Below are 169,399 nucleotides of genomic sequence, written 5' to 3' on the forward strand. Positions count from 1 at the left end.
TCTTCTCAAATCACAAAACCTCTCGGCACAGGCCGAAACAATAGGCCGCACTCAAAGCGGCCTTTTGCAGTTCTAAACCAATAACACGGGGTGGAGCAGCCCCCGCCGACCCGCAGAAGGCAAAAGCCTTCGAGGACCGGCAAAACAAAAACAACCGGGCCCTTGCGCTGCGGTCGCTCATAATTAACGCGGGGTGGAGCAGCCCGGTAGCTCGTCAGGCTCATAACCTGAAGGCCGCAGGTTCAAATCCTGCCCCCGCAACCAAGAAATTCTAGAAAATTTCAATGTATCAAGCCCTCCCGAAAGGAGGGCTTTCTTGCGTTTTGCGCCTGGCCGCCGCTATCACGAAAACCGTGGGCGGTTTGACGTAACAGTGCCCAGACGTTCTATATAGTTTTGAGTTCGCTCCGGCGGTTTTTGGTTGCTGTCTTTGGGGTGTTAGCCGTGGGTTGCGGCGCCAAGCCGTCCGGCGACTTGAACTCGCATCACGTAGCTGATTGACGCCTCAGCGAACTCGGAGGACGTCAGCGACCAAGTCTAATGTTGTTGATTATCGTCGTAATCGCTGCGCCAGCTTGAGAGCGTTGCTCAAGCGGGGGGGGCAGTGATGAGACAAGCGTTTCATTCGGGAGTACATCTCGCAATCACCCATTTGAGCTTTCGTTGAAGGCGTTCAGGGACGGCTCAGCAGCTGCAATAGCTAGTTTCGACCGCAGTGGGATTGTAATCTCTTTGGCAAAGTGGTTTCTGAGCGCGACGCTGCTTGTTGGGGAAGTTTCGTGATTAAGAAAACGCTGAATAAAGCGATTGTGCATGGTCTCTACTATGTGAGTTGCCTCCTACCGCCGGATCCGGTGAGTAACCGGGCTCGAGCATACTTCTACAAGCTGAGCGGCGGACGGAGGTTCGGGAAGAATGTCGCTATCTTGCCCTTCGTTTATATTAACAGTGGTAAGCTGACGCTCGGCGACAACGTCTATCTTAACCAACGTTGCTACATCGATCTCTCGGCAGAGGTCACAATTGGCGCTAACGTCAAGGTTGGGCCAGGTGTCAGCTTTGTCACTGCCAACCATGAGATAGGCGACAGCAGCACTCGATGTGGCAACGTCAAGCCCGCTCCGATTGTCGTCGGGGATGGTGCCTGGATCGGTGCCAATGCTGTCTTACTTGGCGGCTGCAAGATTGGCCGAGGAGCAATCGTTGCTGCCGGGGCAGTAGTCACCAAAGACGTTGCGCCGGACACAATGGTCGGCGGCGTGCCTGCTAGGCTCATTAGGGATCTGCAGCGAGAAAAGGATGCGACCGATACCTCTTCCCATCTAGCCCAATGAGATCATAACTCTACATGTGATGAAGCCCGAGTAACTGGGATCTGTGCAGCAGCGCGGATAGACACGCCCATTAAGCTGCGAGAATTGCCTCGCTAACTACGGATTTTCTACATGGGTGTCTGGATAGCAATTTATTGCTGAGTAAGTCCCTGATTGCAGTTCCTAGACTCACAACCCTATTGGCGCGTGTTCTGAATGCGCCGGCGCGGGTTCCGTCAACAATCGACTTATGCTGGCAACAGTAATCGACAAATATTAGAGACTTGTGGGTTTCAACTCCAATAGTTCTTGCGCGAATCATCGATCGGTTCAACAACTTGTGAACTAGGGGTAAAAGTTTTGGCTGGGGACTATGAACCGAAAGCTCGCTTATGAATTGCGAAGATATATTCCTGTCTCTATCGCTAACCGCCTTGCGCGCTATCGAAGGATGTTCCAGGTTCTCCGCGAGTTTAACGGCCGCCACAAGCGCGAGTGTCCTATTTGTGGATACAAGGGGTTCTTCTACGCGGTAGGAGTGCCACTCCGTTTCGACGCTGCGTGCTCGCAATGCAGTTCGGTTGAGCGCCACAGGCAGCATCATCTGTTGACCAAAAAGCACCCTGATTGGATTGATGGCGCGGAAATCCTGCATTTTGGTGCGGAGCGCTGCTTTGTACCTGAATACAAGTCGCGAGCATCTCGCTATGTCATGGCGGATGCGGTCCCGACTCGTGAGGAAACACAGGTCGATATCCAAAAAATCCAGTACCCCGATAACACGTTTGATACCGTGATCTGCCATCAGATCCTAGAGCACGTTGTAGACGACTCTGCTGCGATGCGAGAGCTTCATCGCGTGGTGCGGCCCTCTGGACGGGTGCTCTTAACCACGCCAGTCGTCGCCAAGTGGAAGAGTTCACTGGTTGATATTGGCACAAGTGATGCAAAAACGAGAGATTTACTGTTCGGACAATCTGACCACCTCAGATACTATGGCGCTGATTTCAAGGATAGCCTCCAGCGGGTCGGCTTCGAGATCGATGAATATATCGCCCAAGAACCTGATGTTTCCAAATATAGTTTGGTGCGCGGAGAAACGATCTACGTAGCGACGAAGTCTGATCCGTCGCTACGTCTGCACTGAAGATTCTTTTTAGCGATTGAGGTTGATATCGCGATAATTGCTGCGAATAACCCTGATATTCCCGGAATCTCGAGCGAGAAATCGACGGAAGCATGTATGGCGACGAGAGCTAGCGAACTGATGCCCATCGCAACATAGGAACGTTGCCGCGGGGCTGCTTTAAGCGATGATATGAGAAGGAATGAGATCCAACCAATTGTCGCAACAATTAATACCGGTCCCATGACGCCAAGTTCAATCCAGGACTGTAAGTAGGTATTATGGGCTTTTTCCCATATTCCTTGCAATCCGCATCCAGGATCGCGGTAAGGCGCAAAGACATCTCTGAATGTTCCAGCTCCGCTTCCCAGTATCATGTTTGCGTCGAGCGCGCGGAACATACCCGGCAATGCGCACATGCGGGGCTCGCTCGATCCAATAGCCGTCGCCCGAAATACGACACGCTCGCCAATCAAAACGGTAGCTCCCACCGAAAGAACAGCAATAACTACGATCGAGCCGGCAATATGGCGCGCCAATTTTACTCCGGCATATCTCTGCTTTAATCTCAGCCACACGAGCAGAGACGCCAGCAGGAGCGCAGCGAAAATAGTCGACGCGATGGCGCCTCGCGATTTTGTCAGAAATAAAGCTACAGTTAGTGCGCAAAACAAGATCATGTAAAAATAGATCTTCGTCATTGAGCGGTCTGTAGATTTTGGCATGAACAGCACACCAGCGAAAATATCGCGGCTGCGAAAGTCACGGCACACAGACCAAAGCTGCCGCACAACAAGTATGATCGTAAGCCCGACAAGAGTACCAGCACTATTTCGATTGATCAATGTTGCTGTGAAACTGTCGATATAAGCCTGTTTTTCGACTGTCAGAACGTACCCTGGGCTCAGAAGGAACTGAACAAACGACACCATGACAAGAGCGCTGCAACCCAACGTCAGCATGACGTTGAATTCTCGTGCATCAGTCTCTGTTTGTAAAACGACGACACCCGTCAAATAGATCAAGACCGGATACGCTAAGAATTGTACGGCGAAAATTGAATCGCTTGGTTGGACGGAGATCGTCCCAGAGCTTCCAGGTATGCCAAAATTTAGTAGTCCCGCTTGGATGAGAATCCATGCGATTGCAATACAGAGATAGCTTGATGCTACGATGACGGGGCTAGTACTCCGGCTCGGGATTCCTCGCAGACAAACGGCAAGAATGAGCAATATTGATATCGCGCAACATGCGGTTGAAAGGGCGAAAGGACGCGCGGAGCCGAAAGCGACTATCCCTAACAGGATGATGGCGGTGTAAGCCGCCGACAGCAGAGAGGCCAATTTAAAGTGGCGACTTAACCACTTCGGTGGCCGAGGCATGTTGGCCATCGAGAAGCTCGCGATAGAGATGATGCACCGTTGCGTGAAGTTTGTGTTTACTAAAGTTCTTATTGATATGGTCGCGACCGGCGGTCATCATCGAACTAATCCTGGCCTCGTCAGAGATAATCGTTCGTATCGCGCTTTTGAAACCCTCTGCGTCTGTCGCTATGAAGCCAGTGACGCCATCAAGCACCATTTCCGTTGTGCCGCCCGTTGGTGTCGCGATCACTGGAAGCCCCATCGACATAGGCTCCAAAATCGTTCTGGCCAGTGGTTCCGCTGCCTGGGCAGGCGCGCAAATGACGTCCAAATTCTGATAGACAGCCTCTGGATCAGTGAAAAATCCCTCGAATGTGACATTCCGTGTCAAATCCAACGCCGTTACCTGCGACCTGATTTCCGCCTCGTACTCAGGAGACTCAGCAGCGAACTTTCCACGGACAAACAGATGCGTCTCTAATCCCTCAGAATTTGATTGCTTCACCCAGTTAAGAAGTGTGTGGAGCCCCTTATGAGGATGAATGCGGCCGATGAAACCAACCCTCACCGGCGTACCGGGAGATAACGCAATTTGCGGACGCGGGTCGATGCCGTTAAATATAACTCTTCCGTTGCTGGGAAGCTTCTCGTCTGGATAGCAAGCCCGAGAAACAAAAACGGCCCTCGACGCAAGTTTGGTGAGAAGTCGCCATACGGCCTTTTCTTGCGCCGTATAGGCGATGTCCCGAAAGTGCATGACAAGTTTTGGCGACTTGCCAAATTTCGTCAGCAGGGCGATCGAGTGAGCCTTGAGACCATTCGTGTGAACGATATCAATGTTGTGACGCAAGGCGGTGGACCGCAGATCTCTCGAAGCACGCCAAGCGTCGGAGAGCGCCTTAAGGCCGTGCCATACCTTAAATGGCCGACGTACGTGATGAACAGAGCCAAAGTCGATGACCTCAACCGGAATATTCATCGCCCGCGCCCGCGCGGCCAACTCCCCCTCTTCAGGGACAGCCAAAACGGGGTCGATATTCGGGTTTGCTAGAAGATCGAAAAGAGACCGTTCGGCGCCCCCTTTAAAATCTGGAACTGGCGAAAGATAGAGCGCTTTGATCTTCTGCATCTGGCAAGCCTAAATTCGGGAAATAATCCGCAACGAGGGTTGTAATGCCGCTTCTAAAACGTTGAGCGGAAAAATTCTCTGCATTCTTGACGCAATTCTCGACCGTAATTTCCGATCGATGATTTTCGAACTGCTTTACCGCGGCAATGATTGCATCGACTGTCTGTTCGTGAAAGTGGACTCCAGTGGGAGAAGCCTTATCCAAGCCTCTCACAGTCTCGAAAGTGCCGCCTTTCGAGAAAGCTATGACTGGCGTGCCGCAAGCTTGAGCTTCTACGGGGACAATTCCGAAGTCTTCCTCGGCCGCGAAAACAAACGCTCTCGCCTGAGCTATCTTCGATCGCAGCACGTCGCTGGTTTGGTATCCCATCAGCGTGACATTGCCGCTCGCGGCCTTACGAGCCTTCTCATAATCCGGACCCTCGCCAATGACGACAAGGTGCTTATCTGGCATCTGGGCGAAAGCTTCGATGATCAAAGGAATCTTCTTGTAAGGCACCATTCGCGATGCCGTAATATAATAATCCTGCTTTTCATAATGGGGTTTGAAAAAACGAAGATCTACCGGAGGGTTCACGACCTTTGCTTCAAGGCCATAGGTCTTCTTAATTCGTCGAGCCACGAAAGCCGAATTGGCAATCATTAGGTCGGGTCCGTGGGCAGTTCTTATGTCCCACATCCGTAAATAATGAAGTAGTAGGCGAGCAATCCCCGATTTGATGCCTCGCTCCATCCGAGCTTCCTTGAGGTAAACTGCTTGCTGGTCCCAAGCATACCGCATCGGCGAGTGGACATAAGAGATGTGGATCTGCTGCGGCCCAGTTATTATCCCTTTGGCAACTGAACTCGAAGATGAGATGACGAGGTCAAAAGCAGAAAAATCGAACTGCTCAATAGCAAGGGGCATAATTCCGATGTACTGCCGGTGTTTGGTCCGCACCATGGGCATCTTCTGAAGGAAGCTCGTATGTATCTTCTTTCCCTCCAAGAAGCCCCTGTCCGCCTTCGGCAGAAAATCGATGAGGGTGAACAGCTCTGCCTGAGGGAAAATCTCGAATAGCTCCGCCAATACCTTTTCTGCCCCACCCATGACGTAGAGCCAGTCATGTACGATCGCGACTTTCAAGTTAGTATCCTTCCGGCAGGCGAATTGTTCGGGGCAAAGAGAAATCTGCGTCATTTCGATATTGTTAATCCCGAGGGTGCAGCGCAAAAAACAAATAAAGCGGTGCGGGCTAACATGCAAGGCTGTTTCGCCGGACTCACTGGATTATGCAATTTTAAGTTAAATCAATTAAACCGCCGTGCAAAATTAGATCGCAGAATCCCTTGAATCTTTAAGAAAAGTCATGATGGCAGGGAATATTGCTAACATTCTCAAAAATATTCAATTTTACCTTTTTTTTGAGAGCGGAAACTCCATGCTGGGCGATTTGAGCGTTAATTATAAAGTAAGTCTTCTGCGATTACTAGTTGACCATAGGTTAATGAAAAGTTAAATAGTTTCAGAACAGTTAATTTAGACATGTTCGCTAATTAAAAATAGAGAGCTAGTTAACTTAAAAGAGAGGATTGCGACATGGTTTCGACCATAGCTGATATTGACGTCACGAAGATCGCGGCGGACGGCCAGGGGAACATCAATGGCTCCAGCAAAGATGATCTCCTGTTCATGAGTGGTGCTGGAATTGCGCAGGCCGGCGACGGTAACGACATCGTTTTCGGCGGCACTGGCAATGACACCCTGCGTGGGGACGCCGGGGACGACCTTCTCTACGGCGGCGCTGGCAATGACACGCTTAATGGTGGCGTAGGCGACGATATCCTTCTCGGCGGAGAAGGAAACGATGTACTGTTTGGCGGAGTCGGAAACGACATCCTTTCAGGTGGCAACGGTGCCGACAAGTTCTTCTTTGAAGCAAATGCCGGTAATGATCGCATCACCGATTTGAATTTTGGTGAAGGCGATGTCATCACATTTGCCGTCGGCACCTTGACCGAGATGGGAAACAAGCAGCTGACGATTTCTTCGCAGTCTGACCTGATGGCATTCCTCGGCCGCACCGATGTTTCGTCTGAGGTGAAGGGAAGCGATCTCGTCATCAAGTACGGCCCGAATGGTGACACCCTGACGTTGCAAGGCTTCGGCGACCAGTCGGCTGCCGGTGCTCATATCAACGGCAATTCCGCGGATAACACAATCTTCGGCGGCCAGAACGGCAACCTGATCAATGCCGGTAACGGCGACGATACGGTTTTTGCAGGCGCCGGTGGAACGAAGATTAGCGGCGGAGCAGATCATGATCTCATCGTGGGCGGTGCAGGGAATGACATTCTCGGCGGCCAGGGTGGCGACGACATGATCTTCGGCGGTGCCGGCAACGATGAAATCTCCGGGGGAACCGGTAACGATATCCTGACCGGCGGCAGCGGCAACGACACGTTCAACTTCAAGTTCGGCGACGGTAAAGACACAATCGCCGACTTCTCCGCTGGCGACAAGATCAATCTTTACGACGGGTATGTGGCTGGACAGGCAGTGGCTACGGTCAGCTCTGTCGATGATCTGCATGCTCTCGTCAATTCCGGCTCTGCGACGTATGATACCAATGGCGACTCGGTAACGTTCCACTTTGCCGGTGGCGATATCAAGTTCATCGGTATCGATTGGACGACGCCCGTATAATTGAGAAACGGAGAATGGCCGGCTCAAGCCGGCCATTCTCAATCAATTGGTTTGCTTGTTTGACTCTCAAATTGACAATAATAGATCTTCATGCAACAGCTCAAATACCCGGAGAGTTGAATGAAGCTTGTCTATCGTTGGCCTACGTTTTTTGAGCGATTAATTTATTACTTTCTTCTGCCAGATCTGATGGCAAAGATTGTGTATGAGATTATTCTGAAAGTCCCTGCAATTACTGTAAATCAGCCGAAGCAATTCGTGTTTTACGGACTTGTAGCGCTAGAGTACTTGATAATAGTCTTTCGCTACAAAACGTTCAGGCCTGCCTTGGCGCAGGTTAGTCCTATATGCATCATGCTAATAGTTATGATGTTTCACGGCATAGTTATTGGGCTATGGTGGGGAAACTCTATCTCTCGCATGGTGATCGATACGGTAAACGTCTTTGTAGTCTTTGCCAATGTTGTCATTCTCTCAGACCCACGCAAGATTGCGGATACTGCATTTGACCGCATCTTCTTCGTGAACCGCGTATATGCGGTCGTAATGGTCGCTCTTTCTGCCGTTGCTCTGGTTGTAAATCCCTCTTCCGTCATCTCCCTGGGAGGCTCGACTGCAACTGCGATCTCCGTGTCACTGATATTCACCGAGATCTACTTGATGCGCTCGCTGTCTGGCAGAGCGATATTGCGAGGGACGGTTGGATTGCTGATGCTCGCTGCGACTGTTCAGGGCTGGAATAGAACAACACTTGTATTTGTGGCCGCCGCAGTGCTCATCCTTTTCGCGAGGAAGGTTGGGCAGATGCCTTTCAAAATCGCCTATTTGTCGATGGCATCAGTTATGGTGGCCGCCGTCGCTTTGGCCGCCCTCCCGGAGGATAGTGCCCTCTCTCGTCGACTTGCGGGCCTTGAGGACGTCGATCTGTCAGCCCGTACTGGCTCGATCGGCGAACGTGAAGCAGAGTCCGACGCAGTAGGAGACAAAATTGCCGCGCTTGGACCAACAGGCAGGATTTTCGGCGCAGGTCATGGCGCGTCGTACGATGTGAAATATACGTGGGAATGGAAACTGGACTATTCTAATGCACATTATGGTTGGGTTCTATTTTATCTTCGATACGGGACCTTAGGCTACGTGTATTTAGGGCTTTGGATTTTTACCTTAATGATTTCAATCTTGAGAACATGGCGGTCAGAAAATCCAGCATCAATTTTTGTGTGCTTGCTGTCTATATGGAACGTCGGCTACCTCGGGACCTACGGCTATTTCTCCTTCTTTATCGCGGGCGTGCCTTTCGTTAGGCCCGCCTCTAGAGCCCAGAGGCGGGCGACCTTCAGTGTGACGGAGGGATCGCGTCGAGATCCTGTGCCGATCGCCTAGCAGAGAATGAAGATGGCCGCACGACGCAAAACCGCGATACTCCTTCCACTGGCACTTCTGCTGGCGAATTTCCTCAATATGGTGGGTATCGTTGTTCTTCCCAAGATCATCGACCCCAGCCAGTTTGCTCTCTTCAGCCTCGCCTCATCTTCAGGCCTTTTCCTCATCGCTGTCCTCTACGAATGGAATCGCATTACGATAATGCGATACAGCGTTGCCGTTGATCCCGAGGAGATGAGCCGTCGTAGGTCAGTATTGAAGCGCGCCAATATCGTTACCAGCATAGTTCTGCTCGTGATCAGCATTGTTGCCTACAGTTTCAGCAGTAACTGGTATGCGCTTGTATTTAGTATGGCGTGCCTCTTCGCGGTATCTCAAGCTATGTTTGAAGCTCGCCAGGCGTTCTTTCGAGCAGACTTTCTGGACCGGAATTATGCTGTAAGCCTTGTCGCCAGAGCGCTTCTGGGCTTCTCTCTTTTATGCGCGATAGGGTACTTATCCAACGACGCTTTTTTCGTCATGTGCGGATGGGCGGCGTCCTACGTGGTGGTCCTGTTTTTTACCCGATCGCTTGCAGGGAAATCAGTCCCGCGGCCTATGGATTGGAAAACTCTCAGGTTCTTACTTGGTTTCGGGGTCGGGGTTGCAATGGCTGCGATCGCCAACACGCTGCTATCTCCGCTTGTGCGTCTTCTTGCTGCAGAGTTCATCACACTTTCGGACAGCGGAAAACTCATGCTCGCGATGGATATTTCACAGAAAATAGTCGGGGTAATCGGCGTCAGTATCAACATTCTAACTCTGCAAGCCACTTTCCGTGCGCGCGAGTTTGGGGAGCATGAGGTTGTCAGGCAGCGCATCGGCATGCAACTTTCAGTGGTGGTAGCTACAATCTTGCCGGCCGTAGTTGGGTTCATTGCGGTACAAGACGGGTTTACTTTCATCTTCATTCCCGATGCCTACCGCGATGTTTTTCTTCCAAACATCGCGTGGTGCATGGTTGCGGCTGGGTTGCTCGGATTTCGAGCTTTCGCACTCGACAGTATATTTATCGTTCTTGGTAGACCGTATACTGGACTGGTAGGGCCGCTCGTTACGGCCGCGGTTACGATTGCGTCCGTTTTTGCGCTTACTTCATTAGAAGATCCGTCAGCACTTCTATTTTCGAAAGCTCTCTGTTTCGGGGTCTTAGCAGGATCGATCTCGTCAATCATCGTTGCTCGGCGCTTGTTCCATTTCTCTTTGGATTTGCCAAACCTCGTTCGAATCACGGTCGCGGCAATCACCATGTATGCTTCGATCCAGCTAGTTCGTTTTGATAACGCAATAGTCGACTTCGCGGCATCGGTTGCCGTAGGTGCCTTTGTCTACGGCGCCATACTTCTTGCCTCAAATGCCTTCGGTTCGCATAAACTTCTACGTCTAGCCCTAGCCCGGGTGAAAAGAGGAAACGTTACATGAGAAAGTTGTTCGCAGTCGCGTTTGCTCTGGGGCTTGGATATTCCAGCTGTGCTCAGAGTTCAGACGGCGGGAAAGCGGGTTCGGAGTTTTTCGGTGTCGTGAGCCATTTCTTACACACCAGGCAAATCTACACAGATAAAGATGACAGCTGGTCGCTAACTCGGACCGCCCCACTTCAAGCTAGGCTGGGAAATCCTTGGGTTACCGAACAAATCTATGCATTGACGGCAAAGAGCCGAGCTCTCGTCGACGACGGCACAGCGAACAATGCCGATAAGTACAGAATATCCGAACGACGGAAACTGATAGACAAGTGGTTGTCAAACTACGATGAGGCCGGAACCAAGGTTCTGTTGACAGTGATGGCTGCTGCCCCTCGGGCGAAGAATTCCGATAAAATCAATGACGACTTCGGCAATTGGATTGCAGAACTTGTGTCGAGGCATAAGTCGATCAAAGTCGTACAACTTCATAACGAGCCAAATTTACGTTCGTTTTGGCCTGACAGTGCCGCTGACTATGTCGAGCTCTACCGTGGAATTGCCGGAAAGATAAAACAGCAGAACCCGCAGGTCGCTATAACGGTCGGCGCGATATCGAGCCTTTCTTGGGAGCCGGGTCGAAAATGGCTTCGGGATGCTATAAGCGCTGGCTTGCTGGAATTTGCCGACGGAGTTTCCGTTCATCCCTACAATCTCAAGGAAGCTCCAGAAATCGATCCGCACCTTAAGAGGGGCTCTCAAAAGGGCAGTCTCCGCGAAGGAATGCTGGCATTTTGGAAGGAGATGAAGGCCGCTTCTCCTGCAGGGAAAAATTTGAAAATTTACCTCACGGAGCTTGGATATTCCAGCGCCCCTAATGGTATAGCAGGAATTGGAAGCGAGGATCTACAGGCTAAATACTTGGCCCGATTGATGATGCTTCATCTAGACTTCAAAATACGTGACGGAATACCAACCGAAGCGGTCTTTTGGTACGATCTGAAAAACGACGGCCCGGATGCGAGCAATCAGGAGCACAATTTCGGACTTGTCTCGGCCGATTTGAAGCGTGAGAAGCCCGCCTTCGACGTCTATCGTCGAATTATAGAGGCATTGCCAGATGTCTCTGAGCTCAAACCGAGCACCGTGACACTCACGCCTGACGCCTCAGATGTACAGGTTCACCCGTGGGTCGATGCCAAAGGTAGGACCATAGTTGCCATCTGGCGCACAGGGCCATCGAAAGAGCCGGTTAATTTCGCACTCACCTCTACCGCAGGAGTTCAGTCCAATACTGGAGATAGTTTGGATGTCGTCTCGGGTGTGAAATCCAAACTAGAATTGAAGTCTGTTGCCGGTGGTCAGGCATTTACGCTTGAAGATCTTTCTGATGTAAAACTTGTCACTTTCAGCAATGGTTCGTGAACCGACTTTCTTTCGGTTCGTTGGCTCATTGATGTTTCGTGTCCTGAAGAAGGGAGCGGAAACGCCCTAAGTGACGAGCTAATTCTGCAACGTATTCGCTTGGGAAAGCCACGGCCTTTGGAGGAACCGGTGCCGAGTGGAGCGCAGCAACGGAGACGCTTGGATACCCTCATAGTCGATCTCCACTGGCGAATCAGCGCAGCCGTGCTTTCGGGTTTCGGGACTGCATGTAGATACCCGGTGGCGAAAACATCCCTGCACGAGGCTTAGATTTGAAGAGCGAGACGCGTCCTTAATGCGTCTAGAAGAACGCGCGGCGCTCTAAGTTCGGTCGCTCGATGAAGAAACGGACCCGATGACACTGGCCCGGTTCGAGCGGTGTCGAGGCGTAACGTCGGACTTTTCAAGATGACGCAAGCCGCGAAGCGTATGGTGCCGGTTACCGGTCTCTACCGCCATTTGTTCGCTAAGCTTCGTATAATTTATGTAATACATACAACTGCCGAAGGCATCTCATCGAAACGAAAGAATCATTGTGTCCCCATAGACACATCCCTCTGATTATTGCCGAGGCTTATAATTAACTCCTTTTACAATAATCTGATCTATGTAATTCATGATCAATAACAATCCCACTGTTCGAGAATGAATTTGGCTAAATTTCTATTGCTAGCACTATTTGCATCAACGGCCGCATTGTCCGGATGCACGGCGTTACCTCGATCTGGGCCCGACGATGCTGCTGTTGAAAAGCAGGCGTCTGTACGTGTGACGACTGAAGGTCGAAAAGTGGGAATCGACTACATTCTCGTTGATATCAACAAGACAATTTTGCCAAGTTTCCAGCAGCCGGCCGCGACGTCGATTCGTGATAGTTTCGGTGGCGGGCGCGGCGGTCCGCCTGATGTGCCTCTCGGTATTGGTGATACCGTCCAGGTCTCCATTTTCGAAGCTCAGGCAGGTGGATTGTTCATTCCGACCGAAGCGGGTAGCCGTCCCGGAAACTACATCACCTTGCCTTCTCAATCGATCGACAGAAGTGGAACACTTACGGTTCCATATGCCGGACGAATCGTCGCGGCAGGACGACCGAAAGAGCAAGTCGAGCGGGAAATTGAAGAGAAGCTCTCAAACCGCGCGATCGAGCCGCAGGTCGTTATAACGACAGTCAACGGCCGATCGAGTGAGGTTGCAGTCCTGGGTGATGTCGCCAAGGCCGGTAAGTTTGAGGTGACATCGGCTGGGGAACGCGTTCTTGACCTGATTTCGGAAGCTGGGGGCATCAGTGCGCCGAGTATCGAAACCTATGTGACCCTCCAGCGCCGCGGGAAATCGGGGACAATTTCTTACGACAAGCTGCAAACGACGCCAGCTGAGAATATATATGCGTCTCCAGGCGACACTATCCTCGTGAATCGTGAGCGGCGGACCTACACCGTATATGGTGCTGCGGGCCTGAATGGCCGTTTCGATTTCGAAGAAACGAAACTTACTTTGGGTGAGGCGCTTGGGAAGGCTGGCGGACTGTTGGACGCACGTGCCGATCCAGGTCAGGTCTTTCTCTATCGGAAGGTTTCTCGTAAGACGATGCAAGGGCTTAGCATAGACACCAGCCGCTTCGTTGGAGAAGATATACCTGTGATCTTCCGCGCAAACATGCGTGACCCGGGATCGTTCTTCGCCGTCCAACAATTCGCGATGCAGGACAAGGATATTATCTACATCTCCAATGCGGACTCTGTTGAAGTCGTCAAGTTCCTGAACGTCCTCAATTCGGTTACATCCAACACCTCGGGTGCTGTGACCGACGCAGTTGACGGACGTGACGCTGCCAAGAGAATCTTCCGCAATTAACCGTTTATCTCTAAATCCTAAAGCAAAGCCTGCTGGGCTTGCTTGTGCGGCATTCTGGACGTATTGTATTTCCAGAAAAACCACGATGGTGATAGATAGTATGAGTAGATTAACGGTAGGTTCGGTTTTATTGGCTTTGGCAATTATTGCGCCGGGTCAAGTATTCGCGCAATCTCATGCGGCTGGCTGTTTTATCGCTCCAGCTAAGGCAGGTGACGACGTGATCGGCTCTTTTTTGGGTGCGCCAGCGGAGATGGTCACCGTCTATCCTAGCGGCGGTTTCGAAATGGTAAGTCGCGTGCGCGCTCTCGCGGGCTCTAGTGCCGACGTGCTCGACCCGATGATTGGTCTTGTGCCGCAGTTCAATGCGACACAAAAGGCGGCATTGGGTACAGGGTTGGCGCGGGTTGCGCGCGCCTGTGCGGCTTCGACACCTGAATACGCTCAGACAATTCAAGAAAAGGTTGCTGCTGCAAATTCGCCTGAAGTCACGACGGCATTCCTTTCTGCTTTGAATGAAGTGCAGACAGCGGCACTTGGTGCCGGTGCTGGCGGGGGTGCTGGGGGCGCAGCAGCCGGTGTTGGAGGCGGCGCTGCAGGCGACAGTTCAGGCGGTCTCGGAGGAGACAGCTCAACTGCGCAGACGGCTGGGGATTTCACGACCGGTTCGCGGTCCCGCAGGCTCGTGACCAACATCACAAACATTACAAACGAAGTTAACGGCACTAGCCCCTTCTAAGCAGCGGGCTGCCATCTGTTGCCACTTGGAGTATCCTGTGCAGTCACCCAATAGTAAATCGGGCTCGCAATTTGTATGGGAGGACAACGGGCCGCTTGTCAGTTCAATTGACCTTGATCGCGCATTCGCGATCATTCGGCGGCAATGGAGAGTGGTCGCGGGTATCACGCTGATTTCCATGCTGTTGGGCTGTGCATATGTTATCACCGCGGTTCCTCGTTATACTGCTACAGCCAGTGTGCTCATCGGCGGTTCGCCGGAAGGTCTCGTGACGAGGCTTTCGATGGACCAGGCCGCGGCAGATGATGATGCGACTATCTTGAGCCAAATCGAGATTTTGAAATCTGACACGATCGGCTTGGCCGTCGTCAATAAGTTATCGCTCTCGACAAATGGTGAATTCATGGCCTCTTCGGGAGGCGCGGTCGACACGCTGAAGCGTGCGTTCAACGTGCTCCTGGACTTGCCCTCTCTGTTTGTGAGTTCCGACCTGGCGCAGACTGACGAAGAAGAAGCCAGTCGCGATGCATTAAACGTCCTGCAGAGCAATATGACCATTGCGCGCGTGGGAAAGTCTTACGTCTTGGATGTCAGCTTCACCTCACCGAACCGGGAGATGTCCGCGACGGTTGCGAATGCGATTGCCGACATCTACATCAACGACAAGCTCGAGGCCAAGTATGAGGCGACGCGTCGCGCCAGTGAATGGTTGCAAACGCGCATCGACGAACTCAAGCAAAAGGCTCTGGAAAGCGATCTGGCGGTTCAGAAATACCGTGCTGAAAACAACCTTTTGGCGACAGGGAACGGCCTGCTCGCTGATCAGCAGCTTGCACAATTGAATAGTGCTATGATTGTTGCGCAAGCGGATACTTCGAAAGCCCAAGCGAAATATAATCATATCCAGGAAATACTGAAGTCTGGTCAGTCCGATGCTATCGTACCCGAGGTGCTTGAAAGCTCGGTGTCCAACGAACTCCGCCAAAAGTATCTTGCAGCGTCTAAGCTTGAAGCTGATATCTCTTCGCGGCTCGGTCCGAACCATATTCGTGCGGTTCGCCTTCGCGAAGAGATGGCAGAGTACCGCCGCCTGATGTTCGAAGAGCTAAACCGTATTTCGGAAAGCTATAAAAACGAGCTCGATGTGGCTCGTTCTCGTGAGAAGTCACTTGCCGATAGCGTCACTAGTGCCAAGACTGAAAGTGCATCGGCGGGGCAGAGCAGCGTACAGCTGCGTGAATTGGAACGTTCAGCGGAAACATATAGAAATCTCTATCAGACATTCCTACAGCGATACCAAGAAGCGATCCAGCAACAGTCCTTCCCCATAACAGAAGCGCGTATCATAACCCGCCCGGTTAAGCCGCAACGCCCCAGCTATCCGCGAAAGTTGATGGTCATTGCACTTTTTGGCATCTTTGGTGCTGCGCTTGGGTCTGGATTTGCTGGCATCCGTGAAATGCGCGACCGTTTTTTCCGGACGGGAGAGCAAATTCGGGACGAAGTTAATCTGGAGTATTTGGGCTCCCTTCCGCGGCTCGAAGACAAGCCTCTCGGCTTGACTGTTATCGATAATACAAAGAAACGAAATCTGCAGAAGACTGGGACACTTGCCAGTTACGCCATCGATCACCCTCTCTCGGTGTTTGCCGAGACACTTCGCAGTGCCAAAATGTCGATTGACATGCGAAAGGCGGGTGAGGGTGGCCGTGTCGTCGGAATCGCATCGACCCTTCCAGGAGAAGGGAAGTCCACCGTCGCGCTCAATCTCGCTGAATTGGCGGCGTCTCAAGGTTCCCGGGTGCTGCTGATCGACTGCGATTTCCGGAATCCAGGAGCAACGAAAGCCGCTGGATCGCACGCTGAGGTTGGGCTTTTGGAAGTATTGATTTCCGGTGCACGGCTTCAGGATGTGATCCTTCAAAGCGAAAAAACTGGTCTGTCGTTTGTGCCTGCTGTTGTTCGGCACCGAGTACCGAACTCATCCGAACTTTTGTCTTCGCGAATGATGCGTAACGTCCTGGATCTCGCTCGTTCTAAGTTTGACTATGTCATTCTTGACTTGCCACCCTTGGCGCCCGTTGTTGATGCACGTGGTATTGAACCGCTCATCGATGACTTTGTGTTTGTCATCGAATGGGGCAGGATTTCTCGGCGGATTGTTTCGACGACTTTGGGCAGAGACGAAGAGATCCGTTCAAAATGCGTTGGCGCCATATTGAACAAGGTTGATACAAAGAAAATGAAACTCTACGAGACGCATGGCTCGGAGGCGTATTATATGTCGCGATATACGTCCTACTATTCTGAGGCGAGCTGACGTTAGAGTGAAGCTGCTGTCCGGTGCACTTGTTTTAATTGCAGCAACGTTGGTTTTTGCTGTCGCGGCGAATGAACTTGCCAGGACGCTCCGATATGTCGACCTTGTGTATGTGAACGAGAAGTTCGAGGGCAGGGGCGAACGTGCTAACTCCATCATTCACGAATACGCATCCGTAGCCGAGAAAGTGTCGATGCGTGGCGAGTGCCGCTCTGATATCTTAGATGCTGCGGTCGGTGTCGTTCTTGCGGATCTTGATCGGCTAAACCCTGATACAGACTACGAACGATGGGTGGAGTCGGCAGCTCGCGCGCAAAACGTGGTCGAACATGCTGTACGCTGTGCACCGTTCGTCTCCGATTATTCACTCAGGCTTGCTATGATCAAGAGAGCTGCGGGTGAGGAGGCTAGCCAGCAAGCTACTTTGATGTCCAGGGCTGTAGAACTTGATCCCGCGAGCATGCGTGGTTTGCGCAGTCGATTTGCGCAATGGCGAAAGCTGGATGCGGCCAGTCTCAAGGCAGCGGAGCCCGCTCTCACGAGAGACCTCACTACCCTGTTAGGTTACGCATCGCCCGCGACAGTTCGCGAGCTGCTGAAGCAGCCAAGCCCCACGCTATCTAGTTATATCTTTAGCGTTACCATGCATCTTCCAGAAGAACGTCGTCAGAGACTGGAGCGGTGGAAAGTGTTACCGAAAACTTAAACGCATGCGCTCAGTTTGCTTGACTTTTTTGCGATGCAACGTAACCTATGCTGCATAGCAAACAGGAGGCTGTCTCATGAAAGTACTTCTGAAGTCGAAGTTGATTGAAGGCGTGGACTATGATGAGAGCGCGAACCGCCTAAAGATCTTTCTCACAAACGGTCAACGCCGCGAATATTGTGATGTGCCGCGTGACGTCTATGAAGGTTTCGTAGACGCAGAGTCACCCGGTAGTTACTATGTTAGACAGGTGAGGGGCAATTTCTCCCACAACGTTCAACACCAGTGAGATGAATTAGAGCATCGATCGACTAACCTTAATCGCATGGATTCCATTTTTGGACGATCACTGATTCCCTTCAAATGGGGGATCGTCACGGGGTCGGTTTCATTCGTTTGATATTTGCGCACGTGTTGTGGCGGTAAGTAACTGCCGCCAGTCGTGTCGGTCTGCGGCACGGCAGTTCCGCGTCAGCGAGAGCGCTGCAATCAAACTTGTTCGGCGTCATGCGGTGAGCGGCACGATCAAGCCGTTGGGGTAGGGGTGCCCGCCGGGCAGCGAAGAGCTTTCTCCCTATCTATCTTTGCTGATCGCCAAGGTCGAGCGCAAGCCCGACATCACTATGCCGGAACTGACTGACAAGCTTGATGAAGCGCGTGGCGTGCGGGTTTCGCCTCGTCGCTGTCGCAAGGCCTGCTGGCTCAAGTGTTCACATAAAAGCGCCCTGATGGCATCGGAACGCGCACGCACGACGGTGCAGCTGGGGGTCGTTGTGTCTCGACTGCCAAACGTCCGCCTGGGATGAGACTGGAGCCGCATTGTGGTGTTTTCAGTGACGAAACATCGTGAACGCCAAGATAGTGCAGTTGCGCTGTCGCTGCCACGTTGGCGTTTAGAGGTGCCGTTCGGTATTGGGGAATACCTCAAGACCGCCACAGCGAACTCAAAGCTGGATGAACCTTGGGGGCAAAGTCACACAGACCTTCATTGCCGCACTGCGTTGTCATGGCCTGACTGCGCCATGATTATCCATCACCCCATGAACCGCGTCTTGTTCGACACCTACATCCAGACCCAACTTGTACTAGCGTTTGAGCGCGGCGACGTGGTCATCCTCGACACTCTCGCGGTTTACAAGAGTACTAAGGCGGCACAGGCGCTGACAGAAAAAGGCGTATGCTTTCTGTTCCTGCCGCCCTGCAGCCCAGATCTCAATCCCATTGAGATGGCTTTCTCCAAGATCACGGCCCACCTGCGCGCCGCAGTCGCAAGGACCTTCGAGACCGTTTCTAATGCTCTCGGATCAATCTGCATCTCTTCGACGGAGCCGAGTGTTGGAGCTATCTCAAAGCCGCGGGCTATGCATCCGATTAAACGCGCGGTGCTTTAGACATTTCAATCGGCTCACTCGGCTCCAGTGACAACGCTCTTGCGGTAGCGTGCTCAAGTATATCCTTTTCATTGGAAGGTCCCACCGGTGCACGCGCGCGCACTGAGCCTAGAATAACGTACTCAGGGGGAGGTACGCCTTGGCGTGCAACGAGTTTTGTGTTGGGCTCGATCTCTACGCAGTCACTCTTCCCGGAAGGCGTGTTTCATTTGATCGGTAAGTGGTTTAGCGAAGTAGGACAGCGCCTGCCGATCGGCGGTTTTGATAAATACTTCCGCAGGCATGCCGGGATAAAGGCTCTTGCCGTTCAGGTTCTCAAGACTCTCGATGTTCGGAACAACGCGGACTGCGTAGTAAGATTGCCCACTCTTCTGGTCTATGATGATGTCCGGGGAAACCGAAGTGACGTTACCGGTGACTTCTGGAGTGGTTTTTTGGTCGAACGCAGTGAAGCGGATATCTACCTGTTGGCCGAGCGTGATTTGGTCAATACTGCGGGCAGCAATGCGGGCCTCAACTGTGAGTGCTCGCTGGTCAGGTGCCAAAAGCATAAGAGGTTCGCCAGGATTTATAACGCCACCAACAGTGTGAACGGCGAGCTGGTATATTTTACCATCTAACGGCGCTCTGATATCTAGACGTCTCAGCTGATCTTTACCCGCCACCTGTCGCTCTTCGAACTCAGCAATTTTCCCTTCTGTATCGGCAAGGTCTTTGGCAATCTCGGATCGTCTATCCTCGTCCAACTGGAGAATTTGAAGGTCGATTTCACTGATTTTGCCTTGGGCTTGAGCGCGTGAGGCGAGGCGTTCTCCGCGGTTGCCGCTTAGTTCAACCTTCTGCCGACGCAGACTGTTCACCTTCTGCAACGTAACGAGTTTTTGCCTGTACAATTCTTCCGACGCGTCTAGTTCCTGGCCAACAAGTTTTGCGCCATCATCGATCGACTGGAGTTGTATCGTATCTCCCTCGATCTCGGCAGAGAGCTGGTTCTTTCGTTCCTCCAACTGTCGACGCATGCCAGCGAGCGAAGCAACGCGGCTCGTAAAAAGCCGTACCTCTCCTTCTACCAAGTTTAGATCTGCATCGGGCTCAAGACCGTTCAAGTCAACATCGTTTACGGTAAACTCGGTGGCGCCACTGCGTTCTGCGATAAGTCTACTGCGCCGCGCGTACAATTGAGCCAAACTACTATTGATGATGCCCAGGCTCGCTCTGATGGAGGTCGCGTCAAGCCTTAAGAGGAGATCGCCTGCTTGAACATGATCGCCTTCCTTAACGACCAATTCAGACACGATCCCACCGGTCAAATGCTGGATTTTTTTGACATTCTCATCAATTATGACCATACCGTCTCCGACCACGGCGCCGGAAAGCGATGCCGTCGCAGCCCACCCGCCAATGCCGAAGACCAATACTGCGCCGAGAAGCCCCACTATCAAGACATGACGCTTTATTGAGGTAAGGGAGTTCGTGTTGTCATTCATGAGTTAAGCCTCTGACCCATCAACGACCTTCAATGTAGGTGCGCGCTCCAGAGTTACTGGCCGTTCCTGCTTCTGAAGTATCGAATTGATCACGTCTTCTTTTCTTCCGAAAAGCTGCATCTGCCCGTCTTTTACCATCATCACGTGGTCGACGCCGGCAAGTGCGCTCGGACGATGGGCGATGACGATCGCTATCCCGCCGCGGGCACGTACGCTAAGAATTGCAGCAGTCACCGCTGCCTCACCATCTGCGTCCAGGTTCGAGTTCGGTTCGTCGAGAACAACTAAGAACGGATCACCGTAAAGCGCGCGAGCCAGACCCAAGCGTTGACGTTGCCCTGCCGACAGCATGTTTCCGCCGGTGCCTATTTCCGTCTCGTAACCTCGGGGGAGTTTTAAGATCAACTCATGTACGCCAGCAGCGGTTGCCGCGGCGATGATGGCAGAAGGGTCCGCATCCCGACGGAACCGAGATATATTCTCCGACACCGTCCCTGAGAAAAGCTCAATGTCCTGAGGCAAATATCCGATATGAGACCCAAGCTCGACGTCGCTCCATTGATTGAGCGCAGCGCCGTCAAGACGAATATTCCCACGATAGATTGGCCAAACGCCGGTCAGAGCTCTAGCAAGAGATGATTTTCCCGAAGCGCTCGGCCCTACTATCCCCACAGCACTGCCAGCGTTAAGTCTGAAGTCAACCCCTGCAATCAGCGCTTGGGATTGCCCAGGTGCGCCGCTCACAAGGTTGTCTACGGACAGTGATCGGCGAGGAGAGGGTAGCAGCATGGGGAAAGGCGCGGCGGGGAATGCCTTTAACAACTCTTTCATACGCCGCCAGGCCTGCAGGGTGGCGGCATAGGCTCGAGCGTTGGCAATTGCCTGCTCGACGGGAGCCAGCGCGCGCGAGGTGAGGATCGATGACGCGATAATTATACCGCCCGATGCTTGGTTCTCAATCACAAGAACGGCGCCTGCTGCGAGTACAGCAGATTGAAGCACCATTCTGAAAATCTTTGAAACGGTCGCGTAGGAATTCGCTACATCTGAATTTCTGCGGTAAGCCGCCCGGTAGGCATCATTTTGCGAAACCCATCGATTGGCGAGCGTATCGGCCATTCCCAAAGCCGTGACGATCTCCGCATTTCTTTGCGCCGCCTGGATATCGGAGGTTCGCCTGTTGCTGAGATCGTGTATTTTTTGTGCGGATTTCTGCGTGCTTTTGTTCGCTACCAGCGTCAATACTGCCAGGATGATGCCGCCGACAATTGTCATCGCACCGATAAGCGGGTGAAAGAGAAAGCAGATCGCAACGTAGAACGGGATCCAGGGCAAGTCGAAGATGATCGTCGGGCCCGAACCGCTTAAAAATGTTCTAAGCTGATCAAAGTCCCGCAGAAGCTGCAGTCCGTCGCCGCCGGACCGTAGTTTAAGTGCGCTTCGAACAGTCGTGCTGAATATGGCCCTAGCCATCATCTCGTCGAAAACGCCGCTGATGCGAACCAGAATTCGATTACGAGCAATCTCGAACGCCGCGTGGAAGGCGTACAGCATCAGGGCAAGCACACCAAGCGCCACGAGTGAGGCAATACTCCTGCTTGGGATAACTCGATCGTAGACCTGCAACATGAAAAATGACGCAGTGAGGTATAGGATGTTGACCAGAGCGCTGGCAACTCCCACTGCAACGACTCCAGGTCGACATTTTTTTATTATCTCAGCTATAGGATCGGTATAGTCCGATGTATTGCTTCGAGAATTAAGTGTTTTCACGCCAACCTCGCGACGGCACGATAGCTATGCTACTGACAATGTACCAAAAAGCTAAAAGGGTAATAGGTATGCTTATTACTGTTCATAACTGAAAGTTATAATATTATCCACAAAACAAAATGTTGTGACTGAAATAAATATGGTTTTGGTAAATCGGCATCGGTCCAACGTTCATCCGTGGATAAAACCGCTTTGCAATTGTCTGTCTTAAGTTTTTCGACGGTACTATTGTTCGCCGGCAGCAGTAGCCAGGGCGGTGGCGGGAACATCGGAATCCGGGATGCGCTGGGTTTAGGTTTATACTTCTGTCAACCTCGTCAAAATCTCTGTCTAGCAATCCTTCGTATTGCAACTGGCGTAACGAAAAAGTCTTTAGCCTGCGCTTCGCCGCAGTGCTCTCTCCGCCGTCACGTCGGGATCATATGCGAACGGTTGCAACTTTAATTTCGACGTCGGATACAAACTGACATCTACCGAGTTTCTGAGCATCGCAAAAGCGTCGCATGTACTCGGCTAGCGCAGTTATCATCGAAAAGTCCCGCCACGCTATTGATTACATGAGGTGGGGTAGTTGCACTGCAGTCAGTGAAGGCGGCCTCTTCTTTTTAAAGGCGTATACTACCGACACACCGCGTTCCCGTAAGAGTCGACGACACAGCTGCGATGCGTAGCCCCCGAATTTCCTGACTTAGCCCCGTTTGGATCGCGAGGAAGGGGACGAACCAGTCTTGGAGAGATTTGTCCAGGCTGAGGCGGAACATCGAAATTTTGGTTGCCGTAAGTGCCGGTAACGCCTCCATCGAGGCTCTTTTGTTCCTCATAGTTTGGGTATTGCTGCTGTTGCGCGGCTGCGCTTCCAAATAAGAGGCAAGACCAGACAATCCCTGGAACGAGTATACTGACAACTTTTACCGACTGCATGCTTGATCCTGTCCGGGTTGCTAGGCCACGTGTGATGAGCTTTTTGCCAATCGAGCATTTCCAGTTTCTCAAACACCCAGCGTAGCGCCATCTATCCAACTAGAAAATTCACTATGTTGTGGTTTTAAAAGGGTAGAGCCTCCCAAATGCAGCCTCTATCGAAATAAATACACGAATTTGCTCTCGCGAATAGGTTTTGTGGACGGTCGCCGCGGAGGTGTGGGTCAGATGAGTTCTCACTCTTTCCTATTGTATCACAAGTGCTTCTGAAAAGTTGCGAGGCAAATTCCGGTTCAAAAAAGTTTCTTGCGTTGTTGGTCATTTGCTTGAGAACCCCGGAATGTCTTTACGCGCCGCCATAAACAGCCTGGTGACGCCTTCCGCGTGACGACAGAGAAGAGCAATCGTCAGGCGATGTTTCGAAGATAGGCATGCCTGCTTATCAAGCAGGGATAAACTATCGATACAACGCGCGAACATAAGGACCGGAGCATTTCCGACACTGCCGAATGGCGCCTGAGTGTCGGCAAGTGCGTATCAATCCGTCAGGAACATTGTGAATGAATGATGATCAGCGAGCCGTTCTGAGAGTGTAACCACGATGGCGAAGAACATAATTCCCAAAAAAACGCATCTCCATAAAATTTGAACATTTCTCACCACCAAATCTGCAGAAGGCGTGCGGTACTTATTGCGACATAACAGCGAGGTGTTCCATGTCTCTGCCAGTGATGTCGAAGAAAATCCGGTCAAATTTTTGCGTGCTCGTTAGCGCCGTGATTGCGTTCTCATCAGCGCCGGAAGTTGCAAGGGCATTCGGGCCCTCCGGCGTACCTAAAGAGTTTGGCTCTGATGTTGTCCGAATGCTCGAACAGGAGGGGACACTGGCGCCCTTCGCGAGTGTCGTGTTCTGCATGAAGGCGCCAGAACAATGCCGAAAGGTTGGCGGTCAGAGCATAATGGATCTGGATGCGGAGCGAGGAGCGCAGCTGTCGAGGGTAAATTCGACTGTCAACAGATCCATCCGGCCTGTTAACGACCGATCTGGTACGGACGACTGGGAAGTAGATGTCAAAAGCGGCGATTGCGAGGATTTTGCGCTGACAAAGCGCAAACAGCTTATCGAGCTTGGCTGGTCGTCCTCGAGTTTGCGTATTGCTGTGGCGCTAACCTCCAGCGGTGAAGGGCATGCGGTCCTTATCGCAAAGACATCCGCCGGTGACCTCGTGCTCGATAACCGCACGAGTGCGATCATGGACTGGCGTAAAACCGACCTGAGGTTCCTGAAAGTGCAGTCGCGGGACAATCCCAAGCAATGGCAGAATGTTGGTCAAAAAGCTAAGCTGGTCGCCTCCGCGCCCAAGAAAGTTCGCACTGCGACAGCGACGCTCAGGAGAGCGGATCCAGTGCTTCGCCAAGCATCTGATATCGGCAATTATTGATTTTTGCCATTCTCAGGTAGCTGGTCATAGCAGCCTACACTGGTGCATGCCAATCGGCGCTCTGCAACCAATGCGGCTTGCCCAGCAGAAACGGGCAGTTAAAAAACTGGCGGATGACAGACGGTAACTATTTCGGTGCGAGGAACATATCGATACTCAACGATGAGGTCGCCGCATTCAAGGGCCTTACGACGTTCGACGTAAGTGGCTCTCACGGGACGCTCGTATCGGACATATTCTCGTTTTCGCTGCGGCTCGTAATTTTGGATCATGTCGGCTGCTACCGCAGGAAGCGGAAGCAAGACAGAAAGGCTCAAAATGCAGATGGTGCGCAATCGCATAATTTTCCCCGTGAGCTAGAATAACGAAATGATTTTAAATGAGCTTGATTTGCGTATCGCTGGACGAGTCAATTTCTGAGCGTGCGGTTTGTTCCACGTCGCTCGCTTCAACGATCCAATTTTTACGGCTTGAGTGAGCGTTTTTCGCCTTCTCGCTCAGGCGGCGTAGGTCAAAAGCCGCTTCAGCCGGGCCGGCGAGCCAAGATTGCCTGGGACCAAGCTGATTGCGAGATCCTGCCATCCGCGCCTGCGAAATCGATTTTCAAACCTAGCTTCGCACAGAGTTGCAACTTGAATCCTGCGGCGGTCGAAACGCGTGGTGGCCTGACCCCATTTGCGTCGCGGCACGCTGAAGCCTCTCGATTTGTATCGCGCTCGTCAGAGAAGAGGAGACGTTCTCGGTCTTAGCGAGAATTCCACTCTCCATGAGTTGCTCAATTCGACGCTTGTGTTGTCGAGAACTTCGTCCCGACAATCCTAAGAACGGTAAGCTTACCGGTTGCGACTGCCGCAGTGTCTATGCCAAGTCGGGCATTCCCGATATTCACAGTGATGCCAGGAGTGTGCCCGTGGATCACGAAGATCGGTAACTGTGGTCCATCCTCCAGGAAAGGTTCGCGTATCCACATAAGGTCGTTATCTGTCTGCGACGCGAGGGCCACACCAGGTCTGACGCCGGCATGCACGAAGAGAAGATTATCGATCTGCAATGATACAGGCAGAGCTTCTAGTCTTGAAATGTAGGCGGTTGGTATAGTCTCTCGGACGACGTGATGTAGCCCTTTTAATCCAACCCTTTTTAGCACATTTTCAACATCTATCCCGAAAGAGGTTAGTGTCGCGCTGCCAGCAAATTCCAGCCAAGCATCAATTGGCAAGTCGCCACGCACCATTTTGACGAGTTGGTCGTCATGGTTGCCGCACAGGGCAACGTCCTCAATTTCTTCTGATATCGGTTGGGTGAGCAGTTCCAAAACGTCTCGACTTGCCGGCCCCCGGTCTACATAGTCTCCAAGCAACACGACAAGCTTTCGTCCCGGATAGCCCTGCGCATCGCGCGCGATTAAACGGCGTGCTGCCCTGAATGCCGATGCGCAACCATGTATGTCGCTTATTGCGTATAGAGCACTGAAATCCGATCCACGCATCGTCAACCTGGACCTCGGGGCAGCGGGCGCCGTACCAGAGCGGAAACGCTTCATCAGGTGGCGGTGAAACACTCCAAAATTACATTTAGGAAACACGTGTAATGATCCGTATCGATGCCGAAGCTATCTCGAAGCAATGATGTTCGAGGGAATCGATCCTGTTTTGAGGCGGCCCTGTCGGATTGATTGGAGCATCGTGTTCGGCGATTCCATCACCTGCACACCTATTGCGTGCAGGCATACCTTCAGTATCGCCGCTTCTTTATCACCTGTGGCGATGAAATCAAGGCGCAGAACACGAGGTGAGCGCTTTCAGCCAGCACACGATCGGATAGGTGCGACAAGGGAAACCTTGAACGCCTGCGCGATTGGTTCACCGTCACGCGCGCTCGATTATGAAGGCCCCTGGGCGCAGGCGCTTTTAGGGAGTCACCATAGCAATGCTATTGCGCCGACAGCGACGGCCCACATCGCCAGCGAAATGCTAAGTAGGATTAGGTAGTTACGGAATCGCCGTGTCATAAGCGAGACAATGCCTCGACTTTAATCTCAGTAGAAGCGCGGGTCATCATCATGTCTAACGCTCGGTTAACGGCTATCGAGGACCTGTAGCTTTTCAAGACATGTCGGCCTCGGGTCACTCTGATTCAATTGAACCGGTTTCCCGGCATTCCTGCTTGTCGAGGATCATTCGGTGATTGTTTCTACAACTCCTCGTATCAACTACGAAAGAGTGGTCTGCGTCTATTGGCTGATGTTGCGGGTTTGAATTCGGCCCCTTTGTGGGGAGTGACGTCAAGGACCACCTTCCCCACGGATCGCGGTCGAGCTGGCGTGAATTCGATATCGGCAGTATAGGCAAAAGGAAGAATGACTTATCCTACTCGACGCTCTGACAGCGCGCCCCGCACCTCAAGCGGCTGTGAACTTAGGATGGCGATCGCTGGTCTCGTCGGAAAAGAACCAGATGATCTATTTGGCTCCTTAGGCCGACTTGTGGAGACGAGACACGGGCTGAAGAGAAAAGATCTGCAATCCTGCTTGGCCTCCAAGCCTAGACTTGAATCTTCGACGTCCCCAAGGTTTCTGTCGAACAAACCGCAAATATTCCGGGGCTCAATCAGGAAGCTCTTCCAGAGCGCCGCAAATGTAGCTTCATCTTGTCCTGGCACCATAAAGTCTTCGTAGTGATCTAAAACTGCATAGCATGTCTTCGTATTTTGCAAGCTAAAACAGGTTAACCAATCTTTAATTTTGGTACTGACAGTGTTACAGAGTTAGAATATAAAGCCGATGAAAGTAACTTCAGCGATTATTTTAGCGGTGCGTCATATGTGCGCAATGTGGGGCGACAAAAATGTCAGACTTCCAATCAGGTGAGTGTGTTCTCGGGACTCTGGATTCCAGTCCGGTTGAAGTATTTCAGCCGTTTTCCGTCCAGATGTCCCAAAAGAATATTTCGCATTTAGCTGCAAAACGATTTCTCGATATAGTGTTAGCTACGCTCGCCCTTATTGTGCTGGCGCCGCTTTTATTGACAGTTTTTTGCTTGATCAGATGTGAAAGTCCTGGCGGGGCACTCTTCACGCAGACCCGTTGGGGGATGAACGGGAAGAAAATCAAGGTCTATAAATTCCGTTCTATGTACACAGACAAAGGCGATCCCAGTGGGGTTGCGCAGACCGTTGTAGGCGATCCGCGGATCACAAAGGTGGGGCGCTATCTGCGTCGTTTTAACGTCGATGAACTGCCGCAGCTCATCAATGTCATTCGTGGTGATATGTCGGTTGTCGGGCCACGCTGCCACGCCGTTGGTATGTTTGCAGCCGGCGTACCGTATGAAACCCTTGTTCCTGAGTATCATCAGCGCCATGCGATGCGTCCAGGTCTCACAGGGCTTGCCCAAATGCGTGGTCTGCGAGGGCCTACAGATCGTCCTTCGAAAGCCCGCGCCCGGATTAATGCCGATCTTCATTACATCGAAAATTTTTCTTTTTGGCTCGATTGCCGAATTATCGTCGGAACCATCTATTCGGAGATGCAGGGCGGTAACGGCTTCTAGCGTAACCATCTTCATCAGCCAAAACTAGATTTGGCTGATGAAGGTAGCTTAGGTCGATCGTGAAGTGTACGAGAACGCATCTATTTTTGCCGCTGTCCTTCCGACCACGAGTACTCCCAGAACGAAGTGATCAAGTGAGGCGTTTGCGAAAGAGGCAAACTCAAGAGCTCACGTATTTGACTAACTCGCTTGATGTTGATCTGGCACAAATGTGCCTTTTGTTCGGGATCGGCTCAGAAGTCTGGGACGAGCGCATAAATGCCTTGATCGGCTGAAACCTGAGTTCGTTAATCGGCCGCACTGAGCAGAGGCTTCGGTGAGCGGAGACTTTGGATCCTGCGGATCAATGCCGCCCTGTCGGTAGGCCTAGAGGTTCAGGCTCAGGTGCATGCCAAAATGTTGTGGTCGAACTTGTTGGCACCGCCAGAACGTTCTCCTAACGCGTGAAGAGATTTGCGGGCGAGCGTAAATTTTAAAGGAAATTTTTACTTTATTTCAAAGTATTATCTGCCTTTAAATAGTTATGGTAAATAGTTCTTCGCGCTGTGTAATAATCTGTTAACAAGAAAATAGGAAGAATAGCGTCGTCCGTTAGTTTAGAGTCGGTAATGACGTTCAATTCAGACAAAATTTACTCCTGAGTGACAGCCTGATGGCTCTCAAGGAGTCTCAGCCGTGTCACTCAAACTTCGAAATATTATTCTCGCTGTCGCGACGTCCCTCGTCATGTGGGTGATGTTGATACAAGGTTCACTGGTAACGTTTCGGTTCTTTCACCCGCAAACGGACATGATGACGACCGCAAGCGTTGGACGGTGAACCACATCTCGAGATCGTGTGTCCAGTAGTCTGGTAGCAACGAGTTGCGCGGGCACCATGATAAAGCGCGTGCCAGTTGGCAACCGGTTCACCATGCTCTGAGGCTGTGCTGCGCCCCAAAGAGCTTGCGGCAGGATGCGGTTGAGAAACCGATCTCAAGCTGGTCTGCAGTGGTATGCTCAGCCGAAGCAATGCCTCGACGGTTTTGCGAAGACCACGCATAGCGAATTGGACGCGTTACTGCGTGCCGTCACCACGACCCATCACGCAACCTCCAGACTCTTAACAAAATCAGCACTCTCATGAGCATGAATGCGGGTGAACCGGATCAGTTCATCGAAGTGGCGCTGCATTTTGCGGATGGATTCGGCGTTGTTGAGAACGAGATACATGCCGCCCACGAAGATCGCTGCGCGCTGCGAGCCGAAGATCGTATAGGGTACGGAAAAGCGCTCTTTCTCGTTGAACAGGAATAGTCGGAACGACGGGTAGAGCTCGTTGATAAGTTCGGACATGTATTGCAGCTGTGTTGCTCTGATCTCCTTCTTCAACCCACTCCACATGCCGCGTCCCTGGGCAAAAGCTTCCAACGTCTCGCAGGGCATGCAGACTTCCATATCCGTGCCCGGCTGGCGGTTGTAGTCGAGGCGAAAAGCGGACTCGCTGGCTTGGGCTTTCACGCTTTGATGCGCGCTTTCGGCTTCGAAGGCGATGATTTGTGGGGTGCGCAGCAGGTCCGGGATTCGGGCTGGCACGTAGCGGATCTTCGAACCTGTGGCCTCGGCATGCCATTTCATCAGCAGCGTGTCGGTATAGTCCTCACCGCCTTCCTCGATCTCGAAGCTCGGGCGCAGTTCCCCCGTCAGGCCTGGATCGTGCGAGATGCCGAGCAACCAATCGAGCGATACGGCGTGGCGTTCGGCGATGTTGAGAAGAGTTTCCACGCGCGGTAGACGCGCCGAATCACCCGACAAAAGCTGTGATAGCGCCGAGCGGTCGATGCCGATCCCGGCCGCAAAAGCCGAATGGCTGTCACCGGACCGCGTGACCAGTTCCAGCAAGCGGAGGCGAAAGAGCTCCGCCAAGGCACGCTTATCCATAATTAACCTCAATGTTTACTATTATCAACATTGTAGGGTTTCTGTTATCAAAATCAACAATCGGTCACCAAACTCTCATTGTGCACCTTGCGGCTGGGTGAAATTCTGTCCCGGGGCTAAGCATCAGGGGATATGATGAGCGACACGTCATTCGATAGGCAACACCAAGGACTCCATCAACGTCGAACAAAGGCGCCTAGAATAGAGTGGCCGACAGTCGCGCTACTTCTTGCATGCTACGGCCTGTGGGGGATGGCTGGCTACAGTCTTTATCCGGCCTATCCCATCGTCGCGCTCGTGCTGATGGGCGTTGCGGTCGCGCTTCACTCGTCGCTTCAACATGAGGTTTTGCACGGGCATCCGACGAGGAGCGCCAAGGTCAACGAGGCGCTGGTCTTCGCTCCGCTCGGGGTATTTTACCCCTACCGTAGTTACAAGCGGACGCATCTTCAGCACCATGCGGATGAGCGTCTCACCGATCCCTTCGATGATCCCGAGAGTTACTACCGCGCCATGAGCGACTGGGAGACGATGCCGGCCTTGCTGAAGCGCCTGCTTGCCTGGAACAACACGCTGATTGGACGTGTGCTGATCGGTCCGCCGCTGATGGTGGTCGGGTTCACCGCTTCCGAATGGCGTAAGATTTTCAAGGGAGACCGCAAGGTCGCCATGGCGTGGACCCTCCACCTTGCCGGGCTCATTCCGACCTTGCTGGTGGTCTCGAACCTGTTCGGCATTCCCGTCTGGCTCTACGTCGGCGTCTCCGCCTATCTGGGCGTTTCCATTATCGCCATCCGCTCCTATTGCGAGCATCAGTGGGCGGAGCAGCCGGACGGGCGCACGATCATCGTCGAAAACTCGCTTCTCGCACCGCTCTTTCTCTATAACAATCTGCACTTCGTGCACCACAAGCTGCCTACCGTCGCATGGTACAGGTTGCCATCGCTCTATCGCGCTGGACGCGCAGAATGGCAAAGGATGAACGAGGGATATGTCTTCGCCAACTATTTCGAGGTTTTCCGCGCATTCGCTTTCAAGGCGAAGGAGCCGGTGGTGCACCCCGCCTGGCGACGGGTTGAACCGGTCGTGGCGAACGATATCGTGGTAACGGATCACGGCGATGTCGCGAACTATCAAGCAGCGGGTGGTACCGCAATTCCGGATCTTCCGGCATGAAGTGGATTGCCGCTCTGCCGATGTATGACTGGCCGGAAGTGCGATCCGATGTGGATCGCAGCTGGGAGATAATGCGCGCCCGCTTCATCGCAAATGGCATCGATGCGCCTGAGCAACTCGTTCGACGCAACGCGGACATGCCACCGGTTTCGGGCGGCATCCGTGGCGAGGATGGGTCGATCATCGCGCCGGACCCGGCAACGCTCGATCCGGATGCGCTCGATCTCGATGTCCTGTGGCGCCATCCGGCTCTTCTCATCTCCGCTACCTGTTGGGGGCCGATGGAACTTGGCTTGCAGGATCATGTCCAGGTCATTGGGCAAAGCCCGTATGAAGATGTCGCGGGGGGCTCGGGAATATTCTATTCGAGCGCCATTGTTGGTCGGAGAGGGGAGGGCGCCAGCGTGATGGCGCCTGAGACAGGCCAACCGATCTTGCCGATCTCGTTACTTCGAGAAAGAAAACTTGCCTTTAACGAGCACCGCTCGATGTCCGGTCATCTGGCCTTGAAGCGCGATCTGGGAGCCATGGGCGAAAGCTTCAAGCTGTTTTCTGAATTGGTGGAAACCGGAGCACATCGGGCGTCGGTGACGGCTGTCGCCCGGGGAGAAGCCGACTTCGCGGCAATCGACTGCCGATCCTGGATGCTGGCTGAGCGCCATGAGCCGGCGGCGAGGGATCTGCATGTCGTCGGCTGGACAGGTCGGCGCAAGGGCCTGCCCTTTATCCGCGCCAGAAACATCCATCTCGACTTCTTGATGTAGATGCGGCGCGCACCTCAGACGCTTTGATGGGGAGGCAGTGTCTTCGACAGGAGCGCCCTGGTCTTCTCCATGTCGGATGAGATCGGCCGATCGTCCGAATAATGGCTGACGTGCGAGCGGAGCAGGCTGTAGAGCGCGTCCGTCCCCGGTGCTCTGCGCGCCACGGTTTCCAGAAAATCATGGGCCTGCGTGGCCGCCAGCCACTCGATCGCGAGAATGTATTCGGCATTGTCGATCACGGCGAGAAGCTTGTTGGCCGCAGCGGTCGGATGAGCGAGGAAATCCTCCTGCAGCGCCGAGGTGAGGCCGCCATCGGTGGAGGCGGGCGCTGCAAGCCTGCGGTTTTCGTTTGCAAGCGCTGCTGCCGTGTATTGGGCGATCATGAAGCCGGAATGGCTGCCTGGGTCGGAGGCGAGGAAGGGTGGGAGGCCGCTCACCAGCGGGTTGACCAGGCGGTCGATCCGCCGCTCGCTCATGGCCGCAATTTGCGCAATGGCGATGGCTAGAGCGTCAGCGGCCTGACCGAGTGCTGGCGCAACCGCATGGGCTTCAGACCAGACAAGCGGCTCCTCCGGCGTGCCGGCGACAGCGGGGTTGTCGGTGACCGATGCGAGTTCACGGTCAACGATGGCGGCGCATGTCTCGAACAGATCGAGCGCCGCGCCGTGGGCATGGGGGATAGAGCGCAGGCTGAGTGCATCCTGTGTGCGTCGGCCTTTAGCGGCTTCGATCAGTCCGCTGCCGGCAAGACGTGCCCGCAGCGCCTCGCCCACCTTGGCAATACCATCGGAGACGCGCAACGACAGCACGGCCTCGCTGAAGGCTGGCATCTGGCAGCCGGCCGCCTCTAGCGTCATGGCGGCAATGGAATCGGCCCAGTCGAGCAATTGCGCGGCCCGGTCCAGCGCGATGCTGGAAAGACCCGTGGCGCAAGCGGTGCCGTTGACGAGGCTCAATCCCTCCTTCGCGCCGAGAACCAGTGGCTGAAGTCCGAGTTCCGCTAAGGCCTCACACCCGCTCAAGGGACGTCCGGCGATATGGGCGGAGCCTTCTCCAATGAGCACCAGCGCCGTATGCGCATTATGCGTCAGGTATCCCGCCGATCCGCGGGATGGGACATCCGGAATGCAGTCGCGTTCAAGAAAGGTGGTGAGATGGCTGACGATCTCGCGGCTCACGCCGGAATATCCGTGAGCGAAGTTGGCGATCTGCGCGGCGATGATGGCGCGCACTTCACGAGAGGGAAGAAGCGGACCGACGCCGCAGGCATGGCTCAAAATGATGCTGCGCGAAAGCTTGCCCTGCGCTGTGCGATCAACAACGGTATCCGAAAGAGCGCCGACGCCGGTATTGATGCCGTAGGCACGGATGCCCCGCTCGACGATGCTCTCGACGATCCGCGCCGCGTTTTCGATCCGCTGAATTGCGGCGTCGGAGAGCGCAAGTGTTTCTCCCTGGCCGACCTTTGCCACGTCCTGCCAAGTCAGCCTGTCATCGAGCAACACAGTCATTCGGTTTTCCTGATAATGTTCAATGCAAAGAGAGTGTTCGTCTGGAGCGCGGTTGCAGCTTTCCCAGACGCTGGATCAAGTGCTGTAGAGGCGATAGCGGCTGCCGGGATAAAGCAAGCGGACGGAAGAGATGACGCCGGCGTCAGACCATGTGCGGCGGCGCACCAGAAGGCAGGGCTCCGTCTTGGAAATGGCAAGCAGCTTGCACTCCCACGGCTGCGCCGTCACCGCCTCAATATGCTGCTCGGCCCTCACGATCGGCGCAATGGCAGTCAGATAGCCGTTCGGCGTCGCCTTGCCGAAATCCTGATCGATATAGTGCGGAACGATGGCGTGGTTGACGAAACGATCCTCGATCTGCATCGGCACGGAATCTTCCGCATGCACCATGATCGAATGTGACACCGGGCTGCCGATCTCGATCGAAAGTGCCTCTGCCAGTTCGGCATCACAGCTTTCCATCCGCAGTACGATGACATTGGCCGTATGGACACCGCCATTGCGGGTAATTTCGTCGGCAATATTGGGAACGCTCTGAAACTGCGACGTCCGCTTCTTGCTGGCAACGAAAGACCCCTTGCCCTGTACCCGAACGACAAAGCCTTCATCGGCCAGTTCGCGCAGTGCGCGGTTGGCAGTCATGCGGCTGACGCCAAGCAGCTCGACCAGTTCGTTTTCGGACGGCACGCGATGGCCGACGGCCCACTCGCCGGTTTCGACGCGGCTTCGAACATAATCCTTGAGCGTGACGTAAAGCGGCTTATCGGCGGCCTGCTCGTGCTGCGCTTTTTCGATCTGTTTCTCTACCGTTTGCATGGGGCTCCAAAAGGCGAACGACGAAGGTTCGGCACCGGACGCGTCCGGGGCGCGTGTGCGGGTATGGTGCGTGCCATACCCGCAAACAGCCGTCAGTTCAACTTGTGCGTCGTCAGCCACTCTTCGGCAACCACGTCGAAGCTGTCATGGTTGGCAAGGCGACCGTTCATGACGATCAGGTCCTTGGTTGTCAGAGCGGACGAAACCGCATCCAGTGTCTTGGTGACCGTGTCGTTGACCTTGGCCTTGGCCATGATCGGCACGATGTTCTGGGCTGGGAACAGGTTCTTGATATCTTCCAGAATGATCAGGTCGTTGGCAGCAATCGCCGGGTCCGTCGAGAAGAGGTTTGCGGCCTGAACCTGGTCGTTCAGCAGTGCCGACAGGGTCAGAGGCCCACCGACGTCGAGAGACTTGAACGACTTGAATTCAAGACCGTAGAGTTCCTTCAGGCCAATGATGCCTTCCTTTCGGGTCTTCCATTCCGGCGGACCGCCAAGCACCAGTTCGGACGCGACGGGCTTGAGATCAGCAATGGTCTTCAGCTTGTATTTCTCGGCAGTGGCACGGGTGACCGCCACACCATCGGAATCCTGAGCCGCGGATGGCGTCAGCATGACAACGCCCTCTGGCAGCGCCTTTGTCAGTGCTGCAGCGACGTCCGCCGGCGAATGGGCGGTGGCGTTTTTGTCGAGGTAGCTCAAGGTCGCGCCGGCATATTCCGGCAGGAGGTCGATCGAGCCGTCGAGAAGTGCCGGCATATAGACTTCGCGGCTGCCGATGCTGAGCTTGGTTTCCGTCTTGATGCCCTTGGCGGCCAGGGCCTTGGCATAGATGGTGGCCAGAAGCTGGCTTTCAGGGAAGTCTGCCGAGCCGACGATGATGGTGGACGTATCCGAACGCTGAGCCGGAGCATTCCCGAGAGGATCGGTCTGCGCAAGCGTCGTGGTGGCGGAAAGCGCGATCAGCGCGAATGCGCCGGCGGCCTTTAAGATATTGAATGCCATGCAAGCTACTCCTTTTGTGTCAACGTCGTCAGAATGAAAATGCAGTTTTGGTTGATGCCCACCCTATGCCCGGCGGGTTAGTCCTGGTGAGACCGTGAGCCTCGATATGATGCCGATCACCAAGTCGACCATAAGGGCGAGCGCACCGACCAGAACGGCGCCCGCCGCCATCTGGTAGTAGTCGTTCTGCGCACGGCCATCGATGATGAGGCGCCCAAGACCGCCGAGCGATACGTAAGCCGCAATGGTTGCCGTTGAGATGATCTGCAATGTCGCGCTCCGAAGCCCGGAGAAGATCAGGGGCAGGGCGCAAGGAAGTTCGACATCAAAGAGAATATCGAGCGGCCGCTTGCCCATGCCGCGCGCCGCATCCACCGCTGCGGGATCCACCGCCGCAACGCCGGCATAGGTCGCGCTCATGATGGGCGGCACGGCCAGAAGCACGAGAACAATGATGCTGGGCACGATGAACGCCATGTCGGAGGCAAAGACCGGACCGAAGAGAATGACCAGCAACACGATCAAACCCAGGCTCGGCAGTGCACGCAGGGCATTGGCAAGGCCTGCGATGACGACCACGCCGCGGCCGGTGTGGCCGACATAAAGACCGATCGGCAGGCCGATCAGGCAGGAGAAGAAGAGGGCAACGCCGCTATAGATCAGGTGCTGGATGACGAGCGCGAAGACGCCATCGGTGCCTGTCCAGTGTGCCGGATCGGAAAACCATGCGATCATCGTTCTGCACCTCCGGGCTGCCATGGTGTCAGGCGTTTTGTGGCAAAGAGCACGATCCCGTCGAGCAGCGCTGCCAACAGCACGCACAGAACGATACCGGCGATGATCGGCGTCAGGAAGCGCAGTTGAAGCCCTTGTGTAAACAGAAGACCGAGCTGCGGCGTTCCGACGAGTGCTGCGACGGAAACGATACTGACATTGGATACCACCGCGACGCGCAGGCCCGCGGCAATCACCGGTACGGCAAGCGGAAGCTCAACGAAGAGAAGCCGCGGCAATGTGCGGTATCCCATGGCATTGGCAGCCTGAATGACATCGGGCTGTACGGAATCGAGGCCGTCGGTGACAGTGCGGATAAGAAGCGCCAGCGCATAGATCGTCAGCGCGACAACCACGTTGAGCGGATCGAGAATGCGCGTGCCGAGAGCGAGCGGTAGCAAAACGAAGAGGGCAAGCGACGGGATCGTGTAAAGCAAACCAGCCGCACCAAGCATCGTGGAGCGGAAGAAGCCGGCCCGGTGCGCAAGCCAGCCAAGCGGCAGCGCGAGGAGGAGACCAATGACGACGGGGATGACCGAAAGCCAGAGGTGCCAGAGGAAGAGTTCGGCGATACGGCCGGACTCGCGGTACAGCCAATCGAACCTCATGCTTGCGCCCTCGCGCGACCGGTGCGTGCCGCCTCTATCGCGGTGACAACATGAGACAAAGTGACGGTGCCTGCCAATGTGCCTGACGGACCGACGATCACGCCTCGGCCAGAGGGTGAACTGAGGGCGGCGTCAAGAACGTTGCGCAGGCTGCTGCCTTCCACCGCAAGCGTGCCGCTGAGATTGAGATCGCCCTCTCTCAACGGAGCCTTGATGCTTTCCACATCGGCCCAACCCAACGGGCGGTTCTCGGCGTCGGCGACGAGCACCCATCTATCGGTCGCAATCTGGCGAAGGGATTCCGGCGTGGCGCCGAGCGTGGCTGTCGGTTCGTGGCCAAGTTGCACGCCATCATCGTTAAAGTCGGCAAAACCCAGGATGCGATAACCCCTGTCGCGCCCGATGAAATCGGCGACGAAGTCGTCCGCGGGTCGTGCCAGCAATTCCTGGGGAGTGGCGATCTGCGCCAGCGTTCCGCCAGTGCGCAGAACCGCGACCTGATCGCCAAGCTTCAGAGCCTCGTCTATGTCATGCGTGACCATGATGATGGTCTTGCCGATTTCACGCTGGAGGCGGAGGAACTCGTCCTGCAATTGCGCACGGACCACCGGATCGACGGCGCTGAAAGGCTCGTCCATCAGCATGAATTTCGGATCTGACGCGAGTGCGCGCGCAACGCCGACGCGCTGCTGCTGGCCGCCGGAAAGCTGCCATGGATAGCGATTGGCGAAAGCGGAAGAAAGGCCGACGCGCTCCAGAAGATCATGGGCAGTCCGAAGCGCCTGCTCCTTGGGCGTTCTGTTCAGCCGCGCGGTCGTTGCGATGTTCTGCACGACGGTGCGGTGGGGAAAGAGGCCGGCATTTTGAATGACGTAACCGATCTTGCGGCGCAGCAGCGCCACATCCATGGCGTCGGTCGGTTCGCCATCGAGAAGAATTTTGCCCGAGGAGGGCGTGATCAGCCGGTTGACCATGCGAAGCGACGTCGTCTTGCCGCAACCCGATGGTCCAACGAAGATGGTGAGCTTGCCGCTGGGAGCCGTCAGCGACAGATTGTCGACAGCCGTGGTGGGCCCTCGATAGTGCTTGCTGACATGATCGAATGTTATCATAGGCGCGTTCCCTTTTCTGGTCCCGGATGTCGCCAGCGATCCGGTCTCCTTGGTTGTCTATACAAGCACGAAGTTATGCGGTGCGCAAGCGGGGGTGCTTAAGGAAAATGCGTCTTTTTTTGTGCTTAAATCTTATGCTGAGGCTATAGCGCTTCCGCGACCCTGACGACCGCAGATGGAAGGCGGGAATAAAGCAAAACAGCTGGTATGACGGTTCCCATCGTGAATGATATCAGGGTCGCCATTGCTGCGGACTTTTGCCGTCAAGTTCTCTGTCCAGGTAAAAGGCGGCGCTGATCAGGGCCAGATGTGTAAAGGCCTGCGGGAAGTTTCCGAGCAACTCACCACGGTGGTCGAACTCTTCGGCGTAAAGGCCCAGATGATTGGCGTAATTCAACAGTGCTTCGAAGGTCGCACGCGCTTTCTTCAAGTCACCGGCCCTTGCCAGGCATTCGGCATACCAGAACGAGCAGGCAGAGAACGACCCCTCCTGACCGCTCAAGCCGTCTTCGCTCTTATAGCGATGAACCAGGCCGTCATCGGCGAGCGTGTCACCGATCGCGTCCAGAGTTGCCAACCAGCGCGGGTCGGTGGCGCTGACGAACCTCACAAGCGGCATCAGCAGCAGTGAGGCGTCGAGGGTGTCTCCACCCTTGGTCTGGACGAAGTGTCCTTTCTCCTCGTTCCAGAAGTTTGCCCAGATGTCTTCGTAGATATTGTTTCTAACGTCGATCCATCGGCTGAAGGGTGCCGCAAGCGATCGCTTGCTCGCCAGGCGAATGGCGCGGTCGACTGCGACCCAGCACATGAGGCGCGAATGCAGGAAATGCTGCGGGCCGCGCCGCATTTCCCAAATGCCGGCATCAGGCTCTTCGCAGTGTTCGCAGACATAGTTGATGATGTCGCGCACACCGTTCCAGCCATCATGGGAAATGGCATGGCCGTATTTGTTGCTGAGATAGACGGCATCCATCAACTCGCCATAGATATCGAGTTGCACCTGTTTTGCCGCGCCGTTTCCGATCCGCACGGGACGCGCTCCGCCATATCCACTTAAGTGATCGAGAGATACCTCATCGGCGACTGTGCTTCCGTCGACGGCATACATGATGTCGAGCTTTCCATCTGCACCGCATCGCATCGCGCGTTTGCCGATCCAGGATGTGAAGTCTTGCGCTTCCTGCTGGTAGCCAAGCCGCATCAGCGCATAGACCGTGAAGGATGCGTCGCGGATCCAGGTTGCGCGGTAGTCCCAATTTCGGACCCCGCCAGGTGCCTCTGGCAGGCCGAAGGTTCCCGCTGCAATGATCGATCCGTGGCGGCGTGACGTCATCAGTTTCAGCGTGAGGGCAGAGCGGGTCACGATTTCGCGCCACCGACCACGATAGGACGATTGTGCGGCCCAGTCCTGCCAATATTGGATCGTCGCGTCCTCGAACCCTGCGACGTCTGCCAAGTCCATTGGCTCTTCATCGGCCCCGGTCAGAACGAAATCGGCCGTTTCTCCGGCAGTCAGGTTCGCCTTGCAGATAACGTCGCCATCGAGGGCTTGGAGCGTGAGACTGGAAGTGAGCCTGATCCCGTCGCAGTGCTTCGGCTGCCAAATGGCCGTGTGACCGTCAACCTCGGCTGTTTCTTTCTGCCTTGCATAGTCGAAACGGGGCGCACAGCGTAGCGTGAGGGCCACCGTCCCGCGTGTCACTCTCAGTCGCCGCACCAATTTCGTTGAGGTAGAGGCACTGTCTTCCCTGACGGCCATGAAGTCCGTGAGCTCGGCGCTGGCGTTCTCGCCCATCCAGCGAGTGACCAGCACATTGGTGTCTGGCCGATAATGCTGCACGATCCGAACGTCGGGAATATCCGGCAGGATTTCAAACAGACCACCGCGTTCCGGATCGAGCAGGCCGGCAAAGATGGTTGGGCTATCGAAATTTGGCCAACACATGAAATCGATCGCACCGTCTTTGGCAATCAGCGCCAGTGTCGCCAGATCGCCGACGATACCATGATCTGAGATTGGCCGCGGGATGTTGCTGCCCGCCTTCTCATCCTTTGAGAGATTATGGCTTTCGCCGTCAGAGTGGGTGCGGATGTCCATTCGATAATCCATCATGTGTGGTCGCATGCCGGCCGAAAGAAGCGTCTCATTTCAACGTGTCGAAAAGGTCGAGCAGTGCTTCTTCTTCCATGACATTGTCTTCACAACGTCATCTTTCGCCTTGTGTTCCAAGCCCGCCAATCTCTTGGCGAAAGGACTGTATCCCGTGACAAGAGTGGAAGGTGCCGAGACCTCGTCGCCCAAGCGCACCGTGCATCAACAGCGACGACCATGACATGTGATGCAATCCTGCTGATGCCGGGGCCTTTTCGAAGACAACTCCGTATCGGCGTGGCCGATACTCGTTCGATACTTAAGATGTTTTTTATCCATTTCCTCTAGCGTCTGCCGGTGGTCAGCCGGCGAAGCCGCTGTGGGGAAGAGGGTACGGGCATGGCATTATCCCAAAAGGTGAAGTCCATCGGTTTCAGAACGACGGGTGGGATGGCGTTGCTGCTCATATCGGTCGTGCTTGTGGCGGTCGTTGGCATCCGGGGCATGGGGAGCCTCACCGGTGCCGTAACCCAGACGGTGGATACGTCGAAGGTGCTGATCGGCGCCAACAAGGCCGAAGGCGCGATCATCCAATATCTCGTCAGCAAGGATCCCAAATGGATCGACGAGGCTGTCGGCGCTCTCGATACGGCCCAATCCAAGCTCAACGCGCTTGCTCTTTCCACAAGCGAGAAATCCGAACTCTCCAGCGGGATCGCCAAGACGTCCGACGCGGTAAAAGCCCTTGCGGCCTCGCAGGATACTGTTCAGAAGGCGGGTACTGCCTTGCGCGATGCGGCCGGCAGCATGGTGACGCTTGCCGAACAGACCGAGAAGACCTCTCAGGATATCGCCAGCCAGGCAGAGACCAACTCCAACAACGCGCTGGTGACGCTCAACAGCATCCGCATTCTCATTCAGAACGCCAGCACCTTCAATGAAGGCATCAACGCGATCGAGCTTGCGCTGGTTCGTGCCGCAGGCCAAGGCGCTCAGGTCTCTGCCGCGCAGCTTGCCGAACCGATGGCGCGTGCCGAGGCAGGCCTTGCCGAAGTCGTGAAGCTCGGCGGCACGCCGGACATCCAGCCGATCGTTAGCAATCTGGCCGCGACATTTGCGGATATCCAAGGAGCGATTGCCAAGGACAATGGCGCGGCACTGGTTTCAACGCAGGATTTCGCCCTCTTCTCCAAGATTTCCACCATTACCCAGGCGCTTGACGAAGCGCTGCGCAAATCCGCCGAGACCGAACTTGCCTCCAAAAGCGAGAAGGACAAGGCGCGCTCCAAGGCGCGCATCATTTCCGGTACGGCACGCAATTTCAGCAATGTGTTGAAGGACACGCTTGCCCAGGTCGAACGATACCGCGTCCAGCCGTCGACAGAGTCCGCCGAGGTGATTGCGGCTGGTCTGAAGAAGGCGCAAGCGCTGGGCACCATGCTGTCGAAAACCAGCGGCACCGACATGACCGCCAATCTCGCTCAGCTCGGTCAATCCTTCGACGCGATGAAAACCAATCTGGCGACATCCGACCAGCAGGCGTCGCTCGTCGTTTCCACATTGCAAAGCGTTACCGACGGCATCGTGAAGATCGCCGGCGAAATCGCCTCGACTTCGGAACGTCAGGGCAGCCAGGGCACATCCTGGATGTGGGGTGCCGGCCTGTTCAGCCTTGTTCTGGCGATGGCGATCGCGCTCTTCATGGTTCGCTCCGTGGCTCGCCCGATGATGCAGGTGGCGCAAGCCATGGCGCGGCTTGCACGGGGAGAGGCCGACACCCAGCTCAAGCTTGCCAAGACCGATAATGAGATCGGTGAGATGATTGGCGCGCTGCAGGTGTTTCAGCAAAATGACCGCGCCCGTATCCATGCCGAGGCTGAGGCCGATCGGGAAAGACAGCAGGCCGAACATATGCGCCTCGAGCGCGAGGCCGAACGCATGACGGAAGCGCAGGCGATGGAACATGCCTTCCGCCAGATTTCGACGGGTCTTGATGCGCTTTCCAAGGGCGACCTGACGGCGCGCATCGGCGCAGTCGATCCACGCTACGATCGGATCAGAGACCACTTCAACAGCGCGGTTTCCACGCTTGAGGAGGCCATCGATGCTGTGATCCAGAGCGTCGGCACCATTCAGTCGGGACTGTTTGAAATCTCAAGCGCCTCCAACGATCTCGCCCGCCGCACGGAGCAGCAGGCCGCTTCTCTTGAAGAAACGGTTGCTGCACTTGGTGAAGTGGCAAGCGGCATCAACGGCACTGCCGATGGCGCAAGCCACGCGCAGAAGACGGTGTCCCTTGCCAAGACCAATGCGGAGAGTGGCGGTGTCGTGGTGGAGCGCGCCATCGGTGCCATGAGCGAAATTCAGGAATCCTCCACGAAGATCGGCAACATCATCGGCGTGATCGACGAAATCGCATTCCAGACCAACCTCCTGGCGCTGAATGCCGGGGTGGAGGCGGCCCGCGCCGGAGAGGCTGGCAAGGGTTTTGCTGTCGTCGCTCAGGAAGTGCGCGAACTGGCGCAACGATCGGCCGGTGCCGCACGCGAGATCAAGGCTCTGATCTCCACATCGTCAGCCCAGGTCACGACAGGCGTTCAATTGGTCGATGAAACGGGGATGTCGCTGAAAGATATCTGCGAGCAGGTGGGCGGTATCAGCGCCATCATCGACAGGATTGCGACTGCAGCGCGCGAACAGGCGGTGAGCCTGCGCGAAGTCTCCGCTGCTGGCGACGCAATGGACAAGGTGACCCAGCAGAACGCGGCGATGGTTGAGGAGACGACTGCGGCAGCGCAAACCCTGGTGCACGAGACCGAAAGACTGGCGCAGATGGTGGGGCAGTTTGCCACCACGCGTTCGGTCAGGGGCGGGATGCACGCTGCGGCAGCTTAAGGCTGCCGCAGGTGATCTGTTGTTCGGCACTCGGATGACCTATCGCTTCGCAAAGCTGATCAGGCCGTTTTCACGCCTCGACGGGTTCGCGCACCTCATCCAGTAGGAAATGCACGATAACGTATCGTGTCGTATATTTGTGGCCGCTGTCGGCTACGCCTTCTTCGCTACCGCCATCAGACGGGTGCCACTGCCGGTAATGCGGATTGTTGGCAATGAGCGTGATCGCCTTTCCCGAAAACTTGCCGTCCAGCCTGTAGCGCGCTTCCGCCAAGGGCCAGATCTTCTCGAAGTCGTCCTGGGTGATGCGGGCTTTCAAGGCCTTTCTCGTGGTCGGCTCCTTGCCGCCGCCGACGCCCTCTGCCGGTGGAATGGAGAGGTTCACCTCTTCGGCATGGTCGAGTAGAGCGGAAAATTCCTCTGGCCACATGCGTCTCATTATTGCTCCTCCCAAAGACAATGATCTTACAACACCGCGATGATAGCGCCTTTATGCCGACAGGCAATGAGGATTTTTGCCTGCGTGATGGCAGCGAAAGCGTCAATTCAAAAGCTCAGTCGATGCCGGTGGCGGCAGCGTGATGAAGCTGCTAAACGCTGGCGAAACAGACGCTAAAGCGCTGTGCGTCCTACTGGACGCACAAAAGACGCTTTACCTTTTTGAATCGATGCATCGTGCTTTCCGAAAACCGAGTCCGATTTTCGGGCCGATGCTCTAGGAGAACCTGATCATGATTGAGCCGACCGCTTCCTTCAAGGATAACCTGCAATTGCTGCCTTCGATCGAGGGACTGGCGCAGATCAATCTGATCGACGCGCATGGCAAGATCGTCGCCACGATCGAAAACCAGCCCGGCAAGCAAGGCTCGCTCGCCGTCTATCAATATCTTGAGCAATGCTTCGGTCTGCTGAACAGGCAAGCAGCGACCCATGGGCTCGATATTTTCGCCGAGCACACGGCCGACGCAAAGAACCGTCCCGGCGCTCATCCCAACATCGACCGCTTGCTGGAGATCGTGGCCGGTGCGGCTCCATTGAAGATCGAACTCGTGGCGCGCTGATTGTTGCGCATGGCCCAGCAACAAGAACGTCGGCCAGTCAACCGCTCTTGACCGGAACGGAGCACGCCTGCGCTTATGAAGCCCTAAAGCGCCGTGCGTCCTATTGGACGCACAAAGGGCGCTTTACCTTTTTGAATCTACACATCGTGCTTTTCCGAAAATCGAACTCGATTTTCGGGCCGATGCTGTAGGCGCATTTTGCCTCACCAGACCCACGGTCACCGATGGAGTGACTGCATCCAGCCGCATCTCTCGCCTTCGTCTATGTCAGGCGAACTCCTAAGGCTGAGCGCGCACGTCGCGCAGCATTTATCAGCAGAACGCCCTATCAATCACCCGACCAACAGACGATAGCGAGCCAGCGTCCCCACGAGAAATGACGTTGCGCCCGTCATCCCAGCGTCGCCTGTCGTTCGCATCGGCTCGCCCCGTTTCATCTATTTACTGGTGGAGAGTTGATTGATAAATGAATGATGCTGGCCATCATTGGAGGACATCTGTTCGCCCGTTGATGTTGCCCGGCATGCCGAAGGCCTTCCATCGTTCTGAAAAGATCGGTGCCATCTGCTCGATCCTCAGAAGCAGAGCAATCCCGCGGCCTGCGGTGAGTTCATCATGCTAGGGAGGTTCGATGTCATGATTAACCCAAAGAGTGCGCCCGCCGGCGCCACGAAAGTTCGATATTTTATTCTGTTCATGTGTTTTGTCGGGATTTCGATCAACTACCTCGATCGCGCCAATATGAGCGTCGCGCTTCCCTTCATCGACTCCGAGCTTGGCCTGAATCTCACCAACACCGAGAAAGGCTTGATTCTCGGCGCGTTTTTCTGGGCCTATGACGGCATGATGCTGCTTGCCGGCTGGATCACCGACAAGCTTGGCGCGCGCAAGACCTTTTCGCTTGCCGCCGTCTGGTGGTCAGTCTTTACGGCTTTGACGCCGCTCGCCTACAGCTTCTGGACCTTCTTCGCCGTTCGTTTCGCGCTCGGTGCCGGTGAAGCTCCCGCCTATCCGTCTGCCACCAAGGCCGCCTCCCGATGGTTCCCGAAGAGCGAGCGCGCCTTTGCAACGGCTGTCATCGACTCGGGCTCTCGCGTCGGCACCGTCTTGGCGCTGCCCATCGTCACGGCCATCATCGCTGTGGCGACCTGGCACTATTCCTTCATCATCCTCGGCGCCGTCGGCATCATCTGGGCCTTCTTCTGGTACGTGACCTACCGCGATCCGACCGAGCATGAGCGGGCAAACGACCTGGAGCGTCGCTACATCATCGAGAACGGTGGGCGAACCGTCGAAAACGACGACCCCGAGGCCGCCAAGATCAAATGGGTCGATCTCTTCAGATACCGCACCATCTGGGGCATGATGATCGGCTTTTTCTGCCTCAACTTCGTGATCTACTTCTTCCTCACCTGGTTCCCAAGCTACCTGAAGACCGCCCGCGGCCTCAACCTTGCGGAACTCGGCCTATATGGAATGCTGCCGGGTCTCTCTGCTGTCGTCACCGCATGGATTGCCGGCGCGCTGGCCGATAGAGCAATCCGCAATGGTGCCAATGTCACGACGGTGCGCAAGATCATCATGGTCGGCGGCATGCTGGGTGGCGCTGCCATCCTGCCGGCATCGTTGACGCAGTCGCTCTATATGGCGCTGTTCTTCTTGGCGATCTCCTACAGCAGCCTCGCCATTGCCGCGACGGGCATCTGGTCGCTACCCGCCGACGTCGCGCCAAGCTCCCGCCACGTCGCCTCGATCGGCGGCATCCAGAACTTCGCCTCCAACATCGCCGGCATCATCAGCCCGCTGCTCTTTGGCTTTCTGCTGGACATGTTCGGCGGAAGCTACACGCCATCCTTCATGATGGCGGCCGGCATGGCGCTGGTCGGCGCCTTCTCCTACGCCTTCATCGTCGGTCGCGCAGAGCCGCTTCCCGTCCTGCCGCCGCGGTCTTGATGGGTTTTGGCTGAACAGCACAAAAAATCTCATGACGGCCCGCCTGGGCCGTCATGATCGCCTGCACAGAGAAGCTGAGGACGCAACGCGGCCAACTCTCACCTGGCATAAATCTCGCGCACGCCATTATGCCGTTAGGTACTCTCCGACACTGACGATCAGGCCCCCAAACGAGCGGCACATCGATGGACGGCCGAGCCGATAGGAATTATGCCACGCGCCGCCAGGCGAAGCGCTTGCCATCCACTGTCGATACCAGCCCCATACGGAACAAGGCGTTCAGTACGGCTTGAACCGCGCCCAAGCACTTGCGCCCCTGCTTGAAGCTGCTGGCAATCGCTGCCGCATCGATTGGCCCTTCCGCTTCCATAAGCTGGTGTAGAACAGCGGGGGTCTGGTCGCGTTCGTCGGCGGGGAAACTCGGCTTTGGCCCCGCTTTCGCCACCGCCGCCTCGCCAAAATCCGCCTCGATCTGCTCTGCCTTCTCCCTGTCGGAGCCGAAGCGGGGGATTTGGTAATCCGGCCGCAGCCAGCGCACCAGCCCGCGCTTTTCTTCCTTGGCCCGCTCCCTGTTCAGGGCCACCAGCCGCGCCAGCACTTCTTCTTCCGCCAGATCCACCGGCCAGCCATAGGCATCCGCCACTGCCGAATCCAGGCGCTCATGCAACTCCTTGATGATCAGCACCAGCCCATCATCGAAAATCCGCCGTTCCTTTTCGTTCAATTCATCGGGCTTCGCGCCGGCCTTTAGCCGCTCCAGCACGTTGTAGAGCCCGGTCAGCGTCAGGTGCGGGTGCTCGTCCAGAACCCGCTTGCGATGCGCATCGAGTTCTTCGGCTATCGCGCCTATTGTGGTTTTTTGGGTTTGGGTGGCATCGGGGAAGGGGAAAGGGTCGAAGCAACGCGATTTGACGTAGACTGAGTCGTTTCCAACACCGAGCCAACCGCCTGTCCGCATTGCCCAAGGAATATGAAGTCTTGAAGAAAGGACGCCGAGAGTAAAGGCATCATTCAAGGCGATAGCAACCAGTTTGTTGTCCGGCAAGATAGAGGTATTGAGAAACTGAAACACACGATGCTTGGCGGTTTCAACAGTTGCGATGTAGCGTGGAAGGCCGAAAAGTGCCTTGCGAAGATCCGGTACGTTCTCTCCAAACAGCCACCAGTTCTGTTTTCTGTACTCGCGATTATTCCAGTCACGTCCGACAAACTCTTTTTCGCCGGTCCTGTTGACAATGACCTTTTCTTTCACCTCAATTTTCACGTGCTGATAGACTTCAGGAAACCGCATTCTGACGTCATCTGCGGTTAGACCAAAAAGGTCGATCACCATAACGTCGCGCGGACGATCCATTAAGTCTCGCCCATTGCAATACGCTCGAATGTGCCGATCAAGACCCGAAGTGCGCCCTAGGCCTAGGTTCCATGCTTCTTGGGGCGAGATGATGAACCCTGCGCCGTGCAACACCACGCCTCTTGATGAAATTCCTTTGTTGCTCATCAATTCCAAAGTCGATGCCAAATCCACCCCAACCGTCAAATCCGAATTGATCTTCCCCTGCCTCTCCGCAAACAAGATCACCGGGCTGTCCGTTTCGACTGCCTCCTCGGAGACAACCTCCAGCAAGCGCCCTTCGTGCTTGCCCGCCTGCGCCACCGTCATGGCGATGCGCACGGCGGCGCTATCGCGGGTGACCTTCGTCCACGGGTGGTCGGGGATTGCCATAGTGAGCGAGAGCGGCTTCTTGGCGTTGAGATGCGCTTCCATCACCCGGCGCTGGAACACCTGGCTGATGGAATTGGTGGTGACGAAACCGAAGCGTTTCAGCGGGCTCTTGGGTTTCAGTAGGATTTCTGCAGTTCGATCCCACCAATACATAACGAAATCGGCGCTTTCGTTCATATGGCGGTGCGCCTTCCACAACGCCTCGGCATAGGCGCTGCCCATACGCGCGCGAATGTCCTTCCCACCGACAAAGGGCGGGTTGCCGACGATGTAATCCGCCTTCGGCCAGTCCGGGCGGCGTGGATTAGGATAAACTTCCTTGCCCTCCACCACTTTGGGCATGGGATAACCATCCCATTTTAGCACTGCATCCATGTTCTGGATATTCTTGAAGGCTTTCAGAATAGGCTCGGATGGTGCCACGCCGCGATTGCGGAAGTGCCATTGCAGATGGCCGATCCAAAGCACCAACTCGGCAATGGCGGCGGCGCGTGGGTTGACTTCGATGCCGAGGAACTGATGCGGATCGACCGTGTGGGTTTCCAGCGCCAGCCCTTCCTGGCCGCCAAGGTTGACGAGGGCTTCCAGCACCTCGCCTTCCAGACGTTTCATCAGTTCCAGCGACACATAAAGGAAGTTGCCGGTGCCGCAGGCAGGGTCCAGCACGCGGGTCTCGCACAACCTGTCGTGAAAGGCCTGCACGGTTTTGATTGCCGCATCCGCCTTGCCCTCGGCCTTCTGCCGGTCGGCGGTGGAGCGGGCGTTATCCCACTCCGCGCGCAAGGGGTCTATGACGGTGGCAATGACCAGCCGCTCCACATAGGCGCGCGGCGTGTAGTGCGCTCCGAGCTTACGCCGATCCGTCGGGTCCAACGCCTGTTCCAGAAACGTGCCGAAAATGGCAGGTTCCACATCCTTCCAGTCGTGATTGGCCGCCGCCACAAGCTCGCCAATCTCTTCCCTGGCGAGCTTCAGTGCCTTGCGGTTCTTGAAGAACTCGCCGTTGAATTTCTTCACCTTTTCGCGGATAGTTGCGGTGAAGCCGCCCTCATCCATCGCCTTCCACAAATCTTCCATCATGCCGGGAAAAATCTCCGGCTTCTGCGCGCAGTCCTTCAACAGATCCTTGAAACAATCCTTGGGCAGAAGCTGCACGTCCTCGGCAAACATGGTGAAGAGCATGCGCATGAGGAACATGGCCACCTCTTCGGCTGCATAGCCTGATTTCTCAAGTGCCTGACTGACCTTGGCAATGCGGGTGGCGATATCGCGTGTCACCTTGGCCGCATGCAGCGAAGGATCGAGCGAAACCGGGTTGGTCCAGATCGCTCTCAGACGCGCCCGCACCATCTCGTCACGAAAATCCTCAAGATAGATGCGGAAGGAACGGCGATCCGGGAACTGGTCATAAGCCTTTCCGTCGCGGCGAAAATTGGCGTAGATCTCAATGCAGTGGCCGACATCGCAGACAAGCACGAAGGGCGGCGGCTCGTGCGTAGAGGGTAGAAGCCGAACATAGTTTTCGGCCTGCGCACGGGCGTTCATCATCAACACGTCCCAGGCACGGTTGGCGCTGGCGCGGCGTCCGCGCGGCGCACTTTCCATACCGGGCAGCATCGGGGCGTCTGCGAGCTTTTTATCGCCAGTCAGACGGCTTTGCTTGGCTTCCAGAACAAAGCAATTGCGCTTGTAAAGATCGATCCGCTTGGAGTTGACCGCGCCGTCTCGGGTCGTTTCCTTCACCACACGCTCGAAGACATAGTCGTTGTCCTCATGCGAGGCCGATGCCGGATCGGGCTGCGGAAGGCCCAGCAGATTGCACAACTCTGTCAGAAACAGCGCGTAGTTTGCCCGCTCCTGTCCGCCTTCCTGCCCTTGCCAACGCGCAATGAACGCCTCAACCGCTGCCTGCAATGTCCGCTCCCTTGTCTCGCTGGAACTGTCTTAAAGGAGGCTTCTTAAGACGCAAGGGCAAGAGCCAATTCGGCGCAGATGATCTTTGTGTTGGCGGTAAAATCATCGAAGACATTGACGTGTCCACCCTGTGATACCCGTCGATCTACCGTTGTCAGATACTTTGAGCGGCACATGCTGACCCTGTAAAGATCAACCTCGTCAGATTTCCCGTTTGGTATCGAAGGTCGCTGCCAAACTCAAAACTACTTGTGACTGGAGATGGCGATTTTCGAGATCGTCCAATCGCGCTTGGCACGTTTTCGGATAGATCAGGCCTGGAGATGAGTTTTTTCAAAAAGATGTTTGCTTGTCGTACGGTCGATCCGGTGTCTATCTCCGAAAAGGATTACCGTGCATTCACCACCGATTTTGATCGGGTCGTCAGGAGCGAAGACCTTGGTCATGTGCTGGACCCACTGTCCCGAGAGGATGCCGCGATTCTCCACATGGCACGGCAGACCTTCGATCTGTCTCTGACATCGCTGTCTTACTTCTGGTCGCGGCACGCTTGATAACGGGAAACCGTTTTCTGTTTCGATTGTTTCGGTCGGCACGAAAAAATCGGTATTGTGAATGGTGCAATGAACCATTTAAGGGAGACGCTGAAGGAACGTATTGGTCCGGCTGCGAGAGATGCGATGGTAGGGCAGGTTTTATAAGTGATGGCTAACGAAACAATTGAAAAATTCTTTTGTAATGAGTGTAAGCGACATAACCGCCATTTTATCCGTGCAGAGCATAAAAACGAAGAGCATGACTATAGGAGTGGCACCGATCTGACTTCGCGATACTTAATTGCAGAATGCTGCGGTTGCGAACATGTCGCTCTAATACGGAAAACTCATTTCTCTGAGAACGTGGACCAGTTCCAAGATCCGTCAACTGGCGCCGTTTATCTTGAAAAGCTGTGGGATGAGGAAATTTACCCGCCAGTAACTTATAGGGCGTCCCCGACTTGGTTCGACGACTTGCCAGACGACACACTAAGAGCAATCTCTGCTGAAATTTACAAATCTCTTCAAAGCGGTTCGTATTATCTGGCCACGTTTGGTTCACGAACTCTGATTGACCGCCTGATTGTACTTACCGTGGGGGACAAAGGGAACTTCCCAAGAGGCCTTCAGGCGCTTCAAGACGAAGGTAAGCTTTCGTTACACGAGCGGGAAATCCTGAGCCCGATTGTTGACGCCGGTAATGCTGCCGCTCATCGAGGCTGGGCACCTACCAAAGAGCAAATTGCCGTTATACTCGACACGGTTGAAGGCTTGATCCACAGGCTTCTCGTCCTGCCAAAACTTGCAGAAGAGTTGGAGGAGGCTGTGCCAAGCCGGAACGCCGGAGTGAAAGTTGTTGCAGGAAAACCTGTAGTCACAGTGAACGACAAGATCGACGCAGCGCCAAAACACTTGCGTGCCATCTATGACGAGCTTTCCAGAATGCTTCGTGGCCTAGGCGATGATGTAACTGTGCATCCACAGAAGCATTACATGGCCTTCCGTCGAAACAGGAATTTTGCATCCGTCCAAATATACAACCAGAAGCGCGTGGTGCGGGTCTATCTGAATCTTGATCCTGATACAGTTGAACTATACCCAACGATGATGCGCGATGTGCGACAAATTGGGCATTTTGGTACAGGTGATCTCGAAATTACGATAAAGTCGATGGAAGACCTTAAAAAGGTGTCCCCGATGATTATTGCAAGCTTCGACGCGTCGTAAGAGAAAGTGCTGTGAACGCCTCCAACAAGCGGCTGTACGCCTTAGACTCACCCATGCGATGAAGACGATCCAGTTTTGTGAGTTTTTTTGTAGGCTTTGCTCACCGCAAACATGCTAAAGCGTTCAAAAAACACAGAAAATCATAAAATATGGCGGAGAGGGTGGGATTCGAACCCACGATACCCTTGCAGGTATGCCGCATTTCGAGTGCGGTGCATTCGACCACTCTGCCACCTCTCCGGCGCGCTGTGGTAAGCGGGCCGTTCATAGCCACAGCTATGGCGCCATGCAAGCGTAAAATTCTGTTTTGTCTTGAAAACCACGCGAATTGCGATCCTGGGAATAGGCAGGGTTTCGATATCACGCCGGCTAAGGAGTCTTGGAGTTCGGTAAGCCTCTGTATTCCAAAGTTTCGACCTCCAGCAACAGCACGTCCGCGCGTGGCAATGTGTCCGCTAGGCGGTTGAGTAAGCACCTTCAGTGGCGCTCAAACGCGGTGTCGGAAATCCATGCAGCTTGCGACCCTTTGCCTATCAGCGGGCTCTCTGGCACGTTCATTTGTATTCAGCTATTGTGCTTCTGATTTGAATGAGGTTACGGCATGGAGTGGTCGCTGCCGGCAGTGGCAACGCTGACTTTCGTCGGGACCAACTGGGATTTTGGTATTCGGATTTTATAGTTGCGGTTGGCGTGTTCGGGAACGATGCTGCCTTGATACGCTTGCTCCAAGGGGATGTCTTTGCACTATGTCAGCGGCGGTGAATGCGGACGGATCTTTCGGGAGTTTGATTGGGACAGCAATCCCCTAGGGCCAAAGGATGCATGGCCCGTCGAGCTGAAAGTTCTTGTCAACGTCATGCTTGGCTCGCTTCAGCCGATGCTGATGGTTTGGGGGCCGCAGCAGATCACCCTTTATAATGACGGCTATTCGCTCATGTGCGGCAACCGTCATCCTGACGCCTTTGGCAAGCCTTTTCAGGATCTCTGGTTTGACATCTGGGATAAGGTCGAGCCGATCATCAGCGCCGCCTATGCTGGCCAGGGCACCTCGATGGACGACATCGAGTTTACCATGCACCGCAAGGGTTATCCGGAAGAAACGCATTTTGCCTTTTCCTATACGCCGGTTCGCGATCATTCGGGGACGGTGCTCGGCATGTTTTGCGCGTGCTCGGAAATCACCGGTGAGGTGCTGATGCGCCGTGAGCAGAAGCTGCAGCAGGAGCGCCTGCGGCAGGTCTTCGAACTCTCCCCTGGCGGCATCGCCACATTGATCGGTCCCGACCACATCTTTGAGTTTGCAAATGAGGAATGCTATTCCATCATCGGTGCCGGGCGTGAGATCATAGGCAAGCCCATCGCCGAGGCGCTTTCCGAAGTGGCGCAGCAGGGGCATATCGAGAAGATCGATGAGGTCTACCGGACAGGTAAACCCTTTGTTGCAAAAGGCCAGTCGATCGAGCTGAACCGCGGGCCGGGCGGTGAAAAGCAGGACCGGTCGATCGATCTGGTCTATCAGCCGATGCGCGATGCCGTGGGCGAGATCTTCGGAATCCTGGTTCAGGCGCAGGATGTGACCGAGCGCCTGGCGGAAGAGCGGCACAAGGAACTGGTGGCGCATGAACTCGGGCATCGCCTGAAGAACCAGTTGGCCATGGTTCAGGCCATCGCATCGCAAACATTGCGATCCGCACCGGATATGAATGTGGCGCGGCAGACGCTCGCCGAGCGCATCAATATCTTGAGCCGCGCCCACGATACGGTGATCCAGGGAGGGCTAGGTTCCTCCACGGTCCGCAATCTCGTCGGGCAGATGCTGGCGGTGCATGATGACCCGAGCGAGCCCCGCTTCGTTGTGGACGGGCCGGAAATCCATGTTGGCTCTCGCCCGGCGCTGTCGCTTTCCCTTATTCTCCATGAGCTTGCCACCAATGCCGTGAAGTATGGGGCGCTCTCGACGCAAACTGGCAAGATTGAGATTTCCTGGCAAGTTGTTGGCGAGAACCGAGAGACCTTCGAATTTACGTGGCAGGAAAAGAGCGGTCCGCCTGTCTGCCCACCGGACCGCGAGGGCGCTGGCTCACGATTGATCAAGGCCGGGGTGTCCGGGGTCTCGAACAGCAAGGTCACGGTTCGTTATGAGCCGAGCGGTCTGCAGTGCAACGTCGTGGCTGATCTGCGCGCATTCCAGCAGGATCACTGAGCGCCGCCAGAGGCAGGCAAGCCTCTGCGGCAGCGCTCTAAAACCCGTCGCGATCTTTCAGATTCACTCCTTCGCTCTAGGTCCTTGTTTTGCCGCATGTCGTTATCGCAAAACCGCTGCACACTTTTGCGCGACATGCTTCAGAACTTCAGCCGATAGCGGATATGGCCGTCGCTCTTGACGTAGCTGTCATAGAGCGCTTGGGCGCGATGATTGCCTTCATCCGTATGCCAGTAGAGGCGCGACCATCCATTTTCGTGACAGATGCGGATGAGATCCTCGATAAGGGCGCGGCCGATGCCTTTGCCGCGGATGGTGCCATCGACGAAGAGATCTTCAAGATAACAGTCCGGCGTCTTGGCCCAGGTGGATTCATGAAAATGGTGGATGGCGAAGCCCGCGACCGCGCCGTCCAGAACGGCAAGTCGCACTGAAAGCCGCGATTCCGGGTCCAGCAATCGTTCCCAGGTATGGTCGGTCACGTCGTCTGGTAGATCGACCTTGTAGAAGGCGAGGTACGCCTTCCACAGACGGAGCCAATCCTCCCGGTCACTGCTGGTGGCATCGCGGATGGTCAGTGTCATTGTCTCTGTCAGGCTCCTGCTTCGTCCAATAGCCGGATCATCTCGTTGCTCAAGCGAAGATTGACCGCGCGTTTGAAGCTCTCCAACTGCGAAAGGCTGGTGGCGCTGGCGATCGGGGCCGTTACAGATGGTTTTGCCAACAGCCAGGCCAGCGCAATATCGGCGTGCCGTGCACCGGTCTCAGCAGCGATTGCATCCATGGCGCCAAGGATGGCGAGCCCACGCGGATCGAGATAATTGGCGACGCGATAGGAGCGCGCAACACCCTCGGTATCGGCCTTGGTTCGGTATTTGCCGGTCAGGAAACCGGCAGCGAGGCTGTAGTAATTGATGACGCCTATTTCTTCGCGGGCGCAAAGGTCCGCGAGCGGGCCTTCAAACTTGTCGCGGGTATAGAGATTGTATTCCGGCTGAAGAACGTCGAAACGTCCAAGCCCCGTCGCTTCCGCGACATCGAGTGAAGCCTGAAGCTGCTGCGCATTATAGTTCGAGCAGCCGATGGCTCTGACCTTGCCAGCTTCTTTCAGCCGGGCAAAAGCGCCGAGTGTTTCTTCAAGAGGCACGGCATCATCCGGCTTATGGGCGAGATAGAGATCGATATAATCGGTCTGCAGACGACGCAGCGAATCGTCGACCGCCTTGGCAATCCAGTCAGCGCTCAGCCCCGTCTTGCGCTCATTATTGTCAAAGCCGACCTTGGTGATGATGACGGCGTCGTCACGCTTCACGGAGCCGCTCTTCAGCCACTTGCCGATAATCGCTTCAGATTCTCCACCCTGATGGCCTGGTACCCAGGCCGAATAGACATCGGCTGTGTCGATGGCATTGAAGCCGGCGTCAAAGAAGGCGTCCAACAGTTGAAAGGAGGTCTTCTCGTCTGCGGTCCAGCCAAAGACGTTGCCACCGAAGACGATAGGCGCGACGGAAAGGCCGGTGCGGCCAAGCGTTCGGTTCTGCATGGAGTTTCTCCTCAATTGTCTCTCGAAAGGTTTAGCGGTGCTGCCAGGCGATGACTATTGAATTTCCGTGATCCAATCATCTCGCCAAAAAGGTAAACGCTGGTCACGAGGAGAGGTTTCGAAATGCAGTCGGTGGCTTTTCATGATGCTGCTGCCAGATGCGGCGCAGATGACGCGCGGAGGCGAAGCCCGAGCGTTCTGCCACGGCCTCCATATCGAGCCTCGATTGGGAGATGATGTCGCGCGCCAGGGTCACCCTAATCAGATTGACATAGTCCACGACGCTTAACCCCGTCTGCTCTCGAAACAGCCGGGATAGATGTCGCTGGCTGAGATTGGCAATGTCTGCGAGGTGCGCCAGCGTCCAGTCCTCTGCCGGATTTGCAACGATGGCATCCTGAGCCCGATGAATGGAGGGGTGAATGTGGTTTCGGCCCGAAAGCCAGGGTGAAATTTGTGGATCGTGGGTCGTGCGGCGCAGATAGACCACCATGATCTGCGCGATGCGGGCGGCAACCTCTGGACTGACGAGGGTCGAGACGAGATGCAGAATGAGGTCTACGCCCGTGGAAATGCCAGCGCTTGAGAACCGTTTGCCATCCTCGACGAACAGCCTGTTTTCCTGAACCAGGGCAAGCGGCGCAATTCGCTTGAGATCGGCGATGCAATGGGCGTGCGTGGTGCACGAGTGGCCATCGAACAGCCCGGCGTCTGCGGCGATCAGTGCGCCGGAGCAGATGCTGACGATTGTCGTGTCCGGCCTCACCGTTCGCCGCAGCCAGTCGGAAAGGGCGCGCCGTTCCTTGGACGCCTCCGGCTGCTGCGGGGCCATAGATGAGCTTCCGGAGATGAGGATCATCGCATGGGCGGGCAGCACATCTGGCAGAGGCTCCAGCCCGCAAAGGCCAAGTCCTATCGTCGTCGTCTGGTTTGGCTGCGCTGCGATGTAGTGGCAAACGAAGCGGATTTTCTTCTGTTGCTCATTGGCATAGCGCAGCACTTCCAGAGGCCCGGCAACATCCAGCAGCAGTGTTTGCGGGGGCAGCACTACAAAAACAGGAATGACGTGCGGCGTGTCGCCAGGCCCTTGGCTCATCAGTCAGCCTTCCTCATATCATTGATTGCATCTTCGACGGTTGCAATGCGCGCAAATCGTCCCGAAAGAACAAGTTCGGTGCGCTTGGCAATGTCGGCGGGCGAGAAGACCTCGCCGGAGGCATGCGTCATTGGGAAGGTCAGCGTGGCTTCCGTCACGTAATCGACCTTATAGCCGAGATCGGCGGCATGGCGCGTTGTGGTCTCGCAGCATTGCTCGGTACGGATGCCGGAGACGATCAGACGGTTGATCCCCCGCTGCGTCAGCCAGACGTCAAGCCCGGTGCCGACGAAGGCCGAATGACGGTTCTTCTGGAAAGTCACGCTTGGGTTGATGCTGATTCCTTCGAATGCGCAAATAAAATCGCTTTCGGCCGAAAAAGCCCGGTCTCCATCGACATGGAAAATCTGCGCAACGGGAATGCCTGCCGCTTCTGCCCCATCGATCAACGCCTGTTGGGCTGCGATGAATTTCGTCAGACCACTTTCTTCGAAGTAGGGTGTGTGTCGGAAGGATTCCTGGACGTCGATAACGAGAAGCGCAGTATTGTGGGACATTTTTGTAACTCCAGTGTTCATATGGATACTGTTTTACGCCCGCGATAGAAAGGCGAAATGCGTTCATCGGACGAAAAGAGGACATATCGGGCCATCTCGCCCGTGGTCGCCAAATCTCGTCGGAAGGAAGAAGCGAACGTTAGACTGTCGATGCGCTACACGTCGTCTTTCGACGTCGCTTCACCGTCCGGGACTTGAGCGAGGCGCGCGCCAGTAGCCGATGAGGGATAGAAGCAGAGCCGCAACGGACGCGGCAATTAAGGCCAATGGCCATTGGAGCATGGGATTGCGCAACAAGAGCAGCGTGAAGATGCCGTAGCTGACGAGCAACACGATCAGAGTGATGGTGGTTACGATGAAGCGGCTAGGGCTCGCCATGATGCTTGGGCGCCGCAGATAGAGAACGGCAAAAGCTGCGACTGAGAGAGAGCTGAGTGTTTTTCCAAGCAGAACAGGAACGCCAACCTGTGACAGGAGCATCCACGAGACAAAAGCATCAAGTGCCATGCACGTGATCTGAACAGAAATAAAACGAGCAAATGTCACGCCAAACCTCGATCATGAGCAGGCGTGATCATAAGTGCTCAATTGGGCGTTGTCAGCAGCTGCTTACCGAAGCGCGAACGCTCCGACGAAGGCCATGGCGACACCGATGTTCAGCCCTACCAACGTCGCCAAAAGCGTCAGAATCGAAACGCCGCTTGCCGCCATAAACGCGGCAGCTGCAAAGACTGCCACCACAAGAATGCCGACGCTCGCGACGGCAAAGGTCGAACGTGTTGCCGCAGCACTCAAGCCAAGTGCTATTCCCAGAACAAATTCCATGATGCCGCTCCTCCCAAAGCAATCAAGACAAGGCATCTTCTCCTCAAAAGCTGCGATGTCTCCTCGATGGCATGCACTTCAAGATATCGAAGGTAACACAGTATAACGATTCTGCCAGTTTTTATTCAAACTGTCACAAAGTCCTTACGGTTCCCGAATCGTGGCGCATCGGTTACCATTGGGTATGAGCGATATTTTCAGTCAGCCAGCGCTGAGCAACCTCACCGAATTTTCCGTCTCCGAGCTGTCCGGTTCCATCAAGCGGACGGTGGAGACCGCGTTCGATCAGGTGCGGGTGCGCGGCGAGATTTCCGGCTACCGCGGACAGCACACATCCGGTCACGCCTATTTTTCGCTGAAGGACGATCGCGCACGCATCGATGCCGTTATCTGGAAGGGAAGCTTTTCCAAGCTGAAGTTCCGCCCGGAAGAGGGCATGGAAGTGATTGCAACGGGAAAGATCACGACCTTCCCGGGATCATCGAAGTATCAGATCGTCATCGAAAGCCTGGAACCCGCGGGCGCTGGCGCATTGATGGCCTTGCTGGAAGAGCGTCGCCGTAGGCTGGCTGCGGAAGGGCTGTTCGATCAGGCGCGCAAGCGCCGGCTGCCCTACATGCCGCAGGTCATTGGTGTGGTGACCTCGCCGACAGGTGCCGTCATCCGCGATATCCTGCACCGTATTTCAGATCGTTTTCCGGTTCACGTTCTGGTCTGGCCAGTGAAGGTTCAGGGCGAGGGTTCCGGTGAAGAGGTGGCGAACGCCATACGGGGCTTCAACGCTTTGCCTCACGGCGGCGATATTCCCCGGCCCGATGTGCTGATTGTTGCGCGTGGCGGTGGCAGCCTCGAGGACCTGTGGAGCTTCAACGACGAGATCGTCGTGCGGGCGGCGGCGGAAAGCGCAATTCCGCTGATTTCGGCTGTCGGTCACGAAACCGATACGACCTTGATCGATTACGCCGCGGATGTTCGTGCGCCAACGCCGACAGGGGCGGCGGAAATGGCCGTGCCGGTTCGGGCCGATCTCGAGGCCCAGCTTGCCGGTCTGGCGGCACGTCTCTCCGGTTCGACGCGCCGGCATATGGATAATCGCGCCCAGGGACTTCGTGCCCTTGTGCGCGCGCTTCCCTCGCTCGACCAGTTGCTGGCGCTTCCCCGTCGTCGGTTCGATGAGGTATCCGTCGGGCTTGGCCGAGGGCTTGAGCTCAACACCATGAACAAGCGCCGCAGCTTCGAGCGCACCGCGTCCGGATTGCGGCCGGATGTTCTCGGCCACGGCCTGCGCCAGCATCGCCAGCGTGTGAATGAACGCATGCAGCGGGCAGAAGCATTGATCGAGAGACGCCTGCTGCAGGCCAAGGCGCGGGTGTCTTCATCGGATTCATCCTTGCGCGCATTGCCGATGCGTCTGTCTGGCCAGCTGGATCGGCAGAAAGAACGACTATTGGCTTGCGTGCGGCGCGCCGACACGGCTGTTCTTCATCGCATGGCGCAGAATAGATCCGGTCTCGCTGCACATGAGCGCATCTTGCAATCGCTTTCCTACAAAAACGTCTTGAAGCGCGGCTATGCGGTCATTCGCGATGAGGAGAACCGGCCACTTACCCGCGCCGCGGCCGTTGCTCCCGGTGAGGTCATTTCGGTGGAGTTTGCCGATGGCGAAGTTTCGGCGGTGGCTGGTGCTGATGCGCCGGCTTTAGCGGATACGTCCTCGGCTCAGGTGCGCAAGAAATCCGTGAAGCCGGTTGCAAGCGATCCGGGAAATCAGGGCAGTCTTTTTTAAAGCGCTCTTCAGTCTCGGAGAACTCGCATGAAGCCCCACCTGACAGTGACCGATCATCCTGCCCCTGAAGACATTGCGGCCATCGGTGCCAATCTTAGCGCATTCAACGATGCTGATGTCGGCTCCGCTGACAGGGTGCCGCTCGCGGTGATCATTCGTGGCGATGACGGCGTGCTACTTGCCGGCATCAATGGATACACGGCCTGGGGCTGGCTCTACGTACAGTGGCTCTGGGTTCACGAAAGTCTCCGCGGCCAGCAGATGGCAGGCCGCATGTTGGCGGCGGCGGAAGAGGAAGCGCGGATGCGTGGTTGTCACTCCGCCTGGATCGACACCTTCAACCCGGCGGCGGAAAAGGCTTATCGCCGCCAGGGTTACGAGGTGTTCGGGGAGCTGCCGGATTTTCCGATCGGCCGCACCCGGAAGTTTCTGAAGAAGCGACTCTAGACGGTCCTCCCCGAAAAATTTCAGGCTGCCAGTCGACCTCCGGTCATCGGTTCGGGTGCGCCGGTCGTGGTGGGGAAGCTGATTGGCATATTGCGCAGCACGCGCACAGCCAGAAAAGCAAAGCATTCTGCCTCTACGGCATCGCCCCGCCAGCCCAGTGTTTCAGCAGGCTGCGCGTCCACTCGCGCCAGCTTTGCCAGCATTCTCATCAACGTCGGATTATGGCGACCGCCGCCACTAACGAACAGTCTCTCCGGGCGCTGTGGAAGAAGGTCCAGTGCCTTGCCGACGGCGGAGGCGGTGAAGGCCGTCAGGGTGGCTGCGCCGTCTTCCAGCGAAAGGCCGTCCGCCATGCTGGCACCGAAATCGAAGCGGTCCAGCGATTTCGGGAAGCGGGCGGTGAGATAGGGATGCTGCAGCAACTTCGCCAGGCGCTCTTCGTTGACCTGACCCGATGCGGCGATCAGGCCGTCACGGTCCATGTCGCCCAGTCCATGCTGCTTGATCCAGTCGTTGATCGGGGCATTGGCCGGGCCGGTATCGAAGGCAACGACATGGCCCTTGCCATCGCTCCAGGTGACGTTGCCGACGCCGCCGAGATTGAGGATGGCAGCACTTCCGTCTTGCGCAACGCCTTTCAGCAGAGCCGAGTGGTAGGCGGCAGCAAGCGGGGCACCCTGTCCACCAGCGCGAACATCGGCGCTGCGAAAATCATAGGCGACCTTGGTGCCCAGCAGCTTCGCCATCAATTCGCCATCGCCCAGTTGCCGAGTGGCGCCAAGGCGACCCGGTTGCGGCGCGCGGTGCAGAACCGTCTGCCCGTGGAAGCCGACCACGCCAATATCGGAGAGCGAAAGCCCGGCATCCTTCACAAGGTCTGCCACGGCAGCGGACTGAGCGCGGGTCAGCGCGTCTTCGGCTCGGCCAAAAATCTCCGGCTCCGGTCCTTCGAAATTCCATTTGCGGGCCTCAGCCAGCGTCTCCTCCAGAAGATCGCGAACCGCCTGATCATACGGTGCGAGCGTGTAGGCACCGAAGCGCTCGACGCGTTCTCCATCGGTGTGAAGAAGCGCAACGTCGATGTTGCCATCCAACACGGTTCCCGTCATCAAACCTACGGCCCAGATCGGTTCCATTTCGTCTCTCCTCAATGCGTGTTGATCATATCGCCGATGGCAGCGCGCAGTGCGAAAATGCCGCTATCGACGTGGCGGCTCGGATGCACGCGGTTGGTCAGTAAGGTCCAGGCGCGACCCTTGTCGAAATCGATCCAGAGACCCGTGCCGGTAAAGCCGGTATGGCCGATAACGCTATCATTACAAAGCGGGCCACCCGACCAACCCTCATAGGGGCGTTCCCAGCCGTGGGTGCGTTTGTCGGAAAGCGGTTGGCGCATCAGCCTGACCACGGGGTCGCCGTTCTCGTTCCCAATCAACAGCGATTGGGCATAGTCGAGGACGGCATCGACAGTGCCGAACAGTCCCGCATGGCCAGAGCCTTGGAGCGCGTAACAATTCTCGTCATGCACCTCGCCGCAGATTATCCGGTTACGCCAGGTGCAGAACTCGGTGGCCGCGGTTTTTTCAGGCGTGCTCTCAAAGTCAAAGCCCGCACCGGCATCCATCTCGCGGATACGCTTGGCTTCCAACCTCTCAAGAGCAATGCCAAGCAGGATGTAATTGATATCCGAATAGGCAGGCTCGCCATGTCGCCATTCGCGCTGAAGGACAAAGGCGCGCAGACGGTCGGGGTCATCGCCATAGGTGTAGATCGGCTCTACCGCCGGAAACGGGGTCTGGTGGCCGAGGCACTGGCGGAAAGTCACTTTCCGTTCCCAGCAATCGGGGGCGTATTGCCGGAAATCGGGAATGAGTGTCGTAATGGAACTATCGAGATCGACCGCGCCTGAAACTGCCAATTCGAGAATCTTGCGCGTGGTGAAGATGACCTTGGTCAGCGAAGCGAGATCGAACCATGTGTCGAGCATCATCGGGCGCTCGCCACCCACCTTTTGCGCGTGGCCGACCGCTCTTGTCAGTCGCTTGCCATCACGGTCGATCATGCCGAAGACGCCGCCTGGAATGCGACCGTGCTCCACGGCGTTTTTCAGAAGACCAAACCCACTGTCGAAAGGCGTAAGGAGAGGCGACTGTGCTTCGGCCATGGATATTTCCCCCTCAGTTGGCTGCCGCCATTTCAAGCTTCACGCGGTGGTCTGCGCCAAAATGTTCCCAGCGTGAGGGCTGCGGCTCGAAGCCCTCGGGACGCAGCAATGTCGGCAAGGCCTCAGTGTTCAGCTCATATCTCTCGCGCCGCCGTTCCATGGTCGGCACTGCTGCAATCAGCTTCTTGGTATAGCTGTGCTGGGGATTCGACAAGACGGCGCGGGCCTCGCCGATTTCGACGATTTGGCCTGCATAGAGCACGGCCACGCGGTGGGCGATGCGTTCGACCACAGCCATGTCGTGAGAGACGAAGAGATAGGCAAGATCGCGCTCTTTTTGCAGGTCGATCAGAAGATCGAGAACGCGAGCCTGGACGGACACATCGAGCGCCGACACTGCCTCGTCCAGCACGAGAATGGAGGGATCGAGCATCAGCGCGCGGGCGATGCAAAGGCGCTGGCGCTGGCCACCGGAAAACTCGTGTGGGTAGCGGGTGAGGCTATCGGATGGAAGGCCAACGCGATCGAGAAGCGCTGTCATGCGCGACGTGATTTGTCCGTCGATCCGGATGCCCGCTGCAATGACGGGCTCGGCCAAAAGGCTTTGCACATCGAGACGCGGATTGAGCGAAGCATAGGGGTTCTGGAACACCATCTGCATCTGCATCTGCATCGGCTTCTGCGCCTTTGTCGACTCGGACGATTGCGTGGTGAAAGAGCCTCGTGTGGTCTTGACCAGACCGAGAAGAGCTCGGGCAGTGGTCGATTTGCCCGATCCGCTTTCTCCGACAACCGCCAGAGTCTCGCCCCGGCATATCTCGAAATCCACAGCTTCCACCGCATGGATTGCGCCGGCGGGTCTGCGTAAGAGCCCCGTCGTCGTGGGGAAGCGTACGGTCAACTCCTTGACCGCAAGTATGGCGGGCTCGTACGCGTGTTTCAGTCGCGGCGCGTCGTCGCGGACATGCCGACCGTTGGCAAAATGCGGCACGGCGTTCAGCAGGTGTTGTGTGTAGCTGTGCTGCGGACGATCGAGAATATCGTCGGCTTTTCCCTGTTCGACTACCTTTCCAGACTGCATGACGAGCACGCGGTCGGCGATACCGGCAACCAGCCCGAGATCATGGGTGATAAAGATAAGGCCGGTGCCGGTCTCGCGTTGAAGCTCGGCGAGAAGCGCCATGATCTGCGCCTGGACAGAGACATCCAGTGCGGTGGTCGGCTCATCGGCAATGAGAAGGCGAGGGGAGGCTGCGAGCGCCATCGCGATCATCACCCGCTGCAGCATTCCGCCCGAAAGCTGGTGCGGATAGTAACCAAGGCGTCTCGCTGCGTCGGGAATGCGCATCCGGTCGAGAGCGCGGAGTGTCTCGGCACGCGCCTCTGTCCCGCCCTTGCCTTGCAGGCGGAAGACTTCCTCGATCTGCTTGCCGATGGTGAGAACCGGATTGAGCGAGGTCATCGGCTCCTGAAAGATCATGCCGATCTCCGACCCTCGGATGCGCTCCATACGCCCAGTGTCCAGAGTGGCGAGATCCAGCGTCTTTCCATCTGCGAGCGACAGATCGATCCGACCACTGGTGATCGTACCGCCGCTGTAGTCGATGAGGCGATTGATCGACAGCGCGGTGACGGATTTTCCCGATCCGCTTTCGCCGACGATCGCAAGCGTTTCGCCCGCATCGAGCGTGAAGGTCACGCCGTCCACGATCGGCTTGATGGCTTTGCCGCGACCAAAGCCGACGCTTAGATTTTGAACCGAAAGAAGCTCAGTCATGATGCCACCCGTCGCATGCGCGGATCGAGCAGATCGCGCAACGCATCGCCCAGAAGGTTGAAGCCGAGAATGCCGAGCATGACGGCGAGACCCGGGAAGATCAGCAGCCACGGCGCCATTTCCATCAGGTTGATGCTGTCCGCCAGCATCAGGCCGAGCGAGGAGTTCGGTGGCTGTGTGCCAAGGCCAAGGAAGCTCAAGCCCGATTCGGTGAGAAGCGACCATGCCAACGCCAGTGTCACTTGCACGGTCAGTGGCGCTACCAGATTGAGCATCAGGTGCCGGGTGAGGATGTAGGAGGTAGAACTGCCGAAGGTGCGGGCCGCATCGACGAAATCACGCGCCTTGATCGACAGTGCCGGTCCGCGCACCACGCGTGTGAAGATTGGCGTGTAGACGAAGGCGATGGCGAGAATGCTGGTGAAGGTGCCGGGGCCGACGACGGTGATGAACAGCAGGGCAAGCAGGATGGCCGGGAAGGCGAGCAGAATATCCATAAGCCGCATGACCACACCATCCCACAGGCGGCCGACCCATGCGGCGGTGAGCCCCAGAACCGTGCCGATCACGGCGGCGATGCCGACGGAGGAAAAGGCGACGAGGAAGGATTGACCGATGCCGATCATCAAGCGGCTGAGCACATCGCGCCCGAACATGTCGGTGCCCATCCAGTGAGCGGCGCTTGGGCCTTGCAGGCGGTCGATGCGGAACTGCTGCAGCGGGTCATAGGGCGTCAGTCCGAGCCAGGCGGCAAGCGCCAGCAATAGGTAGGTAAGGACGATCGCCGCGCCGACGCAACCGCTCGGGTGACGCAACAGCCTGGAAAGCAGAGAGGTCATGACCGGCTCCCCAAGCGAATGCGCGGATCGAGCGCGACATAGGCGAGATCGACGATGAGGTTGACGATCATGAAGTTCAACGCGACGAACAACACCGCACCCTGCACTAGCGCGTAGTCGCGTTGCAGGATGGCTTCCAGCGTCATGCGCCCAAGGCCGGGAAGTGCAAAGATTTGCTCGACCAGCACCGCGCCGCCAAGCAGATAGCCGAACTCGACACCGCAGAGCGTGATGACGGGAATGAGGGCGTTGGGCAGGGCATGCCGCCAGATGACGTTTCGGCGCGCGACACCTTTGCTGCGCGCGGTACGCACATAGTCATCGCTCAAGACATCGAGCATCGCCGAACGGGAAATGCGCGTGACGGAGGCGGTAAAGGAAAGTCCAAGCGTCAGCGCCGGGAAAAACAGCTGCGACAGGTTGCCGATCGGATCCTGCGTCAAGGGCACGTAATCGCCCATGGCTGGCAGAATGCCGAAGCCCGCCGAGAGGATGTAGATGATGCCGAGGCCAAAGACGAAGCTTGGCGTGGATTGCCCGATCATGGCGAAAATCCGGACGCTGAGATCCGAGCCGCGGCCAGCGCGCGTTGCCGCAAAGACGCCGAGCGGCAGGCCGAGAACAAGAGCGATCACCACCGAAAAGCAGGCGAGTTCCAGCGTCAGAGGGAAACGCTGGAGAATCACCTCGAGAACCGGCTTGCCATAGGTGACCGAGAGACCGAGATTTCCTGTGATGACGCCGGAAAGCCAGCGGCCATACTGGACGAGCCAACCCTGATCGATACCGAAATAGGCCGATAGCGCCTGCTTCTGCTCCGGCGTCAGCAACCCGGCCTCGGTGCCGAGCATGGCGGTGATGGAGTCACCGGGAACGAGGCGGATGGCGACGAACACCAGAACGGAGACACCCAGCATCACCAGCGGGAATGTCACAAGACGTCGTAGCAGATAGGTCATGTCGTCATCCGCCTCATGCACGCATTACTTAACGGTGACCTTGGAAAGGCCGAAGAGAGAGCCATCCGGGGTTGCCACGAAGTTTTCGACATTCTGCTGCTGCGCAGTGTAGGAATAGCCGGTGTAGAGCCAGATCCATGGCGAGACTTCGGCGAGATGCTTGTCGAAAGCGGCGAAGATTTCCTTGCGCTTGGCGACATCGGTTTCGACACGACCCTTCTGCATCAGGTCGTCCAGCGTGTCGTCGATATAGTGGGCGACCTTTTGCAGGTTGCCGGCTTTCGTCCAGTAGCGGTTATACATGGTGTAAGGATCAGCCCGGCCACCATTCAGCGCAATGGCCATGTCGAAATCGCCCTTCAGCCAAGTGTCGACATAGACATTGAGTTCCATCATCTTGATATCGAGATTGATGCCGATTTCCTTCAACTGCGACTGGATGACCTGAGCTTCGGCAGCCGCGGTCGGCGGTTCGCCGGTTGCGGCAATCACGGTTGCGGAGAAGCCATCCTTCAGCCCGGCATCGGCCATCAGCTTCTTGGCTTTCTCCAGATCCCTCTTGTAGCAGAAGAGGCTGTTCGGATCCGAGCGATAGAGCGGCATCGTCAGCGGTCCGGTGACTTCGCCTTCGCCGAGCAGAGCCGTATCGAGAACATCCTGACGGTCTATAGCGCAGGAGATTGCCTGCCGCACCGCAAGCTCCGTCATCGGCTTGCGCGACGCGTTCAGTTGCAGCGCGTGATAGGAGAGAACCGGCTTGCGGTTCAGCGTCAGTCCGGCAACCTTCGGCACAAGCGTTGCGACCAGGGGGTCGTTCAACAGGGCGAAATCGACCTTTTTCGCGCGTAGTGCTGCAAGAATGGCGTTCTCATCCGGCAACACGCTGATGTCGATGCCATCTACACCCACCTTGCCGCCAGCCCACTCGGCATTGGCTTTGAGCACTTCCTTCTGGTTCGGCTCCCAGCTTTCCAGCTTGAACGGGCCGCTGCCAACGGCAGCCGTGCCGATCTTGCCGGAGGTGATTTCGGACGCAGGAACGATCGCCGCATTGATGCTGCCCATAGCGGTCAAAAGCGGAACATCGGGCTGCGACAGGTTGAAGACCACCGTCGCGGCGTCTGGCGTATCGATGCTGGCAATCGAAAGATAGTTCGCGCGTGCCGCAGCACCCGTTGCCTGGTCGAGAATGCGCTCGAAGGAAGCCTTCACGTCGGCGGAGGTGACGGCAGCACCATTGTGAAAATTGGCAGTTGGGTCCAGCTTGAAGGTCAGCGTCTTGGCGTCGGGCGAGAAGGTCCATTCTTTCGCAAGCGCTGGCACGACCTTGAGATCGCCATCCAGACGAACCAGAGGTTCATAGATCAGTTCAAGCAGGCGGATGGAGGAAAAGGCCGTCTGCTTGTGCGGGTCAAGGCCCGTGGCATCCTGCGCCCATGCCATCTTCAAGGTGGCTGCGAAACCGGGTGCGGCGGTAGCCGTCAGCAGGCTTCCGGCGATTGCCGCACAAGCCAGCCATTTTCGAGCGATCATCGTCATGCTTATTCTCCCTCTGGTTGGCTGATCCCGTCTCTTTTTCGAACGCCGGGTATGCAGCACGTCTCGCGTTCAATCGGTTTTTTCAGTCAGTGCCTTGCGTAAAAAGCCGTCATGACGAACCAGTGCCGCCTCGGCTTCTTCCCGGTTCAGCCCGCTCAGGATCATCAGGATGGCGAGCTTCACATTGTTGCCGCTCACCGTCAGTTGATCTTCTGCAATTTCCGCCGAGCACCCGGTTGCTTCCATGATGATGCGGATGGCGCGGGCGCGAAGCTTCTGATTGCTGATGGTCAGATCGACCATCAGGTTCTCATAGGTCTTGCCGATACGGATCATGCTGGCGGTTGTCAGCATGTTCAAGACGAGCTTCTGGGCCGTGCCGGATTTCAGCCGTGTCGAGCCTGTGACCACTTCAGGACCGACGACCGGCGAGATGGCGATATCGGCGATGTCGGCCAGCGTTGAATGCGGGTTGCAGGTCAAAGACACGGTCTTCGCGCCAATGGATTGCGCATAGGTCAGCGCGCCGACAACATAAGGGGTGCGTCCGCTCACCGCGATGCCGACCACCACATCGTTGGCGGAGAGATTGATCTCCGCAAGATTGCGCTTGCCTTCCTCCACATCATCTTCGGCGCCTTCCACCGCATGTAGAATGGCGCGTGGACCACCGGCAATCAGACCGACAACCATGCCTTCCGGCACGGAAAAGGTGGGAGGGCATTCGGAGGCATCGAGGACGCCAAGACGCGCGCTGGTGCCCGCGCCGATGTAAATCAAGCGTCCACCGCTGCGGAAGGCGCGAACGATCTCCTCCACGGCCTCTGCAATCTGCGGAATGACTTTGGCGACCGCCTCTGGCACAAGTGCATCGTCCCGGTTCATGACCCGCAGAATTTCTTCTGTTGGCAGCAGGTCGATCGACATGGAATTTGGATTGCGAGCCTCAGAAACCAGCTGCTCAAGTTCCGCCATCAGGTGCAGGTGCGACATGGATCCTCACTCGATTTTTTAACAGACTACGATCGTATATTCCGCGTGTCAATTAATATTGGAATATATTATTCCGTTTGTAGCGGCTCACTATCCGTTTGGATTCCGTTCAGGACGACAGGCGTTTTGCCAGGATGATCGCACCAGCAACGGCGTCGCCATCCGCGGGTTTCAAGCGCTTCCGCACGTCGGGCGCAAGCCAGGGCTCAAGCGGTCCGGAGAGGCCACCGAGCAGTGTAACGGCCGGTGCGCCATACTCGATCAGGCGTCGTACCAGTCCATCGATATGGCCAGCACCAGATTGAACGATCTGGCGGGCGGCAGGGTCTCCCTGATCGGCATGACGCAGGACCAGTGGAGCGAGCGTCGCGTAATCCGTGGCGGTTGCCTTGTCCATCCAGCCGACGATGTTGGCGGGCAGGTTATCGAAGCGGTTGAGAACCTCGGACAGCAAAGCCGTCTTATCCCGGCGTCCGTCAAAGGCGAGAAGGGCGGATTGGATCGCCTTCAATCCCATATCCGCACCGCTGCCTTCATCGGAGATCGGAAAGCCGTAGCCTCCGGCGCGTTTTTCCTCGCCACCGACCAGTGCCAGCCCGATCGAGCCGGTGCCGGCAATCACGATGCCGCCATCGTGACCGGAATGCGCGCCGAGACAGGCGGCCGCACCGTCGGAGGTGAAGCAGATATTGCCGAACGGATGGGGCAGGGCTTCCAAATGTTCGCGCGAGCCCGCACGCGTTAGCCCGGCAATGCCGATGCCTGCCACGACATTCGGGGCGTTGGAAGGATCAAGGCCGGCCTCTTCGGCAGCACCCGTCCAGGCCCGCAGCACCGATGCCCAGGCATTGGGTACCCCGAGGCGCGTCGTGGCCGGGCCGGACAGTCCTTGCCCGATCACGTGGCCATCTTCATCGACGATCCTCGCCCGGCAGCCCGTGCCGCCGCCATCGACACCGAGATACAGTGTCTGGTCGCTAAGCGGCGTCGTCATAGCGACACACGGCGAATGTTGGCGCCACATTGTGCCAGCTTGCGGTCCAATTGCTCGTAACCGCGATCAAGGTGATAGACACGCTTGATGATGGTCTCACCTTGCGCTGCAAGCGCTGCCAGCACGAGGCACACGGACGCACGCAGATCGGTCGCCATGACAGGTGCACCCTTGAGGGACGGCTGCCCCCGGACTGTGGCGACGGAGCCGTTGAGCGCAATATTGGTACCGAGCCGTGAGAGTTCCGGCACATGCATGAAGCGGTTCTCGAAGATGGTTTCGCGGATGACGCTGGCACCCTCGGCAATCGACGCCATCGCCATGAATTGTGCCTGCAAATCCGTCGGGAAGCCCGGGTAGGGTTCGGTGGTGAAATCGGCAGGCTTGATCCGCCCATGACCTTCGACGACGACGCCACGATCTCCGGGCCAGACGGTGGCGCCCATGCTTTCCAGCACCTGCAGAACCGATGAGAGATGTTCCATCCGGGCGTTGACGAGTTCGATGCGCCCGCCGGTGATCATCGCCGCTGCCGCATAGGTGCCGGCCTCGACGCGGTCCGCAATCGCGTGGTGGCTTGCGGCACGCCAGGTCGTGCTGCCCTTGACCAGAAGCCGATGCGTGCCAGCGCCTTCAATCTCCGCGCCCATGGAAACAAGGCAGGCGACGAGATCGACCACTTCCGGTTCGCGCGCGGCATTGAGGATTTCCGTTTCGCCGGTTGCACAGCACGCCGCCATCAATGCGGTCTCACTGGCACCAACGGACGGGCCGGGCAGAACGACGCGCGCACCTTTCAATCCGTCCGAGGCGTTGGCGACGATATAGCCTCCTTCCACGGCAATCGTCGCGCCAAGGGCGGACAGTACCTTGAGATGCATATCGACGGGGCGCGCGCCAATGGCGCAGCCGCCGGGCAGCGATACCCGCGCCGAGCCGAAGCGGGCAAGGAGCGGCGCCAGCACCAGAATCGAGGCGCGCATCTTGCGCACGGTCTCGTAGTCGACTTCGCCCGGCGTTACATTCTGCGCGTTGATGACGGTGCCGCCAGCGTTCCGCTGAACCTCCGCGCCGTAGAGCGAGATGATTCGCAGCATGTTGTCGACATCCGATACCTTGGGCAGGTTCGTCAGCTCGAGCGGATGCGGAGACAGGAGGGCGGCAGCAATTTGCGGCAGGGCCGCGTTCTTGGCGCCGGCGATCGGAACCGCGCCATCAAGCCTCGTTCCGCCGGTGATATGCAGCTCATCCATAAAAGACCTTCCGGGTCAAAACTGATGCTGAAATCTGGATAGCCAATCATAAGATAAGCGCTATAATATTCCAGAGAATTTTTGATTTACGAATATCTTATTCCGATCGGGGGAACGCCATGTCCGTCTTGAAGGTGATCCAGGCGAAGTTGGAATTCATGACGGATGCCGAGCGCCAGATCGGCCAGTTCATCGTCGATGATCCCGATCGCATGGTGCAGCTTTCGTCTGCCGAACTTGCTGCAGCAACCGGCCGCAGCCAATCCAGCGTCGTGAAATTCTCGCAGAAGATCGGCTATGACGGCTATCAGCAGCTGAAACTTGCCGTGACCAAGGCCAAGGCGCAGGAATGGCGTGTTCCGTCCGGCATGATCCACGGGACGATCGATGCGGGCGATAACTTCGTCACCATCCAGCAGAAGCTGGTTGCGAGTAAGGTCTCCGCCATGCAACAGACGATGGAGGTGAATGCCGAAGACGCGGTCACCGCGGCGGTCTCCGCACTGGCGTCGGCAAGGCGCATCCATCTCGCCGGCATCGGCGCTTCTTCGCTCGTTGCCCGCGACTTTTCCTACAAGCTCTTGAAGCTCGGATTGGTGGCGCTGATGGATCGCGATCCGCATGTGCAGATGGCCAATGCCGCCTCGCTCAACAATCGCGATGTGCTCTTCGCCATCTCTCACTCCGGCAGTACCAACGAGACGATCCGACTGGCGGAACTGGCGAAAAAAGGCGGCGCCACGGTCGTCACCCTGACGGGTCTTCATGGCAATCGTCTGAGCCAGATCGCCGATATCACGCTTCATACCGTGGCGGATGAAGAGCGTGTGCGCTCTTCCGCCATCACCTCGCGCGATGCGCAACTTGCCATCTGCGATCTGGTCTTCCTGCTGTTGATCGCCAAGATTCCCGGCGCGAATGACGCCATTCACGCCAGCGAGGCCGCGGTCTCCGTTCTCAAGTCGTGACCATGTCTACTTGATCGCGCCTGCCGTCATGCCGTTGATGAACTGCCGCGACAGCGCGATGTAGAGGATGATGATCGGCAATGCCGACAGCGTCAGCCCGGAAAACAGCACGCCCCAATCGGTACCGAACTCACCCATGAAGGCGGTCAGTCCCTGAGGTAGGGTCTTCAGATTGTTATTCTGAATGAAGATCAGCGGGAAAAAGAAGTCGTTCCAGATCGGCACGACATTCTGGATCGCTGCGATCACCATGGCCGGGCGCACCAGTGGCAGCATGATGGACCACATGATGCGCGCTTCATTGGCGCCATCCATACGGGCGGCATCCTCCAGCTCGTTCGGCAGGCTGCGGATGAAGCCGGTGAGGATGAAGACGGTCGTCGGCAGGCCGGTGGCGACATAGATGAAGATCAGCGACAGCCGCGAGTCGATCAGCCCGAAATCCCGCATCTGGATGAAGAGCGGAATGATGGCGAGTTTCAGCGGCAAGGTCAGCCCCGCCAGAAAGAAAAGAAGAATGAAGCCGGAGCCTCGGAACTCGTAACGGGCGATGGCATAGGCCGCCATCGTGCCGAGGATAAGGATGAGCGCAATCGAGCTTGCCGTGACGATGAGCGAATTGCTCATATAGAGCAGGAAGTCCGTCTCGTTCCACACGCGAAGAAGGCTTTTGACATTGGTGAAATCGGGAATGGAGAAGGGGGACTGAAAGATCTGCGCGTTGGTCTTGAAGGCGGAAAAGAACATGATGACGATCGGCGTCAGCATGACGATGCTGTTGCCGATCAGCAGGATCTTGATCAGGCCATCCCAGCCATAGGTGCGGAAGCTGCCGCGGTCGATCCCTTTCCTCATAGCTGGATCTCCCGTCTGCGCAGTCTGACTGTAATGACGCTGGAGACCACGGCGATGAACAGGAAGATCAGCACCGCAAGCGCGCTACCGGGCCCGAAGTTCTCCGCCGAGGCGGACATGCTGCCGAAGGCGGTGCGGTAGAAATAAAGCCCGAGCACATCCGTTGCCTCATGCGGATTGCCGTCCACACCGGCCATGATAAAGGGAAGTTCAAACCAGTTGAAGGCACCGACGAAGAGCAGGGTGAAGACGACGGTCGCCGAAGGGGCAACCAGCGGCCAGACGATCTTGCTCATCTTCACCCATTCGTTTTCGGTCTCCATGCGCACGGCATCGAGGATTTCCGAGGGTATGCGCTGCATCCCGGCGAGGAAGACCAGCGTGGGAAAGCCGACCATGTGCCAGGCATTGGCAACGACGATGGCCGTCAATGCCGTGGAATCCTGGCCGAGCCAGGGCTGGGCGAGACTGCCGAGCCCGACGGCCCTGAGACTCGCATTCACCGCGCCGAAGAGGGGATGGTAGAAGAGCTTCCACAACAGGCCGACAATGACGGTGGAGAGCACGACGGGAAGAAAGACGGCGATGCGGTGGAAGCGCGCACCCCAGAGTTCGCGCCACAGGCAGTAGGCCAGGATGAAGCCGACGCCGTTTTGAAGCACCATCAGGGCGAAGAAGACAAAGATATTGTGCTTGAAGGCGTTGATCGTGCGTTCGGAGAAGGGGTACTCGAAGAGCACGCGGTGGAAATTGTCGAACCAGACGAAGTCGCCGCGGACCAGGCCTCGCCATTCGTAGAAGGCATAGGCGAAGGCCGACAGGATCGGGTAGACGAGAAACAGGCACATGAAGGCGATCGGCGGGACCACAAGGGCCGCAATCCAAAGTCTTCTGCCTGTCAACTTGCTGGACATCATCAAACTATCCCAACGGCCATCGATCGGTGGAGTAGGCCGCTCCGATGAGGAGCGGCCGGCGAGAGCATCGGCGGTAAAGGCGGTTCACCGGCGTGCTCTCGATCCGTGCAAAACGTCACAGGCCAAACGGTTCTCAGTCTGGCTGTGACGCCCGGTCACTTCTTGAACGGTGCGTACCACGCGGCGAGACCATCGGTCATCGATTTGCCGACCTCGGCAGGCGTCGCCTGTCCGTTCAGCATCTTCGAAACGCCCGCCTGGATGAGGTTCGAGCCCGTCGGTTCGCCGTAGCGGAAGTTTACGAGCGTCATATAGGGGATCGAATCCTTGTTGAGCGCGGCGACTTCGGCCAGCAGAGGATTATCGAAGGTGACGCCTGGAACGGCAGAAACGTTGTTCAGCCCGTTGGCGAATGCCTGTCCGAAGTCCTTGCTGGAAACGTAGTTGAGGAACTTCAGCACCGCTCGCGGGTCTTTCGGCTTGGCATTGCCGCCGAAGCCGGAATCATAGAAGAGGCCAACCAGCTTCTCATCTTCCGCCTTCAGGCCGGGGGCGGCGAAGACACCCATCTTCAGATCCGGATTCTGTTTGGCGAAGTTGGCAAGCTCGAAGGAGCCACCGGCAAACATGCCGGCCATGCCGGACGTAAACAATTGCTGCGCGGACGCGTAGTCCAGGCCAACAAAGCCATCGGGAAAGTACTGCGAGATTTCCTTGAGCTTGGTCAGAGCTTCGACATAGCGCTTGTCGTTGAAATCGGTCTTGCCCGCCATCAGGTCGGCGTAGAAGGCCTTGCCCATGATCGACGACGTCAGGGCGGAGACGATGGTCTCATTCTGCCAGCCGGTTGCCGTGCCATTGGCAAAGGGCATCACGCCCGCCGCCTTCAGCTTCTCGCAAGCCGCAATGAACTCGTCCCAGCTTTTCGGCTCGGTGATGCCGTTCTTCTCGAAAATCTCGGTGTTGTAGATGACGAGCATGGTCTGGCTCGCGGCCGGAACGGCATAGAGCGTCTTGTCCGAGCGCATCGTTGCGGAGGCAAGAGCCGGTTCCGAGAAGCCCTTCAGTGCCGGGATCTTGGTATCGTCCAGCGGCATGAGATAGCCAGCACCCGCCAGGCTTTCAATGCCGCCATAGGTGCGGGTCATCATCAGATCCGGACCCTTGCCGCCCGCAAGCGCGGTGGAAAGGACGGTGTTGTAGCTCGTTGCTTCGAAGGCCTCGAACTTGACCGTAACATCCGGGTTGGCCTTGTTGAAATCGGCGAAGAATCTTTCATATTCGGCCTTATCTTCTTGGCGCCAGGTCCAGAAGGTCAGGTCTGCTGCGAAGGTTGCGCTGGCCGACAGGATGGTGCTGCAGGCAATCGCCGCTCCCAATAAAAATCGTTTCATCTGTTCCTCTCCTTCTTTTTTGGTTTACGGGACTTATTCGATCACACCGCAAGTCGTTGCGCTGTTTCACGGCTGAAGTAATGGACTTTCTCAGGCTCGACGCTGATCGTAACCGGGGTGTCAGGCGCATATTGCGTATCCGGCCCGCAACGTACCGAGACAGGTGCGCCATCCCCCATCCGCACATAAACGTAGGCGCTATCGCCGAGATATTCGGTGTATACGACCTTCGCAGCAAAGCCGTCCTGGCGCGTGCCCGATGAAATCGACATGCCGTCCGGCCTCACACCCATCAACAGCTCTCGCTCTCGCGACGATGGCAGACGGGGCAATGAGATCTGGCCGATACCGGGTGCGGTGAGCCGGTTGCCCTCCCGCTCGACGGTCAGCATCGCCATGCGTGGCGAGCCGATGAAGTTGGCAACAAAGACGTTGGCCGGCGTCTCGTAAAGCTCACGCGGGGAACCGAACTGCTCGATCCGGCCGCCATTCATCACCACGATGCGATCGGCAAGCGTCATGGCCTCGACCTGGTCGTGGGTCACATAGATGGTCGTGCCGCCGATCTCCCGGTGGAGACGGGCGATCTCGAGCCGCACTTCTGAACGCAATGCCGCATCGAGGTTGGAGAGCGGTTCGTCCAGCAGGAGAAGCTGCGGTTTGCGCACCAGCGCACGGCCGATGGCAACGCGCTGTCGCTGTCCGCCTGACAACTCGCGCGGCTTGCGCTCCAGCAGGGCTTCCAGCCGCAACATGCGGGTGGCTTCGCCGATACGCGCTTCGACTTCCGCTTTGCCGAGGCCCATCAGCCGCGCACCGAAGGCCATATTCTCATAGACATTCATATGCGGGTAAAGAGCGTAGGACTGGAACACCATGGCGATCCCGCGTCGTGATGGCGCGATCTCGTTCATGCGCTTGTCATTCAGGCGGAATTCGCCATCGGTGATCGGATCGAGACCGGCGATCAGGCGAAGAAGGGTCGATTTTCCGCAACCGGACGGCCCGACAAAGACGATCAGTTCGCGGTCTTTCACATCCAGATCGATGCCATGGAGAACCTCGACGGACTTGAAACGCTTCTTGATGCCGCGCAGGGACAGTTGAGCCAAGGTCAGATCTCCATTTCGCTCAGGACGTGCCGCTTGGCGGCGTATCGGCGATCGCTTCGTCTATCGCCGCGATCGTCGTCGCCGCATCCAGATGGTGAATGCTGTGCCAGCCGAGCCTGCGCGATGTCTCGATGTTTTCCAGCGTGTCGTCGATAAAGACGATCTGCTCGGGCAAAACATGTTCGCGGTGCTGAACCGCCAGGTAAATCTCCTCGCCCGGCTTCTCCATGCCCATCTCATGGGAGAGGTAGCAGGCATCGAAAAGATCGGCTCCGAGCATGGTTTCAATGATGTGGCGCCAATGAATGGCCTGCGTGTTCGACAGACAGACAACGCGATGGCTGGATTTCAGGGTGCGGGCGTAATCCACCATGCCGGTGAAAACGCCTTCGAGAAGCGCAGTTTCCGCTTGCGCTACCTGTTCAGCGGTCAGCCCGTAAATCTCGGACGCGCGAGCCAGATAGTCATCCTCGCCGATCTGTCCCAGGCGAAACTGCATGTTGAGGCGAAGCAGGCCCGCGTTCGCTTGAGCGGTCGGCGACCAGAGCCCACCCGCTTCAAGCGCAGCTCGGCGCCTCTCGACATTCAGTTCGATGAAGACTCCGCCGACATCGAAGACGATAAGCTTGTCGTCGCTGTGTCTATCCGGCTTGACCACCACATATTCTCCGCAGGAACAACCCTATAATGCGAAGGAAAACGCGCTACGCCCTTCTACGGGCTCCACATTGGCAAAAGCGGCGGGAATTATCAATTCCTAATTTCGTTAAAAATCAGAATAAAATATTTTTGTTGATCGCCAGAAACGGCATCGCCGGCAGTGGGCAGTACCCATGCCGGCGTTGCAGGTGATCAGTCCCTCGGATTGAGAACTATTGGTCGAATATCCCGGTCTGGGACGCCACCTTGCGATAGGCCGCACCCGCCGTGAAGCCGCCGTCAATGACAAAGTCTTCGCCGGTAATGAAGCTTGAGGCGTCAGACGCCAGGAAGAGCACCAGTTCGGCGATCTCTTCCGGCTTGCCGCTGCGCTTCATCGGCGTCATGTCGATCATCGGTTTCAGGTGAGGGCTGTTGGCGTTCAGACCCGTAACGACGAGGCCAGGGCAGACCGCATTGACGCGGATGGCTTTGGGCGTCAGTTCCATGGCAGCACTGCGGGTGAGCCCGCGCAGGCCCCATTTGCTCGCCGTATAGGCGGGATCATAATGGCCGGAAAAGCCACTATTGGATGAGATGTTGACGATCGATCCGCCGCCGGATTTCGCCATCAATTCCGTCACCGCCTGAATGCCGAGGAAGGCGCCTGTGAGGTTGACCTTCAGCACGCGCTCCCACGCTTCCAGGCTGGTGGTTTCGACGATGGTGCGGTTGATGATGCCGGCATTGTTGACGAGAATGTCGATGCGGCCTTTCCACTCGGTTGCAAGCGCAACAACGCCTGCCCAACTGGTTGGGTCTGTCACGTCGAGATAGATGAAGCGGGCCTCGCGGCCTTCCCTCTGTAGGGCTTCAGCCAGCGCACGACCTTCGTCCGCCAGCACATCGGCAATGATGACGGCCGCACCCTTGGAGGCGAAGAGGCGGGCTTCAGCCTCGCCCTGTCCGCGAGCGCCACCGGTGATGATGGCAAGACGTCCTGAAAGATCGGTCATGGCTCAGTCCCTCGCTTCTACGGTTTGCTGCCGCTGCTCACCCAGACCCTCGATCCCGAGCGTCATGACTTGGCCGGGCTTCAGGAAGACAGGTTCCGGCTTGATACCCATGCCCACACCCGGCGGCGTGCCGGTGGCGATCACGTCGCCGGGCTCAAGCGTCATGAACTGGCTGATATAGCTGACGAGATGCGCGACGCCGAAGATCATCGTATTCGTGTTGCCGGTCTGCCGGCGCACGCCGTCCACATCCAGCCACAGCGCGAGGTTTTGAGGGTCGGCTACCTCGTCGCGAGTGACCAGCCAAGGGCCTGTCGGGCCAAACGTGTCGTGGCTCTTGCCCTTGGTCCACTGGCCGCCGCGCTCGGATTGGAAGGCGCGCTCGGACACATCGTTGACCACGCAGTAGCCGGCGACGTGGTTCAGCGCGTCCGCCTCGCTGACATATTTCGCCCGCGTGCCGATGACGACGCCAAGCTCGACCTCCCAATCGGCCTTCTTCGATCCGCGCGGGATTTCGACATCGTCATTCGGGCCGACGACGGCTGAGGTCGCCTTCATGAACAGGATCGGTTCCTCCGGCGGTGTCTTGCCGGTTTCCTTTGCATGGTCTGCATAGTTGAGGCCAACGCAGATGAACTTGCCCGGACGGGGCACGCATGCGCCGATGCGGTCGACCGACACTTGTGGCAGCGTCGCGAGCTCGATGGCCGCAAGCCGCGCAAGTCCGGCGTCGGAGAGCACCTCGCCGGTAAAGTCGGCGATGACGCCGGAAAGGTCACGCACAGTTCCGTCCTGGGCGACGATGGCGGGCTTTTCAGCGCCTGCCGGGCCGTATCGCAAAAGTTTCATCAGGCTCTCCTGAAACCCTCGAGAACGGAATCGTCCACATCCGGCAGGTTGACGACGATGTTGTCCGGCGTGCGGGTGGTCAGCCACACCAGCTCTTCCGTCGTCGACATGTTGACTTCGATATGCGGCCAGTTCGGCGGCACGAAGATGAAGTCGCCTTCCTCCATGTCGAGATACTCTTTCCAGTTCTCGCCGAAATAGATGCGCGCCTTGCCTTTCAGCACATAGCCGCCAGTCTCCGCTTCGCCATGATGGTGCGGATAGGAGCGATAGCCCGGCTCGTTGGAGACCTTGCCGAACCAGATCCTGGTGGCTGGCGTGTGCTGTGGGCTGACACCCGAAATGCGGACGCAGCCGCCGGATTGGCCGGTTCCGGTGTCTTCCTGGCCCTTGCGGGTAATGAAGGGTCTGATGGTGCTGGTCATGGACTCTCTCCTCCTCTGCAGATTTCAATCAATCGGGAACGACGGCCAGCGCCTGGATTTCGATCTTGGCGCGGTCTTCCATCAAGGACACCACCTGGACTGCCGCCATGGGTGGGAAGTGACGACCGATGATCTCGCGGTAGATCGCGCCGATTTCCTTCATGCGTGATTTGTAGGAAACGCGATCGGTGAAGTACCAGGTCATCTGGATCAGGTGCTCAGGCTTTGCATCCGCAGCCTTCAGCACACTGACGATATTGAGAAGCGTCTGGCGCACCTGTTCGACGAAGTCGTCCGAGTGGAACTGGCAATGCTCGTCCCAACCGATCTGACCGCCGACCTGTACGATGCGACCGCGCGCGCTGATCCCGTTCGAGTAACCGATCGGCTTTGCCCAGCCGTCCGGCTGGATGATTTCATGCATCATGTCTTGGCTCCAGATAACGTGTGAGACCTGCGCGCACGTCGTCAGGCCAGGGATGGGATTTGTGGTCTTCGAGCGAGGTCATCACGATCCTCTGCTTGACCGACCAGATGATGTCGCCACGGACGGTGACGATGGTTTCGAGATCGAGCGAGGCCCGGCCGATCGAGCGGACATGCACGGCAAAATCGAGCGTGTCGCCATAGACGGCGGGCCTCTTGAACTCGAGGTTCATGGTCACCGTCGGCAGTCCAAGCTTGCGCTCGAACATCAGTTCCTTCCAGGTGACGCCGAAGGAAGCGAACATCGCCTCGTTCACGTCGACGAGCATGGAGAGATAGGCCGGATGATAGGCAATTCCCGTGAGGTCGCAGTCGCCAAAGCGCATGGGTTTGGAATGGGTAAAAGGCATTTTTATTTTGAACTCCGTTTAGCCTGCCATGACCTCACCGCCGGCAATCGCGATTGCCTGACCGGTGACAGAACCCGCTGAAGGCGAAGCAAGCCACAACGTGGTGTCCGCGACTTCCTGCGGCTGGATCAACCTGCCTTGCGGGTTGGACCTGGTGAATTCCGCCAGCGCTTCCTCGCGGCTGCGCCCGGTCTTCTGCATGATGGTGTCGAGCGACTGCTGGATGATCGGCGTATCGGTAAAGCCGGGGCAGACGGCGTTGACCGTTACGCCCTTCTTCGCCAGTTCCAGCGCCAGAGCCCGTGTCAGGCCGATCACACCGTGCTTGGCCGCACAGTAGGCGGAAACATAGGCATAACCCGTCAGCCCCGCCGTCGAGGCGATGTTGATGATACGCGCTCCCTCGCCATGGGCCTTAAGGTCAGGCAGAACGGCTTGCGTCACATTGAACACGCCTGTCAGATCAACCGAAAGAACATGGCTCCACATATCGGCGGATGTCTTCTCGAAGGGTGCGCTTGGCGCTTCACCGGCATTGTTGACCAGAATGGAGACGGTGCCGAAGGTGCTTTGGGCCTTCTCCAGACCAGCGGCAATCGCCTCCGGCTTCGTCACGTCGAAACCGTCGAGGACCAAGGCCCGGCTTCCGATCTCGGCAGCGACCGTTTCCAGCGGCTCGCGGCGGCGACCGGCGAGCGTCACATTGGCCCCGGCCATCGCCAGCGTGCGGGCGATGGCAGCACCGATGCCGCTTCCGGCACCGGTGACGAGCGCGTGTCGTCCTTCAAGGGGAAGAGCATCTAGCATGGCGCTCTCACTTGCCCGCGCTGGCGCGTTCGAGGTTCGCCTCATACTGGAACTTGCTGGACATATATTGTTTTGGCCAGGGCACGTTCTTCAGCCCGATCTTTGCCGCCTCGTGCAGAGCCCAGGCGGGATCGGCCAGATGAGGACGCGCCACGGCGCAGAGGTCCGCTCGGCCTGCGGAGATGATGGAGTTGGCATGATCGGCCTCGGAAATGGCGCCGACGGCAATGGTTGGAATACCGATCTCGTTGCGGATCTTGTCGGAGAAGGGCGTCTGGAACAGGCGTCCATAGACCGGCTTTTCCTCTTTCCAGACTTGGCCCGATGAGCAGTCGATCAGGTCTGCGCCTGCGTCCTTGAACATCCTGGCGAAGATCGCGGCATCTTCCGGCGTATTGCCGCCTTCCGTCCAATCATGGCAGGAAAGTCGAACCGAGATCGGCTTGTCTTCCGGCCAGGCTTCACGCACGGCGGCGAAAACTTCCAGCGGGTAGCGAGCACGGTTTTCGTATGATCCGCCATATTCGTCCTCGCGCCGGTTGGTCAGCGGCGAGAGGAACGAGGAGATCAGGTAGCCGTGGGCTGCGTGGAATTCCAGCCAGTCGGCGCCGGCTTCCGCTGCGCGACGGGTGGCGGCCACGAAATCGGCCTTCACCCGGTCCATATCGGCGCGGTCCATCGCCTTGGGAACGACGCTGTGTTTCAGGTAAGGGATCGCCGAGGCGGAGAGAAGCGGCCATCCGCCTTCCTCCAGAGGCTGATCGATGCCGTCCCATGCCCGTTTGGTTGCGCCCTTGCGTCCTGCATGACCAAGCTGGATGCCGACCTTGGCGGCGCTATTGGTGTGAACGAAATCGACAAAGCGCTTCCAGCCCTTCGTCTGCTCGTCGTTCCACAGACCAAGGCACCCGGGCGTGATGCGGGCATCCGGAGAGACGCAGGTCATTTCAGCGAAGATCAGACCAGCACCGCCGAGCGCACGGGCGCCGAGATGGACCATATGGAAATCGTCGAGTAGACCATCCGTCGCCGAGTACATCGCCATGGGAGAGACAACGATGCGGTTTGGCAGCGTCGTGCCGCGCGACGTATAGGGTGTGAACATTGGAGGCAGGCAGCGCTCGTTCTCCTTGACGGCGAGGCCCGAGTGACGGGCGAACCAGTGCTCGTAACCCTCGAGCCATTCCTTGTCCCGCAGACGCACGTTCTCGTGGCTGATGCGCTGCGAGCGGGTCAGCATGGAATACATGAACTGTTCCGGCGGGAGCGTATCGGCATAGCGATCGCCAACGACTTCGAACCATTCCATGGCGTTTCGGGCGGCGTTCTGGATGCGGGCCACGTCGACGCGGCGGATGTCCTCATAGGTCTTCAGCACATCGGCGATGCTATCCTTGCCGTGGCCAGCCTTGTTGAACTGGTTGGCAAGCTCGATTGCATCATCGATCGCAAGCTTCGTGCCAGAGCCGATGGCGAAATGCGCGGTGTGAGCGGCGTCGCCCATCAGTACCACATGGGAGTTGCCGTTGAAGTGGCTCCACTTGCCGCAGATCAGCCGGTTGAAGTTTAGCCAGGCGGAACCGACCATGTGGCGCGCATTGGTCATCAACTCGGCGCCTTCAAGCGTCTCAGCAAAGAGGTTCTGACAGAAATCGATCGATTCCTGCTGGGTCATCTGGCCGAGGCCATGGTCCTCGTAAGCCTTCTCGGTGGTTTCGACGATGAAGGTCGAGGTATTCTCATCGAATTTGTAGATATGCGCCTGGAACCAGCCGTGATCGGTCTTGCGGAAGTCGAAGGTGAAAGCGTCGAAGAGCTTGTTGGTGCCGAGCCAGATGTAGCGGTTCGGGCGCTTGACGAGGTCCGGTTGGAACACTTCCGGATAGCGGTTGCGGACCTTGGAGTTGAAGCCGTCGGAGGCGATGATCAGATCCGCATCGGGGAAATCCTGGTCGCCGCCGGCGTCGGTTTCGAAGACCAGTTCAACGCCGAGCGCCTCACAGCGGCTCTGGAGAATGTTGAGAAGCTTCTTGCGACCAATGCCGACAAAGCCGTGGCCGGTGGTGCGCTGGCGCGTACCTTTGAAGAGCACCTCGATATCGTCCCAGTGGTTGAAAGCCTGCTGGATTTCGTCAGCGCTTTCCTTGTCCCATGTCTGCATGGACGCCATGGTCTGGTCGGAGAAGACGACGCCCCAACCGAATGTGTCATAGGGGCGGTTGCGCTCGATGACGCGGATATGATGCTCGGGATGCAGTTTCTTCATCAGCAGGCTGAAATAGAGCCCTGCCGGGCCTCCACCGATACAAACGATACGCATGTAACCCTCCGTGGCTTTGGGTGCGCCGTCATGTGCGCTTATTTGAAGATTAAACTAATTTTCGATATCGGGACTGTCAAGTATGCAGATGCATATATCGAATTTTATTTTAGACTTAAAATAAATGGTCGCAGGGGTGGTGCCTGCGACCTTTGGAAATCGGGGTTCGTGTTGCCAAAGTTTTCGCCAAAGGCGCGCTAAACCTTTGTTTTCATTACAAGAGGCTTCAAGCCTTGATAGCTTCAGCTTGCAAGAGCGGCATGCTACCTTGCGACAGGCACACGAATGCCCGCCTGCTCCAAAAGCGGCAGAACGGCATCCCGGAAGTATGGGAACTCCTCGGCGTAATCGACGAAGGAGAGCGTCGTCCCGGCAAAGCCAGCCTTGTGCAGCGAGACCAGTCCCTCTGCCACCTGCTGCGGGGTTCCGACCAGCGGGAAACCACCATGGCCGGCGGCCATACGATCTCTGATGAGTGCCAGAAGATCGTGTGGGAAGGAATGGGCGTGGGCAAATTGCAGCTTCACCAGATTATCCACCGCGCCCCAGTCGGCATTGTCCTTGCCGAAATGCTGCAGATAGTCGGTCGCCTCCTTTTCGGTCGGACGGCAGACGACATGTGAGAAGGTCAAGACGCCGGTATTATGGCCGGCTTCCGCACCCTTTGCCTTCAACTCCGCAATCTCCGCGGCGGAGCGGCTGAGATCGATTGCCGGGGTAAAGAGGAAATCGGCATTGCGCAGGGCAAAGTCTCGGCCCTGTCCGGAGCCTGCGGCATTCAGGATGGGCACCTTGCGGGAAGGGCGGGGATCGCCAAGAATGTTCTTCAGGTGGAAATACGTACCGTCGTAATCGAACGCCTTCTCCCTCTGCCAGAGCGCCTTGACGACATCGAACCACTCTTCGGCATAGGCGTAGCGGCTCTCGTGATCGGCGGGGAGATTGAGCCCCAGTGCCTCATATTCCGGCTGGTTCCAGCCAGCCACGATGTTCAACCCGACGCGACCGTTGCTGATCTGATCGATGGTGGCGATCTGCTTTGCCACCACGGCTGGATGATTGGCGGCGGTATGAATGGTGGCGAAGACATTGATGTTGCGGGTGCTGGCCAGCAATCCTGCAGCCCATGTCATTGTTTCCAGCACGTTGCCGTGGAAATTCGTCTCGCCGCCATAACCGATCCAGCGGGCGATTGGCAGCATGAAGTCAATCCCTGCATCATCCAGCAGGCGGGCGAGCTTGAGATTGTTGTTCCAACTGTTGTCCCAGCGCTCCGGCACTTTGGTCACGGACATCCCGCCCGAGCAATTGGATGCGAATGTGCCAAGCAAAAACTGCCCGGCGGCGAACATTGAGTTCTCCGTCATGGTTGGTTCCCCATTTTTATAATAGAATTTACAATAGAAAGTCTATTTTAAACTTGAAGCTTGTCAATGGGCAATCGAGCCCTCACAAAGGCACTAAAGTGCTGTGCGTCCTAGTGGACGCAAAAAGGACGCTTTACCTTTTTGAATCAACGCATCGTGCTTTCCGAAAATCGAGGCCAATTTTCGGGCCGATGCAGTAGCAAGAGCAGGGCGACGAGATCGATGAGCAAGCAGAAGGGCGGCGACGAAAAGCAGGATCAGGACCCGGCACTGGACCGGCGTTGGCATCTGGCCCGCACGCCCGTCGAAGTCGATCTGGCGGAGGCCGAATTCGCGTTGATGCGCGCCTTCGAGGCGTTTGGCCGATGGCAGGCCGAGTGCCTAGGCTCAGTGGTCGATCTTGCGGTGAGTGGTCCGGAAAACGCCATGCTGCATATCATCCGCATGAACGAGCGGCCGAAATCGATCAAGGATCTGGCGCGACTGGCCAATCGCGAAGACATCCCGAACATGCAATATAGCCTGCGCAAGCTGATCGCAGCCGGTCTGGTTCAAAAGAGCGGCAGCGGACGGTCGGGCGTCGTCTACAGCGTGACCGAGAAGGGCAAGCTGGTGACCGATCGCTATGCGGATGTGCGCGCCTCGCTACTGGCGAAGGCGGTTCAATCCGTGCCGGAGCTACGCCATCGTCTTGAAGACGCAACCACCACGCTCGATTTGATGACCGGAATCTACGAGCATGCGGCGTTGAGTGCCGCGACCCATCGTCGCCTGCCGAAAGAACCGATGGAAGACTGAGGCCGCGCGGATGCGCGGCCTGTCAACTCGTGAAAAGACTTAAGCGGCAAGCTTTGTCAGATAGGCATCGGCTTCTTCCGGGACGGCGAACCATGGGAAGAAGTCGCGCGGATCGTTGAAGCCGTTGGCGATGCGCTTTGCCAGTGCGGGATAGGCCTGGGCCGAGCCCATGATGTTCAGCACATGCGGGGGTGGTGGCGCGAGCAGCGCATTCGTCCAGCCGACCACATATTGCGCATAGCTCCAATAGGCCTCGAAGGTTGCCTGCTTGAAGGCGTCGTCAAACGGCCTGTCGCCATGGGCGAGGATGGCATCCATATAATATTTCGCCGCTTTCGATGCGTTGTTCGACCCTTGCCCGGTGATCGGGTCGTTGAGGCAGACGGCGTCGGCCAGGCCAAGGACCGTTGCACCCGAGGGCAGCTTACCGATCGGCTTGCGCACCGTCGGAGCAAAGGCTCCAGCCAGGCGGCCATTGTCATCCGTCAGCGACACATTGGTACAGCGCTCCGCCTCCCAAGGCAGGAAGGTGTCGAGAATCCATTTCGATTTTTCGAGATGCGCGTCCGGAGAGTTCACATCTCTCCAGCAGTCCATCGGGCCGCCAGGAATGCCTTCGAACACCATGATGTCGCAGGCGCCCGTGGTGGTGAGCGCCGGGAAGGTGAAGTACTCACCGACACCCGGAATGAGATTGAAATTGACCGCCGAATGACCGGCGCGCGGCGCCATGCCCTTCACATAGGTCAGCGCCAGCGCGCGCTGCGGCTTGTCATAGGGCGAGCGTTGCGGATCGCGCTCGAACATCTTGGCGATATCGCCCTTGCCAGCGGCGACAATCACCAGATCGCTTTCCCGCGCATAGGTTTCGAGGTCTTCGATCCCGGCATCATGGATGGTCAACTGCCCACCGCGATGTTCGAATTCCGTCAGCCAGCGCGGGATCTTGACGCGCTGATCGACGCTCTGGGCCTTGCTGTCGAGCTTTCCATTCCACTCGATAGCCTTGCCGCCATCGGGTGCCGGAACCACGAAGTTGATCGAATCGACGGTGGGGCAGCTGTCGCCCCAGAAGTTCAGACCGAGTTCGCGCTCATTCTGCAAGGCGTTATCGAACATGCACTGGCTGGACAGAACCCGACCGGCGGCGATCTCTTCTGCCGTTCTGTTTTGTACGATGTGAACCGCGTGCCCCGCATCCAGCAGGCCACAGGCGAGTTGCAGTCCGGACTGGCCGCCGCCAACAATGGTGAAACTGCGCTTCTTCGTCATTTCCATTCTCCCTGTTTTCTCAAGTTCCGCTGTGATGTTCCCGTTTATTGATCTCAGCACGGCTCAATCCATGAGGCGCGGGATAGCCGGCTCGTTGCGTTCCGGTCCCATGGCGGTGTAGCCGCCATCGACGCGAATATCGGTGCCGGTAATGAAGCTCGCATTGTCGGAGAGGAGAAAGGCCACGGCTTCCGCCACTTCTTCGGGGCTGCCGGTGCGTCCCAGCAGGTGAAAATCCTTGGCGACGCTGTCTGCCTTTTCGCGGGTGTTCTTGGTCAACTCGACCATCACATTGCTCCAGGTCCAGCCGGGAGACACGGCATTGACGCGAATGCCGTCAGGCGCCAGATCCATGGCCTGGTTGCGGGTCAATTGCAGGATCGCGGCCTTCGAAACGGGATATACCCACCGTCCGGTCTGTGCGACGCGCGACGAGATCGAGCCGAAATTGACGATGGCGCCCTTGTTCTTGGCGAGGTGCTTGTGGGCTGCCTGCATGAGAGCGATCGAGCCGACGACGTTGATGTCGAAGGCCTCCAGCCAGTCGGCCCGGCTCGTCTCAACGCCATTGTCGAGATAGGTACAGGCGACATTGACGAGAAAGTCGAGGCGGCCGGTGGCTTCCACGGTCTTCTCAACGAGCGCGCCGATGTCGGTATCGCTGGTAATGTCGGTGCGGATGAAGTGGACCTTCTCTCCCGCGCGCTCAGCCACTGCCTGACCGGCCTCATCATTGATATCGGCAATCACCACCGAAAGGCCGTAGCCGGCAAGCACCTTGGCAATACCCTCGCCAATCAGTGTCGCGCCGCCGGAAATGATCGCAGTTTTCCCTTGAAGTCCGCGCATCGTCGTCTCCTTGCAAATGTCAGCAGAAATTGTGAGTGGATTCAGGCCGCGGCCTGCGGCGGAGCCGCTGCCGTCAAAAACGCGCCGTTGCCGTAGATCAGCGGATTGTCGTCTTCCGGTGCGCAATGCGTCTTGGCGACGGTGCCGATCAGGATCAGATGCGTGCCGAACTCCTTGACCTCGGCGATCTCGCATTCGAAGGAGACGCAGGTCTGGGACAGGACCGGCGCGCCGGTGATAGCGCCCTTGATCCACTCGCCGGCGGCAAAGCGTTCTTCACGCACGAGGCCAGCGCGCCCGGCAAAGACTTCCGCCACCGGCTGTTGATCGAGCGCCAGCACGTTGACGGCAAACACGCCGCTTGCTTCTACCACGGCTGCCACCGAACTCGATCGATTGACGCAGGCCAGAAGTGATGGAGGCTCGGTCGATAGCGAACAGACGGCGGTGGCCGTCAGCCCGCAGCGGTTGCCCTCTGCATCCATGGAAGTGATGATGGTGACACCGCCGGTCAGCTTGCGCATGCCGGCGCGGAATTCCTCGCTACTCATGTTTTTGTTCCCTTTGCGAATGGATTTCGCATTCGTTTTATGTTTAAACTTTCGATGATGTTCCGGCGAATAGGTCCAATCGGCAATCCAGATTGCGCAGGGATTTGTCCAGTTTCGGCGACAGGCGGTCTGAAACTTCACTTTTGTCATTTCGGCGAGTGACTGATGATCGATATCGGCAAGCAGCAGCCAGACGCCCGTCCTGTGGTGGACACCCATGACGTGGACGAGGCGCGCGAAGCGATCGGACGCATATTCTGTCCGCATTTTCTGCTCGTCGATGGACGTTGGAAAAGCGGCTTTCACGCGGTTCACGATGTGGTGGAGGAGCCGGGCCACTCCATCAATGTCGTCTCTTATGGTTCCGCGGTCGAAATCGATCCGGGCGAGCTTTCGCGCTTCTTTCTTCTGCAGCTTCCAATAAAGGGCAGTGCCGTGGTTCGCTGTGGGAATGATGAGACCCATGTTGCAGAGGGCCGCACGGGAACGCTTCTGTCGCCAACGCTCTCGACCCGCATGCGTTGGGCGGAGGGATGCGAGAAGCTGATCGTACTGCTGGAACGCGATTTAGTGGAAAGCCATTTCGAGACTCTGGCGCATGAGCGATCCGAGCGCATCGAGTTCGAACCGGCCATCGATCTGACGTCCGGCATCGGGCAGGGGATCTTTCAGCACAGCCTGCTGATGTCAGGAGCCGCCAAGGACAGAGGGCATTTTTCCGAGGCCTATCGGATCATGCTTCGGGACGGGCTGATCAACCTTCTGTTGAGCGGACTGCCGCATAACCGCAAGGGTCTTCTTCAACGATCAAGTCCAGGTGCGGGTCCCGTACCGGTTCAGCGCGCCGAAGACTATATCAGGACCAATGCCGAGCGTTCCATCACCGCAGCCGATATTGCCGAGGCGGCGGGCGTTCCACTGCGCACCCTCCAGGACAGCTATCGAAAGGCCAGGGGGCAAACCTTGATGGAGGCGGTGCAGGAAGCACGCCTGGAGCTTTTGCGCAAAACCCTGTTGGCGCCATCTGCCGATATTAGTGTCGCAGACGCCGTCTTTTCCTCCGGTCTCGGCCACCTCGGCCGTGCCGCCTTTGCCTATCGAGAAAGGTACGGCGAAACGCCCTCACAGACATTGCGACAGAGCAGAGGCATGTCTTGACGCGTACGTGACGTGTGACCCGCGACAGGGTTGAACGTCTCGTGAACAGCCGTGAGGACGAGCCTTGGAATGGTCCTTTGTGCCGCCTACCCAAATCGATGATGTTTTAAGCGTAAAGAAAATCACCTGCGCTGGCGTTGGCTCCGCGCCACTGGGGTGGAAAAGTTGCGCCGTGGCGCCGATCTGCGCAAGAAATGTGCATATGCATATGGCTTTGCCTGTATAGCCGTGCAAAAATATGCAGTTTAGAGGCTTGATATCGAGTTTTTGCAATTACTTTAGGCTTAAATCTTTCCCTGTTGACATCTGCTCGAAAGTAGAAATATGATTTTGCATATAAAGGCGTAATAGTCATAAGGGGAACCACCATGGCCGAACGGTCATTTGCGCGCGAGGTCGAAGATCTCAAGCTCGGTGAAGGCGAAATCTTCAGCGGCGAGGGGATCCTCGCCATTACCAAGGCGCTGCTGCAATCCGGCGTGTCCTATGTCGGCGGCTATCAGGGATCGCCGATTTCCCACCTCATGGATGTCTTGGCAGACGCCAAGGATGTCATGAAGGAGCTGGGCGTTCATTTTGAATCCTCGGCTTCAGAGGCGGCAGCCGCGGCCATGCTTTCTGCCTCCGTCATGTATCCGGTCCGCGGTGCGGTGACCTGGAAGTCCACGGCTGGAACCAATGTGGCCTCCGACGCGCTGTCCAACCTGTCCTCCGGCGGTGTGACAGGTGGCGCTCTTGTGATCATCGGCGAGGATTATGGCGAAGGCTCCTCCATCATGCAGGAGCGCAGCCACGCCTTTGCGATGAAATCGCAGATGTGGCTTTTGACGCCGCGTCCGAATTTGACCTCCATCGTCGATGCCGTCGAAAAGGGCTTTGAGCTTTCCGAAGCGTCCAGCACGCCTGTGATGCTGCAGGTTGGTATCCGCAGCTGTCACGTTCATGGCCAGTTCGTTGCCAAGGATAACAAGCGTCCGTCCTACACGCTGAAGCAGGCGCTGGAAAATCCGGTGCGCGATCTCAACCGCATCGTTCTGCCGCCCGCGTCCTTCCAGCACGAGAAGGACAAGCTGGAGCGTCGTTGGCCAGCGGCAGTCGAGTTCGTCAAAACCAACCAGTTGAACGAGTTTTTCGGTCCATCCGAAGGCGAGGTTGGCCTTATTCTTCAGGGCGGTCTCTACAACAGCACCATGCGGGCGCTCCAGCATCTCGGCCTCGCCGATGTCTATGGCAACAGCCGCATTCCGCTCTATGTCATGAATGTCTCCTACCCGCTGATCGATGACGAAATCATCGCGTTTGCCGCTGGCAAGAAGGCGGTGCTGATGGTGGAAGAGGGCGCGCCTGAATATATCGAACAGGCGCTCCACACGCTGATGCGCCGTCGCGACATCCAGACCAAGGTTTCCGGCAAGGACCTGCTGCCGATGGGCGGCGAGTATACGACGCCGGTACTGATCAAGGGGCTGACCGGGTTTCTTGAGGTCAACGCGCCGCAGCTTCTCGGCAATCGCCCACCAGTTCCCGATCCTTCTGCCGTGTTGAGCGATCCGAAGGTAAAGGCGCTGGCGGACGTCGTACCGGCCCGCCCGGCTGGCTTCTGCACAGGCTGTCCCGAGCGACCCATCTTCGCTGCGATGAAACTGGTCGAAAAGGAACTTGGACCGCATCACGTGTCTGCCGATATCGGCTGCCACCTCTTCTCCATCCTGCCACCCTTCAATATTGGCGGCACAACGATGGGCTACGGCCTTGGCCCGGCCTCTGCCTCGGCATTCAATGTCGAGGCCGACAAGCGCTCGATTTCAGTCATGGGCGATGGTGGTTTCTGGCACAACGGTCTTGCGACTTCCGTCGGCAACGCCGTCTTCAACAAGCAGGATGGTGTGACGATCATCGTCGACAACTTCTATGCCTCTGCAACGGGCGGACAGGATGTGCTGTCGTCACGTGCCGACAATCCCAACCGCAAGACCAACAATTCGATCGTCAAGGCGGTGAAGGGTATCGGCGCCACCTGGGTCAAGCAGATCGACCGCACCTACGACGTGGCAAAGATGCGCGACACGTTGAAAGAGGCGCTGACGACGGACGAGAAGGGTCCGAAAATCATCGTCGCCTCATCGGAATGCATGCTCAACAAGCAACGTCGCGTAAAGCCGCAATTCGCCAAGGCGGTGAAGGACGGCAAGCGCATGGTGAAAGAACGCTTCGGCGTGGATGAGGATGTCTGCACCGGCGATCACGCCTGCATCCGCCTGTCCGGCTGTCCGTCGCTTTCCGTCAAGCATACCGATGATCCGCTGAAAGACGATCCGGTCGCGGCGATCGACAACTCCTGTGTCGGTTGCGGCAACTGCGGTGAAGTCTCGGAAGCAGCGGTTCTCTGCCCATCCTTCTACCGGGCCGATGTCATCCACAATCCGACAAAGACCGACAGGTTTCTCTATCGCCTGCGGTCGGCGGTCATCCAGTGGCTGCAAAAGCGCAGAAACGCGTCCCGCGTTGTGTTTCCGGCGTAAAGAGGGAAGATCATCATGGATAGCTTGCAAACAGAGTTTTCGTCCGTCCTTTCCGCTGACAAGCCGCTTTCGATCGCCATTCTCGCCATGGGTGGCCAGGGCGGCGGTGTCCTGGCGGATTGGATCATAGCGCTTGCCGAAGGGCAGGGATGGGTTGCTCAGACGACCTCGGTCCCAGGCGTCGCCCAGCGCACTGGCGCAACCATCTATTATCTCGAATTGCTGAAGGCCCGTGAGGGCGAAAAGCCGATCCTGTCCTTGATGCCGACACCCGGCGACGTCGATATCGTCATTGCCGCGGAATTGATGGAGGCCGGCCGTTCGGTCATTCGCGGCCTTGTAACGCCCGACAAGACATTGCTGATCGCTTCCACTCATCGCTCTTATGCAGTCGGTGAAAAGGAAAAGCCGGGTGACGGCATCGGCAATCCCACTGTCGTGGTCGATGCGACGGACTTTGCCGCCAAAAAGACGATTGCTTTCGACATGGATACGCTCGCCGTTAAGAATGGCAGTGTGGTGTCGTCTGCACTTTTCGGTGCGCTGGCGGCGTCCAAGGCACTGCCTTTCTCCAAGGATGTCTTCGAAGAGACGATCAAATCGGGCGGCAAGGGGATCGAGGCCAGCCTTCGCGCCTTCAACGCTGCTCACGATCGGGCGACCAAGGGCGAGAACGACAAGCTTTCCGCCACCCCCGCCAAGAAGCTGAAAGAGCTTCCCGCTTCCGCGGGACATCCCTCGCTGGATAAACTCATTGGTCGCATTCGCACGGAGTTTCCGCCAAACGCGCATTCCATGCTCTATGCCGGTGTGAAGAAGCTGACGGAGTTTCAGGATCCGGCTTACGCAGACGAGTACCTGACAAGGGTGGCCTCGCTTTGCAAGGCCGATGCGGCGAATGGCGGCGCTGACAAGGATTATGCTTTCACGCTTCAGGCGGCGAAATATCTGGCTGTCGCCATGGCCTATGATGACGTCATCCGTGTCGCGGACCTGAAAACACGCTCTGCCCGCTTCGAGCGCGTGCGCAACGAGGTCGGCGTCAAGGGCGATCAGCTGCTCTACACGACGGAATACATGCATCCACGCATGGAAGAGGTGTGCGGCACGCTTCCACGCAGGCTCGGCCAGTGGATCGAGACCAGCCCGAAACTCTTCGCTTTCCTGAACCGCCGTATCGACAAGGGCAGGCGCGTGAAGACCGGCACTCTGTTCTGGTTTCTCGGGCTTTACGTCACGTCCGCTTTGCGACGCTTCCGCCGGGGCAGCTTGCGCCACCATATCGAAGTTGCCCACCGCGATGCCTGGGTAGGGAAAGCGCAAGAGGTCTTGGCCGCCAATTACGATCTCGCTGTGGAGGTTCTGGGCAACCGTCGTCTGGTGAAGGGTTATTCGGATACGCATTCGCGTGGCCTGTCCAAATTCGATCGCGTGATGTCGGCGCTGCCCGTGCTGCGCGATCGTGAGGATGGGGCTGCCTGGATGCGACGTTTGCGGCAGGCAGCACTTCTGGATGAGCAGGGGATTGCGCTCGATGGCGCCCTGAAGACCGTCGCGACGCTCTGAGCCTTGGCCGCGAAGCTATAACCATAAGAACGGCGGCGCCCTGGGAAGGGCGACCGTCCCCATTTCACCATTTCAATTCGTGTCGAATGCGCGGGGCCTGGCCTCGTGCACAAGGGGGAACTTTGTCATGACACAGTCCATCGGACGACCGTCTCATGCTGCAGCGACGCCTGCAGAAATCACATCGCGCAAGAGCCTGCTGGTGGTGGCGCTCTGCTGGTTCGCTATCTTCGCGGAAGGCTACGACGTTGGCGTTCTCGGCGCCATTCTTCCTGCCCTTGCGACCGATCCGGTCTGGAAACTGACGCCGCTCGAATTGGGCGCTATGGGAAGCTATACCGTGATAGGCATGCTGATCGGCGGCATCGTCGTTGGCACGCTGAGCGAACTCTACGGGCGCAAGCCGCTCTTCATGGGCTGCCTCAGCCTGTTTGCCGCCTGCATGATCGCGACCTCACTGGCGCCGACACCATTCTGGTTTGCGGTCAGTCGCTTCGTCGCCGGTCTCGGCCTTGGCGGCATCATTCCCGTTGCTGCGGCACTCACGGTGGAGTACTCGCCCAAGAGCCGCAAGAGCTTCAATTATGGCCTGATGTATTCCGGTTACTCGCTCGGCATTCTGGCGGCGGCGCTCTTCAGCCGGGGCTTTCTCGCAGAGTATGGCTGGCGCGTGATCGTTCTCTTTGGTGCAGCACCGCTTCTCGTCGTGCCGGTCTTCTATTTCCTGCTGCCTGAATCCGTCGAAAGCCTCGTCTTGCGCGGCAAGCACAGGCAAGCTGCTGAAACGGCGACGCGCATGGGTATCGCCGTTCCGAAGACCGTTCAGAGAAACCGGAAAGGTCCGGGCTGGTCGGCTGTTTTGAAAACCATCTTTGCCCGCGACAAGGCCTTCGAGACGATCTGCTTCTGGGTCGGTCTGTTTCTCGGGCTTCTTCTCGTCTATGGCCTGGCGCAGTGGCTGCCGCAGATCATGCGCAAGAATGGCTATGATCTTGGGGACAGCCTGCTCTTCCTCGCGGTCTTCAGCCTGTCCTCGGCCATTGGTGGTATCGTGCTCGGCACATGGGCCGACAGGTTCGGGATCAAGCGCACGGTCGCGCTCTCCTATCTGGTGGGTGCCATCGGCATCGCCGCACTCACCTTCAAGAGTTCCATTGTGCTGAACTACGTCTTCGTCGCCATAGCCGGTTTCGGCACGGTGTCTGCGTCCCTCATTCTCACCGGATTTCTGGCGCAGCGGCTTGACCCCACGATCCGCTCGGCAGGCACGGGTTTTGCACTCAGCTTCTCCCGTATCGGCGCGCTGACAGGCCCGCTGCTCGGCGGCTTCATCGCCAGCACAAATCTTGCGCCTGAGTGGAACTTTTACATATTTGCGGCTGTAGCGGCCTTGGCGGCACTCGCGACTGTGTTAATACCGTCATCGACGAGAGCGTCTTAAGTCCGTTAGGACGCACAAAGGCCGCTCTCCATTTTGAGCCTGTGCATCGTGCTGTCCAAAAATCGACGTCGATTCTTTGGCCGATGCCGGGGTCGATATGAGACGACGTCATTGCAGTGTTTCGGGTTTAAGGGAGGGACTTTTGAGACTAGGTGCACCGAAAGAAATATATGAGAGCGAAGCGCGCGTCGCGATGACGCCGGATAGCGCTCAGGCCTTGCAGAAACTGGGCTACGAATGCCTCATCGAAACCGGGGCTGGCAAATCTGCCGGTTTCTCCGACGAGGCTTATCGAGCAGCGGGCGTGACCGTGGTGGAGAGCGCAGATGCGCTTTACTCGGGTTCCGATATCATCGCCAAGGTTCGCCCGCCGGAAGCCTCCGAGATCGATCGGCTTTCGCCGGATAAGACGTTGATTTCCTTCTTTTACCCGGCGCAGAACCAGACGCTGCTGGAACAGGCAAAGGACAAGGGTGCCGCTGTCATCGCCATGGACATGGTGCCGCGCATTTCGCGCGCCCAGAAAATGGATGCCCTGTCTTCCATGGCAAACATCGCCGGCTACCGTGCCGTCATTGAGGCAGGCAATAATTTCGGCCGCTTTTTCACCGGACAGGTGACGGCGGCGGGCAAGGTGCCGCCAGCCAAGGTTCTGATCATCGGTGCAGGTGTTGCGGGTCTTGCTGCGATCGGCACCGCCACGTCGCTTGGCGCGATCACCTATGCCTTCGACGTGCGCCCGGAAGTGGCGGAGCAGATCGAGTCCATGGGCGCGGAGTTCGTCTATCTCGATTTCGCCGAGCAGCAGGATGGTGCTGCGACCGGCGGTTATGCCGCTCCGTCATCGCCTGAATTCCGCGAGAAGCAACTGGCCAAATTCCGCGAGCTTGCGCCGCAGATCGACATCGTCATCACCACGGCGCTGATCCCGGGTCGCGATGCGCCAAAGCTTTGGCTCGCCGATATGGTCGCGGCAATGAAGCCGGGCTCCGTCATCGTCGATCTTGCCGCGGAACGCGGCGGGAACTGCGATCTCACCGTTCCCGATCAACGCATCGTTTCGGACAACGGTGTGATTGTCATCGGCTATACGGATTTCCCGAGCCGCATGGCGGCCCAGGCCTCCACGCTCTATGCCACCAATATCCGCCACATGATGGCCGATCTGACGCCGGGCAAGGATGGGCAGGTCGTGCACAACATGGAAGACGATGTCATCCGTGGTGCGACGGTTGCCTATAAGGGTGAGATTACCTATCCGCCGCCGCCGCCGAAGATCAAGGCCATTGCCGCGCAGAAGCCGAAGGAGAAAGCCAAGGAGCTGACGCCTGCGGAAAAGCGGGCTCAGGAAATCACGCTGTTCAAGACCCAGACCAGAAATCAGGTCGCTCTTCTGGCTGTGGGCACGGCACTGCTTCTTCTCGTCGGCGTTTATGCGCCTGCAAGCTTCATGAGCCACTTCATCGTCTTCGTTCTGGCATGCTTCATCGGCTTCCAGGTCATCTGGAATGTCAGCCATTCTCTTCATACGCCGTTGATGGCGGTGACGAATGCCGTATCGGGCATCGTCATCCTGGGGGCGTTGCTGCAGGTCGGTTCGAGCAACTGGCTCGTCGTCATTCTTGCGGCGCTCTCGGTGCTGATTGCGACGATCAATATCGTGGGTGGCTTCCTCGTGACACGGCGCATGCTTGCCATGTTCCAGAAGTCTTGAGCCGGGTGAGGGGATAATCATGACACTTGGTATTGTTTCGGCGGCCTATGTTGCCGCAGCGGTTCTTTTCATCCTATCGCTCGGCGGTCTCTCCGGCCAGGAAAGCGCCAAACGCGCAGTCTGGTACGGCATCACCGGCATGGCGCTCGCGATCATCGCTACGGTTTTCGGGCCGGATGTCGGCAACTGGTTCATCGTACTGGTAATGCTGGCAGGCGGGGCGGTTCTCGGCCACTTCGTGGCAAGCCGCGTGCAGATGACGGAAATGCCGCAGCTCGTGGCCGCGCTCCATTCCTTCGTCGGTCTGGCAGCCGTCTTCATCGGCTTCAACGCCCATATCGAAGAAGCGCATGTCGCTTCTCTCGATGAAGCGTCACGCTCGGCGCTGACCGGGTTTGCCGCACTTCTGGCGCACAAGACGCCGGTGGAACTGGCGATCATGAAGGTCGAGGTGTTCCTTGGCGTCTTCATCGGTGCCGTCACCTTCACCGGCTCGGTGGTTGCCTTCGGCAAGCTGGCCGGCAAGGTCGATGGCAAGGCGAAGAAGCTGCCCGGCGGACATCTTCTCAACGCCGCGGCGGCGGCTGCATCCATCCTGTTGCTCATCCTGTATTGCAACGGCGCGGGCGCATGGACGCTGGTGCTGATGACGCTGCTCGCCTTCTTCATCGGCTATCACCTGATCATGGGCATCGGCGGCGCCGATATGCCGGTCGTGGTCTCGATGCTCAACAGCTATTCCGGCTGGGCGGCAGCGGCGATCGGCTTCACGCTTGGCAATGATCTTCTGATCGTCACCGGTGCGCTGGTCGGCTCTTCAGGTGCGATCCTGTCCTACATCATGTGCAAGGCGATGAACCGGTCCTTCATTTCGGTCATCCTCGGTGGTTTTGGCGGTGCAAGCGGTCCGGCAATGGAAATCAGCGGCGAACAGGTGGCGATCGATGCCGAAGGCGTTGCCGCAGCCCTTAACGAAGCCGACAGCGTCGTCATCGTCCCGGGCTACGGCATGGCGGTGGCGCAGGCGCAGGCCGCGGTGTCGGAACTGACGCGCAAGCTGCGCGCAGCCGGCAAGACCGTGCGTTTTGCCATCCATCCCGTTGCAGGCCGCCTGCCGGGCCACATGAACGTGCTTCTGGCCGAAGCCAAGGTGCCCTACGATATCGTCCTGGAAATGGACGAGATCAACGACGATTTCCCGAACACCGACGTCGTCATCGTCATCGGCTCCAACGACATCGTCAATCCGGCGGCGCTGGAGGATCCAAACTCTCCGATCGCCGGCATGCCGGTGCTCGAAGTGTGGAAGGCAAAGCAGGTCTTCGTCTCCAAGCGCGGCCAGGGAACCGGCTATTCCGGTATCGAGAACCCGCTGTTCTTCAAGGAGAACACCCGCATGTTCTATGGCGACGCCAAGCAGAGCGTCAGCGCGCTGGTGCCTTTGCTTTCATGATAAAAAAACGGTGAGGCCTCGTCATTCGAGACAGAGGCCTCGCCACCTGTGCTCGTTGTTATCGCCTAACGCCAGAGTTCGACCAAGCCGCCGGATGTTTTCAGCACCGGATCGGTTTCGGGAATAGGAAGAGATTTTATCCGCGCCAGCATCTTCTCACTCGGCGCGTTGCGCTGAATGTCTGCCTCCTGCCCCGGAGGGTAAGCACCGACCACCTGAAAATCGTTCGAGCTTTCCAGCCGCTTATGCCCCGTTCCCGCAGGCAGAAGCAGGCAGTCGCCTTGCCTCACATCCAGTATCTTTCCATCCGGTCCACCGATCTGCAGCTTCGCCTCACCGCGTCCAACGCCGAGGACCTCGTGCGCACCGCTGTGATAGTGATGATAGGCGAAGACACCGTTTCGCCAGATGCCGGTCCAGCCATTGTCGTGGAACATGTCCTCGAAAGCCGATGAATCCACATCGGCCCGGATCTGGCTATAGATCAGAACTGGCAAAGTGGGATGATTGGGAACCCAGTCGCTTGGCGAAAGGATAAAATGGTCTATCTGCATCTCGCTATTCTCGCTCTGATTTCATTGTTTCGAACGGTCATCCACTCGATAACTCAGATATCGGCATGCAGTTCAGGCCGATCAGCGAAAGACACGAAAGCACAGCCGCAGCACATACAAAACGCCCCCTCGAAGAACGAGGGAGCGTCTTGGTCCGCGGGAGGACGATTGGGTCAGGCGGGATGCTGCGTGTTTGCAGATGGTGCCTTCATCCGGGTGACGAAGAGAAGGCTTAGAGCACCGCAGGCGAGAAGTGCTGAGACGATGACCAATCCGGCCGAGTAGCTGCCGGTCTGATCCTTCAGATAGCCCATGACGAAGGGTCCGAGATAACCGGCAAGGTTGCCGATGGAGTTGATGAGTGCAATCCCTGCAGCCGCGCCGACACCTGTCAGGAAGGTCGTCGGAAGTGCCCAGAAGGTGGGAAGGGCGGAGAAGATGCCCATGCCGGCGAAGGTCAGAGCTATCACGGCCACGATCGGGGTCGAAAGTGTCGCCGCGCAGACACCAAAGCCTATTGCTGCGAGGATGACGGCGAAGGCGAAATGGCCAAGACGTTCCTGCCGCGCATCGGAGCGGCGTGTCCAGTAGATCATCGCCACCACGCCGAACATGTTGACGCCGGCTGTCGCAAGTCCGATGTGGAAGTTGCTCATCTCGCCGAAGCTCTTGATCATCTGCGGAAGCCAGAAACCGAGCGTATAGGAACCCAGCACGACGCAGAAATAGATGAATGCGAAGCCGAGGACCTTCTTGTCCATTAGGGCTGCTTTCAGTGACTTCTCACCATGCTGATTGGCAATCGCGCCCCGTTCGGCGGCCATCTTGGCCGAAAGCCAGTCACGCTGACCCGGCGACAACCACTTTGCCTGTTCAGGGCGGTCTGTCAGGTAGAAGATCGTGACGATGCCGAGAATAACCGCGGGAATCGCTTCCAAAATGAACATCCACTGCCAGCCCCGCATGCTCAACCAGTCGAGGCCGAGAAGGGCTGAAGAGATCGGCGCGCCGATCATGGCCGACAACGGGATGGACACCATGAAGAGGCCAATGGCCTTACCGCGCGTCTTGGCCGGAAACCAGTAGGTGAGGTACAGGATGATGCCGGGGAAGAAGCCAGCCTCAGCGGCGCCGAGCAAAAAGCGAATAATGTAGAAGCTGGTTGGATTGGTGACGAATGCCATGGCACCGGACAACAAGCCCCAGGTGATCATGATGCGCGCGATCCACACCCGCGCACCAAGCTTGTGTAGAAAGATGTTGCTCGGCACTTCGAAAAGCGCATAGCCGATGAAGAAGATGCCGGCGCCCAGTCCATAAACGGTCGCGGAAAAACCGAGATCCGCATTCATGGTCAGCGCTGCAAAACCGATATTGACGCGGTCCAGATAGGCTATGAAATAAAGAAGCATAACAAAGGGAATGAGCCGCCAGAGAACGGCTTTCATGGTGGAAGCCTCCAGGCTTCCATTTTCTGTTTTTGACATGATTTCCTCCACAGTAATCAGTTGTCTGCAAGTCAGGTCACACGCGCGGTCATGGCCCCCGGCATGCGGCCGCCCGGTGAAAGGCAAGGCGCACGCGGCGCTCAGGGCTCCCAACCCTGGCTCCGCAGCCGGTCAAAATGCGCCATGGGCCTGTGTGTGATGTCAGTAGGATCGTGAGAGCATCGCTTGGTAATCTTCGTGGGAAGCCTCGCGCGGATTGGTCTTATGGGTGTGATCTTTCAGCGCGCCGGCGATGATTGCGGGAAACAGGCTATCTTCAACGCCGAGCTCGGAGAGCTTGACGGGAAGACCGATGCGCCGTGTCATGGCTTCCACTGCAGGGACGACGTCGTCGGGACCGGCAAGACCCATGGCATGAGCCAGACGGGAGAACTTGTCTTCCTCGACCACCGTCTGTGCCGAGCGATTGAACTCCAGAACCGCAGGCAAGAAAATCGCATTCAGCGTGCCGTGGTGCAGTTTCGGATTGAGGCCGCCCAATGAGTGGCTCAGGCTGTGAACGCAGCCAAGACCCTTTTGGAAGCTCATTGCTCCCATGGTCGCGGCGATACTCATGTTGAGCCGGGCCTCACGGTTGCCGGGTTCTGAAGTGGCGGCTGCAAGATGCCCCCAGGCACGGCGCAGCCCCTCAAGCGCGATACCATCGGCCGGCGGGTTGAAGGAGGGGGCGAGATAGGTCTCGATGCAATGGGAAATCGCATCCATTCCGGTCGCGGCTGTCAGCATGGCGGGGAGGCTGAGCGTCAGTTCTGGATCGCAGATTGCCGCTTTCGGTACGAGATAGTTCGATAGGAGACCGACCTTGCGGCCGTCCTCGAGGATGATGATCGCGCCGCGCCCGACTTCGCTTCCCGTGCCGGATGTCGTTGGAATGGCGATCACAGGGAATGTCTTGGCGGGGATTTTTTCCGTGCCGCCTTCGATTGCGGCAAAGGTCTTAAGCGGTCCGTCATGCGCTGCCATTACAGCGACCGCCTTGGCGAGATCGAGCGCTGAGCCTCCGCCGATTGCAATCAGACCGTCCGCGCCGCTGGAGATGAAAAGCTCGGTTGCCGCGCGTACGGCCACTTCGTTGGGATTGCCGGGCGTTTCGTCATAGATGCCCGCAACCTTGTTGCCGACGAGCGCGCGAACCCGCTCTACCATCCCAAGCGCCGAAATCGGCTTGTCGCTGACAATCAGCGCTCTGTCGATTTTTGCCAGTGCAAGCTCGTCTGCCAAAAGTTCAAGCGCACCATATCCGAACTGGACACGGGTGATGTAGTTTATCAGTGGCACGTCTAACCTCCCAAATTCGGCGCAAGCGACCGCTGCCGGCCCTGTGAGGGTCGTCGCGAGAGCCAGCAGCTTGTGCGTTGGCTGACGACGATATCGATATATTTCCCCCCGTAAATGCGCTAAGTGTCGATATGGGTATAACGGGAGGGAATATATGATGATGGATCAGACGATGCGCGGGCTTGGCCGTCTCACGATGCGGCAGATCCACTTGCTTGCTACCATCGATGATGCCAACTCCCTCAAGGCTGCCGCCGCACGTATCGGCATGAGCCAGCCTCGGGCCACCAAAAGCCTCCAGGAAATAGAGGAAACCGCGCAGCAGCAGCTTTTCATACGCACCAATCGCGGGCTGTCGGCAACACCCGCAGGTCAATGCGCCATCCGCCATGCGAAGGTGATGATGTCTCAGGTTCGAAGCTTCCAGGAGGAGTTGCGCCACATTGCCGACGGAGAGTGGGCCCGGCTGCGGGTCGGCACCATCATGGGTGCGGTGCCGCTGGTGACGGAGGCCGTGCTTGCCTTCACCGAAAGATTTCCAAGCGTGTCGATAGAGATATTGGAGGATACGAGCGGTGAGCTTCTGCGCCAACTCGATCGCGGCGACCTTGATCTGGTGATTGGTCGCAGTTCTGTCAGTCCGACACCCGAACTCTACGATGTCTTTGCCTTTCAGGATGAAATTCTGACGGTCGTCGCCAATCCGGCGCATCCGCTGGTGGGGCGCAAGCGCGTAATGCTGACCGACTTTTCCGACTCGCGCTGGATCGTCTACACGGCTCGAATGCCGATGCGCTTGTCCTTGGAACAGGAGTATCAGCAGGCTGGTCTCGCCTTTCCGCGCACGCTTGTCGAGACGCGATCCGCCTTCGCAACCATGTCTCTGGTTCAGTCCAGCCAGAACTACGTTGCCCTCCTGTCAAATGATGTTGCCAATGTGTTTGCGGGTCTCGGCATTGCCCGCAAACTCTCTTTCAGGCTTCATTCCAAGAGCCAGGCCTATGAGCTGATTACCCGCACCCGCACACCCTTGCCACCGGCAGCCTCCGAGTTTATCCGGCTCTTGACGCTCAGGTGATGGTTTCGCTATCTGCTAATGTTATACCCCTATCAGGCAACAGCGGATTTACACCCGCCGGACTTCCCCTAAAATAACGCGACCTGCCATACCAGGCCGACCACGATATCAGCATGACGTCCCGTATTGAGGAGATGGACGGCCTGCAAGGATCGAAAGGCTCCTTCCATGATCACGACCCTCATCGAACGTTTGCGCAGCATTGCAGGCGACAGCCATGTCCACGTCGGCGCCGGCGCGACCCGTCGCTTCCGCACCGGCTATCGTTACGGAGACGGGGAGATTGCTGCAGCCGTTCAGCCAGGCACGCTCTTGGAACAGTGGCATGTCCTGCAAGCCTGCGTGGACTCCGATGTGGCGATTATCCTTCAGGCCGCGAACACCGGTTTGACTGGCGGTTCCACGCCCTTCGGAAACGGCTATGACCGGCCAATCGTCATCATCAACACCATGCGCCTCTCACGCGTCGATCTGATCCGCGATGGTGCACAGGTCATATGCTTGCCGGGCGCGACGCTCGAAAGTCTCGAGCGCCGATTGAAGCCGCTTGGGCGCGAGCCCCATTCCGTCATCGGCTCAAGCTGCATCGGTGCTTCGGTGACGGGCGGTGTGTGCAATAATTCCGGCGGCTCGCTGGTCCATCGCGGTCCGGCTTACACGCAGCTTTCGCTGTTTGCGCGGGTGAATGCCGAAGGCAAGCTCGAGCTCGTCAACCATCTCGGCGTGGAACTTGGACAGAACTCGGAAGATGTTCTGGCGCGTCTGGACCGCGGCGACTACACCGCCGCCGACATCCACGACGAAAATGGCGCGTGGGCATCCGACCGCGAATATGCAAACTATGTCCGCGATATCGATGCCTCGACGCCCGCGCGTTTCAACGCCGATCCGAGGCGGCATTACGAGGTTTCCGGCTCTGCCGGCAAGGTTGCCGTTTTTGCGGTGCGCATGGATACCTTTGCTGCCGAGGCGCAAGAGCAGGTCTTCTACGTGGGCAGCAACGACCCTGCCGTGCTGCAGACGATCCGTCGCCACGTGCTGGGCCAGTTTCGTAACCTGCCGATTGCCGGCGAGTATATGCATGCCGATGCGTTTGGCGCAGCGCAGACCTATGGCAAGGATCTCTTCGTCTTCATTCAGAAGTTTGGTTCGGTCAATGTGCCCCGCGCCTATGCGGCGAAAAGCTGGTTCGATGGCGTCACCGAAATGCTCGGGCTGGGCAAGACGCTGTCGGATCGTCTGCTTCAGACTTTGAGCCGGCTCCTACCCGAACACCTGCCGAGGCGTCTCATCGACTATCGCGACCGCTATGCGCATCACCTGATGTTTCGCACCGGTGGTGCCTGCATTGCGGAAATGCGCGACTACCTGAATTCGATCTTCCCGGGCCTCAACGGTGACTTTCTGGAATGCACGAAGGAAGAGGGGCAGGCGGCCTTCCTCAACCGGTTTGTCACGGGGGGTGCCGTGGTGCGTTACCGCGCCGTTCATCGCAAGACCATCGAGGATATCGTGGCGCTCGACGTCGCCCTGCCACGCGATACGATCAACTGGTTCGAGACGCTGCCGGAGGAGATCAGCGACAAGATCGCGCTGAAAATCTATGTTGGCCACTTTCTCTGCCAGGTGATGCATCAGGAATATCTGGTGCATAAGGGTGTGGATTGCGAAGCGCTGGAACACGCGATCATGAAAACGCTGGACGTGCGCGGCGCGGAATATCCGGCGGAGCACAACGTCGGCCACCTCTATGAGGCAAAGCCAGCACTCAAGGCCTTTTACCGTCAACTGGACCCAACCAACAGCTTCAATACGGGAATCGGCAAGACATCGCGGCTGCGCAAATGGGAGGCGGTTGAGGTGACGGGACAACAAGAAGCGGCAAACGATGCCTGCGCCTGCGGAGACCTGCGTCAAAGCGGCTGACCGACTGCCCTCTAGATATCGTGACGACGGATATTGCGCAGAATCTTGTGCAGGGTCGTCACGAAGGCGCGATATTCCTCGTCGTCGATGTCTTTGAACATCCGGCACATGTCGTTGTACATGATCGGCCAGACATCTTCGAAAACGGCGCGGCCTTCATCGGTGATTGTCACATCGCGCACCCGCATGTCGTCGGCGCGCGGCACGCGGCGTACCAGGCCCTGTTCCTCAAGCGAATCCAGCGTTCGGCTCATGGTCGATTGCTCGGTAACGGCGAAGACGGAAAGCTCGTTGATGGTGAGCGACGAGGAGACGTTAAGAACGGCAAGGGCGCGCATCTTCACGGTGGTGACGTCGCGCGCCTTCATGTCTTCGGCAAGGTTTGCATTCCACCGCGCCATGATGCGGTTCATGATGTAGGGCGCAAAATTGTTGAGCCCGATCTCGCCGAGGCTGGGAATGCGTTTGGTCTGGTCGTCGGGATTTCCGAGGAATTCGACGGAAAAGCCGTTATCCAAGTGATTTCATCCCTTTATCAGCGCAAAGACGAGGCGAGCAGGAAACCGGAGCCGCCTGCAAGACCCGGGCCTGGATGCGTGGACGCCCCGATATGGTAGAGCCCCGCAACATGGGTCTTGTGGTTAACCGAGCTTTTGAACGGACGCCAGAGAAAGAATTGGTCGAGCCCGCAGAAACCACCGTAAGGATCGCCGCCGACGAGGTTCATGTTCATCGCCTCTAGGTCCGTCGGCGCGTAGGCACGGCGCTTCAGAACGATCTCGTCGAAATTCTCGATCTGCGCGCGCAGCGTGGTTTCTATGCGATCGGCAAAGGCCTCTCGCAACGCCTCCGTCCAGCGGCCGTCCGCTGGGCAGGCAAGCTCATTGGCCGCATCGCCCTTGATATGGCGCGGCGTATCCGGCACCTGCAGCCAGAGAATGGCTGCGCCATCCGGCGCGCGGCTGGGGTCAAGCGATGTCGGCTGGCCGACGCAGACCGTCGGTTCTGCCGGAAGAAGACCGCGTTCGGCTTCATTGGCGGATCGGGATACTCCATCGAGACCAGGGGTTAGATGCAAGAGCGCCACCTTGCTCAGTTCTTCCCCGGCGCGCCAACGCGGGGCTGCCTTCAGCGCATAATGGATCTGCATGTTGCCCTTGCCGTATCGATAGCTGGCAAGTCCTTCCTGAACGGGCTGGGGAAGGGTGGCGGATGAGGCGCTGAGAAGGCGCTCGTAGAGCTGGTGTGGCGTGACCGATGCGATGATGCCTTGGGCTGCGCGTAACCGATTTCCATCGGCGAGCGTGACGCCGACGGCCTTGCCGGACCCATCGATATCGACCCGCTCGACATCGGCGTTGCGCATGATGCTGCCGCCCTGATCGGTGATCAGCTGCTCGAAGGCTGCGAGCAGATTATCGGCCCCGCCTTTGACGATGGGGCAACCCGCCGCCTCGATGGCAAAGCCGATGACGCGGGTCATTTCTGCGGAATAGGCGCTCTCCGGCCCGAGGCCGCAATGCAGCGCCCAGGGGGCAAAAAGCCCGCGCAGTTCTTCGGAGCGATAGGTTGTTTCGAGATAGCCGCGCGCAGGCGCCAAGGCTTCCCCGAAAAATGCGGTGAGTCCCTTCAACCCCCGTTTCCAGACCTCGCGACCAAGCAGCCTGGCTGTCGCCGTGGACCAGAGATTGCCGCCGAGCAGGCCGAAGACGAAGCCGGCATTGCCTGCGAAACGACCCATCTCCCGGTCGAAGGCCTTGCCGTCCCCCTCGGAGATACCATCGAAATGGGTTATGTTGCGGGCACGATCCATCGAGAGAATGGCATTCGTGCCATCCGGCCGCAGAACGCCGGTTGGCGTCGATGTGTGGCAGAATTCCAGCCCTCTCGCCTCCAGATCCTTGCCGAGAGCGGCAAAGGCAGGCGAGGTCAAAAACAGAACCATGGTCGTTGCCATGACGTCGTGGCGAAAGCCTGGAAGGGTGATCTCTTCGGTGCGCAGGCAGCCGCCGATACGGTCGTTTCTCTCAAGCAGCAGGACGCGCTTGCCCTTCTTGCCCAAGAGAGCCGCAGCCACCAGCGCATTGATGCCGCTTCCGACGATGATGTAATCAGGATCAGCCATGGGAAACTCCGGGATAGGCGAAGGCAGCATCTTCATGATGGGGAGATGCGGAGGCGTGAATCACGTCTCCGACCGATAGATAAGGCTGTGCCAGGCTGGCTTAGACGACGAGCGCCAGCGCACGCACGGGCGAGCCCGTTCCCTTGACCAGCTTCAGCGGCGCCGCAATCAGGATCGCGCCCTTTGGCGGCAACTGATCGAGATGGCAGAGGCTGGCAAGACCGTACTTGTTTGCCTTGTGCATGAGGTTGTGGGCCGGGAAGGGTGGGTTCATGCCGCCTGCGGAGCCTGCATCCGTGCCGATGGTTTCCTGGCCCCAGCCGATAATGCCCTTGGAGAGAAGATATTCGATGGCTTCTGCCGTTGGGCCGGGGGAGTGCGGACCGTTCTCATCGGCATTGAGGAAGGTCTCCGTCGAGCCGTTGCGCTTGTACCAGTCGGTGCGCAGCAGCACCCAGGTGCCGGGTTCGATTGCGCCGTGCTCTGCTTCCCATTCCTGAATGCTTTCGACAGTCAGCAGGTAATCCGGGTTTTCAGCCGCTTCCTTTGAGCGGTCGATGACATTGACCGGCGCGACGAAGTTCTGCGGGGGAATGGTGTCGGTCGTGTTTTCGGCATTGTCCTTGCCGGTTATCCAATGGCACGGCGCGTCAAAATGGGTGCCGGTATGTTCGCCAAGCTCCAGCCAGTTCCAGGCCCAGAACGGGCCGTCCTGATCATAGGCGGAAATGGTATGGACTTTGACATTGGGGGTGTTCTTGCCGAACTGCGGCGGCAGGTAAAGAACTGGTGTGTCCGGCCCAAGCGGCGCGGTCAGATCCACCACCTTCACCTTGCCGGAAAGCAACCCGCTGGCAAGCCCTGCAATCATCGAAGCATCGGTCATTCAAGTTCCCCTTTTTTGAACCGTCTGTTCCTGCTTCGTCAGCGCTGCTGAAAGAAGCAGATGCGATAATGGGAAAAACCTATGACCAAAAATATGGATATGCAAGAATTTTGTTTAAGCTTAAATTGTTTTTCGGAAGTGGTTTGAAGAGCCTTGATGGTGCCTCAATATCAGCGCGGTGAAGGACATAGCCACGGCTTGAGATGACTCCCAAGCAACCCACGCTGCTCTCAAGATTCTGTCAAATCTGTACATGCATATATCCGAAGCGGACCGCATCACGAAGGCATGCCAGCTTGAGGACCCCAGGCCTCGCAATCGCCCGTCTGCCGCTGCCGAAACATTGCTTGAAGCTTTGAGAATGTTGACCCCGCAGCACGAATGGTGTTCTAGACTACCGATAAGAGCATGTCTCGTAAAAAGCAGGCAGAGGTTTTGCCGTCACGACATGCGTTAGAACAAGAAACTTGAAGGGCCCGGGTTCTGTATGAGAGACCGCGGCACACTTCAGGACAAGGGATGGGTTATGTCGGCTATCGATCTGGAAGCGATCATCAGCGATACGCAGGATGGCAAGAAACAGGAACTGCGCCTGTGGCTGCGCTTGCTCTCTACGACCAAACTCATCTCCCAGGAAATCCGTCGCCGCCTGCGCCGCGAATTCGGCGCCACGCTGCCGCAGTTCGATCTTCTCTCGCAGCTCTACCGCGAAACGGACGGCCTGCGGCTTGGCGAACTTTCCAAGCGCACGATGGTCACCAACGGCAATATCACCGGTCTGGTGGAGCGGCTGGAAGCAGATGGCCTCGTCATCCGCGAACGCCTCCCCGACGACCGCCGCGTCATCGTCGCCCACCTCACCGATAAGGGGCGCACGACCTTCGACGCCATGGCAAAGGCCCATGACGGCTGGCTGAAAGACATGATGGCTGATGTGGACCCCATCGTTATCTCGGGGCTGATTATGCATGTGGGGCAGGTGAAGCAGTCGACGCGCAATCATCTTTCGGGGGATGATGGGGATGAGGAGTGAAGGGTGCAATTTGGCGGCGCGTAACAGCGCGATGTCTGACGCACAGAAATGTCTCTCACTGCCGTCCTTTGTTAACGGGTGTCGGCAGCCTCAACCGGTTAATCGAAGCTTCCGTTCAAGCTTGTTTCAGATTTTGGCATCCCAGTCATTGGTTTGCTAGATTATTGCCCGTGATTCATGTCGAGCTCGATGCTTTTTAAAGACGTTGGAGAATATCGCCCGCAGAGAATGTTCTGCGGGCATGTAAGGTGGTTCTCTTAGGATCGGAGGCCAAGATGATCTTCAATTTGCTGCTCGACCTTTTGAACCTTCGCCAGCGTAGTATTCGCCAAGATTTTGATCGCCGCATACAAAGGCAGTTGAATGCCTTGGGAAAACTCTCAGCGATTAGCCTCTCGCTGGAGCGAAGAAAGGGACGTAAAGCCTACGAGCGGCTCTTGGCGCAAGATAGTGAATTCTACGTGCTGCACCGTGGAGCGGCAATCGCAGCGACGTGGCTTTCCGCTATTTCAGTATCCATTTTGAATGATATTTCACTGCGGGACACCGATATTGACGGAACACCGGATACGGAGCAGACCGTAGCTTTAGCTTTCTTTTCCCGACTAGCTAACGACCTATGGGCGATCATCGAGCTAGTCGAACGCGGTTTCGATATTCAGGCAAGAGGGCTTTCGCGAAGCTTCCTTGAGCACGTCGATGTACTGATCTGCTGCATTCACGATCTCGAGCTCACGGAGAAGTTCGCGGACACGATCGAGCCTGAGCAAGCAAATCAATTCTGGCATAAACATATAAGTAAAAATAAAATGAAGCGTCGGGTCGCTGAGCTAGTCAACAATCGGATGGGCTTGGCGGGAAGCAACATAGTCGACAGCTTGCGCGCGCCTGCCGAAATCGCAGGCTCAACGATCTTACACCCTACAATGCTTGCGGGATTGGCTGCCGCGTTTGGTGGAGAAGACGTGGAATACCAGACTTATCCTATCTTTCCTCGTCCAATGATCGCCTCAGGTGGAATCTATAGAACAGTATTGATCCATCTTTTTTGGTTGTTCCTGCTCATGGGACCGTTGCCAAAAGAGCCACACGGTGCATGGAATTCAATAATCAAGAACCGAGATATCAAACGGAACAGGATGTTGAGCGAACTGCTAAGGATCAATCAAGATATGCACGGCTTTATGTTGGAATGGCATGTGACGATGAAGCCGATGGACGCAAAAATTCCCTAAAAAGAGACTGTTCTATTTCGGTACTCTTACAAAGGGCTGGGTGTGTGCGGTACGGATGATGTTAAGCCGCATGCCTCAGGAGCGTCACTCTTATTTTTCGAGAAGCGACCGTTCCCGTTGGGCGATGTCGTCAAATTCCTAAGCCCGACGCGGGTCTCGGCAAATCCCCGGCGACCCGCTTCGAATTGCGAACACAAAGAGCTATTACGGCTTCTTCTGCTTGCTGGCCTCGACAGTTTTCGCACCCAGAGTAGGAGCGGCAGGCGGTGGGGCCTTGTCCTTCTTGGGTTTGCGGATTTCCTTGTTGCCTCTGACTTGACCCTTGGCCATTCGATTCTCCTCTTTAAAAGAAGAGATAGCCGCTCTTTGCAGCGGAATAGCAAGTGAAATCGAAAACACGTTTCGGATGGAAGCAGCGATCAATGCGAAGTCTGCGATTGGTGAGATCTGGATCAGTCGCTGGAAAATTTGGTGGAGCTAAGCGGGATCGAACCGCTGACCTCTTGCATGCCATGCAAGCGCTCTCCCAGCTGAGCTATAGCCCCATAAGGGTTCCGGTATGTTTGATCCGGTTCCGGGAACCGAAGCGGTTGTTTCCGTTCGGTGGCGGCTTGATACTTCTCATGAATGAAGATGGCAAGCCGAAAAGTTCGCCCGGCAACATTTTTTTGTGGCCGGGCGAAAAAACTTTGGAAAATCAGGACTCTTCGTCGTCGCCGCCGACACCGATGATGCCGGAGACGTCGTCATCGTCGTCATCTTCATCGGCTTCGAGGAAGGTGTCGTCATCATCGTCCAGTTCGACATCGTCATCACCGATATCATCAGGAACTTCGTCGTTGGTGTTGTCGCCATCGGCGTCTTCCAGCGAAACGAGTTCGACGTCCGTGCTTTCGGTATCGACTTCCTGCACGTCCTCTTCCTCGGCCTGTTCCATCTTGGCCTGGGCCGTCGTTTCCTCGAAGAAGGAAAGCGGCCAGGACTTGCCGGTGTAAGGAGAGACAACCGGGTCGCGGTTCAGGTCGTAGAATTTCTTGCCGGTATCGGGGTCGGTGCGCTTGGTTCCAAGTTCCGCTTTTGCCACTGTCAAAGCCTCGAATTTTTGAATGAGTTCGGTCTTAACGCCGTGAATTCGGCAGTAGACGGTAAATTTATAGCCGGTCCCCTTAATCCCTGCCGTGGTGCCTGTCAAAGATAAACTGCATGGGATTACGGGGGTGGAAGTTTTCGGCCGCTCTCGGGGTGAATGCTCGCATTCTTTATGATAAAGCCCGCAGCCGAGACAAACGTCCATTCGAGATTTTATCCCCATGACTTTTATTATCGCCATCGATGGTCCCGCGGCCGCAGGCAAGGGTACGCTTTCGCGCAAGATCGCCGAGGTTTACGGCTTCCATCACCTCGATACCGGCCTGACCTACCGCGCCACCGCCAAGGCACTGCTTGATGCGGGCAAGCCTCTGGATGACGAGGCGATTGCGGAAGAGACCGCACTCCACCTCGATCTTGCCGGACTGGATCGCTCGGTTCTTTCGCGACACGAGGTGGGCGAGGCGGCCTCGAAGATTGCGGTCATGCCCGCCGTGCGGCGCGCGCTGGTGACGGCGCAGCGTGCCTTTTCAACGCGTGAGCCCGGCACGGTTTTGGATGGGCGCGATATCGGCACTGTTGTCTGCCCGCAGGCGCCGGTGAAGCTTTACGTCACGGCCTCGCCCGAAATCCGCGCCAGGAGACGTTATGACGAGATTGTCGCGGGCGGCGGAACTGCCGATTACGAAGCGATTTTCGCAGATGTGAAGAAGCGTGACGAGCGGGATATGGGCCGGTCTGATAGTCCTTTGAAACCAGCGGAAGACGCGCACTTGCTTGATACGTCGGAAATGAGTATAGAGGCGGCGTTTCAAACGGCAAAAGCGATTATCGATGCCGCGATGAAGAAATGAGAATTGCACGGGAACCGGCAGGTCCGATTTCCGTTCTGGAATGTCCCGAAAGCATGCCCTGCGCCGGAAAGCCTTGCACGACAAGGCGGGCATGGATTTCGGGAATGATCAACGCAAACCCCCGGCGCTTGTGTGTCCCTTGATGAAACGGACACTTCAGGAGATTTAATGTCTGTAGCTACCCCCACGCGCGACGATTTCGCAGCCCTGCTCGAAGAGTCCTTTGCTTCCAACGACCTGGCTGAAGGCTACGTTGCCAAGGGCATCGTAACGGCCATCGAAAAGGATGTCGCGATTGTTGACGTTGGCCTCAAGGTCGAAGGCCGCGTTCCGCTCAAGGAATTCGGTGCCAAGTCCAAGGACGGCACGCTGAAAGTCGGCGACGAAGTCGAAGTTTATGTCGAGCGCATCGAAAACGCTCTGGGCGAAGCCGTTCTGTCGCGCGAGAAGGCTCGCCGTGAAGAGAGCTGGGTCAAGCTCGAAGCCAAGTTCGAAGCCGGCGAGCGCGTTGAAGGCGTTATCTTCAACCAGGTCAAGGGCGGCTTCACGGTCGATCTCGACGGCGCTGTTGCCTTCCTTCCGCGTTCGCAGGTCGACATTCGTCCGATCCGCGACGTAACGCCTCTGATGCACAACCCGCAGCCCTTCGAAATCCTCAAGATGGACAAGCGTCGCGGCAACATCGTCGTTTCGCGCCGTACGGTTCTCGAAGAGTCCCGTGCCGAGCAGCGTTCTGAAATCGTTCAGAACCTCGAAGAAGGCCAGGTTGTTGACGGCGTCGTCAAGAACATAACCGATTACGGTGCGTTCGTTGACCTCGGCGGCATCGACGGCCTGCTGCACGTCACCGACATGGCATGGCGCCGCGTCAACCATCCTTCGGAAATCCTCAACATTGGCCAGCAGGTCAAGGTTCAGATCATCCGCATCAACCAGGAAACCCACCGTATCTCGCTCGGCATGAAGCAGCTCGAGTCCGATCCGTGGGATGGCATCTCCGCCAAGTACCCGGTTGGCAAGAAGATCTCCGGTACGGTCACGAACATCACCGACTACGGTGCATTCGTCGAGCTGGAGCCGGGCATCGAAGGCCTGATCCACATTTCCGAAATGTCCTGGACCAAGAAGAACGTACATCCCGGCAAGATCCTGTCCACGAGCCAGGAAGTCGACGTTGTCGTTCTCGAAGTCGATCCGTCCAAGCGCCGTATCTCGCTCGGCCTCAAGCAGACGCTGGAAAACCCATGGCAGGCATTTGCCTACAGCCATCCGGCCGGCACTGAAGTTGAAGGCGAAGTCAAGAACAAGACCGAATTCGGCCTGTTCATTGGCCTCGAAGGCGATGTCGACGGCATGGTTCACCTGTCGGATCTCGACTGGAACCGTCCGGGCGAGCAGGTCATCGAAGAGTTCAACAAGGGTGACGTCGTCAAGGCTGTCGTTCTGGACGTTGACGTCGAGAAGGAGCGTATCTCTCTCGGTATCAAGCAGCTCGGCAAGGATTCTGTCGGCGAAGCTGCAACGTCTGGCGAACTGCGCAAGAACGCTGTCGTTTCCGCTGAAGTCATCGGCGTCAACGAAGGCGGCATCGAAGTGAAGCTCGTCAACCACGAAGACATCACCTCCTTCATCCGCCGCAACGACCTGGCACGCGATCGTGACGATCAGCGTCCTGAGCGTTTCTCGGTTGGTCAGGTTCTCGACGCCCGCGTCGTCAACTTCTCCAAGAAGGATCGCAAGGTCATGCTTTCGATCAAGGCTCTGGAAATCGCAGAAGAGAAGGAAGCCGTCGCTCAGTTCGGTTCGTCCGACTCCGGCGCTTCGCTCGGCGATATCCTTGGCGCGGCTCTAAAGAACCGCGGCGAGTAATCGTCAGCTTCTGAAGCTTAAAAGAACCCGCCGGGGCGATCCGGCGGGTTTTTTGTTGCGGTTATTTCCAGCTGTCAGGGGGCAAGGCGCAATTCGTGGCGCCTTCACGAGCAGATCAGGCGAAGTTGCCCATTCGCAGATAGTAGGATTCGGCGTCGCCCACCCGGCCATCTTCGCGCGCGCCATCTGAGACCGAGTGATCGACCGGCTCATCATTGGCGGCCACGCGCTCTTCCTGGCCGGATAGATCGTCTGGATGATCTTGCTTCGCGTCGTTCTGGTCCGCCTGGCCGTGCCCCGCCTCTTCGCCGGCTTCGCCTTCGCCCTTAGAGGAGGGCCAGCGACCGCGCGGCGGTGCCTCCTCATCGCGCTTCTGCTCCTCGATCGGGTAGTTGACAAAGGGAAGCGGCGTTCCGGGCTTTGTCACCAGCGAGGCGACGGCGGATTGAAGTGCCGCCTGCTCGAAGACGAGGGTTTTTCCGTCGGCGGCGACCGAAGCGCGGGCAGCTATTTGCGCTTCCGGGCGTAGGAGCCCAGTCGTCGTCTCTTCAATGGGTGCCTCGGTGGCGTGCGCCTGCGGCTGTCCGGTTGTCATGACCTGCTGCTTTTTTGTGGCCTCGGTATCGGAGGCTTCTTCGTGCGGTGGGACTGGCAGCGTGGAAGCTGTGTCTGCGAGCGGATCGGCACGCTCAGGCAGTCTGCCGAGCAGTACAGCCAATAGCAGTTTCTCCATGTCCTGCGGGCTCGCGGCACGAATCTGCGCCGCAATAGTCGCCGCGTCCGCTTTCAAGAACGAGGCGAGAGCAGCATCATCCATCGTACCATCTGGCATCACCATCGGTAGCTCCGCATTCGGGGGAAGGGCGATGGATGATCCGGCGTTGCTGGACAGAGCGGGTGGGGCAGACGCCTGCGCTTGGGGTACGGGCGGGGAAGCTTGAGGCGCACCGAGGGCTGCGGGAGTGGAAGCCGTCGCTGACGTGGCGTTTTGCGGAAGGAGAGGCGTCTGCGCCGTCGGTCTTGCAGATACCTCTGTTGAGGTCTGAGCAGCATGGGATGTCGGAGCAGGTACGTCGTCTGTCACGCCCCCTGTTGGTGCCAGAGCGGGGGCCACAGGTTTACCTGGCGAAGAGACACTTTGGTCCGGGGAGAGCGGCGGTCGAGGACCCTGCAAGGCTGGCGCGGGCACTTTGATCGGCAGAGGAGTAAGGGATGGGCTGTCGGGCATAAGATCCTGAAGATAGGGCGGCAGCGCCACCTTCACGCCATCCTTCGACTGGCCGACACGGGCCAGTTCCAGCATCACCGCCAGTCTTGCGGCATGGGGTCCGGCGTTGTTTTTCAGAATGTCCAGCATGAGCGCAATCGTCATGCCCTTCAGCAGCTTTCCCAGTTGCTGTTCAAGTGCAGCTTTCTGCGCCAATGGGAGAGATTGGAGGGCCGAGGTGAGACGGTTCACATAGGCTTCGGCATCTTCCCCCTCCAGGCGTTCCATTCCCAGAAGCGAGCCCAGAACCTCCGTCAGCACGGTTCCGGTGCGGTGAAGCTCCGCTTCGCCGGAGACAGCGCGTGCCGCAACGACAGGGGGATTGGGTGAGGTATCGGAAATGGCCTGAGGGACATTTGGCTGATTGACCGGCGAACTGACCGCATCCTGCTTCTGCCCCGCAGTCTGCGAGGAAAATTCTCCTGCTGTGACGGCACTGACGGGCGGCAACATGGCGCGCTCTTTCTTCGGTCCGAAGCGCGTTGATCCGCTGTCATCGCGTCGCAGCTTTGATGCTCAGGGATGCGCTCGAGCCGTTGCTCGTCATCCGCACCACCGGGGAATGATGTCCAAAGCCTACCCTTCGAAAGCAGGCGAACGAATCATTAAGAGCAATCATGACGGGGAATCGTTAATCGACTGCTAACCATAAGCGTGTGGCGTCGCCACGGACCGTCTCAGCTATGGGCGAAGATGTCTGTATCGTCCCAGCCGAGAAGATCGAGCTTTGCCCGTGTGGGCAGGAAGGCGAAGCAGGCGGTGGCGTGGTCGTAGCGGCCGTCACGGATCAGCCGGTGGGTAAGCTTGTCGCGAAGCGCATGCAGATGGAGAACATCGGATGCGGCATATTCGAGCTGCGCCGGGGAGAGCGTCTCAGCCGCCCAGTCTGAGGATTGCTGCGCCTTGGAGATGTCGATCTCCAGCATCTCTTTCAGATTGTCCTTCAGTCCGTGCCGGTCCGTATAGGTCCGGCAGAGCCTGGAGGCGATCTTGGTGCAGAAGACCGGCGTCGTCGTCACGCCGAAGGTGTGGAAGAGCACGGCGATATCGAAGCGACCGTAATGGAAGATCTTCTCGCGACTCGGATCCTCCAGCATGGCGACGAGGTTTGGCGCTTCCTTCTGCCCCGCGGCAATGCGTACGACATCGGCCGTGCCGTCGCCGGGTGAAAGCTGTACGACACACAGCCTGTCGCGACGCGGCACCAAACCGAGCGTTTCCGTATCGACGGCGATTGCGCCTGTATAGCGCGCGGCATCGCTCGCAGAAATATCGCCTTCATGATAGCGGATCTTGGCAGCCATTTGGTACCCCGGTTACGCGTCTTCCGGTTTCGGCTATAGCGCAAAGTGGCTGTTGGCGATACCGCTTTTGGCCCTGGAGCGCGGTGGGGTGCCACTGGATGCGCCAAGGACGCTCATCTTTTTTGACGAGTCGCATCCTGTCATTGCGAAAATCGATCTCGATTTTCGGGCCGATGCTCCAGGCGCTCTTGCCTCGTCAGGCGGTCGCGGTCTAGGTTGACGTCAAATTCCTGCCAATGACGAAAATTCCCATATCCATGACCAAGAAAATCTATCTCGCGGGACCTGAGGTCTTTCTCTCCAACGCGCGCGACATGCTGGATGCGAAGGCACAGCTTGCCCGAGACGCCGGCTTCACCCCACTGTCTCCCGGCGATCTTGAAATTCCGCCTGCCGACACAAAGACCGGCCATGGTTGCAACATCAACGCTATCGACGAGCATATGATGCTTGAGGCGGACGCCGTCATTGCCAACCTGACGCCCTTCCGGGGAATTGCCGCCGATGTCGGTACGAGCTTCGAGCTTGGCTTCATGTGCGCTCTCGGCAAGCCGGTGTTCGCCTATACCAATATGGCGAAGAACCATTTTACCCGCATCCAAGATCACTATGCCGGCGATGTCTCGCTTAGCGATGATGGGCGTTACAGAGGACCCGACGGGCTTTCTGTCGAGAATTTCGACATGGTCGACAACCTCATGCTTCATGGCAGTATCCTGCGCCGGGGCGGGGCCATCATCGTTGGAGATGCGGCACCTGAGGAACTCTATACCGATCTGACGGCATTCAGAGAGTGCCTGAAGCTTGCTGCGGCAAAGCTTCTTTAAACGGCACCAGCAAGCGGAGAGCAGATATGACAGCCACGATTCTCATCACCGGAGCGACCTCTGGCTTCGGCCTTTCCACCGCGCGTCTTTTTGCAAGCCATGGCTGGAAGGTGATCGGCACCGGCCGTCGCGCCGAGCGTCTCCAAGACCTGAAAGACGAACTCGGATCGTCCTTCCACGGTCTGGCCTTCGACATCACCGATCAGGAGGCGATGCGTTCGGCTTTCGCCGAATTGCCGCAGGAGTTTACAGCGATCGACGTGCTGGTCAACAATGCCGGCCTGGCGCTTGGAACGGCACCTGCGCCGCAAGTGCCGCTTCAGGACTGGCACACCATGGTCAACACCAATATTACGGGACTGTTGAACATCACCCACCACTTGCTGCCAACGCTGATCGAGCGCCGTGGCATCGTCGTCAATCTTTCCTCTGTCGCGGCGAGTTGGCCCTATGCCGGCGGCAATGTCTATGCCGGCACCAAGGCGTTCCTGCGCCAGTTTTCGCTCGGGCTACGATCGGATCTTCACGGCAAAGGGGTGCGCGTTACGTCCATCGAGCCCGGCATGTGCGAAACCGAGTTCACGCTGGTGCGCACCGGCGGCAACCAGCAGGCATCCGACACGCTTTACAAAGGCGTCAACCCGATCCTGCCGGAGGATATCGCCAACACCATTCACTGGGTGGTGTCTCAGCCGAAGCACATCAACATCAACGCCATCGAGTTGATGCCGGTGAACCAATCCTTTGCAGGCTTCCAGGTCCATCGCGACACGCAGTGATCAAAAAAACGTCATAGCAAAAGCAGTTATGCAATTTGCGCATTGCTGCCCTGCGAGTGTCGCGCTTTTCAGCGCCGGGTAACGGGAGTATATATTGATCATCGAAACGACGCACTCCTCCTCCCAGCGTCGTTCGATGTGGATTGGCGATACTCCTCCTCCCAATTGCCAATCAAGTTCAAAGCCTGCCGCACCTCCTCCCGCGGCAGGCTTTTTCTTTTCTGGATACCTCTCCGATATCTAGTTTTGTCTTCCAGGCGCGATCGCTGGCTCACGAGAGATGGTTGCCGCATCCTGCTTTCAGAAAACCGGGTCCGACTTTCGGGCCGGTGCTGTAAGGCTTCCCCACCTCGTTTCCGATCGATATGTCACTCGGCTGCGGTCTTCAGGCAGCCATCGATGATGGTGCGGATTTCCGCCCGGCAGGAGCCGCAATTGGTGCCGGCGCTGACGCAGGCGCCCACCGCCTCGACTGTGTGGCAGCCCTCGCGGATCGCGCTGGTGATCTGGTTGATGCCGACATTGAAGCAGGAGCAGACGGTGGCACCGGGATCGGGTCTGCCGGCGCCCGGCCTGCCAGCGACGAGCGCGAAGCGGTTGCGTAGATCCTCATGCCGCTCTTTCAACTGGGCGACCGCCCAGTTTCGCGCAACGGCGACGGGCGCTGCTGCGATAAACAGCGCCGCCAGTAACTTATCTTCGTCAAAAAAGGCGAGCCGAATGTCACCGGTTCGATTGTCGGCATAGCCGAGCGGTTCGATGCGGGCGTCGATCCCGAAGATTTTTCTGCTCCAAGATATCCAGTCATCCGGCAGCGTGTCGAAGGCAAGCTCCAGACGATAGCCGCCCTCGGCCTTGGCGAGAGCCCAATAGGCGCAGTCGGGCTTTTGTGGAGCCGTGGCAGTCACCGCAAAAGCATAGGCCTTTGCTTCAAAGCGGCGCGCCGTAACGGCGACATTCTTCGATGCCGGCTGTCCGGAGAAGTGATCTGTGATGGGTGGCACCAGCCTGTCGATCCGGGCATTGGCGGCGAACTGATCGTTCCAGTGCATCGGCACGAAGAGGCTGCCGCGTGCCTGCCTGTCGGTCACAAGCGCGCGTAGGATCACCGTGCCGAGAGGGCTTTCTACCTCCACCAGATCGGCACTCTCAACCCTTGCTTCCATCGCATCGCGTGGATGAAACTCGACGAAAGGTTCGGCCAGATGTGAGGATAGCCGGGCACTTTTGCCCGTGCGGGTCATGGTGTGCCACTGATCGCGGATGCGGCCCGTATTGAGCGTCAGAGGATAGTCGGCGCTCGTGCGGCTCGTCTGCGGCAGCGAGGTAGAGACGAAACGCGCCTTCCCGTCCGCATGGAAGAATTTCCCATCGGCGAAGAAGCGCGTCGTGTGGGGGCGCTCACCGGAGCGCTGTGGCCAGTTGAAGGGTGCCAGATCGTCATAGGCCGGTTGCCCGATCTCGGCAAATGCGCCGATATCGAAATCACGGCTGCCATTATTCTCGAAGGCCGAGAGGCTGGCATGTTCGGCGAAAATCTCCGTGGGATTGGCATAGGTGAACGCATCGGCGTAGCCCATGCGCTTGCCGACTTCGGCAAATTGCCACCAGTCGGCTTTCGCCTCACCTGGTGCTGGAAGGTAGCCGCGCTGGCGCGAGATGCGCCGTTCCGAATTGGTGACGGTGCCGTCCTTCTCGCCCCAGCCGAGTGATGGCAGCAGCACATGCGCATGGCGTGCCGTATCGGTCGTCCCCATGATGTCAGAGACGACGACGAAGGGACATTGCTTCAGCGCCGCTTCCACGGCCCCGGCATCGGGCATGGAGACTGCCGGGTTGGTCGCCATGATCCAGAGCGCCTTGATGCGACCATCGGCCACCGCCTGGAAAAGATCGACGGCTTTGAGGCCGGGCTTAGTCGCAATCGTCGGCGTTTTCCAGAAGCGCTGCACCCGGTCCCGGTCCTCGGCGCTTTCGATGGCCATATGCGCGGCGAGCATGTTGGCAAGACCACCCACCTCGCGCCCACCCATGGCATTGGGCTGTCCGGTCAACGAAAATGGCCCCGCGCCGGGCTTGCCGATGCGGCCTGTCGCCAGATGGCAGTTGATGATGGCGTTGACCTTGTCGGTACCGGTGGACGACTGGTTGACGCCCTGACTGTAGCAGGTGACGACGCTTTCGGTGCGCTCGAAAAGGTCATAGAAACGGGTAAGCTCGGCGAGGCTTAAGCCCGTTGCCTCGACGATGGTTGCCAAGCCGATGTCAGAGGCCGCTCTGACCGCTTCCTCAAAACCGTGCGTGTGGCTTTCGATATAGGTCTTGTCGAGTGTTGCTCCCTTGGCCAGATGCGCCAGCAGGCCGGTGAAAAGCGCCACATCCCCATCCGGCTTGATGGCAAGATGCATATCGGCAATGTCGCAGGTCATGGTGCGGCGGGGGTCTATCACCACCACCTTCATCTCCGGCCGTTCGGCTTTCGCCGCTGCAAGACGCTGATAGATGACCGGGTGACACCAGGCGAGATTGGAGCCGGTCAAAATGACGAGATCGGCGAGAAACAGATCCTCATAGACACCTGGAACCGTGTCCGAGCCGAAGGCGCGGCGATGGCCTGCGACGGAGGACGACATGCAAAGCCGCGAATTGGTGTCGATGTTGGCCGAGCCGATGAAGCCCTTCATCAGCTTGTTGGCGAGATAGTAGTCCTCGGTCAGCAATTGTCCTGAGACATAGAAGGCGACCGAATCCGGTCCATGTGTCGCGATCGCTTCGGAAAATTTCGAGGCCACGAGATCAAGCGCCTCATCCCAGTTCACTCGGTCACCACCGACGTGCGGGTAAAGCAGCCGGTCGTCGAGATCGAGCGTTTCGCAAAGTGCCGAACCCTTGGAACAGAGCCGACCGTAATTGGCCGGATGATCCGGATCGCCCTTCACCGAAACGCCACCGTCGTCATCGATCTTCGCGATGACGCCGCAGCCGACGCCGCAATAGGGACAGGTGGTCTTGACCTCTTGTGCCATGCTTACTCCGCAGCGATCATCATGCTTTCAAGCGCAACAGACAGGTTGCCATCGATGTTGCGCACGGGGATGGTGCGCACCGCACCCTCGTCGGCGCCTTCGGCCCTGCCGGTTTCCAGCGAAATGACCCAGTTATGCAAAGGGCAGGTCACTGATGCGCCGTGAACGATGCCTTGAGAGAGCGGCCCGCCCTTGTGAGGGCAGTGATCTTCGATGGCATAGACGTCGTTATCGGCCGTGCGGAACACCGCAATCTTGCCCATCGGCGTCTTCACGCAGCGCGCGCCGCGCAGTGGAATGTCAGAGATATTGCCGATTTCGACCCAGTTCATCGTCGTCATCCTGTGTCCGGTTGGAAGTTTTGGGATGGGGCGACATCTCCTCCATGTCGCCCCACCACCCAGCGCTATGCACCGATGGCTTCGAAAGCCCCGGTCACTCTGCGGCTTGATTGAAGCCGATGGTCGCCATCGGCTTGAACTCGTGCTTGTGTTCGCCGGACACACGCTCCGACCAGGGATCGACCTGGGCGAACTTCTGGCTGAAGACAAAGCGCTCGTAGAAGCCCTTGCGTTTGTCGGCGTCATCCATGATCTGGCGGCGGATTTCGTCGTAGCCGATGCGCTTTGCCCACTTGTAGATGCGCTCAAGATAGCGGGCCTGTTCGCGGTACATTTGCGTCAGCGCCACGATATGCTCCAGCGCCTCATCCGCAGTCTTCACCAGACCGAGAATTTCAGTACCTTTGATGTCGAGGCCTGCAGCGCCGGCAAAGTGGATTTCGAAGCCGGAATCCACGCAGATCACGCCAATATCCTTGCACGTCGCCTCTGCGCAGTTGCGCGGACAGCCCGAAACGGCAAGCTTCAGCTTGGCCGGCGTCCACGAGCCCCACATGAACTTTTCAATGCGTATGCCAAGCCCGGTGGAATCCTGCGTGCCAAAACGGCACCACTGCTCGCCCACACAGGTTTTGACGGTGCGCAGGCCCTTGGCATAGGCTTGGCCGGAGATGAAGCCAGCCTTGCCGAGATCGGCCCAAACGGCGGGCAGGTCTTCCTTTTCGATGCCGAGAAGATCGATACGCTGACCCCCTGTGACCTTCACCAGCGGGATCTCGAACTTGTCCACGACATCGGCGATGGCGCGCAATTCACCTGCATTGGTCACGCCGCCCCACATGCGCGGAACGACGGAATAGGTGCCGTCCTTCTGGATGTTGGCGTGCACGCGCTCATTGATGAAGCGGGACTGATAGTCATCCGCATATTCATCCGGCCAGTCGCAGACGAGGTAATAGTTCAGCGCCGGACGGCATTTGGCGCAGCCGCACGAGGTCTTCCACTCCAGTTCCTGCATGACGGCTGGAATGGTTTTCAGCCCTTTGGCCTTGATCAGACGGCGCACATCGTCATGGCCAAGATCGGTGCATTTGCACATGGGCTGCACCGCCGTGGGATTATAGCTGTCTCCAAGCGTCAGCGTCATCAATTGCTCAACGAGCCCTGTGCAGTTGCCACAGGAGGCCGAGGCCTTGGTGTGGGCGCGCACATCGTCAAGCGAGGTCAGGCCCTTTCCGGTGATGGTGGAGGTGATTTTTCCCTTGCAAACGCCGTTGCAGCCGCAGATTTCCGCATCATCCGGCAAGGCTGCAACGGCCGCCATAGGGTCCAGAGGGGAGCCCCCCTGATAGGCCTGGCCGAAAATCAGTGTTTCGCGCATCTCGGTGATATCCGCGCCCTTCTTCATCAGGTCGAAGAACCACGAACCGTCCGAGGTCTCGCCATAGAGGACCGCGCCGATGATACGATTGTCCTTGAGGATCAGGCGCTTATAGACGCCCGCCGTCGCATCGCGCAGCACGATCTCTTCACGGTCATCGCCCTCGGCAAAATCGCCTGCGGAGAAGAGGTTGATACCGGTGACCTTGAGCTTCGTATTGGTGAAGGAGCCGTGATACTCCGACTGGCCGCCGATCAGGCGGTCGGCCAGCACTCTGGCACTTTCGTAAAGCGGCGCGACGAGACCGTAGCAGATGCCGCGATGCTCGGCGCATTCACCGAGCGCGTAGATCGAGGCGTCGGACGTCATCATGCCATCATCGACGACGATACCGCGATTGACGGCAAGACCCGCTTCCTTGGCAAGGCCGGAGGCTGGGCGAATGCCGACGGCCATGACCACCATGGTACCTTCGATGATGCGACCGTCTTCCAGCTCGATGCCCTCGACCTTGTCTTCACCAAGAATGCGCTTGGTATTGGCCTTGGTGATGATGTCGATGCCACGTTCGGTCAGCGCCTTTTCCAGAAGATAGGCCGCTGCCGGATCGAGCTGGCGCTCCATGATAGTCGGCATCAGGTGAATGACGGTGACATCCATGCCCTGACGCTTCAGTCCATAGGCCGCTTCGAGACCAAGAAGACCGGCGCCGATGACGATGGCGCGACCCTTGCCGCCGGCGATCTCCAGCATCTTCGTTACGTCATCGAGATCACGATAGGCAAGAACGCCGGGCAACTGGTGGCCGGGAACAGGAATGATGAAGGGAGAGGAGCCCGTGGCGATCACGAGCTTGTCGTAGGAGGCGGTGATGCCGTTTTCGCTGGTGACGGTCTTGCGCTCTCGGTCGATATGGCTGACCTTCGCGCCCTTGTGCAGGGTCACGCCATGGGCTGCATACCAGTCGTCGTTGTGAATGACGATGTCTTCATAGGCCTTTTCACCGGAGAGAACTGGCGAGAGCATGATGCGGTCGTAATTGACGCGCGGCTCGGCATTGAAGATGGTCACGTCGAAGACGCCGGGAGCGGTCTCGAAGAGGTTCTCCAGCATGCGGCCCGGCGCCATGCCGTTGCCGATGATGATGAGTTTCTGGGGCTTTGTTTCGGCCATTGGGTCTTACTCCGCTGCTTCGACGAAGCGGTGACGTTCATAGAGGAACTTCAGCACGGCTTCGCGGCATTTGAGGTAGGTTCGGTCGGAGGCAAGCTCGATGCGATTGCGTGGTCGCGCCAGCGGCACATCAAGTATTTCGCCGATATGAGCGGCCGGGCCGTTGGTCATCATCACGATGCGGTCGGAAAGCAGAACGGCCTCATCCACGTCGTGGGTGATCATGATCATGGTGTTGCCAAGCCGCGCATGGATTTCCATCACCGCATCCTGCAGATGGGCGCGGGTCAGCGCATCGAGCGCGCCGAAAGGCTCGTCCAGCAGCAGGATTTTTGGTTCCATCGCCAAGGCCCGGGCGATGCCGACGCGCTGCTTCATGCCGCCGGAAATCTCGGATGGCTTCTTTTCCTTCGCATGGGCCATCTGCACGAGATCAAGGTTGCGCATGACCCAATCGTGGCGCTCGGCCTTGGACTTGGTGTAGCGGAAGACCTTCTCGACGCCGAGATTGACGTTTTCGTAGACGGTGAGCCATGGCAGCAGGCTATGGTTCTGGAAGACGACCGCGCGCTCCGGGCCCGGCTCGTTGACCTCGCGGTTTTCCAGCAGCACCACGCCGGAGGAAACCTTGGTCAGGCCGGCAATCAGGTTGAGCATGGTGGACTTGCCGCAGCCGGAGTGGCCGATGACGGAGACGAACTCGCCCTTGTCGATGGTGAGGTTGATACCCTTCAACACCTCGGCGCGGCTGCCGCCCTTGTCGAAATATTTGTCGATATGATCGAGCTTCAAATAGGCGTTCATGAAGAAATCCTCTTAGTTCGCTGCCGCGCCGCGGGTGATGAGCTTTCCGGCGGCCGCCACCAGCTTGTCGAGGACGAAACCGACGACGCCGATATAGGCGAGTGCCACGATGATGTCGGGCAGGCGGGATGAATTCCACGCGTCCCAGATGAAGAAGCCGATGCCCACGCCACCCGTCAGCATTTCAGCCGCGACGATGGCAAGCCAGGAGAGGCCGACGCCGATGCGAAGACCGGTGAAAATGTAGGGGGCGGCGGATGGCAGCATGATCTTGTAGAAGAACTCGATCTGGTTGAGGCGCAGCACTTGGGCGACGTTGCGGTAATCCTGCGGGATGTTGCGTACTCCCACCGCGGTATTGATGATGACCGGCCAGATGGAGGTGATGAAGATCACGAAAATGGCCGAAGGATTGCTGTCCTGAAACGCGGCCAAGGACAGCGGTAGCCATGCGAGCGGCGGGACGGTGCGCAGCACCTGAAAGATCGGATCGAGGCCTCGCATCGCCCAGACGGACTGGCCGATGATGGCGCCAACGACGACGCCAACGATCGCTGCAAGACCGAAGCCGTAGGCCACACGTTCGAGCGAAACGAGAACGCGCCAGCCAAGGCCGATATCCTGAGACCCATAATGGAAGAAGGGGTGGACAATCAGGTCGTAGCTTTCCTCAAAGACCTGGCTCGGGGGCGGCAGCGACGCGCCGGGCGCCGAACAGAGCGCCTGCCAGAGGCCAAGCAGGATCACCAGAACGACGAGCGGCGGAACGACGTTTCGCGCAATCGATGCGGCGATCTTGCGAAAAGAGAGTACCGACACGGGGCGGCGGTTCATGGCGATCACGGTGCCGCCCTTTGGCGTCGCAACGGCGATGGCCGTGCTTTCTGTCTTGCGTGCGGTTGCGGTCATGGTCTTGTCCTGTTTCCGGATGGTGTGTTGCACGGGTTGCGCGCCCCTCCGCTGGCTGCGGAGGGGCCATGGCGTCCTCAGGAGGCCGCCTTGATCGACAGGCTATCGAGGTAAGCGGATGGGTTTTCGGGATCGAAGACCTTGCCATCGAAGAAGGTTTCCTTGCCACGGGAGGTGGAGGTCGGAATATCGGCAGCGGCAACGCCCAGGTCCTTCGCGGCAGCGCGCCACAGATCTTCGCGGTTGACCTGAGACACCAGCGCCTTGATGTCGGTGTCCGGCGCGAACTTGCCCCAGCGGATGTTTTCGGCAAGGAACCAGCTGTCATGGCTTTGGAACGGATAGGATGCTGCGTCCTTCCAGAACTTCATGTAGAGATCGGTGCCATGAGCGACGCGGCCATTGCCGTAATTGATGTCGCCCTTCAAACGGCCGAGCACGTCCTTCGGAGGAACGTTGAACCACTGGCGCTTGCCGAGAATGGTCGACATCTCCTCCTTGTTGTCCATGCTGTCGCACCATTGCTGCGCTTCCATCACGGCCATCAGCATGGCCTTAGCGGCATTCGGGTTCTTCTCAACCCAGTCGGCGCGCATGCCGAGCGCCTTTTCTGGATGACCCTTCCACAGTTCTCCGGTCGTACAGGCCGTGAAGCCGATGCCTTGGTTGACCAGCTGCTCGTTCCAGGGTTCGCCGACACAGAAGACGTCCATGTTGCCAACCTTCATGTTGGCAACCATCTGCGGTGGCGGAACGACGATGGTGGAGACGTCCTTGTCCGGATCGATGCCGCCAGCCGCCAGCCAGTAGCGAAGCCACAGATCATGTGTTCCGCCGGGGAAGGTCATCGCCGCCTTGATTTCCTTGCCGTCCGCCTTCTTCTTCTCGAAGGCAGCTTTCAGTTTCGAAGCATCGAGCTGGACGCCGGTGTCGGCGTAGTCCTTGGCAACGGAGATGCCCTGGCTATCGAGATTGAGGCGGGCGAGGATTGCCATCGGCACCGGCACGTTGTTCTGCGTCACCTTGCCGGTGTGCATGAGATAGGGCATCGGGGTCAGGATATGGGCGCCGTCGATCCCGTTGGACGCGCCGCCGAGAACGAGGTTGTCACGCGTAGCACCCCAGGAGGCCTGCTTCAGGACCTCGACATCGGGCATGCCATGCTTGGCGAAAAGTCCCTTTTCCGATGCGACGATCAGTGGTGCTGCGTCGGTCAGCGCGATGAAGCCAAGTTTCGCGCCCTTGACTTCAGGTTCGGACGTGGCGGCGAAGGCGCCAGAAGGGAAAGCCGTTCGGACGGCGGTGATCAGGGTTGCAGTGGCCGACGTCTTCAGGATCGAGCGGCGGCTGATCGAACTGGAAAGCATTTTCTTCATGTCGCATGTTCCCCTTTTTGGCAGCCTCATGGGCGCCCTATGACTTTTGCGAAGCCCAAAAACAAAAAAACGCCGCTCGGTGATGCGCCTTCGGAACGGGAGGAGGTTCCGGGCTGCATACCTTGCGACGTCTGTGTCGTATGAAGAACGCTGATAACGCGTTCCTGCTGCTCCGATCGCCGTTGACCCGAGCGTTTTACACAAAGCAAGCACCGTGCCAGTTTTTGTGCTTGTCTCTACTGAATTGAAAAATATAAGTTTTTTTAGATGCAGGGTCGGTAATTGGTATTTAAGCCAAAAAATTTCAGGCTATTATTTAATCTGAGCTCCGACCCTTGGCTCCAAAAATGCAGCACTCGATGCTTCAGAACTCGCCTGTCGCGGGTTGGGCCGTGGCCGAATTCCTAACCGGGAAGCGCTCGACATAGGCTGGGATGTTCGATGGATCAAAGGTCATTCCATCCATGAAGAGGGCTCCTGCACCGTCGTTCTCATCCTGGAGAGCAGCGCCGCCCGCGCCGAGCGCAGCGCGATACAGGTCAGGACGGTAGGCGGATGCGGCGGCCTTGGCACCCTCGGGCGAAAACGTGGTCTGTCCCCAGCGGATCATCTGGCTGTAGATCCAAAGCGCCTGGTTGGGTTGCGGATCGTTGGCGTGATCGGCGTGGAACTGGAAGTATTTGTCGATGACGCGCTGGTTGCCCTGGCTGTCGATATGGAATTCTCCTCCCAGCACGCGTCGGAGAATATGTTCAGGCGCGCCGATATAGCGCGGATCGGAGAGCGCTTCGCTCAGAGCCTGCCGATTTTCCAGGCCGTCGCACCAGCGGGCGGCGGCGTCCAATGCCACGAGAAGTCTCGCCACGCTTTCCTGCTGGCTCTCCGCCCAATCGGGGCGCATGCCGATGACTTTTTCCGGTGCGGACGGCCATATATCCTGCTTGACCGCAACGATGCGCCCGACGCCGCGCTCGCAGGCAATCATGTTCCAGGGAGCGCCGACGCAGAAGCCGTCGATTGCACCGGCTGCAAGCGCGTCGGAGGTCAGCGGTGGCGGCACGACCACCAGTTTGACATCCCTGTCCGGGTGGATGCCACCCGCTGCCAGCCAGTAGCGAAATTCGTAATTATGCGATGAGAATGGATAGGTCATGCCAAGCGTGGGCGCCGCCTCTCCCTTGGCCCGCATCTCATCAAGCACGCTTTTCAGCGCGCGGGCATTTTCCAGCGCCCCCGCTGTCGCGGACAAGCCGGTCGTCTCCTGCATCCTTGAGAAAAGCGCAGTGGAAAGCGTAATGGCGTTGCCGCCCCGCCCGAGTGAAAAGGGCGTTATGGTCGGCGAGGGGTTCGAGCCGAGACCGAGCATGGATGCCACTGGCATGGGCGAGAGCATGTGGGCAATGTCGAACTGGCGAAAGGCGAGGCGGTCGCGAACATTCGCCCAGGAGACATCTTTCACCAGGTCGAGCTTCAGACCTTCCTTCTCGGCAAAACCGAATTCGGCCGCGGCAATCAGGACCGAGGCGTCGACGAGCGGAATAAAACCGGCGCGGAGGGTCCGCTGCCGGTCATTGCCGATCGGCGCAGGCGCTGCAATGCCGGATTTCCTGTCTGCAAGATCGTCTATGACCGTCATGCTATCGCTCCTCGTCCGGTGGCGGCCGTCACATCAGTAGTCCGGCTGCCGTGACCACGCTCTGCGCGATCTCGGACAATTTCTTTTTCTCGTTCATCGCCGTCTGGCGCAGCAGTGCGAAGGCTTCCTCTTCGGAAAGTCCGCGCATCTTCATCAATATGCCTTTGGCGCGCTCAATCACTTTGCGCTCTTCGAGCGCGGATTTCGCCTCGGCCAATTCTCGCTGCAGGCGGCTAAACGCGTTGAAACGGCTAACCGCCATATCGAGGATCGGCTTGACGCGCTCTTTCTTCAGCCCGTCAACGATATAGGCTGAAACACCGGCTTCCACGGCGGCCTCGATCGACGCCGTATCCGATCGGTCGACAAACATGGCGATCGGCCGGCTGATCGTGCGCGTCAGCTGAAACAGATGCTCCATCATGTCGCGGTTGGGATTTTCCAGATCGATAACGATCACATCGGGCTGCAGCGTCTCGATGGTGCGGGCCACCCCGTTGACCTCGTGAATGACCGTGACCTTCATATGACCGGCCTCACGCAGTCCTTCCTCGATAATCGAGGCGCGAATGGCGTTTTCATCGATCACAAGAATGGTCAAGTCCCGAAGCGTCATGCGCGCATCAATGCAGCAGACCTGTCGAAATAGCAATGTTTTTCACCATGTCTAAAAATTAAGCAAATGAGTGGGGTCACAGCTTTCTTTGGTTCCGATCATTCTGTCGGCAGGCCGCTTCTTGACAATGATATGATGTTTGGAAAGGTTACTTGCATGAGTGCAGGGGCTGATTGGATTTACGAGGCGAACCCGGTTCATCGCAAAAGTGCGGCGGAATCGGTATTCGAAGATTTGCGGTCGGCCATCGTGTCGGGCCGGTTGACGGTTGGCACACGCCTGCCATCGGAAACGCATCTGGCCGGTCGATATGGTGTCAGCCGCCCCATCGTGCGCGAAGCGCTTCGCTCGTTGCAGACGCTTGGCATGACGCAGACGCGCACGGGCAGTGGCACTTTCGTCCTGACGGATTCTCCCCGACAAGAGTTGCGCTACGGCGGCTATTCGGCACGCGATCTGATGGAGGCGAGACCTTTCGTCGAGGTTCCCGCCGCCGGTTGGGCGGCGCTTCGCCGAACGGACCAGCAGGTGGCGCGGATGATGAAGCTCTGCGGTGAGATGGATCAACAGGAAGATCTGCACAAATGGGTGCTGCTGGACTGTGAGTTCCATAGCGCTATCGCAGAAGCTTCCGGCAACTCGCTGTTTGCCAAGGTGATTGCGGATGCCCGTGACAGCGTCAGCCAACAATCGGAACTGCTGAACCTTATGGCCCACCGCCGCGTCGCCTCAAATATCGAGCATCGCAAGATTGCAGAAGCAATCGAGGCAGGCTCTGAGGATGGCGCGCGCCAGGCGATGGAAGCCCATCTTGGCAAGGTCAAGCAGGCGGTGACCTCCATCATGGGTGATGACGCCAGATAAAGCGTAGAGTCTGGGAATACCGGAAGACTGTCATCGTCTCCCGGCTTGCCTTGTCTAAATGTCTTATGCGGTGGGCTGCACAGCAGGTGCCGAGATATTTGCCAGCAATTCCGGCCTCAGCGCCTCGATCAACTGTTCAGCGCTCATATAGCCTTTTTCCAGCACGACCTGCGGCACGGTTCGACCGCTTGCCAGTGCCTCGCGTGCAACCTCGGTTGCGGCGTAATAGCCGATCAGCGGATTGAGCGCCGTCGCAATGCCGATCGATTCTTCCAATCGACGCGCCATGATATCGACATTGGCGGTAATGCCGACAACGCAGCGTTCCGCAAGCGTCCGGCAGGCGGTGCCGAGCTGAGCGATGCTTTCCGACAACGCCCGCACGATGACAGGCTCGAAGGCGTTCAGCTGAAGTTGACCGCCCTCCGCGGCCATGGTGACGGTGATGTCGTTGCCGATGACCACGAAAGCGACCTGGTTGACGACTTCCGGGATCACAGGATTGACCTTGCCGGGCATGATGCTTGAGCCGGCCTGCACGGCGGGGAGATTGATCTCACCGATGCCGGCACGGGGGCCGGAGGACAGCAGGCGCAGGTCATTGCAGGTCTTCGAGAGTTTGACGGCGACGCGCTTCAATACGCCCGAGAGATGGACAAAGGCGCCAGGATCCTGCGTTGCCTCGATGAGGTCGCTGGCCGTCACCAGTGGTCGACCTGTCAGTTGGACCAGATGCTTGCAGGCAATCGCGGCATAACCGGCAGGAGCGTTAAGGCCTGTGCCGATCGCCGTCGCACCGAGGTTGATCTCATGCAGCAATGCTGCCGATTCGATCAGGCGCGCACGGTCTTCCCCAAGCATCACGGCGAAGGTGCGGAATTCCTGGCCGAGTGTCATCGGCACTGCATCCTGCAACTGCGTGCGCCCGACTTTCAGAACGCCGTCAAATTCGCGGGCCTTCGCCTCGAAAGCGTCCTGAAGCACGAGCATGGAGGCGGCAAGTTCATCGATGGATTCGATCAAGGCGATGTTGATCGCCGTCGGATAGGCGTCATTGGTGGATTGGCTGAGATTGACGTGATCGTTCGGGTGCAGGTGCTTGTAATCGCCCTTGGCGTGCCCGAGAATCTCCAGCGCGCGGTTGGCGATCACCTCATTGGCATTCATGTTGGTGGACGTTCCGGCCCCGCCCTGAATCACATCGACGATGAACTGGTCATGGAGGGCACCGTCGCGGATCTCGCGGCAGGCCGTGACGATGGCGTCCAGACGCTCCTGATCCAGCAGTCCCAACTCATGGTTTGCCAATGCAGCGGCCTCCTTGACGAAGGTCAGTCCGCGAATGAGATAGGGATAGCGGCCGATCGTTGCGCCGCTGATCTGGAAGTTCTCCGCCGCGCGCTGCGTGTGCACGCCCCAATAGGCATCTGCAGGGACATCCTTGGGCCCGAGAAGATCGCGTTCCTGACGCATCGTGATCATATCATCCTCCATGTTGATCCGATAATCTGTAAAGCTGCTAGACAGATTTAACTTGGTTTAATCCTGTCCATGATGTAGGTCAATGGGCGGGGAGAGGGTTGACGGGCGTGCAGTGGAGAATTAAGGGATCGAAAATCTGTCATGCAGCCTTACAGAATGGCTACCTTGACCTTTCGGCGCCTGGAGTTTTGACAGAGCATTCTCGCGCAAGGACAGAACGGGTCATTCATCAAGTCTATGGACGACAGCTCTGAGGGAGGAGCGACACCAGTGGATAAGGTAACTCAAGCAAACCATGAACGTCAGGTCGAAATCCAGGAGGATTTCGGCTATCACAAAGCACTCAAACCGCGCCAGATCCAGATGATCGCCATTGGCGGCGCGATCGGGACAGGGCTTTTCCTCGGGGCGGGCGGGCGCCTTGCCATTGCTGGCCCCGCTCTTATCTTCGCTTATGCAATTTGCGGCTTCTTCGCCTTCCTGGTGCTCAGAGCGCTTGGCGAATTGATCATGCATCGCCCGACATCGGGTTCGTTCGTTTCCTATGCCCGCGAGTTCTACGGCGAGAAGATGGCCTTCGCTGTCGGCTGGATGTACTGGATGAACTGGGCGATGACCTCGGTTGCCGATGTGACGGCGGTTGCCCTCTACATGAATTTCTTCAAGCAATATGTGCCCTGGATGCAGGGCATCGACCAGTGGGTGTTCGCGCTCGGCGCGCTCATCATCGTGCTCGGCATGAACATGCTGTCGGTCAAGGTGTTCGGCGAACTGGAATTCTGGTTCAGCCTGATCAAGGTCCTCGCGCTCTTCACCTTCCTGATCGTGGGTGTTTACTTCGTCATTTTTGGAACGCCAATCGAAGGTCACGTCACAGGCTTCAGCCTGATTGCCGATAATGGCGGCTTCTTCCCCAATGGCATCCTACCGGCCTTCATCATCATTCAAGGTGTGCTCTTCGCCTATGCCTCTATCGAGTTGATCGGAACCACCGCAGGTGAAACGGAGGATCCGCGCAAGGTGATGCCGAAGGCGATCCGCACCGTCGTCTTCCGCCTTCTCGTCTTCTATGTCGGCTCAGTCCTGCTGCTTACGCTTCTTTTGCCCTATACGGCCTACAAGGCGGGCGAGAGCCCGTTCGTGACCTTCTTTGGCTCTATCGGGGTGGAAGGCGCTGACATCGTCATGAACCTGGTCGTTCTGACCGCGGTTCTGTCGTCGCTGAATGCCGGCCTCTATTCGACCGGGCGCATCCTGCATTCGATGGCGGTGTCCGGCTCTGCACCGGCGGCGCTGGCGAAGATGAATAAGGCTGGCGTGCCCTATGGCGGCATCGCGGTCACGGCTGTCGTCACTGTGCTCGGCGTCATTCTCAATGCCATTGTTCCTTCGGAAGCATTTGAAATTGCGCTCAATCTTGCCGCGCTCGGCATTATTTGCGCCTGGGGCGTCATCGTGTTATGCCAACTCAAGCTGTGGCATCTGTCCCGGCAGGGGAAGATGCAGCGTCCGGATTTCAGCATGATTGGCGCGCCTTATACGGGCATCCTGACGCTTGTCTTCCTGTTTGGCGTTCTGGTGCTGATGGCATTCGATTACCCTGCGGGCACATATACCGTCGGCTCTCTTATCGTCATCGCACCGACCTTGGTGGGGGGATGGTATTTGATGCGTGGCCGTATTCAGGAATTGTCTAAAGCACAGCAGTTGCGTGACGCTGGCGCGCGGGGCCAGCAGTGACCGTCGTAATTCCGACCGATCATGAAAAAGGGCTGGTGGCGGTCATTGCCACCGGCGGAACCATTGCGAGCCAACGCGATGAAACCGGGGCTGCGAAACCCTCGCTCTCCGGTGAAAACCTGCTCTCCGGCCTTGGCGGCGATAGCGCCTCCGTCAAACCCGTCGAGCTGATGGCGAAGGATTCTTCCAGCCTGACGGTCTCAGACATGCAGGCGATCAGCGATGCGGTCGGTGTCGAGCTTGCGAACCCTGCGGTGAATGGCGTCGTCGTGCTTCACGGCACGGATGCGATGGAAGAAACCTCACTGCTCGTTCATCTGCAGCATAGGCTCGGCAAACCGGTGATCTTCACCGGTGCGCAGTTTACAGCCGATAACCCGCTCTCGGATGGCCCGGCCAATCTTCAGGCGGCGATTGCCGCTGCCGCGACGCCATCCAATAGCGACAAGGGCGTCCTTCTGTCGTTCGGTGGCAAGTTGCTGCCGGTCTGGGGTCTCTACAAGCGCTCAGCCGACGATCCGGATGCGTTCGATCTTGCGGGACCTTCCGACTGTCCTCAAAGCCCTGAATTTTCGGCGCCGGTCGATGCTATCCGCATCGACATCGTCGCAATCTATCCGGGCTGTGAAGCGACCCATATCGATGCCAGTCTTGATGCGGGGGCCAAAGGCATCGTTCTTTGCGCTCTCGGCTCAGGTAATGCCAACGCGGACGTAGTTGATGCTCTGCGGCGTTGTCGCGAGAGACATGTTCCGGTCGTCGTTTCCAGCCGCGTTCCCGAGGGGCACCTGGTGGCGGGCTATGGCGGAGGCGGTGGCGGTCACGATATGGGTGCTGTCGGTGCCATCCATTCCCGAACATTGCGGCCTGGTCAGGCAAGAATTCTGCTGGCATCGCTTATAGCCGCGTCTGCGCGACACCGCGACATGGCGCGTGCGTTCAACGACTTTCGCGATTGAAACGATCCGGGGATAACACGGAAGTGGCAGAAATGTGATTTCTGCGGAACTTATCGTCTTCGACCCTGTTAAGCCCCAAGGGAAATTAACAGGGGCTCTTCATGGCGGTCACCATTACTGCTGTCGCTCTAGCGCTTGTCGGCCTTGCGCTTTTCGGCTTCGGTTCTCAACTTATCATGCTCGGGGGAAGCCTTTATTACGCTCTCGCCGGGCTTGCCTTCGTTATCACGGCAATTCTTCTCTTCAAGCGAAACAAGGCGGCGCTGCATTTCTACGCGCTCTTCGTGATCGCGACCCTCGGCTGGGCCTTGTGGGAAGTTGGTCTCGACTGGTGGCAGCTTGGACCGCGTGGCGGCCTGATCATCGTGATCGGCATCTGGCTGCTGATGCCATGGATCCGTAAGCCACTCGGTTTCGTCAGCCCGACCGGCATTCGCTACGGAGCAAATGCCGTCCCGCTTCTGGTCGCTGTCGTCATTTCCATGGGTGTGGCCGCCGTATCGATGACGCAGGACCTGCATGACCAGGAGGGCAATCTTCCGACGGAGGTCGTCAACAACGCGCCCTCTTATGGAAATGCTGTTCCGGATGGTGAGTGGCATCAATATGGACGGACGTCCTATGGCCAGCGCTATTCGCCGCTGACACAGATCACCACTGCCAATGTTGGCGATCTGAAAGAGGTCTGGCGTTATGAAACCGGCGACGTCAAGCTTCCCGACGATGTTGGTGAAACGACGTATCAGGTCACGCCGCTGAAGGTTGGCAAGACACTCTTCCTCTGCACCCCGCACAATTGGGCGATCGCCATCGATGCGGCGACCGGCAAGGAAAAGTGGAAATATGATCCCAATGTCGGCCTCAATCCCAATCGCCAGCATCAGACATGCCGCGGCGTGACTTACTATGCCGATCCAGCCGCTCAGGCAGGCTCGCAATGCGCCGCGCGCGTCTATTTGCCAACATCCGATGCTCGTCTGATCGCGCTCGATGCCGAAAGCGGCAAGGTCTGCACGTCTTTCGCCGATCAGGGTGTTCTCCACCTCGAAGTCGGTATGAAGTACAATCCGGCTGGCTACTACTATTCCACATCGCCGCCCGCCATTGCCGGCAACAAGATCATCGTCGGCGGCGCGGTCAATGACAACTACTCCACCCAGGAACAGTCAGGCGTCATTCGCGCCTTCGATGTGAACAGCGGAGAGCTGCTGTGGAACTGGGATTCCGGAAACCCTACCCAGACCCAACCGCTTCCGCCGGGTCAGACCTATACGACCAACTCTCCCAACAGCTGGTCCGTATTCAGCGTCGATGAAGCGCTTGGGCTCGTCTACATCCCTTTGGGGAATCAAGTTCCTGACCAGCTCGGAATGGGTCGGAGCGAGAATGTAGAGAAATACTCCTCGTCGATCGTGGCACTCGACGTAAACACCGGGCAGGACCGCTGGGTCCGACAGACGGTGCATCACGATCTCTGGGATATGGATGTGCCGGCCCAGCCGGTGCTGCTCGATATCACCAAGCCTGATGGTCAATCCGTTCCCGCTCTCGTCGGTCCGACCAAGCAAGGTGACATCTATGTGCTGGACCGTCGGACGGGTGAGCCAATCCTGCCGGTGACCGAAGAGCCGGCACCCGGTGGGGCAATCCCCGAGGATTTCTCCGCGCCGACGCAGCCCACATCCGCCTTGACCTTCAAGCCAGAACCGCTGCAGGAAAAGAACATGTGGGGTGTCTCGCTGTTCGATCAGCTCGCCTGCCGCATCAAGTTCCATCAGCTGAACTACGAAGGTCGTTACACGCCGCCGTCGCTGAATGGATCGATCATCTACCCTGGCAATTTTGGTACCTTCAACTGGGGCAGTGTCGCAGTCGATCCCGAACGCCAGGTCATGTTCGGCATGCCGACCTATCTCGCCTTCACCTCACAGCTCGTTCCGCGCGACCAGATCCCCCCGCGAGGTCAGGATGAGAAGGGCAGCGAGCAGGGTCTGAACCGCAATGATGGTGCACCCTATGGCGTGCTGATGGGCCCGTTCCTGAGCCCGATCGGCATTCCCTGCCAGGCGCCGCCATGGGGTTATGTCGCCGGTGCCGATCTCAGAACCGGCAAGGTTGCCTATAAGCACAAGAACGGCACCGTTTACGACATGACGCCGCTGCCACTTCACTTCAAGGTCGGTGTGCCGGGTATCGGCGGTCCGATGATCACCAAAGGTGGCGTCGCTTTCCTTGGCGCAGCGGTGGACGATTATCTGCGCGCTTACAATCTGACGAGCGGCAAGCAGCTTTGGGAAGCACGCCTTCCCGCAGGTGGGCAGGCCACGCCCATGACCTACGCTCTCGACGACGGCAAGCAATATGTCGTGATGGTTGCAGGCGGCCACGGTTCGGTGGGGACGAAGCCGGGTGATTACGTCATCGCCTACACGCTCCCATAACCAGATCATTTCGCTAAAACCCTTGATGGCCGGGACTTCGTTCCGGCCATTTTGTTTATTCTCAGCACAATGATCCACTTGTTTTTGATATGTAATAACATTACAAGGGCTCGCTTGACGGACGAGATCAAATAGGTCTATCTGGCTGGCGACGGTTCCAAGCGAGTGATCGTGAGGAATAATAGGGAACACGGTGAAGGGATATCTCCAATGCCGTGGCTGCCCCCGCAACTGTAAACGGATTGTCGAGCACTCGTGGCGCATTCACCTGCGTCAGGCCACTGCGAATTATCGTGGGAAGGCGGGCAAGACGATCATCCGTGAGCCAGGAGACCTGCCGTCATAAGTTCATTCCAATGTCACGGGCGGGGATGCCCTGAACAGGAGACGTCATGATTGTTATTTGCGCCCTTCAGCGCTCACATCCATCTGTCTTTTTCCCTCGTTCTCGATCGTCTCACCCCCGTGGCTGTCGAATGAGTGTTTTATTCGCGCTCACATGACGGCGTCTTGCTTGTCGGCAACGTCGACGATTTCGGGGATTATCGGACCATGACATTTCATTTCACCGGCGCGTTTCTGGCCGCTGCACTCACTGCGCTCTCGATCGTGCCGAAAACGGCAGAGGCTGCGGAAACGACCTACCCCTTGACGCTGAAAAATTGCGGCAGGGACGTCACCTTTCCGCATGCTCCACAGCGCACCGTGTCTCTCGGTCAGAGCACCACGGAAATTCTTTATCTGCTCGGACTGGCCGACAAGGTGGTCGGTACGGCCGTCTGGATCGGCCCGGTTATCAAGGGATACGAAGAGGCCAACGCCAAGGTCGAGCGCCTCGCGGACAATGATCCGAGTTTCGAGAGTGTGGTTGCCAAAAAGCCGGACCTCGTAACCGCTCAGTTTCAATGGCATGTCGGTCCGGAAGGCATTGTGGCGAAGCCTGAGCAATTTGAAGAGCTTGGTATCCCGGTTTACACGTCGCCTGCCGATTGCACGGGTAAGGACAATTCGGGCGGCGGCGATGGTGTCAGACATTCGGTCTTCACCATGGACCAGATCTACCAGGAAATTGCCGAACTCGCGCAAATCTTCAACGTGCGGGATCGAGGTGAGAAGCTCATCGCCGACCTGAAGGCCCGCGAGGGTGCTGCGCGTCAGAAGATCGCATCCGTGAATGGCAAGCTCTCGGCTGTCTTCTGGTTCTCCAGCGCCGAACTGGATATCGATCCTTACGTGGCGGGCAAGAATGGTGCACCCGGCTACATCATGTCGGCGCTCGGCATCAAGAATGTCATCGATAGCGATGAAGAATGGCCGACGGTTGGTTGGGAAACCATCGCCAAGTCCAACCCCACGATCATCGTTGCGGGCAAGATGGACCGCCGCCGGTTTCCAGCCGACGATATCGCAGTGAAGCTGAAATTCCTGAAAGATGATCCCGTTACAAGCCTGATGCCAGCGGTGAAGGACAACCATATCGTCGTCATGGATGCGCAGGCGATGAACCCGACGATCCGGACCATCGACGGCATCGAGGTGCTGGCCGACCAGATCCTCCAACTTGGCCTAGTGAAGTAAGAGGATGTCCGTTCCCTTGCTTTACACCCGCGCTGCCGTCATTGCAGCCGGGTGTCTTCTGGTGGCGCTTTGGCTGGGCGCCTCGATTGGCGAAACCTCCATTCCGATGGAGGTTGTCGCCAAGACCGTCGCCAATCGCCTCTGGCACGCCGGATACCCACTGGATGCCATCGATGAGGGGATCATCTGGAACTATCGTTTGAGCCGCGCCGTGGTTGCCGCCTGTTGCGGGGCAGCGCTTGCCGTCTCCGGTGTCGTGCTGCAATCGCTGCTGCGCAATCCTCTGGCCGACCCCTATATTCTCGGCATCTCCGCTGGAGCATCGACCGGCGCGGTCAGCGTCGCGCTCCTTGGCTTCGGCGCGGGCATGCTGACACTGCCGCTCGGTGCATTTCTTGGTGCGCTCGTGGCTTTTGCGCTTGTCAGCCTGCTGGCGCTGAGGGCAGGGCGAGGTAACAGTGCAATCATTCTGGCCGGCGTTGCCGGTTCGCAATTGTTCAACGCGCTTACCTCATTCATTGTCACCAAGGCCGCCAATGCGGAACAGGCGCGCGGCATCATGTTCTGGCTGCTCGGCAACCTGTCCGGCGTTCGCTGGACGGATGTCTCGCTTGCCCTTCCCATAGCCATGTTCGGTCTTATCGTCTGCCTCTGGCATGCCCGCGCCCTGGACGCCTTTACCTTCGGAGCGGAGTCGGCCGCCTCTCTTGGCATACCCGTGCGCCGCGTCTATGTCGTCCTGACGGGCACGTCTGCCTTGATGACGGCGGTGATGGTCAGCATTGTCGGATCGATCGGCTTTATCGGTCTCGTCATTCCCCATGCAGCCCGTCTTGTTGTCGGTGTTCGTCACGGACGCCTGTTGCCGGCCGCCGCGCTGATCGGCGCCATCTTCATGATCGCAGCCGATATTCTCTCCCGCACCATCATCGCCGGCCAGGTTCTACCGATTGGTGTGATTACCGCGCTCTTTGGTGCGCCAGCCTTCGCGCTCATCCTCTCGCAGCGAAGGAGGGCGGCATGATGCTGTCAGCGCGCAACCTAAGCTGGGCGACGGGCGGGATCGATATCGTCAAGAAAATCAGCCTCGATCTTTCTGCCGGCGAGTTTCTCGGCATCGTCGGACCCAACGGATCGGGCAAGACGAGCCTCATGGCCATGCTCTCTGGTCTGAGAAAACCGTGCTCCGGCGAAGTCTTGCTGGATGGCAAGTCGTTGAACCAGCTTCAGCGCCGTGATGTGGCGCGCCAGATCGCGCTTGTCGAGCAGCAGGCGGAGACACAGGAGCGCATCAACGCTCGCCAGGCGGTTGAGCTTGGCCGCATTCCGCATAAGGGCGCCCTGTCTCCATGGACTCCTCAAGATGATGAGATTGTCGATCAGGCGTTGCATGACGTCGATATGGAGGGCTTCGGGAGACGGATGTGGCACACACTTTCCGGTGGAGAGCGGCAGCGTCTGCATATTGCCCGCGCTTTGGCGCAGCAGCCGAAGATTCTGCTCCTGGACGAGCCGACCAACCATCTCGATATCGGACACCAGATCGCACTTTTGCATCTGGTTCAGCAGCAGAAACTGACAGTGGCCGCCGCCTTGCATGATCTCAACCATGCGGCGATGTTTTGTGACAGGGTTGCCGTGTTGAAGGAGGGAGCGCTCGTCGCGATGGGTAAGCCTTGCAACGTGCTGACCACGGATCTCATCCTCGATGTGTTCGGGGTTCATGTCGATGTGGAACGAGAAGGCGAGGATGCCTGCCATATCCGCTATCGTGCCCCGACCATGATCTACCCAGTGAGGACGACATGATGAAATTGTTGCTATCCATTGCTACGACCGCCGTCGCTTTGTCACTGAGTCCGGGTCTCGCCTTGGCGGAGACCTTCGAGGTCAGGATGCTCAATCAGGGTGAAAAGGGTTCGATGGTTTTCGAACCCGATTATCTTCAACTCCAGCCTGGCGACACGGTGAAGTTCATCGCCACGCATAAGAGCCACAATGCCGCGACCATCGACGGCATGGTTCCAGAGGGGGCGAAGGGTTTCAAGGGCAAGATCAACGAGGAGATTGAAGTCACTTTCGATCAGCAGGGCTTCTATGGAATCAAATGCTCACCGCATTTCGGTATGGGCATGGTCATGTTGATCAAGGTGGGTGAGGGTAGCCTGCCGGAACACTACAGAAGCGTTGCACTGCCCGCCCGCGCCAAGCCACGTCTCGACGCCCTGTTTGCCGAGGCAGAAGCAGATCAAGGCAAACCCTGAGCAATTGATAGCAGGTCAGGCGCTCTTTCCGCAGCGTCTCTATCGGAAAGTCTGACCTACGGTCTTGAAGCGGTAGGCACTCTTCCTACATCTGCCTCAACCCGCTGGTCCGGGCCCCTCTGGTGAAAGTCTCGGCGCTTTCACGATGTCGGACCTTTTCCGACATCACGCCGAGGCTGCAGAGGCCCCTCATGCTTTCCGATATCGCCGCATGGTTCATCACGCTGTTCGTCGTCGATCCGCTTCAGGCGGAAATGCGCGAACAGCTCGATCGTGCAAATGCGTCTACTGAAATCATCCAGCAATCGCAGCGTTGCGTTGCCAGCCAGGCGCCGCAGCTTCTCAACCGCGCCGGCGAAGACCCGGCCTGGGCGATCGCCACCGTTGTCGGTTTCACCTTCGGCTGGACGTCACCGGCGCAATTGCTGGATAAGGGCGATCCGAACTGCGCAGCCGTTCTGGGCTTGTTGCAAGGCCGTGATGGTGAAGGGGCCGAGGTGTAATATCTAAGACCGCAGGGTCTTAGATAGTTCCGTTGCGCCAGCCCCGGTACCATTCGACGAAACACTGGACGCCTGTTTCGACGGGCGTTTCCGGCGCGTAGTTCGTGAGTGCACGCAACAGATCCGGTGAGGCATAGGTGCGCGGCACGTCGCCCTGTTGCATTGGCAGCATGTTGCGGATGGCCTTCTGGCCAAGGACCGTCTCCACCGTTTCGACGAAGCGCATCAATTCGACCGGTTGGCCACCGCCAATATTGACCACACGGAACGGTGCGTGCTTCGACAGCGTATCGGTCACACCCTCTTCGGTGACGCGATTGTCTTCGGAAGGCGCAATGTGGCTGAGGCGGATGATGCCTTCCACCAGATCGTCGATATAGGTGAAGTCACGGCTCATCATGCCTTCGCCGTAGATATCGATCGGCTGACCCTTGAGGATGGCATCCACGAACTTGAACAGCGCCATGTCGGGACGGCCAAAGGGACCATAGACCGTGAAGAAGCGGAAAGCGGTCGTCGGTACCTTGTGCAGATGCGCGTAGCTATGCGCCATCAGTTCCATCGACTTCTTGGTGGCCGCATAGATCGTCATCGGCTCGTCGGCGCGGTCGCTCTCGGCAAAGGGCACTTTCTCATTCGAGCCGTAGATCGAGGAGGTCGAGGCGAGCAGAAGATGCTTTGGCTGAAGATTTTTCGCCAGCTCCAGAATATTCCAGGAGCCGATGAGGTTCGAATTCACATAGTCTTTGGGGCACTCGATGCTGTAGCGAACGCCCGCCTGCGCCGCGAGATGGATGATCACCTCCGGCTCGGCGAGATCGACCGCGCGGTTCAGCGCATCGGCATCTTCCAGCATGCCGATCTGCGCTTTGAAGCCGTTCGAGCGGGATAGGATCGCGTGCCGCTTTTCCTTCAGCGCCACATCGTAATATTGCGTCATCCCGTCGAATCCGACGACGAAGTGACCATCGTCCAGCAATCGCTTGGCGAGATGAAAGCCGATGAAACCTGCCGTGCCGGTAATCAGATAACGCATGGGTGTACAGACCTTCCGTTACTGTTCCGAGCGGCCGATGCTCGAATAGGCGAAGCCATGGGCTGTGACTTCGTCGGCGCGGTAGATGTTGCGCAGATCAACGAGGACAGGGCTCTTCATGGTGCTTTTGAGACGGGCGAGATCGAGCGCGCGGAACTGGTTCCATTCGGTCACGATCACCAGCGCTTCGGCATCCTGCGCGGCCTCATAAGGCCCCTGCGCATAATCGATGCCCTCAATCAAAGGCTTGGCATTTGCCATGCCTTCCGGGTCATAGGCTGTAACTTTCGCTCCGGCATCCTGCAATGTCTGGATGACGGTAATCGCCGGGCTGTCGCGCATGTCGTCGGTGTTCGGCTTGAAGGTCAATCCGAGAACGGCCACCTTCTTGCCGCGGATATCCCCGCCAGCGGCTGCGATGACTTTGCGGCCCATGGCGCGCTTGCGGTTGTCGTTCACAGAAATCGTTGCCTCGATCAGACGAACCGGGCTGTCATAGTCCTGCGCGGTCTTGGCAAGTGCCAGCGTATCCTTGGGGAAGCAGGAGCCGCCGTAACCCGGCCCCGCGTGAAGGAATTTCGAGCCGATGCGGCCATCGAGGCCAATGCCGCGCGACACGTCCTGCACATCGCCCCCCACCTTTTCGCACAGGTCGGCGATCTCGTTGATGAAGGTAATCTTCATCGCCAGGAATGCATTGGCGGCATACTTGATCAGTTCGGAGGTGCGCCGGGTGGTGAAGAGAAGTGGCGACTGGTTGAGATAGAGCGGACGATACACTTCCGTCATCACCGGACGTGCGCGCTCGTCGGAGAGGCCAACGACGATACGGTCTGGACGCTTGAAATCGTCGATTGCCGCACCTTCGCGCAGAAACTCCGGGTTGGAAACGACGGCAAAATCCGCAGTCGGGTTTTCCTCACGGATGATGCGCTCCACCTCGTCACCGGTGCCGACAGGCACGGTGGACTTGGTGACGATGACGGTAAAGCCGGTGATGGCTGCTGCGATTTCCTTCGCTGCCGCGTAGACATAGCCGAGATCGGCATGGCCGTCACCGCGGCGCGATGGCGTGCCGACGGCGATGAAAACAACATCCGCATCTGCAACAGCCGTTTTCAGATCAGTGGTGAAGCTCAGCCGGCCGGCCTTGGCATTGGTGGAAACAATGACATCGAGACCAGGCTCAAAAATCGGGATCTGCCCGTTCTTCAACGCGTCGATCTTTTCCGGCATCTTGTCGACGCAGATCACGTCATGGCCGAAATCAGCAAAGCAGGCGCCAGAAACCAAGCCGACGTAACCTGATCCAATCATCACAATACGCATTAAACAACCTTTTTCCAGGCTGGGCGGTAAAGCCACTCAGCGACTTAAATATTGTCTCTAAAATTGCTATTTATCTGCCTTCCTCTGCATTCACAAGCACACAAACGGATTTCAACGAGAATAGTAAAATTTTTTTGTACCGAATAAAACCAAACGGCTCTTCAAGCTATTCTCCCTTTACTATCAGTAACGCCTTCTTGCCGCAGGAACTTCATGACCCAACCCAACACTCTCCAGGACATTGCATTCTGGCTGTCTCGACAGGGCTACGAGGGTACGCCGGAAGAGGAGCTTCTGGCGGGCTTTTGCGAACGCTGCAACGCGGCTGGCATCTCCATTTCCTCGGCTTTGGTCCTGATGGACACGCTCCACCCGGATTTCGAGGGGCATGCTTTCCAGTGGGACAGCCGCGATACGGTCGATTCATCCAGCGTCTATGATTTCACCGATGAGGGTAAGGCGCGTGAGGCCTGGGAGAGCTCCGTCTTCTTTCACCTTCTGAAAGAGAATGCGGAGGAGATCCGGCAGCGGTTGTTCCTCAATGAGCAGGCGAGCTTCTACAAGCTGGATGAGCTGCGCAATGCGGGTCATACCGACTACATCGCGTCCATCCATCGCTTTACGGAGCGTGGTAGCATCGGGGAAATGAGTGCCTTTTATTCCCGCTGGCTCACCCGGCAGCCGGAGGGCTTTCATGACGATGAGTTGGCTGCATTGCGCATGCTGCTGCCGACGCTTGCGCTAGCAGTGAAGACGGCTTGCTGCATGCGCATCATCGAAACGATTACGGATGTCTATCTTGGCCGTGACGCCGGTCGCAAGGTGATGAGTGGCACGATCACGAGAGGCGAAGTCGAACGGATCGAAGCGGTCCTGTGGTTTTCCGATCTTCGAGATTTCACCGGCATTTCCGATCGCGCCAAGCCGGATCAGATCATCCCATTTCTTAATGATTACGCCGGTCTCGTCATCGATGCGATCCATGCGCATGGCGGCAGCGTGCTTAAACTGATCGGCGATGGCGTTCTTGCAATCTTCCGAAGTGGCAACCGCCAGGATGATTGTGCCGCAGCACTTGCCGCGGAAATGACGATGCGAACGCGTCTTTCGGTCCTGAACCATGAGCGCCACGCGAAAGACCTTCCGACAACTGATGTCTATCTCGGTCTCCATGTCGGTGAAGTCTTCTATGGCAATATCGGCAGCCGAGGGCGCCTTGATTTCACCGTAGTTGGACCCGCGGTCAACATGGTGAGCCGCATCGGAGGTCTCTGCGGTTCGGTCGATCGCGACACGGTGATGTCACGGGATTTTGTCGCCACGTGTCCTGAAGAGATGCAGGCGCTGATGGTGTCGCTCGGGCGATACGCCCTGCGCGGCTTCGCGAGAGCACACGAACTCTTCACCATCGACCCCGAACTGGCTTGATCTCCCACCAAAACCCCAACCGTTGCTGAAATGTCAGTGTTACCGCTTTTGTGTATTTTCGCCTTGTGAGGGTGGAGCATGAGGCGTAGCTCTTTTAGCGAGGAGCCACCGACCATCATGATCTGACGCGCGTCAGCCGCGATCGCAGACCGGCTCGCCCATGTCTTTGCCGTTACCGTCTGGATTGTTCGTCATGCAAAAAGGTTTTCTTCTCGGACTGCTCGCTTACGCCAGCTTTTCCTGGGGAGACGCCACGATCAAGTCGCTTGGTCACCAGGTTTCGGTGTTCGAGATCGGCTTCTTCAGCATCCTGTCCTCTGCCGCCATCATCTTCTTCACCAAGCCACGGGAAGAACGGTGGCGCGAATTCTGGCGCATGAGCCGACCTTTTGCGGTGCACGGGCGCGCAATTTCCGGTCTGCTTGCTGGCATTCTCGGCATCTATGCCTTCACGACGCTGCCCTTGGCAGAAGCCTATGCGCTGATCTTTCTGTCCCCGCTGTTCGTTACCATTCTCTCCGCAGTCGTGCTGAAGGAAGACATCGGGCTCTGGCGCTGGTCTGCGGTTTTTGCCGGGATCGTAGGCGTGTTCCTTGTCGTGCGACCGGGCTTCAAGGCTCTGGAACTCGGTCACCTGGCGGCAGTCGGTGTCGCTCTTCTGGCGGCGATGACGATCGTCATTTTGCGTTCGCTTGCCGGGCGTGAAAAGCGCACCTCGATTATGGGTGTTCTGCTCGTTTACGGCCTCACCTTCAACGGGATTTTGGCAATTCCGCATTTTCACGTTCCGACATTGCATCAGGTCGGCGCCTTCATCGTCATCGGCATTTGCACGGCGGTCGGCCAGATCACGCTGCTGACGGCAACGAAGATCGCGCCTGCCAGCCAGATTGCGCCGTCGCATTATTCGCAGATCCTCTGGGCCGTAGGGATCGGCGCTTTCTTCTTCGCCGAATATCCGGACACACTTGCGGTGTTTGGTCTGATCGTGATCGCCAGTGCCGGGCTGCTCACGATGATGCGTGAAAAGATCCGGCTTGGGACCGTGCGCTGGAATCCGTTTTTCCGCAATCGCCTGTAACGAAGCCGGCTTGAGGATGTCCAGGCGCTACAGCGGCTTGCCAACCTGCTCCAGGAGCCAGGTCTGAAACGCTTGCGCCAGGACATTGTCCTGCCGCCCCTCCGGAAGAGCGATGTGGTAACTCTTGTCTGTGGCGAGCGGCACATCGAACACGACGGCCAGTTGCCCTGAAACCAGCTCGGCCTCGATCAGATATCTCGGCAGAAGCGCGAAGCCAAGTCCACTGATGGTCGCTTCAATCAACATCGAAAACTGGTCGAAGCGGCTACCGCGATATGCGCCTTCAGACGCGATGCCGTTCATCTCGAACCAATCGGTCCAGAGTTTTGGGCGGGTGGTGACGTGCAACAGAGGCTTGGACAAGAGGTCTACATGGGTCTCGGGCGTGTGTTTTGCGAGTAGCGACGGGCTTGCGACCGGGACGATGACCTCGTTGCAGAGGAAGGTGCATGTGCCGCGTGCCCAGACTGGCTGTCCGTAATGGATTGCGATATCGAAGCTCTCTTCGTCGAAATCGAAAGGCTGGGATCGCGATCCGACGGTCAGAACCGTTTCCGGGTAGAGCGCCATGAATTTGTGCAGGCGGGGGGTCAGCCAGCGGCTGCCGAAGGTGGGCAACGTGGCGATGGAGAGCGAGGCGCTGGAAGTGCCCGCCGTGACCGCGCGCACCATCAACTGCTCGGACTGGTGCAAGAGCTTCTGCACGTCAGGCAGGAACTTGCGGCCAGCATCGGAGAGTATAACCCGCCGCCTGATGCGCTCGAAGAGAAGCATGCCGGTCTGTGCCTCGAGGTCGCTGATCTGCCGGCTGACCGCACTTTGCGTCAGGTTCAATTCTTCCGCCGCCCGGGTAAAGTTTCCATGCCGTGCAGCACATTCAAACGCCTGCAGCGTGACGATATCGGGAACCAGTCGTCTGCGCGTATCCATTCCTGCCTCGCATCAACCCACCCGCTTTCCTCATTTGAAATGGGTGGTTCCAGACGTATATGATCTGGAAAGAGAATGAAATGGGTGGTTCGCACCCGACCAACTGCCCCGAGCCATCTCCCGCGTGCCGGAACAACAGGTGGCGAAAATCGTCAGGAGCCAGAATATGTCCGCAGCCAAAGTCGATGTCGTGAAGGAAGCAGCCGCGCTTCTGTCCAAGATGGGCGTCTCGTCCGATCTCTATCAGGGTGGCGACATGGCCTCCTTCAGCCCCGTGACGGGCGAGCAGGTCGCGAGCCTCAAGACGGTTTCCCCTGCAGAGGTCACAGGTATCGTCGAGAAGGCGGATACCGCGTTCCGCGCCTGGCGCCTGGTTCCCGCACCGCGGCGTGGCGAGTTGATCCGGCTTCTCGGTGAAGAACTGCGCGCCTTCAAGACCGATCTCGGTCGCCTCGTCTCGCTCGAAGCCGGCAAGATCCCGTCCGAAGGCCTGGGCGAAGTTCAGGAGATGATCGACATCTGCGATTTCGCCGTCGGCCTGTCCCGCCAGCTTTACGGCCTGACGATTGCGACGGAACGCCCCGGCCACCGCATGATGGAGACCTGGCATCCGCTCGGCGTCGTAGGCGTCATTTCCGCCTTCAACTTCCCCGTTGCCGTCTGGTCCTGGAATGCAGCACTTGCCATCGTTTGCGGCAACTCCGTCGTCTGGAAGCCGTCGGAAAAGACGCCGCTGACGGCGCTCGCCGTGCAGGGTATTTTCGAACGCGCGGTCGCCCGCTTTGGCGATGCGCCGGAAGGTCTCAGCCAGCTTTTGATCGGTGATCGTGCCGTTGGCGAAGCGTTGGTCGATCATCCGAAGGTCCCGCTTGTCTCGGCCACAGGCTCCACGCGCATGGGTCGCGATGTCGGTCCGCGTCTTGCCAAACGTTTTGCCCGTGCGATCCTCGAGCTTGGCGGCAACAATGCCGGTATCGTCTGCCCGTCGGCTGACCTCGACATGGCGCTGCGCGCCATCGCCTTCGGTGCCATGGGAACGGCGGGCCAGCGCTGCACGACACTGCGCCGCCTCTTCGTCCATGACAGCGTCTATGATCAATTGGTGCCGCGTCTGAAGAAAGCTTATGCTTCCGTCTCCGTCGGCAATCCGCTTGAAACGTCTGCCCTCGTTGGCCCGCTGGTCGATAAGGCCGCATTCGATGGCATGCAGAAGGCGCTCGAGGAGGCTAAGGCGCATGGCGGTGTGGTCGCCGGCGGCGAGCGCGTCGATACAGGGTCTGCCAATGGCTATTACGTAAAGCCCGCACTCGTCGAAATGCCAAAGCAGGTCGGCCCGGTTCTCGAAGAAACCTTCGCGCCGATCCTCTATGTGATGAAGTATTCCGATCTCGATTCCGCGATCGAAGAGCATAACGCCGTCGCGGCCGGTCTCTCCTCGTCCATTTTCACGAAAGACCTGCAGGAAGCCGAGCGTTTCCTCGCTGCCGATGGCTCGGATTGCGGCATCGCCAACGTCAATATCGGCACCTCCGGTGCCGAAATCGGCGGTGCGTTCGGCGGTGAAAAGGAAACTGGCGGCGGCCGTGAATCCGGTTCCGACTCATGGAAGGCCTATATGCGCCGCGCCACCAACACGGTGAACTATTCCAAGGCGCTACCTCTGGCGCAGGGTGTGTCGTTCGACATCGAGTAACACCGGCTCATCAAAACCTATAGCCGAAGGGCTGGCAGATAATATTCCTGCCAGCCTTTTCCGTTCAGCCAATCGACATCAGGCTGGCATTGCCGCCGGCAGCCGTCGTGTTGACGCTGACCGACACTTCCTCGAGCAGCCAGTTGAGATTGTAGGGCTGGGTTACGCCCTGAACCTCTTCCATCGATGCGGCCTGAACCAGCACCAGCGGGCCTTCCAGCGTGGCGATCCGGCTGTTGACGGCGCGAACGCGATCCGCGTCCCCTTCCACCAGCGCGCCAGCGAAGGGTCCAGCAGCCTGCCAGTCGGCGCTCCAGGACAGGCGTGTTTTGACCGATGGTGGGGCCGTTGCCAGAGCGTCTTCCAGACCGCTGTCCTTGTCGATGATGATGGTGTTGCCGCTCGCAAGTGCCGCCGCTAGCTGGCGATAAAGGCCGTGCGTGGAGACCGGCGCCAGCAAGACTTTGCCGCGCGGATGAAGCGCGTAAATATTGCGCTCGCCAACCGGACCGGCAAGCTCCGTCTCGAAGCCGAGCGCCGACGACTGCGCGGAGGTTCTTGCCACTTCCGCCGCCTGCGTTTCGTTCTTGCCGTCCAGCCATTGAGCCAGATCGATAACCGCCTGATCCTTATGCTGCGCAGCGCGCTCCACCAGCGGAGCCACACGTGTCAGCCTGCCGAGATAGAGCGGCCCGCCGGCCTTGGGGCCTGTGCCGGAAAGGCCTCGTCCGCCGAAGGGCTGAACCCCAACCACTGCGCCGATGATGTTGCGGTTGACGTAGAGATTGCCCGCCTTCACCCGCGACAGCACGTGCGCGATCGTCGCATCAAGGCGGGTGTGCAGACCAAAGGTCAAGCCATAACCCGTTGCGTTGATATCGTCGATCAGCCGATCGAGCTTTTCGCGCTTGAAGCGGATGACATGTAGGACAGGGCCGAAGACTTCGCGCTTCAAATCGCCAAGTGACTTCAACTCGATAATGGTTGGCGGCACGAAGGTGCCGTTCTGACTGTCGCCGGCGAGCGAAATCTGCTCGATCGTGTTGCCAAGGCCGCGCATGGCTTCGATATGCTTTTCGATATTGTCCTTGGCTTCCGCGCTGATCACCGGGCCGACATCGACCGAAAGCTGATCGGTGCGGCCGATGCGCAATTCATGGAGCGCGCCCTTCAGCATCGTCAGCGTCCGCTCAGCCACATCGTCCTGAAGGCAGAGAACGCGAAGCGCCGAGCAGCGCTGGCCGGCGCTGTCGAAAGCAGAAGCGATCACGTCCGCCACCACCTGTTCGGCAAGCGCCGAGGAGTCGACGATCATGGCGTTCTGACCGCCGGTCTCGGCAATCAGCGGAATGGTGCGTCCGTCACTCGAAACACGCTCGGCAAGCTGCTTCTGGATCAATCGCGCCACTTCGGTGGAGCCGGTAAACATCACGCCAGCTGTCTGCGGAGCCGCCACGAGCTGCGCGCCAGTCTGGCCTGCACCAGGCAGAAGCTGAACAGCATCGGCAGGAACCCCGGCTTCGTGCAGAAGTCGCACGCCTTCGGCTGCGATCAGCGGCGTTTCTTCCGCCGGTTTCGCCAATACGGGGTTGCCGGCAACGAGAGCCGCCGCAACTTGGCCGATGAAGATCGCCAGCGGGAAGTTCCATGGGCTGATGCAGACTATCGGTCCGAGTGGCTGTTGCAGCAGGCCGAATGTGCTGCGTGCTTCCGCCGCGTAGTAGCGCAGGAAGTCGATGGCTTCCCGCACCTCCGCGATCGCGTTGGGAGCCGATTTCCCGGCTTCGCGCATGATGAGGCCAAGCAGGGTTGGCATCCGCGCCTGCATGAGGTCCGCTGCCTTTTCCAGGCAGTACGCGCGCGTCTCGGTGCTGGACTGCGGCCATGATGAGGATGCTGCGGCGGCCAGCGCCCTGGCGACATCCTCCTGCGTCGGTTCTGTCACATAGCCAACGATGTCGTTGTGGTCGCCGGGGTTCTTCACCGGACGCGTCTCTCCGGAGGCGTTGGGGGCAGCAGCCTTCCACTCCATGGTAACGCTTGCGGAAAGTGCCGTGCTCAGTTCGGCGAGCGCATCTTCATTGGCAAGGTCCAGGCCGCTGGAGTTCACCCTCGCGCCATAAAGCGCTTCAGGCTTGGCGATCTTGTCATGCTGGGCGCCGGGGACCGGCATTGCCCTTACCACGGCCACCGGGTCTTCCAGCAGAGAATCGACAGGTACATTCGGATCGGCAATGCGGTTGACGAAGGAAGAGTTGGCGCCATTTTCCAGCAACCGACGAACGAGGTAGGCCAAGAGCGTTTCATGCGTCCCGACAGGCGCATAGAAACGGCATGGGCGGTCAAGGTTCTGCTTGCCGACGACTTCGCTGTAAAGCGGTTCGCCCATGCCATGCAGGCACTGAAACTCATAGTCGCCGATTTTGAAGTCTGGGCCAGCGAGATGGTAGATCGTCGCCATCGACTGCGCATTGTGGGTGGCAAACTGCGGGAAGATGACGTCCCGCGCGGCCAACAGCTTTCGAGCGCAGGCGATGTAAGACACATCGGTGTGGACCTTGCGGGTGAAGACAGGGAAGTCTTCCAAACCGTCTAGCTGAGCGCGCTTGATCTCGGCGTCCCAGTAAGCACCCTTCACCAGCCGCACCATGATGCGGCGGTTGGAACGGCGGGCGAGATCGATAATGTAGTCGAGCACGAAGGGGCAGCGGCGGCCATAGGCCTGAACGACGAAGCCAAGGCCTGACCAGTTGCCAAGATCGGTATCGAGCGCCAGTGATTCCAGCAGATCGAGCGAAATCTCCAGCCGATCGGCTTCTTCCGCGTCGATGTTGAGGCCGATGTCATAGCTCTTCGCCAAAACCATCAGCGCCTTTACGCGCGGCAGAAGTTCCGCCATCACACGCTCGGCTTGCGATCGAGAATAGCGCGGATGGAGTGCAGAAAGCTTGATGGAAATGCCAGGTCCACCATAGACGCCACGCCCGGCGGACGCCTTGCCGATGGCGTGGATTGCCTGTTCGTAATCGCGGTAGTAGCGCTCGGCGTCCTTGGCAGTCGTCGCCGCTTCACCCAGCATGTCATAGGAATACTGGAAGCCCTTTGCTTCGAGCGGTCGCGAGCGGCTGATGGCTTCCTCGATGGTCTGGCCCGTGACGAACTGCTCGCCCATCATGCGCATGGCCATATCGACGCCACGACGTATGACCGGCTCTCCGGCACGGGAGATCAGCTTCGTCAGCGCGGCAGATAGGCCCCTGTCGTTGACAGTCGAGGTCAGCTTACCGGTGATGACGAGGCCCCAGGTCGCGGCATTGACGAAAAGCGAACGACCGCCGCCGAGATGCGATTTCCAATCGCCCGTGGCGATCTTGTCGCGGATCAGCGCATCGCGTGTCGCCGTGTCGGGAATGCGCAACAGCGCTTCGGCAAGGCACATCAGCGCCACGCCTTCCTGGCTGGAGAGGGAATATTCCTGCACCAATCCCTCAACGCCTGTACCCTTGGCTTTTGCGCGCAGCGCCTCGATCAGTCGGCGAGCCGTTGCTTTGATCGTCTGGGCTTCGCTGTCGCTGACGCTCGCCGCGTCGAGAAGGGGTGCAAGGCATTCCGGTTCAGAGCGGCGATAGGCTGCGGTGATCGCCTGGCGGAGCGCGCTCTGTTCTCGGACCTGCGGTGCGAAACGGTCAAAAATGCCAACTGGCGTTGTCGCTTCAGTGAGTGCAACGGTGGATGCAGTTCCCGCCATCGGATCGGCCCTCGATTGGATTCGTGAAAAGATGAGGTGGCCTTTTGCCTTCCCCATATTGGTTCACAGAATAACACCACCGGCGAAATTGCTATGGCCTTATTTTAAGGGTAGAAAAGGAAATACGAACTTTTATTTTCGAGTTTTGCAGGAAAAGTGGATGATGAAGGCGCAAGAAACAGGCGATCTGGATCACTTCGATATGAGGATCATGGAAGCGCTGAGCGAGGACGGGCGAATGTCCGTGCTGGAATTGTCGCGGCGCGTGGGGCTTTCGAAGACGCCCTGCCAGACCCGCCTGAAGCGGCTTGTCGATGAGGGCTATATTCTGGGTTTCCGGGCGTCGCTCAATGCAGCGAAGCTTGGGCTCGAGCACATCGCTTTCACCGAGGTCAAGCTTTCCGATACGAGAGAGAAGGCGTTGGATGAGTTCAATGCAGCGGTGCGCAAGATCAAGGAGGTGGAGGAGTGCCACATGATCGCGGGCGCGTTCGACTACCTGCTGAAAGTAAGAACGACAGACATCCGCAAATATCGACGGGTGCTTGGCGAGAAAATCTCGAGCCTGCCTTCGGTCGCGAATACATCGACCTTTGTCGTGATGGAATCCGTCAAGGACACGGGGATGTGACGGGCAGCGTCAGTGGGCCACCCGTCATGTTATTGAACGCGATTAGCGAAGACCCATTGCAGCAGTGACTGCCGTGGTCTGGGCGTCAGGACCGAACTCGTTTTCGTTTTCGATGCCGAGCAATTCTTGCAGACGCATGCGTGCACGGCTGACACGGCTCTTGATCGTACCGACAGGGCAACCGCAAATCTCTGCAGCTTCCTCATAGGCAAAGCCCGAAGCACCGATCAACAAAATGGCTTCACGCTGATCGTCCGGCAATTTTTCGAGAGCCTGGCGGAAATCGTGCAAGTCAACCGAGCCATGCTGTTCCGGCGGGACGGACAGGCGCGAGGTATATGCCCCGTCGGTGTCCTGAACCTCACGGCCGGATTTGCGGATCTGGCTGTAGAACTCGTTGCGCAGGATGGTCACCAGCCATGCACGCATATTCGTGCCAGGCTGGTAGCTTTCCTGCTTCGCCCAGGCTTTCATGATCGTGTCCTGGACAAGATCGTCAGCGCGGTCGCGAGAGCGAATGAGGGATATAGCGAATGCGCGCAGGTTCGGCAGGGCCGCCAGCATTTCGCGTTTAAAGTTGTGGCCGTCTTTTTCCACGTCTTGTGTCATCATTCACCCGAAGCTTTCGATCTGCGCTCAGCCTCGTCAAGCTTTTCGAGAAGGTCGAGGAACTTGTCCGGGATACCTTCATCCTGGACAGCGTCGTAAAGTTCTCTCAATTTCCGGGTGATGACCGCTCGTCCGGAATCGGGCACACTTGGCCCCGCTCCGTTATCAGACGAATCCTGATCCGATTGAAACATGCTCATGAGTGCGGGTATTCCTTTTGTGACGCTTTATAAATGCGCTCACAAAAAAAACGTTCCAAGCCTGCGGAACTTTTTTTTCCTTCAGGCATTAATCCCGCAGGTTTGCGCTGCAGGCCGCATGAACAGGGGAGAATTACATGTCCGTTTCTACACGCATTGCACCGCACCTACCTTATCTCCGTAGGTTCGCGCGTGCCGTTTGCGGGTCTCAATCCACCGGCGATGCCTACGTCGCTGCTAGCCTCGAAGCTCTGATCGCCGATGTCAGCATTTTTCCGCAGACGAGCAGCGATCGTGTTTCGCTTTATCAATTGTTTGTCTCTATTTTTAGTTCCGTCACTATCAACATCAAGACGGATGAGAACCTGACAGGCTGGGAAAAGCGCGCTTCTGCCAATCTTTCGGCCGTTCCGGCTGTGCCGCGGCAGGCGTTTCTGCTGACCACCGTCGAAGAGTTTTCTCCCTCGGAAGCCGCTGAAGTTCTCCAGGTTCCGGAAAGCGATATCGGCAAGTTGATCGATGAAGCGGCGTCCGAAATCGCCCGCCAGGTTGCGACCGACATCATGATCATCGAAGACGAACCGCTGATCGCGATGGACATCGAGCAGATGGTGACCGATCTTGGCCACAACGTCACCGGCATCGCCCGCACCCATAAGGAAGCGCTGGAACTCTTCCACCGCACCCAGCCAAAGATGATCCTTGCGGATATTCAGCTTGCTGACGGCAGTTCCGGCCTTGACGCGATGAAGGACATCCTGCAGATGACGACCCTTCCGGTCATCTTCATCACCGCCTTCCCTGAGCGTCTGCTCACCGGTGAGCGGCCTGAGCCGACCTTCCTTGTGACCAAGCCGTTCAATCCAGATATGGTTAAGGCGCTGATCAGTCAGGCTCTGTTCTTTAATGAAAGTTCACGTGTTGCCGCGTAATTCATGCTGAGTGTCGTTATGTCCCGCAACTCTTGCGGCTGCTGGACGTTTGACGCAAGGATAGTCGGCGCGGGCGCTTCGCGGCTCGACGTCGTTTTCCGCTAGGAGATGAAATTGCATCGGCTCGCGTGGCACAACAGAGACCGAAACGAAGGTGAATTGCATGATTCGCTGGTGTTGGCTTTGCTCGACTCCGGCGAAACTGTCATGCTGCAGGATCGTGACCGGGATTACATATTCATTGCCAATCTGCCGGACGTTTGGAACCTCCCGACGGAGCGGGAAGACGAGCCTACGGACATCAACATCTTCGGCAAGGACCTTGCTCAGCGTCTGTCGGAGCTGAAGAAGGACCTGAGCGCTGCGGGCAGCCGCGGCACGCTTGAGGTGATGGCTGGCAAGGACAGGATATTCCAGTTCCATGTCTATTCCACGGTCAACATGTCTGGCCAGGGAGTTTTGAAGACGACGATCCGCGAGGTCACCGTCGAGCGCCGCCGCGAACAGTTGCTGCGCTCGCTGCTGCGCGAGGTCAGTCATCGTTCGAAAAATCTTCTGGCAATCATCCAGAGCCTTTCGGCACAGACGGCACGGTTCAGCTTCACCAAAGAAGATTTCCTACGGAAATTCCGAGGGCGGCTGCATGCGCTGGCACAATCTCAAGATCTGATCACCGATTCCGACTGGCGCGGAGCGGAAATTTTCGAGTTGTTGAAACAGCAATCGGATCTCTACCTTCCAGAATATCCTCACCTGGTTCAGATGAAGGGTGAAAACCTCTTGCTCAATCCGAATGGCGCTCTCTATGTGGGGCTGGCCTTCCACGAACTGGTGGTGAATACCGTCAGCCACAGCCCCAACCTGGCGCTTCACTTGCCCATCACGCTGGAATGCCGGCGCGACGGGGATTTTTTCGAGGTGAGCTGGAGCGAACCGCTCTCTCCGGATGATCTGCCCGCATCGCAAGAGAGCGACCGACGAAGCAACTTTGGTAGCGTTGTCCTCGAAAAGGTGGTGCCAGCAGCCCTTGCAGGGGAGGCGAGGTACGACATCTCGGCCAGTGACATCGGATATACGCTGCGCTTCCCTGCTCCGGTCGCGTCCTGACGTGAAAGACGTCCTTTGCGTGGAAACCTTCACGCAAAGCGCTACGGGATGGGCTCGAGATCGGGATCGATTTTTTTCAGCCCATATGCATGTCGAAAGAACTTGTGCGCCGCTCACCACGTCCTAAAGCATGATCCGCACAAAGTGCGCAGCTGGTTGTGACAGCGACATGCGATACGCGACTTAAGATGTGGAGCGAATCTGAGAGATCGCGAGATGCTTCACAGGACACGCGGTCATCTCAGCGCGTCTTCGACTAGCGGGCTATCTCAGGTGATGAGTTAGGGCTTAATGTATCGATGGTGGAAATTCCCCGCGTCTCGGCACGACTTAGAGAGTGAGGACTGTCGATCGGTGACCCAAAAACAGAAAAGCACGGCTCGGGGGAGAGCCGTGCTATTCAGGGGCAGGTTTTCAGGGGCAAAACCTGCTGCGCCGGGCCTCTAGGCGGGGACGGGGAATTGGCCTGGCGTGCTGAAGAAACGTACGCACCTATTCTTGGTTCCAGAGGCCCAACGATATTTTACGCAGTCTCTGGGCCAGAATTTCTTTTGAGCAGCCGCTCCACGGGCGCGGTCATCGACCAAGTAAACCCGGTTTGCGCATAATCCGTTGAAACGACAGCAGAAAATGCGCTTTCCGCATGGCGCTTTATGATCGTAGAGCCAAATCCTCGACGTGAAGGCTGGCTGGCCGGCGGGCCACCTGTCTCGGTCCACTCCATCGTCACGCTATCGTGATCGGTTGAATTAAGGGCCCAATGAAGCCGCACGCGTCCTTCCCTGACCGAAAGCGCGCCGTACTTGATCGAGTTTGTGCTCAGTTCATGAAGGATGAGGCCGAGATTTTGCGCAGCTTCGGGCGATAGAAGGAAATCCTCGCCTGAGATATCGACCTGATGGGCTGTCGAGCCAAACACCTCAAGGTGACCTTTCACCAGACGGTGGATCGGCAGGCCTTCCCACTGGACCTCGGCCAGTGCCGAGATCGACATGGCGAGACCTCGGAGTCTGTGATCGACTTCCTTCTGCAGTTCGGGAACGGTCGTGTTCTCCCGCGCCAATTGGCGCATCATCGCCTGCACCAGGGTCAACATGTTCTTGGACCGATGAACCAGTTCATGCAAAATCAGCTGGTTACGGTCTTCTGCCTGACTACGATCGAAAGACGCGTTGGAGAGTGCCACACCGACCTGGTTGAGTTCCTTGACGTTGGTTTCGACGCGCGAGACGATTTCGCCTTCGCCGATGCGTTCAGCCACGGCGACGAGTTGTTTGACGGACTGCCGCAATTGCCGGCCGACAAGGTAGGTGCCGAGGACTGCAGCCAGGACGATGAAAAGGCTGCCGATCAACATCTGCCGCCAAGTGCTGCGCAAGGCCGAGTCGCTACGGTCTATCGCGCCCGCCACGACCGCTTTCCAGGGCCAGCCGGGAAGTTGGGCGTAGGCATAGATGTTGTTATGAGCGTCGGTGAAGCTCCCGCTGAAAGCCGACATGCCGGCCGCAAGTTTTGCCGGCTCATAGGCGATACCGGGCGCTGCCTGTTGCATATTGCTTGAAATCACCACGCGCCCGCCGCTGTCGATCACCGATGCCGACCATCCAGCGGGGATTGCGTCCGTCGAGATCAGGCTTGAGAGATCCTTCGCGGCTTGCGTAACGATCAACACGTCGCCAGCGGCTGCGAGCTGACGGGGCAGGGGAAGGGTGACGGTGAACACCCATTCCTTGCGGTTGGTGGCATAGAAGATGTTCGAAAGCATGATCCGCTTGGCATCGATCGCCTCCTGAATATGGGCATCCGCAGGAACCTGGCCTAGAGGCTGCCCGTAGGGAATGCGCGTATTGACCTTCTGAACGCCGTCGCGCGTGGCGACCACCACGTAGATGTTTCGCTGGCGCAGGCTTTCACTGACGCGCTGATGGAAACTGGCGAGATCGCCATCTTCCAGTTCCGGAAACTGCACGAGGAGATTAAGCGTGGTGCTCAGTTCCTGAAGACGCCGCTCGATGTTGCGGCTGATGGCGCGGGCATCGTCGACGGCTTCACGCTGCAAATCTTCCCGTTCATCCGCTTCTAGCCGCAACATCAGATAACCGGCAAAAATAATCAGCGGTAGGGTCACCAGCGTCGTCATGATGACGATGTAGGTGCCAATCGATGCTGTGGGAGACAGTCTGGCGAAGAATGCTCTAAACCTGGAAATTGTCGTGCCCTTATACGTCCATAAGTGTCAGCTTTTATGCTGAATGACGCACAGATAATAGCTGTCTAATTTGGCGGCACAATGCTGTTCGTTGCGGCAGGGAGCGATATCAATAGGCTTTTTTCTCCTTTCACCCTTTGTTGATGAGGATGAAAAACCCGGAACCAATTTTGCCGTCGTTTCGTTTGCTCGGCGAACAGGTTGACGAAAAGGACAGATGAACTGTCACCAGCCAGTTTGGTTTAACGACGATGAAAGGAAGGTACGAGATGAAAAAGACATTGACCCTTATCGCGACGGCCGCCCTCATGGGTTCAACAGCGTTCGCACCGCTCGCCATCGCCCAAGACGCAACTCAGCCTGCGCCAGGCACAACGGCTCCAGCAAGTCCGAACGCCGCGCCGGCAACCCCGGTCATGCCGACAACTCCTGGCGCGACTGACACCTCCGCGAATGCTGGCGCCGCATCCGGCTCCTATTTGACGGAGCAGGCAGCCAACCAGATCAGTGCCAATGATTTCATCGGCAACTCGGTTTACACATCTGCCGACGAGAGCATCGGTAACGTGACGAACCTCATCCTTGAAGAAAACGGCGGCATTGTCGCTGCTGTGGTCGGCGTCGGCGGATTCCTCGGAATCGGCACAAAGGATGTTGCTGTACCGATGGACAAGCTCACGATGACACGTGACACCAACAATGGCACGGTCCGTCTGACGACGACCGAAACCGCTGAGTCGCTGAAGGCAGCGCCCGAGTTCATGACCCTCAAGGACAAGAACGCGAACGCAAGCACCACGGCACCAGCCGCAACGGACACCACGCAGACAGGTGCTACCAAGCCCTAATCCCGTTACGGGAGAGGAGCGAGAGGGAGCATGATGCTCTTTCTCAGAACACCGGCCTCATTGGGGCCGGTGTTTTTTTTGTGCTGAACGGATCTCTCAACGCTCCGCATTGTGGGTCGAATGCCAACGCCACGCGGAGGAGATGATGTCCTCCAGCGTATAGCGCGGCTGCCAACCCAGGACCTCCCGGGCCTTGTCGTTATTGGCCACAAGCGTGGTGGAGTCGCCTTCGCGCCGTTCGGCGAATTCCACAGGGAACGGGCGGCCTGAGACTTTTGAAATCGCGTCGAGCAGTTCCTTCACCGTCGTGCCAGTCCCGGTGCCGAGGTTGAGTTCTACGGTCTCCCCGCCAGACAAGAGATAGTCCACCGCGCGGACATGCGCATCGGCAAGATCAAGGATGTGGATATAGTCGCGCACGCAGGTGCCGTCTCGGGTGTTGTAGTCGGTGCCAAACACCTTGAAGCCTTGGCGGCGGCCAAGGGCCGCCTCAATCGCGAGCGGAATGGCATGCGTTTCAGGCTTATGCCACTCTCCGATACGGCCTTCGAAATCAGCTCCCGCCGCGTTGAAATAGCGCAGCATCACGGACTTCAAATCCTTGTAGTTGCTGAAATCCTTGAGCGCCTGCTCCACGATCCACTTGGTTCTGCCGTAGGGATTGATAGGAGCCTGGGGGTGGCCTTCATCCAACGGCACACGTTCGGGCAGACCATAGGTCGCGCATGTGGATGAGAAGACGAAGGCTTTTATCCCGGCGTCCATCGTCGCGGACAGTAGGGTCAGGGCGCCAGTGACGTTGTTATCGTAAAAGGCGACCGGGTTCTTGACCGATTCACCGACCTCGATGAGGGCTGCGAAGTGAAGAACCGCCTCGGGCTGATGCTTGGCGAAGACCTCGTCCAGTCGCGCCTTGTCGCGAATGTCCCCTTGCTCGAACGGTCCCCAGCGGACAAACTCTTCATGACCATTGGAGAGATTGTCGAAAACGACAGGTTCGTAGCCGCGCTCTGCAAGCAACAGGCAGGTGTGCGAGCCAATATATCCGGCCCCCCCGACAACGAGAACTTTCTTCCGCATCCAACATCCTTTCAAAAAGAGACTGTTGGAGACTGCGTATCATTTTGTCGGAAGAAGGGTAGCGGGAATTTTTTGGAAAAGACCGCAAGGTAAATGCGCGCCCCCTGGAAACCGAGGGACGCGCAGAAGAGTTTTACTTCTTGCGAATTGTCGTGCGTGTTGTGATGAAGCCGATCGCCATCGCAATCAACAGCGTCGTGAACGGACGTTTTCCAAGAGCACCCGCCGCCATGGCCTCAACAGCCAATGGCGCTGTTGCAAGCGGAGACGCGATTGGTGCACGGCGGTACGCCGTCGGGCGACGAAGGATTGCCAACCAGACCAGCATGATAACGCCAATCAGGAATGCGACGCCAGCGATGACTAGCGCAGCAGGGCCTGCGCCAATTTCCTTAGCAAGATAGATCGAGCCACCGATGCCGCCAGCGATGACGGCAACCAGGAAGAAGAAGCCGGCAAGCACCCTCAGCACAATGCCGGTCTTTATCCGGCGCGTGACGAAGGTGCCTTCCCGCTGTGTATCGCCCAGATAGAGCAAAAATGCTTGAAGCATGTTTGCGCCTTATCGACGCGTGACAAGGGCAAGAAGGAAGCCGGTTGCGACAGCGATGCCGAGAGACTGAAGTGGATTGCGCTGAACCTGGTAGACCAGATTGTCGTTCAACGTCTGGATTTCGTCGCGAACCGCATGAACGGTCTGCTCAGACTTCGCCATGGCATCATCGGCAACGCGCGATGCCTGTGCTTTGACCTCGTGGGAAACGCCAACGCCAAGTGCCTTGACGCTCTTTGCGAGGTTGGAAAGATCGTCACGCAGCTGCGACAGCTGTGCGGAGACATCCTCGGCCTCAGCGCTGTTGAGGGTTTCGCGTACCTTGTCTTCCACGTTGCGAACGCTTGCCATGTTCAATCCTTTTCTAGGGTGTCAAAATGCGGCTGACCTCCAAACGTAGGGCCCGCGCTTTTGTTCCCGCCTTTTGCGAAAACCCGTCAGGGAATCGTTGCAATTGTTTTCGACAGGTTTGTTTTCCTGTCACAAGCATCATATAAGGCCGGGAAAATGATCTCGTGATCTCTATCAATTGGACAATGTGACTGGCCGATGCTGCAAACACCTTACTACCTGATCGACAAGACCAAGCTTCTCCGCAACATGGAGAAGATTGCCTATGTGCGCGAAAAATCCGGTGCCAAGGCTCTTCTCGCGCTCAAGTGTTTCGCGACGTGGTCGGTATTTGATTTTATGGCGCAGTACATGGACGGCACCACCTCGTCCTCGCTCTATGAGGTGCGGCTCGGTCACGAGAAATTCGGCGGCGAGACGCACGCCTATTCCGTCGCCTATGCCGATTACGAGATCAACGAAGTCGTCTCCCATGCCGACAAGATCATCTTCAACTCCATCGGGCAGCTGGAACGCTTCGCCGACAAGGCGTCCGGCATCGTTCGTGGCCTTCGCCTCAATCCGCAGGTGAGTTCTTCCACCTTCGATCTGGCTGACCCTGCCCGCCCCTTCAGCCGTCTCGGCGAATGGGATGTGTCCAAGGTGGAAAAGGTCATGGACCGCATTTCCGGTTTCATGATCCACAACAACTGCGAGAACAATGATTTCGGCCTCTTCGACCAGATGCTTGGTCAGATCGAGGAAAAGTTCAGCTCGCTTCTGTCGCGTGCGGAGTGGGTCAGCCTTGGCGGCGGCATTCACTTCACCGGCGAGAATTATCCTCTCGACCAGTTCTGCGACCGCCTCAAGCAGTTTTCTGAAAAGTACGGCGTGCAGGTCTATCTTGAGCCGGGCGAAGCATCGATCACCAAGAGCACGACGCTGGAAGTCTCGGTTCTCGACACGCTGTTCAATGGCAAGAATCTTGCGATTGTCGATAGCTCGATTGAAGCCCATATGCTGGATCTCTTGATCTATCGCGAGAACGCGAAGGTTGCGCCCAACGAGGGCGAGCATTCCTATATGGTGTGCGGCAAATCCTGCCTCGCAGGCGATGTCTTCGGCGAATTCAAGTTCGAAAACGAACTCAAGGTCGGCGATCGCGTCTCTTTCCAGGATGCGGCCGGCTATACAATGGTCAAGAAGAACTGGTTCAACGGCGTCAAAATGCCGGCGATTGCCATCAAGGAACTGGACGGCAGCATTCGAACCGTCCGTGAATTCGACTTTGTCGATTATCAGCAGAGTCTGTCGTAACAGCGCGTTTCTGAAAAACGCATGTAGCACTCTTTCTCAAAAAGCCATCCCTGCGGGGAAAAGGAGGCATCACCTGAAATGAAGAAGAACGTTCTCATCATCGGCGCCGGTGGCGTAGCACAGGTCGTGGCGCATAAGTGCGCCCAGAATAGCGATGTATTGGGAGACATTCATATTGCGTCACGCACTGTCGATAAGTGCCGCAAGATTGTCGAATCCGTACGTGAAAAGAAGAGCCTCAAGACAGAGGTGAAACTTGAGGCCCACGCGCTGGACGCCTTGGATATCGAGGCCACGAAGGCCTTGATAGAAAAGACTGGCGTCCAGATCGTCATCAACGTCGGTTCGGCCTTCGTCAACATGTCCGTTCTTCAGTCCTGCATGGACGCAGGTGTTGCCTATATGGATACCGCGATCCACGAGGATCCAACAAAGATTTGCGAAACGCCTCCGTGGTATGGAAACTACGAATGGAAGCGTGCCGCAGAATGCAAGGAAAAGGGCGTGACCGCCATTCTGGGCGTCGGCTTCGATCCGGGTGTGGTCAATGCCTATGCGCGTCTGGCCAAGGATGAGTATTTCGACAAGGTCACGTCCGTCGATATCGTCGATATCAATGCCGGTAGTCATGGTCGCTGGTTCTCGACCAACTTCGATCCGGAAATCAATTTCCGCGAATTCACCGGCGTGGTCTATTCCTGGCAGAACGGCCAGTGGCAGACGAACCAGATGTTCGAAGTCGGACAGGAATTCGACCTGCCGGTCGTTGGCAAGCAGAAGGCCTATATGACGGGCCACGATGAAGTGCACTCGCTATCCAAGAACATGGATGGCGCGGATGTGCGTTTCTGGATGGGCTTTGGCGACCATTACATCAACGTCTTCACCGTTTTGAAGAACCTGGGCCTCCTGTCGGAAAAGCCGGTCAAGACCGCTGAAGGTCTGGAAGTAGTTCCGCTCAAGGTGGTCAAGGCCGTGCTGCCCGATCCGTCTTCACTGGCGCCCGACTATGTCGGCAAGACCTGCATTGGCGATATCGTCAAGGGTACGAAGGACGGCACGGAGCGCGAAGTCTTTATCTACAACGTGGCTGACCACAAGGAAGCCTACGAAGAAGTCGGCTCGCAGGGCATCTCCTACACGGCTGGCGTTCCGCCGGTTGCCGCAGCGATGCTGATTGCCACTGGCGAGTGGGATGTGAAGCAGATGGCGAATGTCGAAGAACTTCCGCCGCAGCCTTTCCTCAATCTCTTGAACAAGATCGGCTTGCCGACCCGCATCAAGGACGAAAACGGCGACCGCGCCTTGACGTTCTGAAGCGACATACGCGAGCAAACGCTGCGCAGTTTTGCGCAGCATCTTCTCAGTTGATACGATAAAGCCCCGTTCTGTGTGAGCGGGGCTTTTTCATGCAGGCTGGAGTTTCTAAAGCGCTTAGCCGTTCTGAAGTGCTTACTGGGCTGCAGATTTCTTGGCGCGTGTCCTGGGTTTGGTTGTCTCGGGAGCGATGGAAGCGGCTTTGACTTCGCCCTTCTTGCGGTGCGCAGGCTTGGTAGCCTTCGTGCTCTGCAGCAAAGTGAATTCTTTTTTTGCCTGCTCCCAGTGCTCGGCATCACGGCCGTGCGGGCGGCCTTCGCTCTCCCAAAGTGTGTAAGCCCGCTTGCTGATCCACTCTTGTTCTGAAACCTGCATGTCTATCTCCTGGAGTAACGCCTTAACCCGTAACGGGCTGTCTGCATGGTCCGGCGGCAACGCTGGACAGGAATGAGCCGCGGTCTTCTATTTCGCTAGAGCGCCGTGCGTCTTTTCAGACGCACTTAGGACGCTCTATATCTTTAAATCTACGCATCGTGCGTTTCCGAAAAGCGATTCCGATTTTCGGATTGATGCTGTAGTAGATGCCACGATTCTGCAGACGGTCAAGTCAATTTGCTGCGTCGCAATAGGCAGCGTTTTTTTGTTTTTCTCATATACTCAATACGCTTTCAGGCGCCCTGTCTTCCCTCCATTTGATAAATGTTGCGTGATGAGCCACAGCATCCAAACTGCGCAAAAACGGGTTTGGAAGCACGACATGCGAAATAATTTTGGCGCTGCAATAAAGCGTTGCTTAAAGGCCGACATAAACCACGGATTTGCAACTGGATTGGCGCTATATCGGGTTTAATGAAGCGTTATGGGAATCCAGGTCGATAGGTCAGATTCGCAACGCTACCGGCTGCTCCAAGACCCCGGCAGCTCGTATTTTGACCATGTATCGGCTTGGAGGTCTGCCGGAAAATTACTGCGCAAAGATCATTCTGGGGAGTTGAACATTCTCAAGATGGGTCAGCCTGAGGTTCAGGGTTCCTCGCCGAGGCTATCTTCCTTCTCTATTCTCCGCCTCCAATGAGATCCATGGGGGCTGACATGAAACGGATTGCGCTGATTGGCGCCGCACTTGCTGCTTTGATTTCCACAACCGTCTCCGCTGAGGAGCCGAAGACGCTTCTCAACGCATCCTATGATGTGGCGCGTGAGCTCTTCGCGGCTGAAAATGCAGCCTTCGTCAAATCCCATCCGGGCGTGACGATCGACCAATCGCATGCCGGCACCTCGAAGCAGGCCCGTGCGATCGTCGAGGGTCTGGCGGCAGATGTCGTTACCTTCAACCAGGTCACGGATATCGATTTCCTCGTGAAGCAGGGTTTTGTTTCCGCCGACTGGCAGAAAGATTTCCCCAACGACGCGTCGCCCTTCTACTCCTTCCCATCGTTTCTTGTTCGCAAGGGCAATCCCAAGAATATCAAGGACTGGGATGATCTCGTTCGCGATGACGTGAAGATCGTCTTCCCGAACCCGAAGACGTCCGGCAATGCGCGCTACACCTATTTGGCCGCTGTCGCTTTCGCCAATGAGAAGTTCAATGGCGACCAGGCCAAGGTCGACGAGTTCATCAAGAAGATCTTCGCCAACGTTCCTGTCTTCGATACCGGAGGCCGCGCCGCGACGACCACCTTTGTCGAGCGTGAGATCGGCGACGTTTTGATCACCTTTGAGGCCGAGACCCGTGGCATTGCCAAGCAGTACGGCACGGATAAGTTCGAAGGCGTTGTGCCGTCCGTCAGCCTGCTTTCCGAATTCCCGGTCGCGGTCGTCGACAAGGTTGTGGACAAGCGCGGCTCGCGCGAATTGGCAAAGTCTTACCTCGACTTCCTTTATACCGAAGAAGGCCAGCGCATCGCCGCTGAGTTCGGTCACCGCGTTCACAATGAAAAGGTTGCGGCCGAGTTCAAGGACCAGTTCCCGAGCATTCGCCTCGTCAACGTCAATGATGTTTTTGGCGGCTGGGACAAAATCCAGAAAGACCATTTCGCCTCTGGCGGAAAACTGGATGCGCTTTACGGCAATCGCTAATCGTTCTATGGCACAAATCTACATCGGCCCGGCGGGATACTCGCCGGGTCGATTTTTGATCTTGTGTCTCTCCATCTCGTGCCGAGAAACAGGACCTTCGCCGATGCAAAGGGGGAAGATTTGAAACGCAATGTCCTGCCGGGGCTCAAATTGTCTCTCGGCGTCACGCTGCTTTACGTCGGTATCATCGTCGTTCTTCCCCTGGCAGCACTCGTCTTCAAGGCGGCAAGCCTTGGACCGGCGGAATATTGGAGCATCATATCCTCTCCGCGAGCCTTCGCCAGCTACCGCGTCACCGTTCTTTGCGCGCTGGCCGCAACAGTCTTCAACGTCATCTTCGGCCTTGCATTGGCATGGGTGCTGACGCGCTATCGCTTTCCGGGCTGGCGTTTGGTCGATGCCATTGTTGATTTGCCTTTCGCGCTACCGACGGCGGTGGCCGGTATAGCGCTGACAGCGCTTTTTGCTGGAAACGGCTGGTTTGGCTCCGTTCTGGCAGAGGTCGGAATAAAGGTCGCCTATACGCCGCTCGGCATCATCGTGGCGATGGCTTTCACCAGTCTGCCCTTCATTGTTCGCACCGTTCAGCCCGTGCTGGAAGATCTGGACCCTGCATTGGAAGAGGCGGCCCAGTCGCTTGGTGGATCGGATCTCGAGATTTTTCGCGAGGTCATCCTGCCACTTTTAACGCCGGCACTTCTTGCCGGCCTGTCGCTCTCCTTTGCCCGCAGCCTTGGCGAATTCGGCGCCATCATCTTCATTGCCGGCAATCAGCCCTTCTCGACCGAGATTACCTCACTGCTGATCTTCATCCGGCTGGAGGAATATGATTATCAGGCGGCTGCAGCGATCGCATCCGTTCTGTTGATCACGGCTTTCGTAATGCTGGCGCTCACGAATTATCTGCAGGCCCGCGCTTTGCGCTATACGGTGAGGAGCTAGAGAATGAGCGCTATTTCCTCCCGCCGCAAGCCGCCGCGCGTCGGCGATGCACCATGGGTGCGCCGAAGCCTGGTCGGCTTCGTTCTCATCATCGGGGCCTTCCTGGTAGTAGCGCCTCTGGCGGTCATCGCTGTCGAGGCTTTTTCTCAGGGCCTGAAGGCCTACGCCGCGACCATCAACCATCCCGATACCCGTCATGCCATCATGCTGACGGTGATCACGGCACTGATCGCGGTACCGATCAATACGCTCTTCGGTGTCGCTGCTGCCTGGGCGATCACCAAGTTCGACTTCTGGGGCAAGCGTTTCCTGCTGGTCATCGTGGAAATTCCCTTCTCCATATCTCCCATCGTTACCGGCGTCGCCTATCTCTTCGTCTATGGCCTGCAGGGTCTGTTCGGGCCGTTGCTGGATGCCTATGAAATCAAGATTCTCTTCGCTCTCCCGGGCATTGTCATCGCCTCGATGTTCGTCACGGCCCCATTTGTCGCGCGAGAGCTCATTCCGCTGATGCAGGCGCAGGGACGCGATTTGGAGGAGGCGGCAACTTCGCTTGGGGCCTCCGGCTGGCGCACTTTCTTTTCCGTTACGCTGCCCAACATCAAATGGGCGCTCCTCTATGGCGTCGTGCTGTGCAACGCCCGTGTCATGGGCGAATTTGGCGCGGTGTCTATCGTTTCGGGCAATATTCGCGGGCAGACCAACACGCTGCCGCTGCATATCGAGCTTCTTTATCACGACTATCAGGCTGCTGGCGCTTTCGCCTCCGCCTCCATTCTCGCGGCGCTTGCCGTTATCACCATCATCGCCAAAGTCGCATTGGAGCGGCGCGGTGCAGGTCGAGGACGTAAAAAGCTGAGCGCCGCAAACGCCGTCGCCACGGAGACGATTTCATGAAAATCCGCCTGCAGAATGTCGTTAAAACCTTCGACACGTTTCGCGCCGTGCGCGATGTCTCGCTCGATATCGAAAGCGGCGAATTGCTGGCGCTTCTCGGTCCTTCCGGCTCCGGCAAGACGACGATCCTGCGTATGGTTGCAGGGCTCGAATATACCGATGGCGGCCAGATCTATTTCGGAGAGACGGATGCGACCAACATTCCCGTCCGCGATCGTGGCGTCGGCTTCGTCTTCCAGCACTATGCACTTTTCCCGCATATGACGCTGAACGAGAATATCGCTTTCGGGCTGAAAGTATCGCGCGTGAAGCGGAACCGCGCCGAAATCGACGCCCGCGTTCAGGAGTTGCTGCGGCTGGTAAGGCTTGAGGGGTTGGGCGACAGATTCCCTGCTCAGATTTCCGGTGGGCAAAGGCAACGCGTCGCCCTGGCACGCGCACTTTCCGTCGATCCCAAGGTTCTGTTGCTCGATGAGCCCTTCGGCGCTCTCGACGCAAACGTTCGTCGCGACCTGCGCCGCTGGCTTCGCGAAATCCACGACGAGTTGGGCATCACCACGATCTTCGTCACCCACGACCAGGAAGAAGCGCTCGATCTTGCGGATCGCGTCGTCATTCTCAACCAGGGTGAGATCGTCCAGCAGGGCACGCCGAAAGAGGTCTGCCGACAGCCGAACAGCGCCTTCGTCATGACTTTTCTCGGAGACACTAACAAGGTTTCAGGTGTTGCGAAGAACGGCAAGGTTTATGTCGGAAACACTGAGGTTCAGTTTGCCTATGGTCAGGCGGACGGACCTGTCGAGATCTATGCCCGCCCTGCCGATCTGGAATGGGAGGATTTGCATGATGGGATTCCCGCGCAAGTCACCCGCGTTCTGGACAGGGCAGGAGAGCGCCGCGTGATCGCCACGACGAGAGAAGGGGATCTTCTCGAATTCGATGTACCGCCGGAATCATCGGTGGAAGCAGGAGACAACGGCCATGTGGTCATTCGCCGCGCCAAGATTTTCCCTGCAGCCGAGTGCGCTTAAGTTCGCCCCGCCTTATGAGTATCGCGATCTTTCAGATTCGCTCGTTACGCTTTAGGCGCGACGGTGTCTAACAGAGTTTGATTAGCGGCTGGCGACCTGCTCGCCTTTGCCGTCGATGTTCAGCAGCGTGTCGATACGACGACGCTCATCCGAGAAGCGTGCGAGTGCTTGGCCGGAAAGCGACTTGCCGCCCGGAAGGCGAACCTTCATCGCATCCACTTTGGTGCCATTGACGATCAGCTCATAATGCAGGTGCGCGCCCGTCGAAAGACCGGTAGAGCCGACATAGCCGATCACCTGGCCCTGCGTGACGCGCGCTCCTTCCACCACGCCCTTCGCAATGGCGCTCTGGTGGTTATAGGAGGAGACATACCCATTGGCATGGCGGATCAAAGTCTGGTTGCCGTAACCGGATGCCCATCCCGCCTTCTCCACAACACCGTTGCCCGTGGCAATGATCGGCGTGCCGCGAGGCGCTGCCCAGTCGGTGCCGGTATGCATACGGCTGAAGCGTAGAACCGGGTGACGACGCATGCCGAAACCGGATGTCATTCGACCGTTCGGAACCGGATTACGGATCAGAAACTGGCGGATACTTTTACCTTCGCCATCAAAGTAATCGATGCTGCCATCGTCCGGGTTTTGGAAGCGGTAGAAACGCGTCTGGTTATCGCCGAATTTGGCATTGACGTAGAGCAATTCGGATTGTTCGGTCGCCTTGCCATCCGGTCCTTCGACCGAGAAAAAGGCCTCGAGTGAATCCGAAGGTTTCAGCTGTGCCTGGAAATCGACGCTGCTCGCCAGAAGCTTGATGAGCTGCGATACCATGCTCTGGTTCATGCCATAGGCAAGAGCGGCGCGATAAACGCCGTCATAAACACGCGGCAGATCGCGGTTCGCCGTCATTGGCGCGTTGCCGCCGTCAAAGGCAGTCGCGACCGCATCGAGTTTTGGCGGTTCGCTCGCTGCGACGAAGGTCTTCTGGTCGTTTGCCGCCACCGTCACGACGTGGCGGTTCTTGCGGTAAAGGCTGGCGCGAACGATATCGCTCTTCTCGTCGTCCTGCAAAATGCCGATGCGGAGAACGTCACCCGCCTGCAGTTCCCCCGTCCCATTGACCGACGCTAGGGCTGTCGCGGTCTGCTTGGCTTGTTCCTTGGAATAGCCGGCGCCGAAAAGGGCAGCCTCCATCGTCTGGCTCTGCCGCACGGGAATGACGTCGTCGGCAAATTCCGGCAGTTTGACGGTCGGTGCCTGCGGCGTCGAAACCGACATGTTCTGTTCGACCACGCGGGCCGCCAGTCCCGCGGTGATGTCCACATCCTCATCGGCCTCGAACCGACGTGGATCGATATAGTAGAGCGCGGCAAGCTGTTCGTTGCCGTCCGTCAGGATAGAACCGTTGGAGCGGACCGCTTCTTCCACCTCATCGAAGCTCATCGCGCCGGCATAGGCAAAGGGGCTGTGCTTCGTCGGGAAGGGAACTGATTTGAGGCTGACTTCCGATTCCACCTCGGACCCGTAGATCGTCCCGGTTTTGCTCGCCCCGGCAGCTTCCGGCTCGTCGTCGGTGGCGAAGATGTTGAGCGGATCGAATGCCGGATAATCATCCTGCGTATTATAATTGGCCGCGAGCGAGATCTTCACATGGGCGAAGGGGACTTTGCGAACCACTTCCTTGTCGCCATCATGAATGACTGTCGAGACTTCCATAACAGAGCGGTCCGAAGGACGCGCTGCGATATTGGGCGCCACCAACCGGGTGCCACGGCGAACTGTCTCGGAAAGGGAGTGTTCCATGTCTCCGCGCGCGAAGGCTTCTGCGGGAATGGCAAGCTGCTGACGACCGTCGAGCGCTGCAAAGAGTGCGACGCCCATCAATATGGAGGAGGTGATCCCTGTGAGAAATGTCCCGCTCAGCCAGCGGATCGAGATCTCGCGCCGGTCGGGTGCTCGCCGGCCTTCCGCCAGAATAGGCGGCTCGGTCCCGAGCGTACGGATCATATCCCGATCCGCCGTCATGCCTGTCGCGACCGTTTCTGCATTTGATCTCCAGAAGTCATGTGACGAAGATGTGCAACTTTCAGACCGAGGAGTCAAACTTCTGCGCGGCGATCCCGACGCAGTCCCCAGCTTGCTGTAACTCTTCGTTAAGAAGTGCAGATAGGATTAAGTCGCGGCGAAAACGTGGCGTGTATGTGTGCGGCGCGGACTTCTCCCTGCTTTCTCGCAAAAACCGGCTAGGAAAGTCACGCAACTGATATGTTTCTGACACCTGTTTGACAGGTTTGTCAAAATTTATCATACAAAACAGTCCCTTACAAGAAATATGGATTTTGTTGAAAAACCTCTGTTGACTTGTTTGGGGTGTGTCTCTTATAAGTCCGCTCACTGACGAGGGCGGCGGCGCTGCTGGC

141 protein-coding genes, 3 tRNA genes and 1 riboswitch are annotated in these 169,399 nt (G+C 57.6%); of the genes, 64 read left to right on the plus strand and 80 right to left on the minus strand.

From position 1 onward, the window contains the following. The first annotated feature begins 187 nt into the window (after positions 1 to 187). The 3 genes from EYC79_RS06180 to EYC79_RS06190 all read left to right on the plus strand — a co-directional run bounded on the left by EYC79_RS06180 (position 188) and on the right by EYC79_RS06190 (position 2,460). Positions 188 to 264 (plus strand) — tRNA-Met (locus EYC79_RS06180). Between the two features lie 515 nt (positions 265 to 779). After that, positions 780 to 1,334, plus strand: a complete 555-nt coding sequence (locus tag EYC79_RS06185) for an acyltransferase (protein WP_162743423.1) — start codon at positions 780 to 782, stop codon at positions 1,332 to 1,334. Between the two features lie 352 nt (positions 1,335 to 1,686). After that, complete coding sequence (locus tag EYC79_RS06190; protein ID WP_130977459.1) at positions 1,687 to 2,460, plus strand: class I SAM-dependent methyltransferase; 774 nt, start codon at positions 1,687 to 1,689, stop codon at positions 2,458 to 2,460. Here the strand turns inward: EYC79_RS06190 and EYC79_RS06195 are convergent. From EYC79_RS06195 to EYC79_RS06205, 3 genes are read right to left on the minus strand one after another with little or no spacing between them, the layout of a single operon-like run. Continuing rightward, positions 2,418 to 3,830, minus strand: a complete 1,413-nt coding sequence (locus EYC79_RS06195) for an O-antigen ligase family protein (protein ID WP_130977460.1) — start codon at positions 3,828 to 3,830, stop codon at positions 2,418 to 2,420. The two genes, EYC79_RS06190 and EYC79_RS06195, sit on opposite strands and share 43 nt — an antisense overlap. Beyond that, the gene (locus tag EYC79_RS06200; protein ID WP_130977461.1) at positions 3,784 to 4,932 is read right to left on the minus strand and encodes a glycosyltransferase family 4 protein; all 1,149 of its coding nucleotides are present in this window, start codon (positions 4,930 to 4,932) and stop codon (positions 3,784 to 3,786) included. The genes EYC79_RS06195 and EYC79_RS06200 overlap by 47 nt, the downstream gene beginning before the upstream one ends. After that, entirely contained in the window at positions 4,886 to 6,058 is a 1,173-nt protein-coding gene (locus EYC79_RS06205; protein WP_130977462.1) for a glycosyltransferase family 4 protein, read from the minus strand. Before EYC79_RS06205 ends, EYC79_RS06200 begins: the two co-directional genes overlap by 47 nt. A 453-nt stretch (positions 6,059 to 6,511) precedes the next feature. Here EYC79_RS06205 and EYC79_RS06210 point away from each other — a divergent pair, with 453 nt between their 5' ends. The 10 genes from EYC79_RS06210 (at position 6,512) to EYC79_RS06255 (ending at position 18,878) form a co-directional block, all read left to right on the plus strand. Further along, on the plus strand, positions 6,512 to 7,618 hold the full coding sequence (locus tag EYC79_RS06210; RefSeq protein WP_113226914.1) for a calcium-binding protein: 1,107 nt from the start codon (positions 6,512 to 6,514) through the stop codon (positions 7,616 to 7,618). A 120-nt stretch (positions 7,619 to 7,738) separates the two neighbouring features. After that, positions 7,739 to 9,001: a hypothetical protein gene (locus EYC79_RS06215; protein ID WP_130977463.1), complete on the plus strand. Its 1,263-nt coding sequence runs from the start codon at positions 7,739 to 7,741 to the stop codon at positions 8,999 to 9,001. 12 nt (positions 9,002 to 9,013) lie between these two features. Next, positions 9,014 to 10,462 carry a hypothetical protein gene (locus EYC79_RS06220; RefSeq protein WP_130977464.1) on the plus strand — a complete coding sequence of 483 codons (1,449 nt, stop codon included), beginning with the start codon at positions 9,014 to 9,016 and terminating at the stop codon, positions 10,460 to 10,462. Further along, positions 10,459 to 11,868 carry a hypothetical protein gene (locus EYC79_RS06225; RefSeq protein ID WP_130977465.1) on the plus strand — a complete coding sequence of 470 codons (1,410 nt, stop codon included), beginning with the start codon at positions 10,459 to 10,461 and terminating at the stop codon, positions 11,866 to 11,868. Before EYC79_RS06220 ends, EYC79_RS06225 begins: the two co-directional genes overlap by 4 nt. A gap of 645 nt (positions 11,869 to 12,513) precedes the next feature. Continuing rightward, positions 12,514 to 13,722 (plus strand): polysaccharide biosynthesis/export family protein, encoded by a 1,209-nt coding sequence (locus EYC79_RS06230; protein WP_113180514.1) that lies wholly within the window; start codon positions 12,514 to 12,516, stop codon positions 13,720 to 13,722. Next, entirely contained in the window at positions 13,682 to 14,461 is a 780-nt protein-coding gene (locus tag EYC79_RS06235; RefSeq protein WP_130977466.1) for a hypothetical protein, read from the plus strand. Before EYC79_RS06230 ends, EYC79_RS06235 begins: the two co-directional genes overlap by 41 nt. A 37-nt stretch (positions 14,462 to 14,498) precedes the next feature. After that, a complete protein-coding gene (locus tag EYC79_RS06240; RefSeq protein ID WP_245495202.1) occupies positions 14,499 to 16,781 on the plus strand; it encodes a polysaccharide biosynthesis tyrosine autokinase in 2,283 nt (760 codons plus the stop codon). A 7-nt stretch (positions 16,782 to 16,788) separates the two neighbouring features. Further along, positions 16,789 to 17,487: a hypothetical protein gene (locus EYC79_RS06245; protein WP_130977467.1), complete on the plus strand. Its 699-nt coding sequence runs from the start codon at positions 16,789 to 16,791 to the stop codon at positions 17,485 to 17,487. Between the two features lie 76 nt (positions 17,488 to 17,563). Next, positions 17,564 to 17,776 (plus strand): KTSC domain-containing protein, encoded by a 213-nt coding sequence (locus tag EYC79_RS06250; protein ID WP_062597541.1) that lies wholly within the window; start codon positions 17,564 to 17,566, stop codon positions 17,774 to 17,776. A gap of 532 nt (positions 17,777 to 18,308) precedes the next feature. Then, the gene (locus tag EYC79_RS06255) at positions 18,309 to 18,878 is read left to right on the plus strand and encodes a transposase (protein ID WP_165456970.1); all 570 of its coding nucleotides are present in this window, start codon (positions 18,309 to 18,311) and stop codon (positions 18,876 to 18,878) included. A 182-nt stretch (positions 18,879 to 19,060) separates the two neighbouring features. Here the strand turns inward: EYC79_RS06255 and EYC79_RS06260 are convergent, their stop codons facing one another. Together EYC79_RS06260 and EYC79_RS06265 are read right to left on the minus strand one after the other, a co-directional pair. Next, complete coding sequence (locus tag EYC79_RS06260) at positions 19,061 to 20,365, minus strand: HlyD family type I secretion periplasmic adaptor subunit (protein WP_130977469.1); 1,305 nt, start codon at positions 20,363 to 20,365, stop codon at positions 19,061 to 19,063. A 3-nt stretch (positions 20,366 to 20,368) separates the two neighbouring features. Beyond that, positions 20,369 to 22,138 (minus strand): type I secretion system permease/ATPase, encoded by a 1,770-nt coding sequence (locus EYC79_RS06265; protein WP_418122067.1) that lies wholly within the window; start codon positions 22,136 to 22,138, stop codon positions 20,369 to 20,371. A gap of 1,637 nt (positions 22,139 to 23,775) precedes the next feature. Here EYC79_RS06265 and EYC79_RS06270 point away from each other — a divergent pair. Continuing rightward, entirely contained in the window at positions 23,776 to 24,501 is a 726-nt protein-coding gene (locus EYC79_RS06270) for a transglutaminase-like cysteine peptidase (protein ID WP_245495203.1), read from the plus strand. Between the two features lie 775 nt (positions 24,502 to 25,276). Here EYC79_RS06270 and EYC79_RS06280 read toward each other — a convergent pair. After that, positions 25,277 to 26,044, minus strand: a complete 768-nt coding sequence (locus EYC79_RS06280) for a metallophosphoesterase family protein (RefSeq protein ID WP_130977471.1) — start codon at positions 26,042 to 26,044, stop codon at positions 25,277 to 25,279. Positions 26,045 to 27,431: 1,387 nt separating this feature from the next. Between EYC79_RS06280 and EYC79_RS06285 the strand changes: the two genes are divergently transcribed. Next, positions 27,432 to 28,052 carry a sugar transferase gene (locus EYC79_RS06285; RefSeq protein WP_236760387.1) on the plus strand — a complete coding sequence of 207 codons (621 nt, stop codon included), beginning with the start codon at positions 27,432 to 27,434 and terminating at the stop codon, positions 28,050 to 28,052. 1,082 nt (positions 28,053 to 29,134) lie between these two features. Here EYC79_RS06285 and EYC79_RS06290 read toward each other — a convergent pair. Further along, positions 29,135 to 29,971, minus strand: a complete 837-nt coding sequence (locus EYC79_RS06290; protein ID WP_062445280.1) for a helix-turn-helix domain-containing protein — start codon at positions 29,969 to 29,971, stop codon at positions 29,135 to 29,137. 252 nt (positions 29,972 to 30,223) lie between these two features. On the opposite strand from EYC79_RS06290, the gene EYC79_RS06295 reads away from it, so the two are divergent. Both EYC79_RS06295 and EYC79_RS06300 read left to right on the plus strand, forming a co-directional pair. Beyond that, on the plus strand, positions 30,224 to 31,147 hold the full coding sequence (locus EYC79_RS06295; RefSeq protein ID WP_245495204.1) for a fatty acid desaturase: 924 nt from the start codon (positions 30,224 to 30,226) through the stop codon (positions 31,145 to 31,147). After that, positions 31,144 to 31,911 carry a PhnD/SsuA/transferrin family substrate-binding protein gene (locus tag EYC79_RS06300; protein ID WP_245495205.1) on the plus strand — a complete coding sequence of 256 codons (768 nt, stop codon included), beginning with the start codon at positions 31,144 to 31,146 and terminating at the stop codon, positions 31,909 to 31,911. The genes EYC79_RS06295 and EYC79_RS06300 overlap by 4 nt, the downstream gene beginning before the upstream one ends. 14 nt (positions 31,912 to 31,925) lie before the next feature. On the opposite strand, the gene EYC79_RS06305 is transcribed toward EYC79_RS06300, so the two are convergent. The 7 genes from EYC79_RS06305 to EYC79_RS06335 form a co-directional block, all read right to left on the minus strand. Then, positions 31,926 to 33,422, minus strand: a complete 1,497-nt coding sequence (locus tag EYC79_RS06305) for an HAL/PAL/TAL family ammonia-lyase (protein WP_130977473.1) — start codon at positions 33,420 to 33,422, stop codon at positions 31,926 to 31,928. Between the two features lie 75 nt (positions 33,423 to 33,497). Beyond that, a complete protein-coding gene (gene hutC, locus EYC79_RS06310; RefSeq protein WP_130977474.1) occupies positions 33,498 to 34,238 on the minus strand; it encodes a histidine utilization repressor in 741 nt (246 codons plus the stop codon). Between the two features lie 92 nt (positions 34,239 to 34,330). Next, entirely contained in the window at positions 34,331 to 35,245 is a 915-nt protein-coding gene (locus tag EYC79_RS06315; protein WP_112956976.1) for an ABC transporter substrate-binding protein, read from the minus strand. 63 nt (positions 35,246 to 35,308) lie between these two features. Next, complete coding sequence (locus tag EYC79_RS06320) at positions 35,309 to 35,980, minus strand: ABC transporter permease (RefSeq protein WP_062597551.1); 672 nt, start codon at positions 35,978 to 35,980, stop codon at positions 35,309 to 35,311. Beyond that, positions 35,977 to 36,627 carry an ABC transporter permease gene (locus tag EYC79_RS06325; RefSeq protein ID WP_062445271.1) on the minus strand — a complete coding sequence of 217 codons (651 nt, stop codon included), beginning with the start codon at positions 36,625 to 36,627 and terminating at the stop codon, positions 35,977 to 35,979. The genes EYC79_RS06320 and EYC79_RS06325 overlap by 4 nt, the downstream gene beginning before the upstream one ends. After that, the gene (locus tag EYC79_RS06330; protein WP_130977475.1) at positions 36,624 to 37,739 is read right to left on the minus strand and encodes an ABC transporter ATP-binding protein; all 1,116 of its coding nucleotides are present in this window, start codon (positions 37,737 to 37,739) and stop codon (positions 36,624 to 36,626) included. Before EYC79_RS06330 ends, EYC79_RS06325 begins: the two co-directional genes overlap by 4 nt. Before the next feature lie 232 nt (positions 37,740 to 37,971). Continuing rightward, complete coding sequence (locus tag EYC79_RS06335) at positions 37,972 to 39,837, minus strand: glycoside hydrolase family 15 protein (protein ID WP_130977476.1); 1,866 nt, start codon at positions 39,835 to 39,837, stop codon at positions 37,972 to 37,974. Positions 39,838 to 40,230: 393 nt separating this feature from the next. Here EYC79_RS06335 and EYC79_RS06340 point away from each other — a divergent pair, with 393 nt between their 5' ends. Then, positions 40,231 to 42,726 carry a methyl-accepting chemotaxis protein gene (locus EYC79_RS06340; RefSeq protein WP_245495206.1) on the plus strand — a complete coding sequence of 832 codons (2,496 nt, stop codon included), beginning with the start codon at positions 40,231 to 40,233 and terminating at the stop codon, positions 42,724 to 42,726. 70 nt (positions 42,727 to 42,796) lie between these two features. Here EYC79_RS06340 and EYC79_RS06345 read toward each other — a convergent pair whose 3' ends face one another. Beyond that, on the minus strand, positions 42,797 to 43,156 hold the full coding sequence (locus tag EYC79_RS06345) for a hypothetical protein (protein WP_130977556.1): 360 nt from the start codon (positions 43,154 to 43,156) through the stop codon (positions 42,797 to 42,799). 301 nt (positions 43,157 to 43,457) lie between these two features. On the opposite strand from EYC79_RS06345, the gene EYC79_RS06350 reads away from it, so the two are divergent. Both EYC79_RS06350 and EYC79_RS06355 read left to right on the plus strand, forming a co-directional pair. Then, on the plus strand, positions 43,458 to 43,787 hold the full coding sequence (locus tag EYC79_RS06350) for a DUF2322 family protein (RefSeq protein ID WP_113265075.1): 330 nt from the start codon (positions 43,458 to 43,460) through the stop codon (positions 43,785 to 43,787). A gap of 636 nt (positions 43,788 to 44,423) precedes the next feature. Beyond that, on the plus strand, positions 44,424 to 45,740 hold the full coding sequence (locus tag EYC79_RS06355) for an MFS transporter (RefSeq protein WP_205654320.1): 1,317 nt from the start codon (positions 44,424 to 44,426) through the stop codon (positions 45,738 to 45,740). A 208-nt stretch (positions 45,741 to 45,948) separates the two neighbouring features. On the opposite strand, the gene EYC79_RS06360 is transcribed toward EYC79_RS06355, so the two are convergent. Next, positions 45,949 to 49,380 (minus strand): class I SAM-dependent DNA methyltransferase, encoded by a 3,432-nt coding sequence (locus EYC79_RS06360; RefSeq protein ID WP_130977478.1) that lies wholly within the window; start codon positions 49,378 to 49,380, stop codon positions 45,949 to 45,951. A 368-nt stretch (positions 49,381 to 49,748) separates the two neighbouring features. Between EYC79_RS06360 and EYC79_RS06365 the strand changes: the two genes are divergently transcribed. Beyond that, positions 49,749 to 49,934: a hypothetical protein gene (locus EYC79_RS06365; RefSeq protein ID WP_130977479.1), complete on the plus strand. Its 186-nt coding sequence runs from the start codon at positions 49,749 to 49,751 to the stop codon at positions 49,932 to 49,934. Between the two features lie 150 nt (positions 49,935 to 50,084). Further along, positions 50,085 to 51,143, plus strand: a complete 1,059-nt coding sequence (locus EYC79_RS06370; protein ID WP_130977480.1) for a DUF5655 domain-containing protein — start codon at positions 50,085 to 50,087, stop codon at positions 51,141 to 51,143. Between the two features lie 150 nt (positions 51,144 to 51,293). Here the strand turns inward: EYC79_RS06370 and EYC79_RS06375 are convergent. Next, positions 51,294 to 51,383 (minus strand) — tRNA-Ser (locus EYC79_RS06375). Positions 51,384 to 51,882: 499 nt separating this feature from the next. On the opposite strand from EYC79_RS06375, the gene EYC79_RS06380 reads away from it, so the two are divergent. Beyond that, positions 51,883 to 53,346: a PAS domain-containing sensor histidine kinase gene (locus EYC79_RS06380; RefSeq protein ID WP_165456972.1), complete on the plus strand. Its 1,464-nt coding sequence runs from the start codon at positions 51,883 to 51,885 to the stop codon at positions 53,344 to 53,346. Positions 53,347 to 53,486: 140 nt separating this feature from the next. Here EYC79_RS06380 and EYC79_RS06385 read toward each other — a convergent pair whose 3' ends face one another. The 6 genes from EYC79_RS06385 to EYC79_RS06410 form a co-directional block, all read right to left on the minus strand. Continuing rightward, positions 53,487 to 53,930, minus strand: a complete 444-nt coding sequence (locus tag EYC79_RS06385; protein ID WP_130977482.1) for a GNAT family N-acetyltransferase — start codon at positions 53,928 to 53,930, stop codon at positions 53,487 to 53,489. Positions 53,931 to 53,938: 8 nt separating this feature from the next. Beyond that, a complete protein-coding gene (locus tag EYC79_RS06390) occupies positions 53,939 to 54,889 on the minus strand; it encodes an aldo/keto reductase (RefSeq protein WP_130977483.1) in 951 nt (316 codons plus the stop codon). Between the two features lie 103 nt (positions 54,890 to 54,992). Next, entirely contained in the window at positions 54,993 to 55,985 is a 993-nt protein-coding gene (locus EYC79_RS06395; protein WP_130977484.1) for a GlxA family transcriptional regulator, read from the minus strand. Then, on the minus strand, positions 55,985 to 56,542 hold the full coding sequence (locus EYC79_RS06400; RefSeq protein WP_130977485.1) for an isochorismatase family protein: 558 nt from the start codon (positions 56,540 to 56,542) through the stop codon (positions 55,985 to 55,987). The genes EYC79_RS06395 and EYC79_RS06400 overlap by 1 nt, the downstream gene beginning before the upstream one ends. Positions 56,543 to 56,722: 180 nt before the next feature. After that, complete coding sequence (locus EYC79_RS06405; RefSeq protein ID WP_130977486.1) at positions 56,723 to 57,049, minus strand: hypothetical protein; 327 nt, start codon at positions 57,047 to 57,049, stop codon at positions 56,723 to 56,725. 102 nt (positions 57,050 to 57,151) lie between these two features. After that, the gene (locus tag EYC79_RS06410) at positions 57,152 to 57,367 is read right to left on the minus strand and encodes a hypothetical protein (protein WP_130977487.1); all 216 of its coding nucleotides are present in this window, start codon (positions 57,365 to 57,367) and stop codon (positions 57,152 to 57,154) included. A 184-nt stretch (positions 57,368 to 57,551) separates the two neighbouring features. Here EYC79_RS06410 and xseA point away from each other — a divergent pair, with 184 nt between their 5' ends. Beyond that, positions 57,552 to 59,153, plus strand: a complete 1,602-nt coding sequence (gene xseA, locus EYC79_RS06415; protein WP_130977488.1) for an exodeoxyribonuclease VII large subunit — start codon at positions 57,552 to 57,554, stop codon at positions 59,151 to 59,153. Positions 59,154 to 59,180: 27 nt separating this feature from the next. Then, positions 59,181 to 59,600, plus strand: a complete 420-nt coding sequence (locus EYC79_RS06420; protein ID WP_130977489.1) for a GNAT family N-acetyltransferase — start codon at positions 59,181 to 59,183, stop codon at positions 59,598 to 59,600. A 20-nt stretch (positions 59,601 to 59,620) separates the two neighbouring features. On the opposite strand, the gene EYC79_RS06425 is transcribed toward EYC79_RS06420, so the two are convergent. From EYC79_RS06425 to murA, 9 genes are all read right to left on the minus strand, one after another. Further along, complete coding sequence (locus EYC79_RS06425) at positions 59,621 to 60,736, minus strand: anhydro-N-acetylmuramic acid kinase (protein WP_130977490.1); 1,116 nt, start codon at positions 60,734 to 60,736, stop codon at positions 59,621 to 59,623. An 11-nt stretch (positions 60,737 to 60,747) separates the two neighbouring features. Next, positions 60,748 to 61,764 carry a serine hydrolase domain-containing protein gene (locus EYC79_RS06430; protein WP_130977491.1) on the minus strand — a complete coding sequence of 339 codons (1,017 nt, stop codon included), beginning with the start codon at positions 61,762 to 61,764 and terminating at the stop codon, positions 60,748 to 60,750. Positions 61,765 to 61,777: 13 nt separating this feature from the next. After that, on the minus strand, positions 61,778 to 63,541 hold the full coding sequence (locus EYC79_RS06435) for an ABC transporter ATP-binding protein (protein ID WP_130977492.1): 1,764 nt from the start codon (positions 63,539 to 63,541) through the stop codon (positions 61,778 to 61,780). Beyond that, positions 63,538 to 64,380 (minus strand): ABC transporter permease, encoded by an 843-nt coding sequence (locus EYC79_RS06440; RefSeq protein WP_130977493.1) that lies wholly within the window; start codon positions 64,378 to 64,380, stop codon positions 63,538 to 63,540. The genes EYC79_RS06435 and EYC79_RS06440 overlap by 4 nt, the downstream gene beginning before the upstream one ends. Further along, a complete protein-coding gene (locus tag EYC79_RS06445; protein ID WP_130977494.1) occupies positions 64,377 to 65,339 on the minus strand; it encodes an ABC transporter permease in 963 nt (320 codons plus the stop codon). Before EYC79_RS06445 ends, EYC79_RS06440 begins: the two co-directional genes overlap by 4 nt. 24 nt (positions 65,340 to 65,363) lie before the next feature. After that, entirely contained in the window at positions 65,364 to 66,878 is a 1,515-nt protein-coding gene (locus EYC79_RS06450) for an ABC transporter substrate-binding protein (protein WP_130977495.1), read from the minus strand. Between the two features lie 69 nt (positions 66,879 to 66,947). Then, positions 66,948 to 67,871, minus strand: coding sequence for an N-acetylmuramic acid 6-phosphate etherase (gene murQ / locus EYC79_RS06455; protein ID WP_130977496.1), 924 nt, complete (start codon positions 67,869 to 67,871; stop codon positions 66,948 to 66,950). Between the two features lie 109 nt (positions 67,872 to 67,980). Then, complete coding sequence (locus tag EYC79_RS06460; RefSeq protein ID WP_130977497.1) at positions 67,981 to 68,865, minus strand: glucosamine kinase nucleotide-binding domain-containing protein; 885 nt, start codon at positions 68,863 to 68,865, stop codon at positions 67,981 to 67,983. Further along, positions 68,862 to 70,118, minus strand: a complete 1,257-nt coding sequence (gene murA / locus EYC79_RS06465; RefSeq protein ID WP_130977498.1) for a UDP-N-acetylglucosamine 1-carboxyvinyltransferase — start codon at positions 70,116 to 70,118, stop codon at positions 68,862 to 68,864. The genes EYC79_RS06460 and murA overlap by 4 nt, the downstream gene beginning before the upstream one ends. A 119-nt stretch (positions 70,119 to 70,237) precedes the next feature. Between murA and EYC79_RS06470 the strand changes: the two genes are divergently transcribed. Then, on the plus strand, positions 70,238 to 71,086 hold the full coding sequence (locus EYC79_RS06470) for a MurR/RpiR family transcriptional regulator (RefSeq protein ID WP_062597573.1): 849 nt from the start codon (positions 70,238 to 70,240) through the stop codon (positions 71,084 to 71,086). Positions 71,087 to 71,092: 6 nt separating this feature from the next. On the opposite strand, the gene EYC79_RS06475 is transcribed toward EYC79_RS06470, so the two are convergent. The 13 genes from EYC79_RS06475 to EYC79_RS06535 form a co-directional block, all read right to left on the minus strand. Beyond that, a complete protein-coding gene (locus EYC79_RS06475; RefSeq protein ID WP_130977499.1) occupies positions 71,093 to 71,941 on the minus strand; it encodes a carbohydrate ABC transporter permease in 849 nt (282 codons plus the stop codon). Continuing rightward, a complete protein-coding gene (locus EYC79_RS06480; protein ID WP_130977500.1) occupies positions 71,938 to 72,858 on the minus strand; it encodes a carbohydrate ABC transporter permease in 921 nt (306 codons plus the stop codon). Before EYC79_RS06480 ends, EYC79_RS06475 begins: the two co-directional genes overlap by 4 nt. Before the next feature lie 155 nt (positions 72,859 to 73,013). Next, positions 73,014 to 74,252, minus strand: coding sequence for an extracellular solute-binding protein (locus EYC79_RS06485; RefSeq protein ID WP_130977501.1), 1,239 nt, complete (start codon positions 74,250 to 74,252; stop codon positions 73,014 to 73,016). A 41-nt stretch (positions 74,253 to 74,293) separates the two neighbouring features. Beyond that, the gene (locus EYC79_RS06490; RefSeq protein WP_130977502.1) at positions 74,294 to 75,364 is read right to left on the minus strand and encodes an ABC transporter ATP-binding protein; all 1,071 of its coding nucleotides are present in this window, start codon (positions 75,362 to 75,364) and stop codon (positions 74,294 to 74,296) included. Positions 75,365 to 75,383: 19 nt separating this feature from the next. Next, positions 75,384 to 76,022, minus strand: coding sequence for an HAD-IA family hydrolase (locus EYC79_RS06495; RefSeq protein WP_130977503.1), 639 nt, complete (start codon positions 76,020 to 76,022; stop codon positions 75,384 to 75,386). A gap of 214 nt (positions 76,023 to 76,236) precedes the next feature. Then, positions 76,237 to 77,019 carry an SDR family NAD(P)-dependent oxidoreductase gene (locus EYC79_RS06500; RefSeq protein ID WP_130977504.1) on the minus strand — a complete coding sequence of 261 codons (783 nt, stop codon included), beginning with the start codon at positions 77,017 to 77,019 and terminating at the stop codon, positions 76,237 to 76,239. Between the two features lie 3 nt (positions 77,020 to 77,022). Further along, complete coding sequence (locus tag EYC79_RS06505; protein ID WP_130977505.1) at positions 77,023 to 77,871, minus strand: fumarylacetoacetate hydrolase family protein; 849 nt, start codon at positions 77,869 to 77,871, stop codon at positions 77,023 to 77,025. Further along, the gene (locus EYC79_RS06510) at positions 77,871 to 78,296 is read right to left on the minus strand and encodes a cupin domain-containing protein (protein WP_130977506.1); all 426 of its coding nucleotides are present in this window, start codon (positions 78,294 to 78,296) and stop codon (positions 77,871 to 77,873) included. The genes EYC79_RS06505 and EYC79_RS06510 overlap by 1 nt, the downstream gene beginning before the upstream one ends. A gap of 28 nt (positions 78,297 to 78,324) precedes the next feature. After that, positions 78,325 to 78,720, minus strand: coding sequence for a RidA family protein (locus tag EYC79_RS06515; protein ID WP_062427683.1), 396 nt, complete (start codon positions 78,718 to 78,720; stop codon positions 78,325 to 78,327). After that, positions 78,713 to 79,132, minus strand: coding sequence for an acyl-CoA thioesterase (locus EYC79_RS06520; RefSeq protein WP_130977507.1), 420 nt, complete (start codon positions 79,130 to 79,132; stop codon positions 78,713 to 78,715). Before EYC79_RS06520 ends, EYC79_RS06515 begins: the two co-directional genes overlap by 8 nt. Before the next feature lie 18 nt (positions 79,133 to 79,150). After that, complete coding sequence (locus EYC79_RS06525; RefSeq protein ID WP_130977508.1) at positions 79,151 to 79,939, minus strand: SDR family NAD(P)-dependent oxidoreductase; 789 nt, start codon at positions 79,937 to 79,939, stop codon at positions 79,151 to 79,153. Between the two features lie 7 nt (positions 79,940 to 79,946). Next, a complete protein-coding gene (locus tag EYC79_RS06530; RefSeq protein ID WP_130977509.1) occupies positions 79,947 to 82,259 on the minus strand; it encodes a bifunctional salicylyl-CoA 5-hydroxylase/oxidoreductase in 2,313 nt (770 codons plus the stop codon). 263 nt (positions 82,260 to 82,522) lie between these two features. Then, positions 82,523 to 83,626 (minus strand): LLM class flavin-dependent oxidoreductase, encoded by a 1,104-nt coding sequence (locus tag EYC79_RS06535; protein WP_130977510.1) that lies wholly within the window; start codon positions 83,624 to 83,626, stop codon positions 82,523 to 82,525. A 222-nt stretch (positions 83,627 to 83,848) separates the two neighbouring features. Here EYC79_RS06535 and EYC79_RS06540 point away from each other — a divergent pair, with 222 nt between their 5' ends. After that, a complete protein-coding gene (locus EYC79_RS06540) occupies positions 83,849 to 84,424 on the plus strand; it encodes a winged helix DNA-binding protein (RefSeq protein WP_130977511.1) in 576 nt (191 codons plus the stop codon). Positions 84,425 to 84,463: 39 nt separating this feature from the next. On the opposite strand, the gene EYC79_RS06545 is transcribed toward EYC79_RS06540, so the two are convergent. From EYC79_RS06545 to EYC79_RS06555, 3 genes are all read right to left on the minus strand, one after another. After that, entirely contained in the window at positions 84,464 to 85,696 is a 1,233-nt protein-coding gene (locus EYC79_RS06545; RefSeq protein ID WP_130977512.1) for a styrene monooxygenase/indole monooxygenase family protein, read from the minus strand. 63 nt (positions 85,697 to 85,759) lie between these two features. Next, positions 85,760 to 86,545, minus strand: coding sequence for an SDR family oxidoreductase (locus EYC79_RS06550; protein WP_130977513.1), 786 nt, complete (start codon positions 86,543 to 86,545; stop codon positions 85,760 to 85,762). Between the two features lie 41 nt (positions 86,546 to 86,586). Then, entirely contained in the window at positions 86,587 to 87,096 is a 510-nt protein-coding gene (locus tag EYC79_RS06555; protein WP_165456973.1) for a flavin reductase family protein, read from the minus strand. Between the two features lie 165 nt (positions 87,097 to 87,261). Between EYC79_RS06555 and EYC79_RS06560 the strand changes: the two genes are divergently transcribed. The 6 genes from EYC79_RS06560 (at position 87,262) to EYC79_RS06585 (ending at position 96,950) form a co-directional block, all read left to right on the plus strand. After that, positions 87,262 to 88,254 carry an AraC family transcriptional regulator gene (locus EYC79_RS06560; RefSeq protein ID WP_130977515.1) on the plus strand — a complete coding sequence of 331 codons (993 nt, stop codon included), beginning with the start codon at positions 87,262 to 87,264 and terminating at the stop codon, positions 88,252 to 88,254. Positions 88,255 to 88,622: 368 nt separating this feature from the next. After that, positions 88,623 to 90,776: an indolepyruvate ferredoxin oxidoreductase subunit alpha gene (locus tag EYC79_RS06565; RefSeq protein WP_130977516.1), complete on the plus strand. Its 2,154-nt coding sequence runs from the start codon at positions 88,623 to 88,625 to the stop codon at positions 90,774 to 90,776. Positions 90,777 to 90,791: 15 nt separating this feature from the next. Next, complete coding sequence (locus EYC79_RS06570; RefSeq protein WP_130977517.1) at positions 90,792 to 92,342, plus strand: indolepyruvate oxidoreductase subunit beta family protein; 1,551 nt, start codon at positions 90,792 to 90,794, stop codon at positions 92,340 to 92,342. 127 nt (positions 92,343 to 92,469) lie between these two features. Further along, positions 92,470 to 93,783 carry an MFS transporter gene (locus tag EYC79_RS06575; protein WP_130977518.1) on the plus strand — a complete coding sequence of 438 codons (1,314 nt, stop codon included), beginning with the start codon at positions 92,470 to 92,472 and terminating at the stop codon, positions 93,781 to 93,783. 142 nt (positions 93,784 to 93,925) lie between these two features. Next, positions 93,926 to 95,497, plus strand: coding sequence for a Re/Si-specific NAD(P)(+) transhydrogenase subunit alpha (locus EYC79_RS06580; protein WP_130977519.1), 1,572 nt, complete (start codon positions 93,926 to 93,928; stop codon positions 95,495 to 95,497). A gap of 19 nt (positions 95,498 to 95,516) precedes the next feature. After that, entirely contained in the window at positions 95,517 to 96,950 is a 1,434-nt protein-coding gene (locus EYC79_RS06585) for an NAD(P)(+) transhydrogenase (Re/Si-specific) subunit beta (protein WP_130977520.1), read from the plus strand. Positions 96,951 to 97,015: 65 nt separating this feature from the next. On the opposite strand, the gene EYC79_RS06590 is transcribed toward EYC79_RS06585, so the two are convergent. From EYC79_RS06590 to EYC79_RS06600, 3 genes are all read right to left on the minus strand, one after another. Next, positions 97,016 to 97,504 (minus strand): cupin, encoded by a 489-nt coding sequence (locus tag EYC79_RS06590; RefSeq protein WP_130977521.1) that lies wholly within the window; start codon positions 97,502 to 97,504, stop codon positions 97,016 to 97,018. 173 nt (positions 97,505 to 97,677) lie between these two features. After that, the gene (locus EYC79_RS06595; RefSeq protein WP_245495207.1) at positions 97,678 to 98,991 is read right to left on the minus strand and encodes an MFS transporter; all 1,314 of its coding nucleotides are present in this window, start codon (positions 98,989 to 98,991) and stop codon (positions 97,678 to 97,680) included. 162 nt (positions 98,992 to 99,153) lie between these two features. Continuing rightward, positions 99,154 to 100,290 (minus strand): iron-containing alcohol dehydrogenase, encoded by a 1,137-nt coding sequence (locus EYC79_RS06600; protein ID WP_130977522.1) that lies wholly within the window; start codon positions 100,288 to 100,290, stop codon positions 99,154 to 99,156. A gap of 154 nt (positions 100,291 to 100,444) precedes the next feature. Here EYC79_RS06600 and EYC79_RS06605 point away from each other — a divergent pair, with 154 nt between their 5' ends. Further along, complete coding sequence (locus tag EYC79_RS06605) at positions 100,445 to 101,368, plus strand: LysR family transcriptional regulator (RefSeq protein ID WP_245495208.1); 924 nt, start codon at positions 100,445 to 100,447, stop codon at positions 101,366 to 101,368. Positions 101,369 to 101,536: 168 nt separating this feature from the next. Next, on the plus strand, positions 101,537 to 103,294 hold the full coding sequence (gene dld / locus EYC79_RS06610; protein ID WP_130977523.1) for a D-lactate dehydrogenase: 1,758 nt from the start codon (positions 101,537 to 101,539) through the stop codon (positions 103,292 to 103,294). Positions 103,295 to 103,305: 11 nt separating this feature from the next. Here the strand turns inward: dld and EYC79_RS06615 are convergent, their stop codons facing one another. The 3 genes from EYC79_RS06615 to EYC79_RS06625 form a co-directional block, all read right to left on the minus strand. Beyond that, complete coding sequence (locus EYC79_RS06615) at positions 103,306 to 103,812, minus strand: MarR family winged helix-turn-helix transcriptional regulator (protein WP_062445126.1); 507 nt, start codon at positions 103,810 to 103,812, stop codon at positions 103,306 to 103,308. 17 nt (positions 103,813 to 103,829) lie between these two features. Beyond that, positions 103,830 to 105,419 (minus strand): phytoene desaturase family protein, encoded by a 1,590-nt coding sequence (locus EYC79_RS06620; RefSeq protein WP_130977524.1) that lies wholly within the window; start codon positions 105,417 to 105,419, stop codon positions 103,830 to 103,832. A gap of 100 nt (positions 105,420 to 105,519) precedes the next feature. Continuing rightward, positions 105,520 to 106,305 carry a cyclase family protein gene (locus EYC79_RS06625; protein WP_111850825.1) on the minus strand — a complete coding sequence of 262 codons (786 nt, stop codon included), beginning with the start codon at positions 106,303 to 106,305 and terminating at the stop codon, positions 105,520 to 105,522. 526 nt (positions 106,306 to 106,831) lie between these two features. Here EYC79_RS06625 and EYC79_RS06630 point away from each other — a divergent pair. Beyond that, a complete protein-coding gene (locus tag EYC79_RS06630; RefSeq protein WP_112957000.1) occupies positions 106,832 to 107,338 on the plus strand; it encodes a MarR family winged helix-turn-helix transcriptional regulator in 507 nt (168 codons plus the stop codon). 275 nt (positions 107,339 to 107,613) lie between these two features. After that, positions 107,614 to 108,573, plus strand: a complete 960-nt coding sequence (locus tag EYC79_RS06635; protein ID WP_130977525.1) for a hypothetical protein — start codon at positions 107,614 to 107,616, stop codon at positions 108,571 to 108,573. Between the two features lie 204 nt (positions 108,574 to 108,777). Here the strand turns inward: EYC79_RS06635 and EYC79_RS23900 are convergent, their stop codons facing one another. The 3 genes from EYC79_RS23900 to EYC79_RS06645 all read right to left on the minus strand — a co-directional run bounded on the left by EYC79_RS23900 (position 108,778) and on the right by EYC79_RS06645 (position 109,657). Beyond that, positions 108,778 to 108,903 (minus strand): hypothetical protein, encoded by a 126-nt coding sequence (locus tag EYC79_RS23900; protein WP_280956449.1) that lies wholly within the window; start codon positions 108,901 to 108,903, stop codon positions 108,778 to 108,780. A 139-nt stretch (positions 108,904 to 109,042) separates the two neighbouring features. Continuing rightward, positions 109,043 to 109,118, minus strand: a tRNA-Ala gene (locus tag EYC79_RS06640). Positions 109,119 to 109,270: 152 nt separating this feature from the next. After that, positions 109,271 to 109,657 carry a TIGR02300 family protein gene (locus EYC79_RS06645; protein WP_062427762.1) on the minus strand — a complete coding sequence of 129 codons (387 nt, stop codon included), beginning with the start codon at positions 109,655 to 109,657 and terminating at the stop codon, positions 109,271 to 109,273. A 226-nt stretch (positions 109,658 to 109,883) separates the two neighbouring features. Between EYC79_RS06645 and cmk the strand changes: the two genes are divergently transcribed. Then, positions 109,884 to 110,516: a (d)CMP kinase gene (gene cmk / locus EYC79_RS06650; protein WP_130977526.1), complete on the plus strand. Its 633-nt coding sequence runs from the start codon at positions 109,884 to 109,886 to the stop codon at positions 110,514 to 110,516. 168 nt (positions 110,517 to 110,684) lie between these two features. Beyond that, positions 110,685 to 112,385: a 30S ribosomal protein S1 gene (rpsA, locus tag EYC79_RS06655; RefSeq protein ID WP_062427705.1), complete on the plus strand. Its 1,701-nt coding sequence runs from the start codon at positions 110,685 to 110,687 to the stop codon at positions 112,383 to 112,385. Positions 112,386 to 112,500: 115 nt separating this feature from the next. Here the strand turns inward: rpsA and EYC79_RS06660 are convergent, their stop codons facing one another. Next, positions 112,501 to 114,105 carry a hypothetical protein gene (locus tag EYC79_RS06660; RefSeq protein WP_130977527.1) on the minus strand — a complete coding sequence of 535 codons (1,605 nt, stop codon included), beginning with the start codon at positions 114,103 to 114,105 and terminating at the stop codon, positions 112,501 to 112,503. Positions 114,106 to 114,329: 224 nt separating this feature from the next. Next, positions 114,330 to 114,956, minus strand: a complete 627-nt coding sequence (locus EYC79_RS06665) for a ribonuclease D (RefSeq protein WP_062597598.1) — start codon at positions 114,954 to 114,956, stop codon at positions 114,330 to 114,332. Here EYC79_RS06665 and EYC79_RS06670 point away from each other — a divergent pair. Genes EYC79_RS06670 through EYC79_RS06680 form a run of 3 tightly spaced genes read left to right on the plus strand, consistent with a single transcriptional unit; the run spans position 114,946 to position 116,562 of the window. Further along, positions 114,946 to 115,176 carry a hypothetical protein gene (locus EYC79_RS06670; protein ID WP_130977528.1) on the plus strand — a complete coding sequence of 77 codons (231 nt, stop codon included), beginning with the start codon at positions 114,946 to 114,948 and terminating at the stop codon, positions 115,174 to 115,176. The two genes, EYC79_RS06665 and EYC79_RS06670, sit on opposite strands and share 11 nt — an antisense overlap. 37 nt (positions 115,177 to 115,213) lie before the next feature. Next, positions 115,214 to 115,783: a nucleoside 2-deoxyribosyltransferase gene (locus EYC79_RS06675; protein WP_112360623.1), complete on the plus strand. Its 570-nt coding sequence runs from the start codon at positions 115,214 to 115,216 to the stop codon at positions 115,781 to 115,783. A gap of 26 nt (positions 115,784 to 115,809) precedes the next feature. Then, a complete protein-coding gene (locus EYC79_RS06680; RefSeq protein WP_130977529.1) occupies positions 115,810 to 116,562 on the plus strand; it encodes an SDR family oxidoreductase in 753 nt (250 codons plus the stop codon). 368 nt (positions 116,563 to 116,930) lie between these two features. Here EYC79_RS06680 and EYC79_RS06685 read toward each other — a convergent pair whose 3' ends face one another. From EYC79_RS06685 to EYC79_RS06720, 8 genes are all read right to left on the minus strand, one after another. Next, positions 116,931 to 119,588, minus strand: a complete 2,658-nt coding sequence (locus tag EYC79_RS06685) for a nitrate reductase (RefSeq protein WP_130977530.1) — start codon at positions 119,586 to 119,588, stop codon at positions 116,931 to 116,933. A gap of 2 nt (positions 119,589 to 119,590) precedes the next feature. Next, positions 119,591 to 119,920: a nitrite reductase small subunit NirD gene (gene nirD / locus EYC79_RS06690; RefSeq protein ID WP_130977531.1), complete on the minus strand. Its 330-nt coding sequence runs from the start codon at positions 119,918 to 119,920 to the stop codon at positions 119,591 to 119,593. Positions 119,921 to 120,023: 103 nt separating this feature from the next. Beyond that, a complete protein-coding gene (gene nirB / locus EYC79_RS06695) occupies positions 120,024 to 122,483 on the minus strand; it encodes a nitrite reductase large subunit NirB (protein ID WP_130977532.1) in 2,460 nt (819 codons plus the stop codon). A gap of 6 nt (positions 122,484 to 122,489) precedes the next feature. Next, positions 122,490 to 123,287 carry an ABC transporter ATP-binding protein gene (locus tag EYC79_RS06700; RefSeq protein WP_130977533.1) on the minus strand — a complete coding sequence of 266 codons (798 nt, stop codon included), beginning with the start codon at positions 123,285 to 123,287 and terminating at the stop codon, positions 122,490 to 122,492. A gap of 12 nt (positions 123,288 to 123,299) precedes the next feature. Beyond that, complete coding sequence (gene ntrB, locus EYC79_RS06705; RefSeq protein ID WP_112520739.1) at positions 123,300 to 124,196, minus strand: nitrate ABC transporter permease; 897 nt, start codon at positions 124,194 to 124,196, stop codon at positions 123,300 to 123,302. A 77-nt stretch (positions 124,197 to 124,273) separates the two neighbouring features. Further along, entirely contained in the window at positions 124,274 to 125,572 is a 1,299-nt protein-coding gene (locus EYC79_RS06710) for a CmpA/NrtA family ABC transporter substrate-binding protein (protein ID WP_130977534.1), read from the minus strand. 364 nt (positions 125,573 to 125,936) lie between these two features. After that, positions 125,937 to 127,208 (minus strand): CmpA/NrtA family ABC transporter substrate-binding protein, encoded by a 1,272-nt coding sequence (locus EYC79_RS06715; protein ID WP_130977535.1) that lies wholly within the window; start codon positions 127,206 to 127,208, stop codon positions 125,937 to 125,939. A gap of 28 nt (positions 127,209 to 127,236) precedes the next feature. After that, the gene (locus EYC79_RS06720; RefSeq protein WP_111850875.1) at positions 127,237 to 127,824 is read right to left on the minus strand and encodes an ANTAR domain-containing response regulator; all 588 of its coding nucleotides are present in this window, start codon (positions 127,822 to 127,824) and stop codon (positions 127,237 to 127,239) included. Positions 127,825 to 127,980: 156 nt separating this feature from the next. Here EYC79_RS06720 and EYC79_RS06725 point away from each other — a divergent pair, with 156 nt between their 5' ends. Continuing rightward, complete coding sequence (locus EYC79_RS06725) at positions 127,981 to 128,688, plus strand: FadR/GntR family transcriptional regulator (RefSeq protein WP_111850838.1); 708 nt, start codon at positions 127,981 to 127,983, stop codon at positions 128,686 to 128,688. 63 nt (positions 128,689 to 128,751) lie between these two features. Here the strand turns inward: EYC79_RS06725 and aspA are convergent, their stop codons facing one another. Next, positions 128,752 to 130,170, minus strand: a complete 1,419-nt coding sequence (gene aspA / locus EYC79_RS06730) for an aspartate ammonia-lyase (protein WP_418122107.1) — start codon at positions 130,168 to 130,170, stop codon at positions 128,752 to 128,754. A gap of 237 nt (positions 130,171 to 130,407) precedes the next feature. Between aspA and EYC79_RS06735 the strand changes: the two genes are divergently transcribed. The 8 genes from EYC79_RS06735 (at position 130,408) to EYC79_RS06770 (ending at position 139,655) form a co-directional block, all read left to right on the plus strand. Further along, positions 130,408 to 131,910, plus strand: a complete 1,503-nt coding sequence (locus tag EYC79_RS06735) for an amino acid permease (protein ID WP_062445083.1) — start codon at positions 130,408 to 130,410, stop codon at positions 131,908 to 131,910. Next, on the plus strand, positions 131,907 to 132,869 hold the full coding sequence (locus EYC79_RS06740) for an asparaginase domain-containing protein (RefSeq protein WP_245495209.1): 963 nt from the start codon (positions 131,907 to 131,909) through the stop codon (positions 132,867 to 132,869). Before EYC79_RS06735 ends, EYC79_RS06740 begins: the two co-directional genes overlap by 4 nt. A gap of 101 nt (positions 132,870 to 132,970) precedes the next feature. Continuing rightward, positions 132,971 to 135,310, plus strand: a complete 2,340-nt coding sequence (locus EYC79_RS06745; protein WP_130977537.1) for a glucose/quinate/shikimate family membrane-bound PQQ-dependent dehydrogenase — start codon at positions 132,971 to 132,973, stop codon at positions 135,308 to 135,310. A 135-nt stretch (positions 135,311 to 135,445) separates the two neighbouring features. Beyond that, positions 135,446 to 135,666, plus strand: a riboswitch (cobalamin riboswitch). A gap of 196 nt (positions 135,667 to 135,862) precedes the next feature. Further along, positions 135,863 to 136,888 carry an ABC transporter substrate-binding protein gene (locus EYC79_RS06750; RefSeq protein WP_130977538.1) on the plus strand — a complete coding sequence of 342 codons (1,026 nt, stop codon included), beginning with the start codon at positions 135,863 to 135,865 and terminating at the stop codon, positions 136,886 to 136,888. A gap of 4 nt (positions 136,889 to 136,892) precedes the next feature. Beyond that, positions 136,893 to 137,912 carry a FecCD family ABC transporter permease gene (locus tag EYC79_RS06755; RefSeq protein ID WP_130977539.1) on the plus strand — a complete coding sequence of 340 codons (1,020 nt, stop codon included), beginning with the start codon at positions 136,893 to 136,895 and terminating at the stop codon, positions 137,910 to 137,912. Further along, positions 137,909 to 138,697 carry an ABC transporter ATP-binding protein gene (locus tag EYC79_RS06760; protein WP_130977540.1) on the plus strand — a complete coding sequence of 263 codons (789 nt, stop codon included), beginning with the start codon at positions 137,909 to 137,911 and terminating at the stop codon, positions 138,695 to 138,697. The genes EYC79_RS06755 and EYC79_RS06760 overlap by 4 nt, the downstream gene beginning before the upstream one ends. Continuing rightward, complete coding sequence (locus tag EYC79_RS06765; RefSeq protein WP_130977541.1) at positions 138,694 to 139,152, plus strand: pseudoazurin; 459 nt, start codon at positions 138,694 to 138,696, stop codon at positions 139,150 to 139,152. The genes EYC79_RS06760 and EYC79_RS06765 overlap by 4 nt, the downstream gene beginning before the upstream one ends. A 191-nt stretch (positions 139,153 to 139,343) precedes the next feature. After that, entirely contained in the window at positions 139,344 to 139,655 is a 312-nt protein-coding gene (locus EYC79_RS06770; protein ID WP_113265030.1) for a hypothetical protein, read from the plus strand. A 19-nt stretch (positions 139,656 to 139,674) separates the two neighbouring features. Here EYC79_RS06770 and EYC79_RS06775 read toward each other — a convergent pair whose 3' ends face one another. Together EYC79_RS06775 and EYC79_RS06780 are read right to left on the minus strand one after the other, a co-directional pair. Next, entirely contained in the window at positions 139,675 to 140,691 is a 1,017-nt protein-coding gene (locus EYC79_RS06775; protein WP_130977542.1) for an NAD-dependent epimerase, read from the minus strand. Between the two features lie 18 nt (positions 140,692 to 140,709). After that, a complete protein-coding gene (locus EYC79_RS06780) occupies positions 140,710 to 142,020 on the minus strand; it encodes a UDP-glucose dehydrogenase family protein (protein WP_113262016.1) in 1,311 nt (436 codons plus the stop codon). Between the two features lie 213 nt (positions 142,021 to 142,233). On the opposite strand from EYC79_RS06780, the gene EYC79_RS06785 reads away from it, so the two are divergent. Beyond that, complete coding sequence (locus tag EYC79_RS06785; protein ID WP_130977543.1) at positions 142,234 to 143,448, plus strand: adenylate/guanylate cyclase domain-containing protein; 1,215 nt, start codon at positions 142,234 to 142,236, stop codon at positions 143,446 to 143,448. A gap of 193 nt (positions 143,449 to 143,641) precedes the next feature. Then, positions 143,642 to 144,529, plus strand: a complete 888-nt coding sequence (locus EYC79_RS06790) for a DMT family transporter (protein ID WP_111850849.1) — start codon at positions 143,642 to 143,644, stop codon at positions 144,527 to 144,529. Between the two features lie 27 nt (positions 144,530 to 144,556). On the opposite strand, the gene EYC79_RS06795 is transcribed toward EYC79_RS06790, so the two are convergent. Beyond that, positions 144,557 to 145,459: a LysR family transcriptional regulator gene (locus EYC79_RS06795; RefSeq protein ID WP_062597619.1), complete on the minus strand. Its 903-nt coding sequence runs from the start codon at positions 145,457 to 145,459 to the stop codon at positions 144,557 to 144,559. A gap of 166 nt (positions 145,460 to 145,625) precedes the next feature. Between EYC79_RS06795 and amaB the strand changes: the two genes are divergently transcribed. After that, complete coding sequence (gene amaB / locus EYC79_RS06800) at positions 145,626 to 147,152, plus strand: L-piperidine-6-carboxylate dehydrogenase (RefSeq protein WP_130977544.1); 1,527 nt, start codon at positions 145,626 to 145,628, stop codon at positions 147,150 to 147,152. Between the two features lie 64 nt (positions 147,153 to 147,216). Here amaB and putA read toward each other — a convergent pair whose 3' ends face one another. Next, a complete protein-coding gene (gene putA / locus EYC79_RS06805) occupies positions 147,217 to 150,900 on the minus strand; it encodes a trifunctional transcriptional regulator/proline dehydrogenase/L-glutamate gamma-semialdehyde dehydrogenase (protein WP_130977545.1) in 3,684 nt (1,227 codons plus the stop codon). Between the two features lie 160 nt (positions 150,901 to 151,060). Here putA and EYC79_RS06810 point away from each other — a divergent pair, with 160 nt between their 5' ends. After that, entirely contained in the window at positions 151,061 to 151,531 is a 471-nt protein-coding gene (locus EYC79_RS06810; protein WP_062427730.1) for an Lrp/AsnC family transcriptional regulator, read from the plus strand. 42 nt (positions 151,532 to 151,573) lie between these two features. Here the strand turns inward: EYC79_RS06810 and EYC79_RS06815 are convergent, their stop codons facing one another. Both EYC79_RS06815 and EYC79_RS06820 read right to left on the minus strand, forming a co-directional pair. Then, positions 151,574 to 152,140, minus strand: coding sequence for a sigma-70 family RNA polymerase sigma factor (locus tag EYC79_RS06815; RefSeq protein ID WP_062427769.1), 567 nt, complete (start codon positions 152,138 to 152,140; stop codon positions 151,574 to 151,576). Then, positions 152,140 to 152,340 carry a NepR family anti-sigma factor gene (locus tag EYC79_RS06820; RefSeq protein WP_062427731.1) on the minus strand — a complete coding sequence of 67 codons (201 nt, stop codon included), beginning with the start codon at positions 152,338 to 152,340 and terminating at the stop codon, positions 152,140 to 152,142. Before EYC79_RS06820 ends, EYC79_RS06815 begins: the two co-directional genes overlap by 1 nt. A gap of 137 nt (positions 152,341 to 152,477) precedes the next feature. Between EYC79_RS06820 and EYC79_RS06825 the strand changes: the two genes are divergently transcribed. Then, on the plus strand, positions 152,478 to 153,272 hold the full coding sequence (locus tag EYC79_RS06825) for a response regulator (protein ID WP_062427732.1): 795 nt from the start codon (positions 152,478 to 152,480) through the stop codon (positions 153,270 to 153,272). A 108-nt stretch (positions 153,273 to 153,380) separates the two neighbouring features. After that, on the plus strand, positions 153,381 to 154,379 hold the full coding sequence (locus EYC79_RS06830) for a sensor histidine kinase (protein ID WP_062427733.1): 999 nt from the start codon (positions 153,381 to 153,383) through the stop codon (positions 154,377 to 154,379). A 523-nt stretch (positions 154,380 to 154,902) separates the two neighbouring features. Here the strand turns inward: EYC79_RS06830 and EYC79_RS06835 are convergent. Beyond that, on the minus strand, positions 154,903 to 156,519 hold the full coding sequence (locus tag EYC79_RS06835) for a sensor histidine kinase (RefSeq protein WP_113262020.1): 1,617 nt from the start codon (positions 156,517 to 156,519) through the stop codon (positions 154,903 to 154,905). A 338-nt stretch (positions 156,520 to 156,857) separates the two neighbouring features. Between EYC79_RS06835 and EYC79_RS06840 the strand changes: the two genes are divergently transcribed. Continuing rightward, positions 156,858 to 157,436 carry a PRC-barrel domain-containing protein gene (locus EYC79_RS06840; protein WP_111850854.1) on the plus strand — a complete coding sequence of 193 codons (579 nt, stop codon included), beginning with the start codon at positions 156,858 to 156,860 and terminating at the stop codon, positions 157,434 to 157,436. A gap of 96 nt (positions 157,437 to 157,532) precedes the next feature. Here EYC79_RS06840 and galE read toward each other — a convergent pair whose 3' ends face one another. From galE to EYC79_RS06855, 3 genes are all read right to left on the minus strand, one after another. Further along, on the minus strand, positions 157,533 to 158,516 hold the full coding sequence (gene galE, locus EYC79_RS06845) for a UDP-glucose 4-epimerase GalE (protein ID WP_130977546.1): 984 nt from the start codon (positions 158,514 to 158,516) through the stop codon (positions 157,533 to 157,535). Positions 158,517 to 158,649: 133 nt separating this feature from the next. Beyond that, complete coding sequence (locus EYC79_RS06850; protein WP_130977547.1) at positions 158,650 to 159,069, minus strand: hypothetical protein; 420 nt, start codon at positions 159,067 to 159,069, stop codon at positions 158,650 to 158,652. A gap of 9 nt (positions 159,070 to 159,078) precedes the next feature. Next, positions 159,079 to 159,420, minus strand: a complete 342-nt coding sequence (locus tag EYC79_RS06855) for an ElaB/YgaM/YqjD family protein (RefSeq protein WP_112360601.1) — start codon at positions 159,418 to 159,420, stop codon at positions 159,079 to 159,081. 198 nt (positions 159,421 to 159,618) lie between these two features. On the opposite strand from EYC79_RS06855, the gene nspC reads away from it, so the two are divergent. Together nspC and EYC79_RS06865 are read left to right on the plus strand one after the other, a co-directional pair. Then, entirely contained in the window at positions 159,619 to 160,716 is a 1,098-nt protein-coding gene (gene nspC / locus EYC79_RS06860) for a carboxynorspermidine decarboxylase (RefSeq protein WP_130977548.1), read from the plus strand. Positions 160,717 to 160,794: 78 nt separating this feature from the next. Beyond that, on the plus strand, positions 160,795 to 162,033 hold the full coding sequence (locus EYC79_RS06865; RefSeq protein WP_130977549.1) for a saccharopine dehydrogenase family protein: 1,239 nt from the start codon (positions 160,795 to 160,797) through the stop codon (positions 162,031 to 162,033). 135 nt (positions 162,034 to 162,168) lie between these two features. On the opposite strand, the gene EYC79_RS06870 is transcribed toward EYC79_RS06865, so the two are convergent. Continuing rightward, positions 162,169 to 162,408, minus strand: a complete 240-nt coding sequence (locus EYC79_RS06870) for a DUF2934 domain-containing protein (protein ID WP_111850860.1) — start codon at positions 162,406 to 162,408, stop codon at positions 162,169 to 162,171. Between the two features lie 717 nt (positions 162,409 to 163,125). On the opposite strand from EYC79_RS06870, the gene cysP reads away from it, so the two are divergent. The 4 genes from cysP to EYC79_RS06890 all read left to right on the plus strand — a co-directional run bounded on the left by cysP (position 163,126) and on the right by EYC79_RS06890 (position 166,982). Further along, positions 163,126 to 164,112: a thiosulfate ABC transporter substrate-binding protein CysP gene (gene cysP, locus EYC79_RS06875; protein ID WP_113180588.1), complete on the plus strand. Its 987-nt coding sequence runs from the start codon at positions 163,126 to 163,128 to the stop codon at positions 164,110 to 164,112. A gap of 120 nt (positions 164,113 to 164,232) precedes the next feature. Then, positions 164,233 to 165,054, plus strand: coding sequence for a sulfate ABC transporter permease subunit CysT (gene cysT, locus EYC79_RS06880; protein ID WP_130977550.1), 822 nt, complete (start codon positions 164,233 to 164,235; stop codon positions 165,052 to 165,054). 3 nt (positions 165,055 to 165,057) lie between these two features. Next, positions 165,058 to 165,951 carry a sulfate ABC transporter permease subunit CysW gene (gene cysW / locus EYC79_RS06885; protein WP_130977551.1) on the plus strand — a complete coding sequence of 298 codons (894 nt, stop codon included), beginning with the start codon at positions 165,058 to 165,060 and terminating at the stop codon, positions 165,949 to 165,951. Then, the gene (locus EYC79_RS06890; protein WP_130977552.1) at positions 165,948 to 166,982 is read left to right on the plus strand and encodes a sulfate/molybdate ABC transporter ATP-binding protein; all 1,035 of its coding nucleotides are present in this window, start codon (positions 165,948 to 165,950) and stop codon (positions 166,980 to 166,982) included. The genes cysW and EYC79_RS06890 overlap by 4 nt, the downstream gene beginning before the upstream one ends. Positions 166,983 to 167,063: 81 nt before the next feature. On the opposite strand, the gene EYC79_RS06895 is transcribed toward EYC79_RS06890, so the two are convergent. Continuing rightward, a complete protein-coding gene (locus EYC79_RS06895) occupies positions 167,064 to 169,004 on the minus strand; it encodes a M23 family metallopeptidase (protein WP_062597633.1) in 1,941 nt (646 codons plus the stop codon). Positions 169,005 to 169,399: the final 395 nt, after the last annotated feature.

It is taken from the genome of Agrobacterium cavarae (assembly GCF_004310285.1).
Taxonomy (GTDB): Bacteria; Pseudomonadota; Alphaproteobacteria; order Rhizobiales; family Rhizobiaceae; genus Agrobacterium; species Agrobacterium cavarae.

Excerpts from the sequence above, each read along its gene's own strand:
- EYC79_RS06190 (WP_130977459.1), top strand. The coding sequence starts at position 1,687 with ATGAACCGAAAGCTCGCTTATGAATTGCGAAGATATATTCCTGTCTCT.
- EYC79_RS06195 (WP_130977460.1), bottom strand. The coding sequence starts at position 3,830 with ATGGCCAACATGCCTCGGCCACCGAAGTGGTTAAGTCGCCACTTTAAA.
- EYC79_RS06200 (WP_130977461.1), bottom strand. The coding sequence starts at position 4,932 with ATGCAGAAGATCAAAGCGCTCTATCTTTCGCCAGTTCCAGATTTTAAA.
- EYC79_RS06210 (WP_113226914.1), top strand. The coding sequence starts at position 6,512 with ATGGTTTCGACCATAGCTGATATTGACGTCACGAAGATCGCGGCGGAC.
- EYC79_RS06215 (WP_130977463.1), top strand. The coding sequence starts at position 7,739 with ATGAAGCTTGTCTATCGTTGGCCTACGTTTTTTGAGCGATTAATTTAT.
- EYC79_RS06220 (WP_130977464.1), top strand. The coding sequence starts at position 9,014 with ATGGCCGCACGACGCAAAACCGCGATACTCCTTCCACTGGCACTTCTG.
- EYC79_RS06225 (WP_130977465.1), top strand. The coding sequence starts at position 10,459 with ATGAGAAAGTTGTTCGCAGTCGCGTTTGCTCTGGGGCTTGGATATTCC.
- EYC79_RS06230 (WP_113180514.1), top strand. The coding sequence starts at position 12,514 with ATGAATTTGGCTAAATTTCTATTGCTAGCACTATTTGCATCAACGGCC.
- EYC79_RS06250 (WP_062597541.1), top strand. The coding sequence starts at position 17,564 with ATGAAAGTACTTCTGAAGTCGAAGTTGATTGAAGGCGTGGACTATGAT.
- EYC79_RS06260 (WP_130977469.1), bottom strand. The coding sequence starts at position 20,365 with ATGAATGACAACACGAACTCCCTTACCTCAATAAAGCGTCATGTCTTG.
- EYC79_RS06270 (WP_245495203.1), top strand. The coding sequence starts at position 23,776 with ATGTCTCTGCCAGTGATGTCGAAGAAAATCCGGTCAAATTTTTGCGTG.
- EYC79_RS06280 (WP_130977471.1), bottom strand. The coding sequence starts at position 26,044 with ATGAAGCGTTTCCGCTCTGGTACGGCGCCCGCTGCCCCGAGGTCCAGG.
- EYC79_RS06285 (WP_236760387.1), top strand. The coding sequence starts at position 27,432 with ATGTCCCAAAAGAATATTTCGCATTTAGCTGCAAAACGATTTCTCGAT.
- EYC79_RS06290 (WP_062445280.1), bottom strand. The coding sequence starts at position 29,971 with ATGGATAAGCGTGCCTTGGCGGAGCTCTTTCGCCTCCGCTTGCTGGAA.
- EYC79_RS06295 (WP_245495204.1), top strand. The coding sequence starts at position 30,224 with ATGGCTGGCTACAGTCTTTATCCGGCCTATCCCATCGTCGCGCTCGTG.
- EYC79_RS06300 (WP_245495205.1), top strand. The coding sequence starts at position 31,144 with ATGAAGTGGATTGCCGCTCTGCCGATGTATGACTGGCCGGAAGTGCGA.
- EYC79_RS06305 (WP_130977473.1), bottom strand. The coding sequence starts at position 33,422 with ATGACTGTGTTGCTCGATGACAGGCTGACTTGGCAGGACGTGGCAAAG.
- hutC (WP_130977474.1), bottom strand. The coding sequence starts at position 34,238 with ATGCAAACGGTAGAGAAACAGATCGAAAAAGCGCAGCACGAGCAGGCC.
- EYC79_RS06315 (WP_112956976.1), bottom strand. The coding sequence starts at position 35,245 with ATGGCATTCAATATCTTAAAGGCCGCCGGCGCATTCGCGCTGATCGCG.
- EYC79_RS06320 (WP_062597551.1), bottom strand. The coding sequence starts at position 35,980 with ATGATCGCATGGTTTTCCGATCCGGCACACTGGACAGGCACCGATGGC.
- EYC79_RS06325 (WP_062445271.1), bottom strand. The coding sequence starts at position 36,627 with ATGAGGTTCGATTGGCTGTACCGCGAGTCCGGCCGTATCGCCGAACTC.
- EYC79_RS06330 (WP_130977475.1), bottom strand. The coding sequence starts at position 37,739 with ATGATAACATTCGATCATGTCAGCAAGCACTATCGAGGGCCCACCACG.
- EYC79_RS06335 (WP_130977476.1), bottom strand. The coding sequence starts at position 39,837 with ATGGACATCCGCACCCACTCTGACGGCGAAAGCCATAATCTCTCAAAG.
- EYC79_RS06340 (WP_245495206.1), top strand. The coding sequence starts at position 40,231 with ATGGCATTATCCCAAAAGGTGAAGTCCATCGGTTTCAGAACGACGGGT.
- EYC79_RS06345 (WP_130977556.1), bottom strand. The coding sequence starts at position 43,156 with ATGTGGCCAGAGGAATTTTCCGCTCTACTCGACCATGCCGAAGAGGTG.
- EYC79_RS06350 (WP_113265075.1), top strand. The coding sequence starts at position 43,458 with ATGATTGAGCCGACCGCTTCCTTCAAGGATAACCTGCAATTGCTGCCT.
- EYC79_RS06355 (WP_205654320.1), top strand. The coding sequence starts at position 44,424 with ATGATTAACCCAAAGAGTGCGCCCGCCGGCGCCACGAAAGTTCGATAT.
- EYC79_RS06370 (WP_130977480.1), top strand. The coding sequence starts at position 50,085 with ATGGCTAACGAAACAATTGAAAAATTCTTTTGTAATGAGTGTAAGCGA.
- EYC79_RS06385 (WP_130977482.1), bottom strand. The coding sequence starts at position 53,930 with ATGACACTGACCATCCGCGATGCCACCAGCAGTGACCGGGAGGATTGG.
- EYC79_RS06390 (WP_130977483.1), bottom strand. The coding sequence starts at position 54,889 with ATGCAGAACCGAACGCTTGGCCGCACCGGCCTTTCCGTCGCGCCTATC.
- EYC79_RS06395 (WP_130977484.1), bottom strand. The coding sequence starts at position 55,985 with ATGAGCCAAGGGCCTGGCGACACGCCGCACGTCATTCCTGTTTTTGTA.
- EYC79_RS06400 (WP_130977485.1), bottom strand. The coding sequence starts at position 56,542 with ATGTCCCACAATACTGCGCTTCTCGTTATCGACGTCCAGGAATCCTTC.
- EYC79_RS06405 (WP_130977486.1), bottom strand. The coding sequence starts at position 57,049 with ATGGCACTTGATGCTTTTGTCTCGTGGATGCTCCTGTCACAGGTTGGC.
- EYC79_RS06410 (WP_130977487.1), bottom strand. The coding sequence starts at position 57,367 with ATGGAATTTGTTCTGGGAATAGCACTTGGCTTGAGTGCTGCGGCAACA.
- xseA (WP_130977488.1), top strand. The coding sequence starts at position 57,552 with ATGAGCGATATTTTCAGTCAGCCAGCGCTGAGCAACCTCACCGAATTT.
- EYC79_RS06420 (WP_130977489.1), top strand. The coding sequence starts at position 59,181 with ATGAAGCCCCACCTGACAGTGACCGATCATCCTGCCCCTGAAGACATT.
- EYC79_RS06425 (WP_130977490.1), bottom strand. The coding sequence starts at position 60,736 with ATGGAACCGATCTGGGCCGTAGGTTTGATGACGGGAACCGTGTTGGAT.
- EYC79_RS06430 (WP_130977491.1), bottom strand. The coding sequence starts at position 61,764 with ATGGCCGAAGCACAGTCGCCTCTCCTTACGCCTTTCGACAGTGGGTTT.
- EYC79_RS06435 (WP_130977492.1), bottom strand. The coding sequence starts at position 63,541 with ATGACTGAGCTTCTTTCGGTTCAAAATCTAAGCGTCGGCTTTGGTCGC.
- EYC79_RS06440 (WP_130977493.1), bottom strand. The coding sequence starts at position 64,380 with ATGACCTCTCTGCTTTCCAGGCTGTTGCGTCACCCGAGCGGTTGCGTC.
- EYC79_RS06445 (WP_130977494.1), bottom strand. The coding sequence starts at position 65,339 with ATGACCTATCTGCTACGACGTCTTGTGACATTCCCGCTGGTGATGCTG.
- EYC79_RS06450 (WP_130977495.1), bottom strand. The coding sequence starts at position 66,878 with ATGACGATGATCGCTCGAAAATGGCTGGCTTGTGCGGCAATCGCCGGA.
- murQ (WP_130977496.1), bottom strand. The coding sequence starts at position 67,871 with ATGTCGCACCTGCACCTGATGGCGGAACTTGAGCAGCTGGTTTCTGAG.
- EYC79_RS06460 (WP_130977497.1), bottom strand. The coding sequence starts at position 68,865 with ATGACGACGCCGCTTAGCGACCAGACACTGTATCTCGGTGTCGATGGC.
- murA (WP_130977498.1), bottom strand. The coding sequence starts at position 70,118 with ATGGATGAGCTGCATATCACCGGCGGAACGAGGCTTGATGGCGCGGTT.
- EYC79_RS06470 (WP_062597573.1), top strand. The coding sequence starts at position 70,238 with ATGTCCGTCTTGAAGGTGATCCAGGCGAAGTTGGAATTCATGACGGAT.
- EYC79_RS06475 (WP_130977499.1), bottom strand. The coding sequence starts at position 71,941 with ATGAGGAAAGGGATCGACCGCGGCAGCTTCCGCACCTATGGCTGGGAT.
- EYC79_RS06480 (WP_130977500.1), bottom strand. The coding sequence starts at position 72,858 with ATGATGTCCAGCAAGTTGACAGGCAGAAGACTTTGGATTGCGGCCCTT.
- EYC79_RS06485 (WP_130977501.1), bottom strand. The coding sequence starts at position 74,252 with ATGAAACGATTTTTATTGGGAGCGGCGATTGCCTGCAGCACCATCCTG.
- EYC79_RS06500 (WP_130977504.1), bottom strand. The coding sequence starts at position 77,019 with ATGACCGATCTTTCAGGACGTCTTGCCATCATCACCGGTGGCGCTCGC.
- EYC79_RS06505 (WP_130977505.1), bottom strand. The coding sequence starts at position 77,871 with ATGAAACTTTTGCGATACGGCCCGGCAGGCGCTGAAAAGCCCGCCATC.
- EYC79_RS06510 (WP_130977506.1), bottom strand. The coding sequence starts at position 78,296 with ATGACCAGCACCATCAGACCCTTCATTACCCGCAAGGGCCAGGAAGAC.
- EYC79_RS06515 (WP_062427683.1), bottom strand. The coding sequence starts at position 78,720 with ATGCATGAAATCATCCAGCCGGACGGCTGGGCAAAGCCGATCGGTTAC.
- EYC79_RS06520 (WP_130977507.1), bottom strand. The coding sequence starts at position 79,132 with ATGCCTTTTACCCATTCCAAACCCATGCGCTTTGGCGACTGCGACCTC.
- EYC79_RS06525 (WP_130977508.1), bottom strand. The coding sequence starts at position 79,939 with ATGCTAGATGCTCTTCCCCTTGAAGGACGACACGCGCTCGTCACCGGT.
- EYC79_RS06530 (WP_130977509.1), bottom strand. The coding sequence starts at position 82,259 with ATGCGTATCGTTTGTATCGGTGGAGGCCCGGCAGGGCTCTATTTCAGC.
- EYC79_RS06535 (WP_130977510.1), bottom strand. The coding sequence starts at position 83,626 with ATGACGGAGAACTCAATGTTCGCCGCCGGGCAGTTTTTGCTTGGCACA.
- EYC79_RS06540 (WP_130977511.1), top strand. The coding sequence starts at position 83,849 with ATGAGCAAGCAGAAGGGCGGCGACGAAAAGCAGGATCAGGACCCGGCA.
- EYC79_RS06545 (WP_130977512.1), bottom strand. The coding sequence starts at position 85,696 with ATGACGAAGAAGCGCAGTTTCACCATTGTTGGCGGCGGCCAGTCCGGA.
- EYC79_RS06550 (WP_130977513.1), bottom strand. The coding sequence starts at position 86,545 with ATGCGCGGACTTCAAGGGAAAACTGCGATCATTTCCGGCGGCGCGACA.
- EYC79_RS06555 (WP_165456973.1), bottom strand. The coding sequence starts at position 87,096 with ATGAGTAGCGAGGAATTCCGCGCCGGCATGCGCAAGCTGACCGGCGGT.
- EYC79_RS06560 (WP_130977515.1), top strand. The coding sequence starts at position 87,262 with ATGATCGATATCGGCAAGCAGCAGCCAGACGCCCGTCCTGTGGTGGAC.
- EYC79_RS06565 (WP_130977516.1), top strand. The coding sequence starts at position 88,623 with ATGGCCGAACGGTCATTTGCGCGCGAGGTCGAAGATCTCAAGCTCGGT.
- EYC79_RS06570 (WP_130977517.1), top strand. The coding sequence starts at position 90,792 with ATGGATAGCTTGCAAACAGAGTTTTCGTCCGTCCTTTCCGCTGACAAG.
- EYC79_RS06575 (WP_130977518.1), top strand. The coding sequence starts at position 92,470 with ATGACACAGTCCATCGGACGACCGTCTCATGCTGCAGCGACGCCTGCA.
- EYC79_RS06585 (WP_130977520.1), top strand. The coding sequence starts at position 95,517 with ATGACACTTGGTATTGTTTCGGCGGCCTATGTTGCCGCAGCGGTTCTT.
- EYC79_RS06590 (WP_130977521.1), bottom strand. The coding sequence starts at position 97,504 with ATGCAGATAGACCATTTTATCCTTTCGCCAAGCGACTGGGTTCCCAAT.
- EYC79_RS06595 (WP_245495207.1), bottom strand. The coding sequence starts at position 98,991 with ATGTCAAAAACAGAAAATGGAAGCCTGGAGGCTTCCACCATGAAAGCC.
- EYC79_RS06605 (WP_245495208.1), top strand. The coding sequence starts at position 100,445 with ATGATGATGGATCAGACGATGCGCGGGCTTGGCCGTCTCACGATGCGG.
- dld (WP_130977523.1), top strand. The coding sequence starts at position 101,537 with ATGATCACGACCCTCATCGAACGTTTGCGCAGCATTGCAGGCGACAGC.
- EYC79_RS06620 (WP_130977524.1), bottom strand. The coding sequence starts at position 105,419 with ATGGCTGATCCTGATTACATCATCGTCGGAAGCGGCATCAATGCGCTG.
- EYC79_RS06625 (WP_111850825.1), bottom strand. The coding sequence starts at position 106,305 with ATGACCGATGCTTCGATGATTGCAGGGCTTGCCAGCGGGTTGCTTTCC.
- EYC79_RS06630 (WP_112957000.1), top strand. The coding sequence starts at position 106,832 with ATGTCGGCTATCGATCTGGAAGCGATCATCAGCGATACGCAGGATGGC.
- EYC79_RS06635 (WP_130977525.1), top strand. The coding sequence starts at position 107,614 with ATGATCTTCAATTTGCTGCTCGACCTTTTGAACCTTCGCCAGCGTAGT.
- EYC79_RS23900 (WP_280956449.1), bottom strand. The coding sequence starts at position 108,903 with ATGGCCAAGGGTCAAGTCAGAGGCAACAAGGAAATCCGCAAACCCAAG.
- cmk (WP_130977526.1), top strand. The coding sequence starts at position 109,884 with ATGACTTTTATTATCGCCATCGATGGTCCCGCGGCCGCAGGCAAGGGT.
- rpsA (WP_062427705.1), top strand. The coding sequence starts at position 110,685 with ATGTCTGTAGCTACCCCCACGCGCGACGATTTCGCAGCCCTGCTCGAA.
- EYC79_RS06660 (WP_130977527.1), bottom strand. The coding sequence starts at position 114,105 with ATGTTGCCGCCCGTCAGTGCCGTCACAGCAGGAGAATTTTCCTCGCAG.
- EYC79_RS06665 (WP_062597598.1), bottom strand. The coding sequence starts at position 114,956 with ATGGCTGCCAAGATCCGCTATCATGAAGGCGATATTTCTGCGAGCGAT.
- EYC79_RS06675 (WP_112360623.1), top strand. The coding sequence starts at position 115,214 with ATGACCAAGAAAATCTATCTCGCGGGACCTGAGGTCTTTCTCTCCAAC.
- EYC79_RS06680 (WP_130977529.1), top strand. The coding sequence starts at position 115,810 with ATGACAGCCACGATTCTCATCACCGGAGCGACCTCTGGCTTCGGCCTT.
- EYC79_RS06685 (WP_130977530.1), bottom strand. The coding sequence starts at position 119,588 with ATGGCACAAGAGGTCAAGACCACCTGTCCCTATTGCGGCGTCGGCTGC.
- nirD (WP_130977531.1), bottom strand. The coding sequence starts at position 119,920 with ATGAACTGGGTCGAAATCGGCAATATCTCTGACATTCCACTGCGCGGC.
- nirB (WP_130977532.1), bottom strand. The coding sequence starts at position 122,483 with ATGGCCGAAACAAAGCCCCAGAAACTCATCATCATCGGCAACGGCATG.
- EYC79_RS06700 (WP_130977533.1), bottom strand. The coding sequence starts at position 123,287 with ATGAACGCCTATTTGAAGCTCGATCATATCGACAAATATTTCGACAAG.
- ntrB (WP_112520739.1), bottom strand. The coding sequence starts at position 124,196 with ATGACCGCAACCGCACGCAAGACAGAAAGCACGGCCATCGCCGTTGCG.
- EYC79_RS06710 (WP_130977534.1), bottom strand. The coding sequence starts at position 125,572 with ATGAAGAAAATGCTTTCCAGTTCGATCAGCCGCCGCTCGATCCTGAAG.
- EYC79_RS06715 (WP_130977535.1), bottom strand. The coding sequence starts at position 127,208 with ATGACGGTCATAGACGATCTTGCAGACAGGAAATCCGGCATTGCAGCG.
- EYC79_RS06720 (WP_111850875.1), bottom strand. The coding sequence starts at position 127,824 with ATGACGCTTCGGGACTTGACCATTCTTGTGATCGATGAAAACGCCATT.
- EYC79_RS06725 (WP_111850838.1), top strand. The coding sequence starts at position 127,981 with ATGAGTGCAGGGGCTGATTGGATTTACGAGGCGAACCCGGTTCATCGC.
- aspA (WP_418122107.1), bottom strand. The coding sequence starts at position 130,170 with ATGATCACGATGCGTCAGGAACGCGATCTTCTCGGGCCCAAGGATGTC.
- EYC79_RS06735 (WP_062445083.1), top strand. The coding sequence starts at position 130,408 with ATGGACGACAGCTCTGAGGGAGGAGCGACACCAGTGGATAAGGTAACT.
- EYC79_RS06745 (WP_130977537.1), top strand. The coding sequence starts at position 132,971 with ATGGCGGTCACCATTACTGCTGTCGCTCTAGCGCTTGTCGGCCTTGCG.
- EYC79_RS06750 (WP_130977538.1), top strand. The coding sequence starts at position 135,863 with ATGACATTTCATTTCACCGGCGCGTTTCTGGCCGCTGCACTCACTGCG.
- EYC79_RS06755 (WP_130977539.1), top strand. The coding sequence starts at position 136,893 with ATGTCCGTTCCCTTGCTTTACACCCGCGCTGCCGTCATTGCAGCCGGG.
- EYC79_RS06760 (WP_130977540.1), top strand. The coding sequence starts at position 137,909 with ATGATGCTGTCAGCGCGCAACCTAAGCTGGGCGACGGGCGGGATCGAT.
- EYC79_RS06765 (WP_130977541.1), top strand. The coding sequence starts at position 138,694 with ATGATGAAATTGTTGCTATCCATTGCTACGACCGCCGTCGCTTTGTCA.
- EYC79_RS06770 (WP_113265030.1), top strand. The coding sequence starts at position 139,344 with ATGCTTTCCGATATCGCCGCATGGTTCATCACGCTGTTCGTCGTCGAT.
- EYC79_RS06775 (WP_130977542.1), bottom strand. The coding sequence starts at position 140,691 with ATGCGTTATCTGATTACCGGCACGGCAGGTTTCATCGGCTTTCATCTC.
- EYC79_RS06780 (WP_113262016.1), bottom strand. The coding sequence starts at position 142,020 with ATGCGTATTGTGATGATTGGATCAGGTTACGTCGGCTTGGTTTCTGGC.
- EYC79_RS06785 (WP_130977543.1), top strand. The coding sequence starts at position 142,234 with ATGACCCAACCCAACACTCTCCAGGACATTGCATTCTGGCTGTCTCGA.
- EYC79_RS06790 (WP_111850849.1), top strand. The coding sequence starts at position 143,642 with ATGCAAAAAGGTTTTCTTCTCGGACTGCTCGCTTACGCCAGCTTTTCC.
- EYC79_RS06795 (WP_062597619.1), bottom strand. The coding sequence starts at position 145,459 with ATGGATACGCGCAGACGACTGGTTCCCGATATCGTCACGCTGCAGGCG.
- amaB (WP_130977544.1), top strand. The coding sequence starts at position 145,626 with ATGTCCGCAGCCAAAGTCGATGTCGTGAAGGAAGCAGCCGCGCTTCTG.
- putA (WP_130977545.1), bottom strand. The coding sequence starts at position 150,900 with ATGGCGGGAACTGCATCCACCGTTGCACTCACTGAAGCGACAACGCCA.
- EYC79_RS06810 (WP_062427730.1), top strand. The coding sequence starts at position 151,061 with ATGATGAAGGCGCAAGAAACAGGCGATCTGGATCACTTCGATATGAGG.
- EYC79_RS06815 (WP_062427769.1), bottom strand. The coding sequence starts at position 152,140 with ATGACACAAGACGTGGAAAAAGACGGCCACAACTTTAAACGCGAAATG.
- EYC79_RS06820 (WP_062427731.1), bottom strand. The coding sequence starts at position 152,340 with ATGAGCATGTTTCAATCGGATCAGGATTCGTCTGATAACGGAGCGGGG.
- EYC79_RS06825 (WP_062427732.1), top strand. The coding sequence starts at position 152,478 with ATGTCCGTTTCTACACGCATTGCACCGCACCTACCTTATCTCCGTAGG.
- EYC79_RS06830 (WP_062427733.1), top strand. The coding sequence starts at position 153,381 with ATGAAATTGCATCGGCTCGCGTGGCACAACAGAGACCGAAACGAAGGT.
- EYC79_RS06835 (WP_113262020.1), bottom strand. The coding sequence starts at position 156,519 with ATGACGACGCTGGTGACCCTACCGCTGATTATTTTTGCCGGTTATCTG.
- EYC79_RS06840 (WP_111850854.1), top strand. The coding sequence starts at position 156,858 with ATGAAAAAGACATTGACCCTTATCGCGACGGCCGCCCTCATGGGTTCA.
- galE (WP_130977546.1), bottom strand. The coding sequence starts at position 158,516 with ATGCGGAAGAAAGTTCTCGTTGTCGGGGGGGCCGGATATATTGGCTCG.
- EYC79_RS06850 (WP_130977547.1), bottom strand. The coding sequence starts at position 159,069 with ATGCTTCAAGCATTTTTGCTCTATCTGGGCGATACACAGCGGGAAGGC.
- EYC79_RS06855 (WP_112360601.1), bottom strand. The coding sequence starts at position 159,420 with ATGGCAAGCGTTCGCAACGTGGAAGACAAGGTACGCGAAACCCTCAAC.
- nspC (WP_130977548.1), top strand. The coding sequence starts at position 159,619 with ATGCTGCAAACACCTTACTACCTGATCGACAAGACCAAGCTTCTCCGC.
- EYC79_RS06865 (WP_130977549.1), top strand. The coding sequence starts at position 160,795 with ATGAAGAAGAACGTTCTCATCATCGGCGCCGGTGGCGTAGCACAGGTC.
- EYC79_RS06870 (WP_111850860.1), bottom strand. The coding sequence starts at position 162,408 with ATGCAGGTTTCAGAACAAGAGTGGATCAGCAAGCGGGCTTACACACTT.
- cysP (WP_113180588.1), top strand. The coding sequence starts at position 163,126 with ATGAAACGGATTGCGCTGATTGGCGCCGCACTTGCTGCTTTGATTTCC.
- cysW (WP_130977551.1), top strand. The coding sequence starts at position 165,058 with ATGAGCGCTATTTCCTCCCGCCGCAAGCCGCCGCGCGTCGGCGATGCA.
- EYC79_RS06890 (WP_130977552.1), top strand. The coding sequence starts at position 165,948 with ATGAAAATCCGCCTGCAGAATGTCGTTAAAACCTTCGACACGTTTCGC.
- EYC79_RS06895 (WP_062597633.1), bottom strand. The coding sequence starts at position 169,004 with ATGACGGCGGATCGGGATATGATCCGTACGCTCGGGACCGAGCCGCCT.